Origin of the sequence: Phaeobacter porticola, from assembly GCF_001888185.1 — a bacterium.
GTDB lineage: Bacteria > Pseudomonadota > Alphaproteobacteria > Rhodobacterales > Rhodobacteraceae > Phaeobacter > Phaeobacter porticola.
Genome location: NZ_CP016364.1, coordinates 955455 through 1182874 on the forward strand (window position 1 = coordinate 955455; position 227420 = coordinate 1182874).

General features: G+C 59.7%; 220 protein-coding genes and 1 tRNA gene (1 of these 221 only partly in view). 115 read left to right on the forward strand and 106 right to left on the reverse strand.

Annotated elements, in window-relative coordinates; genetic code table 11:
* Both bla and PhaeoP97_RS04690 read right to left on the reverse strand, forming a co-directional pair.
* Positions 1 to 781: the 5' portion of a class A beta-lactamase gene (gene bla, locus PhaeoP97_RS04685; protein ID WP_072504091.1), read on the reverse strand. The gene continues 110 nt to the left of window position 1, outside the view; the window shows 781 of its 891 coding nt (coding positions 1-781); it begins with the start codon at positions 779 to 781; the stop codon falls past the left edge of the window.
* A gap of 264 nt (positions 782 to 1045) precedes the next feature.
* A complete protein-coding gene (locus PhaeoP97_RS04690) occupies positions 1046 to 1669 on the reverse strand; it encodes a DnaJ domain-containing protein (RefSeq protein WP_072504092.1) in 624 nt (207 codons plus the stop codon).
* Positions 1670 to 1787: 118 nt separating this feature from the next.
* Here PhaeoP97_RS04690 and PhaeoP97_RS04695 point away from each other — a divergent pair, with 118 nt between their 5' ends.
* Positions 1788 to 2042 (forward strand): BolA family protein, encoded by a 255-nt coding sequence (locus PhaeoP97_RS04695; protein WP_072504093.1) that lies wholly within the window; start codon positions 1788 to 1790, stop codon positions 2040 to 2042.
* 73 nt (positions 2043 to 2115) lie between these two features.
* Here PhaeoP97_RS04695 and PhaeoP97_RS04700 read toward each other — a convergent pair whose 3' ends face one another.
* Both PhaeoP97_RS04700 and PhaeoP97_RS04705 read right to left on the reverse strand, forming a co-directional pair.
* On the reverse strand, positions 2116 to 2817 hold the full coding sequence (locus PhaeoP97_RS04700; protein WP_072504094.1) for a DUF4177 domain-containing protein: 702 nt from the start codon (positions 2815 to 2817) through the stop codon (positions 2116 to 2118).
* 360 nt (positions 2818 to 3177) lie between these two features.
* Positions 3178 to 3528, reverse strand: a complete 351-nt coding sequence (locus PhaeoP97_RS04705; RefSeq protein ID WP_072504095.1) for a hypothetical protein — start codon at positions 3526 to 3528, stop codon at positions 3178 to 3180.
* 731 nt (positions 3529 to 4259) lie between these two features.
* Here PhaeoP97_RS04705 and PhaeoP97_RS04710 point away from each other — a divergent pair.
* Positions 4260 to 5294 carry an IS1595 family transposase gene (locus PhaeoP97_RS04710; protein ID WP_072504096.1) on the forward strand — a complete coding sequence of 345 codons (1035 nt, stop codon included), beginning with the start codon at positions 4260 to 4262 and terminating at the stop codon, positions 5292 to 5294.
* A gap of 1300 nt (positions 5295 to 6594) precedes the next feature.
* Here PhaeoP97_RS04710 and gatB read toward each other — a convergent pair.
* The gene (gene gatB, locus PhaeoP97_RS04720) at positions 6595 to 8109 is read right to left on the reverse strand and encodes an Asp-tRNA(Asn)/Glu-tRNA(Gln) amidotransferase subunit GatB (protein WP_072504098.1); all 1515 of its coding nucleotides are present in this window, start codon (positions 8107 to 8109) and stop codon (positions 6595 to 6597) included.
* Positions 8110 to 8377: 268 nt separating this feature from the next.
* On the opposite strand from gatB, the gene PhaeoP97_RS04725 reads away from it, so the two are divergent.
* Positions 8378 to 10735: a Tex family protein gene (locus tag PhaeoP97_RS04725; RefSeq protein ID WP_072504099.1), complete on the forward strand. Its 2358-nt coding sequence runs from the start codon at positions 8378 to 8380 to the stop codon at positions 10733 to 10735.
* 34 nt (positions 10736 to 10769) lie between these two features.
* Here PhaeoP97_RS04725 and PhaeoP97_RS04730 read toward each other — a convergent pair whose 3' ends face one another.
* The 3 genes from PhaeoP97_RS04730 to pepN form a co-directional block, all read right to left on the reverse strand.
* Positions 10770 to 12110, reverse strand: coding sequence for a hypothetical protein (locus tag PhaeoP97_RS04730; protein WP_072504100.1), 1341 nt, complete (start codon positions 12108 to 12110; stop codon positions 10770 to 10772).
* A gap of 172 nt (positions 12111 to 12282) precedes the next feature.
* Positions 12283 to 12732, reverse strand: a complete 450-nt coding sequence (locus PhaeoP97_RS04735; protein ID WP_072504101.1) for a hypothetical protein — start codon at positions 12730 to 12732, stop codon at positions 12283 to 12285.
* A gap of 132 nt (positions 12733 to 12864) precedes the next feature.
* Entirely contained in the window at positions 12865 to 15429 is a 2565-nt protein-coding gene (pepN, locus tag PhaeoP97_RS04740) for an aminopeptidase N (RefSeq protein WP_072504102.1), read from the reverse strand.
* A gap of 121 nt (positions 15430 to 15550) precedes the next feature.
* Between pepN and PhaeoP97_RS04745 the strand changes: the two genes are divergently transcribed.
* From PhaeoP97_RS04745 to PhaeoP97_RS04760, 4 genes are all read left to right on the forward strand, one after another.
* Positions 15551 to 15751: a hypothetical protein gene (locus PhaeoP97_RS04745; protein WP_072504103.1), complete on the forward strand. Its 201-nt coding sequence runs from the start codon at positions 15551 to 15553 to the stop codon at positions 15749 to 15751.
* A gap of 233 nt (positions 15752 to 15984) precedes the next feature.
* Positions 15985 to 18117 (forward strand): malate synthase G, encoded by a 2133-nt coding sequence (locus PhaeoP97_RS04750; RefSeq protein ID WP_072504104.1) that lies wholly within the window; start codon positions 15985 to 15987, stop codon positions 18115 to 18117.
* A 75-nt stretch (positions 18118 to 18192) separates the two neighbouring features.
* The gene (locus tag PhaeoP97_RS04755; RefSeq protein WP_072506299.1) at positions 18193 to 18618 is read left to right on the forward strand and encodes a GlcG/HbpS family heme-binding protein; all 426 of its coding nucleotides are present in this window, start codon (positions 18193 to 18195) and stop codon (positions 18616 to 18618) included.
* A 220-nt stretch (positions 18619 to 18838) separates the two neighbouring features.
* Positions 18839 to 19618 (forward strand): gamma-glutamyl-gamma-aminobutyrate hydrolase family protein, encoded by a 780-nt coding sequence (locus PhaeoP97_RS04760; RefSeq protein ID WP_072504105.1) that lies wholly within the window; start codon positions 18839 to 18841, stop codon positions 19616 to 19618.
* Positions 19619 to 19708: 90 nt separating this feature from the next.
* Here PhaeoP97_RS04760 and PhaeoP97_RS04765 read toward each other — a convergent pair whose 3' ends face one another.
* Both PhaeoP97_RS04765 and PhaeoP97_RS04770 read right to left on the reverse strand, forming a co-directional pair.
* On the reverse strand, positions 19709 to 21949 hold the full coding sequence (locus PhaeoP97_RS04765; protein WP_072504106.1) for a xanthine dehydrogenase family protein molybdopterin-binding subunit: 2241 nt from the start codon (positions 21947 to 21949) through the stop codon (positions 19709 to 19711).
* Positions 21950 to 21953: 4 nt separating this feature from the next.
* Entirely contained in the window at positions 21954 to 22418 is a 465-nt protein-coding gene (locus tag PhaeoP97_RS04770) for a (2Fe-2S)-binding protein (RefSeq protein WP_072506300.1), read from the reverse strand.
* Between the two features lie 99 nt (positions 22419 to 22517).
* Here PhaeoP97_RS04770 and PhaeoP97_RS04775 point away from each other — a divergent pair, with 99 nt between their 5' ends.
* Positions 22518 to 23099 (forward strand): TetR/AcrR family transcriptional regulator, encoded by a 582-nt coding sequence (locus tag PhaeoP97_RS04775; protein WP_072504107.1) that lies wholly within the window; start codon positions 22518 to 22520, stop codon positions 23097 to 23099.
* 38 nt (positions 23100 to 23137) lie between these two features.
* On the opposite strand, the gene kynA is transcribed toward PhaeoP97_RS04775, so the two are convergent.
* From kynA to PhaeoP97_RS04795, 4 genes are all read right to left on the reverse strand, one after another.
* A complete protein-coding gene (gene kynA, locus PhaeoP97_RS04780; protein WP_072504108.1) occupies positions 23138 to 23971 on the reverse strand; it encodes a tryptophan 2,3-dioxygenase in 834 nt (277 codons plus the stop codon).
* Between the two features lie 152 nt (positions 23972 to 24123).
* Complete coding sequence (gene kynU, locus PhaeoP97_RS04785; RefSeq protein WP_072504109.1) at positions 24124 to 25317, reverse strand: kynureninase; 1194 nt, start codon at positions 25315 to 25317, stop codon at positions 24124 to 24126.
* 99 nt (positions 25318 to 25416) lie between these two features.
* The gene (locus PhaeoP97_RS04790; protein WP_072504110.1) at positions 25417 to 25815 is read right to left on the reverse strand and encodes an MmcQ/YjbR family DNA-binding protein; all 399 of its coding nucleotides are present in this window, start codon (positions 25813 to 25815) and stop codon (positions 25417 to 25419) included.
* Entirely contained in the window at positions 25815 to 26567 is a 753-nt protein-coding gene (locus tag PhaeoP97_RS04795; RefSeq protein WP_072504111.1) for an SDR family NAD(P)-dependent oxidoreductase, read from the reverse strand. The genes PhaeoP97_RS04790 and PhaeoP97_RS04795 overlap by 1 nt, the downstream gene beginning before the upstream one ends.
* Before the next feature lie 234 nt (positions 26568 to 26801).
* Here PhaeoP97_RS04795 and PhaeoP97_RS04800 point away from each other — a divergent pair, with 234 nt between their 5' ends.
* The 8 genes from PhaeoP97_RS04800 to PhaeoP97_RS04835 all read left to right on the forward strand — a co-directional run bounded on the left by PhaeoP97_RS04800 (position 26802) and on the right by PhaeoP97_RS04835 (position 34359).
* On the forward strand, positions 26802 to 27755 hold the full coding sequence (locus PhaeoP97_RS04800; RefSeq protein ID WP_072506301.1) for an MBL fold metallo-hydrolase: 954 nt from the start codon (positions 26802 to 26804) through the stop codon (positions 27753 to 27755).
* A 286-nt stretch (positions 27756 to 28041) separates the two neighbouring features.
* Positions 28042 to 28503 carry a methyltransferase family protein gene (locus PhaeoP97_RS04805; protein WP_072504112.1) on the forward strand — a complete coding sequence of 154 codons (462 nt, stop codon included), beginning with the start codon at positions 28042 to 28044 and terminating at the stop codon, positions 28501 to 28503.
* A 137-nt stretch (positions 28504 to 28640) separates the two neighbouring features.
* Positions 28641 to 30212 carry a Re/Si-specific NAD(P)(+) transhydrogenase subunit alpha gene (locus tag PhaeoP97_RS04810; protein ID WP_072506302.1) on the forward strand — a complete coding sequence of 524 codons (1572 nt, stop codon included), beginning with the start codon at positions 28641 to 28643 and terminating at the stop codon, positions 30210 to 30212.
* A gap of 13 nt (positions 30213 to 30225) precedes the next feature.
* A complete protein-coding gene (locus tag PhaeoP97_RS04815; protein ID WP_072504113.1) occupies positions 30226 to 31659 on the forward strand; it encodes an NAD(P)(+) transhydrogenase (Re/Si-specific) subunit beta in 1434 nt (477 codons plus the stop codon).
* Between the two features lie 111 nt (positions 31660 to 31770).
* Positions 31771 to 32145, forward strand: a complete 375-nt coding sequence (locus tag PhaeoP97_RS04820) for a VOC family protein (protein ID WP_072504114.1) — start codon at positions 31771 to 31773, stop codon at positions 32143 to 32145.
* A gap of 69 nt (positions 32146 to 32214) precedes the next feature.
* A complete protein-coding gene (locus PhaeoP97_RS04825; RefSeq protein WP_072504115.1) occupies positions 32215 to 32583 on the forward strand; it encodes a MerR family transcriptional regulator in 369 nt (122 codons plus the stop codon).
* Positions 32576 to 32947 carry a carboxymuconolactone decarboxylase family protein gene (locus tag PhaeoP97_RS04830; protein ID WP_072504116.1) on the forward strand — a complete coding sequence of 124 codons (372 nt, stop codon included), beginning with the start codon at positions 32576 to 32578 and terminating at the stop codon, positions 32945 to 32947. Before PhaeoP97_RS04825 ends, PhaeoP97_RS04830 begins: the two co-directional genes overlap by 8 nt.
* Before the next feature lie 131 nt (positions 32948 to 33078).
* Complete coding sequence (locus PhaeoP97_RS04835) at positions 33079 to 34359, forward strand: DUF3422 family protein (protein ID WP_072504117.1); 1281 nt, start codon at positions 33079 to 33081, stop codon at positions 34357 to 34359.
* Here the strand turns inward: PhaeoP97_RS04835 and PhaeoP97_RS04840 are convergent.
* The 4 genes from PhaeoP97_RS04840 to PhaeoP97_RS04855 form a co-directional block, all read right to left on the reverse strand.
* Positions 34295 to 35368: a YeeE/YedE family protein gene (locus PhaeoP97_RS04840; RefSeq protein WP_072504118.1), complete on the reverse strand. Its 1074-nt coding sequence runs from the start codon at positions 35366 to 35368 to the stop codon at positions 34295 to 34297. The two genes, PhaeoP97_RS04835 and PhaeoP97_RS04840, sit on opposite strands and share 65 nt — an antisense overlap.
* Positions 35369 to 35641: 273 nt before the next feature.
* Positions 35642 to 36613, reverse strand: a complete 972-nt coding sequence (locus tag PhaeoP97_RS04845) for an ABC transporter permease (protein WP_014874127.1) — start codon at positions 36611 to 36613, stop codon at positions 35642 to 35644.
* On the reverse strand, positions 36606 to 37613 hold the full coding sequence (locus PhaeoP97_RS04850; protein WP_040172757.1) for an ABC transporter permease: 1008 nt from the start codon (positions 37611 to 37613) through the stop codon (positions 36606 to 36608). Before PhaeoP97_RS04850 ends, PhaeoP97_RS04845 begins: the two co-directional genes overlap by 8 nt.
* 149 nt (positions 37614 to 37762) lie before the next feature.
* Positions 37763 to 39463 (reverse strand): peptide ABC transporter substrate-binding protein, encoded by a 1701-nt coding sequence (locus tag PhaeoP97_RS04855; protein WP_072504119.1) that lies wholly within the window; start codon positions 39461 to 39463, stop codon positions 37763 to 37765.
* Between the two features lie 334 nt (positions 39464 to 39797).
* Here PhaeoP97_RS04855 and PhaeoP97_RS04860 point away from each other — a divergent pair, with 334 nt between their 5' ends.
* The 5 genes from PhaeoP97_RS04860 (at position 39798) to PhaeoP97_RS04880 (ending at position 46643) form a co-directional block, all read left to right on the forward strand.
* On the forward strand, positions 39798 to 41618 hold the full coding sequence (locus PhaeoP97_RS04860; RefSeq protein ID WP_072504120.1) for an ABC transporter ATP-binding protein: 1821 nt from the start codon (positions 39798 to 39800) through the stop codon (positions 41616 to 41618).
* A 3-nt stretch (positions 41619 to 41621) separates the two neighbouring features.
* Positions 41622 to 42788 (forward strand): acetylornithine deacetylase, encoded by a 1167-nt coding sequence (argE, locus tag PhaeoP97_RS04865; RefSeq protein ID WP_072504121.1) that lies wholly within the window; start codon positions 41622 to 41624, stop codon positions 42786 to 42788.
* Between the two features lie 267 nt (positions 42789 to 43055).
* Positions 43056 to 44222 (forward strand): M20 aminoacylase family protein, encoded by a 1167-nt coding sequence (locus PhaeoP97_RS04870; protein ID WP_072504122.1) that lies wholly within the window; start codon positions 43056 to 43058, stop codon positions 44220 to 44222.
* A gap of 10 nt (positions 44223 to 44232) precedes the next feature.
* The gene (locus tag PhaeoP97_RS04875; RefSeq protein ID WP_072504123.1) at positions 44233 to 45396 is read left to right on the forward strand and encodes a M20 aminoacylase family protein; all 1164 of its coding nucleotides are present in this window, start codon (positions 44233 to 44235) and stop codon (positions 45394 to 45396) included.
* A gap of 83 nt (positions 45397 to 45479) precedes the next feature.
* Positions 45480 to 46643: a M20 aminoacylase family protein gene (locus tag PhaeoP97_RS04880; protein ID WP_072504124.1), complete on the forward strand. Its 1164-nt coding sequence runs from the start codon at positions 45480 to 45482 to the stop codon at positions 46641 to 46643.
* Positions 46644 to 46730: 87 nt separating this feature from the next.
* On the opposite strand, the gene PhaeoP97_RS04885 is transcribed toward PhaeoP97_RS04880, so the two are convergent.
* From PhaeoP97_RS04885 to moaA, 3 genes are read right to left on the reverse strand one after another with little or no spacing between them, the layout of a single operon-like run.
* On the reverse strand, positions 46731 to 47774 hold the full coding sequence (locus PhaeoP97_RS04885; RefSeq protein ID WP_072504125.1) for a glycosyltransferase family 4 protein: 1044 nt from the start codon (positions 47772 to 47774) through the stop codon (positions 46731 to 46733).
* A 14-nt stretch (positions 47775 to 47788) separates the two neighbouring features.
* The gene (locus tag PhaeoP97_RS04890) at positions 47789 to 49132 is read right to left on the reverse strand and encodes a 3-deoxy-D-manno-octulosonic acid transferase (RefSeq protein ID WP_072504126.1); all 1344 of its coding nucleotides are present in this window, start codon (positions 49130 to 49132) and stop codon (positions 47789 to 47791) included.
* Between the two features lies 1 nt (position 49133).
* Positions 49134 to 50141: a GTP 3',8-cyclase MoaA gene (gene moaA / locus PhaeoP97_RS04895; RefSeq protein ID WP_072504127.1), complete on the reverse strand. Its 1008-nt coding sequence runs from the start codon at positions 50139 to 50141 to the stop codon at positions 49134 to 49136.
* A 102-nt stretch (positions 50142 to 50243) separates the two neighbouring features.
* Between moaA and PhaeoP97_RS04900 the strand changes: the two genes are divergently transcribed.
* The gene (locus tag PhaeoP97_RS04900) at positions 50244 to 50711 is read left to right on the forward strand and encodes a hypothetical protein (protein ID WP_072504128.1); all 468 of its coding nucleotides are present in this window, start codon (positions 50244 to 50246) and stop codon (positions 50709 to 50711) included.
* 84 nt (positions 50712 to 50795) lie between these two features.
* Here PhaeoP97_RS04900 and PhaeoP97_RS04905 read toward each other — a convergent pair whose 3' ends face one another.
* From PhaeoP97_RS04905 to glmU, 3 genes are read right to left on the reverse strand one after another with little or no spacing between them, the layout of a single operon-like run.
* Positions 50796 to 51527 (reverse strand): DNA alkylation repair protein, encoded by a 732-nt coding sequence (locus tag PhaeoP97_RS04905; protein ID WP_072504129.1) that lies wholly within the window; start codon positions 51525 to 51527, stop codon positions 50796 to 50798.
* Positions 51524 to 53332, reverse strand: a complete 1809-nt coding sequence (gene glmS, locus PhaeoP97_RS04910) for a glutamine--fructose-6-phosphate transaminase (isomerizing) (RefSeq protein ID WP_072504130.1) — start codon at positions 53330 to 53332, stop codon at positions 51524 to 51526. The genes PhaeoP97_RS04905 and glmS overlap by 4 nt, the downstream gene beginning before the upstream one ends.
* Positions 53332 to 54687: a bifunctional UDP-N-acetylglucosamine diphosphorylase/glucosamine-1-phosphate N-acetyltransferase GlmU gene (glmU, locus tag PhaeoP97_RS04915; RefSeq protein WP_072504131.1), complete on the reverse strand. Its 1356-nt coding sequence runs from the start codon at positions 54685 to 54687 to the stop codon at positions 53332 to 53334. Before glmU ends, glmS begins: the two co-directional genes overlap by 1 nt.
* Before the next feature lie 132 nt (positions 54688 to 54819).
* Here glmU and PhaeoP97_RS04920 point away from each other — a divergent pair, with 132 nt between their 5' ends.
* On the forward strand, positions 54820 to 55485 hold the full coding sequence (locus PhaeoP97_RS04920; protein ID WP_072504132.1) for an HAD-IA family hydrolase: 666 nt from the start codon (positions 54820 to 54822) through the stop codon (positions 55483 to 55485).
* A gap of 63 nt (positions 55486 to 55548) precedes the next feature.
* Positions 55549 to 56757, forward strand: a complete 1209-nt coding sequence (locus PhaeoP97_RS04925) for a DegT/DnrJ/EryC1/StrS family aminotransferase (RefSeq protein WP_072506303.1) — start codon at positions 55549 to 55551, stop codon at positions 56755 to 56757.
* Positions 56758 to 56807: 50 nt separating this feature from the next.
* Here the strand turns inward: PhaeoP97_RS04925 and PhaeoP97_RS04930 are convergent, their stop codons facing one another.
* Complete coding sequence (locus PhaeoP97_RS04930) at positions 56808 to 57872, reverse strand: Hint domain-containing protein (protein WP_072504133.1); 1065 nt, start codon at positions 57870 to 57872, stop codon at positions 56808 to 56810.
* 194 nt (positions 57873 to 58066) lie between these two features.
* Between PhaeoP97_RS04930 and PhaeoP97_RS04935 the strand changes: the two genes are divergently transcribed.
* Positions 58067 to 59227 carry an isovaleryl-CoA dehydrogenase gene (locus PhaeoP97_RS04935; protein WP_072504134.1) on the forward strand — a complete coding sequence of 387 codons (1161 nt, stop codon included), beginning with the start codon at positions 58067 to 58069 and terminating at the stop codon, positions 59225 to 59227.
* A gap of 142 nt (positions 59228 to 59369) precedes the next feature.
* On the opposite strand, the gene PhaeoP97_RS04940 is transcribed toward PhaeoP97_RS04935, so the two are convergent.
* Entirely contained in the window at positions 59370 to 59972 is a 603-nt protein-coding gene (locus PhaeoP97_RS04940; RefSeq protein WP_072504135.1) for an OmpW/AlkL family protein, read from the reverse strand.
* A 164-nt stretch (positions 59973 to 60136) separates the two neighbouring features.
* Here PhaeoP97_RS04940 and PhaeoP97_RS04945 point away from each other — a divergent pair, with 164 nt between their 5' ends.
* The 28 genes from PhaeoP97_RS04945 to PhaeoP97_RS05080 all read left to right on the forward strand — a co-directional run bounded on the left by PhaeoP97_RS04945 (position 60137) and on the right by PhaeoP97_RS05080 (position 88199).
* Positions 60137 to 61687 (forward strand): AMP-binding protein, encoded by a 1551-nt coding sequence (locus PhaeoP97_RS04945; protein ID WP_072504136.1) that lies wholly within the window; start codon positions 60137 to 60139, stop codon positions 61685 to 61687.
* Positions 61687 to 62190, forward strand: coding sequence for a hypothetical protein (locus tag PhaeoP97_RS04950; RefSeq protein WP_072504137.1), 504 nt, complete (start codon positions 61687 to 61689; stop codon positions 62188 to 62190). Before PhaeoP97_RS04945 ends, PhaeoP97_RS04950 begins: the two co-directional genes overlap by 1 nt.
* 76 nt (positions 62191 to 62266) lie before the next feature.
* Positions 62267 to 63871 carry a carboxyl transferase domain-containing protein gene (locus PhaeoP97_RS04955; RefSeq protein WP_072504138.1) on the forward strand — a complete coding sequence of 535 codons (1605 nt, stop codon included), beginning with the start codon at positions 62267 to 62269 and terminating at the stop codon, positions 63869 to 63871.
* Positions 63872 to 63995: 124 nt separating this feature from the next.
* Complete coding sequence (locus tag PhaeoP97_RS04960; protein WP_072504139.1) at positions 63996 to 65933, forward strand: acetyl/propionyl/methylcrotonyl-CoA carboxylase subunit alpha; 1938 nt, start codon at positions 63996 to 63998, stop codon at positions 65931 to 65933.
* A 95-nt stretch (positions 65934 to 66028) separates the two neighbouring features.
* The gene (locus PhaeoP97_RS04965) at positions 66029 to 66889 is read left to right on the forward strand and encodes a hydroxymethylglutaryl-CoA lyase (protein ID WP_072504140.1); all 861 of its coding nucleotides are present in this window, start codon (positions 66029 to 66031) and stop codon (positions 66887 to 66889) included.
* 49 nt (positions 66890 to 66938) lie between these two features.
* A complete protein-coding gene (locus PhaeoP97_RS04970) occupies positions 66939 to 67721 on the forward strand; it encodes a crotonase/enoyl-CoA hydratase family protein (protein WP_072504141.1) in 783 nt (260 codons plus the stop codon).
* Between the two features lie 238 nt (positions 67722 to 67959).
* Positions 67960 to 68325, forward strand: coding sequence for an NADH-quinone oxidoreductase subunit A (locus tag PhaeoP97_RS04975; protein ID WP_072504142.1), 366 nt, complete (start codon positions 67960 to 67962; stop codon positions 68323 to 68325).
* Positions 68316 to 68849 carry a NuoB/complex I 20 kDa subunit family protein gene (locus PhaeoP97_RS04980; RefSeq protein WP_014874152.1) on the forward strand — a complete coding sequence of 178 codons (534 nt, stop codon included), beginning with the start codon at positions 68316 to 68318 and terminating at the stop codon, positions 68847 to 68849. Before PhaeoP97_RS04975 ends, PhaeoP97_RS04980 begins: the two co-directional genes overlap by 10 nt.
* 24 nt (positions 68850 to 68873) lie before the next feature.
* Positions 68874 to 69479: an NADH-quinone oxidoreductase subunit C gene (locus tag PhaeoP97_RS04985; protein WP_072504143.1), complete on the forward strand. Its 606-nt coding sequence runs from the start codon at positions 68874 to 68876 to the stop codon at positions 69477 to 69479.
* Positions 69480 to 69633: 154 nt separating this feature from the next.
* Positions 69634 to 70845 carry an NADH-quinone oxidoreductase subunit D gene (locus tag PhaeoP97_RS04990; RefSeq protein ID WP_072504144.1) on the forward strand — a complete coding sequence of 404 codons (1212 nt, stop codon included), beginning with the start codon at positions 69634 to 69636 and terminating at the stop codon, positions 70843 to 70845.
* A complete protein-coding gene (locus PhaeoP97_RS04995) occupies positions 70845 to 72038 on the forward strand; it encodes an NADH-quinone oxidoreductase subunit E (RefSeq protein ID WP_072504145.1) in 1194 nt (397 codons plus the stop codon). Before PhaeoP97_RS04990 ends, PhaeoP97_RS04995 begins: the two co-directional genes overlap by 1 nt.
* A gap of 52 nt (positions 72039 to 72090) precedes the next feature.
* Complete coding sequence (locus tag PhaeoP97_RS05000) at positions 72091 to 72318, forward strand: DUF5337 domain-containing protein (protein ID WP_014874156.1); 228 nt, start codon at positions 72091 to 72093, stop codon at positions 72316 to 72318.
* A gap of 6 nt (positions 72319 to 72324) precedes the next feature.
* A complete protein-coding gene (gene nuoF, locus PhaeoP97_RS05005; RefSeq protein ID WP_072504146.1) occupies positions 72325 to 73623 on the forward strand; it encodes an NADH-quinone oxidoreductase subunit NuoF in 1299 nt (432 codons plus the stop codon).
* 15 nt (positions 73624 to 73638) lie between these two features.
* Positions 73639 to 73989 carry a hypothetical protein gene (locus tag PhaeoP97_RS05010; RefSeq protein WP_072504147.1) on the forward strand — a complete coding sequence of 117 codons (351 nt, stop codon included), beginning with the start codon at positions 73639 to 73641 and terminating at the stop codon, positions 73987 to 73989.
* A 119-nt stretch (positions 73990 to 74108) separates the two neighbouring features.
* Positions 74109 to 74513 (forward strand): DUF5333 domain-containing protein, encoded by a 405-nt coding sequence (locus tag PhaeoP97_RS05015; protein ID WP_072506304.1) that lies wholly within the window; start codon positions 74109 to 74111, stop codon positions 74511 to 74513.
* Between the two features lie 3 nt (positions 74514 to 74516).
* Positions 74517 to 76535, forward strand: coding sequence for an NADH-quinone oxidoreductase subunit NuoG (nuoG, locus tag PhaeoP97_RS05020; RefSeq protein WP_072504148.1), 2019 nt, complete (start codon positions 74517 to 74519; stop codon positions 76533 to 76535).
* Positions 76532 to 76918, forward strand: coding sequence for a hypothetical protein (locus tag PhaeoP97_RS05025; protein ID WP_040172819.1), 387 nt, complete (start codon positions 76532 to 76534; stop codon positions 76916 to 76918). The genes nuoG and PhaeoP97_RS05025 overlap by 4 nt, the downstream gene beginning before the upstream one ends.
* Positions 76919 to 76924: 6 nt before the next feature.
* Positions 76925 to 77962, forward strand: coding sequence for an NADH-quinone oxidoreductase subunit NuoH (gene nuoH / locus PhaeoP97_RS05030; RefSeq protein WP_061048882.1), 1038 nt, complete (start codon positions 76925 to 76927; stop codon positions 77960 to 77962).
* Positions 77963 to 77965: 3 nt separating this feature from the next.
* The gene (gene nuoI, locus PhaeoP97_RS05035) at positions 77966 to 78460 is read left to right on the forward strand and encodes an NADH-quinone oxidoreductase subunit NuoI (RefSeq protein WP_014879596.1); all 495 of its coding nucleotides are present in this window, start codon (positions 77966 to 77968) and stop codon (positions 78458 to 78460) included.
* Complete coding sequence (locus tag PhaeoP97_RS05040) at positions 78457 to 78876, forward strand: carboxymuconolactone decarboxylase family protein (RefSeq protein ID WP_014879597.1); 420 nt, start codon at positions 78457 to 78459, stop codon at positions 78874 to 78876. Before nuoI ends, PhaeoP97_RS05040 begins: the two co-directional genes overlap by 4 nt.
* Positions 78873 to 79475 carry an NADH-quinone oxidoreductase subunit J gene (locus tag PhaeoP97_RS05045; RefSeq protein WP_072504149.1) on the forward strand — a complete coding sequence of 201 codons (603 nt, stop codon included), beginning with the start codon at positions 78873 to 78875 and terminating at the stop codon, positions 79473 to 79475. The genes PhaeoP97_RS05040 and PhaeoP97_RS05045 overlap by 4 nt, the downstream gene beginning before the upstream one ends.
* A 4-nt stretch (positions 79476 to 79479) precedes the next feature.
* Positions 79480 to 79785: an NADH-quinone oxidoreductase subunit NuoK gene (gene nuoK, locus PhaeoP97_RS05050; RefSeq protein ID WP_014874166.1), complete on the forward strand. Its 306-nt coding sequence runs from the start codon at positions 79480 to 79482 to the stop codon at positions 79783 to 79785.
* Between the two features lie 6 nt (positions 79786 to 79791).
* On the forward strand, positions 79792 to 81918 hold the full coding sequence (gene nuoL / locus PhaeoP97_RS05055) for an NADH-quinone oxidoreductase subunit L (RefSeq protein WP_072504150.1): 2127 nt from the start codon (positions 79792 to 79794) through the stop codon (positions 81916 to 81918).
* Entirely contained in the window at positions 81918 to 83465 is a 1548-nt protein-coding gene (locus PhaeoP97_RS05060) for an NADH-quinone oxidoreductase subunit M (protein WP_072504151.1), read from the forward strand. Before nuoL ends, PhaeoP97_RS05060 begins: the two co-directional genes overlap by 1 nt.
* A 13-nt stretch (positions 83466 to 83478) precedes the next feature.
* The gene (gene nuoN / locus PhaeoP97_RS05065; protein ID WP_072504152.1) at positions 83479 to 84918 is read left to right on the forward strand and encodes an NADH-quinone oxidoreductase subunit NuoN; all 1440 of its coding nucleotides are present in this window, start codon (positions 83479 to 83481) and stop codon (positions 84916 to 84918) included.
* 70 nt (positions 84919 to 84988) lie between these two features.
* On the forward strand, positions 84989 to 85738 hold the full coding sequence (locus tag PhaeoP97_RS05070; protein WP_072504153.1) for a biotin--[acetyl-CoA-carboxylase] ligase: 750 nt from the start codon (positions 84989 to 84991) through the stop codon (positions 85736 to 85738).
* Between the two features lie 15 nt (positions 85739 to 85753).
* Positions 85754 to 86542, forward strand: a complete 789-nt coding sequence (locus tag PhaeoP97_RS05075) for a type III pantothenate kinase (protein ID WP_014874171.1) — start codon at positions 85754 to 85756, stop codon at positions 86540 to 86542.
* On the forward strand, positions 86532 to 88199 hold the full coding sequence (locus PhaeoP97_RS05080) for a ribonuclease J (RefSeq protein ID WP_072504154.1): 1668 nt from the start codon (positions 86532 to 86534) through the stop codon (positions 88197 to 88199). Before PhaeoP97_RS05075 ends, PhaeoP97_RS05080 begins: the two co-directional genes overlap by 11 nt.
* A gap of 109 nt (positions 88200 to 88308) precedes the next feature.
* Here the strand turns inward: PhaeoP97_RS05080 and PhaeoP97_RS20420 are convergent, their stop codons facing one another.
* From PhaeoP97_RS20420 to PhaeoP97_RS05115, 7 genes are all read right to left on the reverse strand, one after another.
* Positions 88309 to 88482, reverse strand: a complete 174-nt coding sequence (locus PhaeoP97_RS20420) for an RSP_7527 family protein (protein ID WP_192849681.1) — start codon at positions 88480 to 88482, stop codon at positions 88309 to 88311.
* Between the two features lie 236 nt (positions 88483 to 88718).
* Positions 88719 to 90293, reverse strand: a complete 1575-nt coding sequence (locus PhaeoP97_RS05090; RefSeq protein WP_072504156.1) for a DEAD/DEAH box helicase — start codon at positions 90291 to 90293, stop codon at positions 88719 to 88721.
* Between the two features lie 169 nt (positions 90294 to 90462).
* On the reverse strand, positions 90463 to 91455 hold the full coding sequence (locus PhaeoP97_RS05095) for a glycosyltransferase family 2 protein (protein ID WP_072504157.1): 993 nt from the start codon (positions 91453 to 91455) through the stop codon (positions 90463 to 90465).
* On the reverse strand, positions 91452 to 92204 hold the full coding sequence (locus PhaeoP97_RS05100) for a hypothetical protein (protein WP_072506305.1): 753 nt from the start codon (positions 92202 to 92204) through the stop codon (positions 91452 to 91454). Before PhaeoP97_RS05100 ends, PhaeoP97_RS05095 begins: the two co-directional genes overlap by 4 nt.
* A 40-nt stretch (positions 92205 to 92244) precedes the next feature.
* Positions 92245 to 93852 carry a peptide chain release factor 3 gene (locus tag PhaeoP97_RS05105; protein WP_072504158.1) on the reverse strand — a complete coding sequence of 536 codons (1608 nt, stop codon included), beginning with the start codon at positions 93850 to 93852 and terminating at the stop codon, positions 92245 to 92247.
* Between the two features lie 128 nt (positions 93853 to 93980).
* Positions 93981 to 94295, reverse strand: coding sequence for a Dabb family protein (locus tag PhaeoP97_RS05110; protein ID WP_072504159.1), 315 nt, complete (start codon positions 94293 to 94295; stop codon positions 93981 to 93983).
* Positions 94296 to 94440: 145 nt separating this feature from the next.
* The gene (locus PhaeoP97_RS05115; RefSeq protein WP_338048681.1) at positions 94441 to 95370 is read right to left on the reverse strand and encodes a Hint domain-containing protein; all 930 of its coding nucleotides are present in this window, start codon (positions 95368 to 95370) and stop codon (positions 94441 to 94443) included.
* A gap of 392 nt (positions 95371 to 95762) precedes the next feature.
* Between PhaeoP97_RS05115 and PhaeoP97_RS05120 the strand changes: the two genes are divergently transcribed.
* The 3 genes from PhaeoP97_RS05120 (at position 95763) to PhaeoP97_RS05130 (ending at position 98933) form a co-directional block, all read left to right on the forward strand.
* Positions 95763 to 96542: an SDR family oxidoreductase gene (locus PhaeoP97_RS05120; RefSeq protein ID WP_072504161.1), complete on the forward strand. Its 780-nt coding sequence runs from the start codon at positions 95763 to 95765 to the stop codon at positions 96540 to 96542.
* A 12-nt stretch (positions 96543 to 96554) separates the two neighbouring features.
* The gene (locus PhaeoP97_RS05125) at positions 96555 to 97682 is read left to right on the forward strand and encodes a DNA alkylation repair protein (RefSeq protein WP_072504162.1); all 1128 of its coding nucleotides are present in this window, start codon (positions 96555 to 96557) and stop codon (positions 97680 to 97682) included.
* Between the two features lie 117 nt (positions 97683 to 97799).
* Positions 97800 to 98933, forward strand: coding sequence for an ABC transporter ATP-binding protein (locus PhaeoP97_RS05130; RefSeq protein WP_420848994.1), 1134 nt, complete (start codon positions 97800 to 97802; stop codon positions 98931 to 98933).
* A 46-nt stretch (positions 98934 to 98979) separates the two neighbouring features.
* Here the strand turns inward: PhaeoP97_RS05130 and PhaeoP97_RS05135 are convergent, their stop codons facing one another.
* Both PhaeoP97_RS05135 and PhaeoP97_RS05140 read right to left on the reverse strand, forming a co-directional pair.
* The gene (locus PhaeoP97_RS05135; RefSeq protein WP_072504163.1) at positions 98980 to 99657 is read right to left on the reverse strand and encodes a helix-turn-helix transcriptional regulator; all 678 of its coding nucleotides are present in this window, start codon (positions 99655 to 99657) and stop codon (positions 98980 to 98982) included.
* 66 nt (positions 99658 to 99723) lie between these two features.
* On the reverse strand, positions 99724 to 100032 hold the full coding sequence (locus PhaeoP97_RS05140) for a hypothetical protein (protein ID WP_072504164.1): 309 nt from the start codon (positions 100030 to 100032) through the stop codon (positions 99724 to 99726).
* 223 nt (positions 100033 to 100255) lie between these two features.
* On the opposite strand from PhaeoP97_RS05140, the gene tatA reads away from it, so the two are divergent.
* The 5 genes from tatA (at position 100256) to PhaeoP97_RS05165 (ending at position 103452) form a co-directional block, all read left to right on the forward strand.
* A complete protein-coding gene (gene tatA, locus PhaeoP97_RS05145; protein WP_014879615.1) occupies positions 100256 to 100474 on the forward strand; it encodes a twin-arginine translocase TatA/TatE family subunit in 219 nt (72 codons plus the stop codon).
* A gap of 6 nt (positions 100475 to 100480) precedes the next feature.
* Positions 100481 to 100966 carry a Sec-independent protein translocase protein TatB gene (tatB, locus tag PhaeoP97_RS05150; protein ID WP_072504165.1) on the forward strand — a complete coding sequence of 162 codons (486 nt, stop codon included), beginning with the start codon at positions 100481 to 100483 and terminating at the stop codon, positions 100964 to 100966.
* On the forward strand, positions 100963 to 101937 hold the full coding sequence (gene tatC, locus PhaeoP97_RS05155; RefSeq protein ID WP_072504166.1) for a twin-arginine translocase subunit TatC: 975 nt from the start codon (positions 100963 to 100965) through the stop codon (positions 101935 to 101937). The genes tatB and tatC overlap by 4 nt, the downstream gene beginning before the upstream one ends.
* A 162-nt stretch (positions 101938 to 102099) precedes the next feature.
* Positions 102100 to 102555, forward strand: a complete 456-nt coding sequence (rpiB, locus tag PhaeoP97_RS05160) for a ribose 5-phosphate isomerase B (protein ID WP_072504167.1) — start codon at positions 102100 to 102102, stop codon at positions 102553 to 102555.
* Between the two features lie 54 nt (positions 102556 to 102609).
* On the forward strand, positions 102610 to 103452 hold the full coding sequence (locus PhaeoP97_RS05165; protein WP_072504168.1) for an ATP-binding protein: 843 nt from the start codon (positions 102610 to 102612) through the stop codon (positions 103450 to 103452).
* Between the two features lie 105 nt (positions 103453 to 103557).
* Here PhaeoP97_RS05165 and PhaeoP97_RS05170 read toward each other — a convergent pair whose 3' ends face one another.
* The 9 genes from PhaeoP97_RS05170 to PhaeoP97_RS05210 all read right to left on the reverse strand — a co-directional run bounded on the left by PhaeoP97_RS05170 (position 103558) and on the right by PhaeoP97_RS05210 (position 112061).
* Complete coding sequence (locus tag PhaeoP97_RS05170; protein WP_072504169.1) at positions 103558 to 104778, reverse strand: LysM peptidoglycan-binding domain-containing M23 family metallopeptidase; 1221 nt, start codon at positions 104776 to 104778, stop codon at positions 103558 to 103560.
* A gap of 135 nt (positions 104779 to 104913) precedes the next feature.
* The gene (locus tag PhaeoP97_RS05175) at positions 104914 to 105561 is read right to left on the reverse strand and encodes a protein-L-isoaspartate(D-aspartate) O-methyltransferase (protein WP_072504170.1); all 648 of its coding nucleotides are present in this window, start codon (positions 105559 to 105561) and stop codon (positions 104914 to 104916) included.
* Entirely contained in the window at positions 105558 to 106340 is a 783-nt protein-coding gene (gene surE, locus PhaeoP97_RS05180) for a 5'/3'-nucleotidase SurE (protein WP_072504171.1), read from the reverse strand. Before surE ends, PhaeoP97_RS05175 begins: the two co-directional genes overlap by 4 nt.
* Positions 106341 to 106592: 252 nt before the next feature.
* A complete protein-coding gene (locus PhaeoP97_RS05185; RefSeq protein ID WP_072506307.1) occupies positions 106593 to 107246 on the reverse strand; it encodes an SDR family NAD(P)-dependent oxidoreductase in 654 nt (217 codons plus the stop codon).
* Positions 107247 to 107336: 90 nt separating this feature from the next.
* Positions 107337 to 107609 (reverse strand): hypothetical protein, encoded by a 273-nt coding sequence (locus tag PhaeoP97_RS05190; RefSeq protein ID WP_072504172.1) that lies wholly within the window; start codon positions 107607 to 107609, stop codon positions 107337 to 107339.
* A 228-nt stretch (positions 107610 to 107837) separates the two neighbouring features.
* On the reverse strand, positions 107838 to 108380 hold the full coding sequence (locus tag PhaeoP97_RS05195) for a DUF2199 domain-containing protein (protein ID WP_072504173.1): 543 nt from the start codon (positions 108378 to 108380) through the stop codon (positions 107838 to 107840).
* A gap of 111 nt (positions 108381 to 108491) precedes the next feature.
* Complete coding sequence (purF, locus tag PhaeoP97_RS05200) at positions 108492 to 109949, reverse strand: amidophosphoribosyltransferase (protein ID WP_072506308.1); 1458 nt, start codon at positions 109947 to 109949, stop codon at positions 108492 to 108494.
* 280 nt (positions 109950 to 110229) lie between these two features.
* Positions 110230 to 110931 carry a Hint domain-containing protein gene (locus PhaeoP97_RS05205; RefSeq protein WP_072504174.1) on the reverse strand — a complete coding sequence of 234 codons (702 nt, stop codon included), beginning with the start codon at positions 110929 to 110931 and terminating at the stop codon, positions 110230 to 110232.
* Between the two features lie 698 nt (positions 110932 to 111629).
* Entirely contained in the window at positions 111630 to 112061 is a 432-nt protein-coding gene (locus tag PhaeoP97_RS05210) for a hypothetical protein (protein ID WP_072504175.1), read from the reverse strand.
* Between the two features lie 31 nt (positions 112062 to 112092).
* Here PhaeoP97_RS05210 and PhaeoP97_RS20270 point away from each other — a divergent pair, with 31 nt between their 5' ends.
* Positions 112093 to 112371, forward strand: coding sequence for a hypothetical protein (locus PhaeoP97_RS20270; protein WP_157891229.1), 279 nt, complete (start codon positions 112093 to 112095; stop codon positions 112369 to 112371).
* The gene (locus PhaeoP97_RS05220) at positions 112349 to 112762 is read left to right on the forward strand and encodes a hypothetical protein (protein ID WP_157891230.1); all 414 of its coding nucleotides are present in this window, start codon (positions 112349 to 112351) and stop codon (positions 112760 to 112762) included. The genes PhaeoP97_RS20270 and PhaeoP97_RS05220 overlap by 23 nt, the downstream gene beginning before the upstream one ends.
* Before the next feature lie 47 nt (positions 112763 to 112809).
* Here PhaeoP97_RS05220 and PhaeoP97_RS05225 read toward each other — a convergent pair whose 3' ends face one another.
* The 11 genes from PhaeoP97_RS05225 to PhaeoP97_RS05280 form a co-directional block, all read right to left on the reverse strand.
* Positions 112810 to 113364, reverse strand: coding sequence for a CvpA family protein (locus PhaeoP97_RS05225; protein WP_072504178.1), 555 nt, complete (start codon positions 113362 to 113364; stop codon positions 112810 to 112812).
* A gap of 40 nt (positions 113365 to 113404) precedes the next feature.
* On the reverse strand, positions 113405 to 114769 hold the full coding sequence (gene radA / locus PhaeoP97_RS05230; protein ID WP_072504179.1) for a DNA repair protein RadA: 1365 nt from the start codon (positions 114767 to 114769) through the stop codon (positions 113405 to 113407).
* A 73-nt stretch (positions 114770 to 114842) separates the two neighbouring features.
* Positions 114843 to 115289, reverse strand: a complete 447-nt coding sequence (locus PhaeoP97_RS05235; RefSeq protein WP_072504180.1) for a paraquat-inducible protein A — start codon at positions 115287 to 115289, stop codon at positions 114843 to 114845.
* Positions 115290 to 115470: 181 nt separating this feature from the next.
* Positions 115471 to 116217: an ABC transporter ATP-binding protein gene (locus tag PhaeoP97_RS05240; protein ID WP_072504181.1), complete on the reverse strand. Its 747-nt coding sequence runs from the start codon at positions 116215 to 116217 to the stop codon at positions 115471 to 115473.
* Positions 116214 to 117014 (reverse strand): MlaE family ABC transporter permease, encoded by an 801-nt coding sequence (locus PhaeoP97_RS05245; RefSeq protein WP_072504182.1) that lies wholly within the window; start codon positions 117012 to 117014, stop codon positions 116214 to 116216. The genes PhaeoP97_RS05240 and PhaeoP97_RS05245 overlap by 4 nt, the downstream gene beginning before the upstream one ends.
* A complete protein-coding gene (alr, locus tag PhaeoP97_RS05250; protein WP_072504183.1) occupies positions 117011 to 118048 on the reverse strand; it encodes an alanine racemase in 1038 nt (345 codons plus the stop codon). Before alr ends, PhaeoP97_RS05245 begins: the two co-directional genes overlap by 4 nt.
* A 257-nt stretch (positions 118049 to 118305) precedes the next feature.
* The gene (locus PhaeoP97_RS05260) at positions 118306 to 119826 is read right to left on the reverse strand and encodes a replicative DNA helicase (RefSeq protein WP_072504185.1); all 1521 of its coding nucleotides are present in this window, start codon (positions 119824 to 119826) and stop codon (positions 118306 to 118308) included.
* Positions 119827 to 120129: 303 nt separating this feature from the next.
* Positions 120130 to 120810, reverse strand: a complete 681-nt coding sequence (locus tag PhaeoP97_RS05265) for an orotate phosphoribosyltransferase (protein WP_072504186.1) — start codon at positions 120808 to 120810, stop codon at positions 120130 to 120132.
* A gap of 71 nt (positions 120811 to 120881) precedes the next feature.
* Positions 120882 to 121922 carry a dihydroorotase gene (pyrC, locus tag PhaeoP97_RS05270; RefSeq protein WP_072506309.1) on the reverse strand — a complete coding sequence of 347 codons (1041 nt, stop codon included), beginning with the start codon at positions 121920 to 121922 and terminating at the stop codon, positions 120882 to 120884.
* Positions 121923 to 122035: 113 nt separating this feature from the next.
* Entirely contained in the window at positions 122036 to 122995 is a 960-nt protein-coding gene (locus PhaeoP97_RS05275) for a phosphoadenosine phosphosulfate reductase (protein WP_072504187.1), read from the reverse strand.
* 203 nt (positions 122996 to 123198) lie between these two features.
* Positions 123199 to 124278 (reverse strand): glycosyltransferase family 2 protein, encoded by a 1080-nt coding sequence (locus PhaeoP97_RS05280; protein ID WP_072506310.1) that lies wholly within the window; start codon positions 124276 to 124278, stop codon positions 123199 to 123201.
* Between the two features lie 211 nt (positions 124279 to 124489).
* Between PhaeoP97_RS05280 and PhaeoP97_RS05285 the strand changes: the two genes are divergently transcribed.
* From PhaeoP97_RS05285 to PhaeoP97_RS05295, 3 genes are all read left to right on the forward strand, one after another.
* Entirely contained in the window at positions 124490 to 125464 is a 975-nt protein-coding gene (locus PhaeoP97_RS05285) for an AAA family ATPase (protein WP_237028982.1), read from the forward strand.
* 18 nt (positions 125465 to 125482) lie between these two features.
* Positions 125483 to 126751 (forward strand): vWA domain-containing protein, encoded by a 1269-nt coding sequence (locus PhaeoP97_RS05290; RefSeq protein WP_072504188.1) that lies wholly within the window; start codon positions 125483 to 125485, stop codon positions 126749 to 126751.
* A gap of 120 nt (positions 126752 to 126871) precedes the next feature.
* Complete coding sequence (locus PhaeoP97_RS05295) at positions 126872 to 128872, forward strand: OmpA family protein (protein WP_072506312.1); 2001 nt, start codon at positions 126872 to 126874, stop codon at positions 128870 to 128872.
* Positions 128873 to 128965: 93 nt separating this feature from the next.
* On the opposite strand, the gene rsgA is transcribed toward PhaeoP97_RS05295, so the two are convergent.
* The 4 genes from rsgA to PhaeoP97_RS05310 form a co-directional block, all read right to left on the reverse strand.
* Positions 128966 to 130051 carry a ribosome small subunit-dependent GTPase A gene (gene rsgA / locus PhaeoP97_RS05300; RefSeq protein ID WP_072504189.1) on the reverse strand — a complete coding sequence of 362 codons (1086 nt, stop codon included), beginning with the start codon at positions 130049 to 130051 and terminating at the stop codon, positions 128966 to 128968.
* A gap of 275 nt (positions 130052 to 130326) precedes the next feature.
* Positions 130327 to 131511, reverse strand: coding sequence for a vWA domain-containing protein (locus PhaeoP97_RS05305; protein WP_072504190.1), 1185 nt, complete (start codon positions 131509 to 131511; stop codon positions 130327 to 130329).
* Between the two features lie 62 nt (positions 131512 to 131573).
* Positions 131574 to 131741 carry a hypothetical protein gene (locus tag PhaeoP97_RS20425; RefSeq protein WP_096740446.1) on the reverse strand — a complete coding sequence of 56 codons (168 nt, stop codon included), beginning with the start codon at positions 131739 to 131741 and terminating at the stop codon, positions 131574 to 131576.
* A gap of 68 nt (positions 131742 to 131809) precedes the next feature.
* Entirely contained in the window at positions 131810 to 133144 is a 1335-nt protein-coding gene (locus PhaeoP97_RS05310) for a DUF2927 domain-containing protein (protein ID WP_420848997.1), read from the reverse strand.
* 361 nt (positions 133145 to 133505) lie between these two features.
* Between PhaeoP97_RS05310 and PhaeoP97_RS05315 the strand changes: the two genes are divergently transcribed.
* The gene (locus tag PhaeoP97_RS05315) at positions 133506 to 133883 is read left to right on the forward strand and encodes a hypothetical protein (RefSeq protein ID WP_072504191.1); all 378 of its coding nucleotides are present in this window, start codon (positions 133506 to 133508) and stop codon (positions 133881 to 133883) included.
* Between the two features lies 1 nt (position 133884).
* The gene (locus PhaeoP97_RS05320; RefSeq protein ID WP_072504192.1) at positions 133885 to 134235 is read left to right on the forward strand and encodes a helix-turn-helix domain-containing protein; all 351 of its coding nucleotides are present in this window, start codon (positions 133885 to 133887) and stop codon (positions 134233 to 134235) included.
* 412 nt (positions 134236 to 134647) lie between these two features.
* Here PhaeoP97_RS05320 and PhaeoP97_RS05325 read toward each other — a convergent pair whose 3' ends face one another.
* Together PhaeoP97_RS05325 and PhaeoP97_RS05330 are read right to left on the reverse strand one after the other, a co-directional pair.
* Entirely contained in the window at positions 134648 to 135541 is an 894-nt protein-coding gene (locus PhaeoP97_RS05325) for an amidohydrolase family protein (protein ID WP_072504193.1), read from the reverse strand.
* Positions 135538 to 136575: a nuclear transport factor 2 family protein gene (locus PhaeoP97_RS05330; protein WP_072504194.1), complete on the reverse strand. Its 1038-nt coding sequence runs from the start codon at positions 136573 to 136575 to the stop codon at positions 135538 to 135540. The genes PhaeoP97_RS05325 and PhaeoP97_RS05330 overlap by 4 nt, the downstream gene beginning before the upstream one ends.
* A 131-nt stretch (positions 136576 to 136706) precedes the next feature.
* Here PhaeoP97_RS05330 and PhaeoP97_RS05335 point away from each other — a divergent pair, with 131 nt between their 5' ends.
* From PhaeoP97_RS05335 to PhaeoP97_RS05420, 18 genes are all read left to right on the forward strand, one after another.
* The gene (locus PhaeoP97_RS05335; RefSeq protein WP_072506314.1) at positions 136707 to 137756 is read left to right on the forward strand and encodes an ABC transporter ATP-binding protein; all 1050 of its coding nucleotides are present in this window, start codon (positions 136707 to 136709) and stop codon (positions 137754 to 137756) included.
* A gap of 78 nt (positions 137757 to 137834) precedes the next feature.
* Positions 137835 to 139061, forward strand: coding sequence for an ABC transporter substrate-binding protein (locus tag PhaeoP97_RS05340; protein WP_072504195.1), 1227 nt, complete (start codon positions 137835 to 137837; stop codon positions 139059 to 139061).
* Between the two features lie 86 nt (positions 139062 to 139147).
* Positions 139148 to 140170: a carbohydrate ABC transporter permease gene (locus PhaeoP97_RS05345; RefSeq protein ID WP_072504196.1), complete on the forward strand. Its 1023-nt coding sequence runs from the start codon at positions 139148 to 139150 to the stop codon at positions 140168 to 140170.
* Between the two features lie 49 nt (positions 140171 to 140219).
* Positions 140220 to 141059, forward strand: a complete 840-nt coding sequence (locus tag PhaeoP97_RS05350) for a carbohydrate ABC transporter permease (protein WP_420849005.1) — start codon at positions 140220 to 140222, stop codon at positions 141057 to 141059.
* A gap of 42 nt (positions 141060 to 141101) precedes the next feature.
* Entirely contained in the window at positions 141102 to 142124 is a 1023-nt protein-coding gene (locus PhaeoP97_RS05355; RefSeq protein ID WP_157891231.1) for a nuclear transport factor 2 family protein, read from the forward strand.
* A complete protein-coding gene (locus PhaeoP97_RS05360; protein WP_072504199.1) occupies positions 142121 to 143641 on the forward strand; it encodes a GMC family oxidoreductase in 1521 nt (506 codons plus the stop codon). The genes PhaeoP97_RS05355 and PhaeoP97_RS05360 overlap by 4 nt, the downstream gene beginning before the upstream one ends.
* Positions 143638 to 144165, forward strand: a complete 528-nt coding sequence (locus PhaeoP97_RS05365) for an ester cyclase (RefSeq protein WP_072504200.1) — start codon at positions 143638 to 143640, stop codon at positions 144163 to 144165. The genes PhaeoP97_RS05360 and PhaeoP97_RS05365 overlap by 4 nt, the downstream gene beginning before the upstream one ends.
* Before the next feature lie 14 nt (positions 144166 to 144179).
* The gene (gene hisD, locus PhaeoP97_RS05370) at positions 144180 to 145490 is read left to right on the forward strand and encodes a histidinol dehydrogenase (RefSeq protein WP_072504201.1); all 1311 of its coding nucleotides are present in this window, start codon (positions 144180 to 144182) and stop codon (positions 145488 to 145490) included.
* On the forward strand, positions 145490 to 146545 hold the full coding sequence (locus PhaeoP97_RS05375) for an ester cyclase (RefSeq protein ID WP_072504202.1): 1056 nt from the start codon (positions 145490 to 145492) through the stop codon (positions 146543 to 146545). The genes hisD and PhaeoP97_RS05375 overlap by 1 nt, the downstream gene beginning before the upstream one ends.
* Positions 146542 to 147306 carry an SDR family NAD(P)-dependent oxidoreductase gene (locus tag PhaeoP97_RS05380; protein ID WP_072504203.1) on the forward strand — a complete coding sequence of 255 codons (765 nt, stop codon included), beginning with the start codon at positions 146542 to 146544 and terminating at the stop codon, positions 147304 to 147306. Before PhaeoP97_RS05375 ends, PhaeoP97_RS05380 begins: the two co-directional genes overlap by 4 nt.
* Complete coding sequence (locus PhaeoP97_RS05385) at positions 147303 to 148322, forward strand: LacI family DNA-binding transcriptional regulator (protein ID WP_072504204.1); 1020 nt, start codon at positions 147303 to 147305, stop codon at positions 148320 to 148322. Before PhaeoP97_RS05380 ends, PhaeoP97_RS05385 begins: the two co-directional genes overlap by 4 nt.
* Positions 148319 to 149293, forward strand: a complete 975-nt coding sequence (locus PhaeoP97_RS05390) for a nuclear transport factor 2 family protein (protein ID WP_072504205.1) — start codon at positions 148319 to 148321, stop codon at positions 149291 to 149293. The genes PhaeoP97_RS05385 and PhaeoP97_RS05390 overlap by 4 nt, the downstream gene beginning before the upstream one ends.
* 150 nt (positions 149294 to 149443) lie before the next feature.
* Positions 149444 to 150406 (forward strand): cupin domain-containing protein, encoded by a 963-nt coding sequence (locus tag PhaeoP97_RS05395; RefSeq protein WP_072504206.1) that lies wholly within the window; start codon positions 149444 to 149446, stop codon positions 150404 to 150406.
* A gap of 18 nt (positions 150407 to 150424) precedes the next feature.
* Entirely contained in the window at positions 150425 to 151549 is a 1125-nt protein-coding gene (locus PhaeoP97_RS05400; protein WP_072504207.1) for a cobalamin-independent methionine synthase II family protein, read from the forward strand.
* Positions 151546 to 152238, forward strand: coding sequence for an alpha/beta fold hydrolase (locus PhaeoP97_RS05405; protein WP_072504208.1), 693 nt, complete (start codon positions 151546 to 151548; stop codon positions 152236 to 152238). The genes PhaeoP97_RS05400 and PhaeoP97_RS05405 overlap by 4 nt, the downstream gene beginning before the upstream one ends.
* Positions 152239 to 152934, forward strand: coding sequence for an RraA family protein (locus tag PhaeoP97_RS05410; RefSeq protein WP_072504209.1), 696 nt, complete (start codon positions 152239 to 152241; stop codon positions 152932 to 152934).
* Between the two features lie 161 nt (positions 152935 to 153095).
* On the forward strand, positions 153096 to 153284 hold the full coding sequence (locus tag PhaeoP97_RS20890) for a hypothetical protein (protein WP_157891268.1): 189 nt from the start codon (positions 153096 to 153098) through the stop codon (positions 153282 to 153284).
* On the forward strand, positions 153208 to 154041 hold the full coding sequence (locus PhaeoP97_RS05420; protein WP_157891232.1) for an aldehyde dehydrogenase family protein: 834 nt from the start codon (positions 153208 to 153210) through the stop codon (positions 154039 to 154041). The genes PhaeoP97_RS20890 and PhaeoP97_RS05420 overlap by 77 nt, the downstream gene beginning before the upstream one ends.
* 581 nt (positions 154042 to 154622) lie before the next feature.
* Here PhaeoP97_RS05420 and PhaeoP97_RS05425 read toward each other — a convergent pair.
* The gene (locus PhaeoP97_RS05425) at positions 154623 to 155462 is read right to left on the reverse strand and encodes an AAA family ATPase (protein WP_027247594.1); all 840 of its coding nucleotides are present in this window, start codon (positions 155460 to 155462) and stop codon (positions 154623 to 154625) included.
* 194 nt (positions 155463 to 155656) lie between these two features.
* Between PhaeoP97_RS05425 and dksA the strand changes: the two genes are divergently transcribed.
* Entirely contained in the window at positions 155657 to 156079 is a 423-nt protein-coding gene (dksA, locus tag PhaeoP97_RS05430; RefSeq protein WP_072506315.1) for an RNA polymerase-binding protein DksA, read from the forward strand.
* 119 nt (positions 156080 to 156198) lie between these two features.
* Positions 156199 to 157428 (forward strand): FAD-dependent monooxygenase, encoded by a 1230-nt coding sequence (locus PhaeoP97_RS05435; protein WP_072504211.1) that lies wholly within the window; start codon positions 156199 to 156201, stop codon positions 157426 to 157428.
* Positions 157429 to 157453: 25 nt separating this feature from the next.
* Here PhaeoP97_RS05435 and PhaeoP97_RS05440 read toward each other — a convergent pair whose 3' ends face one another.
* The 3 genes from PhaeoP97_RS05440 to xth form a co-directional block, all read right to left on the reverse strand.
* Entirely contained in the window at positions 157454 to 158443 is a 990-nt protein-coding gene (locus PhaeoP97_RS05440; protein WP_072504212.1) for a Hint domain-containing protein, read from the reverse strand.
* Between the two features lie 4 nt (positions 158444 to 158447).
* Positions 158448 to 158645: a hypothetical protein gene (locus PhaeoP97_RS05445; protein ID WP_237028984.1), complete on the reverse strand. Its 198-nt coding sequence runs from the start codon at positions 158643 to 158645 to the stop codon at positions 158448 to 158450.
* A 215-nt stretch (positions 158646 to 158860) separates the two neighbouring features.
* Positions 158861 to 159667: an exodeoxyribonuclease III gene (xth, locus tag PhaeoP97_RS05450; protein WP_072504214.1), complete on the reverse strand. Its 807-nt coding sequence runs from the start codon at positions 159665 to 159667 to the stop codon at positions 158861 to 158863.
* 421 nt (positions 159668 to 160088) lie between these two features.
* Between xth and PhaeoP97_RS05455 the strand changes: the two genes are divergently transcribed.
* Together PhaeoP97_RS05455 and PhaeoP97_RS05460 are read left to right on the forward strand one after the other, a co-directional pair.
* Complete coding sequence (locus tag PhaeoP97_RS05455; protein ID WP_072504215.1) at positions 160089 to 160325, forward strand: DUF6749 family protein; 237 nt, start codon at positions 160089 to 160091, stop codon at positions 160323 to 160325.
* A 41-nt stretch (positions 160326 to 160366) separates the two neighbouring features.
* The gene (locus tag PhaeoP97_RS05460) at positions 160367 to 161623 is read left to right on the forward strand and encodes a DUF6902 family protein (protein WP_072504216.1); all 1257 of its coding nucleotides are present in this window, start codon (positions 160367 to 160369) and stop codon (positions 161621 to 161623) included.
* 9 nt (positions 161624 to 161632) lie between these two features.
* Here PhaeoP97_RS05460 and PhaeoP97_RS05465 read toward each other — a convergent pair whose 3' ends face one another.
* Positions 161633 to 162151: a DUF421 domain-containing protein gene (locus PhaeoP97_RS05465; protein ID WP_072506316.1), complete on the reverse strand. Its 519-nt coding sequence runs from the start codon at positions 162149 to 162151 to the stop codon at positions 161633 to 161635.
* A gap of 208 nt (positions 162152 to 162359) precedes the next feature.
* Complete coding sequence (locus PhaeoP97_RS05470) at positions 162360 to 162683, reverse strand: HesB/IscA family protein (RefSeq protein ID WP_072504217.1); 324 nt, start codon at positions 162681 to 162683, stop codon at positions 162360 to 162362.
* 123 nt (positions 162684 to 162806) lie between these two features.
* On the opposite strand from PhaeoP97_RS05470, the gene PhaeoP97_RS05475 reads away from it, so the two are divergent.
* The 8 genes from PhaeoP97_RS05475 to PhaeoP97_RS05510 all read left to right on the forward strand — a co-directional run bounded on the left by PhaeoP97_RS05475 (position 162807) and on the right by PhaeoP97_RS05510 (position 170748).
* Positions 162807 to 163964 carry a deoxyguanosinetriphosphate triphosphohydrolase gene (locus PhaeoP97_RS05475; RefSeq protein ID WP_237029014.1) on the forward strand — a complete coding sequence of 386 codons (1158 nt, stop codon included), beginning with the start codon at positions 162807 to 162809 and terminating at the stop codon, positions 163962 to 163964.
* Between the two features lie 195 nt (positions 163965 to 164159).
* Complete coding sequence (locus PhaeoP97_RS05480; protein WP_072506317.1) at positions 164160 to 164459, forward strand: YciI family protein; 300 nt, start codon at positions 164160 to 164162, stop codon at positions 164457 to 164459.
* Between the two features lie 150 nt (positions 164460 to 164609).
* Positions 164610 to 166355 carry an arginine--tRNA ligase gene (argS, locus tag PhaeoP97_RS05485; protein ID WP_072504219.1) on the forward strand — a complete coding sequence of 582 codons (1746 nt, stop codon included), beginning with the start codon at positions 164610 to 164612 and terminating at the stop codon, positions 166353 to 166355.
* A gap of 92 nt (positions 166356 to 166447) precedes the next feature.
* Positions 166448 to 167767: an SPOR domain-containing protein gene (locus PhaeoP97_RS05490; protein ID WP_072504220.1), complete on the forward strand. Its 1320-nt coding sequence runs from the start codon at positions 166448 to 166450 to the stop codon at positions 167765 to 167767.
* 161 nt (positions 167768 to 167928) lie between these two features.
* Positions 167929 to 168933, forward strand: a complete 1005-nt coding sequence (gene nagZ / locus PhaeoP97_RS05495) for a beta-N-acetylhexosaminidase (RefSeq protein ID WP_072504221.1) — start codon at positions 167929 to 167931, stop codon at positions 168931 to 168933.
* Entirely contained in the window at positions 168926 to 169717 is a 792-nt protein-coding gene (locus PhaeoP97_RS05500; RefSeq protein ID WP_072504222.1) for a segregation and condensation protein A, read from the forward strand. Before nagZ ends, PhaeoP97_RS05500 begins: the two co-directional genes overlap by 8 nt.
* Positions 169717 to 170400 (forward strand): SMC-Scp complex subunit ScpB, encoded by a 684-nt coding sequence (gene scpB, locus PhaeoP97_RS05505; RefSeq protein WP_072504223.1) that lies wholly within the window; start codon positions 169717 to 169719, stop codon positions 170398 to 170400. Before PhaeoP97_RS05500 ends, scpB begins: the two co-directional genes overlap by 1 nt.
* A 141-nt stretch (positions 170401 to 170541) precedes the next feature.
* The gene (locus PhaeoP97_RS05510; RefSeq protein ID WP_072504224.1) at positions 170542 to 170748 is read left to right on the forward strand and encodes a hypothetical protein; all 207 of its coding nucleotides are present in this window, start codon (positions 170542 to 170544) and stop codon (positions 170746 to 170748) included.
* A 9-nt stretch (positions 170749 to 170757) separates the two neighbouring features.
* Here the strand turns inward: PhaeoP97_RS05510 and PhaeoP97_RS05515 are convergent, their stop codons facing one another.
* The 8 genes from PhaeoP97_RS05515 to PhaeoP97_RS05550 form a co-directional block, all read right to left on the reverse strand.
* A complete protein-coding gene (locus PhaeoP97_RS05515; RefSeq protein ID WP_072504225.1) occupies positions 170758 to 171876 on the reverse strand; it encodes a 2'-deoxycytidine 5'-triphosphate deaminase in 1119 nt (372 codons plus the stop codon).
* A 92-nt stretch (positions 171877 to 171968) separates the two neighbouring features.
* Positions 171969 to 172045 (reverse strand) — tRNA-Pro (locus PhaeoP97_RS05520).
* A gap of 75 nt (positions 172046 to 172120) precedes the next feature.
* Positions 172121 to 175186, reverse strand: coding sequence for a MerR family transcriptional regulator (locus PhaeoP97_RS20485; protein ID WP_072504226.1), 3066 nt, complete (start codon positions 175184 to 175186; stop codon positions 172121 to 172123).
* 29 nt (positions 175187 to 175215) lie between these two features.
* Positions 175216 to 175518, reverse strand: a complete 303-nt coding sequence (gene ihfA, locus PhaeoP97_RS05530; RefSeq protein ID WP_072506318.1) for an integration host factor subunit alpha — start codon at positions 175516 to 175518, stop codon at positions 175216 to 175218.
* 118 nt (positions 175519 to 175636) lie between these two features.
* Positions 175637 to 176608 (reverse strand): beta-ketoacyl-ACP synthase III, encoded by a 972-nt coding sequence (locus tag PhaeoP97_RS05535; protein ID WP_072504227.1) that lies wholly within the window; start codon positions 176606 to 176608, stop codon positions 175637 to 175639.
* Between the two features lie 15 nt (positions 176609 to 176623).
* The gene (gene plsX, locus PhaeoP97_RS05540) at positions 176624 to 177748 is read right to left on the reverse strand and encodes a phosphate acyltransferase PlsX (RefSeq protein WP_072504228.1); all 1125 of its coding nucleotides are present in this window, start codon (positions 177746 to 177748) and stop codon (positions 176624 to 176626) included.
* Positions 177749 to 177788: 40 nt separating this feature from the next.
* Positions 177789 to 177995 carry a 50S ribosomal protein L32 gene (gene rpmF, locus PhaeoP97_RS05545; protein ID WP_072504229.1) on the reverse strand — a complete coding sequence of 69 codons (207 nt, stop codon included), beginning with the start codon at positions 177993 to 177995 and terminating at the stop codon, positions 177789 to 177791.
* Positions 177996 to 178214: 219 nt separating this feature from the next.
* Entirely contained in the window at positions 178215 to 178760 is a 546-nt protein-coding gene (locus tag PhaeoP97_RS05550) for a YceD family protein (protein ID WP_072504230.1), read from the reverse strand.
* A gap of 87 nt (positions 178761 to 178847) precedes the next feature.
* Here PhaeoP97_RS05550 and PhaeoP97_RS05555 point away from each other — a divergent pair, with 87 nt between their 5' ends.
* From PhaeoP97_RS05555 to PhaeoP97_RS05565, 3 genes are all read left to right on the forward strand, one after another.
* Positions 178848 to 179315: an outer membrane protein assembly factor BamE gene (locus tag PhaeoP97_RS05555; RefSeq protein ID WP_072504231.1), complete on the forward strand. Its 468-nt coding sequence runs from the start codon at positions 178848 to 178850 to the stop codon at positions 179313 to 179315.
* Positions 179316 to 179577: 262 nt separating this feature from the next.
* Complete coding sequence (locus PhaeoP97_RS05560) at positions 179578 to 180390, forward strand: GNAT family N-acetyltransferase (protein WP_072504232.1); 813 nt, start codon at positions 179578 to 179580, stop codon at positions 180388 to 180390.
* A 63-nt stretch (positions 180391 to 180453) separates the two neighbouring features.
* A complete protein-coding gene (locus tag PhaeoP97_RS05565) occupies positions 180454 to 182265 on the forward strand; it encodes an ABC-F family ATP-binding cassette domain-containing protein (RefSeq protein WP_072504233.1) in 1812 nt (603 codons plus the stop codon).
* Between the two features lie 168 nt (positions 182266 to 182433).
* Here the strand turns inward: PhaeoP97_RS05565 and PhaeoP97_RS05570 are convergent, their stop codons facing one another.
* The 4 genes from PhaeoP97_RS05570 to PhaeoP97_RS05585 all read right to left on the reverse strand — a co-directional run bounded on the left by PhaeoP97_RS05570 (position 182434) and on the right by PhaeoP97_RS05585 (position 185421).
* Positions 182434 to 182988, reverse strand: a complete 555-nt coding sequence (locus PhaeoP97_RS05570; protein ID WP_072504234.1) for a sugar O-acetyltransferase — start codon at positions 182986 to 182988, stop codon at positions 182434 to 182436.
* A complete protein-coding gene (locus tag PhaeoP97_RS05575; protein WP_072504235.1) occupies positions 182985 to 183479 on the reverse strand; it encodes a GFA family protein in 495 nt (164 codons plus the stop codon). The genes PhaeoP97_RS05570 and PhaeoP97_RS05575 overlap by 4 nt, the downstream gene beginning before the upstream one ends.
* Positions 183480 to 183648: 169 nt before the next feature.
* Entirely contained in the window at positions 183649 to 184404 is a 756-nt protein-coding gene (locus tag PhaeoP97_RS05580) for an SDR family NAD(P)-dependent oxidoreductase (protein ID WP_072504236.1), read from the reverse strand.
* A gap of 72 nt (positions 184405 to 184476) precedes the next feature.
* Positions 184477 to 185421, reverse strand: coding sequence for a GNAT family N-acetyltransferase (locus PhaeoP97_RS05585; RefSeq protein WP_072506319.1), 945 nt, complete (start codon positions 185419 to 185421; stop codon positions 184477 to 184479).
* Between the two features lie 202 nt (positions 185422 to 185623).
* Here PhaeoP97_RS05585 and PhaeoP97_RS05590 point away from each other — a divergent pair, with 202 nt between their 5' ends.
* Positions 185624 to 185839 carry a hypothetical protein gene (locus PhaeoP97_RS05590; protein WP_157891233.1) on the forward strand — a complete coding sequence of 72 codons (216 nt, stop codon included), beginning with the start codon at positions 185624 to 185626 and terminating at the stop codon, positions 185837 to 185839.
* A gap of 78 nt (positions 185840 to 185917) precedes the next feature.
* On the opposite strand, the gene tyrS is transcribed toward PhaeoP97_RS05590, so the two are convergent.
* Positions 185918 to 187264 carry a tyrosine--tRNA ligase gene (tyrS, locus tag PhaeoP97_RS05595; protein ID WP_072504238.1) on the reverse strand — a complete coding sequence of 449 codons (1347 nt, stop codon included), beginning with the start codon at positions 187262 to 187264 and terminating at the stop codon, positions 185918 to 185920.
* A gap of 152 nt (positions 187265 to 187416) precedes the next feature.
* On the opposite strand from tyrS, the gene PhaeoP97_RS05600 reads away from it, so the two are divergent.
* Positions 187417 to 188589 (forward strand): anhydro-N-acetylmuramic acid kinase, encoded by a 1173-nt coding sequence (locus tag PhaeoP97_RS05600; protein WP_072506320.1) that lies wholly within the window; start codon positions 187417 to 187419, stop codon positions 188587 to 188589.
* Positions 188590 to 188648: 59 nt separating this feature from the next.
* Here the strand turns inward: PhaeoP97_RS05600 and PhaeoP97_RS05605 are convergent, their stop codons facing one another.
* Entirely contained in the window at positions 188649 to 189080 is a 432-nt protein-coding gene (locus PhaeoP97_RS05605) for a cupin domain-containing protein (protein ID WP_072504239.1), read from the reverse strand.
* Between the two features lie 78 nt (positions 189081 to 189158).
* On the opposite strand from PhaeoP97_RS05605, the gene PhaeoP97_RS05610 reads away from it, so the two are divergent.
* Complete coding sequence (locus tag PhaeoP97_RS05610; protein ID WP_072504240.1) at positions 189159 to 190598, forward strand: protein adenylyltransferase SelO; 1440 nt, start codon at positions 189159 to 189161, stop codon at positions 190596 to 190598.
* A gap of 10 nt (positions 190599 to 190608) precedes the next feature.
* Here PhaeoP97_RS05610 and PhaeoP97_RS05615 read toward each other — a convergent pair whose 3' ends face one another.
* Together PhaeoP97_RS05615 and PhaeoP97_RS05620 are read right to left on the reverse strand one after the other, a co-directional pair.
* Entirely contained in the window at positions 190609 to 191502 is an 894-nt protein-coding gene (locus PhaeoP97_RS05615) for a DMT family transporter (RefSeq protein ID WP_192849682.1), read from the reverse strand.
* Positions 191503 to 191855: 353 nt separating this feature from the next.
* On the reverse strand, positions 191856 to 193193 hold the full coding sequence (locus PhaeoP97_RS05620; protein ID WP_072504242.1) for a DEAD/DEAH box helicase: 1338 nt from the start codon (positions 193191 to 193193) through the stop codon (positions 191856 to 191858).
* 374 nt (positions 193194 to 193567) lie between these two features.
* Here PhaeoP97_RS05620 and PhaeoP97_RS05625 point away from each other — a divergent pair, with 374 nt between their 5' ends.
* From PhaeoP97_RS05625 to PhaeoP97_RS05645, 5 genes are all read left to right on the forward strand, one after another.
* Positions 193568 to 193981 carry a Fur family transcriptional regulator gene (locus PhaeoP97_RS05625; protein ID WP_072504243.1) on the forward strand — a complete coding sequence of 138 codons (414 nt, stop codon included), beginning with the start codon at positions 193568 to 193570 and terminating at the stop codon, positions 193979 to 193981.
* A gap of 208 nt (positions 193982 to 194189) precedes the next feature.
* Entirely contained in the window at positions 194190 to 195086 is an 897-nt protein-coding gene (locus PhaeoP97_RS05630; RefSeq protein ID WP_072504244.1) for a DMT family transporter, read from the forward strand.
* 172 nt (positions 195087 to 195258) lie between these two features.
* Positions 195259 to 196533, forward strand: a complete 1275-nt coding sequence (eno, locus tag PhaeoP97_RS05635; RefSeq protein WP_014879670.1) for a phosphopyruvate hydratase — start codon at positions 195259 to 195261, stop codon at positions 196531 to 196533.
* 66 nt (positions 196534 to 196599) lie between these two features.
* Complete coding sequence (locus PhaeoP97_RS05640; protein ID WP_072506321.1) at positions 196600 to 197115, forward strand: carboxymuconolactone decarboxylase family protein; 516 nt, start codon at positions 196600 to 196602, stop codon at positions 197113 to 197115.
* Positions 197116 to 197321: 206 nt separating this feature from the next.
* Positions 197322 to 197540: a hypothetical protein gene (locus tag PhaeoP97_RS05645; protein ID WP_072504245.1), complete on the forward strand. Its 219-nt coding sequence runs from the start codon at positions 197322 to 197324 to the stop codon at positions 197538 to 197540.
* Between the two features lie 174 nt (positions 197541 to 197714).
* On the opposite strand, the gene PhaeoP97_RS05650 is transcribed toward PhaeoP97_RS05645, so the two are convergent.
* The 19 genes from PhaeoP97_RS05650 to PhaeoP97_RS05740 form a co-directional block, all read right to left on the reverse strand.
* Positions 197715 to 197990, reverse strand: coding sequence for a glycine zipper 2TM domain-containing protein (locus PhaeoP97_RS05650; protein ID WP_072504246.1), 276 nt, complete (start codon positions 197988 to 197990; stop codon positions 197715 to 197717).
* 547 nt (positions 197991 to 198537) lie between these two features.
* Entirely contained in the window at positions 198538 to 198987 is a 450-nt protein-coding gene (locus PhaeoP97_RS05655) for a GNAT family N-acetyltransferase (RefSeq protein ID WP_072504247.1), read from the reverse strand.
* Positions 198984 to 199511, reverse strand: a complete 528-nt coding sequence (locus tag PhaeoP97_RS05660; RefSeq protein ID WP_072504248.1) for a GrpB family protein — start codon at positions 199509 to 199511, stop codon at positions 198984 to 198986. The genes PhaeoP97_RS05655 and PhaeoP97_RS05660 overlap by 4 nt, the downstream gene beginning before the upstream one ends.
* A complete protein-coding gene (locus PhaeoP97_RS05665) occupies positions 199508 to 200449 on the reverse strand; it encodes a nucleoside hydrolase (protein ID WP_072504249.1) in 942 nt (313 codons plus the stop codon). Before PhaeoP97_RS05665 ends, PhaeoP97_RS05660 begins: the two co-directional genes overlap by 4 nt.
* A gap of 169 nt (positions 200450 to 200618) precedes the next feature.
* Complete coding sequence (locus tag PhaeoP97_RS05670; RefSeq protein WP_072504250.1) at positions 200619 to 201839, reverse strand: DegT/DnrJ/EryC1/StrS family aminotransferase; 1221 nt, start codon at positions 201837 to 201839, stop codon at positions 200619 to 200621.
* A 168-nt stretch (positions 201840 to 202007) separates the two neighbouring features.
* The gene (locus tag PhaeoP97_RS05675; protein WP_083570332.1) at positions 202008 to 203318 is read right to left on the reverse strand and encodes an NAD(P)/FAD-dependent oxidoreductase; all 1311 of its coding nucleotides are present in this window, start codon (positions 203316 to 203318) and stop codon (positions 202008 to 202010) included.
* Positions 203319 to 203433: 115 nt separating this feature from the next.
* Positions 203434 to 204792: a glutamine synthetase family protein gene (locus tag PhaeoP97_RS05680; protein ID WP_072504251.1), complete on the reverse strand. Its 1359-nt coding sequence runs from the start codon at positions 204790 to 204792 to the stop codon at positions 203434 to 203436.
* Positions 204792 to 205472 (reverse strand): type 1 glutamine amidotransferase, encoded by a 681-nt coding sequence (locus PhaeoP97_RS05685; protein ID WP_072504252.1) that lies wholly within the window; start codon positions 205470 to 205472, stop codon positions 204792 to 204794. Before PhaeoP97_RS05685 ends, PhaeoP97_RS05680 begins: the two co-directional genes overlap by 1 nt.
* Positions 205473 to 205565: 93 nt before the next feature.
* On the reverse strand, positions 205566 to 206885 hold the full coding sequence (locus tag PhaeoP97_RS05690; RefSeq protein ID WP_072504253.1) for a glutamine synthetase family protein: 1320 nt from the start codon (positions 206883 to 206885) through the stop codon (positions 205566 to 205568).
* 158 nt (positions 206886 to 207043) lie between these two features.
* Positions 207044 to 207850: an ABC transporter permease gene (locus PhaeoP97_RS05695; protein ID WP_072504254.1), complete on the reverse strand. Its 807-nt coding sequence runs from the start codon at positions 207848 to 207850 to the stop codon at positions 207044 to 207046.
* The gene (locus PhaeoP97_RS05700; RefSeq protein WP_072504255.1) at positions 207847 to 208728 is read right to left on the reverse strand and encodes an ABC transporter permease; all 882 of its coding nucleotides are present in this window, start codon (positions 208726 to 208728) and stop codon (positions 207847 to 207849) included. Before PhaeoP97_RS05700 ends, PhaeoP97_RS05695 begins: the two co-directional genes overlap by 4 nt.
* 120 nt (positions 208729 to 208848) lie before the next feature.
* On the reverse strand, positions 208849 to 209559 hold the full coding sequence (locus PhaeoP97_RS05705) for a transporter substrate-binding domain-containing protein (RefSeq protein ID WP_072504256.1): 711 nt from the start codon (positions 209557 to 209559) through the stop codon (positions 208849 to 208851).
* A 38-nt stretch (positions 209560 to 209597) separates the two neighbouring features.
* The gene (locus tag PhaeoP97_RS05710) at positions 209598 to 210377 is read right to left on the reverse strand and encodes an ABC transporter ATP-binding protein (RefSeq protein ID WP_072504257.1); all 780 of its coding nucleotides are present in this window, start codon (positions 210375 to 210377) and stop codon (positions 209598 to 209600) included.
* Between the two features lie 267 nt (positions 210378 to 210644).
* Positions 210645 to 211430, reverse strand: coding sequence for a phosphate/phosphite/phosphonate ABC transporter substrate-binding protein (locus PhaeoP97_RS05715; protein WP_072504258.1), 786 nt, complete (start codon positions 211428 to 211430; stop codon positions 210645 to 210647).
* Entirely contained in the window at positions 211427 to 211867 is a 441-nt protein-coding gene (locus PhaeoP97_RS05720; protein WP_072504259.1) for a tellurite resistance TerB family protein, read from the reverse strand. Before PhaeoP97_RS05720 ends, PhaeoP97_RS05715 begins: the two co-directional genes overlap by 4 nt.
* Positions 211864 to 212415: a tellurite resistance TerB family protein gene (locus PhaeoP97_RS05725; RefSeq protein ID WP_072504260.1), complete on the reverse strand. Its 552-nt coding sequence runs from the start codon at positions 212413 to 212415 to the stop codon at positions 211864 to 211866. The genes PhaeoP97_RS05720 and PhaeoP97_RS05725 overlap by 4 nt, the downstream gene beginning before the upstream one ends.
* A 42-nt stretch (positions 212416 to 212457) precedes the next feature.
* Positions 212458 to 212751, reverse strand: coding sequence for a DUF1330 domain-containing protein (locus PhaeoP97_RS05730; protein WP_014874274.1), 294 nt, complete (start codon positions 212749 to 212751; stop codon positions 212458 to 212460).
* 278 nt (positions 212752 to 213029) lie between these two features.
* Positions 213030 to 216116: a valine--tRNA ligase gene (locus PhaeoP97_RS05735; RefSeq protein WP_072504261.1), complete on the reverse strand. Its 3087-nt coding sequence runs from the start codon at positions 216114 to 216116 to the stop codon at positions 213030 to 213032.
* A 418-nt stretch (positions 216117 to 216534) separates the two neighbouring features.
* On the reverse strand, positions 216535 to 216972 hold the full coding sequence (locus PhaeoP97_RS05740; protein WP_072504262.1) for an Lrp/AsnC family transcriptional regulator: 438 nt from the start codon (positions 216970 to 216972) through the stop codon (positions 216535 to 216537).
* Positions 216973 to 217082: 110 nt separating this feature from the next.
* On the opposite strand from PhaeoP97_RS05740, the gene PhaeoP97_RS05745 reads away from it, so the two are divergent.
* The 4 genes from PhaeoP97_RS05745 (at position 217083) to PhaeoP97_RS05760 (ending at position 222497) form a co-directional block, all read left to right on the forward strand.
* Entirely contained in the window at positions 217083 to 218234 is a 1152-nt protein-coding gene (locus PhaeoP97_RS05745) for a type III PLP-dependent enzyme (RefSeq protein ID WP_072504263.1), read from the forward strand.
* A gap of 122 nt (positions 218235 to 218356) precedes the next feature.
* Positions 218357 to 220642 carry a xanthine dehydrogenase family protein molybdopterin-binding subunit gene (locus PhaeoP97_RS05750; RefSeq protein WP_072504264.1) on the forward strand — a complete coding sequence of 762 codons (2286 nt, stop codon included), beginning with the start codon at positions 218357 to 218359 and terminating at the stop codon, positions 220640 to 220642.
* A 3-nt stretch (positions 220643 to 220645) separates the two neighbouring features.
* The gene (locus PhaeoP97_RS05755; RefSeq protein ID WP_072504265.1) at positions 220646 to 221836 is read left to right on the forward strand and encodes a DUF2235 domain-containing protein; all 1191 of its coding nucleotides are present in this window, start codon (positions 220646 to 220648) and stop codon (positions 221834 to 221836) included.
* Positions 221837 to 221954: 118 nt separating this feature from the next.
* Positions 221955 to 222497 carry a GNAT family N-acetyltransferase gene (locus tag PhaeoP97_RS05760; RefSeq protein WP_072504266.1) on the forward strand — a complete coding sequence of 181 codons (543 nt, stop codon included), beginning with the start codon at positions 221955 to 221957 and terminating at the stop codon, positions 222495 to 222497.
* Between the two features lie 52 nt (positions 222498 to 222549).
* Here the strand turns inward: PhaeoP97_RS05760 and PhaeoP97_RS05765 are convergent, their stop codons facing one another.
* Positions 222550 to 223077: a PaaI family thioesterase gene (locus tag PhaeoP97_RS05765; RefSeq protein ID WP_072504267.1), complete on the reverse strand. Its 528-nt coding sequence runs from the start codon at positions 223075 to 223077 to the stop codon at positions 222550 to 222552.
* Between the two features lie 140 nt (positions 223078 to 223217).
* Positions 223218 to 224087: a methylenetetrahydrofolate reductase [NAD(P)H] gene (metF, locus tag PhaeoP97_RS05770; protein WP_072504268.1), complete on the reverse strand. Its 870-nt coding sequence runs from the start codon at positions 224085 to 224087 to the stop codon at positions 223218 to 223220.
* A 94-nt stretch (positions 224088 to 224181) separates the two neighbouring features.
* On the opposite strand from metF, the gene PhaeoP97_RS05775 reads away from it, so the two are divergent.
* A complete protein-coding gene (locus PhaeoP97_RS05775; RefSeq protein ID WP_072504269.1) occupies positions 224182 to 225087 on the forward strand; it encodes a LysR family transcriptional regulator in 906 nt (301 codons plus the stop codon).
* 201 nt (positions 225088 to 225288) lie between these two features.
* Positions 225289 to 226074, forward strand: coding sequence for an inositol monophosphatase family protein (locus PhaeoP97_RS05780; RefSeq protein WP_072504270.1), 786 nt, complete (start codon positions 225289 to 225291; stop codon positions 226072 to 226074).
* Between the two features lie 96 nt (positions 226075 to 226170).
* Here the strand turns inward: PhaeoP97_RS05780 and PhaeoP97_RS05785 are convergent, their stop codons facing one another.
* Complete coding sequence (locus PhaeoP97_RS05785; RefSeq protein WP_072504271.1) at positions 226171 to 226584, reverse strand: GFA family protein; 414 nt, start codon at positions 226582 to 226584, stop codon at positions 226171 to 226173.
* Between the two features lie 43 nt (positions 226585 to 226627).
* Entirely contained in the window at positions 226628 to 227404 is a 777-nt protein-coding gene (locus tag PhaeoP97_RS05790) for a rhomboid family intramembrane serine protease (RefSeq protein WP_072504272.1), read from the reverse strand.
* Between the last annotated feature and the right edge of the window lie 16 nt (positions 227405 to 227420).

Consider the following 227420-nt stretch of genomic DNA (forward strand, 5'->3'; position numbering starts at 1 on the left):
TCGCTGCGAGATAGGTCTCGCCCTTGGGGTCCTGCAAATGGGCGATAATCGCGCGCGATCCGTGACCACCGCCGCCGGTCTTGTCTCCAATCCGCCAACCCCTTGGCAGATGCGCGCGGATCAATGCGTCAGCCAAATGGTTCCGCTCCATCCAGTCCGCGAGCAGTCCGGCGGACTGCGCTGTCAGTGTTGACCCAAACAGAGCTGACTGCAGTGAGGTCAGCACTGCGCGCGGCGTCGTCGTGTCGCGCAGATCGCCGGGCGTTGCTGAATTCAGCTCCGCTTCCCAACGGTCAAGACGTGTCACGCTGTCGCCGGTCTGTCGCAAATACGCCGTCACACCAGCCGGGCCGCCGACACGTTCCATGAGCAGATTGGCAGCCGTGTTGTCACTGCGGGTGATCGCCGCATCACATAATTGCGCAACCGTGCGTGTGCCGCCGATGTATCGTTCTGTGACGGGTGAATGGGCCACCAGATCCCCGGCCCGGATTTTGACAGGGGCGGACAGCTGATCGGTGCCCTGATCCACCTGGGACAGGATTGCAGCGCACAGCAGCGGCTTGAACGTGCTGTTCAGCGGAAAGCGATCATCGGCGTTATGTGCGATCTCCCAGCCGGTGTCTGGATGGCGCAGCAGTACCCCTAATCGTGCGTCCAGCTTTGCCTCCCAAGCATGGACGACGGATGTCACGTCCTCGGCCAGAGCCTGCGTGGTCAGTGCTGCGACCATGACAATGGTCCCTGTGGCATGGCGGATCTGACGGTATGATGGGAACATGGGGGCGGACCTTCATTGGCAGGAATGGTGTTGGTGTCGGAGACGATTGTGGCTGGGGAAATAGCTGCATCAGGAAACCTGTATCGTCTGTGGATCAAAGTGAGCAGCCTAATGTTGTGCATGGGCCGTACTCTGCCGCCAATGGTCAATCGGACAAAGCCGCGCTTGGCAGGCAATGGTAGGTAACCAACCGGTCGATACAGAAAAAGCGCCGCTTACGCGACGCCTTTGCTTGGTGTTTAGTTGCTGCTGTGAACGGGATTCTTACTTGAAACTGCGGCTGTCCTTGATCTGGTCCCAGGCCCAGACCACCTCTTGCAGCTGCTCTTCCTGACTGCGATCGCCGCCGTTCATGTCGGGGTGCAGTACTTTGATCAGCTTTTTATACGCTTTGCGGATGTCGGCCTTGCTCCAGTCATCCTTGGCCTCCAACACCTCCAGCGCACGGCGTTCGGTCGGGGGCAGACGGCGGCCGGCCTGGGCTGAGCGGCCCGGATTCCGAGTGGCGTTCTGGCCCAGGACCTGGTGCGGGTCTTCAATACCCAAGCGTGCCCAGGCGCGTGCCTCTGGATCGCCCATTGGCTTGGTCTCGCGTTCCCAGACCTTGTCCTTGGATTGCTGAGCGTTCAGCTCTGCTTCGGTGGTGCCTTCAAAGAAGTTCCACCTGTTGTTGTATTCGCGCACGTGCTCCTGGCAGAACCAGTAGAAATCATCCAGCACATCTGGTGCTTTGGGCGCGCGGAATTTGCCTGCTTCTTCGCAGCCGTCCTTGTCACAGACACGGACGGAGGTTTCGGACGCACCGGTGGCGGCCCGCCGGCCGCGGGGGTTCTTTTTCTTCGCTGACCGGATGGACATATCGAAACCAAAGGGATCTGACTTGGTCATGGGGCGCACCTTCTAGACGCAACTGTTCGACTCGGAGGCAGCAGTTTAGTCTAAGGGGCGGCAGATTGAAGGGGGCTGGGAAAATTAATACGGGGATTTTTATGCAGGACACGACAGAATGAGCATTCGTGATGAGATTGAAGCCTGTCTGCGCGATGCTTTTGCGCCAAGCGTGCTGCGGGTCGAGGATGAGAGTGATCAGCACATTGGTCACGCAGGCCATGACGGGCGCGGTGAGAGCCATTTCAACGTTCATATGCGGGCCAATATCTTTGCCGATATGAAACGGGTGGCGCAACATCGCGCTGTGCATAAGGCGCTGGGCGATATCGTGTCGCGCATTCATGCGCTGGCACTGGACATCGGTGCGTAGCCGAAATTTCAGGCAAAGCCCCGCCGATGTGCCCTAGTGGCAACGTTGGCGGGGAATTCAGATTTAGGGCTGGTCAGGTGTTTGCAGGATCTTCCGACGCAGGATCCGCCTTGGTCAGCCTTGGTTCGGTCTTGCCGGTCGCTGTGCTCTTGGTTCCGGCGGGGATGGCTGCAAGGCTTGCGCGCGCCTTCAAGGCGGCCGTCAGACCAGACACCGGGCTTAGTTCTTCAACGCCATCATCCGCCATCATCGCACGCGCGCCACGACCGGGAACGGCGATTGCACCCGTCGGGGCCTCCGGATCACCGGCAATGGCGGTTGGTGCTGCGACAGGCAATGAGGTGGCCGGTCCGAGTGATGGCGCGCTGGCTGTTTCAGGGCGTGGCTTTGCGGCGATCTCAGGGACGACTGCATCCGGCGTTTCAGTCGGGGTCGCGTTCTGGGGCAGGGCTGGCTGCCGATCCGCTTGGGCGGCGATCTGGGCGCTGATCTGCGCTGCCAGCTGTGTCACGGCCTGGGCTTGCGTCTGCTCGGCCGCTGTTGGCAATGCGCGGCGGAAAATTAACAAATTGCGCCAGTTGGTTGTCGATCCGGCCAGCCCGCTGCGTTCTTCTGATGGCAGCAGCTCCGCACGCTGATACTCCCAACCCTCTGCCGCCATCTCATTGAGAAGAATATCGATGGAATTGGCGAACCGGGCTTCGGCAGTTTTGATCCCCTTGGCTTTGGTGCCCTTGGCGGGGGCGGGAACAACCTTGTACTCAAAAGCTTGCATAAACGTCTCCTGTGTCGGTGGCAGGTTTAGCGCAAGCGTGCGGGGGGTCAAGCGTCCGCGTTCCCCATGGGCGGGGACCTGTCGATGAGCAATCGATCTGCAGTATAACCAAATTACTCTGCGGAATTCCAGTTGGATGGCGGGGGCTTACCCCGTGCAGCAACATTAAGCAGTCAGACGTGGGCGAGTTGTGCATTGGATAAGAAACAAAAAACGCGCGCCGGGGCCCCCTTGGACCGGCCCGAAATTTTTTGACTGGGGCGCATTTAAAATTTGAACGCGCGCCGGTCAGGTCATCCCTCGCGCTTTGGCAGTTCCCCCGGATCTGGGTGGTGTAACCGCCGCTGCCCAGTCAGTGGGTCACTTCGGGGATCGACCAGAGCGGCGGGATACTGGGGCGCAGTCCGACAACCAGGGCCTGGCCCTCGGCCCGTCGGATCGGATCCTGCCGACTGCTTTTTCAAGGGCCAACAGCGGGCGGATCACCTCATGCCGCCAGCGCGCCAATTCCAAATCGGCCTCAAATTTGGCGTCATTCTGATACGCCTGCTCAGGCAGCATCACCTGTTGCCCGGTTTCCGCATCGGGCTTTTCGTGCAGGACAACCCCGCGCTCCAGATACCCGGCCTCGCGCAGATCGGCAGGCAGGCTGTCCACATGCACTTGCAGTGTCTTGCCGCCGCGCCGGCGTCCGGTGCGCTCCTCGCGCACCAGCAGATCGCGGCCGCGCCAGATGCGTTGAGACAGGGCCTTGTGAACTGCCGCCTGCGAAACTCCCGCAGCTTCTCAAGCTGGACACTGGCAAGCCATTTCTCAGGGTTATTTTGAGGTTGTTTAGCCGGTTGTTTTGGCTGGACCCGATCCAGCTCAAAGCAATCCCCTTCGATCAACTCAAATTGGTGAAGTGCCTGACGCATGGATTACACCGCTCTTTCTGCAATCTGCTGGCAGGCCGCACAGCGCTTGGCAAAGGGGACGGCTGCGCGCCGCTTGGGGTCGCTTATTCCCGCAGTCCAGGCAGGTCTTGCGGCCTGTTCAGCCCGTCCGCGCTTACGCTGCCGCCCCGCTCTCCATAGCGGGGCAGGAACTTTTTAAGCGAGAGGCCTCCATCACCATGCGCTTGGTTTAAGCGGCTTTCACGGTGTCGCGGCCTGCGGCATCAATGATCCGCTCACGGAGTTCCCCGCCGCTCGGCCAGAGGACTGACCATATGTGGCGTTGCGTGCGGTGCTGGACTGCATGTCATTTTCGCGGCATCAGGCCTCAAAAGTGGTGCCCATAGAGCGAAACGATCCGTCAATCACCTCATGCAGGATCGCTCCGGGCTGGAACATTTATTTTCCCAATTATCCACGAAACAAAGCCGGCTCCCCTAATTCGCGCGATTTGAGGCGGGTCTCTTTGGAATTCGCAGATTCGGCCAATATTGTCGGTCCCCGGAAATGGAGACAAGCATGATCACAGAATTGAAGCCGGTGCGAGACTTTTGGAAAAAGATGCCAAGTGAACGCCACGCTCGCATCTTCTTGGAAGCGATGATCTGGCCGTCTGGTCGCCATTGCCCACATTGCGGCAGCCTCAGCTCAACATCCATTCGAGGACGATCTGCCCGCCCGGGCCTCTACCAATGCGGCGAACGCGAGTGCCGCCTCCAATTCAAGGTCACCACAAAGACCCCGATGCATGCCGCTAAACTGGACCTTCGGATTTGGATTGCAGCAATCTTTCTGGTGCTGACGTCCAGCAAGGGAATCTCGCCGGTGGTGATGGCGCGGATCCTGGGTGTGAATCAGAAAACGGCCTGGAAGCTGGGGCATGCGATCCGGGAACTGATGGATGACCGTGAGGCCGTTTCCGCCAGGTTGGCCGGCGTTGCCGAAGTAGACGAAGCATATGTGGGGCGCGCGCCGAGGTTCAAGAAAGGTGTGAAGAATAAACGGGGACGGGGCACCGGTAAGCCCATGGTGCTGGTTGCGGCGGATCGCAATGGGCAGGCGAAGGCCACACTGGTCCCGAATGCGCAAGGCGCGACGCTCGGACCGATCATGAAAGAGTGGATTGATCCTTCATCGGCCCTCATGACCGACAGCAACACCGCTTATCGAAAGATCGGCCGGAGCTTTGCATCACACCACACTGTCACCCATGGCAAACGACAGTATTCGCAGCCTTCCAAGAGAGCACACATCAACACCGTGGAGGCTGTGAACTCCCAAGCGCAGCGCGCCCTGAATGGTGTTTACCATCGCTTGGGCCGGCAACATCTTAAAAGATACCCGGACGAAATTCTGTGGCGCTGGAACCATCGCCAGCAGGAGGTGAAGGTCAGGAACCAGAAAACATCATCTGGAACCAAGAAGATTGCCACAACAGTCTGGAAATTGATCCCAGTCGTCGAACAGATGCGGGGAATGCTATGTTGCGCTGTTGGCCGTCAAATCAGGCGCACACCAAGTTGGGGTTTGCACTGGCCGTAGATTGGCCGAAGTGCGCTTCGCATGACATGACTTTGGATGGTTTGTATCAAGCGACTTACGCGCTTTTAGGAGGATGCCTTGGAAGTTTTTACTGAAACAGTGATGGTGCTTGGGGTCGCTATTCAAGATATCTTTGAGGGCGGGCCCTACTGCTTTTCGCTGGTTTCATTACCTTAGACACTTATTTGGGGCTTCGAAATAGGTGTATGAGAATATTCAATATTTTACAGATACTGGGGCTTGTTTCCGGATATTTTTGGGCAATGCCCATCTTCGAGATGCAGGATGTAGCCGGCCTTGGGCCTAGGGACGCGTGATTGGCACTTGGATCATTTGCCTTTTTGTCATCCATGTCTGGTATACTCTGAGACTTCTGAAAACTCTCGCGTAGATGATCTGCCCCAGCAACTCGCCTCTATTCGCAAACGAGCCCTTGGGATGGTGAGTAGAGATCAACAAGCAATACTTGTTTTGGTGGATAATTGGTTTATTTTTTACGGTCATATTCATCTCGCCATGCTGGTTGCGTTGTGTTTTGCAAAACTAAAACATAGCTAATGTATCCATACTTGGTGGCATCATTAGTTAGTGCTTAAGGCGAGCAAGAACCGCCGCTCAGAAGTGCGGAGCATTCTGCCGATCATCTCTCACCGGAGGCCTTTGAGTATTTTGTGACGGTGCCTCGGTATGATGTGTCAATCTCGGCAGGTAATAGGGGGCATGCAACGGATGAGAATGTTGTTGGTCACTATGTCTTTAGCCGGCGCTGGCTAACACACCGCAACCTGACGCCTGCAAATTTGGCCGTCGTTAGAGGTGCCGGAGATAGCATGCACCAAAGCTGTACACTAGTGATCTGGCCGTAATCGACACGACTTCTACGGACCTAAAAGATGGGGTGACTTACGTGTTCCGCTTGGGCGAGGTCTTCTGATCAAACGCCTACAGATCCTTGCGCAACCCAATGTCAATCTCGGTAGTGACAACCCTCAGTATTCTCCGATCCAGATCGATTTATCCAATGGAGAACTTACCAGCATCGGGTGGGTGGTGGCCTCAATGCATGAATGGTGAGGTGTTTGCTTCCGCATTTGGCATCATGCGGCAATCAACGGCAGTAATAAAATCTATTTTGCGCCGAAGCGCCCGAAGGGTGGGGAGAACCGCCAAATTGGGTTTGCCAGTAAACACAGAGCTTTCACGATACACCCAAAGGCCACGTTCAAATTTACCCCGCGCTCACCCTTCCAATTAATTCCGATTCCCCCAACCCTTTTACGTTTCAGCGCAAACGTGTCGGTTACTCGCCCAGTTTCTGTGCCACCAATTTGTTTACAGCAGCCGGATTGGCCTTACCGCCGGTGGCTTTCATCACCTGACCAACGAACCAACCTGCGAGCTTTGGGTTCACCTTGGCTTTTTCGACCTGCGCGGGGTTGGCGGCGATAATCTCGTCCAGTGCGGCCTCAATGGCGCCAGTATCTGTCACCTGCTTCATGCCGCGTTCCTCGACGATCTGGGCCGGGTCGCCGCCTTCGGTATAGACGATCTCGAACAGGTCCTTGGCGATCTTGCCCGAGATGGCGTCAGAAGAAATCAGGTCAATGATGCCGCCGAGCTGCGCTGGGGAGACCGGGCTGTCGGTGATCTGTTTGTCCTCGTCCTTCTTCAGGCGGCCAAACAACTCGTTGATGACCCAGTTGGCCGCCAGTTTGCCATTGCGGCCGTTGGCGACCTGTTCAAAGTACCCAGCGGATTCCACATCAGCGGTCAGTACAGAGGCGTCATAGCCGCTGAGGCCGAAGTCAGCGATGAAGCGCGACTTCTTGGCGTCCGGCAGTTCCGGCAGGTTGGCGGCGATATCATCCACCCAGGCCTGTTCGATTTCCAGCGGCAGAAGATCGGGATCAGGGAAATAGCGGTAGTCATGCGCTTCCTCCTTGGAGCGCATGGAGCGTGTCTCGCCCTTGTCCGGGTCATAGAGCCGGGTCTCCTGATCGATGGTGCCGCCCGCCTCGATGATGGCGATCTGGCGACGGGCCTCGACGTCAATCGCCTGCTGGATAAAGCGCATGGAGTTCATGTTCTTGATTTCGCAACGGGTGCCGAGGTGGGAGAAGTCCTGCGTTTCCTGGTATTTCTCATACTGGCCCGGACGGCAGACCGAGACGTTCACGTCCGCGCGTAGGTTGCCGTTCTGCATGTTGCCGTCGCAGGTGCCCAGATACTGCATGATCTGGCGCAGCTTGGCGATATAGGCGGCGGCTTCTTCGGGGCCGCGGATGTCGGGGCGGGAGACGATCTCCATCAGGCAGACACCGGTCCGGTTGAGGTCGACAAAGGACATGTTGGGGTCCATGTCATGGATCGATTTTCCCGCGTCCTGCTCCATGTGGATCCGCTCAACCCGGACGTTGCGCGCGGTGCCGTCACCCAGTTCCACCAGCACTTCACCTTCGCCCACGATGGGGTGATAGAGCTGGGAAATCTGGTAGCCTTGCGGCAGGTCGGGGTAGAAGTAATTCTTGCGGTCAAAGGCCGACCACAGGTTGATGTCGGCCTTAAGGCCAAGCCCGGTGCGCACCGCCTGTTCAATGCAGTACTCGTTGATCACCGGCAGCATGCCAGGCATCGCCGCGTCCACGAATGCCACGTTGGAGTTCGGCTCAGCGCCAAATTTGGTGGAGGCGCCGGAGAACAGTTTCGCATTGGAGCTGACCTGGGCATGTACTTCCATGCCGATGACCAGTTCCCAGTCATGCTTGGCGCCCGCGATCACCTTGGGCTTGGGGAGTTCATATGTCAGGTCGAGCATGGTTTTCCGCCGTATCCGAATGTCTATGTTTGGCAAGCGTTCTAGGCATCTGCGCGCGCAGGGGCAAGGGGGCAATGAGCGGAGAGGCCGCCGGGGCACGCCTTTGCTGCCCGTGAAACGCGAGCGGCAAGGCTAAGTCGCGGCACGGGACCGGCAACACAGCCGTGCCGGGGCGTACGCGCAGTATCGCTGTGCGGCAAACATTCTCTTGGCGGGGTCACCGGGCAGGGCTAAGAAAGACCTCCCAGAAGAAACAGGAGCAGTCGCCTTGGACACATCCAGCCGCATCAGCCAGACCATCGCCGCCGAAATCGGCGCCGCCGCAAGACAGGTGAACGCCGCAGTTGCGCTGCTGGATGAGGGCGCGACGGTGCCTTTTGTGGCGCGCTACCGGAAAGAGGCGACAGGGGGGCTGGATGATACCCAGTTACGGACCCTGGCGGAGCGGCTGGAATATCTGCGAGAGCTGGAGAAGCGGCGGGCAGCGATACTTGAGTCGATCAAGGGGCAGGATAAGTTGAGTGATGCTCTTGCGGCCTCGATTGCCAAGGCCGGGACCAAGGCGCAGCTGGAGGATATCTATCTGCCGTATAAGCCGAAGCGGCGCACCAAGGCGATGATTGCGCGGGAAAACGGGTTGGAGCCACTGGCAGAGGTCATTCTGGCCGACCGGAACGCCAACCCGGAGACGCTGGCTAAAGACTATGTCACCGAGGCGGTGGCCACGGCAAAGGACGCGCTGAACGGGGCGCGGGACATTCTGACAGAGGGGCTGACCGAAAATGCCAGTCTGCTGGGCCGGTTGCGCGCATTTATGCAGAAAGAGGCTATTCTGACTGCAAAGGTCGTGGACGGAAAAGAACAGGTCGGTGCCAAGTTCTCCGACTATTTTACGCATTCCGAGCGTTGGGCAGATGTTCCGTCGCATCGCGCATTGGCAATGCTGCGCGGATCTAATGAGGGCGTGCTGACGCTGGACGTCGGACCAGAGCCTGAGGCAGGCGTCGCCCGAGCCGAGACAATGGTCGCGGCTGAACTGGGCGCTGGCGGCAACGGGCCGGGGGACATCTGGCTGCGCAAGGTCGCAGGCTGGGCCTGGCGGGTGAAGCTGTCGCTGTCGATGATGCTGGAGCTGATGGGCGATCTGCGTGGTCGCGCGCAGGAGGATGCCATCCAAGTTTTTGCCCGTAATCTCAAAGACCTGCTGTTTGCCGCGCCAGCCGGTGCGCGACCGACTCTCGGGCTGGACCCGGGCATTCGCACCGGCGTCAAGGCGGCGGTGGTTGATGCGACCGGGAAACTGGTGGCCACTGAAACCTTGTATCCGTTTCAGCCGAAGAACGATCTGCGCGGCGCGCAGGTGGCGATTGTGAAATTGATTGCAGAATATGGGGTTGAGCTCATCGCCATCGGCAATGGCACTGCCAGCCGCGAAACCGAGCGGATGGTCGCGGAGGTGCTGAAACATCTGCCCGCTAAGGTGAAGGTCCCAACGAAGGTGGTGGTGAGTGAGGCAGGGGCATCGGTATATTCCGCGTCGGAACTGGCAGCACGGGAGTTCCCGGGTCTGGATGTGAGCTTGCGTGGGGCGGTGTCGATCGCCCGGCGTTTGCAGGATCCGCTGGCGGAGCTGGTAAAGATCGAGCCGAAATCAATCGGTGTGGGCCAGTATCAGCATGACGTGGATCAGCATAAACTGTCGAAGTCGCTGGAGGCGGTGATCGAGGATGTGGTGAACGGTGTTGGAGTGGATCTCAATATGGCCTCGGCGCCGCTGCTGGCGCATGTCTCCGGCCTTGGCCCAGGTCTGGCGGAGGCGATTGTGGCGCATCGGGATCTGAATGGCGCCTTCAAATCCCGCCGGGAGCTGCTGAAGGTTGCGCGGCTGGGCCCCAAGGCGTTTGAGCAATGCGCCGGTTTCCTGCGCATCCGTGACGGGAAGGAGCCGTTGGATGCGTCCTCGGTCCACCCGGAAAGCTATGATGTGGCGCGCAAGATCGTGTCCGCCTGTGGGCGCGACATCCGCCAGATCATGGGGGATGACAGCGCCCTAAAAGGGCTGAGAGCCGAGGATTTTATCAACGATAAAATTGGCCTGCCAACCGTACGAGACATCTTGGGTGAATTGGAAAAACCAGGCCGCGATCCGCGCCCGTCGTTCATCACGGCGTCGTTCGCCGAAGGGGTGGAGACCATCACCGATCTGAAGCCCGGCATGGTGTTGGAAGGCACGGTGACCAATGTCGCGGCATTTGGCGCGTTTGTGGACGTCGGCGTGCATCAGGATGGGTTGGTGCATGTCAGCCAGCTGGCTGACCGGTTTGTCAAAGACCCGCATGAGGTGGTGAAGACCGGTCAGGTGGTCAAGGTAACGGTGACCGAGGTGGATGTACCACGCAAGCGGATTGCCATGACCATGCGCAAGGATGGCGGGGCTTCGGCCAAGGAAGACCGCAATACACGCGGTGCTGCCAAAGAGGCAGGTCCGCGTCGCGGCGGCAAACCCGCCGGGCAACAGACAGGCGACAAGCGCCAGATTTCTGCAAGTCCCAAGAGCAAGCAAGGTAAGGATCAAAGCACCGGGGCGCTGGGCGCAGCGCTGATGGACGCGTTCAAGAAAAGCTGATGTCGCCTGGTGTTCGCCTGAGCCGGGGGGCTGCCTAGTCAGGCGAGACACGCAGCCCCTTGTCCGAGAATTCAACCCGCTGGCCTGCCTCTATTTCCGAGCGGAAGAGGCCCGCGATAAATCGCAGCGCGTCGCGGCGTCCGTGATCGGCAAAGCGGCGGGTTGATACGATCCGCAGATTGTTGTCAAAGCGTTGCGCCGCATGGGCCCAGATCAGCGGATGTATCTCACGCAGGTGATCGCGGATCAGCCAGTCCGCCGCATCTGCAATCTCGGTGCGGGGTGCGATTTCTTCTGACGGGGTTGTCTCGCCATAGCGCAGGGCCACTGCGCAGTAGGAAGCAAGAAGGTTGACCATCTCTTGATCGGGACGGCGGGATACGATGTCGCGCAGCCCATCCATGAAAAACTCGATATCGACACGCGAACAGGCCTCTGGATCCAGCGCAATTGCGTCGAAATAGACCCAAGCGTATCCACCGGCCCCCCAGATGTCTTCTGTACGTGCCGCGGTACGCCGGGCTTCCAGCTCCAGCGCGGCATAGCTGCCAAACCAGCGTGGTAGCATATGGGTGCCAAGACTGCGCATATGACGGTGATTGTCGGGATCAAGATCTATCAGCGCTGCAAAATCATCGGCCACCTGCATGGTGGTACCAGAATGCTGCCCTGCAAGCAGAGCCGATTTTGCCGCTGCAATAAAAGGGCTGTCCAGCCCGACGCCGTCCAGCGGGTGTAAGAGCGCTGCGGCCCGGTCGAAATGGGCGGCACAGCGCTGGCCATTGGCCACGGTGATCGACATTACATCCGAATAACCGCGCCAAATCCAGGCCACGTCAATATGCGCAAGCGCCACCAGAGTGCGCAGATATGGGTCGTCGCGATGCTCGACACACATGGTTTCCAGCCCCATGACACCCTCGATCATTTTGCGCCGGTCTCCTGCGTGTCCGATACTTAGCGCATGTTCCACGGCGTTCACAACATCACTGCGTGCGCCATGGGCCAGCAGTTCAGCAACCGGCATGCCATGGGCGGTGTTGTGGCGGGATTTGTCAGCCTCTGCTATGCGCCGGGACAGATCATCCCAGCGATCCTGCCGGGCAAGGAACTGCCCCTGATCCTGCAATGGGCCGTGATCGCCGTCCTCCTGAGTGGGTTCGCAAATGGGTACAATCAGCTGTTCGGGTGCATGCGTATCTGTGCATGCGTCGGCCCGCCCGTGCTGTGGGGTTTGACCGGGCGGTTGTGTCCGGGCCGCGTTCTGCGGACGCCCTTTGTGTTCTTGTGCGGGGCTGGCAATGCCTTCGCCGGGTACAAGACTTGCAATAACCTGTCTGAAAAGATGGCGCGCTGGTTTGTTTTTTTTGAGCATATCTATGTCCGCGGCTGGCAGCTTAAGTCACTGGAAACAAACTGACCGGGCTTTGGGGCACAATCGTGGCGGGAGCACGCCATTGCGATGGACGATTGGGATATATCAATGGCAGGTTAACGCGTGTTAATATGTCGGCGGCGAGGGTGACGGATAGTCTTTGCGCCGGATTTCAGTAGATTCGGAAGTGATGTCGTTCTACGCGCAGTCCAGCCTGCGCCAGTGCCTGTTCAAACGGTCGATGCGGCGGCTGACAGTCCGGCGGGATGCACAGCCGCTTGCCAAGCCGGGTATGGACCGTGGTGCGATGGGAAAAATCCCAGCGTTTATCAAGCCGTATGTGGCTGATTTGCTCTAGCGGGATGTCGGCGGCGCTTGTCGCATTGCGCCAGCTCAAGCGCTGCGCGTCCAGCTCCAGCAGCGCAGTGGGATTGCGCCACAGTTCCCATAGGCCGGGCAGCAGCGGCAGGCCAAACAGCAGGATGATCCATATCGCGGGCGAAAGTAGCACCAACAGCGCGACCAACCCCGCCGCCCACAGCGCGAGGGCGACGGCGAGACGGGGGCTGCGGGCGGATTGGTGGTGCTGATAGACGACGGAATGCTGCTCTGTCTCAGTCATCACCCCACCGCAGTCCGATTATGGTAGGTCCGTTTGCAACAGGTTCTATAACGATAGGTCCGGCAATTGCTGCATTTTTCGGGCGCAAGTGCGGGCAGGAACCCCGCCCGCAGATTGCGCGACGTGACCACATCAACCCTGCAAGATGCGGCTGACCATCTCATTGGTATCACGGCTGAGGTCCTCGGCGGCCAGAATACGCTCCAGCTCGGTGCGGATCAGCGCCTGCCGCGCGCTGTCATAGCGGGCCCATGTCTGGAAGGCGGAACACATCCGGGCCGTGGTCTGCGGGTTCAGCGAATCAAGCGCGATCAGTTGCTGTGCCAGAAGGGTATAGCCTGCGCCGCTTTTGTGGTGGAAGCCCGCGTGATTGCCCGCGAGCGCGCCCATGACGGCGCGGAAGCGGTTGGGGTTCTTCATGTCAAACAGGGCGTGACGGGTCAAATCCATCGCGACCTTTGCCGCTGCGTCCGGTGCCGCACAGGCAACCTGCAAGCCAAACCATTTGTCCATCACCAGACGGTCATTCTGCCATTGGTCAAAGAAGGCCTGGCTTTGGCTCTCGCCATTTTCCGCTTTCATCAATGCGGCCAGCGCCGCATATTGCTGGGTCATATTGTCAGCGGCCTGATACTGGCGTGCGGCCTGTTCGCCGCCATCAAGCCGGGTCAGCAGGGACAGGATACGACCGTTCAGCGCCCGCAGGCCGGCGCCATGGGCATCTGGCTGATAGGGGCTATCCACAGTGGTTGCAGCATAAAGCCGGGGCAGGCTGGTTTCCAGCTGCTGCGCCAGCGTTTGGGCAAAGGTCTCTGCCGCATCGTAGATCTTCTGCGGATCGGGGGTGACACCCCGGTCGTGCAGGGTCTGGGCGATCTCCGACTGGCTGGGCGGCGATAGCACCAGCGCGCGGAAGGCCGGATCCAGCGTATCATCGCGCACCAGTTTTTCCAGCGCATCCAGATAGGCCGCATCAGGCGCGGCACCTTCTGTCACCATGGTGACGCGGGTTTCGGTGGCCAGAGCGTTGCCGGCCTCCCAGCGGTTGAAGGGATCGGTGTCATGGGCCAGCAAGAAAGCGCGTTCGGCGTTTGTACTTTCGCGCTTCAGGATCACCGGGGCGGAAAATTCGCGCAGGATCGAGGGCACGGGTTTCGCGGCAAGACCGTCGAAGGTGAAGCTCTGCTCTGCTTCGGTCAGCTCCAGCACCTCGGTTGCGCGGATCTCATCCCCGTTGGGTGATAGAAGACCGATGGTGATCGGGATCACGCGCGGCGCTTTGTCGGGTTGGCCCGGTGTGGGCGGTGTCGATTGAGCCAGCGTCAGCGTATAGGTGCCACCGGCATAGGCTTCAGAGACGGTGACCTGCGGGGTGCCCGCCTGACTGTACCAGAGTTTGAACTGGCTCAGATCACGCCCGGTGGCATCCTCGAACACCTTCAGCCAGTCCTCAATGGTGCAGGCCTGACCGTCGTGCCGGTCAAAATAGAGATCCAGCGCCTTGTCGTAGTTGTCGTCGCCCACCAGTCGCTTGAGCATGCCAATTACTTCGGCACCTTTCTCGTAGACGGTGGCGGTGTAGAAGTTGTTGATCTCTTGGAACTGTTCCGGGCGTGGCGGATGGGCGAGGGGGCCGTTGTCCTCCGGGAACTGGCGCGCGCGGAGCGCAATCACATCCTCAATCCGCTTCACCGGCTCTGACCGCATGTCGGCGGTGAACTGGGCATCGCGGAAGACGGTCAGACCTTCCTTCAGGCACAGCTGGAACCAGTCGCGGCAGGTGATCCGGTTGCCGGTCCAGTTGTGGAAATACTCATGGGCGATGATCGCCTCGATCCGTTCGAAATTGGCATCCGTGGAGGTTTCGGGCGAGGCCAAAACGCAGGAGGAGTTGAAGATGTTCAGCCCTTTGTTCTCCATCGCGCCCATGTTGAAGTCATCCACTGCCACGATGTTGAAAATATCCAGATCATATTCGCGGCCATAGACATCCTCGTCCCATTTCATCGACTTCTTCAGGGCGTCCATGCCGAAGGCGCATTTGCCCTCGTCTCCCGGACGGACCCAGATGTTCAGCTCGACATCCTTGCCGGACCGGGTTGTGAAGCTGTCTGCGTGGTTCACCAGATCGCCGGCCACCAGCGCAAAGAGATAGGCCGGTTTCGGCCAGGGGTCGAGCCACTCCGCCCAGCCTTCTCCCGCGCCGGTGGGATTGCCATTGGACAGAAGGACCTTTTCATTGCCTTCGATGCGAACCGAGAAGGTTGACATCACGTCGGGGCGGTCCGGGTAATAGGTGATCTTGCGAAAGCCCTCGGCCTCACATTGGGTGCAATACATGCCGCTGGACATATAAAGCCCCTCCAGCGCGGTATTGGCGGCAGGGTCGATCTCTACCTCCGATTCCCAGGTGAAGGGGCTGTCGGGTGTGTCGCAGATGAGGCCACCCGCGATCAGCTCGGGCGTTACAGGGGCGCCGTCGATCTTGGCGGAGATGAGTTTCAGGGCTTCACCGTGCAGGAAAAACCGCGGATCGGCGGCGTTTGCCTTGGGGGAAAAGCGGATCTTGCTCAGCACGCGGGTCGAATTCGGCGCCAGTTTGAACGTCAGCTCTACCGCCTCCACCTCAAATCCGAAAGGTTTGTAATCCTTCAGATAAAATGTCTCCGGTGCGGTCGCGGGCGCGGCATCTTTCATGGTTTTTTCCTGTTCCGTGGAACCCGGGCGGGTCGGTCAGCGTATCTATTACAAGCCTGTGTACCAGCGGCTGTGGCCCCGCGCCAGCAACCGCGCAAACTTGTAAATAAAGGAGCGGTCCATGTCGGCACCTGACACCAATGTTGAACGCGAAGAGAAGCTACACAAACCGGCCCTACTGGGAATCCGAGGCGTCGTGGTGGCAGTGCTGCTGATGTTCGCCGTCTTCCTGCTTTGGGTTTTCAACAAAGGCGGCGAGCAAGACGTCGTTGAAGCACCGCAGACGGCTGCCGAGGTGCAGGCGACCAACGCGGACAACTGAACTAATCCTCTGACTAATTGAAATTCCTCCCCGACTGGACCCGGCAGCGCTCTGCCGGGTCTTTTTCGTACGGGTATGGTGGAGCGGAGCATAGGTGATGAGCGACATCTATAGGGGATATTTGAAGCTGCTTCGCGATAATTGGTAAACTAATATTACCACCAGCGTTGCCGATAGGAAACTTTTGATGTATCCGGGTCGGTAACACGCGCATTCAATAGGAGGATCACCCCATGAGCGGGATGCAGGAACGTCATGATATGCAGGTGGCTGACACGCTGGTGTCCTTTATCGAGGACAAAGCGCTGCCCGGCACTGGTGTAACAGCGGATGCGTTCTGGGCCGGTCTGGCTGGCCTGGTCAATGGCATGGGGGATGAAAACCGTGCCCTTCTGGCAAAACGTGCCGATCTTCAGGGGCAGATTGACGCCTGGCATATCGAACGCAAGGGGCAGGCCCATGACGCCACCGCCTATGAGGCGTTTTTGCGCGATATCGGCTACCTGCTGACCGAGGGTGACGATTTTGAGATCGAGACACAGAATGTTGACGATGAAATCGCCAATGTTCCGGGGCCGCAGTTGGTGGTACCGATCACCAACGCGCGCTTTGCGCTGAATGCGGCCAATGCGCGTTGGGGCAGCCTATATGATGCGCTCTATGGCACCGATGCCATGGGCGATCTGCCTGAGGGCAAAGGCTATGACGCCGGGCGCGGTGCGCGGGTGATCGCCTGGGGTCGCGGGTTCCTTGATCAGACCTTCCCGCTGGCTGAAGGGTCGTGGAACGATTGTGCGGGCCTGTCTGTAGACGGGGGCGCACTGGTGCCAACGCTCAAGGATGCCGCGCAGTTTGCAGGTTATGAAGGCGACGCGGCCACGCCGGGCAAGATCCTGTTGAAGAACAATGAACTGCACGCGGTGATCGTGGTGGATGCCAACGGGAACATCGGCAAGGGCGATCAGGCCGGGATCAATGATATTGTCCTGGAGTCGGCGCTCTCCACGATTATGGATTGCGAAGATTCCGTGGCCTGCGTCGATGGCGAGGACAAGGTCACGGCGTATACGAACTGGCTTGGGCTGATGAAGCGCGACCTCGCCGAAGAGGTGACGAAGGGTGGTGAAACCTTCACCCGTGTGCTGAACGACGACCAGACGTTCACCGCACCGGATGGCTCGGATCTGGTGCTGAAGGGGCGCTCGCTGCTGCTGGTGCGCAACGTCGGCCATCTGATGACCAACCCCGCCGTTCGCGACAGCGCCGGGCGCGAGGCTGGCGAGGGCTTTATTGATGCGATGGTCACCGTTCTCTGCGCAACGCATGATCTTCAGGCTGAGGGTGGCAACTCACTGCATGGCTCGGTCTATGTGGTGAAGCCCAAGATGCATGGACCCGAAGAGGTTGCTTTCACCGACCGGATTTTCACCCATGTCGAAGACGCGCTGGGCTTGCCGCGTCACACCGTCAAGATCGGCATCATGGACGAAGAGCGTCGTACTTCGGTGAACCTCAAATCCTGTATCCGGGCCGCAAAACATCGGGTTGCCTTCATCAACACAGGCTTCCTTGACCGGACCGGCGACGAGATCCACACCTCAATGGAAGCGGGCGCGATGATGCGCAAGGGCGAGATGAAAGCGACGCCTTGGATTGCCTCTTACGAGGACCGCAATGTCGATATCGGTCTGGCCTGCGGCCTGAAAGGGCGCGCCCAGATCGGCAAGGGCATGTGGGCGATGCCGGACCGTATGGGTGAGATGCTGGAGGCGAAGATCGGCCATCCGAAGTCCGGCGCGACCTGCGCCTGGGTGCCGTCGCCGACCGCCGCGACGCTGCACGCGACGCATTACCACCGCGTGAACGTTCATCAGGTGCAGGACCAGCTGAAAGCGGGTGGCGCGCGGGGCACGCTGGATGATCTGCTGACAATTCCGGTGATGCAGGGCGAGAACCTGTCGGATGCGGAGATCGCGCAGGAGATCGAGAACAATGCGCAGGGCATTCTGGGCTATGTGGTGCGCTGGGTTGATCAAGGCGTGGGGTGCTCCAAAGTGCCTGACATTCACAATGTCGGCCTGATGGAAGACCGTGCAACTTGCCGGATTTCCAGTCAGGCGCTGGCCAACTGGCTGCATCATGGCATCGTGGACGAAACACAGGTCATGGCCGCGATGCAGAAAATGGCCGCAGTCGTGGACGGACAGAACGCGGGCGACGCCAGCTACACGCCGATGGCACCGGGATTTGATGGAATTGCCTTCCAGGCGGCCTGCGATCTGGTGTTCCGCGGTCGTATCCAGCCCTCCGGCTATACCGAGCCGGTGCTGCATGCGCGTCGCCTTGAACTGAAGGCACAAGGCTAAAAAAGACAGATGGGGTCGGGCGCTGTGCCCGGCCCCTTTTTTACGAACATACCAGAGCATATCAAGGACACCGAAATGACCCTTACATTGGATCAGGCCCGCAGCATTATCGAACATACCCGCGCGAAGGGGCGGGAAATGGCGCTTAAGCCGTTGTCGGTGGTCGTTCTTGACGCGGGCGGTCATGTGCTGGCGTTTGAACGTGAAGATGGCGCTGCGCCGGGCCGCTTTGCGATTGCGCATGGCAAGGCTTACGGCGCGGTGATGTTGGGCATGGCGGGCACGGCCCAGATGGCGCGCGCAGAGCAGCAGGCCTATTTCATGGCTGCGGTGAACGGTGTCTATGGCGGGCAGGTTATCCCGGTTCCGGGAGGAGTGTTGCTGCGCAGCGAGGCGGGTGCTGTGATCGGTGCGGTCGGTGTTACCGGTGATACCTCTGACAATGACGCGGAGGCCGCGATGGCGGGCATCCGGGCAACCGGGCTCAGCGGCGAGGTGTGATCGGATCGCCCGGCGCCAAGCGAAGCCGGGCGGGTCGCCAACCCCAAGAAAACCCGAAAGCTGCGGAAAGTTGCGGCGCATATGCAGTTTTTTACGGGATGACGGCGGGTTGCGCCCGTTAGGGGAATTGCAACCCGCCGCAGCGTGGCTGTAGGATTGTCCCGACCCGGTCGTGCCCTTGCAAGGTGCAAGGGCCGATGCCCAAATCGTTGAGGACAGAATGACACGCCCCAAAGTCGGCATTATTGGCAACTCCTACCTGATCAACGACGAATACCCCGCCCATGCCGGGGGAACCATGAACTCCGAGGCGGTGGCCGAGGTTGCGGGCTGTATGCCGCTGCTGATCCCATCCGATCCACGGTTCCTGTCGGTTGAGGAGTTGCTGGAGAGTTTCGACGGCTTCCTGCTGACCGGCGGGCGTCCCAATGTGCATCCAAATGAATATGGTGAGGCGGAAACCGATGCGCATGGGGCCTTTGACCGGGCGCGTGATGCCATCGCGCTGCCGCTGGTGCGCGCCTGCGTGGAGCGGGGGCAGCCATTTCTGGGCATTTGTCGCGGCTTTCAAGAGGTGAATGTTGCCATGGGCGGCACGCTTTACCCGGAGATCCGTGACCTGCCAGGGCGCATGAACCACCGGATGCCGCCGGATGGCACGCTGGAAGAGAAATTCGCCATGCGCCATATTGTGGAACTGACCGAGGGCGGTGTGTTCCACCGTCTGTTTGGCGCGGCAGAGGTGATGACCAACTCGCTGCATGGGCAGGGGATCAAGGCGCCGGGCAGCCGGATCGTGATTGACGGAACTGCGCCTGATGGCACGCCTGAGGCCATTTATGTGAAGGACGCCCCCGGCTTTACCCTCGCGGTGCAATGGCACCCGGAATGGGACGCCGCCAATGATCCGGTGTCGCGGCCTTTGTTCACCGCTTTCGGCGATGCGGTGCGGGATTGGGCGGATGGGACCGGCGCGCGGAGCCACCGTAAAAGCGCCTGATGTGAGGCACCTGACGGCGCTGTTTCGGCCTGCGTTTGTATCAACAGGCACCGCCATGACGGTGCCTGTTATCGTGTCAGGGAAGCCTTCTCAGATCAACAGATCAAACTCATGCATCAACGGCAGTTGCCGTGCGCGTTTGCCGGTCAGATCAAACAGCGCATTGGCCAATGCTGGCGCCGCAGGCGGTGTGCCGGGTTCACCGGCACCGCCCATGCGAGGCTGGTTTTCCAGCAATTCCACCTGAACTGTCGGCATCGTGTGCATGCGCAGCGCGTCATAGTCGGGGAAGTTCTCCTGCTCGACCGCGCCGCCATCAATGGTGATCTCCCCAAAGCAGGCGGCGGATAGACCATAGGCCATACCGCCAAACATCTGCGCGCGGGTGTTCTTCGGGTCGATGACGCGCCCCAGATCGGCGGCAATCCAGGCGTTGGTCATGCGGATCTGGCCATCCTCATCGGCCACTTCGATCACCTGAGCGACCGGTGTGCCAAAGCTGTAGGCCATGGCGACGCCGCGCCCGATGCCGTCGGGTGTCTTGCCAGTCCAGCCGGACATGTCGCGGACGGTCTCCAGCACTTTGGCTGCCGGTTCCCATTCGGCGCGGGCCAGCTCCAGCCTGAAATCCAGCGGATCACGTCCGGCGGCATGGGCCATTTCGTCAATGATACAATCAGAGAAAAACCCGTTGAAAGATGCCCCGACCGAGCGCCAGAAGCCAACGGGGAGCATGGGTTTGGCCAGATAACCCTCCACCCGGAAGTTGGGAATGGCGAGCGGCTGGTTGAAGGCCGCGTCCACATGTCCCTTGTCCGGGCCGCTCATCGGCAGGCCCAGCATCCGGCCTGCGCCCTCAACCGTGGTGGATTGGGCCGCGATCTTACCGTGGACCATTACCGCTTTGCCGTCTTTGATCGCTGCCCGGTAGCGCGCGATGGCGCCGGGGCGGTAGACGTCATGAGACATGTCTTCTTCGCGGCTCCAGGTCAGTTGCACGGGCGTTCCCTGCATCTGCATCGCGATCTGGACGGCCCGGTCGGTGTAGTCGGTTTCAATCCGCCGCCCGAAGCCGCCGCCCAGATAGGTGGTGTTCACTTCGACCGCATCAACATCCAGCCCAGCAAGCGCGGCGGCTTTTTTCTGCACTACGGTCGGGCCTTGGTTGGGCGCCCAGATCTGTAAGGCATCGCCGGAGTAAAGCGCGGTGGCATTCATCGGTTCCATCGTGGCGTGGGCGAGGTAAGGCAGGCGGTATTCAGCCTCGATCACGGTGGCGCCATCGGGCAGGGCGTCCACGTCGCCATCATCACGCATGGTGGAATTTGGGGTGGCGTCAAAACTGCGGGCGATTTCCTTAAAGATAGCCTCTGTGGTCTCGGGGTAGGGGGCTGCCTCCCACGTGACGTCAATGGCATCGACGGCCTGCTGGGCAAGCCAGGTGTTGCTGGCCACGACTGCAACCGCATCGCCAAGGTCGAGGATCTTATCGACACCGGCCATCCCCTCGGTAGCGCTGGCGTCAAAGGCGGTTTTGCCGACGCCGAAATGCGGGCTTTGCCGGATGGCGGCAAATTTCATGCCGGGCAGGCGGACGTCGACGCCAAATTCTGCCGTGCCCGTGACCTTGGCCACCATATCAATGCGCGGCACGTCTTTGCCGATCAGACGCCACTCAGACGCCGGGCGCAGATCTGCTTCGATCGGCGCAAGGGAGGCAGCGGCATTTGCAAGCGCGCTATAGGGCAGGCGGGTGCCGTCGGGGGCGACGACATGGCCGTCCTCGGTCGTGAGCTGATCACGGCTGACGCCCAGTTGATCGGCGGCCGCCTGTTTCAGGGTTTCGCGGGCGCTGGCGCCGGCATGGCGCATCCGTTCAAACCCGTCCCGCATGGAAGACGAACCGCCGGTCACTTGCAGATCAAGAAACTTGGCCATGTGGCCGACGATTTCGCCCAAGGAATGTTGTAGAGCAGAGCCATCATAGCCGCGACCGGGCAGCGCCTCGGACATCATGGCGCTGTTGTAATAGGCCTTGGCAGCGGGGCCGTGCAGGACCGTGACCTTGGCCGGATCCACGTCCAGCTCTTCGGCGATCAGGCTGGCCCATGCAGATTTCACGCCCTGTCCCATCTCGGCCCTTGGCGCGATCAGCGTGACGCCGGATTGATCCACGAAAACAAAGGGGTTGAGGACCGCGCGGCCGTCTTCTTGTGCCAGCGGATTGGGGGCGGGCTGGTGGTATTTATAGGTGCCAAAGGCGACGCCGCCGACGATGGCGGCAGAGCCGATGAGAAAGCTGCGGCGGGCGATTTTCTTGAGGCTGGCCATAAGATCAGGCCTCCTTCATCATGCTGGCGGCGTCGTGAATGGCGGCGCGGATACGCGGGTAGGTGCCACAACGGCAGAGATTGCCCTGCATCGCCTCGTCAATTTCGGCGTCACTGGGGGAGGGGTTTTCCGCCAGCAGACTGGCGGCCTGCATGATCTGGCCGGACTGGCAGTAGCCACATTGGGCCACCTGATTGGCGACCCAAGCCTTTTGCACGGCGGCCATCATGTCGGGGGTGCCGACCCCTTCGATTGTGGTGACGTCGCCCCAGACATCGGAGAGCGCCACCTGACAGGAGCGCACGGCCTCGCCATCGATATGCACCGTGCAGGCGCCGCAGGCCGCAACGCCGCAGCCGAATTTGGTGCCGGTCAGGCCAATCTCATCCCGCAGAATCCACAGCAGGGGCACGTCGTCCGGCAGGTCGACCTCATGCGGTGTTCCATTGATGCGAAGGGTGGTGGACATGGCAGGTTCTTCCTCGATTGACTGACGAGATGACATAATTGGCTTATTTTGTCATACTGTCAATTGACATAATTGGGGCGAACTGTCAGAAGCGGTTTCATGATGAGTTCGTCCAGCGACCCGAAACAACGCGCTATTCTTGAAGCGGCCTGGGGGGGATTTGCGACCTACGGGTATCGCAAGACCTCAATGGACGACATTGCAAGGCGGGCGGGCATGTCGCGGCCGGCGCTCTATCTGCACTTCAGAAACAAGGAAGCGATCCTGAAAGCGCTGATTGATGCGCATTATGCGGAGACTGCCGACCGGCTCCGCGCGGCGCTGGCGTCTGGGGAAGCGGCAGAGGCGCAGCTGCTTGCAGCCTTTGAGGCGCAGGGCGGCGAGGTGATGGAAGCGATGCTGAGCACGCCTCATGGCATGGAGGTTCTCGAAGCCAGCATGAGCACTGCGGGCGATCACATCGACGCAGGCGAGGCGCTCTTGCGGGATGTTTACGCGACATGGCTGGCTGAGATGGCTGCGGCTGGCGCCATACGATTGACAGGCGCGGCCGAGGAGGTCGCACGGACATTTTGCAGCGCGATGAAGGGCGTTAAACACACCTCTGCGGATTACGCCAGCTATCGTGCAGGTGTGCGTCAGTTGGCGCAGTTGTTTGCGGCGGGGCTTTCCCCGCGCTGAGGCAGACCCAGCACAGGCCTGCCTCAGGGAGTGTCGTGTCAGAGTGCGGTGCGCAGGTGCCAGAGTTCGGGGAACAGCTCCACCTCCAGCATCCGTTTCAGGTAGCTGACACCACCAGTGCCGCCGGTGCCGCGCTTGAAACCGATCACGCGTTCAACGGTGGTCACGTGATTGAAGCGCCAGCGGCGGAAGTAATCCTCAAAATCCACCAGCTTTTCTGCCAACTCGTAGAGATCCCAATGCGCCTCAGTGTTGCGGTAGACTTCGCTCCATGCGGCCTCAACAGCGGGGTGGGGCGTGTAGGCCTCTGACAGGTTGCGGTTCAGCACCTCCTTCGGCAGGTCGAAGCGCTGACCAAGGGTCTTTAGCGCCACATCATAGAGCGAGGGCTGGCTCAGCTCTTCTTCCAGCATGGCCAGAACGTCGGGTCGATGGGCGTGCGGACGCAACATCGCCTTGTTCCGATTGCCGAGCATGAATTCGATCTGGCGGTATTGATGTGACTGAAAGCCCGAGCTTTGCCCCAGCTCATCGCGAAAGGCGCTGTAGTCTGAGGGCGTCATGGTGCGCAGCACGTCCCAGGCAGAATTCAGCTGTTCAAAGATGCGGGCGACACGGGCGAGCATCTTGAACGCCTCATGCGGCTTGTTCGCTAGTAGGCGCGCGCGGGCGGCGGTCAGCTCGTGAATGGCGAGACGCATCCACAGTTCCGAGGTCTGATGCTGGATGATGAACAGCATCTCGTCATGGGTGTTGGTCCAGGTTTTCTGCGCGTTCAGCAGCATATCCAGCGACAGGTAGTCACCATAGGACATACGTCCGTCAAACGACATCTGCGCGCCTTCTTTGGCGGGATCATAGGGGGTGGACATGGAAAGGCTCCTTGGTGTTCCGGTAGTATATCAGATTGCGGAAACAGGAGCTTTTCTTGAATTGAGCGTGCCACATTGGGCCAGCCGCCGCCACAGGGCGACCCAGCCGGCCGGACGGCACAGTGGCACGCGGTATGCGGGCAGCACCATCATCAGGTGACGGCGTTGCGGGTCTTGTATTCGGCACTGTCCCACAGCGCGTTGGTCATCACGTCCTCGATGATATCGACGGCGGCCCGCACGTCGCCCTCGTCAATATAAAGCGGGGTAAAGCCAAAGCGCATGATATCAGGCGCGCGGAAGTCACCAACCACGCCACGGCCAATCAGCGCCTGCATGGCGGCGTAGCCCTCATGGAAGCTGAACGAGACCTGACTGCCTCGGCCAGCGCCATCGCGGGGGGATGCAAGGCTGAGATCGGGACAGCGGGTTTCCAACTCGGTAATGAACAGATCGCAGAGTTCAATGGATTTGGCGCGGACATCGGCCATATCCGCCATGTCCCAGATATCCATGGAGGCCTCAAGTGCGGCAAGCTGTAATACGGGCGGGGTGCCGACCCGCATCCGTTCGATGCCGTTGCCGGGTTTGTAGTTCAGATCGAAATCAAACGGTGCGGCGTGCCCCAGCCAGCCAGACAGAGCCGGGCGCGCCTTTTCCGCATGGCGGGGGGCGACATAGATGAAGGCCGGGCCGCCGGGGCCGCTGTTGAGGTATTTATAGGTGCAACCAACGGCAAAATCAGCGTTGCAGCCCGCGAGATCGACGGGCAGCGCGCCTGCGGAGTGCGCCAGATCCCAGACCGTCACGACGCCGGCGGCATGGGCCTGTTCGGTCAGGGTCTTCATGTCGTGTTTGCGACCGGTGCGATAATCAACTTCGGTCAGCATGAGCACGGCAATGTCGTCGGTGATATTGGCGCTGACCTCTTCCGGTGCAACGACGCGCAGGGAATAGTCCGGCCCAAGCGATTTTACTAGGCCTTCGACCATATAGAGGTCGGAAGGGAAGTTACCGCTGTCGGACAGCACCACCTTGCGGGTCGGGTTCAGCTCCAGCGCGGAGGCAACGGCCTGATAGACCTTGATCGACAGGGTGTCGCCCATCACAACGTGACCCGGTTCGGCGCCGATCAGGCGGGCAATCCGGTCGCCAATAGCGGTGGGTTTTTGCATCCAGCCAGCCTTGTTCCAGCCAGTGATGAGCATTTCGCCCCATTCGTCCTCAATCGTGCCGCGAACCCGTTCCGCGGTGGCGCGGGGCATTGGGCCGAGAGAGTTGCCATCGAGGTAGATCATCCCTTCCGGCAGGGAGAACATGGCCTTGGTTGTGGAAAAATCGGTCATCTGAACCTCGTGAGCATGGGTGATCTGGCGGTCAGTACATTTTATTTTATACTTAAAGTTTCTGGAGTGCTATCGCATCATACCGCGCCTGTCCAGAGATTAGGATCCAGGATCCCCGCCATGGGTGCCACCCAGCTGCGGCTCAGGGATGCCCAAATCGGTACGTTTGTGCTTGGACAGGCCTGCCGTGACGAGATTATAGGACAGGCTGATCTGCTCTTTCAGTTCAGCGTCGCTCAGGCCGGGATCCTTGAAATGCTGCAGCCATTTCATCCCGCGCGACGCCAGATAGGGCGCCGGGCGGACGCCCGGACGCTCTTGCAGGACCTCAAAGGCGATATCGCCGGTCTTGAAGGTGAACGCATCCTTTCCATCGGCCCAGCCGCAGATGGCAAAGACTTTGCCGCCTGCCTTCCAGACGTCGGCATTGCCCCATTGGACCACGTGGGAGCTTGCGGCAAAGCTGGCACAGAACGCGTTGAACTCTTCCCGTGTCATCAGGTTTGCCCGCCGGCAATCTCAATTGTCTGCCCGTTGATCGACTGGGAGCCGGGACCGCAAAGCCACAGCAGCGCTGCGGCCACCTCATCGGGCAGAATCAGGCGTTTGTGGCGATTGGCGGAGACCATGATCTTGAGCGCATCTTCCTCACTGACGCCTGCGCGCTGCGAAATTGAGGTCACGTTACGGTTGATGATCGGGGTGTCGACGTAGCCGGGGCAGAGCGCGTTGAATGTATAGGGCGTGCCCAGATAATCCTCGCTCAGCGACCGGGTCAGGCCAATCAGCCCATGTTTGCTGGCCGAATAGCAGGGCGCCCCCTGCAACCCGCGCAGGCCCGCGATGGAGGACACGGTCACGACGCGACCCCAGTCGGTCTGGCGCATGGATCTCATAGATTCGCGGATGGTCAGGAAGGCGCCGTCCAGATTGGTGGCCATCATGTTGCGCCAGAACTCCATCGACATCTTGTGCAGGGCCTTGCCCTCGGCGATGCCAGCATTGGGCACGCAGATCTGGATCGGCCCGCGGGCGGCAGTGGCGGCGTCGATCTTGGCGATGACATCCGCTTCGTCACGTACATCCATCGCCAGCGGATGCAGTCCCTCGGTTGCGACCTCCTCCAGCACCTCCTGCCTGCGTCCGGTGATAGTGACATCTGCGCCTTCGGCGGCCAGCGCCTGTGCCATCGCCAGGCCAATGCCGGTGCCGCCGCCGGTGATCAACGCATGTTTTCCCTTGAGTGTCATGGCCTTGCTCCGCTTGTTGGTGTTTCTGGCCGGGCTATCTCCCGGTTGTGAGAAGAGCCTAACCGTCGCGCATCGGCAGGCAAGATCTCCGTCCCGTCATTTTGTCCGGCATTTAAGAGCCACGGGAATTTTGTCGCTTTGGGTCACCTCAGAGAGGTTGTTTACATAAATATTCCAATGTGTGAATGTCATGCCAAAGGTGGCGATAGGCCCCCGTTGCAGATGGAGGATGATATGAAAACTCTTGCCCTTGGCCTATTGGTTGCGCTGATATCGCCCGCAGCTGCGCTGGCGAGCGAAGATATCGCCGATCAATACCCCCAGTCCGAGCTGTATTCCAAACCTGTGGAGGTGATCCCGCAGGTATTTTCCGCTATCGGGGCCACCGCACCGCCAACTTATGAGAACGCAGGGCACAACAATAATCTCAGTTTTGTCGTGACGGATCAGGGCGTAGTTGTGATCAATGCGGGCGCGTCGGACGCGCTGGCGGCTGCGCTGCATGCGGAGATCAAAGCGCTGACCGATCAGCCGGTGGTGCTCGTGATCAATGAAAACGGGCAGGGCCACGCGATGCTGGGCAATGGCTACTGGCGCGATCAGGGGGTGGATGTTCTGGCGCATGTGGAGGCCACGGCAGAGGTGACGGAAAACGGTCATTTCATCCTGCAAGGCATGCAGAGCTACAACAAGGATCGCGCAGGCGATACGCGGATTGAACCGGCCAACCTCAGTTTTGAGGATCGGTATGATCTGTCGCTGGGGGGCGTCGATATTCAGATCCTGCATCTGGGCCCGGCCCATGATCCGGGCGATACTCAGGTCTGGATTCCGCAGTGGGGAATGTTGATCGCCGGGGATATCGCGTTTCATGAGCGGATGCTGCCGATTTTTGAACATACCTGCACCAGCTGCTGGATTGAGACCTGGCAGGAAAAGTTGGAACCACTGGATCCAACCTATGTGATCCCCGGTCACGGCCATCCGACCAATTTCGATCAGGTGCGGCGCTACACGCTAGATTACCTCGTGGATCTGCGCAGCAAGATTGGTGCCCATATCGAAGAGGGCGGCGATCTGGCGTCGGCTTATTACGTGGATCAGGCCCGCTGGCAGCAGCTGGACACCTTTGAGGAGTTGGCGACCAAGAATGCCGGCCGCGTCTATGAGGAAATGGAGTGGGAGTAGTCCCAGCCTGCCTTATCGTTTGCTGGTGACGGTCTTGTGACGACAGATGGCTTCTATTTGCGGTGCCGCATCCGGTAAGCATGCCAAAGTATACGTGGTCATTTGTAACATTATGTGCAGGATCATGCCGCAAACGGAACGGATTCGCCGTTCCGCGACCATTTTGGGCAATCTGTCCTTATCCTTCGGTCGTCTTGTTCGGGGGCTGGACCTTCTGACCACTTAGGGGAAAACTGCCGCTGATGTGCCTATCGAAAGACAAGGGTTGCCCGGAGTGTCGCCTGCAATGAAATGGATCGACGTGCCTCCGGTGTGGCTGTTTAGCTTTGCTGTGCTTGCCTGGTGTCAGGCGCAGTTCCTGCCCCTAGGGCTGGGGTTTTCGACGGGTCCCATTGGCGCGATCATTGATCTGCTGAGCGGCTTGTTGATCGGCGCGGGGATTGTGCTGATGCTGCTGGCCGTTGCAGAGATGCGGCGCCAGAAGACAACGCTTCACCCGCATGGGGATCCGAGCCAGCTGGTGCAATCCGGCATTTTCAAACGCAGCCGCAATCCGATCTACCTGGGCGATTGCCTGCTTCTGCTGGGGTTGGTCCTGCGGTTTGATGCCGTTCTGTCGCTGGCTCTGCTGCCAATTTTTGTCTGGGTGCTGGAGCGGCGTTTCATCCTGCCGGAAGAAAACCGACTGCGCAGGCAATTTCGCGCGGACTGGGCGCGGTATGAACAAAAGACACGGCGATGGCTGTGATGGATTTGCGGCACCGCGGCAATCCATTGCGGCGACGCAGCGAAACTGTTGCGCAAATATGTTGCGCAATGTAGTCAAAATATTTGCGATACGTGCTCAGTAAATCTGGCGCGGCGACAAAGAGGGGGACCGACAAGGTGAAAATAGGCACGCCAAAAGAAGTGTTTGAGGGCGAGGCGCGGGTTGCGATGACCCCGGACTCTGCGGTTCAGCTGCAAAAGCTGGGCTATACCTGTGCGATTGAGACCGGGGCAGGTGCGGCAGCGGGATTTGCAGATGCCACATATGAGGCCGTTGGCGTTGAGATCGTCAAAACACCGGCCGCCCTGTGGAAAGCGGCGGATATCGTGGCCAAGGTGCGCCAGCCGACCGAGACGGAACTGAAGCGGATGACAGCGGGCAAAACGCTGATCTCTTTCTTCAATCCGGGCGGCAATGAGGCCGGTATGGAGCTTGCGCGCTCCAAGGGCGCCAATGTGATCGCGATGGAAATGGTGCCGCGGATTTCCCGCGCGCAAAAGATGGACGCCTTGTCCTCCATGGCCAATATCGCGGGTTATCGCGCGGTGATTGAGGCGGGCAACAACTTTGGCCGGTTCTTTACCGGGCAGATTACGGCAGCGGGCAAGGTGCCTCCGGCCAAGGTTCTGGTGGTTGGGGCAGGCGTTGCCGGTCTGGCCGCGATTGGGGCCTCTACCAGCCTTGGCGCGATCACCTATGCCTTTGACGTGCGCCCCGAAGCGGCCGAGCAGGTCGAAAGCATGGGCGCAGAGTTTGTCTATCTCGACTTTGAGGAAAGCCAGCAGGACGGCGCGGCAACCGGTGGTTATGCGGCTGTCTCCAGTCCTGAATTCCGCGAGGCCCAACTGGCCAAGTTCCGCGAATTGGCCCCTGATGTTGATATCGTCATCACCACCGCGCTGATCCCCAACCGCGAGGCCCCCAAGCTGTGGCTTGAGGACATGGTCGCAGCGATGAAGCCGGGTTCTGTCATTATTGACCTTGCAGCTGAAAAAGGCGGCAATGTCGAAGGCACGGTGATGGACGAGAAGGTCGTGACCGAGAATGGCGTGACCATCATCGGCTATACCGATTTCCCGAGCAGGATGGCCGCGCAGGCCTCGACGCTATATGCCACCAACATCCGTCACATGTTGACTGACCTGACGCCCGAGAAGGACGGTCAGATCAATCACGACATGGAAGACGATGTTATTCGGGGTGCCACGGTCACCTTTGAGAAGGAAATCACCTTCCCGCCACCACCGCCCAAGGTGCAGGCCATCGCGGCCCAGCCGAAGAAAGAGGTGAGGGAGCTGACGCCCGAAGAGAAGCGGGAGCAGGAAGTCGAAGCCTTCAAGCAGCAGACCAAGAATCAGGTCACCCTGCTGGCTGTTGGCGGTGCCTTGGTGCTGTTCGTGGGGCTGTTTGCGCCTGCCAGCTTCATGCAGCATTTCATCGTGTTTGCACTGGCGTGTTTCGTGGGCTTCCAGGTGATCTGGGGTGTTGCACACTCGCTGCATACACCGCTGATGGCTGTCACCAATGCGATTTCCTCGATCATTATCCTTGGTGCGTTGATGCAGATCGGGTCCGGGTCGTTCCTGGTGATCTTCCTTGCGGCGCTGTCAGTGTTCATGGCCGGGATCAATATCTTCGGCGGTTTCCTCGTCACCCGGCGCATGCTTGCCATGTTCCAGAAATCTTAAGGAGGCCGGGATTATGGACTTTGGCTTTACAACTGCCGCCTATGTGGTTGCGGCTGTTCTCTTCATCCTGTCGCTGGGCGGCCTGAGCGGGCAAGAAAGCGCGAAACGCGCGGTCTGGTACGGCATCGCCGGTATGGCGCTGGCGGTTCTGGCAACCCTGATTGGCCCCGGTGCTGGTCTGTGGCTGTTGTCGATCGTCTTGATCACCGCAGGCGGTATCATCGGCTACTATGTTGCCAAACGCGTGCAGATGACCGAAATGCCCCAGTTGGTAGCGGCGATGCACTCTCTGGTGGGTCTTGCAGCGGTTTTTGTGGGCTTTATCGCCCATATTGAGCTGGGTCGCGTTCTGGCGATGGATGACACTGCCAAGAAGGCGCTTGAGGGTTTTGGCGCGCTGCTGGCCAAAAAAGACGGTGTTGAGATCGCAATCCTGCGGGTTGAGCTGTTCCTTGGGGTGTTCATCGGGGCTGTGACCTTTACCGGGTCGGTGATTGCCTATGGCAAGCTGGCAGGCAAAGTGTCCTCGGCGGCGACCAAACTGCCCGGCGGGCACATGCTGAATGCCGGTGCGGCTGGTCTCTCGTTGATCTGTCTGATCTGGTATTTCAACACTGGCGGTTTCTTCCCGCTGTTCCTGATGACCCTGGCGGCGCTGTTCATCGGCTACCACCTGATCATGGGTATTGGTGGCGCGGATATGCCCGTGGTTGTCTCCATGCTGAACAGCTACTCAGGCTGGGCCGCCGCGGCGATTGGCTTTTCGCTGGGCAATGATCTGTTGATCGTGGTTGGTGCGCTTGTGGGCTCCTCTGGTGCGATCCTCAGCTACATCATGTGCAAGGCGATGAACCGGTCGTTTGTGTCGGTGATTCTTGGTGGCTTTGGCGGTACGGCAGGTCCGGCGATGGAAATTGACGGCGAGCAGATCGCGATTGATGCCGATGGTGTGGCCGCTGCCTTGGATGAGGCCGACAGTGTCGTCATCATCCCCGGCTACGGTATGGCAGTGGCGCAGGCGCAGCAGAATGTTGCTGAGCTGACCCGCCGTCTGCGTGCCAAGGGCAAGAACGTCCGCTTTGCGATCCATCCGGTTGCTGGTCGTTTGCCCGGTCACATGAACGTGCTGCTGGCCGAGGCGAAAGTGCCCTACGACATCGTGCTGGAAATGGATGAGATCAACGACGATTTCCCGGAAACCGACGTGGCGATTGTCATTGGCTCTAACGATATCGTGAACCCGGCGGCACAGGAAGATCCGAACTCGCCCATCGCCGGTATGCCGGTGCTGGAATGCTGGAAGGCGAAACAGGTGTTTGTCTCCAAACGGGGGCAGGGCACCGGTTACTCCGGGATCGAGAACCCGCTGTTCTTCAAGGAAAACACGCGGATGTTCTATGGCGATGCCAAGGCCAGCCTCGACAAGCTGCTGACCATGATCAGCTGATTGTTGACCTCAGCTGCACACATCGAAAGAGCGCTCCGGACGGAGCGCTCTTTTTTATTGGCCAATGCGGACTGAGGCCTGTGCTATCATAAGGCAGCCGAGGAGGATGATATGGAAAAGGCCCAAGGCATAGGTGGCGTGTTTTTCCGCGCCAAAGACCCCGAAGCGCTCAGCCGATGGTACAATGACCATCTGGGAATTGACCCCGTTGGGGGGACACCCTGGATGCAGGGAGGTGGTTATACTGTCTTTGCCCCGTTTGCCGAGGATACCGATTATTTCGGAGATCAGACCAAGCAGTGGATGATCAATTTCCGGGTGACGGATCTGGCCGCAATGATCGCGCAGCTGACCGCAGCAGACATTGCTGTTGAGACGCGGCCGGAGTGGGACGGTGAGATCGGCTATTTCGCGCGGCTGCATGACCCGGAAGGCAATCCGATAGAACTGTGGCAACCGATTGGACGGGCTGCAGATACTGCTTGAGCTGGAGTGTACTCCAGCCGCTAGGGTGTCCCGACTCACCCATGATGGGGGGCAGCAAGAGAGACGTGCATGAAGATTTCAGACGTGGCGATGGCCACAGGCCTGAGCGTGGATACCCTGCGCTTTTACGAGAAGATCGGGCTGATAGACCCGCCGGCGCGCGATGCCGCCGGACGGCGGGTCTATGACCGCGATATCCTCGGCTGGATCCGGTTTCTGGGGCAGTTGAACGCGACGGGTATGAAGCAGGCGGATCGCGTCCGCTATGCGAGATTGCGCGCAAAGGGGCGGGAAACACTGGCTGAACGGCGCGAAATGCTCGAGGCCCACCGCGAGGTGATCCGCCGACAGCTGGAGCAGCTTCATGACACGCTTGCCCTGATGGATCGCAAGGTGGCGATCTACCACGACTTGGAAAAGGAAAGCGCAGATGTCTGACGCATTGACCCATGGCCGCAAGCTTCTGGCAGAGCTGAACCCGAATCTGGAAGCGATTTTGGCAGCGCGCTACGACGCACATCTGCCGGGAATGGCGGAGAGCCTGGTGGAATGGGCCTATGGGCGCCACTACGCGCGTGAAGGTCTGGACCTGCGCACACGGCAGCTCTGTACAATTGCCGCGCTGACGGCGCTTGGCGGTCAGACAACGCCGCAGTTGAAGATTAACATCGCCCACACCCGTGCGGCGGGCGCAAGTGAGGCAGAGATTCTGGAGGTGATTTGGCAGATGGCGGTTTATGGTGGGATGCCTGCGGCCATCAATGGTTTGAATGCGGCGATTGAGGTGTTTGAGGCGGCATAATGCCCTCGTCTGGCGTCAGGGTGGCCGGGATTGTATACGGTTGTATCCAGTTAAAGCATTGAAATAACGTAATTCTTTACAGGTCAATTCGCCTCCGCTAACCTGTGGTCTGCTGCTCAGGGAGACCACAGATGCCGCCGATCCAAGACCACCCGCTGCGCTACCAGCTGGCCAATGAGCTGCACGCCCGTCCATTTCCGACGATGAGCAATCCCTCAACGGTGATCTATCTTGCGATCAAACAGCCGCAAGAAGCGGTGCATCGCGATCGCAGCCAGGACCTAGCGCATCTGGTGGCGTTGCTGGACCGGCATGGTGTGCCGCATCCCAAACCGGGCGCGACGCATCATTCCGCGCAGCTGGGGCGTCATACCCTGAAATGGGAACAGCATACCGAGTTCGTGTCCTACACGCTGTATTTCGATGGCATCAGCGAGCGGCCCTACGATCCTGCGGATTTCGATGTGTTCCCGTCTGATTGGCTGTCCGAGGCGCCGGGCCAGCGCATCACTTCGCTGATGCTGCGGGTCCTGCCGCGCGGCGAGGTTTCGGATGTGCGCCGCGCGCTGACCGATTGGTTTGTGCCTGAGAGTCTGGCCGTAGCGCGGGTGCTGGATGACAGCTGTGTGGTGGCTGGGGATTTCCGTATTGATCCAGCCGGTCACATGCGGTTCGCCGTCTTTCCGAACACGGAGACAGGCGCCCAGCGGATTGGCCGGGTGGTGCAGCGTCTTTGCGAGATCGAAACCTATCGCGCCATGTCGATGCTGGGGTTTTCGCGGGCGCGTGGCCTCAGCCCCACCATCGGGGCGCTTGATACACATCTGAGCGATATGATGGTGGAGATGACCGGCGACCGTATGCCCGCCGAACAGACATTGTCGCAGCTGTTGACGGTCTCTGCCGAGCTGGAGGCCATGGCCGCGCAGGCGGCGTTCCGCTTCGGTGCGACAGGGGCCTATGATGCGCTGGTCAACCAACGTATCGCGCTGCTGCGGGAGGCTCGGTTCGAAGGGTATCAGACCTTTGCCGAATTCATGCTGCGCCGGTTTGAGCCTGCCATGCGAACCGTAAAATCGACCGAAGGACGGCTGGCCACTTTGGCAGACAGGGCGCGGCGTGCAGGGGAGTTGTTGCGGACCCGTGTGGATGTGGAACGTTCCGCACAGAACCAGGCATTGCTGGAGAGCATGGACCGGCGCGCAGATATGGCGTTGCGTCTGCAGCATACGGTGGAGGGGCTGTCTGTGGTGGCGATCAGCTACTATGCCGTGTCGCTGGCGTCTTATGCGCTCTACCCCCTTGCCACGGTTCTGGGCCTCAGCAAGGGGATGATGACAGCAGCACTTACTCTGCCGGTTGTACTGCTGGTGTGGCTCGCCGTGCGCCAAATCCGGAAGCGGCTGCATTGAGCCAGGCATTTGCGGCCAGGCCACCTGCCGCAATCGACGCCAGTGCCAGCACCGCAGCAAGGCTGAGTGTCGGAATACCAGCGAGGCCTGCGCCAACGGTGCACCCGCCTGCGAGAACACCACCAACGCCCATCAGCACAGCGCCGCTCAGGTAGCGGCCGGTCTGGCGCGGGCTCTCAAAGCTTTGCCATTGAAAACTGCCACTCAGCAGCGCGGCGGCGAGTGCGCCGATTAGCACGCCGCCGACCAGACCCGTACCAAAGCCAGCCGGTACGGCACTGGAGGCCAGCGTGTAGAACAGGGTCTCGGCAGATGGCGCGGTAAATGACAGGCTTTCCATGGCGATCGGGTCGAATTCGTCAAACAGCACATAACCTGTGCCGACCCAGGCCAAGGGCACCAAGGCACCGATAACCGCACCACCGATAAGCATCGAGGGGCGGTTGCCAGACCGTAGCGCGATGACAACAGCTGCGACCGTGATCAGCCCCGCACCTGTCAGCGCGCCGCCAGGCAGAGCCGCCAGAGATACGTATTCGCCCATGGGAACAGTCATGCTGCCAATCCACGTGCGCAGCGGGGCTAGCACGCCTTTCAGGGTGGCATGGGCGACGACGGCAAATGTCACGACGACGATCAGCGCGCGTAGGTTGCCGCTGCCGGTTAGCACCATCAGTCGCGAGACACAGCCACGCGTCAGGACCATGCCGGCACCAAACATCAGCCCGCCCAGCACAATCGCGACAATGGGGAGGTCGGAAATCAACAGGCGGTGCTCGGCAAAACTGACCCAGCCCTGTGCAACGGCAGCCTGCGTGCCGAATACGGCCACAGAAAGGGCTATCGCCCAGACCCCGGCTGCTTGCTTGCGATCCTCGCCAACCACGGCACGGCGAAAACAGAAACGGGTGAATTGGGCCAGCGCACCGAATATAATGCCGATGCCTAGGGCAAACAGGACTGAGACCGAGCGGGCCGTGGTGTCTTCAAAGCCAAGCGTTTCAAACATTTCCCATCTCCATCGCTACTACCGGATTCGCCTTAAACGGAATATTTTTCCGAAATGGAGGCTTTTTTCATTCAAGGCAAGGAGTATAGTGGCGGCTATCGCAGTGAATATGGGGAAGATGTTCCGAGATGCATGTGAGGGATAGGATGTTTTTCCCAATCCTTTTGCCGTGAGTAAAAACAAACTGGCCACCTGCAAGAGATGGCCAGTTGATATGTTCTTATTTGAATGTGTAGGGGTGTTTGCCGCTACACGAGCCTCTCGGAGGGGGGCTCAGCGGCCCCGGATCCGTGGATCCAGCGCATCACGCAGCCCGTCGCCAAGGTAGTTGACGCTCAGCACGGTCATGGAAATTGCCATGCCGGGCCAGAACACCCGCTCGGGATACTGCTGAAGATAGTCCGTCGCATCATAGAGCAGGCGGCCCCAGGTCGGGAAATCCGGCGGGAAGCCAAGGCCCAAGAAGGACAGCGCTGATTCCGTGATGATCGCAGTGGCAATCCCCAGTGTGGCCGAGACCATGATGGGTGACAGCACATTGGGCAGAATGTGACGCGAGATCAGCTTGGTGTTGGTGGTCCCGATGGAGCGGGCGGCCAGCACGAACTCGCGTTCCTTGATCGCCAGCACATCGCCCCGCACAATTCGTGCGGTGGGCATCCAACTGGTGATACCGATGGAGGCCACGATCAGGATGAAAATCCCCTGTTCCGGTCCAAAGGTTGCGTTCAGCGGCTCGCGGAACAGCAGCATCATGACCAATAGCAGTGGCAGCAGAGGCAGCGCCAGGAACAGATCGGTCAGACGCATCAGCGGGCCGTCGAGCCGTTTGAAGAACCCCGCCATCACGCCAACCAGCGAACCAAGGAACAAGGCCAGCAGCATTGCAGTCAGACCAACCGAAACAGATGTCGCCCCCCCTGCCATCATCCGGGCCAGCATGTCGCGCCCCAGCTGATCGGTACCAAAGGGGTGCGCCCAGCTGGGGCCTTGGTTACGTGCGCGAATATCAATGCGCGTGGCATCAATGTCCCAGAAAAATGGTCCAAGATAGACCGTCAGTACAATCAGCAGGAACAAGGCCCCGCCAAGCATAGCGCCCTTGTGTGATTTGAACTGATCCCACACATCCAGCCATTGGCTGCGGGGCGGTTGATCCAGCTCTTCCATCACACCCGCGGCGGGCAGGGCGGTGGAGGCGGGGGCAATCCCTTCGTCGGGAACCAGACGGTCCTTATCAGTCATAGCGGATCCTCGGGTCTAGAATGCCATAGAGCACGTCTGCGATGAGGTTGAAGAGAACAATCAGCACCGCGAAGATGAAGGTCAGTGTCTGCACCATCGGCAGGTCGTTGGCCTCAATCGCGCCGATCAGAAGTTGACCGATGCCGTTCACCTTGAACACCTGCTCGGTGATGATGGCGCCGCCGAAGATCGCGGGAATACCCAACGCAATCACGGTGACCACAGGGATCATCGAATTGCGCAGCACATGGACCATCACAACCACATATTCGCTGAGGCCTTTGGCGCGGGCGGTGCGGACATAATCCTGATTGAGGTTGTCCAGCATTGAGGCGCGCATGAAGCGGCTGAGCTGTGCGGTAATTTGCAGCGCTAGAACCATGACCGGCATGACCATCTGTTGCAGCTGTTTGACGAAGGAGTCCCAACTGTTCACCACATGCGTGGTGTCATAGATCGAGGGGAACCAGCCAAGCTGCACCGAGAAAATCACGATCACCAACACGCCGGAGAAAAACGGTGGCACCGAGAAGCCGACCATCGACACGAAGGTGCCGACCTGATCGAACCAGCTATACTGGCGGTAGGCCGAATAAATGCCGATAGGCAGGGCGATGGCGATCGCCACCAGATAGGCCGTGCCCACAACCCAGAGGGTCTGCGGCATGCGCTGTACGACGATATCCATCACCGGCGAGCGGGTCTGCCAGGAGATCACGCGCAGGTCACCGGCTGAAAAGCTGGTGCCTAAATAATGGTCGATCAGAACCTGAGGTTCGATCCAGAAGAACTGTACGATCCATTTCCAGAATCGGATATGCGCGGGTTGGCCAAGGCCAAGGGCCTCACGCATCTTTTCTTTGACTTCGGGGGGGACGGTCAGAGGGACCTGAGCCATCGGGTCACCGGGCGCGAGTTCAAGCAGCAAAAAGATAACAAGGCTGATGAACAGAAGCGTCGGAACCGACAGAACAAGGCGTCTGATTGTAAAGGTCAGCATCCAGTAGGCGCCTTTGCAATTGGAAGAATGGGGTGGAACTGGGCGGTCTTTTGCCTGAGATCCATTTCTGGCCGATGCAATGACGTCATTCGGACGTAAATGGCAAGAGGCCCCGGCGCGTTACCGGGGCCACTGCAGGCGTTAGACGCTTACTCGGTGCGGTGCCAGTCAGCTGCGTTCCACAGCTCGGTGTCCCAGACGTTCAGATCCACGCCACCCAGGGTGTTGGAGCGCGCGGACAGACGACCACGGTGAACCAGAGGAATCATGCCACCTTTTTCGACGATGATATCGTTCAGACGCTTGGCGATTTCCGCCCGCGCTTCCAAACCAGCCGTCTGTGACAGTTCGGCGTGCAGCTTGTCGAATTCCTCGTCGCAGAAGCGGGAGATGTTCTCACCCTGCCACTGGCTGTCAGGACGCGGTGCCTTGTCGCACAGACCGTTGCCCAGATAGGACTGCGGGTCGGTGCCGTTGAAGGTGTTGGCGTACATTTCGACGTCAGCATAGAACTTCTGGAAGGTGTCGGGGGAACCCGGATCACCACCGAAGAAGACCGAAGAGTTGATGTTGCGCAGCTCGGTCTCAATGCCGATTTCGCTCCACCACTGTTTGATCAGCGCCTGGAAATCCTGACGCACGGCGTTTGTCGATGTCTGGTACAGGATCTTCATTGGCTTGCCGTCGGGTGTTTCCCGCACGCCATCACCGTTGGTGTCCTTGTAGCCGGCTTCGTCCAGCATCGCGTTTGCGGCGGCGAGATCCTGAGTGGAGCAGTCGAACGTATCCGACGCAAAGGCTGCAGGCGCAGGAACCCAGTTACAGCCGACTTTGCCTGCCTTGCCATAACCGATTTCCACCAGCAGCGGACGGTCGATGGCCAGAGACAGCGCTTTGTAGACAGAAGGATCGCTGAGGAACGGATGCGGGCGGATCACCGACCGCTCATCCGGGCCAAGCGCCGGATCGGGGTTGGTGTTGTTCAGCATGATACGCTCAACCAGAGGGCCAAAGCCCGCGACCGGCACACCTTTGCCGCCGGTTTCCATCTGCGCAATGACTTCGGGGGCTAGCTGGAGATTCCAGGCGTAGTCGAACTCGCCTGTTTCCATAACGGCACGACCTGCTGCGGTTGCGTCGCCGCCACCTTTGAACAGAACCTTGGCAAAGGCAGGCTTCGCCGGGTCACGGTAGTTGGTGTTGGCCGACATGGTGATCACGTCGTTGGGCTTGAACTCATCCACCACAAACGGGCCGGTGCCGATGGGCGCAAAGTTGGCAGTGGTGCATTCGGGTGCTTTGGCACCGACGCAATCAGCAAACTGCGCAGCCTGGATGATCGGGCTTTCGCCGCCCACAAACGGGCCATAAGGGAAGGGGGTCGGTTTGTCGAAAGTGACCTTGACGGTCAGATCGTCGACCGCTTCGACGCTGGTGACGCCTTCGAATTTGGTGACCTGTGCGCAGCCGCCTTCGGGGTGCATACAGTAGTCAGCGGTGAATTTCACATCCTTGGAGGTGAAAGGCGTGCCATCAGACCATAGAAGGCCCGGCTTGATCTTCCAGGTGATCGAAGTGAGATCTTCGCTCACGCCGCCATTATCGACAGTGGGGATCTCTTCAACCAGATATGGAACCATTTCGCCCTGTGGGTCGTAGCGTGCCAGCGGTTCGATCACCAATGACGCCGATTCCACATCCTTGGTACCGCCCGACAGGAACGGGTTCAGGATGGAAGGGGCTTGCCAATAAATAATGTTAACCTGGCCGTCCGATCCCCGTTCGGCAAAGGCTGCAGGGGCAAGCGCGGCTGACGCAATTGCACCCAGCAAAAGGGTTCTGATTTTCATAATTCACTCCTTGTCGGACACGTATGTGCCTTCTTTTGACCGGGTCTCTTACACCCCGGAGGTTTGCCGCTTGGTTGCGGCCTGTGCGAAGTGACACGCTGGATCTGCGCAGGTGTGGCTGGGATCGGCAGGGCCGATCCGGGCGAGACAGCAGCGGCAGGCGTGGCAGCACTGGGGGTATCGAATACAGAGTTCTGCCAAATTGCAAGTCTTGCAGTCGAGAAAAATTGGGGTGAGTTTGACGCCGTCAATAGAGCTGGCGTACACCTTCGTGTTATCGCCATCGGTGCTTATAGAACAATCGATAGAGAAAACTCGAAAAGGGGACGTCACGGTGCTGGATCAGCCAATCGCGCAAATCAAGGGACTCCGCGTTGAGTTTCAGACAAAAGACGGCCCAGTTGTGGGGGTCAAGGACGTCTCGTTTGACATCAACCCTGGTGAAACCGTTTGTATCGTTGGCGAATCTGGTTCGGGAAAATCGGTGTCATCCTTGTCGCTGATGCGCCTTGTGGAGTTTGGCGGCGGTACAATTTCCGGCGGGCAACTGCTGTTTGACCGTCGTGATGGCAAAGAAGTTGACCTGGGCAAGACGGATCAGGCGCTGATGAAGCAGATTCGCGGCAATGAGATCGGGATGATCTTCCAAGAGCCGATGACCGCGCTGAATCCCGTTTTCACAGTCGGCCGCCAGCTGACCGAAGGGCTGCGAGTCCACAAGAATATGACCAAAAAAGAGGCAGAAACCCGGGCGCTGGAACTGTTGCGCGAGGTGCGGATCCCTGAGCCAGAGCGCCGTCTGAAGCAATACCCGCACGAGTTGTCCGGCGGCATGCGCCAGCGGGTCGTGATCGCGATGGCGATGGCCTGCGAGCCGCGCTTGCTGATTGCGGACGAACCAACAACCGCGCTGGATGTCACCATCCAGGCCGAAATTCTCGCGCTGATGGACCGTCTGAAGCGGGAAACCGGCACAGCGGTGATGTTCATCACGCATGATATGGCGGTTGTCGCGCAGATGGCAGACCGTGTGGTTGTCATGTTCCGTGGCAACAAGGTTGAGGAAGGCACGGTCAACGAGATCTTTGAAAACCCACAGCACGACTACACAAAATCCCTGTTGGCCGCAGTTCCAAAGCTGGGCGAAATGCGCGGTAAGGACTATCCGGAACCAATGAAGCTGATGGGCGTGGAGCAGCAGGAGATTGCCCCAATAAAAGGTAGCGCCGAGGTGCTGCTGGAGGTGCGCAACCTGGTGACGCGTTTCCCCGTCAAGGGGGGTATCCTGCGCCGTACGGTGGCCAATGTGCATGCCGTCGAGGACGTCTCCTTCAAGGTGTTTAAGGGGCAAACCTTGTCGCTTGTGGGTGAATCGGGCTGCGGTAAATCCACAGCCGGGCGGTCGATTTTGCGGCTTGTCGAACCACAATCTGGCGCTGTCGAATTTGAGGGCCGTGATGTCCTGGGACTCAGCCAGAGCGACCTGCACAAGGCGCGGCTGGACATGCAGATGATTTTTCAGGACCCGTTTGCCTCGCTTAACCCGCAGATGCAGCTACTGGATCAGGTGGCCGAACCCATGCGCAACTACGGTCTGGCATCTGGCTCCGAATTACAGGATCGCGTGGCCAATCTGTTTGACAGGGTTCATCTGCCTCGCAGTTTCATGCGGCGCTACCCGCATGAAATGTCAGGTGGCCAGCGTCAGCGGATTGCCATTGCGCGCGCCCTTGCCTTGAATCCCAAACTTATTGTGGCGGATGAGGCCGTTTCGGCACTGGATGTGTCGGTGCAGGCGCAGGTGTTGAACTTGATGATGGAGCTGCAATCTGAATTGGGTCTGTCGTTTCTTTTCATCAGCCACGATATGGCCGTTGTCGAGCGTGTCAGCCATCAGGTCGGTGTGATGTATCTGGGCCGTATCGTCGAGATCGGCCCACGTGCCCGCGTCTTTGAAAACCCGCAGCACGCCTACACGCAGGCACTAATGAAGGCGGTGCCGATCGCGGACCCCAACCAGCGTAAATCCGAAAAGGATCTGAATTTTAAGCCGATCCCGTCGCCGATCCATGATTTGAACTATAAAGCAGAACCATCGCAATACCTGGAGGTGGAGCCGGGCCACTTCGTTCTGACCACCGATAGCGGCTACTGATCCATGGTCGAGCAGCTCAGCCCGCTGGAGATCATGACCAAGCTGATCTCCTTTCCCACAGTCAGCCGTGACACCAATCTGCCGCTGGTGGAGTGGGTCGAGGGATATCTCGAGAGCCACGGGATCACCGCCCATCGCTGGGTGGATCCGGATCAGCCCCATAAGGCAGCTCTCTTTGCCCATGTCGGACCCGAGGTTGAGGGGGCCGTCGTTCTGTCTGGCCATACCGATGTCGTGCCGGTCGACGGTCAGCCTTGGGACAGTGATCCCTTCACCGTGGTGGAGCGGGACGGCAAGTATTATGGGCGCGGTACCTGCGATATGAAAGGGTTTGATGCGCTGGCAATCTGGGCGCTGATTGCGGCCCATCATCGTGGCGTCGCACAGCCTTTGCAATTGGCGCTCAGCTTCGACGAAGAGGTCGGTTGCACCGGCGCGCCCCCCATGATCCAGGCCATGCAAAAGGCCCTGCCCAAGGGCAGCTGTGTCATCGTCGGTGAGCCCTCGGTTATGCGGCCGGTGACGGGCCACAAGGGGGGTACTGGCTACAGTACACATCTGGTTGGATTCGAGGTACACAGCTCGCTGATGCACACAGGTGTCAGCGCCATCATGCAAGGTGCCCGGCTGATCGACTGGGCCAATGCACGCAATGCCGAGAATATGGCAAGAACCCCGGATGATGTTGCTTCCCTGTTCACGCCGCCCTTTACGACTTGCCACGTCGGCATGATCGAAGGTGGGACTGCGCATAATATCACTGCCAAGGATTGCCGGTTTGTGATGGACTTCCGGGTCGTACCCGGCGAATCGGCCAGCGATTGGGAAGCGGCGTATCTTGCCAAGGTGCGTGAGGTCGAAGCCGATATGCAGACGATCCACGCCGATACCCGCATCGAGATCAGCCAGAAATTCAACGTGCCCGCATTGGTGCCCGAGGTCGAAGGCGAAGCGGAGACCTTGGTCCGATCGCTTACCGGGGACAATGGCACCCATGTTGTCAGCTACGGAACCGAGGCCGGGCAATTTCAGGAGGCGGGCTATTCTGCGGTGATCTGCGGTCCGGGCGATATCGCCCAGGCGCATCAGCCAAATGAATACATCGAAGTTGCCCAATTCAATGCGGGCCATAGTTTTATGCAACAGCTGGTGGATCGTCTCGCTGACTAAGCACGCGGGGTTTGTCGCGCTCTTCGGGGCGCAGGCTGTGGGCTGATCGTAGCCTATGGTGGTCTGCTTGCACCTGGTTACTTGATAAGGCAAGTTTTTTGGCAGAGAGTGCCCGAAGACCCTGCCGAACGCGCTGTCGCTTGTCTGGGACCCGCCCGCCACCACCGCCATGTCCAGAGCTGATGCGTGATAGGTTTGGTGGGTGAACCTGTCCCTTGCGCCGTGACAATCGCTGGCGCGGAACGGGCCAATTGGAAGGAAACGCGTATGCCGATCAAGAACCGTCTGTCTGAAATGCACGCCGAGATCACTGGTTGGCGTCGTCACCTGCATCAGATGCCGGAATTGCTCTATGAGGTGCATAAGACCGCTGCCTTCGTCGAGGAGAAGCTCCGCAGCTTTGGCATCACTGACATCACCACCGGGATTGGCCGGACCGGTGTTGTGGCTGTGATCGAGGGCAATACTGATACTTCGGGCCGTGTCATTGGCCTGCGCGCGGATATGGATGCTCTGCCGATCACTGAGGCGACAGGGCTGGACTATGCCTCGCAATCACCAGGGCTGATGCATGCCTGTGGCCACGATGGGCACACCTCCATTTTGTTAGGTACGGCGAAATACCTTGCTGAGACACGTAACTTCGATGGCCGTGTTGTGCTGATCTTTCAACCAGCTGAGGAAGGTGGCGCCGGAGGCAAGGCGATGTGCGACGACGGGCTAATGGATCGCTGGAGTATTCAGGAAGTCTATGGGCTGCACAATGCGCCGGGCATCCCGGTGGGAGAGTTCGCCATTCGCCCGGGGCCGCTGCTGGCCTCTTCCGATGAATTCGAGATCATCGTGACCGGTGTTGGCGGCCATGCCGCAACCCCGCATGAGGCCATTGATACCACGCTGGTCGCCTCGCAGATCGTGGTGTCGCTGCATTCTATCGTTTCGCGCAATATCGACCCGTTGAAACATGTCGTACTGACGGTCGGTACATTTGAAACGGACAGCACCGCCTCCAACGTCATTGCGCATACCGCCCGCTTGCTGGGCACTGTGCGCACATTGGAAAGTGAATGTAGGGGGCAGGCTGAAATCCGCGTGCGCCGCATCGCCGAAGATGTGGCGCACGCCTATGGGGCCAAGGCCGAGGTGATCTGGACGCCGGGCTATCCGGTGACGATCAACACCGCAGCCGAGACGGGGTATGCGGTTGAGGCGGCGCGTGCTGTGGCGGCCAAGGTAACGGATGATACCGATCCGATCATGCCGTCAGAGGATTTCGCCTATATGCTGGAAGAGCGTCCCGGCGCCTATATCTTCCTTGGCAACGGCGACACCGCCATGTGCCACCATCCGGCCTATGATTTCGACGATGAAGCGATCCCGCTGGGGTGCAGCTGGTTTGCCGAACTGGTCGAACGACGTATGCCCGCAGCCTGAGGATGACCCGATGCCCGTGAAGAACCGCTTTGCTGAAATGCACGCCGAAATCACTGCCTGGCGACGGGACATTCATCAGCACCCGGAAATCCTCTACGAGACACATCGCACCAGTGCCCTGGTCGCCGACAAACTGCATGCCTTTGGCTGCGACGAGGTGGTGACCGGCGTTGGCCGCACCGGAGTTGTAGGCGTTATAAGCGGCCGTTCAGACAGTCAGGGGCGTGCCATTGGCCTGCGTGCCGATATGGATGCGCTTCCTATGGCAGAGAATACCGGCCTGCCGCATGCCTCCAAAACGGATGGCGCGATGCACGCCTGCGGCCATGACGGGCATACCGCGATGTTGCTGGGGGCGGCAAAATACCTCGCGGAAACCCGCAATTTCGACGGCACGGTGGTGGTGATCTTTCAGCCTGCCGAAGAGGGCGGCAATGGTGCTGAGGCCATGTGCAAGGATGGGTTGATGGACCGTTTCGGTATTGATGAGGTCTATGCCATTCACAATTCACCGGGGCTGGAGCTGGGGAAATTCGCGCTGCGGCCAGGACCGATTCTTGCCTCTGTCGACGAGTTCGTCATTCGCTTGCAGGGGCGCGGCGGTCACGCTGCAAAGCCGCAGGACACTGTGGATACCACCGTGATGATGTGCACTCTGATCACGGCCCTTCAGTCCATCGTTTCGCGCAATGTCGATCCGGTAATGCAGGCTGTCTTGTCTGTGACCTCTGCCGAGACGTCGTCAAAGGCCTTTAACGTCATCCCCGACCGTGCAGAGGTGAAAGGCACCATTCGCACCCATTCGCCCGCCGTCCGTGCGCAGATCCCGGAACGTTTGCGGGCAGTGACGAATGCTGTTGCCCAGACCTTTGGCTGCACGGCTGCGGTGGAGTTTGTGAATGGTGTGCCTGTTACCATCAATGACGAAACGGCTACACACCACGCTTATGCTGCGGCCTTGGCCGTGGCCGGTGGCTGCGAGCCTGTGCCGCTGTCGATGGGCGGAGAGGATTTCTCCTTTATGCTGCAAGAGCGCCCCGGCGCGATGATCAGATTGGGCAATGGCCCCACTGCCGCGCTGCACCATCCTTCCTACGACTTCAACGACGAAGCGATTCCAGCGGGGTGCAGCTGGTTCGTGACACTGATCGAACAACGTATGCCTTTGCCCTAAACACGTGATTGCCTGTGCAATACCCATTCACCCGAACACCGCACGCCGGATTGGCGCGCGCATTCAACCAAAAGGACCTTAAAATGCCTGTTAAGAATCGTTTTGCCGAGATGCAGACAGAAATCACAGCTTGGCGACGTGACATCCACGAAAACCCTGAGATCCTGTTTGAAACTCACCGTACCAGCGCATTGGTGGCGGACAAGCTGAAGGAATTTGGTTGCGATGAAATCGTGACCGGTATTGGTCGCACCGGCGTGGTTGGCGTGATCAAAGGTAAGAGCGATAGCGCGGGCAAGGTGATTGGCCTGCGCGCGGATATGGATGCGCTGCCGATTCACGAGCAGACCGGATTGGACTATGCGTCCAAAACGGATGGCGCGATGCATGCCTGCGGTCATGATGGCCATACTGCGATGCTGCTCGGCGCGGCAAAGTACCTCTCGGAGACGCGAAATTTCGATGGAACCGTTGTGGTGATCTTTCAACCTGCCGAAGAAGGCGGCGGCGGCGGCAAAGAAATGTGCGATGATGGCATGATGGACCGCTGGAATATTCAGGAGGTTTACGGCATGCACAATTGGCCGGGCCGTCCCATTGGCTCCTTTGCAATCCGTCCTGGTGCCTTTTTTGCCGCAACTGACCAGTTCGACATCACCTTTGAAGGGCGCGGTGGCCATGCGGCGAAGCCGCAGGAAACCATCGACACCACCGTGATGTCGGCGCAGGCGGTTTTGGCGCTGCAAACCATCGCCTCGCGCAACGCAGATCCCGTGCATCAGATCGTGGTATCGGTCACCTCGTTTGAGACGTCCTCCAAGGCGTTCAACGTGATCCCGCAGAGCGTTCACATCAAAGGTACTGTGCGCACTATGTCGGGTGAGATGCGCGACCTAGCCGAGAAACGCCTCAACGAGATCTGCGCAGGCGTCGCCGCTACCTTTGGTGGCACAGCAGATGTGACCTATCATCGTGGATATCCGGTGATGGTGAACCATGAAGAGCAGACCGAATTTGCAGCCAAGGTTGCCAGCGACATTTCTGGCAGCTGCGAGGACGCACCGTTGGTGATGGGCGGTGAGGACTTTGCCTTTATGCTGGAAGAGCGCCCAGGTGCCTATATCCTGGTCGGCAACGGCGACACAGCCGCAGTGCATCACCCGGAATACAACTTCAACGACGATGCGATCCCGGCTGGCTGCAGCTGGTGGGCGGAAATCGTAGAACAGCGTATGCCTGCCGCCTGATCTAATCTAGACTTAGGCATGAAGACCAGAACGCCCGTCCCTGTCTGGGGCGGGCGATTTGCGTTTGCCGACCGTCTGAGAGGCGGGTCAGCCTTCAGACCAGAGCTCCTGATAAACGGCGTCGATGCCATCTGCTTCCGCATGGGCGCTGAAGGCGTGGACCGCCAGATCGCGCCCCGCACGTGCCATCACGGCAAGACGATCTGGCGCTGACAGCAGTTGCCCTGCAGCAGTCGCGGCCTGCTCTGTGGCCTGAAGTGGAACCACAGTACCAACCTTGCCCTGCGCCGAAAACGCGCGGTAGTATCCGGTGTCAGAGCCAACAAAGGGGACGGCACTGGCCAGCCCTTCCAGCGGGGCCATGCCGTAGCCCTCATAGCGGGGCAGTTGCATCACCAACGATAATGCACGCATCACCCGTGGCAGGTTGCTGGCCGGGATCTCACCAGTAAAAATAATCCGGTCACTTAATCCTGCCGCCGCGATGCGGGTCTGCAATCCCTTCAGAAATGCCTGATGTTCCCGTGCTGCGCGGCCAATGACCAATGCGACAGTTCCGGGATGCGCCGGCAGCAACCGCAGCATGGTGTCAATAAAGAGATCGGTGCCCTTCTCCGGGCGAATACGCCCGATGGTGGCAAGCCCCTGCGCGCCGCCATATCCCAACGCCGCCCAGGCAGACCTGCGGTTTTCTGCCGGGATAAAGAGATCTGTATCCACGCCATGGGGCACCACAGCGCGCACATTGGGTACAAAGCCTGCGGCGGCGTCCGTCGTCGCCACGACCGCATCCATGCGCGAGATCAGCCAGCGCGGGAACGCAGAATGCCGCCGCTGCGCCGCCGAGGTGAAGACAATCCTAACCGGCAGCCGCAGGACGTCGCGTGCCCAGATCGCAGCGCGCATTTCCGTATTGCGCCGAACATGCCAAATCGCAAAGGATTTGGCAGGATCATGGTGACGCGAGGCCGCGCGAGCGGCGGCTATAGAAACGGGAACGGGGCAGCCGGGCAGTGAGCGTCCTATCAGTGCCATATCATAGCGGTTGGCCTGTTGACGGATCACATTGGCCGCTGTTGCTGACACACCGGTAAAGTTGCGATTGAAATTGGTGACGAACAGGTCAGCCATTTGTTCAGTCCCGCTCAGTTGTCTGCTGCGGCAGGCGCCAGCGCCAGATGGTCGATCAGCAGATCCACCACGCCCTCCAGTGCTGCGGCCTGGGTGGTGACCACGTCATGGGCAGCAGCGCGCGCCTTTGTTAGGGCAGTGGGGTCTTGCAACCAGTTCTGTACCGCTTTGGCCAGTGTCGACGCATCGGTGACTTCAACCGCACCACCGGCAGCAATGAGCGGCGGGAAGGTTTCGGCGAAATTGGAATAGCCGGGACCGGTGATGACGGCAGCACCTGCCTGAGCCACCTCAAACGGATTATGACCGCCGATCGGCGCAAGAGAGCCACCAAGAAATACAATGGGCGACAGTGCGTACCAGGTCCCAACTTCGCCCAGCGTATCAGCCAGATAAATCTGCGTGTCAGCCGTGAGCGGTTGTCCCTCGCTGCGGCGCGCCATGCTCAGACCCGCTTTGCGGATCAGCGTGGTGATCTCTTCAGCGCGCTCGGGGTGGCGTGGGGCGAGCAGCAGGCACAGCGCGGGAAACTCAGCCAGCAGAGCCTTATGCGCGGCAATCACCGTCTCTTCCTCGCCCTGATGGGTCGAGCTTGCAATCCAAGCAGGACGTGTGCCAAGGGCAGAGCGCAGGTCGTCGAGCGCCTGTTTGTCGACTGGTAACGGTGCTGAGCCTGCTTTCAGATTGCCACTGGGATGGACGCGCGCAGCATCCGCGCCCAATTCAATGAGCGTTTGGCCCATCTGCGGATTTTGACTGAGCAGAATATCAAATTTCTGCATGACAAAGGCCGCCGTTGCCGGTTTGGACTTCCACCGCTCTACGGAGCGATCCGACAGACGTGCGTTGACCAGAGCCAGGCGCACGCCGGCATGTTTGGCGGCGTCCAGGGTCACTGGCCACAGTTCGCTTTCGACAAAGAGTGCCGCATCCGGTTGCCAGTGACGCAGGAACCGTTGCACGGCCGTGCTGCTGTCGAGTGGGGCAAACTGGTGGCGGCAGCGTGCGGGCATACGTTTTGCCATCATCTCTGCCGAGCTGGCCGTACCGGAGGTCAGGAGAAACTCTGCTCGGGGCAGGCGCGGAGCCAGTTTGTCGATCAGGCTCAATGCGGCCAGGCTCTCACCGACCGATGCTCCGTGAAACCATAGTAGCGGGGCAGAACTGTCATCTGAGGACATTGGGGTAGGGCGGGGCTGACTGGCGTAGCCGAGCCGCTCGCGTTGGCGCACCGGGGTCACGCCATGCGCCGCCAGCTTGCCCGCCACCTTGCGAAACGCAAAAGGCGCCAGCAATGCGGTCACGCCACGGTACAAGTGAAACAGCAGCGGCGGTGCGCTGGATTTAAGGCTGGTCATTTCAGCCGCCGGTGTGGCTCATGTGGCGGGGCATCTGCCCGTCCAGCTTTTGGCGGGAGTAGTCAAAATCATGTCCCTTGGGTTTCAGGGTGATGGCCGCGCGAATTGCGGTTTCCAGCGCTTGTTCGTCCTCGGGGTGGTCGCGCAGGGGGGCACGCAGGTCTGCCATGTCCTCTTGGCCGAGGCACATGTATAACTCACCTGTACAAGTCAGCCGCACGCGGTTGCAGCTTTCGCAGAAATTATGCGACAGCGGTGTGATGAAGCCGATTTTCTGACCGGTTTCCTCTAGCCGGACATAACGGGCGGGCCCACCTGTGCGCTCGGTCAGATCTGTAACCGTGAAATGATCCTCGTAGCTGCGACGAACATCCTTCAGCGACCAATATTGGCCCAGCCGGTTTTCATTGCCGATATCGCCCATCGGCATCACCTCGATCCAGGTGAGATCCATGTCACGCTCAGCGCACCATTGGGTGATCGTCGGCAGCTCGTCTTCGTTGAAACCCTTGAGAGCGACGGCATTGATCTTGATCCGCAGTCCGGCCTTCTGTGCGGCATCAATGCCGCGCAGCACCTGTGGCAGGCGGCCCCAGCGGGTGATCTCGGCGAATTTACCCTCATCGATGGTATCAAGCGAAACATTCACCCGCCGCACACCTGCATCGTAGAGGTCCTGCGCATATTTCTCCAGCTGCGAGCCATTGGTTGTTAGGGTCAGCTCTTTCAGGGCGTTGCTTTCCAGATGTCGGGTCATGGAGCGAAAGAAAGTCATAATGCCCCGGCGCACCAGCGGTTCGCCACCGGTAATGCGCAGCTTCTCTACACCGAGGTTGACGAAGGTCGAACACATGCGGTCCAGCTCCTCCAACGTCAACAGATCCTTCTTTGGCAGGAAGGTCATGTTTTCGGACATGCAGTAGACGCAGCGAAAATCGCAGCGGTCGGTGACCGAAACGCGCAGGTACGTGATGGCGCGGGCGAAGGGATCAATGAGCGGAGCAGTCATACACCTTAGGTAAAGCGGGGGGGCGCTTGCGGCAAGGGCTGAGTTTGGCCGAATGGGGGATTGCCGCTAGCAAAGCCGTGAGGTGAGAGCTAGTGTCGCCTTATGCGTAATTCTGTCTTGATCTTTTCATCTTTCGTGCTGCTTGGGGCCTGTGGCCAAATGCAGTGGAATTCCTCTGTTTTAGGCGCGCGGTCGCCCTCGGGTCAGGTGGATCTGCCATCGGGGGCAATTGGCGATCCGGTTGGAACTGTCCCGTTGGCGCCAGGTATCGAGCAAACCCCACTTGATGGCAGGTCGGCACCGGTGGCCTCTGGTGGCTACACCGGCCAGGCATCTACTGTGGCAAGCCTTGGCGATCCTTCTCAGCCGGGCTTGTGGCTGGAGACCCCCTTGGTTGGCAGCGCGCAACAGGCACGCGTTCGTTCGCCAAAGGGCACGGAGGTGACACTGACACTGCGCCCGATTGCGGGCGATGCCAGCGCGGGCAGTCGGTTGTCCATCGATGCGATGCGGGCACTTGGCCTGCCGCTGACAGAATTGGTGGAGCTTCAGGTCTTGCCCGCAGCCTGATCCGTTAACTCGACTTCCAAAGATACGGCAACGGCGCGAGGGGGATCTTCGCGCCGTTGTTCATTCAGAGGTCTCTAGTCAACCCTATTGGCTGTCCACGTCGAAAACGGCGGCGGCAGGGAGGTATTTCGCGGCCTCTTTGCGGGCAAAGGGCTTCATCGCCTCTCCATGCTCTGCGAGAAAGGCGCGAGTGCGGTCAGCATCATGTTTGCTGAGGTCACGCAGCCACCACGCAATGGATTTCTGCATAAACCAGTTGCGATCCGGCACATAGGCAGCGGCCCAGCCTAGGATTCGTTCACGTGTCGCCAGTTCTTCCGGCTTGGGATTTGGCAGTTTGGCCCAGGGCAGGGTCGATACCAATGCCGCACGCCGTGTCCACATATGCTCCGAAGTGGTCCAACCTTCAACAATGTCCAACCGCTCAGGCGCGGCTTGCAGGCGTTTCTGGATCGCCGAGGCCGCATGATCCGCAATGGCCCAACTGTCGAAACCGGGTAACCAGCTTTGCAACAGCTCCCAGACCGCTGTGTCTTCTTTAATGCGCGCCTGCGTCAGCAGCTTTGCAGCGGCAATGCGCGCTTCAAAAACATCACTGGCCCAGAGATCCTGCGCCAGAGAGCAGCGGGTAGCAACGCCGTCTTCACCGGCGCTCAACTCTTGGCGCCATTCCTGACTGAGGGCATTTATGGTGGGATTGGGGACACCCAATACGCGCCGCTTTTGCTTGTGATAGCTGACCATCTGTGCGGCGCGGTCAGGTTCGGCAGCGGCTTCTAACGCGGTGAGGGCGGTCTCAAGTGTAAGTTCGCTCATTCTACGGTCACCGACTTTGCGAGATTGCGAGGTTGGTCCACATCAGTTCCTTTTGCGATGGCCGTGTAATAGGCGATCTGTTGCGCCGGTACGGCATAGAGGATTGGGGCCAAGCTGTCCGGAACCTGCGGCATGACAATCACCTCATGGGTGCCATCGCCCGCGATTTTGGCGCCTTCGGCATCGGTGATCAGGATCACCTTACCGCCGCGCGCCATCACTTCTTGCATGTTTGACACGGTCTTGTCGAACAGCGCATCACGTGGTGCCATTACGACCACCGGCACTTTTTCATCAATCAATGCGATCGGGCCGTGCTTTAGCTCGCCGCTGGCGTAACCTTCTGCGTGAATATAGCTCAGTTCCTTAAGCTTTAGCGCGCCCTCCAGTGCCAATGGATAAAGCTGACCTCGCCCAAGGAAAATAATATCCCGCGCTTCGGCAAGGCCACGGGCAGATGCGGTGATCTGTTTTTCGCCCGCCAGTGACTGGTGGATCAATCCGGGAATCGCTCGCAAATCATTGGGCATTCCGTCTGGCAGGGGCAAACCCCGCTGTTCGGCGGCGCGCAACGCGAGCAGCAATAAGATCGTAAGCTGGCAAGTGAATGCCTTGGTCGAGGCGACAGAAATTTCAGGGCCGGCATGCAGCGGCAGGATCACATCGCTCTCTCGCGCAATGGAGCTTTCAGGGACGTTGACCAGCCCTACGATTTGCTGGGCTTTGCCGTCCATGTAGCGCAGCGCTGCCAGCGTGTCGGCGGTCTCGCCCGATTGTGACACAAACAGTGCCAGCGTCTTCTCCGAGACTGGCGGTTCCCGGTAACGGAACTCAGAGGCGACATCGACCTCAACCGGCATGCGGGCAATCTGCTCGAACCAGTATTTCGCAACCATGCAGGCGTAGAAAGCGGTGCCGCAGGCCACCATGGTCAGTCGTTCGATCTTGGTGAAATCAAGTTCAGCCGGTAGCGACAGCTGTCCGTCGTCGCCCATATAGGCCTTCAACGCGCGGTCAATGGCCACCGGCTGTTCGGCGATTTCCTTGGCCATGAAATGCTTGTGACCGTCCTTGTCGACACGGGCGTTGGCAAGCTGGATCTGGCGTTTCTCGCGGTTGGCGATGGCGCCGCGCTGATCCCGGATCTCAAGGCTGTTGCGCGTCAGCACGGCAAAATCGCCCTCTTCCAGATAGGTGATCTGATCGGTGAAAGGGGCAAGCGCAATGGCGTCGGAGCCGACAAACATCTCACCGTCACCATGACCAATCGCCAAAGGCGATCCTTTGCGCGTGGCGATCATCAGATCCTCTGCGCCCTCAAAGAGGAAGGCCAGTGCGAAGGCCCCCTCCAGTCGCGCGACGGTTTTACGCGCGGCCTCGATGGGCGCAAGACCCTCACAAACAAGGAATTCGCAGAGCAGGGCGACGGTTTCGGTGTCGGTCTCGGTTTGAAAAGTGATGCCTTTCTGCGCCAACTCTTCGCGCAGATCCTTGAAGTTCTCAATGATGCCATTGTGGACAACCGCGACCCCACCGGCGCGGTGGGGGTGGGCATTGCCAACAGTCGGGGCACCATGGGTGGCCCAACGGGTGTGACCAATCCCGGATTTGCCGGGCAGCGGATCATGCACCAGTAGATCGGAGAGATTCACCAGTTTACCGACGGCGCGGCGGCGATCCAGAGCACCACCGTTGACCGTGGCGATGCCTGCGCTGTCATAACCGCGATATTCAAGCCGCTTCAGCGCCTCGACCAGAATGGGGGCTGCTTCATGATTGCCAAGAACGCCGACGATGCCACACATTATTCGGCTCCTTTGCTCAGACGGGCCTTCTTTGCGCGCAGCATGTCCATCAGCTTGCGTGCGCGACCCGGTTTATTTTTCTGTTCAGCGCGGGCAATCGCCAGCGCGCCGTCCTCAACCGATTTGGTGACCACGGCACCTGTTGCGGTCATGGCCTCATCGCCGATCCGCACCGGGGCCACCAGCATTGTGTTGGAGCCGATAAAGGCCCGTGCGCCGATTTCGGTGCGATGTTTCATCACGCCGTCGTAGTTGCAAGTGATTGTGCCTGCGCCGATATTTGTTTCGGCCCCCACGCTGGCATCGCCAATATAGCTCAGGTGGTTGACCTTGGCGCCCTCGGCGATTTCGGCATTCTTGATTTCCACAAAATTGCCGATGTGGGTGTTCTCGGCCAGTTCCGCACCGGGACGCAGGCGGGCGTAGGGGCCGACCTTGGAGCCGCGCGAAATATGACAGCCCTCAAAATGGGAGAAGGACCGGATGAACACACCGCTTTCCACCGTGACCTCGGGGCCAAAGACGACATTGGGTTCGATGATCGTGTCGCGACCGATGACAGTATCAAAGGCCAGATACACCGTCTCCGGGTCCATCAGCGTGACACCATCTGCCATCAGATCGGCGCGCTTGCGCTGTTGGAAGACACGGTCGGCCTCGGCCAGATCAGCGCGGGAATTGATACCAAGGGTCTCGGATTCGTCGCAAGATACAGCGGTGACGCGCAGCCCAGCAGCGCGGGCCAGTTCCACCAAATCAGTGAGGTAGTATTCGCCGGAGGCATTGGCACTGTCGACTTGGTCAATCAGCGCAAACATCTGCGCCGCATTACCTGCCATCAGGCCTGAGTTGCAAAAATCAATCGCTCGCTCCGCCTCGGTTGCGTCTTTATATTCGACAATCCGCTCAAGACTGTCGCCATCCATGACCAACCGGCCATAGCGCGCCGGATCAGCCGCGGTAAAGCCAAGCACCACCAGATCTGCGTTCTGTCGTGCGGCCAGCATCCGCTGCAATGTCTCAGCGCTGACAAAGGGTGTGTCGCCATAAAGCACGACGATATCGCCATCAAAATCGGACAGGGCATCACGGGTCTGCGCCACCGCATGCGCGGTTCCAAGCTGTTCTTCCTGAACAACAATTTTGGCCTCTTCGTCGATATCGGCCATCATGGCGCGCACGTAGTCCGCCCCGTGACCTGCCACAACAATGGTGTGCTCCGGCGTCAGCGCGCGCCCTGCGGATAGCGCGTGTTCCAGCATCGGTGCGTGGGCAATTGGATGCAAAACCTTGGGCAGGTCGGAGTTCATCCGGGTGCCTTTGCCTGCGGCCAGAATGACGAGGGCGGTGCTCATGTGTTGTTTTCTCTTTGTCTTTTCAGCGCCCCCGTTTTATCCGCTAACAGCAGGTGCGCAAGGTAAAGCGCCATCAAACAAGATTGCGGCTTGCAATAAGTGGTAGCGGAAACGCGCCGAGAGAGGGCAAATATGCGAACGGTTATCTTCGATCTGGACGGCACTCTGGCGGATACATCTGGTGATTTGCTCGCGGCGGCCAACGCGTGTTTTCGCAAGATGGGGCTTGGCGATCTGCTGCACCTGCCACGGGATGCAGGCGTTGCGCTGCGTGGCGGCAAGAGCATGCTGACCGCAGGGCTGAAACGGGCAGGTCGCTACAGCGAAGACCTGGTTGAGGAATATTATCCTGTTCTGCTGGAGCAGTATCGCGACGCGATTGACCATCATACCGTGATGTATCCCGGTGCCATGGAGGCGGTTGAGCAATTGAAGGCGGACGGGTTTCGTGTGGGTATATGCACCAATAAGCCTGAGGCGCTGGCAGAGAAACTGACCCGCAGCCTGGGTGTGCGGGATGCGTTCCACTCGCTGGTGGGAGCCGATACTCTGCCTGTGCGCAAACCTGATCCCGAACCCCTGCGCGAAGCCGCGCGCCGGGCGGGAGGAGACCCGGAGCGAACCATACTGATTGGTGATACCGATACCGACCGCAAAACCTCTGCCGCCGCCGGTGTTGCTTCGGTGCTGGTCACCTTTGGTCCGTCCGGCGGCGACCTTGAGGCGCTACGGCCTGAAGCGTTGCTGCAACGGTTCGAGGACCTTCCTGCACTGGCAGCGCGATTGTTGCCGCTTTAGCGACATTCTGGCGTCGCAGACCGGGGACTTGACCTTATGCAGTCAGACGCAGACAAACGCATGATGACAGAGATTTTCACCGGTAGTTTCACCCAGCAGGAACCCATCCCCGAAGAGGCTATTGAGGCCGCTGTTGAGGTGATGCGTCACGGGCGGTTGCACCGCTATAACGTCGCCGAAGGTGAGGCGGGCGAGGTGACCCTCCTAGAAGAGGAATTTGCCACCCAGATGGGCGCGCCCTATGCGCTGGCGGTGGCCTCTGGCGGCTATGCTCTGGCGACGGCGCTGCGTGCAGTCGGGGTGAAGCCGGGCGACAAGGTTCTCACCAACGCCTTCACCTTGGCGCCGGTGCCGGGATCCATCGCGGCTGTGGGCGCAGATCCGGTCTATGTCGGCGTCACTGAGGCGCTGACGCTGGATCTGGAGGATCTGGAGCGGCAGCTTTCGGTCGACGGGCACCCGCGCGTTCTGATGCTGTCGCATATGCGCGGGCATCTGTGTGATATCGACCGGTTGATGGCGATCTGCGACGCTGCGGGTGTCACCGTGATCGAGGATTGCGCCCACACCATGGGCGCGCGCTGGAACGGGGTATTATCTGGACGCCACGGTGCGGTTGGCTGCTATTCTTGCCAGACTTATAAGCATGTGAACTCAGGCGAGGGCGGCCTGCTGGTGACCTCCGACCCCGAGATTGCTGCGCGCGCAATTATGCTCTCTGGGTCCTATATGCTCTATTCCCGCCATCGCGCGGCGCCTGGACCTGAGGTATTTGAGCGCATCAAATATGAGACGCCGAACATCTCCGGGCGGATGGACAATCTGCGTGCGGCCATCCTGCGTCCGCAGTTGCGGGATCTTGATCAACAGGTGCAGCGCTGGAATGCCCGATATCAGCGGATTGAGGCGGGCCTGCGCGACACGCCGGGTCTGATGATGGTTGAGCGTCCTGCCGAGGAACTTTATGTCGGCTCCTCCATCCAGTTTCTGCTGCTGGACTGGACTGATCAGAATATAACCGAGGTTCTCAACCGTTGTGCGGCGCGCGGCGTCGAACTGAAGTGGTTTGGCGCGTCGGAACCGGTTGCTTTTACCTCTCGCTATGACAGCTGGCGCTATGCGGAGGCGCCAGTGATGCCTGCAAGCGACCGGGTTCTGCACGGGGTTATTGATATGCGGGTGCCGTTGACATTCTCGCTGGAGGACTGCGCGCAGATTGCCCGCATCATCCGCGCAGAGGTGGCGGCGGTGTTTCAGGCAGACCCTAACTAAGGGCCCAACACGGACAGATTTAGGTTGGTCTGGCCGCGCAGAATTGCCGCTCAGATGGCATCCAGCGCGGCGCGATTGTTCTTGCCGATCCGCGCAACAAGCCGCTTTTGTCTGGCATGCGGCGGGATGGGTCTGGCGCTTTCGGTGCAATGCCTTGTGCCGCAGATCAGATCCGGGAAAAGCAGTGTCAGCTCTTCTTGTGCGGCAGGCGACAAGGCGGCGAGCGACTGTTCGGTGACCAGCAGGCTTTCACTCGGCGCGCCATTTGCAAATACGATCTCGTGGTTGTCGAACAGCATATGGTAGTAGGTGACAGCTGCGCGGTCTTCGTTGACGTAGATGCCGGGCAGGGCGGTCAGGCGAATGGCTGGGATCAGCACTTCGAATTGACCAAACATGCGCTTCGCCACGCGCGAGCGGATCAGCATGCGATGCTGGCGTGAGACCTGTAGCGGCTGACTTGGCAGTCCGGGGCCAAGCGCGCCTGCTTCGATCCGAACCGGGCAGAGCTTGGCGTTGTCTGCCATCTGTGCTGGCGACACGCTGCGCTTGCCGATCCAGCGCAACGGTCGCGGTCCATTTTCGGTCAGGATGACAGTCCCTGGCGTCAATGTCTCTATTGCGCGGGGGCCCTCAGCCGTTTCGATCAGCGTGCCATTGCAGAAGCAGACCATCAGCGAAATATTGTCAACGATTGCGCCCAGACTGTTGTCGCTGCCCAGTTCTGTCAGGCGCAGGGTGTATTGGCCCGCACTGGGAAAATCGACATTCAGACTGGCCTGGGTGAAGCTGTTGGTGGTTGGCAATACCGACATCGACGCGATAACGGCCCCGCCCGCATCCAGAATTTCAACGGTGAACCCTTCGGTTCCGGCCTGGTTCAGCGATGCTGTGCGTAGGGCGGCATCCAGTGTCAACGCGGTCTGGATTGGATTGTTGACGGTGAAAGATTGCTCCATGATCGTCGTCTGGCCGGATTGTCCGTCCATCTCAGCAACGCGATTGGACGAGCCGTTCCCGAGATAGGCGTTCTCGGTGTAGCTGGTCTCAAGGTCGGTGCCGCCCCAGTTGGCAGATCCGCTGTCGAAGGTTCCATTTATGATCAAGTTCTGCATCTGGCCGGATCTCTGCGTGCTTTGGTAAATTTTTTCCTAATGGCAGACTAAGGCGTCAGTGTGGCGACGGCTAGTGGTGCGCGGGCGGATAGGTGAATAATTCCGGCATCAACGTGACGCGTTGTTGACTGAGGGGGAGGGATGTGGCAATTAATGAACAACTGTTCAATAACTGGCAAGTTCAGGAGAAAACGATGTTCAACGCAAGCATGACCTTTGATCTGGGCGAAGATGTGAATGCCCTGCGCGACATGGTGCACCGCTGGGCGCAAGAGCGCGTCCGCCCGATGGCGCAGGAGATTGATCAGAAAAACGAATTTCCGGCAGAGCTCTGGCAGGAGATGGGGGAGCTGGGTCTTCTCGGCATCACCGTGCCTGAGGAGTTCGGCGGCGCTGGCATGTCCTACCTGGCCCATACCGTCGCCGTTGAGGAAATCGCGCGAGCCAGTGCTTCGGTGTCGCTCTCCTATGGTGCGCATTCGAATCTTTGTGTCAATCAGATCAAATTGAACGGCAATGCTGAGCAGAAGGCCAAATACCTGCCGCGACTGGTTTCAGGCGAGCATGTTGGCGCGCTGGCAATGTCCGAGGCGGGCGCCGGCTCGGACGTCGTCTCGATGTCCTTGCGTGCAGAGAAGCGTAATGACCACTACCGTCTGAACGGCAACAAATACTGGATCACCAATGGTCCCGATGCGGACACGCTGGTGGTCTACGCTAAGACGGACCCGGATGCAGGCTCCAAGGGTATGACGGCCTTCCTGATTGAGAAAGAGATGAAAGGATTCTCCACCTCGCAGCATTTCGACAAGCTGGGGATGCGTGGCTCTAACACCGCCGAGCTGGTTTTCGAAGACGTGGAAGTCCCTTTTGAAAACGTGCTGGGCGAAGAGGGTAAGGGCGTGCGCGTCCTGATGTCCGGTCTCGACTATGAGCGCGTGGTGCTGGCCGGGATTGGTACCGGTATCATGGCGGCCTGCATGGATGAGATGATGCCCTATATGAAAGAGCGCAAGCAGTTCGGCCAGCCCATCGGGAACTTCCAGCTGATGCAGGGCAAGATCGCGGATATGTACACTGCGATGAACACGGCCCGTTCCTATGTTTATGAGGTTGCGAAGGCTTGCGACAAGGGCACCGTGACCCGTCAGGATGCGGCAGCCTGCTGCCTTTATGCGTCCGAGGTTGCGATGACCCAGGCGCATCAGGCGGTGCAGGCCTTTGGTGGTGCCGGCTATCTCTCTGACAACCCGGTTGGTCGGATTTTCCGCGATGCCAAGCTGATGGAGATCGGTGCGGGCACGTCGGAAATCCGCCGGATGCTGATCGGTCGTGAATTGATGAGCCAGATGTAACCACGCTCGTGCCTGGGGCGGTCCCTAGGGCGGCCTGTGTGTATGATGCGCGGATTTATCTGCAAGACGAGAAAGCGGCGCGCCTCTCGGCCCGCCGCCCCTCCCTGAAATACTCGTCTCAGTCTGTTACTCGTCAAAAGGATCAGAAGCGGTGAACGTAGCCAAAGCCAACAGTGACCGGATCGATTTCGGCGGTGCCGATTTTGGCGCCGTTGAGGGTCACATCGGTTTCGATGTCCATGTAGCGGACGTTCACCCGCAGTGCGCCGCGATCAGAGATCTGCCAGTCCGCACCAAGGTTCAGTGCCAGTCCGACACTGTCATCAAGCGAGATCACACCTGCGGGGGAGCTTTCCTCGAAGAAGGTCGTGTAGTTGATGCCGATGCCGACAAAGGGTTTGAACTTGGTCTGTGTCGGGAAGTGGTAGTTGACCGACAGGGTCGGCGGCAGGTGCTTGGTGGTCGCGGTATAGGCGCCGTTCAAGGAGATATCATGTTCGAACGGGCTGGCGGCAAGAAGTTCGATGCCGATGTTGTCGCGGATGAAATACTCCGCAGTGAAGGTCAGTGCGGTATCGTCATCAATTGTCGCAGCTGCGCCGGCAACGGTGCCGTTGTCGGACTTCGGATTGACGTTGGCGATACCGACGCCAAGGGTCCAATCCCCCTGGGACTGTGCAAGGGCGGGGCCGGCCAGAGCTGCAAGTGCAGCGCTAAGAGCCAGGGCGGAAACCATACGGGTCATTGGGGCTATCCCTCTTCTATCGTGGTCGGGTCGTTTGTTTGCAGGAGATGTATGCGCCTCAGGCAACGACAGAACACTGATCTGGATCAAGAAGCGGCCCGCTTTCCCTTTGGGAATGCAGGAAAAAACTGCACATCTGATATGCGTTTCATGAAGGTCTTGGCATGAGCAGCGTGGTTGGACATACATTGTACCAGGGATTGCGCACGGATGGCGCATGGCAATTTCCGTCCTGCCTGAACATGGCGGCGCAGGCGCTGGATCATCCGGATGAGCAGGTCGCCCTCATTGATCTGACCACCGGGAAGCGGCGGGATGTCCGCTATGGCGAACTGCGGCAGATGGTCGATGTGATGGCGCGCGATCTGATGCGGCGAGTGCAGCCCGGCGACCGTGTTGGTGTGTTGCTCAGCCAATCTGTCGACTGCGCCGTAGCACATCTCGCGATATGGAAAATCGGTGCCATTTCAGTGCCGTTGTTCAAGCTGTTCCAGCATGACGCGCTGGCTTCGCGTATCGGCGATGCAGGGGTGGAACTGGTGCTGACTGATGGTGCAGGCGGTGCGCAGCTCGGGACATTGGCGCAACCAGTGCTGGTGGCGGATGTCCTGTCCGCAAGCACGAGCCAAAGCGGCCACCTCCTCCCATATGCGGAAACCACGCCGGAGACTCCGGCAGTGCTCATCTACACGTCCGGCACCACGGGCAGCGCCAAGGGCGCGCTGCATGGCCACCGCGTCCTCTCCGGCCATTTGCCGGGCGTGGCCATCAGCCATGATCATCTCGGCCAGCCGGGGGATTGCCTCTGGACCCCAGCCGACTGGGCATGGATCGGCGGCCTGTTCGACGTGCTGATGCCGGGTCTGGCGCTGGGCGTGCCGGTTGTCGCCGCCCGGCTGGACAAATTTACGCCGGAGGCCTGCGCCGAAATTATTCGTCAGGGCGATGTGCGAAATGCCTTCTTTCCTCCCACAGCTCTGCGCTTACTGAAGGCGGCGGGGCAGGGGCTCGACGGTCTGCGCTCGGTCGCATCCGGAGGAGAGCCCCTGGGCGCAGAGATGCTCGCCTGGGGCCAGCGTCACCTGGGCGTGACCATCAATGAATTCTACGGCCAGACCGAATGCAACATGACGGTGTCCTCCTGCGCCGCTGATTTCCCCGTGCGGCCGGGCTGCATCGGCAAGCCGGTTCCGGGATGTGTGGTTGAGGTGATAGACACCGACGGCACCCCCACCAAAGGTGAAGGCGATGTCGCCGTGCGCCGGGGAGCTGCCTCGATGATGCTGGAGTACTGGAACCGCCCTGATGCGACGGCTGAGAAATTTCGCGGCGACTGGCTGGTCACCGGAGATCGTGGCATCTGGGAGGGTGGCTATCTGCGCTTTGTTGGGCGCGAGGATGACGTTATTACCTCTGCTGGTTATCGCATTGGCCCGGCGGAGATTGAGGATTGTCTGATGACCCATCCGGCGGTGGCGACTGTGGGTGTGGTGGGTAAGCCGGACGAGCTGCGCACCGAAATCGTGAAGGCCTATGTGGTGCTGAAACCCGGTCATTCTCCGGCGGAGAAAGATCTGCAAGACTACGTCAAGCAGCGCCTCGCCCAATACTCCTATCCCCGCGAGGTGGAATTTCTGGATGCGTTACCGATGACCGTGACCGGCAAGGTCATCCGCAAGGATCTGAAGGCGCGGGCTGCGGAGGAGGGGAAGTGATGAAACAGCCGGTCCTTTCCGTTCTTTCGGCCTGTGCTTGCGCTTTTGGCGCGTCCTTTCCACTCACTGCGGCAGGTGAGGCGACCCCCGTTTTTGATACAGCCGGTTTTCTGAGCGCTTGCGCTGGATTTGTCCCCGATGTTGGCTATGCCGTGCCCATGGACACCCAATGTGTCTCGCAGGCCGTCCGCATGTGTAACCTAAGCCAAGAAATGAAGGCTTTGCAGCACTGTGCTGATAGCGCCGCGGCATGGTTGGAGGCGGATGGAGCGCGCATCGTTAGCCAGATGCCCGGCTTCGACAAAAGTGTTCTTGATGACAACGGGCCTGCAGGTCTGTCCCTGCCCATGCCTGCTATGGGGGACGCTCCCGATTGCACCAAGACTTCGGACCCAAATTTGTCGTCCGAAACGGTGTGCCGCTATTCGGAGGCACTTTCAGAATGGCTCAAACTAAGAATTCTGATGCGCAGTGACGGAATGACCGGGGAGGCAAACCAGTGATCCAAAGTGTTGTATACCCGGTACACGCTGCCCCAACCGCGAATAAAGATCTCAACCCTACAACGGGAGAGTAGACATGAAACTCACATCCAAGGCGATGCCTTCCTCTGAAGGCTTCAAACAGAACCGCGCGGCGCATCTGGATGCGCTGGCGCAGATCAGCGAGGCGGCAGAGGCCGCGCGCATGGGCGGCGGCGAGAAATCCCGTGCCCGCCACGAAGGCCGCGGCAAGATGCTGCCGCGCCGGCGGGTGGCGAACCTGTTGGACCCCGGCTCTCCGTTTCTGGAGATCGGTGCCACTGCAGCGCATGGTATGTATGATGGGGTTGCTCCTGCGGCGGGCGTGATCGCGGGCATCGGCCGGGTGCACGGCCAAGAGGTCATGGTGGTCTGCAACGACGCCACCGTGAAAGGTGGTACCTACTACCCGATGACGGTCAAGAAACACCTGCGCGCGCAGGAGATTGCCGAGGAGAACCGTCTCCCCTGCATCTATCTGGTCGACTCAGGCGGGGCCAATCTGCCTAATCAGGATGAGGTATTTCCTGACCGCGACCATTTCGGACGTATCTTCTACAATCAGGCGCGGATGTCGGCCAAAGGCATCCCGCAGATTGCCGTCGTCATGGGCTCCTGCACGGCAGGCGGCGCTTATGTGCCCGCCATGTCGGATGTGACCATTATCGTGAAGGAGCAGGGCACCATCTTCCTCGCCGGTCCGCCGCTGGTGAAGGCCGCCACGGGGGAGGTTGTCAGTGCCGAGGAGCTGGGCGGTGGCGATGTGCACACCCGCCTGTCCGGCGTAGCCGATTACCTGGCCGAAGACGACGCCCACGCGCTGGCGCTGGCGCGGCGTGCGGTGCAGTCGCTGAATATCACCAAGCCGCTGACGGTGAACTGGGCCAGCCCGGAAGAGCCGGCTTACGACCCCGAGGAAATCCTCGGCGTGGTGCCCGGTGATCTGCGCACGCCGTATGACATCCGAGAGGTAATCGCGCGGCTGGTCGACGGTTCCCGCTTTGACGAATTTAAACCACGGTTCGGCGAGACGCTGGTGACCGGTTTTGCCCACCTCAAGGGCTGTCCGATCGGCATCATCGCAAACAATGGCGTGCTGTTTTCCGAAGCCGCCCAGAAAGGCGCGCATTTCGTCGAACTGTGCAGCCAGCGCAAGATCCCGCTGGTCTTTCTGCAGAATATCACCGGCTTCATGGTGGGGCGCAAATACGAAAACGAAGGCATCGCCCGTCACGGCGCCAAGATGGTGACGGCGGTGGCCACCACCAATGTGCCAAAAGTGACCATGCTGGTCGGCGGCTCCTTCGGAGCGGGCAACTACGGCATGTCGGGCCGGGCTTATCAGCCGCGTTTCCTGTGGTCCTGGCCCAACTCCCGCATCTCGGTGATGGGCGGCGAGCAGGCGGCAGGGGTGCTGGCGACAGTGAAGCGCGATGCCATCGAACGCCAGGGCGGCAGCTGGAGCACTGAGGAAGAAGCGTCCTTCAAACAGCCAACCATCGATATGTTCGAGGAGCAGAGCCACCCGCTTTATGCCTCCGCGCGGCTATGGGACGATGGTATCATCGATCCACGCAAGAGCCGGGATGTGCTGGCGATGTCACTTTCGGCAGCACTGAATGCGCCCATCGAGGAAACCAAATTCGGCGTCTTCCGGATGTAAGCGCCGGGCGCTTCTTCTGGCCAAAAATATCCCCGGGGGTCGCCATTGGAGCGCCATTGGTTCGAGCTCAATGGCGACGAGCAGGCAGCCCCCGGTCCAGAGATCCAGGCAAAGGACCAACCCCATGTTTGATAAAATCCTGATTGCAAACCGCGGCGAAATCGCCTGCCGCGTTATGGAAACCGCGCATGCCATGGGCCTGCGCACCGTGGCGGTCTATTCCGATGCCGATGCGACAGCAAAGCATGTGCAGATGGCAGATGAGGCGGTGCATATCGGTGGACCAGCCCCTGCGGACAGCTATCTTCGCGGCGAAGAGATTATCCGCGTTGCGCTCAAGGTGGGCGCCAAGGCGATCCACCCCGGCTACGGGTTTCTCTCTGAAAACCCGGATTTTGTGGACGCGGTAGAGGCCGCAGGGCTGGTTTTTGTGGGGCCCTCAGCGGATGCCATCCGCAAAATGGGGTTGAAAGACGCCGCCAAGGCGCTGATGCAGGAAGCAGGCGTGCCGGTGGTGCCAGGGTATCACGGCCGCAATCAAGACGCCGGTTTCCTAGCCGCAGAAGCAGATAAGATCGGATATCCTGTATTGATCAAGGCCGTCGCCGGTGGTGGTGGCAAAGGTATGCGGCTGGTTGAAAAGCCGGCGGATTTTGCCGATGCACTGGCCAGCGCACAAGGGGAGGCGACCACCGCCTTTGGCAACCCAGACGTGTTGATTGAGAAGTACATCCAGCAACCTCGCCATATCGAGGTTCAGGTTTTTGGCGATGGCAGCCAGGCTGTGCATCTCTTCGAACGGGACTGCTCGCTTCAGCGTCGCCACCAAAAGGTGATCGAAGAAGCTCCTGCGCCTGGCATGACCGAGGACATGCGTGCGGCCATGGGGTCCGCCGCAGTGCGCGCAGCCGAGGCGATTGGCTACAAGGGGGCAGGTACGGTTGAGTTCATCGTCGATGGATCCAAGGGCCTGCGCTCGGATGGGTTCTGGTTCATGGAGATGAATACCCGCCTCCAAGTTGAACACCCGGTCAGTGAACTGATCACCGGTATTGATCTGGTGGCATGGCAGCTGCGGGTGGCCGCAGGCGAAAGCCTACCCAAACAGCAGGGAGACCTGACGATCACGGGCCACGCGTTTGAGGCAAGGCTTTATGCTGAAGACGTGCCAAAAGGATTTCTACCGGCTACCGGCACGCTGTCCCATCTGTCCTTCCCTGCGGATTGCCGTGCGGATAGCGGTGTGCGCAGTGGTGACACCATCAGTCCCTGGTACGATCCTATGATCGCCAAAGTCATTGTGCATGGCTCCACCCGCGCTGTGGCCCTGTCAAAACTGCTTCGCGCGCTGGAGCAGACCGAAGTTGCAGGCACGGTCACCAATCTGGCCTTTCTTGCCGCCTTGGCTGCACATGACGGATTTGGCAAGGGTGAGGTCGATACGGGCCTAATTGCGCGGGATCTGGATGCGCTGACATCGGCGCCTGACGGTTCGGCTGAACAATGGATCGCCGCTGCCATGTGCGGGCTGAACCTGCACCAGCCAACGGCTGACAGCGGTTTCACCCTCTGGGCGCCCTTGCGCCATGCTGTGCAGCTCAGCCATGGTGAGGATCTTCTTGATATCTCAGTTGAGGTATTGAGCCCAAGTCTGCAACGCTGGCAACTTGGTGATGTGCAGCATGAGGTGGCGCATGACGGGGCTATCTGGCGGCTGAACAGCCAACCGCTCCCAAATGTGGCGCGCGCCGGTGACAGGCTGACTGTCTTTGGTCGTCACAGCGTGGTGTTTGATCTGGTTGATCCTCTGGATCGTGCGGCATCGGCTGGTGGCGACACCAACGTGATCGAGGCCCCGATGCCGGGTCTGGTCAAGGCGGTTTTTGCCAAAGCGGGGGATGAGGTCAAAGAAGGTGACAGACTGGCTATCCTTGAGGCGATGAAAATGGAACACTCGCTCTTGGCGGCCCGCGATGGCATCGTGGCCGAGGTGCTGGCTCAGGCCGGCGATCAGGTCGAAGCCGGGGCTGCACTTGTTCGCTTGGAAGAGCCGGACAGCTGATCAAAATGACTACTGGCGGCGATATTGTTGCCGCCAGTAGTCCGGCCTGACGATGGCCTGTTGATGTGCCAGATTGACCTTGGGAGGGGTGTGCCATGAGCGAGCGCGTAGAAATTTTCGAAGTCGGCCCGCGGGACGGATTGCAGAATGAAAAGCGCGACATTCCCGTCGCAGAGAAAATTGCCCTGATTGACCGGCTGACAGACGCGGGGTTCCGCCGAATTGAGGTGGCGAGTTTTGTTTCCCCCAAATGGGTGCCACAAATGGCAGGTTCTGCCGAGGTGCTTGCGGGTATCAGCCGCAAAGGGGATGTCCGCTATGCAGCTTTGACTCCGAATATGCGGGGCTATGAAGATGCGTTGACTGCCAAGGCGGATGAAATCTCGGTCTTTGCTTCGGCGTCCGAGGGCTTCTCCAAAGCCAATATCAACGCCAGTGTTGCGGAATCAATCGAACGGTTTACCCCAATCATCGAGGCTGCGCGCCATATCGACTTGCCGGTAAGGGGCTATATCTCCTGCGTAACCGAGTGCCCCTTTGATGGGCCGACGGATCCGGATGCGGTCGCAGCGCTGGCGGATCGGCTGTTCTCGATGGGCTGTTATGAAATTTCGCTGGGCGATACCATCGGGCAGGCCACACCCGATTCCATCGCCCGGATGCTGCTTGCGGTGCGTGAACGGGTACCGGTGAGTCGGCTGGCCGGTCATTATCACGACACGGCTGGGCGGGCGATTGACAACATTGATGCGTCTTTGTCGCTGGGGGTCCGGGTCTTCGACGCGGCTGTTGGCGGGTTGGGGGGCTGTCCTTATGCGCCGGGCGCTGCCGGTAATGTTGCCACCGAGGCGGTGCACGATCATCTTAGCCGCCTTGGATATGAGACCGGACTGAACGGTGATGTGCTACAAGATGCAGCTGATATGGCACGGGCGATGCGCAGCGATGCGGGCTGACCCTGTCGCGCCGCAGATCCGATCCAACTGATACTTAGAAAGTACGACCATGTATAACACCATAACCCTGGCCACTGATGACCGGGGCGTCGCGACGCTGACACTGAACCGTCCAGAAAAGCACAATGCGATGTCCGGTGAGATGTTGCAGGAACTGAAAGCCGCCGCAGCCGCGCTGGCAAAGGATCGATCAGTTCGGGTTGTCGTCCTCACGGGTGCCGGCAAGAGTTTTTGTGCGGGTGGGGATCTGGGTTGGATGCAGGCGCAAATGACTGCGGATGCCGAAACGCGTGGGCGCGAGGCGCGGGTGCTGGCCGAAATGCTGATGGCCATCAACACTCTGCCGCAGCCGGTTATTGGCGCGATCCAGGGCAATGCGTTTGGCGGCGGTGTCGGCATGGCCTCTGTCTGTGACGTCGCGATTGGCGCGGATCATATCAAGATGGGCCTCACTGAAACCCGGCTTGGCCTGATCCCCGCCACCATCGGCCCCTATGTTGTCGCCCGTATGGGCGAGGCGCGGGCGCGTCGTGTCTTCATGTCAGCGCGGCTCTTTGATGCAGGCGAAGCTGTTGATCTGGGGATTCTCGCCAAAGCGGTTCCGGCGGCAAATCTGGCGGCTGCCGTAGAGGCAGAAGTGAGCCCCTATCTGAGCTGTGCGCCAGAAGCGGTGGGGGCTGCCAAGGCTCTGGTGCGCGATCTGGGGCCAAAAATAGATGACACTGTCATTGATCACACAATTTCTGCGTTGGTTGAGCGTTGGGAGGGCCGGGAGGCACCTGAGGGGATTGCAGCGTTTTTCGCAAAAGAAAAGCCCAGCTGGCAGCGCTAATACGGTCGAAAATGTCGGTTTTCTTTCACTGGGGCGTGTCTTTTGCGAGGCGCGCCTTATCCTATGAAAACAATAGGGTTTGCCTGTCGTGATGTCTATCTGCCGCGTCTGTTACATATCGTTTATCCATTAACGATGCCTTGGTTGACGGTGGGGGGGGAGGGGAGTAGACACTGCCACAAGTCAACACGCCAATTGACGGCGCGCAGGAATCCGCGCGCACGGAAAGGAGCCACTCGTGGAAGAGATGTTGCGGGAATACCTCCCGATTCTGGTGTTTCTGGCCGTTGCGGCCGGGCTTGGAATTGTTCTTATTTTGGCGGCAGTTGTGCTGGCCGTCCGCAATCCGGACCCTGAGAAGGTCAGCGCCTACGAATGCGGTTTTAACGCATTTGATGACGCACGGATGAAGTTTGATGTCCGGTTTTACCTGGTTTCGATTCTGTTTATCATTTTCGATCTGGAAATTGCCTTCCTGTTTCCTTGGGCCGTCGGCTTCAAGGATATGAGCGATGCAGGTTTCTGGTCGATGATGGTGTTCTTAGCAGTGCTGACAATCGGTTTTGCCTATGAGTGGAAGAAAGGGGCCCTGGAATGGGAGTGATGACCGGAGCCAATACGGCTGGCGTGGACAAGGAAGTCGTCACCCAGGCCCTGAACGCAGAGCTGCAGGATAAAGGGTTTCTGCTGACATCTGCCGAAGATATCATCAACTGGGCGCGCACCGGCTCGCTGCACTGGATGACCTTTGGTCTTGCCTGCTGCGCGGTTGAGATGATGCACACCTCTATGCCGCGCTACGATGCGGAACGTTTCGGCATCGCACCACGTGCATCTCCACGTCAGTCGGATGTGATGATCGTTGCGGGTACACTGACCAACAAGATGGCGCCCGCTCTGCGCAAGGTCTATGACCAGATGCCTGAGCCGCGCTATGTGATCTCAATGGGATCCTGCGCCAATGGTGGCGGCTATTATCACTACAGCTATTCTGTGGTGCGTGGCTGTGACCGGGTTGTGCCGGTGGATGTCTACGTGCCTGGTTGCCCGCCCACGGCAGAGGCGCTGCTTTACGGTCTGATGCAGTTGCAGCGCAAAATCCGCCGCACCGGCACACTTGTGCGCTAAGTGGCTTTGGTTGGAGAGACAAAAATGACTGAAGCCCTGAACGAACTCGGCACTCAGATTGCTGCAAAGCGCCCCGACTGTGTTATTGGTTGGGATGTCACCTTTGGTGAGCTTAACGTCGATGTGGCCCCGGCAAACGTTGCTGGGTTTGTTGAGTTTCTGAAAGCGGATGCGACTTGCAAGTTCTCATCTCTGGTGGATATCACAGCGGTGGACTATCCGGATCGCCCAAAGCGCTTCGACGTGGTCTACCACTTCCTGTCGATGTATCAGAACCACCGGATCCGCCTGCGCGTGTCGATCCGCGAAGATGAAATGCTGCCGTCAATCGTTGCGATCCATCCGTCGGCAAACTGGTTTGAGCGGGAGGTGTTTGACATGTTCGGCATCCTGTTCACCGGTCACCCTGATTTGCGCCGGATCCTCACCGACTATGGCTTTCGCGGTCATCCGTTGCGCAAGGACTTCCCAACCACCGGTTACACAGAGGTTCGCTACGACGAGGCGCAAAAGCGCGTTGTCTACGAACCGGTTAATCTGGTGCAGGAATATCGCCAGTTTGACTTTATGAGCCCGTGGGAAGGTGCCGAATACATCCTGCCCGGAGACGAGAAAGAGGGGGCGAAGTAATGTGGTACGACGCTTTTTCCGAGGTCGGCGCGCTGCTCTTGGGTTGCGCTGCAATGTTGGCTTCAGTGAATACCCATTTAAAAAAAAATCTTCTGGTGACCAAATTGGTCATTAACAGAGAAGGCGAATTCGCTATGTCTGGAGGTCACGCATAATGGACGGCTCCAAAATGGATGACGCCCTGACCGGCGAACAGAAGATCCGTAACTTCAACATCAACTTCGGCCCGCAACACCCTGCGGCGCACGGCGTTCTGCGTCTGGTGCTGGAGCTGGATGGCGAAATCGTTGAGCGTTGCGATCCGCACATCGGCCTGTTGCACCGCGGCACCGAAAAGCTGATGGAGAGCCGGACGTATCTGCAGAACCTGCCGTATTTCGACCGCCTCGACTATGTGGCGCCGATGAACCAGGAACATGCCTGGTGTCTGGCCATCGAAAAGCTGACCGGCGTGGAAGTGCCGCGTCGTGCCTCGTTGATCCGTGTGCTCTATTCCGAGATTGGCCGTATCCTCAATCACCTGCTGAACGTGACGACGCAGGCGATGGATGTGGGCGCGCTGACCCCGCCGCTCTGGGGCTTTGAAGAGCGCGAAAAGCTGATGATTTTCTACGAGCGGGCCTGTGGTGCGCGCTTGCACGCGGCCTATTTCCGCCCCGGCGGGGTTCATCAGGACCTGCCGGACGCGCTGATCGACGATATTGAGGCATGGACGCACACCTTCCCGGCGGTGATGGATGACATCGACGGGTTGCTGACCGAAAACCGAATTTTCAAGCAGCGTAATGCGGATATCGGTGTCGTGACTGAGGAAGATATCCTCAACTACGGTTTCTCCGGCGTCATGGTGCGCGGATCTGGTCTGGCATGGGATCTGCGTCGTTCGCAGCCCTATGAGTGCTATGATGAATTCGACTTCCAAATCCCGGTCGGCAAGAACGGCGACTGCTATGATCGCTATCTCGTCCGTATGGAAGAGATGCGCCAGTCGCTGTCAATAATCCGTCAGTGTATCGGCAAGCTGCGCGAAACGCCCGGCGATATTCTGGCCCGTGGCAAACTGACCCCGCCCAACCGTCGCGATATGAAAACCTCAATGGAGAGCCTGATCCACCACTTCAAGCTCTATACCGAAGGCTTCCACGTCCCCGGTGGCGAAGTCTATGCAGCGGTTGAGGCCCCGAAGGGGGAGTTTGGCGTCTATCTGGTCGCAGATGGCACCAACAAACCCTATCGCGCCAAGCTGCGCGCGCCCGGCTTCCTGCATTTGCAGGCCATGGATTATGTGGCCAAGGGCCACCAACTCGCCGACGTCGCTGCCATTATCGGCACCATGGACGTCGTATTTGGAGAGATTGACCGCTAATGCTTCGTCGTCTGCATTCCGAACAACCTGATAGCTTTGCCTTCACGTCTGAAAACCAGACATGGGCCGAGGCGCAGATCACAAAATTCCCCGAAGGCCGTCAGGCTAGCGCGATCATTCCGCTGCTGTGGCGTGCGCAGGAGCAGGAAGGCTGGCTGAGCAAGCCTGCAATTGAATATGTCGCGGACATGCTGGGCATGGCCTATATCCGCGCACTTGAAGTGGCGTCTTTCTACTTCATGTTCCAGCTGCAACCGACTGGTTCGATCGCGCATGTCCAGATTTGCGGCACAACGTCCTGCATGATTTGCGGTGCAGAGGATCTGATCGCCGTCTGTCAGGATAAGATCGCGAACAAGCCATTCACCCTGTCCGCAGATGGTAAGTTCACTTGGGAAGAGGTCGAGTGCCTTGGTGCTTGCACCAACGCGCCCATGGCTCAGATCGGCAAGGATTATTACGAAGACCTGACCGCTGAAGGCTTTGCCAAGCTGCTCGATGATCTGGCCGCCGGTCAGGTGCCGCTGCCGGGTCCGCAGAACGGGCGCTACGCGGCTGAACCAAAGTCGGGTCTGACCTCGCTGACGGAATATGAAAGTGGCAAGGCGCAGTATAACGCGTCTGTGCAGCTGGCCGCCGACATTGGTGATAGTGTTAAGCGCATTCAAGGCACCGAAGTGCCGCTGCTGGCACCCTGGATCGGCAAGGATGGCAAAGTTGCCGGTCGCGATAGCGCCGACACACCGCCACCTGCGCCTAAAACGCCTTTGCCAGCCGTCAAACAGGCAGAGGTCGCAAAGGCCAAAAGCGAGACTCCTAAGAAGGCCACGCCAAAGAAAGCCGCCGTGAGCGAGCCCGCCTCTCCCGAGGGAGCTGCTGCAAAGACGGGCGCCGAGGTTGAAGAAAAGCCTGAGACCCTGACCGTCGCTCGCGATGGCAAGGCAGATGATCTGAAGATGCTGAAAGGTGTCGGTCCCAAGCTGGAGCAGACCCTGAACGAGCTGGGCTTCTTCCACTTCGACCAAATCGCCGCCTGGACAGACGAGCAGATCACCTGGGTCGACAGCCGGTTGAAATTCAAGGGACGCATTGTCCGCGATGGCTGGATCGAACAGTCCCGGCAGCTCGCGGCAGGTGAGGAAACGGACTTCGCCAAGAAGGCCAAGGCCGACGATCGCTACAAAGACGACTGAAACAAGATAATCGCCGCTGCCCATCGGGGCAGGGGCCAAAATTCAGGACCATATGAGCGTAGAACACGACAAAGCACTGGCAGCAAAGGGGCGGCACATCGCGTTGGTGATTGCCGCAACCATGCTTGGTTGGCTGGCGATGTCACTGTTCATCGGCCCCGCACTGGGGCTCGCCGGACGCTACGCTCTGCTGTTTGATTTTGCAGCCCTTGCAGGCTTCATCTATGCAGCGGTCAACATTTTTCAACTCTGGCGGATGCGCCAGGACAGCCAAAGGTAGGCAGACATGCTGAAGGACCAGGACCGGATCTTTACCAACCTTTACGGGATGCATGAGCGCACATTGGCAGGCGCAAAACAGCGGGGCCATTGGGATGGTACTGCGGGCATCATCGAAAAAGGGCGGGACTGGATCATCCAGAACATGAAGGATTCCGGCCTGCGCGGACGCGGTGGTGCGGGCTTCCCGACCGGCCTGAAATGGTCCTTTATGCCCAAGGAAAGCGACGGCCGCCCCTCCTATCTGGTCATCAACGCCGATGAATCGGAACCGGGCACCTGTAAAGACCGCGAGATCATGCGCCATGATCCGCACACGCTGATCGAGGGCGCGCTGATCGCGTCCTTCGCGATGAATGCGCATACCTGCTACATCTACCTGCGCGGCGAATACATCCGTGAGCGCGAGGCGCTGCAGGCCGCGATTGACGAATGCTATGACCAGGGTCTGCTGGGTCGCAATGCAGCCGGATCCGGCTGGGACTTTGACGTCTTTCTGCATCATGGTGCAGGGGCTTATATTTGCGGCGAAGAAACTGCCCTGATTGAAAGCCTTGAGGGCAAGAAGGGCATGCCACGTATGAAGCCGCCGTTCCCGGCGGGCGCCGGTCTTTATGGCTGCCCGACCACGGTGAACAACGTGGAATCCATTGCCGTGGTGCCGACCATTCTGCGCCGTGGCCCGGATTGGTTTGCAGGCTTTGGCCGTCAGAACAACGCAGGCACCAAGCTGTTTGCGATCTCCGGTCACGTCAACAACCCCTGTGTGGTTGAAGAGGCAATGTCGATCTCCTTTGAGGAGCTGATCGAGAAGCATTGCGGCGGCATTCGGGGCGGTTGGGACAACCTTCTGGCGGTCATTCCCGGTGGATCGTCTGTTCCTTGTGTGCGCGGTGAAAAGATGAAAGACGCCATCATGGACTTTGACTATCTGCGCGGCGAACTGGGCTCCGGCCTTGGCACCGCAGCGGTCATCGTGATGGACAAACAGACCGACATCATCAAAGCGATCTGGCGCCTGTCCAAGTTCTACAAGCACGAAAGCTGTGGCCAGTGCACACCCTGCCGTGAAGGCACTGGCTGGATGATGCGCGTGATGGATCGTCTGGTGAAAGGTGAGGCAGAACTGGAAGAGATCGACATGCTGTGGGACGTGACCAAGCAGGTTGAAGGCCACACAATTTGCGCATTGGGTGATGCGGCGGCCTGGCCGATCCAGGGCCTGATCCGCAACTTCCGTGAAGAGATCGAAGACCGTATAAAAGCACAGAAAACCGGGCGCTTGGGCGCTATGGCAGCGGAATAAGGCAGGGGATAGCGGATGATCACGGGCGTGACCAAAATCATGACTGCGCTTGCCCTTGGGGGGGCGATTCTGGCTGGCTGTGGCGATATCATCAAAGATCGCCCAACCTATGCTGGTGTGCCGTTCAAGGCCAAATCCAAAGCCGTCAACAAGAAAGAGACACTGGCCAAGTTCACCACTACCGTGTCCAAGGCGACGCAGTCTCTGGACGGTGCGCGGTTGGCTGCTCATCACGACGGCACCCGCTATTGTATCGAGAACTTCGGCTCGTCCCGCATTCTCTGGCAGTCGGATCCGTTGGACACGGATGTGGGCGTGCCGTTGGATGGTGATACGGCGGTTTACGCGGGAACCTGCACCCCGTGATCCGCGATTTCGCATATCTCATGGCTGCGCGGACATCCGTGTTATTGCATAACGGCCGTGCATCAGCGCCTGCTGAACGTTCTTTTACAAAGGAACGTTCGACCATGCGATATCTGACCCTGCGCAGTCTGATTGCAAGCTGTGCCACCTGCCTGTTGCTGTTGCCGACGTCGGCAGCAGCCAAATCATCCTTGCGCGATGTGCAAGAGATTGAAGATCCGTTGTTCGCCGTCGCTGTGGCCAAGGAAGTGGCAGACCATTGCGACAGCATTTCAGCACGCTTTTTCAAAGGCCTGACAGAGTTGCGTCGCCTCAAGGCACGCGCCAATGAACTGGGCTACTCTGACACCGAAATCCGCGCCTACATCGGCTCGGACAGTGAAAAAACCCGAATGCGAGCCAAGGGAGAACGCTTCCTGGCGCAAAACGGGGTCTCATATGAGAAAACGGAAACTTTCTGTACGTTTGGTCGTGCGGAAATCAAGAAAAATAGCGCGATCGGCGTTTTATTGAGGGCGAAATAGACCATGTCTGACCTCCGCAAGATCAACATTGACGGAACCGAGATTGAGGTGGATGGGGCAATGACCCTGATCCAGGCTTGTGAAGAGGCTGGGGTGGAAATTCCCCGGTTCTGCTATCATGAGCGTCTATCCATCGCCGGCAATTGCCGCATGTGCCTGGTTGAGGTTGTGGGCGGCCCGCCGAAACCTGCCGCTTCCTGCGCCATGCAGGTACGTGATTTGCGTCCCGGCCCCGAAGGTCAGGCACCGCAGGTGAAGACAAACTCACCGATGGTCAAAAAGGCCCGTGAGGGCGTGATGGAGTTCCTGCTGATCAACCACCCGCTGGATTGCCCGATCTGCGATCAGGGCGGCGAATGCGATCTGCAGGATCAGGCTATGGCCTATGGCGTTGATTTCTCGCGCTTCCGCGAAGCCAAGCGCGCGGTTGATGACCTTGACCTTGGTCCGCTGGTCGGTACCGCGATGACGCGTTGCATCTCCTGCACCCGCTGCGTCCGCTTCACCACCGAGGTGGCAGGCATCACCCAGATGGGCCAGACCGGTCGGGGAGAGGATAGCGAAATCACCTCCTACCTGAATGAGACGCTGGATTCGAACCTGCAAGGCAACATCATCGATCTTTGCCCGGTTGGGGCGCTGACGTCGAAACCCTACGCCTTCACCGCGCGTCCGTGGGAGCTGACCAAGACCGAAACCATCGACGTGATGGACGCGCTTGGCTCCAACATCCGCGTGGACACCAAGGGCCGCGAAGTGATGCGGATCCTGCCGCGCAACCATGACGGCGTGAACGAGGAATGGATCAGCGACAAGACCCGTTTCGTCTGGGACGGCTTGCGCCGCCAGCGTCTGGATCGTCCTTACGTTCGTGTCGATGGCAAGCTGAAGCCCGCCACCTGGCCCGAAGCGCTGGAGGCTGCGGCCACAGCGATGAAGGGCAAGAAAATCGCCGGTCTGATCGGTGATCTGGTCCCGGTTGAGGCGGCTTTTGCGCTGAAACAGCTGGTCGAAGGGCAGGATGGCAAGGTTGAGTGCCGGACTGACAAGGCCCGTCTGCCTATCGGCAACCGCGCGGCCTATGTCGGCACCGCCACCATCGAAGATATCGACAGCGCCAAGGCGATCATGCTGATCGGCACCGACCCCCGCAACGAGGCGCCGGTTCTGAATGCGCGCCTGCGCAAGGCTTGGATCAATGGCGCCAATATCGGCCTGATCGGCCAGCCGGTCGATCTGACCTATGACTATGCTCACCTCGGTACCGACCGCGCAGCGCTTGAGGCGCTTGTGAACGGCGAAACCGACGGCGCGATTGGCAAGGATACGCTGGTCATAGTCGGCCAGGGCGCCCTGCGTGAGGCCGATGGTCTGGCCGTACTGGCCCATGCGCAGAAATACGCGGCCATGACCGAATCTAAGCTGCTGGTGCTGCACACCGCTGCGGGCCGTGTCGGCGCGATGGATGTCAACGCTGTCACCGAAGGTGGCCTTGAAGCGGCCATTGACGGCTCAGAGGTGATCTACAACCTCGGCGCTGATGAGGTCGAAATTGATGCAGGCGCCTTTGTGATCTACCAGGGCTCGCACGGCGATCGCGGAGCGCATCGTGCCGATATCATCCTGCCAAGTGCTGCTTACACCGAGGAAAACGGCCTGTTTGTGAATACTGAAGGCCGCCCGCAACTGGCCATGCGCGCGAGCTTCGCGCCCGGTGAGGCGAAGGAAAACTGGGCGATCCTGCGGGCGCTGAGCGCAGAATTGGACGCCAAGCTTCCCTATGACTCGCTGGCGCAACTGCGCACCGCGCTGGTCGCAGAGGTGCCGCATCTGGCCCGCATCGACGACGTGGCGGAAAACGAGGGTCCGGCGCTTGAGGTTGAGGCGATGGGCAAGGCCGCGTTTGTGCCCGCGGTCAAGGATTTCTATCTGACCAACCCGATTGCGCGGTCGTCGCAGCTGATGGCAGAACTGTCGGCGGGTGCAAAGGCGCGCGGCGCTGAGAAGATCGCAGCGGAGTGATCCGGGCGGGCATCATATCGCCCTTGCTGCTGGCGGCCTGCGTGCAGGCCCCACAGACATCGCAGGCGCCGTTCACCCCCGATTATCAAGGGGTGGAAACGCGGCTTCTGGATGGCGATCTGGTGCAGTTCCACGTTGCCATGACCGGTGCCAGAAACAGCGCCGATCTGGATAATTATGCTGAATGCGCAGCGGCGCAATATGCGCTGATCCGCGGTTATGGATTTGCACGTCACGTGCGCACAAAAATGAAACAAGAGGGTGGCGTTCAGACGGCAGATGCTGTCTACACCATCTCGCCTTCCCTCCCGCGCGGACTGCGCACCATCGACGCTGAAGTCGTGGTCGCGGATTGCGAGGCTAACGGAATACCCACGGTGTGAGGACCTATGGCTGAATTCTTTAACACCCCAGGCGGCATTGCTGTACTGATCCTGGCGCAAGTGCTTGCAGTTGTTGCCTTTGTCATGATTTCGCTTCTGTTCCTCGTTTACGGGGACCGCAAAATCTGGGCGGCTGTCCAGATGCGCCGAGGCCCCAATGTGGTGGGCATCTATGGCCTGCTGCAATCGGTTGCGGACGCACTCAAATACGTCGTCAAAGAGGTGGTGATACCCGCCGGTGCTGACCGCACCGTGTTTATCCTGGCACCACTGACCAGTTTTGTTCTGGCGATGATCGCTTGGGCGGTGATCCCCTTCAACGACGGCTGGGTGCTCTCGGATATCAACGTCGCCATTCTCTATGTGTTCGCGGTCTCCTCGCTTGAAGTCTACGGCGTGATCATGGGCGGTTGGGCGTCCAACTCGAAATATCCGTTCCTTGGCTCCTTGCGCTCTGCGGCACAGATGATCTCTTACGAGGTCTCCATCGGTCTGATCATCGTTGGTGTGATCATCTCCACCGGTAGCATGAACTTCGGTGATATCGTGCGCGCGCAGGATGGCGATCTGGGACTGTTGAACTGGTACTGGATCCCACATTTCCCGATGGTGTTCCTGTTCTTCATCTCGGCATTGGCCGAAACCAACCGCCCGCCGTTCGACCTGCCTGAGGCGGAATCGGAGCTGGTCGCGGGCTACCAGGTGGAATACTCGGCGACGCCCTTCCTGCTGTTCATGGCTGGTGAGTATATCGCCATCTTCCTGATGTGTGCGCTGACAACCCTGCTGTTCTTTGGCGGCTGGCTGTCCCCGATCCCGGGCCTGCCCGATGGCGTCTTGTGGATGGTCGCAAAAATGGCGTTCTTCTTCTTCCTTTTCGCAATGGTAAAGGCGATCACCCCCCGCTACCGCTACGACCAGCTGATGCGCCTGGGCTGGAAAGTGTTCCTGCCGTTCTCACTGGCTTGGGTGGTCTTCGTATCCTTTGCTGCAAAATTTGACTGGTTCTGGGGCATCTTCGCCCGCTGGACCGTGGGAGGCTAACTGATGGCGAACATCGACTACACCCGCGCCGCCAAATACTTCCTGCTGCAGGATTTCTGGGTCGGCTTCAAACTGGGGCTGAAGTATTTCTTCGCGCCCAAGGCCACCCTGAACTATCCGCACGAGAAGGGGCCTCTGTCGCCTCGCTTTCGTGGCGAACATGCGCTGCGTCGCTATCCAAACGGCGAAGAACGCTGCATTGCCTGCAAACTGTGCGAGGCGGTTTGCCCGGCGCAGGCGATCACCATCGACGCGGAACCGCGCGAGGACGGCAGCCGCCGCACCACGCGCTATGACATCGACATGACCAAATGCATCTACTGCGGTTTCTGCCAGGAAGCCTGCCCAGTGGATGCTATTGTCGAAGGCCCGAACTTCGAGTTTGCGACCGAAACCCGCGAGGAGCTGTTCTACGACAAGGACAAGCTGCTTTCGAACGGCGAACGCTGGGAAGCTGAGATTGCGCGCAACCTCGAACTGGATGCGCCCTACCGATGAGCGACGCCAAGAACCCATTTGAGGCCATGATGGCCCAGGCTCAGGACATGGCCAAAGCCCTGAACCCCGCGTTGGAGAGCTTCTCTCCCACCGGTGCGTTCAAGGAGTTTGAGGCGCTGTGGCCGACGATGCCGAAAGACGTCATGGAAATGATGTTCGGCAATACTGTCAACAAGGGCGGCCTGGATGCCAAAACCCGCCTGTTGCTGACGCTGGCCGGGCTGACAATGCAGGGCGCGCAGGCAGATTCAGCCGTGCGCCAGACCGTACGCCACGCCCTAGCGGCGGGCGCGAAGAAACAAGAGATCGTTGAAACGATCGGACAGATGTCGGTGTTTGCCGGCATCCCGGCCATGACCCGCGCGCTGGAGCTGGCGCAAGAGGTCATGGACGCCAAAGGGGACAATGAAACATGAGCGTTTTTGCCTTTTACCTCTTTGCCATCAGCGCCATCACCGGCGGGCTGTTCACGGTGATCAGCCGTCAGCCGGTGCATTCGGTGCTGTGGCTGATCCTGGCCTTCATTTCCTCCGCCGGGCTGTTCGTCCTGCTGGGGGCGGAATTTGTCGCCATGCTGCTGATCATCGTCTACGTGGGCGCGGTTGCGGTGCTGTTCCTCTTCGTGGTGATGATGCTGGATGTGGATTTCGCCGAGCTGAAAGCCGAGATGGCGCGCTACATGCCGCTGGCGCTGCTCATCGGTCTGGTGATCCTCATGCAATTCGTCATGGCCTTTGGCGCTTGGGAAACCGCACCGGCAGCAGCGACACAGCTGGCCCAACCGATCCCGACGGACCAACATAACACCGAGGCGCTTGGCCTCATCATTTATGATCAATACTTCCTTCTGTTCCAGCTCTCCGGCCTGATCCTGCTGGTTGCGATGATCGGTGCCATTGTGCTGACCCTACGCCACCGCACGGACGTCAAGCGCCAGGATGTCGTCGCCCAGATGATGCGTGATCCGGCCACCGCGATGGAACTCAAGGATGTGAAACCGGGGCAGGGGCTTTGAGACAATGATCACACTCGAGCATTATCTAACCGTCGCGGCGACGCTGTTCGTCATCGGCATCTTCGGGCTCTTCCTGAACCGCAAGAACGTCATCATCCTGCTGATGAGCATCGAACTGATGCTCCTGGCGGTGAACATCAACCTTGTGGCCTTCTCCAGCTTCCTTGGCGATCTGGTGGGTCAGGTCTTCACCCTCTTTGTGCTGACCGTGGCCGCCGCTGAGGCCGCCATTGGCCTTGCGATCCTGGTTTGCTTCTTCCGCAACCGCGGCACTATCGCCGTGGAAGACATCAACGTGATGAAGGGCTAAAGCGTCATGGAAACCATCCTTCTCTTTGCCCCTCTGGTCGGGGCCATCATTTGTGGCTTTGGCTGGAAGTTTATCGGCGAGACCGCAGCCACGTGGACCGCAACCGGGCTTTTGTTCCTGTCGGCGCTTTTGTCGTGGATTGTCTTCCTCAGCTTCGACGGGATTACACAGTCGATTGAGATCATGCGCTGGATCGAAAGCGGCTCGCTGTCGACCTCCTGGGCGATCCGTCTGGACCGGATGACTGCGATCATGCTGATCGTTGTAACCACCGTGTCATCGCTGGTGCATCTCTATTCCTTTGGCTACATGGCCCATGACCCGCAGTGGAAAGACGGCGAGAGCTACAAGCCGCGCTTCTTCGCCTATCTGTCGTTCTTTACCTTTGCGATGCTGATGCTGGTGACCTCTGACAATCTGGTCCAGATGTTCTTTGGCTGGGAAGGCGTGGGCGTTGCCTCCTACCTGCTGATCGGCTTCTATTACCGCAAGCCCTCGGCCAACGCGGCTGCGATGAAAGCGTTTATCGTCAACCGTGTGGGTGATTTCGGCTTTGCGCTTGGTATCTTTGCCTTGTTCTTCCTGACCGACAGCATCAACTTTGACGACATCTTTGCAGCCGTGCCGCAGCTGGCGGAAACCCAGCTAAGCTTCCTGTGGTCGGAGTGGAATGCCGCCAATCTGATTGCAGTCCTGTTGTTCATTGGTGCCATGGGTAAATCGGCTCAGCTGATCCTGCACACATGGTTGCCGGATGCGATGGAAGGCCCGACGCCGGTGTCGGCGCTGATCCACGCGGCCACCATGGTGACTGCGGGCGTATTCCTGGTCTGCCGCATGTCGCCGCTGATGGAGTTCGCGCCCGAGGCGACAACTTTCATCACCGTGCTGGGTGCAACCACGGCCTTCTTCGCGGCCACTGTAGGTCTGGTGCAGACCGACATCAAACGCGTCATCGCTTATTCGACCTGCTCGCAGCTTGGCTACATGTTCGTGGCCGCAGGTGTTGGCATGTATTCCGCCGCGATGTTCCACCTGTTCACACATGCCTTCTTCAAGGCGATGCTGTTCCTTGGCGCGGGCTCCGTCATCCACGCGATGCACCACGAGCAGGACATGATGAACTATGGCGGCCTGCGTAAAAAGATCCCTTATACCTTTGCCGCGATGATGATCGGTACGCTGGCCATCACCGGTGTTGGTATTCCACTGACCCATTTTGGTTTTGCCGGTTTTCTGTCGAAAGACGCCATCATCGAAAGCGCCTACGCAGGGGGATCCTCCTATGGGTTCTGGATGCTGGTGATCGCAGCTGCGATGACCTCCTTCTACAGCTGGCGCCTGATTTTCCTGACCTTTTACGGCAAACCGCGCGGCGACAAGCATACGCATGATCACGCGCACGAAAGCCCCATGGTTATGTTGATCCCGTTGGGCGTGCTCGCCCTCGGTGCGATCTTCTCTGGCATGCTCTGGTATAACAGCTTCTTCGGCCATGCTGATAAGGTTGGCAAATTCTACGGCATCCCGGTGGTAGAAGCGTCTGCAGCAGCGCACGGCGAAGAGGTCGCAGCAGATGCGGACCACGGCGCTGATGACAGCCACGCCACCACGGCGGATGAGGGTCATGGCGCAGCTGACGCATCCGGTGAGCATCACTATGTTTTCGCGGGTCAACCGGGAGAGGGCGCGCTGTATTTTGGTGCTGATAACACTGTTCTGGATGACGCACATGCCGCCCCGAAATGGGTAAAGGTGTCGCCGTTCATTGCAATGCTGCTTGGCCTTGGTCTTGCGATCCTGTTCTATATCGTGAATCCAAGCCTTCCAGGCCGTCTCGCCAAGCAACAGCAGCCGCTATATCTGTTCCTCAAGAACAAGTGGTACTTTGACGAGCTTTACGACGTTGTCTTTGTCAAACCGACCATGATGATCGGCCGTTTCCTGTGGAAGCGTGGCGATGGCAAGACGATTGATGGCGCGTTGAACGGTATCGCCCTTGGGATCATCCCCTTCTTCACCCGCCTCGCCGGTCGCGCTCAGTCGGGTTACATTTTCACCTATGCCTTCTGGATGGTGCTGGGCATTGCTGCCCTGGTTACCTGGATGTCGATCGGCGGAGGAGCGCACTGATGGACAATCTCCTTTCTATTGTCACCTTTATCCCGGCGCTTGCAGCGGCCATTCTGGCCCTGTTCCTGCGCGGCGAGGATGAGGCGGCGCAACGCAACGCCAAGTCTGTTGCGCTTTTTGCCACCACGGTCACTTTTCTGGTGAGCCTTGGCATCTATTTCCAGTTCGACCCCTCTGATACGGGATTTCAGTTTGTGGAAGAGGCTGAGTGGATCTTCGGCCTGAAATACAAAATGGGTGTCGATGGCATTTCCGTGCTCTTCGTGATGCTCACCACCTTTGTGATGCCGCTGACCATTCTGGCCAGCTGGGGTGTGAATACCCGCGTCAAGGAATACATGATCGCCTTCCTGATGCTGGAAACGCTGATGCTTGGCGTGTTCATGGCGCTGGATCTGGTGTTGTTCTACCTGTTCTTTGAGGCAGGCCTGATCCCGATGTTCCTGATCATCGGGATCTGGGGCGGCAAGGAACGGATCTACGCGTCGTTCAAATTCTTCCTCTACACCTTCTTCGGCTCGGTGCTGATGCTGGTGGCGATGGTCGCGATGTACGCAGATGCGGGCACCACCGATATCGCGCAATTGCTGACGCACAGCTTCTCGGCCTCAGGGTTCGAACTGCTGGGCATCCAGGTCGTTGGCGGGATGCAGACACTGTTGTTCCTGGCGTTCTTTGCTTCCTTCGCGGTGAAAATGCCGATGTGGCCGGTCCACACTTGGCTGCCCGATGCGCACGTACAGGCACCGACCGCAGGTTCAGTGGTGCTGGCGGCGATCCTGTTGAAGATGGGCGGCTATGGCTTCCTGCGCTTCAGCTTGCCGATGTTCCCTGTCGGGGCTGACGTGATGACCGATCTGATCCTGTGGATGTCGGCGATTGCAGTTGTCTACACCTCGCTTGTGGCGCTGGTGCAGTCGGACATGAAGAAGCTGATCGCCTATTCCTCGGTTGCACATATGGGCTTTGTGACCATGGGGATCTTTGCGGCCAATCAGCAGGGCATTGACGGCGCGATCTTCCAGATGCTGAGCCACGGTTTCATCTCGGCGGCGCTGTTCCTTTGTGTTGGCGTCATCTATGACCGCATGCACACGCGGGACATCGACGCCTATGGTGGTCTTGTCATCCGGATGCCCGCCTATGCGCTGGTCTTCATGTTCTTCACCATGGGCAACGTCGGTCTGCCGGGCACGTCGGGCTTCATCGGTGAATTCTTGACCCTGATGGGGACCTTCCAGAAGAACACCTGGGTCGCAGCTGTTGCTGCAACTGGCGTCATCTTCTCGGCAGGTTATGCGCTGTGGCTCTATCGCCGTGTGGTTTTTGGCGACCTGATCAAAGGCAGCCTCAAGACCATCAAGGATATGACTGCCCGCGAGCGCTTCATCTTTGCACCGCTGGTGGTGATGACCATCCTTCTGGGGGTCTACCCGGCGCTTGTCACCGATATCATCAGCCCGTCGACCGAGGCGCTGATTGCAAACTTCAATGAATCTCTGGCCGCCGCGGACCTGTCCCCGGCGACCCAGATAGCTTCGCACTAAGGGGGCGTGGGCGATGATCCCAGCTGATCTCACCGTTATCCTGCCAGAGATTGTTCTGGCGCTCAGCGCAATGGCGGCGCTCCTCGGCGCCGTCTACACCGGCAAGGACAAACTGGCCCCGGCGTTGATCTGGCTGATGGCCGGCCTGATGTCGGCGCTGGCGATCTGGATCGGGACAGGCGCGTCCGGTAGCCGTGAGGCGTTCAACGGTATGTTTGTCGACGACGGGTTCGCTCGTTTTGCCAAGGTTGCCATTCTGCTATCGGCCTCGGCGGTTCTGGTCATGGGCCAGGATTACATGTCGCGCCGCGGCATGCTGCGGTTTGAATACCCCATCCTCGTTGCGCTCAGCGCGGTGGGCATGATGGTTATGGTCTCTGCCGGCAACCTGATGTCGCTCTATATGGGTCTCGAGCTGCAGTCGCTGGCGCTTTATGTTGTGGCGTCCCTGCGTCGTGACAGCGTGAAATCGACCGAAGCCGGCCTGAAGTATTTCGTGCTTGGCGCGCTGTCTTCCGGCTTGCTGCTCTATGGCGCGTCCTTGGTCTACGGCTTTGCTGGAACCACCGACTTTGCAGGTATCTACGCCGTTGCCAAGCACGGTGAAGTGTCCATCGGGCTGCTGTTTGGTCTGGTCTTCCTGATCTCTGGCTTGGCGTTCAAGGTATCTGCTGTGCCGTTCCACATGTGGACCCCGGACGTCTATGAAGGTGCGCCCACGCCAGTTACCGCATTCTTTGCATCTGCGCCGAAGGTTGCCGCCATGGGCCTGTTTGCGCGCGTGATGCATGATGCCTTTGGCCATGCGGTGCAAGACTGGAGCCAGGTAATTGCACTGCTTTCGCTGCTCTCCATGTTCGTGGGTGCGGTTGCCGCGATTGGTCAGCGCGATATCAAACGTCTGATGGCCTATTCCTCCATTGCTCATATGGGCTATGCGCTGATGGGTCTTGCAGCAGGTACCGCCTATGGCGTGCAGGCCTTGTTGGTCTATATGGCGATCTATGTCTCGATGAACATCGGGACCTTTGCCTTCATCCTGATGATGGAGAAAGACGGTAAGCCAATCACCGATATCCGCGCACTGAACCTCTATTCTCGCCGTGAGCCGGGCAAGGCGCTGGCGGTGCTGATCCTGCTGTTTTCACTGGCAGGCGTGCCGCCGATGCTGGGGTTCTTTGGCAAGCTATACGTGCTGAACGCGGCCTATCAGGCGGGTTTGGCGTGGCTTGCGGTTGCGGGCGTGATCGCCTCGGTCATCGGGGCCTTCTACTACCTGCGCATCGTCTATTACATGTACTTTGGTGAAGAGGGCGAGGAGCTGGAAACCAACCGCTCGCCAATCCTCTGGGGTTTCCTGATGGCGTCGGCTGCGGTGATGCTTCTGGGTATTATCAACATGTTCGGCATCGAGGGTGCAGCAGCATCAGCGGCTGCCACGCTGGTCAACTGACCGCTCTAACACAGAACACACAAAGGCCTGGTCTGCGGACCGGGCCTTTTTGCCTTGAAGGGACAGGATCATGAGTGAGTGGCCAGAGGGATACGGACGCAGCCTGCTAGAGGAGGTGGACAGCACGCTGGATGAGGCCGCGCGTCGTGCGCCGACGCTGACAGGTCCGGAATGGATCATGGCCAAGCGCCAGACCAAGGGGCGGGGCCGCAGAGGGCGTGCGTGGAAAGAGCCCAAGGGGAATTTCGCCGCAACTCTGGTGATGCGGCCGGATGGCGCGCCGGAGCAGGTGGCGCTGCGCAGTTTCGTGGCGTCTCTGGCGCTGCATGATGCCTGTGTGGCGCTTTGCGGTGAGACTGCTGGCCTGTCGTTGAAGTGGCCCAATGATGTGTTGCTGAACGGCGGTAAACTGGCAGGGATCCTACTGGAAAGCGCGGGAGCTGCCGACGGCGTTTCCCATCTGTCGATTGGGATCGGGGTCAATCTGATTGAGACGCCGATGCAGGAATGGCTGGAACCGGGTGCCGTCTGGCCTGTTTCGCTGCTATCTGAGACCGGCGTCCATGTGACACCCGAGGATTTCCTGACTGAGCTGGCCGCAGCCTACGACCGCTATGAAACCCAATTCGTCACCTATGGGTTTGAGCCGATCCGTACGGCCTGGTTGGCCCGTGCGGCCCGTCTGGGCGAGGTGATCATGGCGCGCACCTCCAATTCCGAAACCGAGGGAACGTTCGAGACGGTGGACGCCAGTGGAAACCTCGTCTTAAAAACCGCCAAGGGCCGCGTTAATATCCCGGCGGCGGACATCTTTTTCTAGGGAAGGGGAGCGGCGATGCTTCTGGCGGTGGATTGCGGCAATACCAACACGGTGTTTTCAATCTGGGACGGTGACAGTTTTGTTGGAACCTGGCGCACGGCCAGTGACTGGCGGCGCACGGCAGATCAGTATTTTGTCTGGCTCAACACGTTGATGCGACTTGAGGGTATTGAGGCGGATATCACCGATATGATCATCTCGTCTACTGTGCCGCGGGTGGTGTTTAACCTGCGCGTTCTGGCGGATCGCTACTACAACACCCGTCCCCTCGTGGTGGGCAAGCCGGATTGCCTGTTGCCGGTGTCGGTGCGGGTGGATCAGGGAACCAATGTTGGACCTGACCGTTTGGTCAATACAGTCTCTGGGTTTGACAAATACGGTGGCAATCTGATCGTGGTCGATTTTGGCACAGCAACAACCTTTGATGTGGTCGCCGAGGATGGTGCCTATATCGGCGGGGTCATTGCGCCTGGGGTCAACCTCAGCCTTGAGGCGCTGCATCAGGCCGCCGCCGCCTTGCCCCATGTGGATATCTCCAAACCGCAGTCCGTCATCGGCACCAATACGGTTGCATGTATGCAGTCAGGTGTGTTCTGGGGGTACGTAGGACTGGTGCGTGAAATCTGCGCCCGCATCAAGGCGGAGCGTGACGTACCTATGAAAGTAATCTCGACAGGCGGGCTGGCGCCTTTGTTCCAGCAAACAGCGGATCTGTTTGACGCATTTGAGGATGATCTCACGATGCATGGGCTACAGATCATACACAAATATAATAAGGATAACGGTCTCGAGGATGAGCACTGAACGTTTAATCTACCTGCCCCTGGGTGGGGCGGGCGAAATTGGCATGAACGCCTATGTCTACGGCTACGGCAAACCGGGCAAGGAACGCCTGATCCTGGTCGATCTGGGCGTCACTTTCCCGGATATGGACAGCACCCCCGGCGTCGATCTGATCATGCCCGACATCCGTTGGCTGAAAAAGCGCGCGGATCAGCTGGAAGGGGTGTTCATCACTCACGCCCATGAGGACCATATCGGTGCGGTTGCGCATCTTTATCGTGATCTGAATGTGCCAATTTATGCCCGTGCCTTTACCGCCAATCTGGCGCGCCGCAAAATGGACGAAGCGGGTCTGGACAGCGAAGAGGTGAAAACCGTCTCCGCCTGGCCCGAAGTCACCAAATTGGGGCCGTTTACCATCGGCGTCGCGCCGATCTCCCATTCGATCCCGGAAAGTGGTGGTCTGGTGATCGACACACCTGCCGGCCGCATCGTGCACACCGGCGATTTCAAAACAGACCCGACCCCGATTGTGGGCGAGGCGTTTGATCCGGAAATGTGGGCGGATATCGCTAAGGACGGCGTCAAGGCATTGGTTTGCGATTCCACCAATGTTTTCTCACTGAACCCTGGCCGTTCCGAGGTTGACGTCGGCCCTGAAATTACTCGCCTTGTGGGCGAGGCCGAGGGCATGGTGGTCGCAACGACTTTCGCCTCCAATGTCGCGCGCGTAAAAACGCTGGCCGAGGCAGGCCAGCGGGCAGGGCGCTCGGTTGTGCTTTTGGGCCGTGCCATGCAGCGCATGATTGAAGCTGCGACAGAGACCGGCGTGCTGAAGAATTTCCCGAAGGTTGTCAGCACCGAGGCCGCTCAGGAGCTGCCGCGTGAAAACCTGATGTTGATCGTGACTGGCAGCCAGGGGGAACGCCGTGCGGCGTCCGCACAGCTTGCGCGCGGCAAGTACCGTGGCATTGAGGTGAAAGAGGGCGATATGTTCCTGTTCTCCTCCAAGACCATTCCGGGCAATGAACGCGGTGTCATTCGCATCATCAACCAATTCTCTGAAAAGGGCGTTGATGTGGTTGATGACAGCTCCGGTCTTTACCATGTCTCGGGCCACGCAAACCGCCCCGATCTGGAGCGGATGCATGATATCATCAAGCCGCAGATGCTGATTCCGATGCACGGTGAACACCGCCATCTGCGTCAGCATGCTCGTCTGGGCGAAGCCAAAGATATCGCCAGCGCGGTTGTGGTCAACGGCATGATGATGGATCTGACCGGAGACCAACCCAAGGTGGTTGATTATGTCGACACCGGTCGTACGTATCTGGACGGCTCTGTCAAATATGGCGCGATGGACGGCGTCGTACGGGACCGTATCCGTATGGCCCTGAACGGCCATGTGGTTGTCACGGTTATTCTGGACGAGCAAGATGAGCCACTGGGTGAACCCTGGTGTGATATCAAGGGTCTGGCTGAAACTGGTCGATCCAATGCCGCACTGGTAGAGGTGATGGAAGAGGATCTGAACCAGTTCATGATGCGCGCCGGTGCCAAAACGCTGCGTGACGATGATAAGCTGGAAGAGAACCTGCGCCGGGTCGCACGTCAGACCGCACAGAATGAGATCGGCAAAAAACCCGAGGTGACCGTGGTGGTCAGCCGGATGCGCTAGAATATTTCAAGCGCCAATTGAGACACAAAAAGCCCCGGCCAGATTGGTCGGGGCTTTTGCGTTCAGTGGGGCCAGGCACCCCTAAGATATCAGAGGCCGGGCTTGGTGGTCAGGCGTGACGTGGGCGTGTGACCAGTGCAGCCAGTTTAGCGGGAAGGGCCGCAATACCACGCCCCAAAGCGCGCAGGAAGCTGGCCATCGCCTCAGCGCGCAGCTCGTGGGCGCGGGCTTCGATGGCGCGAATTTCGTCAGCGGTCACGTTCGGAAAATCTACGGTGTTCATGGCAGGCCTCATATTGATCTGATGCGTCTTGTTGCCCTTCAAGTAGTCGCTGTGCGGATTGGGGACATCTGCAAAAATGGGCATTCCCGCCATGCTGCAAGTGCAAAGCTCTGGGGCTTCGGCCAATTTCCTCTATATGGTTGCACCACAAAGAGTTGGCGCGCCAAGAAAAAGGGCCGCCCAGTAAAGGACAGCCCGATGTCTTGTGTGTAAATCAGTAAGATCAGGTCGAGGTCTTATCCGGCACGCCGCTCGGCAAAGCTGAGCGCGATAAAACTGGGCATATGATCGCCCATGCCAACCACATTGCGGTCGTTTCCACGATCATTACCGCCACGCCCGCGACCTGACTTCTGGTTGCTTTTCTGGCCATGTTTGCCGCCTGCAGATTTACTCTCTGCTGGCTTGCCGCGCGAAGAAGAGGGCCGGTTGTCACTGCGATTTTGGCTCTCTTGATCTGTCTGCTGTGGCTCGATTTGAGGCGTGTCCTTGACTTCGACCGGGGTGACATCCTCGGTCACTTTAACCTCTGCTGTTGCGGTCTCTGCCTTGGATGAGGCACTGCTGCGAGAGGAGGAGCGACGTGTCCGCGTCTTGCGCTCAGCTGCCGGGGCCGCATCGTCAGCGTCCTTGCTGCTGGCCTGCGGCTCGGCTTTGACCTTCTTCAGCGGATTTTCAAGGCGCGGGATCTCGTTCTGGACCAGACGCTCGATATCTTCGAGGTTCTTTTCGTCTTTGGGGACGCAGATCATCATCGCAGTACCATCGCGACCCGCACGACCTGTCCGCCCAATCCGGTGCACGTAATCCTCGGCGTGGCTGGGCACGTCGAAATTGAACACATGGCTGACGCTGGGAACGTCAAGCCCACGCGCGGCAACATCCGAGGCCACAAGAAAGCGTAGCGATCCCTCGCGGAAACCTTCAAGCGTTTTGGTGCGCTGGCTCTGGTCCAGATCACCGTGAATTGGCGCCGCGTCATAGCCGTATTTCTTCAGCGATTTTGCAACGATATCCACGTCCGTCTTACGGTTGCAGAAGATGATCGCATTTGTGCATTTTTCGCCTTCCTGATCAATCAGGTGGCGCAGCAACTTGCGCTTTTCGCTGGCTTCGCGATCGCGGCGCGAGGCTTTGAACAGCACAACACCCTGGGTGATGTTTTCGGAAGTGGTTGCCTGACGGGCCACTTCAACACGCGCCGGTGCAGAAAGGAACGTATTGGTGATCCGTTCGATCTCGGGTGCCATGGTGGCAGAGAAGAACAGCGTTTGACGGGTAAAGGGGGTAAGGCCAAAGATCCGCTCGATATCGGGGATGAAGCCCATGTCGAGCATTCGATCCGCTTCATCCACAACCATGACCTTGACGTCAGAGAGGATCAGTTTGCCGCGTTCGAAATGATCGAGCAGGCGGCCGGGCGTTGCGATCAGAACGTCCACACCTTTGTCGATCAGCGTGTCCTGTTCCTTGAACGAAACGCCGCCGATGAGCAGGGCCTTCGTCAGCTTGAGGTGTTTTGTATAGGTGTCGAAATTCTCGGCCACCTGTGCTGCCAGTTCACGCGTAGGGCAAAGCACCAGACTGCGCGGCATACGGGCACGGGCGCGACCACGGGCAAGCATGGTGATCATCGGCAAGGTAAAAGATGCCGTCTTGCCGGTGCCGGTCTGTGCAATACCCAGCACATCGCGCCCTTCAAGAGCCGGGGGAATCGCCCCTGCCTGAATAGGGGTGGGGGATTCGTAACCCGCTTCCTCAATTGCCTTGAGAACTTTGGGGTTCAGGTTCAGATCTGAAAATTTTGTCATTTGCGTCCGTTTTTGCGGACACTGACCTGGCCCGCGCGTGTATGTCATAGCCAGTTCCGCATGGTCTTGCGTGCTGTCTGTACCGGCTTGCGCGGGGAATAGCAAAAACCACTGCAATCGTCAAATGAAGCGACCATCCACGACAGCAAAGGGGGGAAATAAGACAGGGTTATACCCTGTCTGCGCCCAAATGGTCACCAATTCTCGTAAAATGAGGGAAATGTTTCGCTGTGACACCGGCCAAGTCGAATTCTCGGACCCGCAGCAATCCCTCTGCCTGTAGCCTGTCGCGTAGCAAAGGTGAGTCGGCACAGACCGTATCAAAGAAAGCGCGCAGCCCAGCCAGGCCGTCTTTTTCCTCGATCTCGCTCAATACTTCATGCAGGTTGCGCCCGCCGTTAGCGCGTGGGCGGTGGGGTTTCAATGCCGCCCGGTAGGATCCGCGCTCCAGCCGGTAGCGGTACTGCGCCAGCCAATGCGACCAATCCTGACAATGGCGGTGACAAAGATCGGTGGCTGACAACTCCACGCGGCCCGGATTTTCAATGTCGGCGAGATAGGCGTTGTGGATGCGCAATTCAAACGGGGCAGGGCCGCAGCGCAGAAATTGTTTGCCCTGGACATGGCTCAGAAAACCGCCACGCAAATCCTGGCCATAACTAGGATACAAACGCTGAAGCGCACCATCACTGTCTGCGTGCTGTGGAACCGGAGCCTTATAGGCATCCTCGGATCCCGCCAAGGCCTCTAACGGCCGGACGCGGGCACAGATCGCATCCGTTGGCAGGGCGGCCAGCTGCGCGCCGATCGCCGTTTGGGCCCAAAGGAACTCATCCACGTCCATATGGATCAGCCAGTCGACCTCCCCATGCGCCTGATTGCGGTAGCAGCGGGTGGCGTTATGGGTTTGCCGGGGTTGATGCTTCTGCGGCCGACCGTGTTTGGCGCGCGCCCAATAGGATGCGTCGCACAATGTTGGGCGAATTTTAGGATGTGCTTTCAGATGCGGCCATGCCTCTGGGCAAGGTGTGTCCAGATAAAGGTAGAGGCGATGCGCGCCGCGCTCCAGATGATGCGCTGCAAAGGCTAGAATTGCAGTGGCTTCCGCCTTAATCGTGGCCACCACACCCCATGTGTCCCGTTTTACGTGACTGCTGATCACAGACGCGGCACCTTGCTTTTGTATCGCTGGACGCGACCAAAGATGCTGCGCGGATCGCTCATCACCATGCGCAACATCTGCACACCAAGCGGTTGCAGGGCTGAATCCTGTTCGGCGTAGCGCCAGAGCCGTGCCAGCATATGCCGGTCCAGATCCCCATGGGGGAGGTGGTAGGGTTTCATGCCCAAACCCAGTGCGTCCAGATCTTTGCCCTTGATGCGGGGGAAACCATTGTCGGTAGCGCGCCCTGACAGTCGTCGTTCACTGTCGTGTAGTTTGATCAGATGAAACAGCATCTGTAGCCCCTGACCGCCGAGACGCTGTTCTATAGTGTCGCCATGGTCAGCAAAGGTCGCCGCCGCTGATATCAGCCAACGGGTGGAGAGTTCAGAGGCCAGATTTGCACCCTGCTCGCGCCAAATCCGCAGGAACAGCTGCCGCGCTTCGGCAGGCGGATCCCGGCGGCGCAGGATTGCAATGCAGAGCGCATGCAGCGCCCAGATCTCGGGAAGGTCTGCGAACTCGTCCCTAAGGGCCTGCCATTTATGGGCGATGTGATGATCCGCAAGATCGCTTAGATCAGTGACGGCAGCCCCGCCCGAAGGTGGCAGCGGCGCGCAGAGTGTAGAAAAATCCACATCTACAGGCGGCAGCGCTGTCGCAGCCTCAAGAAACGGGGTCTCCTTTTTCTCAAGCTGTCGCATCAGCTTATAGAACCCGCCTGGATAATTTTCGTTGTCGAGATCCATGGCAGGTTCTGTTGTCACCAGTTGGTCAGGGAAACGGGTCTTAGACCATCATCTCCTTGGTCGCAGTGAGTTTCAAGTCCGGATAATCCCGCTCGACCCGGTCGATATCCCACTGAAGCCGCGTCAGATAGACGACGTCGCCATCATTGTCATAGGCGATGTGCTGTTTGTTGGTGTTGATAAACTTGTCCAGCGCCAGCTTGTCGCCGCTGACCCAGCGGGCCGAGGTGAATTGAGAGGCCTCGAAGCGTACAGGCAAGCCGTATTCCATCTCAATCCGACTGGCGAGCACTTCGAACTGCAACTGCCCGACTACGCCGACGATAAAGCCTGACCCGATCGAGGGTTTGAATACTTTGGCTGCGCCTTCTTCGGCGAACTGCATCAGCGCTTTTTCCAGATGCTTGGCCTTCATCGGATCGCCCGCGCGCACGCCCTGCAACAGTTCAGGCGCAAAGGACGGGATACCGCTTACGCGCAGCGCCTCACCTTCGGTCAGCGTGTCGCCGATGCGCAACTGGCCATGGTTTGGGATACCAATGATATCACCAGCCCAGGCTTCCTCTGCCAATTCGCGGTCGGAGGCCAGAAACAGCACCGGGTTGGAAATCGCCATCGGTTTTTTAGTCCGGACATGCGTCAGTTTCATGCCGCGTTTGAAATGGCCGGAGGCCAGCCGCACAAAGGCAACCCGGTCACGGTGCTTGGGGTCCATATTAGCCTGAACCTTAAACACAAAACCTGCAACCTTGGTTTCGTCCGGCGCAATCTCGCGGGGTTGCGCATTTTGGGACTGGGGTTCGGGACCGTAGGTGCTGATGCCATCCATCAGCTCCTTCACGCCAAAGGAGTTGATCGCAGAGCCGAACCAGATTGGCGTCATGTGACCCTCCAGAACCGACTGCGGATCAAGGGTTGGCAAAAGCTCACGGGCCATTTCGACCTCTTCCAACAGCTTTTCCAGCAGGTGTTCTGGCACATGCTTAGCCAGTTGGGGATCATCCAGCCCGTTGATCTCGATGCTTTCGGCGATCTTGTTGCGGTCCGCGCGGTCCATCAGCTCCAGCCGGTCCCGCAGCATGTCGTAACAGCCGATGAAATCGCGCCCCACCCCGATCGGCCAGCTTGCCGGGGTCACGTCAATCGCGAGATTCTGCTGGATCTCGTCAATAATCTCAAACGTGTCGCGGCTTTCGCGGTCCATCTTGTTGCAGAAGGTCAGGATCGGCAGATCCCGCAGGCGGCAGACCTCAAACAGTTTCTGGGTCTGGCTTTCCACACCTTTGGCACCGTCGATGACCATGACCGCCGCATCCACCGCTGTCAGCGTGCGATAGGTGTCTTCCGAAAAGTCGGAGTGACCGGGCGTATCCACCAAATTGAACCGGTAGTTGGCGTAGTCAAACGACATCGCGGAGGCCGAAACGGAAATGCCGCGATCCTTCTCCATCTGCATGAAGTCTGAACGTGTACGCCGGGCCTCACCCTTAGCGCGCACCTGACCGGCCATCTGAATAGCACCACCATAAAGCAGGAACTTCTCAGTCAGCGTGGTTTTACCGGCATCCGGATGCGAGATGATCGCAAAGGTGCGGCGCCGGGCGATTTCGGCTGGCAGGTCGGGGCGGTTGGGGACGGTATCGAGCATGAGCGCGCGTATATCAGGATGGTAGGCCGAGGCAAGAAAAACAGCGGGGTGACCTAAACCGCGCCGCAATCGGTCACGCTGGTTAGTGGGATCCCTCTGGTGACAACCGGGCGTCAGCCCAGCAGGGGTTAGACTGTCACAGGGAGATCAAGCACCAGGATGCCCTCAATACCGCCAGCGGCATGCGCGACCAATTGCGCGCCGAGGGCTTGATGCTCGGGGTGATCTGCGTAGGTTTTCAGATCATCCCAGCCGTCAAAATCGATCACGAAGCCATGCTGATAGCCGCGTTCGATCTGCTCCGGGCTTTCCGATCGCCCACCAGTGAAATCTCGTGCGCCGGACAGCCGTTCCGTCAATGCGGACAATCCGGCATAGATCTGGGCAATCCTGTCCTCTGGCGTGTCTGGTTTGAATTTTGTCAGAACGATGTGACGGATCATTGGCGTTTCTTTCTGCGCGGGGCTTATGGTTAGGCAAGGGGCAACAGAGACCAAGCCTGTCACTGATCAACGCTTGCCGATAGTCGGCAATTGGGTTGTGATCATTGACCAAGGCGCCTGATTGTTGGCCTTTGTGTCCCAAGGCTTAGCGCAGTTGTGCGTGTCGCAGGCTTGATGAAGCGTCACTTGGTTCCAACAGCGCGGGACGGATGTCCAAACCAGAAGCAACCCGCTGGTGGCCAATAAGCAAACCGGAGCTGCGGCCCAGATGCGCTTCCGGCAAGGCGGCACGGGTCAGCGGATCCAGTAGCAGACTTTCGGCGGCAATGCCTTCAGCAAAGATGATTTGGTGGCGATCAAATAGCAGCTGGAAGTAGTCCACAAAGCCACCGCTTTGGACTAGAACATCAATGCCGTTTACCAAGTCGCGCGCGCGCACCAGTTCGTTGGTAGGGCCCCGGCGGAGGATATCGTGGCGTGAACGCACGAGCAGCCGGTGATCAGGGCTGACCAGCAAGTCGTTTTCATTGTTATGCGCGCCGGCCTTGATCAGGATCGGAGCCATATCACCTATGGCGCGGCTGGTGCACTGACCGATCCAGCGCACCGGTTGGGCGCCATCGTCGCGTGTCAGGACACGATCCCCAACCCTGAGATTTTCAATCCGACGCTGAGCGCCGGTACCCAAGGTGATACAGGTGCCACGGGTAAAGGACACACAGGCAAGCTGTGCCAGTCGCAGGCGTGTGCCCTCGCGGGTTTTGCGCACAAGGGTATAACTGGTCTGGACCTGTAGCGGAGCCAACGGCAGCAGGTAGATCGCTGCAATCATCCCGTCGCTGTCCACTTCGACCAGCACCAGCGCATCAACATTCGCGCCAATATCCGGCATCAGCGTCAATAGGCAATCCAGATGCAGCCGCGCCCCCGGGGTGCCAATGGCGGTGTCCTTGGCCAGGGTGAACCGCCCGTCGGTACGTGCTGAAATGCCCAGCTGATGGGGCGCATCGCTTCGGGTCAACTGATAGACATCATCCAGTTGAAGATCATCGTAGACCCCCAATCCGTCGCCCATATTCGCGCCCATTTCCACGCAGAATTCGGATGCGGTGAAAACCGGCAGTGTCTGTATGGCAGGGGCTCTTTGATGCAACGGTGTGCGCATGAATAATCTGACCAAATCAAATGGACGCGCGTCCTGCGCGGCTGATCTCTCATACTGCCGGGAAATGTGGCGATATGGGGACCAGACGGCGGTGGTTTTGCGAAGGCGCGCGAAACATCTGTGATGGCAGCTTGGCGTGATCGAGCGCGAGTGACGGACGGGCGGGAGAGCCCATCTGCTGGGGGCTGGTCAATACCGAAGCGAGAGTGCAAGGTCTGCGCAACAGGGACACCGGCGTAATCTTTACTGGGGCTACAAGCTACCAGCCGAAAATGTCGCCGCATGGCAAGGGAGATAGGTATATGGATTTGGGTTTGGCGGGGAAGCGCGCTTTGGTTTGTGCCAGCAGCAAGGGGTTGGGACTGGGCTGCGCCGAAGCATTGGCAGCGGCGGGTGTGGATCTGGTGATGAACGCGCGCGGGGCAGAGGCTCTCTTGGGGTCGGCCCAGGCGATCCGTGATGCGCATGGTGTCGACGTCGAAACCATCGCCGCAGATATCACCACCGAAGAGGGGCAGGCTAAAGTCGTTGCTGCCGCCGAGGGCGTGGATATTCTCGTGACCAACGCGGGTGGCCCACCTCCGGGGGTTTGGTCTGATTGGCAGCGTGACGATTTCATCAAGGCGCTTGATGCCAATATGCTGACGCCGATTGCGTTGATCAAAGCGCTGGTGCCGGGCATGATGGAGCGGGGTTGGGGCCGTGTCGTCAATATCACTTCGCAATCGGTAAAGGCACCAATCGCCGTTCTCGGCCTTTCGAATGCGGCGCGCACCGGGCTGACTGGCTATGTAGCAGGCACCTCCCGTCAGGTTGCCGCGAAGGGCGTGACCATCAACAACCTGCTGCCCGGTATCCACGCCACGGATCGGGCGGTCTCGTTGGATACCGGCGTGGCCCAACAGCAGGGGATCTCCCTTGAGCAGGCCGCCGAGCAGCGCGCCGCCAGTATTCCCGCCGGTCGCTATGGCACGCGGCAGGAGTTCGGAGCCACCTGCGCCTTCCTTTGCTCGCAGCACGCGGGCTTCATCATCGGCCAGAATATCCTGCTGGACGGTGGCGCCACGAATATGACCATTTGACGGGGCGGGCAGATGACATCCGGTTTCTCGCTGAAGGATCAATTGTTTAATCAGAAGAAGACCCGCTACCTTGCGGGCCTTTTCGCGGCGGCAGATCCCGGATTTGATCCCGCGCGGTTCGAGGCCGACGTGATGGCAGAACTCCCGGATCTGGAACTAAAACAACGCATCAGCCTGATTGCGGACGTTCTGTCGCGCCACCTGCCAGAGGATCTGGAGGCCGCCGCACCAGTTCTGAAACGCGCGTTGCCACCGCCACTGGATCCAAATCTTCGCGATGATGATTTCGGCGATTTTATCTTTGCTCCGTTAGGCGAATTTGTCGTGCTGCGTGGGTTGGACACCGCACCGGAACTGTCGCTGCAGCTTCTGTCAGAGATCACCCAGAGGTTTTCCATGGAATGGGCAATCCGCCCGTTCTTGACCCGCTGGACCGATCAGACGCTTGCCGAAATGCAGCGTTGGGCGAGCAGCGACAATTATCACCTTCGGCGGCTGGTCAGCGAAGGCACAAGGCCTAGGCTACCTTGGGGGCAGGCGGTGCCTCTGGATCTGGCGCAACCTTTGCCCTTGCTGGATCAGCTGCACGCAGATTCCACGCGCTATGTCACTCGCTCGGTCGCCAATCATCTGAATGACATCTCCAAGAAAGACCCGGATTTGGTGCTGGATCAATTGCGCCTGTGGCAGCAGGCAGGCCGCCAAGACCCAAAAGAGCTGGTCTGGATGACTGCACATGCGTTGCGCGGATTGGTCAAGGCGGGGCATGCTGGCGCGATGCAAATGCTGGGCTATGATCCAGACGCACCGGTCACCGCCAAACTGTCCGTGGCCGATACGCCTGTGCACATCGGTGGTGCCTTGCAATTTGACTGTGCTTTGGATGGTCCAGCGGATGCGCCTGTCCTTGTGGATTATCGCCTTCATTTCCAGCGTCCTGGCGGTAAGACATCGGCCAAGGTGTTCAAGCTGAAGCAGACAACCCTAAAGGCGGGCCGCGCCCGGCTGAGCAAACGCCATCCGCTTAAGGCTGGGGCCAGCACCTTTACTCTGGTGACCGGAACGCATCACCTGGAGGTGCTGGTGAACGGTGTTGTACGCGCAAGCCTGTCGTTTGAGCTGCTGGATCAGGCCGACTAGCGATACAGCCTAACAACCTATGGCGCGTGGCGTAGGGCTGTCTTGCACCGCCGCCGCCGGATTGATATCTGCGATCCAAGCCCGATCATTTTGATCAGAAACCGAAGACGAGGCCGCATGACATCTGCTTCCCCCGAACCGATGCCGTCCCGACGGGCACTGCCGACCGAGGCAGCTGCGCCGCGTCTGGAAATCCGCAACCTGCGGCGCTTTTTTGATGGGCGTGCGGTGGTGGACGATGTATCTCTGCAAATTCAGGCGGGTCAGGTCACCTGTCTACTGGGCCCCTCGGGCTGTGGTAAATCCACCACCCTGCGAATGATCGCGGGCGTTGAGATGCAGGACAGCGGCGAGATCTATGTCGATGGCAAGCTGATCTGCGACACGGTGTTTCGTGTGCCGCCGGAACGGCGCGAAATTGGGCTGATGTTTCAGGACTTTGCCCTGTTCCCACATCTAAGTGTTGCAGATAATGTGGCCTTTGGGTTGAAGGGCAGCAAGGATCAGAAACGCGCGCGGGTCGAAGAGCTGCTGCACAAGGTTTCTCTGGCGCAGTATATTGACGAGTTTCCGCATCACCTCTCCGGTGGAGAACAGCAGCGCGTGGCGCTGGCGCGGGCATTGGCCCCCAAGCCGCGCATCATGCTGATGGACGAGCCGTTTTCAGGCCTTGATAACCGGCTGCGCGATGGCATTCGGGACGAGACATTGACCTTGCTAAAGGAAGAAGACGCCGCTGTTCTTTTGGTGACGCATGAGCCGGAAGAGGCGATGCGCATGGCCGATGAGATTGCCTTGATGCGGTCAGGGCAGATCGTGCAGCAGGGCGCGCCTTATAATGTTTATACAAGGCCCGTTGATCGTGCTGCTGTTGGGTTCTTCAGCGATACCAACATTTTGAATGCTGAGGTGAACGGGGCACTGGCAGAAACACCCTTTGGTCAATTTCTGGCACCTGGCGTGCCTGACGGAACCGAGGTAGAGATTGTCTTTCGCCCGCAGCATGTGCGTATCGATTTTGACCGCAATGGCCGCGGACCGCATCCAACCCCAAGTGATGGCGTCGCGGCACGTGGCGTGGTGAAAAGGGCGCGGTTTCTTGGTCATGAAAGCTTGGTGGAATTCCGCATGGACTTCGATGGCAGCGTGCTAAAGGCGACAGTGCCAAACGTGTTTCTGCCCGACGCTGGACGGGTCATGTGGCTGACCGTGCGCCGCGACCGCTGTTTCGTCTTCCCGGCACAAGGCTGACTGACAGCCGGGTACGTCTGTTTGTGTCAGTTCCGGGGGGCTGGTCTCAGGAATTGGGATAGGGGTCATAGTCGGATAGCCGCTTGCCCGGCTCATCCACGAACAGCTCGGGCAGGGGCTTTGCATGCTCAATCAGGTCAACGCGGAACACGCGGAAATCGTCACGGGTTTCACACCAGGCCGTCAGCGTCCAGACACGTCCCCAATATTCCATGTGCAGCGGGCGGATGACCCGTTCGGTCCGCCTATCGTCGATACTGCGATAGATGAGTTGTAGTTTTTGCCGTGCCTTGATCGCAGCGCGAAGAGTCGGCATCTGCGCAAAACCCCGTGCCACATCTGCAAATGGATATACGGCAAATTTCCACGCATCGGCTTCGGCGATGGTGCCCTCTGGAAGCACCGCATCAACCTTGGCCGCCAGGCTTTCGGCTGCGGCCTTCAGATCCGGATCAGCGGCCTCTGCCACGATGGCCATCCCAAGGTTCAGTGCCTCCAGTTCCTCGGTCGTGAGTGTGAGCGGCGGCAGGGTGATCGCCTCGCGCACCATATAGCCAACGCCGCGCGCGCCCTCGACCGGCACGCCACTGGCGACCAACGTATCCATGTCACGATAGATCGTACGGGTGGATACCTCCAGCCGTTCGGCCATATCCTGCGCGCGGTGCAACTTGCCGTCGCGCAGAATTTGGATGATATCAAAAAGGCGATCAGTACGGCGCATGACCTAGCCTTGATACGGTGACGGCAAGAGGTCAAGTGTGCCGCCTGCCGTCCCCAATGCCGATGGTCAGGAGACCATCATCCACAGCACCTGTTCATGCCGCATTTTGGCTGTGTCCGGTGCAATGGCCGCCATCACCTCTGGTGCGAACTCTTGCTGCATGAAGCTTTGGGCGACGGCTTGCGCGGTCGCCATGTCCTGCCAGATTACATAGTCGGTCCAGCTGCCATCCGCACCTTGGCTCAGTTGACGATGTATAAAACCGGATTGGGCGCGCACAAAGGCTTCGGTTCTTTGCATCAGCGCCACGAACTCTGATGTCTTGGCCCCATCTGCCAGGCGGAAGGTCACGATCTCTGCGACATGTTTGTCCATCACTTGTCTCCTTTTGCTCTGTGATGGGCTGGCAATATCCAAGTCCAACTGACATAAACCTGTCAGTTGAATGCGCGCCCTGCCAAGAAAATGCGTTTTGGAGTAGATTCCACCTATTGCGTAAGGGCTCAGATCTTTGCTGCACCAGAGCGGGGGCGTAAAACGGTCATCAGATGACATCTGCGGGCCATCACCCGGTCCGCACGCAGAAGGAGACACTCTCATGCTTAACAATATCGGCCTTCCGGGCCTGCTGCTCATCGCTGTTGTCGTGCTGGTCCTGTTTGGCCGCGGCAAGATTTCGTCGCTGATGGGCGAAGTCGGCAAAGGCATCACCGCCTTCAAGAAAGGCGTCAACGACAGCACCAAAGAACTGGAAGAAGAAGACACCGCCGAGACCGCGCGCGACGTGACCCCCGAGACCGAAAAAGACAAGGTCTAAGCCGCGATGTTTGATCTTGGGTGGACCGAACTCATGGTTATCGGCGTTGTGGCGCTGATTGTTGTCGGACCCAAGGACCTGCCGGTTTTGTTCCGCAATGTCGGGCGGTTCGTGGGGAAGGCCAAGGGCATGGCGCGCGAATTCAGCCGGGCGATGAATGATGCCGCGGATGAGACGGGCGTCAATGACATAGCTAAGGGGCTGAAGGCGGCAGCCAATCCAATGAACACCGCCATGGATGGTGTCAAACAGGCGGCACAGGATATGGCCAAGTCGATTGACCCGACCAAATTCGACCCCGACAGCGAAACCGGGAAACTGGCGGCTGAACGGGCGGAAGACGCGAAGAAAATCCAGGCTGCCACCGCCCGTGCAGCGGCAGACCGCAAGGCACGCGAAGCCGCTGAAGCGCAGGCTAAGGCGGCTGAGGCGGAGGCGGCTTTGGCAGCCCCAGACACGCCGACAACGCCGGAAAGTGAGACCAAGACATGAGCGCGTCTGAAGACATCGACGACAGCACAGCGCCGCTGATTGAGCATCTGGCTGAACTGCGCACCCGCCTGATCCGGGCGGTGGGCGCGTTCATTGTGGGGATCGTGCTGGCCTTCACTGTTGCAGAACCGATCCTGCAATTCCTGCTGGGCCCGATTGAGGAAACTCTGCGCAATTTGGGTGATCCATCGCCGACATTGCAATATACCAGCCCGCAGGAATATCTGTTCACGCTGTTTCGCATCTCCATGGTGTTTGGCTTTGCGCTGTCTTTTCCGGTGATTGGCTTCCAACTCTGGCGCTTTGTGGCGCCGGGGCTCTACAAGACGGAAAAGAATGCGTTTTTGCCCTTCCTCATTGCCTCTCCGGTGATGTTTCTCTTGGGGGCCAGCTTTGCGCATTTCGTAGTAACACCGCTGGCGATGGCATTTTTCCTTGGCTTTGCTGATGTGTCGTCGATCTTTGCCAATCTGATGTCTGGTGCGGTGAGCAACCTGCCAGCCGATGCCGCCGTGGTGCCGGAAACCACTGACGGGGTGCGGATCACCTTCTTTGGCAAGGTGAACGAATCTCTTGATATCACGCTCAAGTTCATCATGGCTTTTGGTCTGTGTTTTCAGTTGCCGGTGCTTCTGACCCTGATGGGCAAGGCCGGCCTGGTCAGCGCCGACGGGCTTGGCAGCGTCCGCAAATATGCGGTTGTCGCGATCCTTGTGCTGGCTGCGCTGGTAACCCCGCCGGATGTGATCACCCAAGGGATCCTCTTCACAGTGGTTTATGGCCTCTATGAAATTTCTATCCTGCTGGTGCGTCAGGTGGAAAAGACCCGTGAGGCCAAGCTGCGCGCAGAAGGCTATTACGATGACGAAGACGATATCGGCGAGGAGATGGACAGACATCCCGAAGACGATCCACTGATGGACGAGTTCGATGAGGATGACGACACTGACGATGACGGCAAGGTCAAGTAATCCCTGCCAGAACCGACCAAGAAAGGCGCGCTGGAAACGGCGCGCCTTTTTGGTTGTGGCGGTGTCTTAGGCGGTCAAAGGGGGCAAGGCGCGGCCCGCTGCCCTCTTGCCCGCCCAGCCGGAACATGCTTTGACCCTGGCAACTCACCGACGGAGACTCCCATGGACCAGACCAAACCCACCCGCGTTGTTCTTTCCAGCGACCATGCAGCCATTGAGCTGCGTCAGGCCATCGCTGATCATATCGCTGCAAATGGCTATGAGGTGGTCGATATCGGCCCGATAACAGCAGAAAGCACCCACTACCCCAAGCACGGCGCAGCCGCAGCGGAGCGGGTGGCCTCTGGCGATTGCGAATTGGGCATCATTCTTTGTGGAACTGGCCAGGGCATCATGATGGCCGCAAACAAGGTAAAAGGCATCCGCTGCGGCGTGTGCTCCGAGACATTCTCGGCGAAGATGATCCGTCAACACAATAACGCCAACATGCTCTCTATCGGGGCGCGTGTCGTTGGCGACAGCCTTGCGGTTGAAATCGTCGATACCTTCCTAAGCACCGAATTCGAAGGTGGCCGTCACGCAACCCGTGTCGACATGATCGAACCGCAGGACAGCTGATCGCGGCCGCAGGTTGCGACAGATCCTGACCCTGCCACTAGACGGAGGCCCGTTATGGACGAGACAAGCTTGACCCGCATCGCGCAAGCATTGGAGCGGATGGCACCGGCACCGCTGGATGCACCGGATTTCAACGCGGCCTCCGCCTTTGTCTGGCATGTATCGCCGGACCGGCTAGAGCCTGTGACGACCGTGAACCGGGTTGCTCTGGAACTGTTGCTGGGTATTGACCGGGCCCGCGATACACTCTTGGGCAATACACGACGTTTCGCAGCCGGGTTTGCGGCTAATAACGCCCTGCTTTGGGGCGCGCGGGGAATGGGAAAATCCAGTCTGGTGAAGGCTATCCATGGCCAGTTGTCACCGGAATTTCCCAAACTGACGTTGGTGGAGCTGCAGCGCGAAGACCTGCCGTCCGTGGCGCGGTTGCTGAACCATCTGCGCGCTGCCCCCGAACGGTTCATTCTGTATTGTGATGATCTCTCCTTTGGCCATGATGATCAGCACTACAAAAGCCTGAAAGCGGTGCTGGATGGCGGTATCGAAGGACGGCCTGAAAATGTGCTGTTCTACGCGACCTCCAACCGTCGCCACCTGATGCCACGCGATATGATCGAAAACGAACGTTCAAGCGCCATTAACCCCTCCGAAGCGGTTGAGGAAAAGGTCTCTCTGTCGGATCGTTTTGGGTTGTGGCTCGGCTTCCACCCCTGTGATCAGGATGAGTATTTGGCCATGATCTCAGGCTATTGCGTCGCCTATGGCGTTGATGTCTCGGATCAGGCTCTGCGGGCAGAGGCAATTGAATGGCAGGCCACCCGGGGCTCTCGCTCGGGTCGTGTAGCATGGCAGTTCTTTACCGATCTGGCGGGCCGACATGGGGTCAAGGTGACCTGATAGATAGTTTGCGCCCAGTTAACCGTACGATGGTCAGAACAAAAAAGCGGCGCCCAGGATTTAACCGGGGCGCCGCTTTTTGTTCTGTGGCCAAAGTTGGTCAAGCTACTGTAGATAGGGCAGCGGATCGACGCTTTCGAAACCGTTTCGTACTTCAAAATGCACATAGGCCGAGGACTCATCGCGCAAGGTGGCAATGGTCTGGCCGCGTTTTACGGTGTCGCCTTTGTTGACCTCGATCTTGTCGACATTGGCGTAGACGGTCAGCAATTTGGCGTCATGGCGGATCACGATGATCGGGATATTGTTGGAATCCTTGGTGATCGCGGCAACGGTCCCGCCATCGGCAGCTTTGACGGGTGCGTTGGCGGCTGCGGCGATATCAATGCCGTCGTTCTTCCCCTTGGCATAGGTGCGGATGATTTTGCCCTGAACAGGATAGCTCATCGCGGCGGTGGAGCTGCGGGTCGGAGCCGGGACTTCGACCTTTGGCAAATCCTTGGGCACCACGGCGGCCGGAGCCACAGTTTCGCTCGGCAGTGGTTTCGTCGCGCTTGGCGGGGTAGGTGTGCTGGTGCCCTCGCCTGGTGCTGTGACCGCAGTCGCGACAGGTGCTGCGGAGGCTTCTTGGCGCGGAACTGGGCGATCTTTTAACGGGATCAGCAGAAACTGACCTTCACGGATCGCAAAATCGCTGCCCAGACCGTTCCAGTCTGCCAGTGATTTCACCGGCACTTGATAAAGACGCGAGACGGTATAGGCGGTTTCGCCGCGCTTTACCTTGTGGCGCACGGGTTCCGGTCCGCTCTGAACCTGTGGCTTGTTGGCTGATGTTTGCGGTGCCAGTGACGCGGTACTGACTTGGCTGCTCGCGCTGGGGCTGGTCGATGGCGCACTGTCGATGGCATCGCCTGCAAGTGACGCAATATCTACGCCGCCGTTGCCTGCCGTCGCAGAACCGGGCGCGCGACGGGGCAGGGCGATGATTTCCCCTTGACGCAGCGGGTCTTCGGTCTTCATGCCGTTGAAGCGTGCCAATTCGCTGGCGGGCAACCCAATGCGGCTGGCAACATCGCCCAGCGTATCGCCCCGGCGTGCGACAGCCACCTGATAGGATGGATAGGTGATCAACCCCTTGTCATCAGGCTTGGGGCGGCTTGCGGTTGCAGTCTGCGCTGCCTTCGTGGTGTTGAAGGCTCCGATCTGGCCGCGCAGGTCATAATCCAGCGGGGCTTCGCAGGCGGCCAATACGGCCACCAGCGGCAAGGTCATCAGCGCCTTACGGCCTGCCATGCGATTGGGGCGGGTGGGTGCTGTTACTGTCATTTCGCTCTCCTCGGAACGCCGTTCCCGTCTTGCGGGCCCCCATTATCCCTGGGGCTTGCCAATAGTTCTGTCGGCCAGCCACGAAAGGACCACGACATCGTGCGTGGCTTGGGATGGGCGGATCTCGCCCTTCCCTTACGTGTCTTTGCCGATCCCCTCAAGCAGGGGAACAAAACGCACCGGGCGCAATTCGTCGTATTCCAAGCCGCTGTCGGTTTTTTGAACACGGATCAGCGTCTGGACTGTGTCGGACTGGCCAACGGGCACCACCATGATACCCCCGGTCTTTAGCTGCGCCAAGAGCGGGCCGGGGGGGTCCTCGGCAGCGGCGGTCACGATGATTCGATCAAAGGGCGCCTGTTCCGGCAACCCGTGACTACCATCGCCAACAAGGGAGGTGATATTGGACAGATGTAACTGGTCAAAGATCTGCCGCGCCTCGCGTACGAGGCGGGCATGGCGGTCTACCGTATAAACCCGGCGCGCCAATTTACTAAGAATCGCGGCTTGATAACCTGACCCAGTGCCCACCTCCAGAACCGTATCACGCGGCGAAATCTGCAAGGCCTGTGTCATCAATCCAACGACCGAGGGTTGCGATATGGTTTGCCCGCAGGCAATCGGCAACGGCATGTCCTCATAGGCACGAGCGGAAAACAGCCCACGCACGAAAGGGCCGCGATCAATTTGCTCCATCGCGTCCAGGACCTGCGCATCCGTCACCCCGCGCGACCGCAGGGCAAAGAGGAACTGCATCTTAGTTTCAGCAGATGGGTCGCTCATTCAATGCCCTTCAGACGCTCCAGCGCGTCCGTCGCTGTAAGATCCGCCCGCATTGGTGTCACGGAGATATAGCCCGCAAGGTTCTGCGCCGCGTCGCTGCCCTCGGCGGTGGCGATATGCTGATTGCCCCCCCGGATCCAGAGATAGCGCCGTCCATTGGGGGAGGTCTGTTCCTCAGCGGAGAAATGGCTGCCACGCCGGAATCCCTGTGGCGCGATCCGCCGTCCCTTTACACCCTTGGCAGGCACCGGTGGGAAATTGATGTTGTAAAACAACCGGTAATCCGCGTCGTCCCTGGGCTGCGCCTCAAGAATGGAGCGAATGAGATCGGCGCCGTGCTGGGCGGCTGCTTCAAACGGGGTCTCTAGCTGGGCATTATCAGGCCCGAAATACTGCGACAGTCCCATGGCGGGAATGCCCTGTAAAGCTGCCTCCATCGCGCCGCCAAGTGTACCGGAATATAGCGCATTTTCAGCCGAGTTGTTGCCGCGGTTGACGCCCGACAGCACCAGATCCGGCCGGTGGTCCTTCATCACCACATGCAGGCCTGCCAGCACACAGTCGGCGGGGGATCCTTCCGCCGCAAATCTGTGCTCGCCCAGCTGGCTCAGCATAAAGGGGCGGGTGTAGCTGATGCAGTGGCCAACGCCCGACTGCTCAAACGCGGGTGCCACGGTCCAGACCTCGCCACCCGGGCCTGCCACATCGCGGGCAATCTGTTCCAGAACGGCCAGACCGGGCGCGCTTATGCCATCGTCATTGGTGATCAGAATTCGCATGTAGGGGGCCTCTCGTCTTGCTCTGGCTGGCTGTATCGGGGGCGTGAACATGCCGGTCCGCATCTCAGACCTGAATAAGATGTGGGGCAAAAGGGGGCAAGTCTTTCCCCGCGGTGACCATAGGCAAGGGCTGTGGCAGCGGCCCCTGCGGCACAGAGGTCACAGGTTTGTCGCGCAACGATCAAAATGAAAACGCCCGGTGCCCTGACAGGGGCGCCGGGCGCGGGAAATCAACCAGGTTTCGACATCGAATTACTCCGCAGCGGCCAGGATCTCTGCCAACAATCGTGCGGCCTCATCCTGCGGCGTCGCCAGTGCATCGCGGTCTTCGCCGGGGAAGAAACGTGCGCGCAGGGCTGTGCCCATAGGGTTCGGGGTCAGTACCTGCACTCTGGGACCTGTTTTGACGGTCTCGACCTGCCAGCTGTTGGCCAGTGACATCTGTGCCGCCTTGGTGGCGCCATAGGCACCAAAGAACTTGTCGCCCGCACGTGGATCGTCAAAGAACACGGCACCGCCGGTTTGACCTAGTAAGGGGGACACATAGGGGATCAGCACGGATGTGGCAGTGGCGTTGATGGCCATGGATTTCTGCCAATCCTTGGCGGCGACAAAATTCGCAGGGCTAAGGGGGGCGGCATGGATCGCCGTGTGCACCCATAGATCAAGATTGCCCCAGCGGTCGTGGATGCCCCGGCACAGGGTGGCCATGGCCTCTGGCACGGTGATATCCATGGGAGCTAATGTGGCAGAGCCGCCGGCGGCCTTGATGCGGTCGTCCAGCTCTTCCAATGCGCCGGTTGTGCGGGCAACGGCGACAATATGATGGGTTGGTGCCAGTGCCTCAGCGAGCGCTGCGCCCAGGCCACGAGAGGCCCCGGTGATAAGAGCAAGTTTCTGTGTCATGAAGGTCTTGTGCGGCGCGGCGCGGGCCGGGTCAAGAGGCCAAAGCCGCACAGCAGCATCAGCCCCGCCCATCAACGGGGCGGGCTTGGGTTAGCTGCCCGGCATTTCGAGACGAGAGGCCTTGCCGTTCTTTTGCAGGATCAGCCCTTTGGCGTCGATCGCGATCACCTCGCTACCTGACAGGCGACTGCCGCGCTGGACAACCTGCGTGCGACCGCTGGGCATCCTCACCATCGCGTTCAGGTTGTTGCTGGCACCGTATAGTCCCAGAAGGCTCAGCGTATTGCGGCGCAATGCATCCTTTTGGGTGGCGTGGCCTGCGACATTTGCGGGGGTTTTGCCGCCGCGTTCACGATTTGCCATTCTGCGGTCATCTTCTTTCTTGGGTCATTTGTCCGGTTCGCCGCCGCGCTATCAGCTCTGGATGTTGGGAAACAGGGGGGGCAAAAACAGTGGCAAGGCTCTGCTGGTCGCGCAGGGTGTCCTGCGCGATCTGCTGCCCATCATCGCAAAACCGGTCGCCCGATTGCGCACAGCCCCTTGAAATCAGATCGGCGCGTTCAGCTGTTGGCCAATACCGGTGGTGAGGTGTCAGGCGTCGTAGACCAATGATGGCAGATCATGGCCATAGGCGTAGAGCAGACCCAGCAGCTCTTCCAGCGTCGCGCCGACCATTTGCAAATTATACAGCGGGTGCTCCGGGTCAGAGATCTGCAGCTCCGGGTATTGGCCTTCGGGGCGCATGTGCAGCATGGCCTCAACCGCTTCGGTGCCGTCAGGCGGGATCGCATTGGCCAACCAGGCGCGCTGGCTGTCCAAATCTTCAGCCTCCTGCATCTCAAAACGGTCTAGGAATTCATCGAAATCCTCGCGGCTAAGCCGCGCCCAGGTGCCAAGGATGAATTCTTCGCCTTTGGTGTCCGCTAGCGGCACCGCCAGCACCGCGCGCACAAAACGCAAACTGCCCAGACGGCAAAAATCCTCAGTCAGTACATCGCCGGCCTGCGCCGAAAGTGCCGTATTGTCATGTACAAACATGTCTTCCGGGCAAGCGTCGGGCCGGTCGCAGCTGAGGCTCAGCAGCTGGGCGAACGTCGCCCCACAACAGCGGCATTGGCGCTGTGAGCCGAGCATACGGGCGAGATGTGGATCCAAAGGGCGGCCTTTCGGGGCAGGGACAAAAAGGAAAGAGGCGCCGATCCGGTGATCAGCGCCTCATGAGTCGAACTGATGTCGGCTGCGCTCTTACTCTGCTGCGGACTTCATTTCAAACCCCCGTTCCACCATGTCGGCGGGAACGACGGGGTATTCACCCGAGAAACAGGCATCACAATACTGCGGGCACTTGCTGTTGCGACCCTGATCCTGGCCAACAGCGCGGTACAAACCATCCAGCGAGATGAACTTTAGACTGTCGACAGCCAAATGTTCTGCCATCTGGTCCTCGGTCATGGTTGCCGCCAACAGCTTGTCACGTTCAGGCGTGTCCACGCCGTAGAAACAGGGCCACGCAGTAGGCGGTGAGGCAATGCGGAAGTGCACTTCGCTGGCACCGGCATCAAGGATCATCTCCTTGATTTTACGCGATGTTGTGCCCCGCACAACCGAGTCGTCAACCAGGATAACCCGCTTGCCCTGGATCAGCGCGCGGTTCACGTTCAGCTTTAGACGCACGCCCATGTTGCGGATCTGCTCCGTCGGCTCGATGAAGGTCCGGCCCATATACTGGTTGCGGATGATCCCCATTGCATAGGGTATGCCCGATTGCAGCGAATATCCGATAGCCGCCGGGGTGCCGCTGTCAGGCACCGGGCAGACCAGATCAGCCTCAACCGGGTTTTCGTTGGCGAGCTCGCGGCCGATGGCTTCGCGGGTTTCATATACAGAACGCCCGCCAAGGATCGAATCAGGGCGGGAAAAATAGACATGCTCAAAGATGCAGAACTTGGAGGACTGGCGACGGAACGGGAAATGGCTCTCGACACCTTTGTCAGTGATCACCACCATTTCGCCGGGCTCGATCTCGCGCAGGAATTCGGCACCGATGATGTCCAAGGCACAGGTTTCGGAGCTCAGCGCATACCCGTCACCCACTTTGCCCAGCACCAGCGGGCGCACCCCAAGGGGATCACGGACACCGATCAGCTTGGTTCGGGTCATGGCGACCACAGAGAAGGCCCCTTCGACACGGCGTAACGCGTCTTCCATCCGCTCAGGGATGTTCCGCTGCAGCGACCGGGCCATCAGGTGGATGATGCATTCACTGTCGGAAGAACTTTGAAAGATGGAGCCGCGCTCGATCAGTTCGCGGCGCAATGCATTGGCGTTGGTGATGTTGCCGTTGTGCGCAATTGCGGCCCCACCCATGGCGAATTCGCCAAAGAAAGGCTGCACATCACGGATCGCGGTCTGACCTTTGGACCCGGCGGTGGAGTACCGCACATGGCCAATTCCGATGGGACCGGGCAGGGTGGACATCACGTCCTGCGAGGTGAAGTTGTCACGCACATAGCCAAAGCGGCGGGCACTCTGGAAACCTTCGACAGAATCGTGGGTAACGATACCACCGGCCTCCTGTCCCCTATGTTGGAGGGCGTGCAATCCAAGGGCAACGAAGTTGGAGGCGTCTTTGACGCCGACGACGCCAAAAATGCCGCATTCTTCGCGCAGCTTGTCATCGTCAAACGGGTGGGCGGGGGGCATCTGCGGCATCGGCAAGGCGGTGTGGCTCCGAATCCGGTTGTCAGGATGCTCCCCACATAGAGGGTCCGCCCGCACATGTCACCCAAGGATCATGGTTTCACGACAGTTGGACTAAAAAACTGCAATTCTTCCTCAGGCAGCGTTTGCGTCAAAACAAAAGGCCTGCGGATTTCGCAGGCCTGCCGGAGGTGTTCAAGTGCCTATTTAGCAGCATCTGGATCGCGGGACACAACAGCCCTTGCGGTGCTTTGGAGTGAGGCGCGCTTGCCTTGTTTGACGATTAAGCCGCCAGCAGGCCGCGCAGCATGTCAAAGGCCGAGATTACATCAACGTTGTCTTCTACGCTCTGGTCATCCTCTGCCTTGCCCGCATCCGTGAGCGCGCGACCGTCTTCGCTGGCAAGGATCTGGCGGGTTTCCGCCAGCGACAAATCACGAAAGGCGCTGTCGTTAGCGGCAGCACCTGCCACATGCACCAACATGCCGCATTCTGCCCAGATCATCTCTTCTTCAGAAAAAGAGAGATAGATACGGGCCATCTTTTCCGGCATGGCCGCGGAAATACCTTTGTGACCGATCAGCGAGACGACCTTGGTCATTGCGGTGGGCACATCAAACAGACGTTCAACAGCGGCCAGCTCCAGGCCAACTTTCTGGTCAGCAGGCAACAGCAGCGCATCATCATTTCCCAACGCACCAGCCGGCACATGCACCAGCGATGTCAGACGCGGCACCGCGTGCTTCACGGCAGTCACTTCCTGGGCACCTCCATCAAGGGTATAGACCATGTCGCCGGGCTTAACGTGACGGGCCTGCACAAAACCACGGTCGGTTTCCACCATCATGTGCGGCAGCAGGCCACCCGTACGAGGACGCGGACGTGCGCGGCTGGCAGCGGATATGGCCGCCAAAGAGGCCGGGAAATCCATCAGGAGGCCAACAGGCTGGCAGTCAGCAAACGATGTCGAGTGATCCAGCAACATGATGTCGTCCTTCTGAGCGGTGTGCCTGACGTTCTGTCCGGCGTTTTGTTGACACCAATGTGCGCTTCGAAATTGGACGGAAATGGGGCAAGGGTTGGGCCGATTGGGACAACTGCGGGGTTTTCGGCCTTCAATCCTGCCTCAATCGCGACTTTGTTGCCCAAAAACACCGGGGATCGCAGGATTTGTTAACTTTTATCAGTCTCGCCTCGGCGCTGAACACGGGTCTGGAGCGTGATCTCATACGAAATTGAGTGCGATTCTTAATGGTTAATAAAGCGTTAAGGTGTCTTTTTCATGTTAGGAATGGTAAACGTTGCCTCGGCAGGGAATGTCGAAATGTGAAAATTTCTATTGGCTTTTGATCCGGTGGTTCAGGGTGGATAGGCAAAACTTTGGTCTCCGTCGTTGCGTGACGACGTCATATAACCAGACCAGCAGCCCCCCACCCGATCACAAAAAGAGGGCGCCAGATAGAACGCCCCGCCGGGGGGATCGGAATTAATTGGAAGGGTGAGCACAGGGCAAATTTGAACGTGGCCTTCGGGTGTATCGTGAAAGCCCTGTGTTTACTGGCAAACCCAATTGGGCGGTTCTTTCCACCCTTCGGGCGCTGCGGCGCAAAATAGATTTTATGACTGCCGTTGATTGCCGCATGATGCCAGATGCGGAAACAAATCCTCTCACCATTCGTGCATTTAGGCCACCACCCGCCCGATGCTGGTTGGCTCCCCATTGGAAAGGTCAATCTGGATCGGGGCATGCCGAGTGTTGTCACTGCAAAGATAGCACTCGCTCATGAGTTGCAGCAGAACATGTGCACGCATTTTGTTCGGCGACAACGAATGCGAAAGAAAATCCCATTTCTTGCTCTGATTTCCTCGGCTTCCCCCTCCCATGCCTTCTTTGGGGGGAGTGACAATCCCGTGCGGAAAGCGATTGGTGATGGCCATATTGACCTGCCTCTGAGCTAGTACAAAGAGGGCGAGCCGAAGGATCGCCAGGAGCTGATTGCAGCGCAGACAGAGGGCAAGGGCCTCGTCTTTGTCTCGTCTCTGAGCCGTTGCGAGGTCCTCGCTGACCCAACCGGGGCGGATGCCGGTGCCATAGCGGGCCAGCAGGGATTTCATCTTCTGATCACAGGATAAGCGGGCACCCAAGGTGGCCGAGCGCCTCAATGGCATCAAACATGAGTATCTGGCCCAACGAGCCGAAAGCGACCTCAATTTTCTGGCCCGGATCGGCCAGGAATATGACGCCATCGTGTCGGTCAAAGAGGGCGGCTTGCTGTTCATCGGCAAGGGAGAAGGGCAAATCCGCCAGTGGCACGGTGGTCCTGCCGCAAATCTGGGTGTTCAAGTCCCAGCTGATGCCCGGCTGCCGCGTCAGCAAGGACAAGGCCACCGCATACAAAGGTGTGAAAGCCATCTGGCACGATAAGAAGCTGGGGGAGAAAAAGACGGTGACCGGGGGCGAGGGATCACCCGCCTATGAGATGACCCATCCCTATAGAACGGAAGAAGCCGCCCAGCGGGCGGCCAAATCCAAACTTGATAAACAGACCCGTGCTGGGCACTCAATCAGCCTCATTCTGGTTGGCGATCCGATCCTGCGGGCTGAGGGTCAGGCCCTGGTTGTCGGACTGCGCCCCAGTATTCCGCCGCTCTGGTCGATCACCGGAGTGACCCACCGGCTGGGCAGCGGCGGTTACACCACCCAGATCCGGGGGAATTGCCAAAGCGCGAGGGATGACCTGACCGGCGCGCGTTCAAATTTTAAATGCGCTCCAGTCAGAGAGTTTTCGGGCCGGTCCAGCGTTTCTACTGTATGATGTCTCAATGCTCCGGGCCTAAACAGGCAGTTTCTGGCGGCGCGACCTTACTCACCGCAAGAACCGATCAGGCTTTCGTACTGAGCGGTGACCCAGCCAAGCGCCTGCTCAGGATTGCGGTCTTCGATTTTGCCGATCATCCGTTCAAACACCACCGCCGAGCGGCTTTCGTCCACGATGGTAAAGCTCTGCCCGGTCATGACGACATTATAAAGGAAGAAGGCAATCGCCACCAACAGGATGCCGCGCAGCACCCCGAAGAAGAAACCGATACCCTGATCCAACCCGCCAAGCGCCGAACGCTGCACCAACGACGAAAACAGCGGCGTAAAGAACGACACCACAATCAATGCCAGGGCAAAAACCGCAGCAAAGGCGGCGATGATCGACAATTCGCAGCTGTCCGCGATGAACTCCCCGATCACCGGGATCTCGGCCATCAGCGGCTCGACCTGCGGCGCAAACAGAAAGGCCAAGATGGCTGCGGCAATCCAACCGGCGATGGCCATGGCCTCGCGCACGAAACCGCGCGAATAGGCCAGCAACGCCGATACAACAATGACAAGGGCCACGACCCCGTCGATAATGGTGAAACCTTCCATGTCCCTCGCCCGTTAACCTGCGATTAGAATTCTTGCGACTTTAACCAGCCCCGAAGTAGTCGCCGACAAAACCGGCAAGATCAGAGGCCTGCCGCAGGGCAAGACCCTCAACCGCGACGGATTTACCACCACTTGGAGCTATGGCTGCGGTGAAACCAAGTTTTTGCGCTTCTTTCAACCGGTTTTCGGTCTGCGGGGCGGGTCTGAGGGCTCCAGACAGCGATATTTCTCCGAATACAACCGTATCGGCTGGCAAGGCAGTGTCTTCTCGCGCACTGAGCAGGGCCGCAGCCACCGCCAGATCCGCTGCCGGCTCGGAGATCTTCATGCCGCCGGCAACGTTGAGATAGACATCAAGCCCGGCAAAAGGAATGCCGCAGCGGGCCTCTAGCACCGCAAGGATCATTGCCAGACGCGAGCTGTCCCACCCGACAACCGCCCGGCGTGGCTGCGAATGCGGCGAGGGGGCAACCAAGGCCTGCATTTCAACCAAAACGGGGCGGGTGCCTTCAATGCCGGAAAATACCACGGACCCGGGCGACGGCGCACCGCGCTCGGACAGAAACAGGGCCGACGGGTTTCGGACTTCGCTCAGGCCCCCGCCAGTCATCTCAAAAACGCCGATCTCATCGGCCGGTCCAAAGCGATTCTTTACCGCGCGAAGAATGCGGAACTGATGCCCGCGCTCGCCTTCGAAATATAGTACCGTGTCAACCATATGCTCGACCACGCGTGGACCAGCAATCTGGCCGTCCTTGGTGACATGGCCGACCATGATGATGGATACGCCATTGGTCTTGGCAAATGTCGTCAGCTCATGCGCGGCAGCGCGTACCTGACTGACAGATCCAGGGGCGCTGTCCACGTGATCTGCCCACATGGTCTGAATGGAATCGATGATGGCAAGCTGCGGTTTCTCCGCCTCAAGCGTGGTCAGGATATCGCGCAGATTGGTCTCTGCTGCCAACTTTACCGGTGCCTGGGCCAGCCCCAGACGTTGCGCCCGCATACGCACCTGCGCGCTGGCCTCTTCGCCGCTGACATAGATTGTCTTGACGCCTGATCGCGCAAATTGTGCCGCCGCCTGTAGCAGCAGCGTCGATTTACCGATGCCAGGATCGCCGCCTACCAAAATCGCCGAAGCTGGCACAAGCCCGCCGCCCAGCACCCGGTCCAGTTCACCCACGCCGCAACAGCTGCGCGGTGGTGGCGCTTCCTCCGTCGCAAGATCGCTAAGCGGGATTGTTTTGCCACGCCGCATGCCCAGCGATTTCGACGCCGGTCCGCCCTTGGACAGGCCCTTGTCTTCGGTGATGGAATTCCACTCGCCGCAGCCATCGCAGCGCCCGGACCATTTTGAGAAAGATGCTCCGCAGGCAGAGCAGGAATATGTTGTTTTTGCCATGCGGTAGATCTGGCAGATGTTTCTGGTTTGTTCAAGTGTTGCGGGCACTCAGGCCGGGGGCAGCGCCCCGTTTCTAGTCGTCCTGCTGGCTAACCTGGCGCGCGGTCAGAAGAGACAGGACAATTGACGCCAGAATACAGCCCGTAAACAAATAAAGCCCCCAGGCGGTCTCAATCGTTGCATAGCCAATCCCCTTGGCCAGCGTGATATAGAGCGCGATCAGAAACACATCCGCCATCGCCAGCTTACCCAAGACATGCAGAACCGGTTGGACGCGCGTGTCCAGCAGGCCCCATTGCACCAGCGCCAGTCCGATGGTTTTGAGATACGGCGCAAAGATCGCGAAAGCCGTGACCGTCAGCGCCAAAATGACGTTGCTGCCCCAAAGGCTTTGCAAGCCGGTGATCACCGAGATTTCACTGAGGCCGAATATCGGCAACAATCCCGCCCGCATCAGCGGCGCGAACCAGGCGACAGGGTAGAGGATAAGCAGGGAGAGGGTAAGGAGGCGGAGGGTCATGGTGGCTCGTTTTCTGTGGGCTCGCCAAGACTTGTGGGTTTAGAACCAGATTTGGAAGGGGCAAAACGTTAAGAAAAGACACCAACCGTCAGATATGCCGCAGGTTCGACGATCAGGAGCCGGGTGAAGGTCTAAATGAGCACCTGCCGCAGCGAGAGCTCTACGCCAAATGCGGGTTAGTTTACCGCACCGCTTCAATCGGGCCCTCCGCGCGGCCGTGGATGAATTGCTCCATATAGGGATCGCCTGACTGGTCCATATCTGCCACGGGGCCGGTCCATTGGATCACCCCGTCATGCAGCATCGCCACATTGTCGGCGATCGCGCGGACCGAGGTCATGTCGTGGGTGATGGTCATCGCGGTGGCGCCCATCTCGACCACGATCTCGCGGATCAGGTCGTTGATCACCCCGGACATGATCGGGTCAAGGCCGGTGGTCGGCTCGTCAAAGAAAATGATCTCCGGCTCGGCAGCAATAGCGCGGGCCAGGCCGACGCGTTTCTGCATGCCGCCCGACAGTTCTGCGGGCAGGCGATCCGCCACATCGGCCTTCAGCCCCACTCGGCGCAGTTTTTCGATGGCAATTTCGCGCGCCTCATCCACAGGGCGCTTCAGTGAGCCGCGCAGCAGACGGAAGGCGACATTCTGCCAGACGGGCAGGGAGTCAAATAGGGCGGCACCCTGAAACAACATGCCAAAGCGTGCCAGAAAGGCGTCGCGGTCGCCACTGGCTGCGGGTTTGCCATCAACCAGAATCTGCCCTTGATCCGGTGTGATTAGTCCCAGAACAGATTTCAGCGCGACAGATTTGCCGGTGCCAGATCCGCCGATGATCACCATGGAGCTGCTTTTGGGGATCTCAAGCGTCATGCCTTGCAGAACCTTGTTGTCGCCAAAGGCCTTATGGACGTCATTCATCTGGATCATAGCGAGAAGAAAATCCCTGTGAGGACAAAATTTGCGGCAAGGATCAGCACCGCAGCGGCCTCAACCGACCCTTTGGTGGCGCGACCGACGCCCTGCGCCCCGCGGCCTGACTGCATGCCGTAATAGCAGCCCATGGTTGCGGCAATGGTGCCAAAAGCAGCGCCTTTCACAAGGCTGGAGACGATATCGCGCAGCTCGAGGAAATCGACAGTGTTTTTCAGATAGGCTGCCGGATTGAAGCCGAGGTTCTGCGTGGCGACCACATAGCCGCCCATGATGCCGATGATGTCGCCGACACCCACCAGCACCGGTACAGTGATCAGCGCGGCCAGAACGCGGGGTGCGACCAAGTATTTCATCGGATGGGTGGAGAGCGTGACCAGCGCGTCAATCTGCTCGGTCACCTTCATCGTGGCGATTTCAGCCGCGATAGAGGAGGTGACGCGCGCAGCAATCATCAGCCCGACCAGAACGGGGCCGAGTTCGCGCACCATGCCGATGGCAACGATCTGCGGGACCACAGCCTCGGCGTTGAAGCGGGCCCCCCCGGCGTAGATCTGCAACGCCAGCGCCGCACCAGTGAAGATCGCAGTAAGGCCAACCACCGGCAGCGACAGCCAGCCCACCTGCAACAGCGCATTGAGCAGCTCGCGCGGATAGTAAGGCGGCCGCAGCATATGGCTGAAGGTCGAGAGTGCAAACAGCGTCACCCGTCCCACAGCGCCCAGGCCGGCAAGGACCATCTGTCCCAGCCGGGCAAGCAGGCTAAGGGGCGAAAGACGCGAAAATGTGCTCATCCGGTGTAGCTCCGTGCGTAACGGCTGCCGAGAGAGGTGAGGATCTCATAGCCAATGGTGCCCGCCGCATCCGCCAGCGTGTCCACGGTCTGGCGCTCGTTGAGGATGCTGAGGTGGCTAGGATCGTTGCTGAGATCAGTCACATCGACAGTGATCAGATCCATTGAAACGCGGCCCGCGACCGGGCAGGGGGTGTCACCTGCGTAGACCTGGACCTGGCCACTGCCAAGTGCGCGGTGCAACCCGTCGGCATACCCTGCTGCGACGGTGGCGATGCGGCTGGGGCGCTGCGCCGTCCAGCCATTGCCATAGCCTACGGTTTCGCCCGGATCGAGGCTGCGGATCTGGATTACCGGCAGGTCCAGCTGGGCCACAGGCAGCGCGTCGCCAAAGGGCAGGCCGCCATAGAGGCCGATGCCAGGACGACAGAGATCAAAGTGATAGTTGCGCCCCAGCAGCAGGCCCCCGGTTGCGGCGAGGGAGCGCGGCAGATCAAGCCCCTCGGTCAGGTCAAGAAAGTTCTGCAATTGGTGGGCGTTCATCGGATGATTTGAGGCATCCGAGCAGGCCAGATGCGACATCAGCAGAACCGGCCCCTGACTGAGTGCTATATCGCGCACAGCGGCCCATTCGGCGGCCTCCATGCCAAGCCGGTTCATGCCGGTATCAAGCTGCACGCCAAAGGGATGGCCCGGCAGGCTCTCAAAATGGCGCAGCATCTGGTCGAGCGAATTGAGCATCGGCGTCAGCTGGAAATCGCGCAGCAGTTTCGCATCGCCCTCCATATGGCCGGCAAAGACCGAGATGCCGGGGCCTGGACCGATGGCGCGGCGCAGCGCCACGCCTTCCTCGGCGATGGCCACAAAGAAATTGCGCGCGCCAGCCTTGGCCAGCGCTTTGCCGACGCGGCCCGCGTCCAGCCCATAGCCATTGGCCTTGACCACAGCGGCGGTTTCGCAATTGGTCAGCGCATCGAGGTTCCGCCAGTTGGTCACCAGCGCATCCAGATTGAGTGTCAGTCTTGCAGTCGTCATGCGCTGTTCATGACATGGGGGACACAGGGGTCAAGGGGGAAACCGCACCGCAGGCCGTCGCGTCGAGCGATGCGCGGATCTTTGGCAGGGTATCGCAGGGGGGGCACGAGGATATGAGGCTCTGTCCCCTCGGCTGCGCCTCACCCCAAGGATATCTGGAAAAAGATAAAGAGAGGGAGCAGGCAGATTGCGGGGACCTGGCCCAATTGGAGCGCGACATATTTTGTGTCGCAGCTCCGTAGGTAAGGCACGCAGTCTTAGTAGTCGGGAGTGTGGTCCTGCTGCCAGGCTTTGGCGAGGTTACCAAAACGGGTAAACTGCGCCTCAAACGACAGTTCCACGGTGCCAATGGGGCCGTGACGCTGCTTGCCGACGATGACCTCGGCCTTGGCGTGCAGACGTTCCATGGCCTGCTTCCATTCTTCCATCTTGTCCAGTTCGTGATCGCCGGGTTTTTCGCGTTCCTTGTAATATTCTTCGCGGAACACGAACATCACCACATCAGCATCCTGTTCGATCGAGCCTGATTCCCGCAGATCCGACAGCTGTGGGCGTTTGTCTTCACGGTTCTCCACCTGACGCGACAGCTGTGACAGGGCTACGACCGGGATTTGCAACTCCTTGGCGATGGCCTTCATACCCATCGAGATTTCCGCGATTTCATTGACCCGGTTTTCGGCCATGCCCCGGCAGAGCTGCAGGTAGTCGATGACCAAGAGGTCAAGCCCATGGGTTCGTTTCAGGCGGCGCGCACGGGCCGCCAGCTGCGAAATCGGCAGGGCAGGCGTGTCGTCAATGAATAGCGGGCAGCTTTCCAGATCCTTGGCGGCCTGCACAAAGCGGCGGAATTCTTCCTCGGTCATGTCACCCTGACGGATTTTATGCGAAGAAATCTCTGAGGCTTCGGCCAGAATACGCCCCGCCAGCTGCTCTGCCGACATCTCCAGTGAGAAAAAGCCAACGACGCCGCCATCTACCGCGCCTTCGGTTCCATCCGGTTTCTGGCCGCGTTTGTAGGCTTTGGCGACGTTGAAGGCGATATTGGTCGCGAGCGAGGTTTTCCCCATCGAGGGACGTCCCGCCAGGATCAGAAGGTCCGACGGGTGCAGGCCGCCCAGCTGTTTGTCGAGATCGGCCAGTCCGGTGGAGATCCCCGCCATGCCGCCGCCGCGTTGGTAGGCCTCATTGGTGACATTGACCGCTTCGGTGACCGCCTTGAGGAAGGATTTGAAACCGCTTTCGGTCTGACCTTGTTCGGCCAGCTTATATAGCGACTGTTCCGCCTCGACGATCTGCTCCTTGGGTTCGGAGGCGACATCGACGCGGCGCGCCTTATCCGCGATACTGCGCCCCAGTGCAATCAGCTCGCGCCGGATCGCAAGGTCATAGATCATCTGCGCATAGTCGCGCACCGCAAAGGCCGAGATGGATGCGCCCGCCAGTTTTGCCAGATAGGCCGGGCCGCCCAACTCCTTCAGGCCCTCGTCATCCTCCATAAAGGCCTTCAGCGTCACCGGCGAGGCCAGCGCATTTTTGGAAATCCGCGCGGCGGCAATTTCGTAGATGCGGGCATGAACCGGGTCGTAGAAATGCGCCGATGTGATGATCGATGCGATGCGATCATAAACGTCGTTGTTGGTCAGGATCGCGCCCAGCAGCTGCTGTTCAGCCTCAACGGAGTGCGGCAGGATGCTGGCGTCGTCGCCCGTCGCCTCGCCATTGGCAGCAGGCTCCGGGGCGGCGGGCAGATTGGGATCAAAAGGCGTAATATCGTTCATCGCTGCTCTCGTCTGCGGCCGACGTTATGTGGCCCGCGTGATTTGGCCTGTGTATACCGGCGGGGCGCTCGGTCTGGCTATCTGGAAAACTCTGAGGATAAGCTGTGAACAGCCTGTGGATATCCGCAGGCTGACCTGTGTGTCGTTTTTGCAGAAGCCCGGTTGAGGTCTGGGTAGTCTATATGATGGGGTGCATTCTGGGAAGCTGTCTATATCTGCGCTGGTGCGCGTGCCCCCGAGACGATTCGGGGCGGCCCAGTCCACAGGTCGCCCCAGATAAGATGCGCGTCACATAGAAGGTGATCAGGCGGATTTATGCGCCTCTTGCCAGGCGCGCGGATCTTTCAGGAAGCGCTCCACCTCATCCAGCGTTTCCTCGCTGAAGCTCTTTTGCGCCTTGGCTTCGGCCAGAACATCCCACCAGGTGCAGAGATAATGCAGCTCAACACCGTGGTCGCCGAGGCGCTGGGTGGTTTCGGGGAAGATGTCGTAATAGAAAATCACCGCAGTATGGCCGCAGCTGGCGCCGGTCTCGCGGATCGCATCGACAAAGGACAGTTTGGAGCCACCATCGGTGGTCATGTCTTCCACCAGCAGCACGCGCTGGTCTTCGGTCATGACCCCTTCGATGCGGGCATTGCGGCCATAACCCTTGGGTTTCTTGCGCACATAGGTCATCGGCAGCGCCATGCGCTCTGCCACCAACGCGCCAAAGGGGATGCCTGCCGTTTCACCGCCTGCAATATTGTCAAACGCCTCAAAACCGGCATTGCGCATCACCGTGACGGTGAGGAAATCCATCAGCGTCGTGCGGATCCGCGGAAAAGAGATCAGCTTGCGGCAGTCAATATAGCTGGGCGAGGGCAGGCCGGAGGCCAGCGTATACGGCGTATCGGTGTTGAAATTCACCGCGCCGATTTCCAACAGCATGCGGGCAGAGAGGCGGGCAATTTCTTCAGATGAGGGGTAGGAGGAGGGGATCATTCTATCATCCTTTTGGTCGGCGCGAGACGCCGGTGGCAGAAGCCTCCGGCGGGGTATTTGGGGTCAGAAGATCAGGCGACCTTCCAGAACACATCAAAACCGGGATCGAAGACGGTAACCAGGCCTTCCTCGGTGCTGATCTGGTCGGGGAAGATGACCGGGCTGTCCTGTTTTTCCAGCGTCAGGCGCGCGCTGTTCACCGGCAGGCGGTAGAAGGCTGGCCCATTCTCGGATGCAAAACCTGCCAGCTTGTCCAGCGCGCTGTCTTCCTCAAACACATGCGCCAGCAGCGGCATGGTGTTGGGGGCGGTGAAACAGCCGGCACAGCCGCAAGCGCTGAGTTTGTTCGGGTCGGTGTGCGGGGCCGAATCCGTCCCAAGGAAGAACCGTTTGTCGCCGGAGGTTGCAGCGGCGCGCAGGGCCAAACGGTGCTCTTCGCGCTTGGCCACCGGCAGGCAATAATAATGCGGTTTGATACCGCCAACCAGAAGATGGTTACGGTTGATGATCAGGTGGTGCGTAGTGATCGTGGCCCCCAGATCGCTGTCCTGACTGGTCACATAATCGGCCGCGTTCCTGGTGGTGATATGTTCCATCACCACACGCAAGCCGGGAGTTGCCTTGCGGATCGGATCCAGCACCCGGTCGATGAACACCGCTTCGCGATCGAAGATGTCGATGTCACTATCGGTGACTTCGCCATGGGTGCACAGCGGCAGGCCGATGTCGGCCATGGTCTCCAGCACGCCGCGCACCTTGTCGAAATCACTGACGCCAGAGGCGGAATTGGTGGTGGCCCCGGCCGGGTAGAGTTTCACGGCCTTAATCAACCCGCTGGCGTGGGCCGCTGCCACATCTGCCGGATCTGTGTCCTCGGTCAGGTAGAGCGTCATCAGCGGCTCAAACGTCATATCATCTGGCAGGGCGGCCAGAATACGGTCGCGGTAGGCGGCGGCCTGATCGCCTGTCACCACCGGCGGTACCAGATTCGGCATGATGATGGCGCGGGCAAAGTCGCGGGCAGTTTCAGGCAGAACGGCCTTCAGCATTGCGCCGTCGCGCAGATGCAGATGCCAGTCATCGGGGCGGGGGATGGTCAGCTGAACGGTCATGGCGCTCGCGTAGCACATGGCACCGGTCAGGGGAAGCGACCGGATGCGCTCGTGATAGATCCGCTAGACACTCGACCCAAGGACCGGGACGTGGTGGGCAAAGCCGACGGGGTTTAGAATTCTGGCGGCAGTTTTACATGGCCCTCTTCGGCGCTTTTCTGCAGTTCCTGCCAGCGGCGGCGGAAGCGGGGCGCGCGCAGCCTGCTTGCAACATTTCGGCACAGCAGCGCCACCAGATAGAGCCGATCATCCTGATCAAGCCGCGCCAACAGTCTACGTAGGTAGGGGCCATTGTTGCGGCGCGCGCGGTAGAGCTGGAAAAACCGCCGTTCTGTCAGCTTGTCTGTGCCTGCCAGAGCGATGATATTATAGAGGATTTCCATCTCGATCAGCCGGGTCTGCACGGTGCTGCCAAGATTGGGGGTACGTAGGCGGGTGACGTTCTTGCGCGCAAACAGGGCCGCATGCATCGAATCCAGCCGCTCGCTGGGATCATAGATCACAAAGCCCTGCTTGGCCGCATCCATCATGTCGGGGGCAAATCCGTAGCGGTCGGAGAAGTTGAGACGGCGCATTTCCGTAAACCGGTCGTCCCAGTCCGTGAGGCGGGGATCCAGTGTCGCCTGAGGCTGGATAGCCACGACGGTAGAGCCGGGAGCCGCCACAGAGAATGCCGCAGCAGCATAGCCACAGGGACCTGCGCCGTAAAAGACAACTTTGTCGAATTCATCAAAGAAGCCGTCATCAATGAGTTGGTCGAAAAACCCATAAATCCGTTCATTGCGAAACCAGGTGTCGCCGTTGGAGATGATGCACAAATGCGACCAGCCGAGGTTCTTAACCAGATCAAAGCCCAAAGGCTGCGCCAGGTCAGACAGGTTGTGAATGCCTTGAATCGTTTCGAAACTGACCAGCAAGGTATTGCCCTGATCGATAAAGCTGGCGAAATGACGATTGCCCAGCGGTTGATACATGCCGTTTTCTTCGGCAAGTGCTGCCATACGAGCCTGCCACTGTACGGGTTTCAGCCCGGACAGGTCTTCGTCCAGCGTATCCATCGTGTCCTGCTGCATCGCATCATCCTCTCGTCCCGCCTTTGGGGTGGCGGGTTTCTTTGATCAGTATCTAGGGACGAAATATGGCTAAAGTTGGAAATTGTAAGGCCGGTTTGTCGGCCAAGCGGCCTGTGCCGCAGTTGCGATCCGCGGCGTAAGACTGACCGAATACAGCCCCATTAACACATTCTCATGTCAGGAGAGGTGTCAGGCCAATACCCTCAGTCTGCGGTGTCGTTGGGCCTGCTGATGGCGTCACGTGTGCCGTGTCGCCCCAGAGTGGCAAACCCGGTAAGGGTGCGGGCGGTCACCGGGCTGATCAGCCGCGATGGCGGGGTCATCAGCAGGCGCGAGAACAGCGTGCGATAGGCGTCTTGCTGCATCAATGTTCGAAAATGACTATGACGCCAGTCCACGGAGTGTTGATGCTGCCGTGCCAGTTTGACGTCCTCGCGCAGCAGATCAGAGATGGCCACACGCGCAGGACGATACCGGGCAATGCTGTCATCCTCATCGGTGTTGAAATTCCGCTCGACCCAATAATCCATGCCCAGCTCGGTTTGCCGGTTGATCCGGCCGCGATCCGCCTTCAGCACGTAACTCTCCATCGCGCCAAGGGGGTAGTGATTCAGCTGCACAAGATCAAAATTGGGCTGACCGTAATTGGAATAGACCCGCTGTGTCTTAAAACTCTGATCCAATTCTCGCCCCGCACCATCGAACCAGCGAAACGGATCTACGGCACCAGTGTCTTGCGGGTTGCGGGGGCGGTGCACGCCAAGTTTGCGATAGGTGCCATCGTTGCGATAAAGCGTCTTAAACATCGCAGCACGCCAGGGCCAGTGAATGACTTGTGGGGCGCAGCGGGTGAACTGCTCTGTCACCGGCTGATCCTGATACCGAACAGTTTCACTATTGCCAAACAGCCGCCAGGTGAGGGTGATTGCATCCGCATCGGGCAGGGCGGCGTGCAGATCCGTCAATTTGCCGTCACCGACATGAATGTTCACAAACTCATCGACGTCCAGCGTCATGACCCAGTCCGCCTTGCGCACAAGGCGATGTTTGTCAGCCTTCTTCAGGCCAGTGAACTGGATACCTGCCTTGTCATAGGGACCATCGTTGCGCAGGTGGGTGATATGGCCCAATTCGTCCAGCCGGTCCAGCATCCGGTCGCTGCCGTCTTGGCAATCGTTCGACAGGATCAGAATATCGGTAAAGCCAACAGCTTTGTGATGGGCGATCCACTCCAACAGGAATGCGCCCTCATTCTTTACACATGTCACGGCCACTGTGCGCATGGTGTCTCCTGCCGGGTCGGTGCCGCTCCCGCGCAGGGGCGGATGGCGTGCAGAAGACATCGCATTGCTGCACCGGGCGGTCAATGTTGCATCGGGACCGGTGCCCGCGTTGTCCACCGCGTGTGGCCTATTGGACCAAAGTGGCATGGGCAAACGCTTGACCCGCTAGGGGTGGACATGGCCTGTTGGGTGCGAAGCGAAAGGGTGCCAGATGTCGCAGGCCACAGAGATTATCCAGCCGAACAGCTCAACGAACCCGACTTTGAGCGGGGGCAGGGGGGTGCCGGACTCTATTGATACTGTCGAAACGCTGCTTGCAGATGCGGGCTATGTCGCGGACCGGGGGGTGGCGACGGTGGTGTTCTTGTCGCTGCGCCTTGGCCGCCCGCTGTTTCTGGAGGGCGAGGCCGGGGTGGGCAAGACCGAGATCGCCAAGACGCTTGCCGCCGCATTGGGCCGTCGCTTGATCCGGTTGCAATGTTATGAGGGGCTGGATGCTTCCAGCGCGGTCTATGAATGGAATTTTGCCGCCCAGATGATGGCCATTCGCACGGCTGAGGCCGCAGGGGCCGGATCGGATCGCGCAGGGCTTCAGGCAGAGCTCTTTAGCGATGACTATCTCATCCGCCGCCCGCTGCTGGAGGCGATGCAACCGGATCCGGCAGGCGCTCCGGTGCTGCTGATCGACGAGCTTGACCGCACCGATGAGCCTTTCGAGGCTTTCCTGCTAGAGGCGCTCAGCGATTTTCAGGTCACCATCCCCGAACTCGGCACCATCAAGGCGCCGGAACCACCCATCGTGATCCTCACCTCTAACCGCACCCGCGAGGTGCATGACGCGCTGAAACGGCGCTGTCTCTATCATTGGGTGGATTACCCGGATTTCGACCGCGAGATGGAGATCCTGACCGCCCGCGCGCCCGGTCTGGCGCCGCGTCTGTCGCGGGAGGTCGTGGCCTTTGTGCAGGCTTTGCGCACCGAGGATCTCTTCAAACATCCCGGCATTGCCGAGACAATTGATTGGGCCAATTGCCTCTTGGCGCTGGATGTCATTGATCTGTCGCCAGAGGTGATTGCCGAGACATTGGGGGCAATCCTGAAATATCAGGATGATATCAGCCGCCTGCATGGCTCCGAGGCGAAGCGCATTCTCGATCAGGCCCGTGCCACGCTGGGTCCGGCGTGATGTCGGCGCGACGCGATCATGCCTGAATACGCGCCCCTGCCGCTGCCGGATCAGCCCCGGCTGGCGCAGAATGTTACCCATTTTGCGCGGGCTTTGCGCCGCGCTGGGCTGCCCATCGGTCCGGGGCGTGTGATCGACGCGGTCGAGGCTGTGGCCGCAGCAGGCTTTACCTCGCGGCGCGATTTCTACTGGACGCTGCAAGCCTGCTTTGTCTCTAAACCCGAACACCGTCAGGTCTTTGCACAGATCTTTCGTCTCTATTGGCGGGATCCGCGTTTTCTGGAGCATATGATGGCGGCGATGCTGCCCGCGATCCGCGGCACGCAGGAGGAAAAAGCCGCAAAGCCCGCCCAGAAACGCGCCGCCGAGGCGCTCTTGGATGGTGCCGAGGCGCCGGATCGCCCCGACCAGCCGGAGGGGGAGGAACCGCCGGAGCAGCTGGAATTAAGCGCCGAACTCACCATGTCGCGCGAGGAACGGCTGCGGCAGCTGGATTTTGAGCAGATGAGCACCGCCGAGGTGGCCGAGGCCAAGCGGATGCTGGCCAAGATGCAGCTGCCCATCCGCCCGATCCAGTCCCGCCGACTGATGGCGTCACCGACAGGTCCCCGCATCGATTGGCGACGCACCATGGGGCAGGCTGCGCGTCAGGGCGGCGAGATCACAACCCTTGCACGCGCCCAACGCCGGTTGCGCTGGCCCAATCTTGTCGTGATCTGCGATATCTCCGGCTCAATGAGCCAATATTCCCGTCTGATCCTGCATTTCCTGCATGCGGTCGCCAACCGCAAGGGGCCGGGCTGGGCGCGGGTGCATGGCTTTACCTTCGGCACACGGCTCACCAATATCACCCGCCATCTGGCGCAGCGCGATGTGGATGCCGCCCTTGCTGCCGCCGGGGCAGAGGCGCAGGACTGGGAGGGCGGCACAAGGATCGGTGCCTGCCTGCATGATTTCAACCGTGACTGGTCGCGCCGCGTCATGGGGCAGGGCGCCGTGGTTCTGCTGATCACCGACGGGCTGGACCGCGACGACAGCGATCAGCTCAGCGCCGAAATGCAGCGGCTGCATCTGTCTGCGCGTCGCCTGATCTGGCTGAACCCGTTGCTGCGCTTTGACGGGTTCGCCCCTAAGGCACGCGGCATCCGCGCCATGCTGCCCCATGTGGACAGCTTTCGCGCCGGCCATTCCATCGCGGCTCTGGAAGATCTCGCAGATGTGCTGGCTCTGGGCGCTGATACAGGCGAAAAACAGCGGCTGATGCAGATGTTATCAGCGGCAGGCTAGACACGGGCCAGGCTGTTTATCGGCAGGCTTTGGCCGAAAATGCTGATCACAAGCAACTTTATTGCGCCCTTGCGGGTTATCTCCTTAGGCTTTGCACCGCACAGCGAAAGGAATGCCAACATGGTTTCGCAACTTCTTCGATCCTCCACCGCACTGGCGGTGATCGTCTCCCTCAGCCTACCGGTCGCCGCTCCGGCCCAGTCCAAGGCAGACCCAACTGACCTAAGTCTGATGGCGCCAGAGCAGATCACCGAGGCCGTACAGCGCTGCCTGCGCTGGATTAAAAATGGCCGCATCAGCCCAGAGGGTGAGATCCTGAAAGGCAAGGGGAAGGGGGCCAAAGCCGAGTTTTGTCAGGCTTATGTCACCGGCGAATTGGATGCTGATCTGGACCCTGCACTTGCATCCTCGACACTGATGGCGTCTGCCGCCACGCAGGCCCAGACGCAGTTGCAACAAACCGAACCCGCAGTCGAGGATAGCGCCGCTGACGCGCAGGCCGCCGCTGACGCGCAGGCCGCCGCTGACGCGCAGGCCGCCGCTGACGCGCAGGCCGCCGCTGACGCGCAGGCCGCCGCTGACGCGCAGGCCGCCGCTGACGCGCAGGCCGCCGCTGACGCGCAGGCCGCCGCTGACGCGCAGGCCGCCGCTGACGCGCAGGCCGCCGCTGACGCGCAGGCCGCCGCTGATGCACAGGCCGCCGCTGACGCACAGGCCGCCGCTGACGCACAGGCCGCCGCTGACGCACAGGCCGCCGCTGATGCGCAGGCCGCCGCTGATGCGCAGGCCGCCGCTGATGCGCAGGCCCTCGCCGATGCGGCAACGGCAACCGTTGGTGCGGAGGTTGATCCTGAAATCGAGAGCGCACAAACTGAGACGCAAGTGCCCGAGACTCCGGTAGAAGTGGAATCAGTGGCCGAGCCCGAGCCAGAGGTAGCACCATTGGACAGTCAGGCGCAGGCCGATGCGCTGGCCGTGGCAGAGGCTGACGAGAGTGCCACTGCCGCTGCCGCAGCTGCATCCGACACGCAAGAAGAGGCGGAGGTGGTTGAGGAAACCGTCACCGAAGATACCGCCCGCAGCTCGGACGAGGCGTTTGAAACCGATGTGAATACACCTGCCGCCGAGGCCGAAGTCGCCGTCGAGACCGGCGCTGACACTGATACGCAGGCTGATGCAGCCGCGGATCCCACCGCAGCCCCAACCGCTGCTCCCTCCGGGGATGATGAAGGGCTCAGCAAATTGCAAAAGGCAGCCTTGCTTGGCCTTGGTGCTGTGGCCATCAGCCAGCTGCTTAAGCAGGGGGAAACCGTTGTCAGCAACTCCGGCGACCGCGCGGTGGTCGAACAGAACGGCCAGTACCGGGTGATCAAAAATGACGACGCTCTGCTGCGTCAGCCCGGCAGCAATGTGACCACCTACAAATTCAAGGATGGCTCCACCCGCAGCGTGGTGGTGCGCGAAGATGGGGCCGAGGTGGAAACCATTCGCGCCCGCGACGGACGTGTCTTACGCCGCACTCGGACCTTGGCAGATGGCAGCACAGTGGTGTTGTTCGATGACACCCAGCGCGCCGACAGTGTTGTGGTCTCGGAACTGCCGACCGCTGCCCCTCGCCAACTGGGGTTTAGCAGTGACAGCATCAACGCCGATGATCTGGCATTGGCACTGGCCGCCAAAGAGGCCCCGCAGGTCAGCCGCCGCTTCTCGCTGAGCCAGGTCCGCAATATTGACGCGGTGCGCCAGCTGGTGCCGGAAATCACCGTTCAGTCGATCAATTTCGAAACCGGATCCGCTGTCATCCGTGCCGCCGAGGCGGAAGAGCTGGCCGCGCTGGGCAACGCGCTGCGCCAAATGATTGCGCAGAACCCGCAGGAGGTTTTCCTGATCGAAGGTCACACAGACGCGGTAGGTGCGGCGCCCTACAATTTGGCCCTGTCGGATCGTCGGGCAGAAAGCGTCGCATTGGCGTTAAGTGAGTATTTCAAGGTGCCGCCGGAAAACATGGTTGTGCAGGGCTATGGTGAAACCGACCTGGCCGTCGTCACGGCCCGCGCTGAACGGGCCAACCGCCGCGCGGCCGTGCGGCGTATCACACCGCTTCTGCAAGGCGGCAGCTGACCCGGCATAAGAGCTATTTGACAATAGGAAAGGGCGCTCCGATTGGGCGCCCTTTCGCGTCTTTGCCTAAGCAGCCTCGACCTGTCGTAGCGCTTACTTCTTTGTACGGCTTTTGATGGATTTCACGGTTTTCACCATCTTGCCAAAGCTTTTGTCCTTGGCGCGGCGTTGCGCCAGTGACGCCGAATTGAACGCCTCTTCGGCAGCCAGCTTGCGCCAACGCTCCAACCGGCTTGGATCAACCTCACCAGCGGCAATACCTGCCTGAACCGCACAGCCCGGCTCGCTGTCGTGACTGCAGTCGCGAAACTTGCAGCGTGTGGCCAGCTCTTGCAAATCTGCAAAAACATCGCCGACGCCAGTGGCCGCATCGGTCAGTTGCAATTCCCGCATGCCGGGGGTGTCCAGCACAGCGCAGCCGCCGGGCAGGAAATACAACTGCCGCCGCGTGGTTGTATGACGACCGCGTGCATCATCCTCGCGGATGGCTTGAGTTGCGATTTCAAGACCCTGACCCAGTGCATTGGTCAGCGTGGATTTCCCCACGCCTGAGGTGCCGAGAAACGCCACCGTCTGTCCGGCCCTGACCCAAGGCGCCAGTGCCTCACGTGCGGTGTCGCTTTTGGCATTCAGTGGCACGACATCTACCAAGTCAGATATCGTCCTGGCCTGCGCAACGTAGTCTTCAAGATTTTCGCAGAGGTCGATCTTGGTCAACACAATCACCGGTGTCACATCGGCGTCAAAGGCCATTGCAATAAACCGTTCCAGCCGCGCCAGATTGAAATCGGCATTGCAGGAGGTGACCACGAACATTGTGTCGATATTGGCGGCAATCAGCTGGACCTTGCGATCCTTGCCCGGTGCGCGGCGGCGGATCAGGCTTTTGCGCTCCAGCACCCGACTATGGGTCGGCAGCTCGGCGTCCAACATCAGCCAATCCCCCACAGTGGCCTCAAGGCCGGGGGGGATCACAAGATCAATGTCGGCACCCATGGCGCGCAGCCCATTGCGGTTCACTTCAGTGATGCGCACGGGTGGGTGGCTGGCCATCTCATCCAGATCAGTCTGTTGAGAGAAGAACCCCTGCCACCCGAGGCGATCTAAAGCGCTAAGCGGGCGTTTATCGCCAGTTGCCGGGGTGGGAGTGTTCAGGAATTGGGAATAGTCCCTAGTCATTGGGAATGTCTTTCGTGGTGTGATCGCGGGCCGCACCCGGATCCATGTGTCTGATGAACATCGCGCAAATCTTCCCTGACGTCCGCCGATACGGGCGGACGGCGTTCTCCGGGGCAATCTGCAAACCGGGGTGGCCTCTGCCGCCCCTTCTTCACCAGGACATAAACTCTCCAATTCGCTGACGCTTGGTCTACCGGAGCTCGCCTGACTTGGCAAGCGATCGGCCGAAGGCCACCCCCCAGTGTCGCATCAGCCAGTGTCGCATCAGGTGGCAGCTAGCGTGTCAACTCGCGCATGCCGCGTTCCAGCCCCGCCAGCGTCATCGGCACCATCTGATCCGCAAAGATCTCGCGGATCATCTGGATCGAATGGGTGTGGCCCCAATAGGCCTCTGGAACCGGGTTGATCCACAGATGTGAGGCCCACTGCGTTCGCGCCCGCTCCAGCCAGACCTGACCGGCCTCCGGGTTCCAATGTTCATTGGCGCCGCCCGGATAGGCGATCTCATAAGGCGACATCGACGCATCGCCGACAAAAATGCACTTGTAGTCCGGCCCATAGGTGCGCAGCACCTCATGGGTGGGGATCTGCGCATCCCAGCGGCGGCGGTTGTCGCGCCAGACCCCTTCATAAAGGCAGTTGTGGAAGTAGAAATACTCCAGATGCTTGAACTCGCTACGCGCCGCCGAGAACAGTTCTTCCACCACTTTGATATGCGGATCCATCGACCCGCCCACATCCAGAAACAGCAGTACCTTTACGGCATTGTGGCGTTCGGGGCGGGTTTTCACGTCCAGATATCCGTGTTCCGCAGTGGCGCGGATGGTGCCTGAGAGGTCCAGTTCTTCAGATGCGCCCTCGCGCACCCAGCGGCGCAGACGTTTCAGCGCCACCTTGATATTACGGGTGCCAAGTTCGACATCACCATCAAGGTTCTTGAATTCGCGTTTGTCCCAGACCTTGACCGCGCGCTGATGGCGGCTTTCTTTCTGGCCGATGCGCACGCCCTCAGGATTGTAGCCATAGGCCCCAAACGGCGAGGTGCCCGCCGTGCCGATCCATTTGTTGCCCCCCTGATGGCGGCCTTCCTGTTCGTTCAGCCGCTCTTTCAGCGTTTCCATCAGCTTGTCAAACCCGCCAAGCGCCTCGATTTCGCGGCGCTCATCCTCGCTCAGGTGTTTTTCCGCCATCTTGCGGATCCACTCTTCGGGAATATCCACCGCTTCCATTACCGCCTCGGCGGGGATCGCCTCTAGCCCGGAAAACGTCGCGGCAAAGGCACGGTCGAATTTGTCGATATTGCGCTCATCCTTCACCATGGCGGCGCGTGCCAGATAGTAAAAGGCGTCGATATCATAGGTCGCAAGCCCCGCCTTCATCCCCTCGAGAAAGGTCAGATATTCCCGCAAGGACACCGGCACGGCTGCCTTGCGCAGATTTTCAAAGAAGGGCTGGAACATTACGGTCGTGGTCTCCGTCTGGGGCAGCGCAGGGTCAGGTCAGCCGCGCGACAGAGGCTGGATCACAGCGCCATGCGGTGAATGATGATTGTGGCGATCAGCCCGACAATAGCAAATCCAATGCCATAGACAGCGCCATATTGCAGGATATCCGCCAAGCTGCCGCCGCGTTTTTTGGCCGAATAGGCCCCAAGAAGTACGCCAAAGAGCAATGCGCCAATTACGAACATATCAAGATCCGTCTGATTGAAGGTTCACAGGTCTGCAACGTCGTCGCCCATAGGCGGCCAACGCCGGATTATTGTGGGGGTGCGAGGGCTGCGATTTCCCGCATCGCCCCACGGACCGCCCAATCCGGTCCAAAGCCGTATCGCGCCCATCCCTGGCTGTCCAGCCTGACCGCATAGGCAGCGTCAGTTTGCCCCTCAAGGATCAACGCCTCGGCCTCTAGCAGCATCAGGCTGGACAACAGCACTGCGTTCTCACCGCGTGCAGCAATCGGCAGCGCCGGGCGGATCCGCGTCAGTGCCGTGGCACCATAGCCGCGTATGATGTCAAAGGCTGCCATGCGGCTGGCGATCTGAGCACGCAGCAGGGGGCTGTCCTTGCGCCCTTGCAGATAGGTAAGAGCGGTCTGAAAATGCTGCTGCGCCAATTCGGGGTCATCGCGTTGCAGAATACGCCCCAGTACATAGTGGTTGAAGGCGCGCCGATGATCCTGCCAGCCCAGATCACGGGCCATACCCGCGCCGCGATGGGCAGCTTCCAGTCGGCTGGCACGGCTGGTTCCCGGCGTCAGCGCCGCCTCGGTGGCGCGGATCCAGTCACGCGGAGTTTCCTGCAATGGCAGGGGCGGGCGGTGCTGCCCTGCCGGATTCAATCGTGCCAGGATCGCCGGCAGTCTTGCTGCAACTTCGGCCCGGCTCATCCCGCTGCGCAGTTCAGATGCGTAGCCTGCGCGCAGGATCAGCATGTCAAAACCGGTCAGAACCGTGTGTATATTATCGTCGTTAAAAACCGAGTCTGACAGCCGGTATAGATCATTCAACGGCCCGATCGCCTGCGCCAGCTCCTCGTGCAGGCAGTCTCGGGTTTCCTGCGGACTGACATCATTAGGCACAAAGATCGCCAGCGTTTGGCGTGCGCGCAGATTGGCCCAATTTGTTTTAGGCTTGCGTTTGTTGCGGCGATACTCAGCCAGTGAACTGACATTTGGCACCACAAAACAGGCCGCGCGAGGCGAGGCACGGCGGATGGCCTTGCGGGGCACCGCCTCGATGGTGATATTGGCGCCGCCGTCCCCCACCAGGTGCAGATCAATCCCCGCTTCGCGTTTCAATCGCCGCAGCAGTGCACCCAGGTCGCGGGTCAGGCTCTTGGTGGGCTGCCCGGTGACCCGCAGGGTGATTGGGGTTTCAAACCGCGTAAATACAGGCAGATCGGTGCCGCCCTCTAATCGGAAATGCAGATCCAGAAAATCGCGGGCGATATCGCTGTTGGCCCGCTGCGGTGCGACCGGATGGGCGCGGGCAAAGCTTTTGGCCGGGGCCAGCGGCGCTGCGGCCCTATTCGCGCGATTGGGCGGAGCGGTGCCATCAAGCGCGGTGCATCCGACCAGAGCAGCGCCCAGCACCAGCGCAGCACCCCCATGCCCGAGACGAGACAGCAGCCTGGTGCCGAGGCCCGGTGGCTTTGGAGGAGCGCAGCTTACTGTGGGTCGCGATAGGGACCGGAATATGGGCAAGCGATCTCTCCTGCGGCGGGTTGATCCCAGCTTGTGCCAAGACAGGGTTAAAAATCAATGTTATGGCTGGCCATAGCGCAGCAATATGCGAAAGAGAAGGGCACCGAAGTCACAGTTACGCAACATGTGCGACACATGGGTAAGCTCTTGGAAACGGGGCCATATCACCGGGTCAGATTAGGTTTGGTCATTTGACCCGGCAGCACTGGTGGCCAGCAGACAGCTGAGATAGGTTGAAAAGGCTACGCCAATGGCGTATATACGCAAAGAGACACAGAAATGCCTGCGGGTGGATTACCGCATTACCCCGGTCGCGGTCGAGGACGCCATTCACGCCTATCTGGACGAGGATGAGCTGGCCCGGCTGATCGCCACCCTGGTGCGCGACCCCACTGTTGGGCGCAAGACCGACGAGGATTACCACCATGTCGCCGGGGATCTGACGCTGCGCTATCGTATCCATCAGGCCAGTCCTGATCTGATGATGGTCTATGTGCTTAGGATCCACCGACGCCAACCTGCGCCCCGCTTTGGGGGGCGTATGGCGCAGGGGGCACGGGTGGTGAGGGATCTGGCCCTGGATGTGGTCAAGTCCCGGATCGCAGCACTACTGAAGGAGGGCAATTGACATGGCAGAGCATCAAACCGGGACAAATTCTGGACTTGGCGGCCGTATCCGCCAGCAAAGCGAAGCAGACCGCAACGCCATTTCTCTTCAGCAGATGCAGGATGACATCTCGGGCAAGACGCCGCTTGAAACCATCGCCAGCCGTGAGGTGCCGATGGTGGATGTCGTGCGCCTGCGCAAAACCCTCGGCATGTCGCAGGAACGGTTTTGCAGCCACTTCGGCTTTCGCCTCGGCTCTGTGCGCAACTGGGAGCAGGGCCGCCGCCTGCCGGAACGCCCCGCCCGCATCCTGCTGCGCATGATCGAGGATGATCCGGAACGCGTCGAACGCTTCCTGCGCGAGGCTTATTGACGAACTTCGGAGTTCGAAACCGTCATCTGCTTGATGGTACCGCGCCCAAACCGAGCGTCCTCCGCACCATCGTCCAATGGTGATGGTGCAGAGGGCGCTGCCTTTTGCTCACGCGGCTAGTGCGGACGCAGCATCCAATTGCAGTTGTGGCGCGGTTTTCGCTGCGTCGCAGCCCACGTCACGAGACCGGTCACTCAACGCTGTCGATTTCGACTGAACCAAGACCGAACTTCCACTGCAACCTGGTCAGAACATCAAGACGCGGAAAAAACCGCCTTGCGTAATCGCAGCTATTGCTGACGCAGAAAGCTCTTTTATTTGTGGTCTTGCATTTTCGGCTGTGCAGCGAATCTCACCAAGGCAGCTGTTCATCTGGTATGATGTCACACGAGTTCAAACCGTTCTTTTAAGCCTACAGGCTACCGGTCGCACTATCCTGAAACATGGAGTAGAAATCTGCAGCCGTATTGTTGAAAACCGCTTGATGCATCTCGCGCGGAACAATGTCGCGAAAGGCTTGCATCAGTGTGGCATAGTCGGAATACAATTTATCCACCGGAAAATTTGATCCAAACATCACGCGATTGGGGCTGAATTGATCCAGGCAGGTTTCGACAATGGGGCGGAAGCTCTCCGAGACCCAGTCATGATCAAACATGCCCAGGCCAGACAGCTTGCATCGCACCTGCGGAAGATCTGACAGTGCAGCCAGTCCGCCTGCCCAACGCGCCAGACCGTCGCTTGACCGATCATGTGGAGAACCCGCATGGCAAAGGGCGACAGCGGTGTCAGGGGCCCGGGCCAGAAGCTCGGCGGTTTTTCCCATCAACTCCGGTATCAACTGAAGATCAAAGCTCAGCCCGCGTTCTCCAGCGTTTTGCAGGCCGGCCACAAAAGCAGGGTTGTCTAGCAGAGTGTTTGTTCCGGTCTCAGCGTCTTCGCCGAGCGCGCGACCAACAATCTGGCGCACGCCGACGACGCTGGGCAGTTCCTGAAATGCATCCAGCCGAGCATCCAGATCATCAGCAGTGAGTTCAACAAAAACCACTTGTTTCAACGGCCAGTTGGGATTGGCGTCAGCCACGGCCTGAACCCACCGCGCCTCAGCCATTCCGTCTTCGGCGCCAACTTGAATATGGACCGATGCGGCAATTCCTTGGACCTCAGCCTCTGAGCGGAATTCATCGATCAGATAATTGCGTTGAATTGGTGTTGGGTCTCCAAAGAACCGTTCGACACCGCTTGCCATAAGCCATGGATAATGAACCGCAGTTAAATCCCAAAGGTGGTGGTGGGCATCAATCATTTTTGCGCGCCTCTAGCTCCGGTTTCTTGTCCGGTGGATATCCCTGTGGTGCGTGCCAGAATATCAACGCCCTGCGTTTTCCAAAAATGCAGCAAGTCAATGAAAACCCAATTTTCAGTTAGCTTGGCTCCGTCCCGCCGGTAAATGTCGATCACCCGCATTTCACCACGTTCTTCACTGGCGGGCATTCCCATGAAGCCGCCGGTATGAACAGCCGTGAAGTTTGGCCAGCCGAAAAATCCACCAAAATGCCCCTCGGCCAGTCTGCATATATGTCCGGTTGAAGACCTGTCCGAGAATGAGGCCCGAAACGGCCCGGAATGCTGTTTGGCATAGCGTTCGATTGTGTAGGTCGCGCCGATGCCTGCGGGTCCCCACCAGATCATGTCGTCATTCCAGGTTCGCGCCAGTTCTTCTTCCAGCGGCAACCCCAAAGCCCAGGTTCCCAGGTCGCTGATCATTGCATTGATCGCGTCCAACGTTTTACGCCCTTCTTCAGTGTTTTGAGGGTCAAACATCAGCCCATCGTGCGTCATTGGACCGGGTTGCACCAGATGCGCCGCTGTTTGCGGCGGAAACGGTTGCAGTCCTGCCTGCATCATCAGGTGAGGGATGTCGAAAAACATCGCGGTTTCGGTGATTTTGCCATTGTCCACCCGATTGAATTCGCAATAGCGCAGCATGGCGATTTTTCCGGTCGGGGGGATGCCCAGCCAAGGTTGGTCGAACAGCCCCATCAGATGGCCCATGGAAACCACCCAAACACCACCCTGCTCGGCAATCGAATTCTGCCCGGCCATAAAGACGTCAATACGTCGCTGAAGTGAGGTCAGCGCACCTCGCAGGGGCTGCCAAAACGATTCGCCGACTTCTTGCGCCGAGGTGATTTCGTTGAAGGGATGAAACCCTCGCCACAGATATTCTGGCGATGTGAATGCTTGCAAAACCTCTGGAATATCCGTCTGGCATGCCTTGTCGAGGCGCGCATAGAAATCTCTAACTATTTGTTTTTCATTGCTAAAGTTGGTTTTCATAATTGCGCCTTCCGGTTCTCTCATATTTTGCATTCGCTTGCAAAAATAACTTGCCAAACAAATTACCCGCTGTCTATTGTCTTTGCAAACGAATGCAAAAAATAGTGCCCGCATTCTATCAGGGGGAAGATATGGCCGAAATCCAGCTCCGCAATTTGTCCAAACGTTGGGGGTCGTTCGTGGGTGTTCACGAATTTGACCTCACCATTGCAGACAAGGAGTTCTTGGTTCTGCTCGGGCCGTCGGGGTGCGGCAAAACCACAACGATGCGGATGATTGCCGGGTTGGAGGACGCGACCGAAGGCGACATTCTGGTCGACGGAGTGCGGGTCAACGATTTGGAACCCAAAGACCGCGACGTCGCGATGGTTTTTCAAAGCTACGCGCTCTACCCGAATATGAACGTCTACGAAAATATCCGCTTTCCTTTGCGTGTGCGTGGCGTTGACCCGAAGACCCACGATGAAAAAGTGCGTCGGGCCAGTGCTATGGTTGAACTTGATGATTTCCTGCATCGCAAACCGGCCGAACTATCGGGCGGTCAACGTCAGCGCGTCGCACTTGCTCGCGCGGTTGTTCGGGAACCGAACGTGTTTTTGATGGACGAACCGCTATCCAATCTCGATGCCAAATTGCGGGTTTCGACCCGCGCGCAAATCAAGAACCTGTCACACGAGTTGGCCGTAACGACGATCTACGTGACCCATGACCAGATTGAAGCCATGACGCTGGCGGATCGGGTCGTGATCATGAAGGCGGGTGTGGTGCAGCAAGTGGGAACCCCCGTTGATATTTATGACCATCCCGCGAATGCATTTGTTGCCAGCTTCATCGGCAATCCGGCGATGAACCTCATGGATGGGGTGATCAAAGGCGGTGCGTTTACCGCGAACAATGTCAAAATCGCCGGGCTTGATGCTGCAGATGGCGCTGTAACGCTGGGGTTCCGTGCCGAGGATGCCAGAGTCGTCGAAAGCGGCGGACAGATCAATGCGCCGATCTACACAATGGAACTCTTGGGGGATGCAACCATGGTCAGCGTGCGCATTGGTGGCGCTCTGGTCTCGGTGAAGGCTGACAAGAATTACAGGGCAGAAATCGACGACGTCGTGTCAATCGAAGTGCCCAAAGAGCAATGTCACCTGTTCGAAGCTGAAACAGGTGCTCGTATCGGGGATTAAACCCTGCAACTTACCGCTAGTGCGGGGCAACGGATGCAGGCTTCGAAGGTGCATCCAATCACAAGGGAGTGAGAAGATATGTTTCTTAGGCATGTAGCACTGGCCAGCAGTTTGGCCCTTATGGCTGGATCGGCATATGCCGATTGTCAGATTTCTGGCAATGTCAGTATTGTCGGAAACGAGTTTCCGGCCATTCACACAGTGGCCAAAAATGCGGCTGCCTGCACGGGTGGTGAGGTCAAGTCGAACCTGACCGCGGATCACCAGAAGATCAACGTCGACGGCATGAGCGGCAACCCGGCAGAGTATACCTCGGCGATCATCGCGAACTCCTCGATTGTGGCGCTGATGAACGAAGACCTCGTTCGCCCGTTGAATGATCTTGTTGCAGAATATGGTCAGGACATTCCCAAGAACCAGCTGATTTCCATCGACGGCAACATCATGGCTGTGGCCTTTATGGCAAACGCTCAGACGCTGGCCTATCGCAAGGACGTTCTGGCTGAAATTGGCGTTGATGTACCAAGCACCTACGAAGAAGTTCTGGAAGCAGCCGAGAAAATCCGCGCGGCAGGCATCAGCCAGTATCCTGTTGGTAGCGCTTACAAGGCAGGTTGGAACCTGGCTCAGGAATTCACCAACATGTACATTGGTCACGGCGGCGAATTTTATAAGCCGGGCACACCCGAAGTCGCGATCAACAATGCTCAGGGTGTGGCAGCTCTGAACATGATGAAAGCGCTGACCGAATACATGAACCCCGACTTCCTGACCCATGACAGCAACGCCACCGGCGCCGAGATGGAAGCAGGCAACGTCATGATCATGAACATGTGGGGATCCCGCATGGGCGCCCTTATGGATGACGAAGGCGCAGAAGAGCAGGTCTATTCCAATATCACAGTCGGCGGTCCGTTGACCGTTGCAGGTGGTTCGACACCGGCCTCGACCCTGTGGTGGGACGGCTGGACCGTGGCCAAGAACGTGTCGGATGAAGATGCGGTTGCCACCTTCCTTGCCATGAAGCACGGCACCAGCCCGGCAATCCTCGACGATGAAACCATGAGCCAGGCAGTCTGGATGATCGAGGGTTATACCCCTGCGCCGGTCAACGACGGTGTGTTCGCGGCAATTGCAGCTGGCACCACGTCCTACCCGATGCTGCCGTACCACGGTCTTTTGCACACTGCACTGGGCGACAACTTGGCTGACTTCCTGCTTGGCAAAGAATCCGCAGAGCAAGCACTGGCAGATGCTGAGGCCGCATACACAGCTGCTGCGACTGAAAAAGGTTTCCTTCAGTAAGGAAACGCCTGTGTGCGGGGCAGTGATGCCTGCCCCGCACCACCATATGCATCATCATTTACAACCGCCATGGGGGCTTTTGATCCATGAAACATAAGTCATTCTTTTGGTTTGTTCTTCCATCCGCCGTTGCGATGATGCTGTTCATCTTCTTTCCCATAATCTCGGTCATCGTGCAGTCGTTTCATGTCGAGCATGAACAGGTCATCCGCATCGTGGAAACCTGTGATCTGTTCGGGTGCAAGGAATCGACGGCCATTGATCAGGAGGCCACGGCGGCACTTCGTGCCGAAGCGCCCCTAGGTCAGTTTGCTGGACTAACCACCTATCTCGATCGCAACCATCTTGCGGTTAGTGAGGTTGGCGCCACTTGGAACAACTCCAATGGTTTGCGGGATTTTGGTGGGCAGATGCTGAATTTGCCTTTCTACAAGGCCATTGGTTTTACGTTGACGTACACTTTTGTGGTGACACCGCTGGTGATTATCCTTGGGTTTGTCATTGCAGTGGCCGTGAACGGCGCCGCAAAGATGTTGCGCGGACCGCTTATCTTTTTCTCTCTCTTGCCGATGATGATCACTCCGCTGGTCGGGGCATTGATTTTGTTTTGGATGGTGGATGCACGCGGGATCATCGGGGCGACGTTGCAATATCTGGCAGGAGATCCTGACCTTTCCGTAAAGGCGTCAACCCCGCTGATGTGGATCATGCTTATGGTTTATGGCGTTTGGCACTCGGCCCCTTTTGCCTTCATTGTCTATTACGCAGGTCTTCAATCCGTTAACCAAGACACATTGGAAGCCGCGCGTGTCGACGGGGCCAACCGTTGGCTACAAATCCGACATGTTGTTATTCCCCATCTGGTGCCGCTGACAACTTTCATCGCTCTGATGCAGTTGATGGACAACTTCAGGGTTTTTGAACCGATCGTTAGCTTTGCTGCGAATGCGCACGCGACGTCGCTTAGTTGGTCGATCTTCAACGACCTTGGTGGTGAAACGAGGCAATTGTCTTCGGCTGCTGCAACCTCGGTTCTTACAATCATCGGCGTGGCTATTCTTTTGTCGCCGGTACTGGTGCGCACGTGGCGCGAATTTGATCGGAAGTAGGTGAACAATGTCCAGAAAGCTCAAGCGCCAGCCCCCTGCAATTACTCTGATGGTCTTCGTCGTCCTGGCGATCTGGATGATCCTGGCCGCATTTCCGTTTCTTTGGACACTTTGGGGTTCCTTCAAAGTCGAGGGCGATTTCTTTTCCAAAGCAAATTGGGCCAACGCCCTCACTGGCAAGTTGACGGAAGTTGAAACAGGCGGTCAATTTGCGGGCGATGGGTATTTTGGAGCATGGGTCCAAGAAGAGTTTTGGCGCGCGGCTTTGAATTCCATCATCGTGTGCTTCTTTGTCGTCACGATCTCGCTGACGCTGGGGACGTTGGGCGGCTATGCGCTGGCCCGTTCGACCTATCGCTATGCGTTCTGGTTCTTGCTGGCTGCGCTAATTTTCCGGGCCATGCCGCCGATCACCTTGGTGTCGGGTTACCTGCCGGTGTTCTTTCAGTGGAACCTTTGGGGGCATACCGCAACGACGGTCATCGTTCTGGTCGCGATCAATCAGCCCTTCACCCTGTGGATGCTGCATTCGTTTTTCAAGAACATTCCCGCCGAGCTGGACGAAAGCGCGATGGTCGACGGTTGCACGCGGTTTCAGGCGTTCCGCAATGTCATCATCCCCGTGATGTGGCCGGGAGTTATCACCACGGGGCTGTTTTCTTTCTTGCTCGCCTACAACGATTTTGCGGTTACTGCGATGCTACTGTCCAAGGAAAACCAAACCATGATCCCGAAGGTCGCCAGCTTCCTTGGGACCACGCAGACCAAGGGCAACGTGATGTTTGCCGTGTCGTCGGTTGTTTCCGTCACGGCCCCGCTATTCCTCATGGTCTTGTTCTTCCAGCGCCAGATCGTTGGTGGTCTGACCGCCGGTGCGGTCAAAGGGTGACGCTAATGTCTTTTAGCTTGCCAGATCGACGAGGGGTCTAAGATGAACGCACGCACAAACCGTCCGGCAATGGGAATTGCAACAGAGACATCGCACAACAACAAGGTGCTTTATCGCAAACTGTTAGACAGTTTTGGTATGAACAAAGTGGAAGAGGCTGTCTCAAGGCTTTTTCATGAGTCTGCGATAGTGAACGCCAGCCACCCGATCAACGAAGCGCAAGGTGGCCATGGCTACCACAAGGACGTCATCGCGCCGATCATGGCGGCGTTCAAGGGGTGCACGCGGCAAAACTACATTGTGCTGGGCGGTGAATATCTTGGCACTGAATGGGTGACCTCGACCGGATATTTCCATGGGCACTTTTGCGAGCCGCTTTTTGGCATCCCCGCCAGCGGTAAGCTAGCCTACCTGCGGTTTGGCGAATTCCATAGGATGGAAGAGGGCAAGATCGTTGAAAGCCATGTCTTCCTCGGCTTTGCAGAGATGATCATTGCGCTTGGCCTTTGGCCATTGGACCCCAGCCGCGGATACGAGGGCCTTGTGCCCGGCCCGGCCACCCATGACGGGATCGTCCCTGGACCGTCTGACCTGGTTGCCTCGCGGGCCTCGGCTGATTTGGTTGAAGGCATGCTCAAAAAGCTCACAACCGAAGACGAGGCATGGCGGCCTGACTGGCATGACCGGATGGTCTGGTATGGACCGGGCGGGCTTGGTTCCTATGCAACCGTTGAAGGGTTCGCCACGTTCCAACGCCCGTTTGAGAACACTTTTGACGGTTGGGGCGATGGCCGCGAAGCGGGTATTTCGGGGGTCGGCGCCGACTGCAAATCCGGTGACGGGAACTACGCGTTCCTGAGCGGCTGGCCGATGATCACGGGCGTTCAGGTCAAACCGTTTCTTGGTCTCGAAGCAACGGGAAAGCGCGTGTTCATGCGCGATTGCGATTGGTGGCGCTGCGAGGACGGAAAGATCATTGAAAACTGGTGCATGCTGGATATCCCGCACGTGCTGCTGCAACTGGGCTTTGACGTTTTCGGTGAACTCGAAAGGGCTGCCGCATGAGTACGGATGCAGATTTCATCGTTATTGGCGCTGGCTCGGCCGGTTGCATCGCCGCTGCTGAATTGGCGCGGCGCGACGTTGGTCGTGTGCTACTTCTCGAAGCAGGCCCATCTGACAATCATCCTTTGGTGAAGATGCCCTTTGGCCTCGCTTGGCTGATGGGCAGCAAGAGGGACTGGCGGTTCAAATCGGCGCCGCAAAAAGGGCTCGGCGGCAGACAGTTGAACGTGCACCGCGGACGCATGCTTGGCGGATCGGGGTCAATAAACTCGATGGTCTGGTTTCGCGGGCGGCGCGACGACTTTGACGGTTGGAACGTCAAGGGCTGGTCATGGCGCGATGTCGAGAACGCATTCGAAGCGGTCGAAGCCAAGCTTCAGCCAAAGCAAATGACGGGCGTTCATCCTTTGGTTCAGGCGCTGTCTGGCCTGTTTGGTGGAAACGCAAACGAGGCACCGACGCCGGAATATGAAAGCGCCGGAACTTTCCGATTTAACATGCGTGACGCGCGCCGTTGGTCGGCAGCAGATGCCTTCATGCGCCCGGCGGAAGAGGCTTATGACCTGAAGGTGAGAACCGGTTCGGAGGTTGATCGCATTGAGTTTGAAGACGGGCAGGCAAAACGCGTTATTCTGATCGATGGCACGATACTCACTTCTGCCAAAGGCATTGTTCTTTCGGCTGGTTCCATTGGCTCTCCCGCGATCCTTATGCGATCAGGGGTCGGGTCGGCGGCACATCTGCAAGAGCAAGGCATTGAGGTCATTCATGACTCTGAAGAAGTTGGCGAAAACCTCCATGACCACCCCGCCGCAGGGTTTTACTATGCCGGCCCGCGTTCAGGCTATGGCCTGACACTGTCCCAAATGCCCGCGTGGGTGCTTGCTCCTTTCCGCTATTTATTCGTGCGCAAGGGGCGGTTTGCGTCACCCACGGTCGAGGGCGGTGCGTTTTTCAACGCGCGCGGCGAAGCGGGCGAGCCGGACGTGCAATGCCATTTCATTCCCTTCATGCTGGATTGGAGGGGCAGCCGCTTTACCCATGGATCTGGATATTTCGCTGATGTCTGCGTTTGTCGGCCAAAGTCACGTGGCCGTTTGCGTCTGACGTCTGCTGATCCAAACGTCGCGCCCGATATCGACCTTGGTCTTTTCCAAGATCCTGATGATGTTGAAATTTTGCTTGCCGGTCTCAAACGCCTGCGCGTGCTGATGAACAAGGCGGAATTTGGAAAGTACCGCGCGCCGGAGGTCTTTCCAGGGCCAGAGGTGTCCACTGATGAGGCGCTGCGCCGGTATATCAGGGACCGTGGTGCGACCGCCTATCATCCCGTCGGCACGCTGCGCATGGGCGAAGGCACCGCCCCTGTCACGCCGCGCCTTTCTGTGGCGGGTGTGTCCGGTCTTTGGGTGGCGGATGCATCTGTTATGCCGGCAGTGACCTCGGCCAATACCAACGCGCCGTCGATGATGATCGGATATCGGGCGGCAGAATTTATAAGTGAGGATGCAGGATGAAGGGATTACGTCCAGAACAAGCGGTACTGACACGCGATACTGACATGTCCAAAACAGACGAAACCCGCGCGGTGATCGAAGGCATGGTCGACGGTCTGAATGACCACCGCATCGGCGATATTGGCGAGTTTTTCGCTGATAGCTTTCGCTGGATGGGCAATCAGGGGTGCGGCATGAAAACCGGCCTGCGCGAGTTTCAGGACAACTGGCAACGCCCGTTTCAGGCGGCCTTCTCTGACAAGGTTTGCATCGACGAAGCGCGGCTATACATGGGCGAATGGGCCGCTGCCTTTGGCCGCCAGGAAGCGACGCATTCCGGCGACTTCCTTGGCATCAAAGCAACCGGAAAACGGGTCGAAATCCGCTACATGGATTTCTGGAAAGTCGTCGACGGCAAGATCGTCGACAACTGGGTGAGCGTCGATTTCGCCCATGTCGCAGCACAACTGGGTGTTGACCTGTTCAACGGTCAGGGCTGGGAAGCCTTTGACCGTGGCGACTGCACCGCCCCACGACCTGAATAAGCGAGGAGCAAGCAATGGCAATAACCCATCTCAAACACGGCAAACCCGAAGCGGATCGCGCCGAAGACGATGCCAAGACAGCCGCCGTCGTCGCCGCAGTACTTAAGGACATTGAACAACGTGGCGATACTGCCGTGCGCGAATTGGCCAATAAATTTGATGGCTATGATCGCGACAGCTATCGCCTCAGCCAAGACGAGATTGATGCGCTGATCGCCAAGGTCAGCCCGCGCGATCTTGAGGATATCAAGTTCGCCCAGGCGCAGGTCGTCAACTTTGCGCAAGCACAGCGAGACAGCATGCTTGATATCGAAGTTGAAACAATGCCCGGTGTGATCCTCGGCCACAAGAATATCCCTGTGCAGTCTGTTGGGTGCTACGTGCCAGGCGGCAAGTTCCCGATGGTGGCCTCTGCGCATATGTCGGTCGCAACGGCCAAAGTTGCCGGAGTGCCGCGCATCATAGCCTGCACGCCGCCTTTTAACGGTGAGCCGAACCCTGCCGTGATTGCCGCTATGCATCTTGGCGGGGCGCACGAAATATACGTGCTTGGCGGCATTCAGGCCGTGGGCGCAATGGCGATCGGCACGGAAACCATCGCCCCTGTTCACTTGCTTGTCGGGCCCGGTAACGCCTTTGTAGCCGAAGCCAAGCGACAGCTCTTTGGCCGTGTCGGGATCGACCTCTTTGCGGGTCCAACCGAAACGATGGTCATTGCTGATGAGACCGTTGATGCTGAAATGTGCGCGACCGACCTTCTGGGGCAGGCCGAGCATGGTTACAATTCACCCGCTGTTTTGGTGACCAATTCGCGCAAATTGGCGGAAGAGACGCTCTCTGAGATCGACCGAATTCTGGAAATCCTCCCCACAGCAGCTACGGCGCGCGTGAGTTGGGATGATTACGGCGAAGTGATCCTGTGCAACACCTATGACGAAATGCTGGCGGTTGCCGACGATATCGCGTCCGAGCATGTTCAGGTGATGACAGACCGCGATGACTGGTTCCTTGAGAACATGACCTGCTATGGCGCGCTGTTCCTTGGGCCACGCACGAACGTTTCGAACGGCGATAAGGTGATTGGCACGAACCACACACTTCCGACCAAAAAGGCAGGGCGTTATACGGGCGGTCTTTGGGTTGGCAAGTACCTGAAAACGCATAGTTACCAAAAAATTACCACGGACGACGCGGCCGCAAAAATTGGAGCTTATGGATCGCGTCTTTGCCTTCTGGAAGGCTTTGTCGGGCACGCGGAACAGTGCAACCTCCGTGTCCGTCGTTATGGTGGCCAGAACGTGCCATATGGAGAGGCCGCCGAGTAATGAGCAGCCCAGACAGATTACGGGGGCTGATAACGCCCGTTCGAACGGCCATGGCCAATTTCGACAGCGCATCGGTGCAATCGGCCCTCGGCGCATTCATGTCGCAGGATGCGGCCCTGTATCTAAGCCATCCGTTCGGCGATCTGTCAGGACCACAGAGTCTATATGATGAGGCCTACGCTCCACTATTTAACGCGCTCTCCGATCTGGAACGCCGCGACTGTATTGTCACCGCGGGCACGGATACTGGCGGCAACGATTGGATCGGATGCGCGGGGCATTATGTCGGCACCTTCACGCGGCCGTTTCTTGATATTCCACCGACCGGCCATTTCGCCCATATGCGGTTCCATGAGTTCTATCGGGTTTCGGACGATAAGGTCGTGGAGATGCAGGCTATCTGGGACCTGCCGGAGCTTATGATGCAAGCCGCTGCCTGGCCCATGGTGCCCAGCCTTGGGCGCGAGATGTATATCTCCGGACCGGCAACGCAGGACGGGTTGCATTTTGAAGGGCGCACCGCTGCCCAAGCTGAACAAAGTCTGGAAACCGTGATCGGGATGCTGACTGACCTCTCTCGCCACCCAACCGAAGGTGGCCCCGAGATTATGCAGGCGGAGAAATACTGGGATCCGCGCGTCAATTGGTATGGCCCCGCCGGGATCGGAACTGCACGCGGTCTTGCTGGATTCCGCCACTGGCACCAAATTCCGTTCCTAAATGCGCTGCCTGATCGCAAGGGTGGCACAACGGGAACACTCAAATGCCATTTCTATGGTGACGGCGGCTACGTCGTCGCGACGGGGTGGCCAAATATGCAGATGAATGTCACCGGAGATGGGTGGTTGGGGATTGCCCCGTCCGGGCAGGAAATCACAATGCGCAGCCTTGATTTCTGGCGCGTAGAGCAGGGATTGATCCGCGAAAACTGGGTGTTGGTCGATCTGTTGGACGTTTATTCCCAACTTGGCGTAGATGTGTTTGCCCGATTGCGTGAATTCAACAAGGCACGCGTGCCGGGTTCTGTTTCATCACCAATTGGAGCCTACCAATGACTTTGCCCAAAACTCCTTCATTTCGTCTGGATGGAAAACGCGCGCTGGTCGCGGGGGCAAGTTCGGGCATCGGCTTGGCTTGCGCAGTTGCGCTCGGTGAAGCAGGCGCAGAAGTTACACTTGCCGCGCGGCGTGTCGATTCTTTGAATGCGCTCGTAGATAAGATGAAGGCCGCGGGCATGTCGGCCAGCGCCTTGCCTCTGGACGTTTCCAATGTCGCTGCTACGCAAGCGGCTGTGGCATCGAACGGCCCGTTTGATATTCTTGTAAATTCGGCAGGCCTGGCCCGTCACAGCCCTGCAGCAGATACGACAGAAGCCGACTTTGATGTTGCGGCTGACCTTAATGTCAAAGGCGCATACTTCCTGACCCAAGCCGTCGCCAAGGGATTGTTGGCCGCCGGTAAACCTGGAAGCCTGATCAATATCTCATCGCAAATGGCGCATGTCGGCGGCATAGACCGCGCCGTTTATTGTGCCACGAAACACGCGGTCGAGGGCTTTACCAAATCCATGGCCATTGAATGGGGCAAGGCGGGCATCCGGATAAATACGATTTGCCCGACATTTATCCTGACCGATCTGACGCGACCAACCTTCGAAGACCCCGAGAAACGTGCCTGGATCGAAGACAAGATCAAACTTGGCCGCGCTGGCGAAGTCGAGGACATCATGGGCGCCGTCGTTTTTCTGGCGTCCCAAGCTTCCGCAATGGTGACCGGCACGTCGTTGTTGGTTGATGGTGGGTGGACCGCAGAATGAGCAAAAAGCATGTTACCTCTGCCGAAGTTGCCGAACGCGCTGGTGTCAGCCAGTCTGCGGTATCGCGTACCTTCACGCCCGGGGCATCGGCCTCCAAGAAAACTGCCGAGAAAGTGCGCAAAGCAGCGGCAGAGCTGGGATATCGCCCCAATGTTCTGGCCCGTGCAATGGTATCGGGCAAAAGCCGCATTATCGGTCTGGTGGTGGCCTACCTTGAAAACCAATTCTATCCTGAAGCTCTCGAAAAACTGTCGAATGAACTGCAAAAACGCGGCTATCACCTGCTGATATTCCTGGCCGAGCAGACCGCTGGCCATATCGACATCGTTGTCGATGAAATTCTGGATTATCAAGTGGATGGCATTATTGCGGCCTCGGTTGCGATGTCGTCCGATCTCTCTGAACGATGCCGCGCGGCCGGTGTGCCGATGGTTCTGTTTAACCGTAGTCAGGATGACCCGAACATGTCCGCCGTGACCTCGGACAATTATGCAGGCGGGCGCAAGGTCGCCGAGTTCCTGTTGGCCGCCGGGCATAGAAAGATTGGACATATTGCAGGTTGGCATGGCGCTTCGACCCAGCGCGACCGTGAGGCCGGGTTCATTTCGGCGCTTGCTGAAGCAGGCGTAGCCCTGCATTCACGCGCCGAGGGAGATTTCTCGATGGAAAAGGCGACAGAGGCGACCCGTTCAATGTTCGCTTCAGATCCACCCGAGGCCATCTTTGTCGCCAATGACCATATGGCCCTTGCCGTGATGGACACGCTGCGGTTCGAACTGGGATTGAAGGTGCCCGAGGATGTATCGGTTGTCGGATATGATGATGTGCCGGCGGCCAGCTGGCCTGCCTACAATCTGACAACTGTGCGCCAGCCAGCTAATCGAATGGTTACAAACACCGTCGAAATTCTGCTCGACCAGATCGAAAACGAAATCAGCGAAACACGGCGTATCGCCATTGACGGGCCGCTGATCTTGCGCGGATCCGCCAAAATTCCAGAAGGATGGACCACATGAAGGGATTTGACCCGAAGTTCTCCGATTTCCCAGATTATATTCTGAAAATCACCAAAGAGATTTGGGAAGATCGCGGCATCGCGACGCTGAACCATTACTACACCGAGAACATTCCAATGCGCTTTCCCGAAGGCGTGTCGATCGGCAATCAGGGCACGATGAATGGCACACTGGCGACCTTGGCCGAATTCCCTGACCGCGAATTGACGGGCGAGGATGTGATCTGGTCTGGCAATGAAGAGGAGGGCTTCTTGTCCTCGCATCGTCTGCTGACCATGGGCACGCATACCGGCGGCGGCTATTTTGGCCCGGCCACCGGCAAGCGCTTTGTCATCCGCGCGATCGCCGATTGTGCTGCGATCAACGACCAGATCAATGATGAATGGTTGATCCGGGACACTGCGGGGATTGTGCTGCAACTGGGAATGAAACCCAAGAAGTTCGCCCGCAACCTGATCGCGCGCGAAGGCGGGCCTGAAAACTGCGTCAAGCCGTTTTGCCCCGCAGTTGATGTTGAAGGCCCCTACAAGAACCGCGGCAACGACAACGAATGGGGGGCACGGATGGCCGACATTCTGACCCGGATGATGGACAAGGATTTCGCCGTGATCCGGTCGGAATATGATCGCGCCGTGCAGGCCGAGCATCCGGCCTCGACCACCGCGCATTCATGGGCGGATACGGAAAAGCTCTGGATGGGGCTGCGCGCGTCTTTCCCGAATGCAGAGTTCAAGATTGAGCACCAGATCGGGCGCGAAGATCCCATGCTTTCGCCGCGTGCTGCGATCCGATGGAGCCTGCATGGCAAGCATGACGGATGGGGGATGTTTGGCCAACCGACTAGCGCTGACGTCTACGTGATGGGCTTCACCCACGCAGAGTTTGGACCATACGGATTGCGCCGTGAATGGACACTGTTTGACCATGTCTCGATCTGGAAGCAGATCCTGATGCAGACGGGGGCGTGCTAAGTGATAATGCGACGCACATCCCTTGATGCCAGTCAGGCGGCACGACGGTTTCACACCCACCGCGCCAGTCTGCGCGCGCGTCGGCTAAACAATCGTCCCCCCGGAGGGCGGGTTTGAACCACTCAAACCCAAACCAAAGGAGATACGAAAATGAGTAACATTGAAAACCACATCGTTCGCTACGGCGATCTGAAGCCCTGTAAAACTGCATTCATTGACGCCCATACGCCGGGGTCGGATCAGAAGGAAAACTTCACCATCATCGGTGGCGGTGTGTCTGAAAGCCCTGACCAGCACGTGCATATCGCTGACCAGATCGGGTTCAACATTGGCGCTGCTGGCCAACCACCGCGCTGTCGCAACTCGCTGCATGACCACAACACCGCCGAGATCTTCTTTGTCCTGAAGGGCAAGTGGCGGTTCTTCTGGGGCCGCTGGGGTGATGCTGGCGAGGTGACGCTGGAAGAGGGTGATATCTTCAACATCCCGACTGGCATATTTCGCGGGTTTGAAAACATCGGCACTGACTATGGAATGATCATGGCGGTCCTTGGCGGCGACGACGCTGGTGGCGGCGTGCATTGGGCCCCTCAGGTGATCAAGGATGCGGCGGACCACGGCCTCGTGCTGGGGGAAAACGGCGTGCTTTATGACACGAAGAAGGGCGATGTACTTCCCCACAACGTCAATCCCATGCCGCTCATGTCAGATGAAGACCTGGACAAGCGGGCCGAACCGACCACCGCAGACGTTCTGCCAAATCACGTCGCGCGGTACTGGGACTTGATGGCGCTGTCTGACAATCAGCCTGCTACGGTCATCGGAGCCGATGCGATCCTGCGTGATCGTCCCGGGTTCGAGGTGGATTTCCTGTCGCGCAACTCGATCTCGCCTGATGTGCACACGCATGATCAGAACACCGTTCTGATGCCTGTACGCGGGCATTGGAAAATCAGTATCCAAGGGGAAGAAAGCGTTCTGAACCCAGGCGACACCTGCCTGATCAAAGCAGGCGAGGCGCATTCTGTCACGCCGTCCATGACGGGCGAAGCCAGCCTTTATCGTATCCGCGCAACAGACGACCCAGCTGGCCTGACAGGTTCCGTACATTAATCAAAGAGAGGGCCCACTATGACCAAGATCAAAACAACTCATGTGGGCTCTTTGCCGCGCACTCAGGACGTCGTGGATTTCATTTTCGCCCGCGAGAACGAAACGCCATTTGATCAGGCCGCGTTTGATGCGTGTATGACTGCGTCCGTCTCGGACACGGTTCGCAAACAGGTTGAGGCGGGGATCGACATTGTCTCGGACGGTGAAACGTCCAAGATTTCCTATGCCACTTATGTGAAGGATCGCTACACCGGTTTTGGGGGTGACAGCCCACGCAATGCGCCCGCCGATCTGAAGATGTTCCCGGGCTTTTTGCAGCGGCTGGCGGATGACGGTGGCACGCCGCAATATGCGCGCCCAATGTGTGTGGGTGAAGTGAAGTCCAAAGGGCAAGGCGAGCTTGAGAAAGACATCGCGAACCTCAAAGCTGCGATGGGCGAGCATGGTGCGGAACGTGGCTTCATGAACGCCGCCAGCCCCGGTGTGATTTCGCTCTTTCTGCAGAATGACTACTATAAATCGCGTGAGGCTTATCTGGCTGCGCTGGCCGATGCGATGAAGGCAGAATACGAAACCATCGTTGCCTCGGGGCTGGATCTTCAACTGGATTGCCCAGACCTTGCTCTGTCGCGTCATATGCTTTTCACCGATCTTTCAGATGACGAGTTCATCAAGGTGGCAAACATGCATGTCGAGGCATTGAACCACGCGCTGTCCGACGTGCCCGCCGACAAAGTCCGCATCCATATTTGTTGGGGTAACTACGAGGGTCCGCATTGCTGTGACATTCCAATGTCAAAGATGTTCGACACGCTGATGTCGACGAAATCGCGCTATGTGCTGTTTGAAACCTCGAACCCGCGTCACGGGCATGAATGGACAACCTTCCGCGATCGCAAGGCGGACATTCCTGACGACAAGGTCCTGGTGCCCGGCGTCGTCGACACCACCACCAACTTTGTGGAACACCCTGAACTGGTTGCTCAGCGCATCGAACGCTTCGCCGACATCGTTGGCGCAGACCGCGTGATTGCGGGGTCGGATTGTGGCTTTGGCACGTTTGCGGGCTTCGGTGCCGTCGACCCAGACATCGCCTATGCCAAGCTTAAGGCCCTGTCCGAAGGCGCGGCACTGGTCAAATGACGCCACTTGTCCTGATCCCCGGCATGATGTGCGACGCGAGGCTGTTTGAGCCCCAGATCGCTGCATTTTCGGGACGTCGGGCTGTCATATGTGCTCCGATATCGGCGCACTCCAGCGTCGAGGAATTGGCCGCGAGCGTTTTGTCTTATGCACCGTCGCGGTTTGCGATGCTGGGCTTGTCTATGGGCGGCATCGTTGCGATGGAAATCTTGAGACAGGCCCCCAATCGGGTTGAGCGTATCGCCCTTCTCGACACCAATCCCTTGGCCGAACAAGAGGCGGTAAGAGCCCGTCGACTTCCCCAGATGATGGCCGTTCGAGAGGGCAGGCTGTCTTCGGTCATGCGCGACGAAATGAAACCCAACTATCTGAGCGACGTCCCGCGCAAAGTTGCGATCCTCGATCTTTGCATGGATATGGCGCTTGGTCTTGGGCCGCATGTCTTTCTGAACCAATCGCGCGCCCTGATGGACCGCCCCAATCAATCCGAGACATTGCGAAACGCCGATCTCCCCGCATTAGTTCTATGCGGGCGAGAAGATACGCTCTGCCCGGTGTCTCGTCACGAACTGATGGCCGAGTTGATCCAGGATGCGCGACTCGAAATCATCGAGGGTGCGGGGCATCTGCCGACTTTAGAACAACCGGACAAAACCAATGCAGCGCTTGCCCGCTGGCTGGAGGATTAAATGGACGACACGTTTCTGACCCTGCTGAAGAAGGTCGACACGCCGACCGTCTGTAACGCCATCGAAGTGGCGCAAGGCAAACGCGGGTTCAACGCTTTCACGCGTGGCACGATGCTGGCCTCACATCCCGATGCGCCCGCCATGGTCGGGTACGCACGCACTGCAAAGATCGCAGCTCTGGCGCCACCAGAAGAACCACCGGAAGCCATCAAAGCCCGCCGTATGGATTACTATCGTCATATGGCCGAGGGACCGCGCCCGGCCATCACGGTTGTCGAAGACATCGATTTCCCAAATTGCATCGGCGCATATTGGGGCGAGATCAACACCACGGTTCACAAAGGCTTTGGCCTCTCTGGAGCATTGACCAACGGCGTGATGCGCGATCTGGGGGATCTTCCGGATGGCTTTCCCGTTGTGGCGGGATCAATCGGGCCGAGCCACGGGTTTGTGCATGTAAAAGAAGTCGGCACGACGGTCACTGTCTTTGGGATGCAGGTTGCCGACGGTGATCTGATCCATGCGGACCGGCACGGCGCTTTGGTTATTCCGCCCGATGTTCTTTCAATCCTGGAAGCGGCAATTCACAAGCTGTTGGACACCGAAAAGCTGGTCCTTGATCCGGCCCGCCAAGATGGCTTTGATTTCGATGCGTTCGAGGCCGCATGGACGGCCTTTGAAAACGCTCGCACCTGACATTAGAACGCTAAGGAAAATCTGATATGCGTGGTTCAAACTTCATCAATGGGTCGTGGTCAGTCGACAAAGCCGGGGCATGTCATTCGGTGATCAATCCCGCCACCGGTGAGGAATTGGCAAAGGTGGCATAGGCCACCCCAGAACAGGTTGAAAGCGCCATTGGCGCTGCTTCAACCGCATTTCACACCTGGAGCCTTTCTTCGAAACAAGAGCGGATCGACTTACTTGATGCAATTGTTGCTGGATTGACGGCGCGACAGGAAGAGCTTGGTGAAACAATCCCAAAAGGAAATGGGGTTTCCGATAGATGCAGCGGTCTCGCAACAGGCAGGTGGCGGGATCGGTGAGCTTCGCACCATGTCTGAGGCTTTTGCAAAGATGGATTTGCAATATGCTTTTACAGCCGAGGATTCCAGCCAGCAAATCTCGCTTGAACCGGTCGGGGTTGCCGCTCTGATTCCCCCATGGAACTGGCCCCTTGCGCAGGTCACGTTGAAACTGGGGGCAGCATTGGCTGCAGGCTGCACCTGTGTTCTGAAACCGTCCGAGATGTCGCCATTGGTTGCGATCCTGCTGGCCGATGTAAGGGACGATATTGGCGCCCCCGCCGGGGTGTTCAATCTCGTACAGGGTGATGGCGCGACAGTTGGGGCACAACTCACCGCCCATTCAAAAGTCGACATGGTTTCGATCACGGGATCAACGCGTGCGGGGCGGGCGATTTCGATTTCCGCGGCCCAAACGATCAAACGGGTCGCCCTTGAGCTTGGAGGCAAATCGCCGAGCATTGTTTTTGCTGACGCCGATTTGGACAAGGCCATTCGTGAAACGGTCGGAGCCTGTTTCCACAACACGGGCCAGAACTGTAACGCGCCCACAAGGTTGTTGGTCCAAAGACCCGTCTATCAAGACGTCCTGAATCGTATCAAAGAATTCGCACCCTCGATCCGCGTTGACATGCCGCAAGCACGTGGCGATCATCTGGGGCCTTTAATCTCCCAAACCCAGATGGAACGGGTGCAGGCATATATTGAAGTCGCGAGGGAGGAAGCAATCGGGAAATGGACGCGAAGGTGGCAAATACGGCATCGAAGACTTCCTTGAAGCCAAGGCCATCGCCGGGTGGCCCTGAGGCTCTCATTGGTCTGCCAATTCGGTTTTTGCGAAAACCTTGGCATTAATCGGTGTGGGACCATTTCGCTTTGGACTGCCCGCGCTGATCGGGGCTAGACAAAAAACTGACCGTCGCCACGATGTAAATGGGCGTTTTCGACACGTCGCACATGCAGGTGACAACTATTGCTTTACTCACTGGCCGAGAATTGATCTTTTTACTTGCTCACAGGTCCCCAAGATCCCGCAATCCGCGCAGCGACCGACCCTTTATCGCCACGTATCGCCGAAATGGCCGGTTCCTGCGCCGCGAGGCAGCTTAAACTATCATGCACCCGATTACTTTTTTCTGCTGCGAGCGCGCGCAGCGAAAAACACAAATTCACAGTAAGGGCTCAAAGCGGACCATCTCTACGGCGTTCACCTAAGTGGCCTCTTTAAAGCCTGCGCGGATCTCTCAAATCTCAACCCTCGCGCAAAGCTGTCATATTGCTAACTGCGCCACAGTCTCGCACCAACAAAAAAGGCCCGCACAGGTGCAGGCCTTCTTATCTCTCACATTGTCAGGGCGGTCAGCGACGCCCTCTCGCCATGAAGGCGAGCCGCTCGAACAGATGCACATCCTGTTCGTTCTTCAACAACGCGCCGTGCAGTTTCGGCAGCGCATCCGCGCCATCGCGTTTCAGATCCTCAGCTGTCAGATCCTCGGCCAGCAGCAGCTTCAGCCAGTCCAGCACCTCCGACGTTGATGGCTTCTTCTTCAGCCCAGCGGTGTCGCGGATCTCGTAGAACTGCGTCAACGCGGTGGTCAGCAGGCTGTCCTTGATGCCGGGGTGATGCACCTCGACGATCTTGCGCATGGTCTCGGCATCGGGGAACTGGATGTAGTGAAAGAAGCACCGACGCAGAAACGCGTCCGGCAGTTCCTTTTCATTGTTGGAGGTGATGATCATAATCGGGCGCTGTTTGGCCCGGATCGTCTCGCCGGTCTCGTAGACGTGGAACTCCATCTTATCGAGCTCCTGCAACAGATCATTCGGAAACTCGATATCGGCTTTGTCGATCTCATCAATCAGCAGAACCACCTTCTCGTCAGCGTCAAACGCCTCCCAAAGCTTGCCGCGTTTGATGTAGTTTTTGACGTCATGCACCCGCTCATCGCCCAGCTGGCTGTCGCGCAACCGGCTGACCGCATCATATTCATAGAGCCCCTGCTGGGCGCGGGTGGTGGATTTCACATTCCACTCAATCATCCGCAGCCCCAGCGCATCGGCCACCTGCCGCGCCAGCTCTGTCTTGCCGGTGCCCGGTTCCCCCTTGACCAGCAGCGGACGCTCCAATGTAACGGCCGCATTTACCGCGATCTTCAGATCCTCTGTCGCGACGTAATCCTTAGTGCCCTGAAACTGCATCTTTTTCCCTGTCTCATTGCCTCGCTACAACCCCTGAGGGCGCGCTTATGCAGGTTTTAACCTTTTGTCCTTACTATTGTGTAGTGACAATCGCTTGCGCAGGGGATAAACGCTGCGGCATGCGGGGGGAGCCGCTGAGTTTGTAAACAATACCGAGGAAGACCGGCAGTATGGGGCAAACCAAAGGTAGCGAAATGAAGCAAGAAGTGTTTCTGCCGGATGATTATCGTCCAGCTGATAATGAACCCTTCATGAATGACCGGCAGCAGGAATATTTCCGTCGCAAGCTGCATGACTGGAAGCAAGAACTCCTGGCCGAGAGTCGCGACACGATTGAGGGGTTGCAGGACAACACCCGCAATATCCCTGATGTTGCTGACCGCGCCAGTGAAGAAACAGATCGGGCGCTGGAATTGCGCACCCGGGACCGCCAGCGCAAGCTGGTTGCCAAGATCGACTCGGCGATCCGCCGCATCGACGAAGGGGAATACGGCTACTGCGAAGTCACCGGTGAGCCGATCTCTCTCAAACGTCTGGATGCCCGACCCATCGCCACGATGAGCCTTGAGGCGCAGGAACGCCACGAGCGCCGGGAAAAAGTCCACCGCGACGACTGATTTTCTTGCATTTGTAAAAAAAATCATAACGCCGGGGCCTGTTGCTCCGGCGTTTTTCGTTTATCTGGGGGTATCGCGCGGCCAGAACGGACCGGCCTGTGTGCAGATGGCGGGACAAGATGAGACTGACAGACCGAAAAATCACCATCATCGGTGCGGGCATTGGCGGGCTGGCGGCAGCGCTGGCCTTCAGTCGGCAGGGCGCAAAGGTCACGGTGCTGGAGCAGGCCGAGGCGATTTCCGAGGTCGGGGCCGGTATCCAGATCAGCCCCAACGGGGTGGCGGTTCTGCGGGCTCTGGGCCTGGCAGATGATCTGGCTTGGGGTGCGCCACGGGCCCGCGCCGTGGTGCTGCGCAGCCACCGGCAGGGCCGCAAAGTTCTGCGGCTCGATCTGGATCAATATGCCGGCCCGGGACAGAACTTCTATTTTGTGCACCGCGCCGATCTGATCAATCTTCTGGCCGATGCGGCGCGTCAGCAGGGCGTCAAAGTACGGCTTTTGCAAAAGGTCGACCGCGTCACAAGCGGTGTGCGGCCCGTGGTGCATCTGGCCAATGGCGCGCAATGTGGTGGCGACTTGGTCATCGGCGCGGATGGCCTGCACTCTAAGGCGCGCGCGGCTCTGAACGGCATCACCACGCCGCGCTTTACCGGTCAGGTCGCCTGGCGCGCCACGGTTGCCAATCTGCAAAACCACCCTGCCGAGGCGCAGGTCTTTATGGGGCCGGGGCGTCATCTCGTGACCTATCCGCTGCGCGATAGCAGTCTTATGAACATCGTCGCCGTACAAGAGCGTAAGGAATGGGCCGACGAAAGCTGGCACCTCAAGGACGACCCGGACAATCTCAGGGCGGCGTTTCGCGGCTTTGGCGGCGGTGCAGGTGCAGTGTTGGAGCAGGTGGAGGAAGCCGCGCTTTGGGGCTTGTTCCGTCACCCGGTTGCAGAGGTCTGGCATCAGGGGTCGCTGGCGATCATGGGGGATGCGGCGCATCCCACGTTGCCGTTCATGGCACAGGGCGCAAATATGGCGTTAGAGGATGCCTGGGTTCTGGTTGATGCGCTGCGCAAGGGCAGCAGCACCGAGGACGGCCTTGCTGCCTATCAGGCCCGCCGCCGCGACCGGGTCGCAAAGGTCGTCGATGCCGCCACCGGCAATGCCTGGAAGTACCATCTGCGTCAGCCACTTGCCTGGCCTGCGCATCAGATCCTGCGTCTTGGTGGACGGCTTGCGCCACAGCGCATGGTGCAGCAGTTCGATTGGATCTATGGCCATGATGTCACCGGGGGTACAGCGGCCCCGGCAGAAAATGATCCAGGGGCAGGCGGGCCCATCACCACGCTGGCCTGACCAGCTGATCTGATGACTGCGCCGCTTAGATCGCTGCGGAGCTGAGCGTGTCCAGAACGGGTTTGTTGTTCTTTAGATGGCGCGCGACCAGCTGACGTTGTTGCCGCCCGTTTGGAATATGGCAGGCAGAGCGGATCGCACAGCCACCGTTCAGCACCTGTGGAAACAGCAGTGCGATCTCTTCATGCGCTTCCGGCGTCAATGTCTTCAGCGCTTCAGCCCCGGTATAAAGGCTCTCGGTTGGCGCCCCCTCAGCATAGAGGATTTCATGCTGGCCAAACAGCAGATGAAAATACTCTACATCGCCGGGACAAGGCTCAACAAAGATACCGGGCAGGTCCGTCAGGCGAATGGCGGCCACCAGCACTTCGGTCTCTCCGAACATGCGTTCAGCGATTTTCGAAGACACCAGCATACGGTGCTGCCGCGACACCAGAAGATCCCGTGTCGGCAACCCATTCCCCAAAGCGCCAGCAGTGATCCGGACGGGCCTCAGCTTGATGTTCTCCCGCACCTCTTTGGCAGATAGGGCGCGGCTCATGACCAGATGCAGCGGTTTGAAATCACCATCAGCGGTCAACACTCTGCTGCCCGCAGTCAGCGCCTCGACGGGCATGCGCCCCTGATCTGTTTCAATCAGCGTTCCACGGGTGAAGCAGGTGATTTCCGTATAGTTCCAACCTGTTGTGTGGCTTTGGTAATTGCCGAGGGTTGCCCCCACGGTGAAATCTGAATCCGGTGCCGGCACAAAATACCAGTTTCCACCGGTATTGAAGAAATAGAATGTCTCGACATGCGAGATGCCATTGGTATCCGTGAACGACGCGTCAATGGCGTAAGGGGTGCTGGATGTACCCCCAAATGGGCCGCCGTTGATGCTGATGGATTCATTCCCATCTCCGCCACCCTGATAGGTGGCGTCGTCATCATCAAGCGTGGCCGAATAGGAGGTGTTGTACTGGGCATTATATCCCGTACCGCTCCATCTAAATGCTGTGACAGAATACTGTGGCATGAATCTATCGTTTCGCCCTGGCTTGCTGATCTTTTTCGTCGGCCAGCGTTTCGAACAGGTGCCGCAGGCCGTGAGAATCCAGTTTGTACTTTATAGAATCCTGCCCAAGAACCTCTTCGGCCCGCTGGCGCTCTGATACGTCCACATCGACGCTGCCAAGAATTTCAAGCTCAGCACAGAATTCGGTGTTTTTATCTGTCACGCTTGCGGACCTCTGCTCACTCATACGGACTGAGTCTATTCTGTCGTTCAGAGTCTGGCAACTTTTTCAAACATATAGTTAACGCGTAGTGGCGCGTTTCTGCAGCGGTGCTGCCATTATGTCTGTATGACGTTTGAGCAGGAATAACAGATTTCCCAGTTTGGATGCTGGTGGAGTGTTGCGCGACGTCTTGCGCAGTGGTCCTGAACCGCTGGTCAAAGATCCAGATCCACCCAGACCGGTACGTGGTCAGATGGTTTATCGCGGCCGCGTACGTTCTTGTCGATCTGGCAATCGCGCAGCAGATCGGCGGCCTGCGGGCTGAGCAGGAAATGGTCAATGCGAATGCCATTGTCGCGGTTCCACGCCCCAGCCTGATAATCCCAGAAAGAATAATGCCCCGGTCCCTGATGGCGCGCGCGGAACGCTTCGGTAAAGCCGAGCGCCATGATCCGCTGGAACGCCGCCCGGCTTTCGGGGCGGTGCAGCGCGTCGTCTTTCCAGGCGCCGGGCGTCTTGGCATCCTCAGCCTGCGGAATGATGTTGTAATCCCCGGCCATCAAGGCTGGCATTTCCTCGGCCAACAGATCCTGTGCACGCTGCCGTAGCCGCTCCATCCAGGCCAGTTTATAGGCGTATTTGCCACCCTCAACCGGCTGGCCATCCTCGGTCAGTTCAACCGGATTGCCATTGGGCAGATACAGCCCGCAGATGCGGATTGCCTGTTTGCCCACCACTGTGGCCTCGATCCAGCGCGCCTGTTCGTCGCTGTCATCACCGGGCAGGCCGCGGCGCACGTCTTCTAGTGGCAGTTTGGACAGGATAGCCACCCCGTTAAAACTCTTCTGACCGTGGGTTTCGACGTTGTAGCCGCGATCTTCGAACAGCTCGCGCGGAAAGGCCTCGTCGACAGATTTGATCTCTTGCAACACCACCACATCGGGCTGCGTCTCGTCCAGCCATTCCGGCAGCGCATTGATGCGGGCCTTGATACCATTGATGTTGAAAGTGGCGATTTTCATGTCGGGTCTCCTGCCTGCATGGCCCAGAATGGGTGCGCCCGATCTATCGCCCAATCCGGACAAGGGGGCAAGGGCGAGGGGTTGCGGTGAATGGGAAAGACCAGAGCCAGCCACCACTGTCGAATCATCGCTTGGCGGTGTCCAGCACAGAGCAGCGTTGACCTTTGTAGGGCGGGGTTTTGCAACCTTGCAGAGATCACCTGTGGCGTGGGGCGATTGCTTTGTATGGCTGCGCGTGTGGATAGGTCTGTGGTCAACTTATGTAGAACTACGGGATTCGACGTTAGATCAGCGTATTCGACATTGTTTCTCATCCGTTTTTTCATCGTAAAAACAACCAATAGGCGTATTTCTCTATTGCTGATCTGGCAACCTCTGCCAATCGTCGAGGAGTGTTTTCACCTAGAACGGGAGACGATCCATGACCACATCAACCAACCGCCGCCAAACTCTTGCACCACAGGCGGCGACCCCGCTGACTGACCTTCATGTGGGCGACGGGGCTGCGATGTTCTCCTCCGGCTCGCTTTGCCGGGATGCCTCTGCTGACATGGTTGAGGGCGGCGGCACATCGCTGTTTTCCTCCGGCTCGGCGCCGCAGGACGACCGGGCCATGATCTCCGGCGCGGCCAGCGGCCTGTTTTCGTCGGGCAGCTAAACCACGATGACCCTGTGCCACGCCCGATTGGCGATCCAGTCATGACTGTCATTCTGCCATTCGCGGCCCCCGGATCCGGCATCGCCGCTTCGGGGGGGCAATCGCCGGACCCTGAATCTGTCATTGGACCGGGCGGGGACAGGTCGGCGGCCTCGTCGGTTGCGCAATGGGTCATGAGCTTTGCCTGCCATCGACGCCAGGCGCAAGATGCCTATTGGCTAAAGGAAAACGCCGAGCTGTTGAGCCTGCTCAACATCACACGGCGTGGCACGCCAGGTCTTGGGGGGACGGCGGGAACCAGGGCTGAGGCAGCCCTGGTTCCCCTGCGCCCCTTTTACGAGGACGCGGCGCGGACGTTGCGGTTCTTTCCGCAATATTACCGATTCATTCTGTCGATCTGCCTCGATTATGAGGATCTGTTGGGACACAGCGTACCCGCGGCCTCCACCGGTAGCGCGGCTGGGCTGGCGCATTGGGTGGCCCAGCAGGGGCTGGTCGAGGCTGAGTTGTCAGATCTGCAACGGGCTGAGGCCCGCCAGCTGCTGGCGCGGCGCGGTATCGTCTTGCCGGTTAATCCGGGGCTGGATGACCGGTTGCGCCAGTTCACCCGCCGCAGTCAGACCTTTGCCATTCCCAATCGCAAAGCCGCCTATGAGCTGACGCATATCGTGTTCTACCTCTCTGATTATGGCCGTCGTGACCCGGGGGTGGACGCGGCAACACAGCGCAGCCTGATCTATGCGGGGCTGGTGGCTGGTCTGGATCAGGATGTCGATTTGCTGTCGGAAATCTGCATTGCGCTGCGCTACTGCGGCGCGACGCCGCCGCCACTCTGGGAGCAGGCGCTGACCAGGGCGATAGGACAGTTCGTGCTGACCCCGGATGGCTTCAGTGGTGGCATGGATGGCTATCACGCCTATTTTGTCTGTCTCTGGTGGCAGATGGCGCAACGGGGTGCGAGCCTGCCCGATGGGCTGCTGCCTGCCGCAACGGCGGGGCAGGGTCTGCATATCTGTGCGCCCAACGCTCAGGGGCTGCTGCGTCCGCTCTCAACCTGCGTGATGGGGCTTGGTAACAATGCCCATGTCTCGCCACAGAAGTTGTGGCAGGGGGCGGTTGATCACATCACCGAACAATGTGGGCAAGCTGCGCGGCGGGAATTGCTCCGCCTGGGCAGCAGCACGCCGGAATTTGCAGAGTTCTGGCAGGTCTTCAGCCGTCCGGGGCATGCCACGACCCGGACACGTGGCATCGGGGCGGATGGTCTCAGCCTGACGGGCCATCCGCGCCGGGGGTAGGCACGGTTTTTAAGACCGCGTTGCGACGCCAGCGATCAGCCGGTCCTCCAGGTTGGTCCCATGCAAGACTGAGATGTCGCCGGTGGTTTCCAGAACCACCGCTCGCACCTCTGACAAGGCCAGCACGTTTGCCTCGCGCAGCTTGGCCAGCAGATCTCCCTCTGTGACACGTGTGGTGCGCAGTGCGTCATACAGAATCTCGCCGTCCCGCATCAGCATTACAGGCGTGTTCTGAACCGCTGCCTTGAACCGCTGCGAGGATTGCCGCAACCGGGCCACTCCGTATTGTACGCACAGCAGCATTGCGATGGAGAGGGTTGCCTGCCCGAAGGCAGTCCAGGATGTGGCCTGAGCCGCCCCGGCCAACAGGGACCCGATGGCAACGGTGACAACGAAATCAAACGCCGTCATTTTTGAAAACGCGCGCAAACCGATAAGGCGCACGGCGCATATCACCCAGGCGATTGCGATGGAGGACAGGAAAACCGATCTTAGAAACAGGTCCGGTAGGGTCTCTTCAACAAACATCATGCACCTCGCAGCGTTGGGTCTGACCGTGGTCGGTGCGTCCGCCACGATCCCAAAGCGGCCACTTCAGGTGCATGGATGGTTAGGGTGTCGAAACGGTCCTGCTGAGGGGGCAACGCTTGATCCGGCGGCAGGGTTCCCGGCAGGTCATACAGACTGTTGGCCTTGGGAAGGGGCCATTTGTCCGTGGCACCACCCCGGCGCAGGTTTACATCGAAAACGAGGTGCCGCAGCCGCAGCTGGAGGTGGCGTTGGGATTGTTGATTACAAACCGCGCGCCGATCAGCTCTTCGGTGAAATCAATCACCGCGTTTTCCAGAAACGGCAGTGAGACATCATCCACCACCACTTTCTGGCCCTGACCCTCTAGGATCAGGTCATCCGCCTGCGGGGCATCCAGCGCGATCTCATACTGAAAGCCGGAACAGCCACCGCCTTCGACCGCCACGCGCAGCGCCTGGCCTTGATCCGCAGCGCCGATTTCAGCCAGCCGGGCAAAGGCGCGCTCTGTCACTTTCGGGGGCAATTGCATCTCTGGTCTCCCAATACGGTGATCACTGCCGTGTTGCAGCAGAGATCATAATATAGAAAGGTGCGGGGACAGGGACAAGCTTGACCAGGGAAAAGATTAGTGACCTACGCGCCTTATGCGACAATGCCGGACCGCAGCCGCGGTCGCCAAGTCCCGGAAGAAGAAAGCAGTTTTCGCTCTCCTTACCAGCGGGACCGTGACCGGATTATTCACGCCAGCGCCTTTCGCAGGCTCAAGCACAAGACACAGGTCTTTGTCGAACATGAGGGCGACAATTATCGCACCCGTCTGACCCATTCGATCGAGGTGGGGCAGGTGGCCCGCACCATTGCAGGCGCGCTTGGTCTCAATCAGGAACTGACCGAGGCCGTGGCGCTGGCGCATGATCTGGGGCACACGCCCTTTGGCCACACCGGCGAGGATGCGCTGCACGCGCTGATGGAGCCCTATGGTGGCTTTGATCATAACGCTCAGGCTATTCGCATTGTCACCTCGCTGGAACGGCACTATGCCGAGTTCGACGGGCTGAACCTCACCTGGGAAACGCTGGAAGCCATCGCCAAGCACAATGGCCCGGTGGTGGGCGATCTGCCCTGGGCGCTGGCCGAGTGCAACGCGGCGGTGGATCTGGAGCTGCACACCCATGCGAGTGCGGAGGCGCAGGTGGCGGCACTGGCCGATGACATCGCCTACAACAATCACGATCTGCACGACGGGTTGCGCGCGGGATTGTTCACCGATGCCGATATCATGGACCTGCCGGTAATCGGGGCCGCCTATCATGCGGTGGACAGCCGCTATCCCGGTCTGGATGCGCGCCGCCGCCGACATGAGGCGCTGCGCCGCGTCTTTGGCGTGATGGTCAGCGATGTGATCGACGGCGCCCGACGTCGCCTTGCCGCCAGTGGCGCGCGCAGCGTCGAGGATGTGCGCTCCCTCGGGGCACCGGTGGTGGTGTTTTCCGATGCGCTCTGGGCCGACCTGAAGGAGATCCGCGCCTTTCTCTTCACCCGCATGTACCGCGCCCCCAGCGTCATGCGCAAACGAGAGGAAGTGTCCAAGGTGGTCGAGGCGCTGTTCCCCTATTTCCTCAACCACCCCCAGGAGATGCCTGCCCGCTGGCAGGGCGATATTGCCGCTGCCGTGGATCAGACCGCATTGGCCCGGATCGTGTCCGATTATATCGCAGGCATGACGGACCGCTTTGCCCTACAAGAACACCGTCGCCTGTTCCCGACAGAGGCCGCCGCTGCTGCCGCAGAGCTGCACGTGGGCACATAGGTCGCTGAGATGCCGCAAGGGGGTACGGCGGCCGACGCCTGCACAGTCAGTGGCGCAGGTGGTCATACCGGGCACTGGCGGTAAGACTGGCGGTAAGACTGGCGCCAACTGGCTCTATCCTTGTGCGGGGCGCATGCGGTTTCATGGGTCAACAACAACGCCCGTGACCGCAAATGGCAAACACAAGAGGCCGCCATGACACATTGGACCGTGACTTTTCAGGATGCACCGGACATGGCACGCGTCCGCGCTGATCGCGCCCGCCGGGATGCTCATATCGCCTTTGTACGCGCCCATCCCGAATTGCAGATCGGTGGGGCGCTTGCGATGCGGCCTGAACAGGACTTTCCCGGTGCAATCTGGAATGTCGAGGCCGCAAGCCGCGATGCCGTTGAACGGCTGATCCTGCGCGATCCCTATTACGTGGCCTCGTTGCGTCGGTATCAAATCACCAAATGGGGCCGCCTGCCAGTTACCGATGCCCCTGTTGCTTGACCTTTGACCGGTCTTGGGGCTGATGACCTGACGTGCCGACTGATTTAAAGGGCCCGCTGCATCCCCCGGTCTCCGCCATGATTTTGCAATCCTGTTGACCCTGCCGCTGGCGCTCGGTATCCGCTCTGGTGAACAGATGGGACGCCAGACATGAACCTCTTTACCGATATCCGCTCGCTCGTGCTTGACTGCCTTACTGCAATGGTGGCTGAGGGCACCTTGCCCGAAGGGCTCGATTTTGCCAATGTCGCGGTAGAGCCGCCGCGCGATGCGGCGCATGGGGATATGGCAACCAATGCGGCGATGGTACTGGCCAAACCCGCCAAGATGAAACCGCGCGATATCGCCGATGCGCTGGCAGGGAAACTGGCCGCGGACGCGCGCGTCACGTCCGCCGAGGTGGCCGGCCCCGGTTTCCTCAACCTGCGGCTGGACCGCAGCAGCTGGCAATCGGTGCTGGGGGCCGTCTTGGCGGAGGATATCAAATTTGGCCGTTCCGACCTTGGCGCGGGCAAACGGGTCAATGTGGAATATGTCTCCGCCAACCCAACCGGTCCCCTGCACGTCGGCCACACCCGTGGTGCGGTGTTTGGCGATGCGCTGGCCAGCCTGCTGGATTTTGTCGGCTATGACGTCACCCGCGAATACTACATCAACGATGGCGGCGGTCAGGTTGATGTGTTGGCGCGCTCTGTCTACCTGCGCTACCTGGAGGCCCACGGCCAAGAGGTCGCCTTTGTCGATGGTACATACCCCGGCGACTATCTCGTCCCGGTCGGTCAGGCGCTGAAAGACAAGGTTGGCGATGCCTATGTCGACCAACCCGAATCCGTCTGGCTGCAAGAGATCCGCAATTTCGCCACTGATGCGATGATGGACCTGATCCGCGCCGATCTGGCCTCGCTTGGCATCAAGATGGATAAGTTCTATTCCGAGAAGTCCCTCTATGGCACCGGCCTGATCGAAGCCGCCCTGAAGAGTCTGGATGACAAGGGTCTGATCTATGAGGGTGTGCTGGAGCCACCAAAAGGCAAGAAGCCCGACGACTGGGAACCGCGCGAGCAGACTCTGTTCAAATCCACCGAACACGGCGATGACGTCGACCGCCCGGTGAAGAAATCCGATGGTGCCTGGACCTATTTTGCGCCGGATATCGCCTATCACTACGACAAGGTCGAGCGTGGCTTTGATGAGCTGATCGACATTTTTGGCGCCGACCACGGCGGCTATGTCAAGCGGATGAAGGCGGCGGTCTCGGCGCTGTCCGATGGCCGTGTGCCGCTGGATATCAAGCTGTGCCAGCTGGTAAAGCTGTTCAAGGACGGTCAGGAATTCAAGATGTCCAAACGGGCAGGGACCTTTGTCACCCTGCGTGATGTGGTGGATGCCGTCGGCCCGGATGTGACCCGTTTCATGCTGCTGACGCGCAAGAATGATCAGGGCTTCGACTTTGACCTTGATAAGGCGCTGGAACAGTCCAAGGACAACCCGGTGTTCTATGTGCAATATGCCAATGCGCGGATCTGCTCGACGCTGCGCAAGGCGGCTGAGGCCGGTATCGCCACCGATGATGCAACCCTCGCAGCGGCAGACCTGACACTGCTGGATGACGAGGCCCAGCTGGCCGTCGCCAAGAAGCTGGCGGAATGGCCGCGTCTGGTGGAGATTGCCGCACGCACCAATGAACCGCACCGGGTGGCTTTCTATCTCTATGATCTGGCATCGGAACTGCACGGGCTCTACCATCTTGGTAAATCCAATGAGGGTTTACGTTTTGTTAACGAGAGCAACCCATCTGCAACACATGCGAAAATGGCGCTGGCCAAGGCCGTTTCCATTGTCATTTCCGCCGGTCTTGGTATTCTTGGGGTCACACCGGCGCAGGAGATGCGATAGTTAAAATCGCCCAGGCCGCCGGATCGAGGCAGATCATCAAGTAGAAACCCGGGGCGGCGCATCGCGTGCCGTATGCGGGCAGTGAGGCGGAAATGGCGTATTTTACGCAGGCAGGTCACGGCCAGTCGTATTCCAATGGGGGAGACCGTTCAGCGGACTCCGCCACTGAAACACAGCGAAACCAGCAGCCCTATGCTCAGCAAAACCCTGCGCAGCAGCCCCAATATGGGTTTGGCCAGACAGAACAGGCCCATGCCCAATCCGCAGGTGGCTATTTCGCACAGCCCGTTGCGACACCTGCTGCCTATGGCGCGCAGGCCCATGCGCAACCGGGGTATCAGGGGCATGGACCATCGACCTATGGCGATCCTGCACAGGATGCCTACAGCGGTCCCGGCACCGAACAGGGTCACCGATACGATGATTATGGGTTCACCCCCGAACCCGCAGGCGTAGGCCAAGCGGGCCTCGGCAAGGCGTTTAGCGTGCTTGGCGCTGCCGCGTCGCTGGCGTTGGTTGCCGGCATCGGTCTTTGGGGCTATCAGCTGATTGCCCGCGATGTCAGCGGTGTGCCGGTCGTGCGCGCCGTCGAAGGCCCGTTGCGCGTGCAACCCGAGAGCCCCGGCGGCCTGCCTGCCGACCATCAGGGGCTTGCGGTCAATGCGGTCGCCGCCAATGGCAATGTCGAACGTCCCGCCGACCGATTGACGCTGGCGCCCGAGGATGTGACGCTGACCGAAGACGACCAGCCAATGCAGGCCAACCTGCAAACCGACACTACGGCCAGTACCAGCATCATCTCCGGCACGACGGATCTCTCTGTCGATGCGGTGGCGGCCTATCAGGGCGGCGAAATTGATGCGCTGGTGGCTGAGCTGACCGATGGCGTCACGCCTTTGGGGCAGGACGCACTGAACGGCGCCGAACAGCTCTCGGCCTCAGCTGCGGTCTCCGCACCAGCCATTGTCCAACCTGAACCGTTGCAACCCGTCATCGTCGCCGCTGCGACACCGGCCCCAAATGCCGCGTTGCGCAACGCCCCCGGCGTGCGGGTCTCGCTGCGCCCCTCCGCCCGGCCTGCACGATTCTCTCCGACCCGCGCATCCGCCGTCGTCCCTGCGGCCAAGACCACCCAGGACGTTGCCGCCGATAGTCTGCCTGCGGGCACCCGTCTGGCCCAGCTTGGTGCCTACGAGAGCGCCGAGGTTGCGCGCGCCGAATGGGATCGTATCCATGGCCGCTTTGCCGACTATCTGGAAGGCAAGAAACGCGTGATCCAAAAGGCGGAAAGCGGCGGCCGCACCTTCTACCGTCTGCGCGCGATGGGTTTTGCGGATCTCTCAGATGCGCGCCGGTTCTGCTCGGCGCTGGTTGCGGGCAATGCTGACTGTATTCCGGTCACCACCCGCTAAGCACCGTCTTTGGGGCGCACCCCCGGCGAACCTGCACGCGCCCGGCCCAAGCCGGGCGTTTGTCGTTTACCATCCGGCAAACTGCCGCCAGTTTGCCCTATCCGACCATGGCGTCGCTCGCGACACTGGTGTATCAGCCCCCCAGCACGGAGAGGATCGCAATGCGTTACGGAGCCACAATTCTAGATGCCGAAGGCCTGCGTCTCAGCGCTGAGGAAAAGACGTTCTTTGCCGAGGCCAACCCGTTTGGCTTTATCCTGTTTGCCCGCAATATCGAGAGCGCTGATCAGACCCGCGCGCTGTGTGACGATCTACGCGCGGCGGTGGGACGTGACTGTCTGATCACCATCGACCAGGAGGGCGGCCGCGTGCAGCGCCTGCGTCCGCCGCTGGCGCGCCAATGGCGGCCTGCGCTGGATCACGCAACAGCGGCAGGACAGGGCGCAAACCGCGCCATGTATCTACGCGCACGGCTGATTGCGGATGAATTGCGCGGACTTGGCATCGACAGCAACTGTGCGCCGCTGGCAGATGTGGCGGGCCCTGACACCCACGCGTTTCTGCAAAATCGCTGCTATGGCACCGACCTGACCACCGTGGTCACCCGCGCCCGCGCCACGGCTGAAGGGTTGCTGGATGGCGGCGTGGTGCCGGTGGTGAAACACATCCCCGGTCATGGTCGCGCCAGCCTTGACAGTCATAAGGATCTGCCCCGCATCACCGCGCCGTTGGCCGATCTGGCAGGCGAAGACTTCGCCGCGTTTGCTGCGTTGAACCACCTGCCCATGGGCATGACCGCGCATCTCGTTTACGACGCGCTGGATACGCAACCCGCCACGCTGTCAGCCCGTGTGATGCAGATGATCCGCTCGGATATCGGCTTTGATGGTTTGATCATGAGCGATGACATCTCAATGAAGGCCCTGTCTGGCACGCCGCAGGACATTGCCCGTGACACCCTGGCGGCTGGCTGTGATGTGGTCCTGTTCTGCAACGCCCCGCTGGATGAACGTCGCGCCGTGGCCGCGGTCGCAGGCGAGATGACCGACGCCGCACAGGCGCGCGCGGAGCGCGCCGAGGCCGCGCGCCGCAATCCCGCTCCGCTTGACATACCCGCGGCCGAGGCCGAACTATCGGCCCTCATGGGCGGACAGGTATATGGCTGACACTCTTTTTGACGAGGACGCCACCAGCGTCGAGGACCGGCTTGCGGCCGAAGCCCTGATTGTTGACGTTGACGGCTACGAGGGGCCGCTCGACGTGCTGCTGTCATTGTCGCGCACGCAAAAGGTCGATCTGCGCCGCATTTCGGTGCTGGAACTGGCCCGTCAATATCTGAGTTTCGTGGAAAAGGCGCATGAGCTGCGCATCGAACTGGCTGCCGATTATCTGGTGATGGCGGCCTGGCTCGCCTATCTGAAATCCCGTCTCCTGCTGCCGCCCGATCCGACCGACGAAGGCCCCACGGGCGAGGAACTGGCCGCGCATCTGGCGTTTCAGCTGGAGCGCCTTCAGGCCATGCGCGACAGCGCCGCGCGACTCATGGCGCGGGATCAGCTGGGCCGCAATTTCTTTGCTCGGGGTCAGAGCGAGGATATGACCCGCATCCGCACCGTCACCTATTCGGCCAATCTGCTGGACCTTATGCAGGCCTATGCCCGCATCCGCACCCGCGATGATTTCCGCCCCTTCGTGCTGGACCGCGAGGCGATCTTTACGATGGAAGAGGCGTTGGACCGGATGCGTCACCTGATCGGCTATACCGGCAGCTGGACCGATATGCTGACCTATCTGCCAGATGGCTGGCATTCTGACCCGATGAAACGCCGCTCTGCCACGGCCTCCACCTTTGCCGCCTCGCTGCAATTGGTGAAAGAAGGCCAGCTGGAGCTGCGACAGAGCGAAAGCTATGCGCCCATTCAGCTGCGCATTCGTGACAAGGACACCTGATGGACGACCACAGCCAGGCCCCCGGCGATATCTCCGGCCACGCCTCAGCCACCGATACCGACAGCCTGTTTGACGCGCCGCCTATGGCCGAGCAGGAACGCATGGTCGAGGCGGTGCTGTTTGCCAGCACCGAACCCGTGACCGTGCGCGACCTTGAGGCACGGATGCCGCATGGCTGTGAACCCGGCACCGCGCTCGAGCTTTTGCGAAGACGTTATCATGGACGCGGCGTGCAGATTGTGCGCATCGGTGATGCCTGGGCGCTGCGTACCGCCTCTGACCTTGGCTTTCTGATGCAGAAGGAAACGGTCGAGACCCGCAAACTGTCGCGCGCGGCGATCGAAACCCTAGCAATTATTGCTTACCATCAGCCGGTCACCCGTGCCGAAATCGAAGAGGTGCGCGGCGTGTCTGTGTCACGCGGCACCATTGACCAGCTGCTGGAAATGGACTGGATCCGGCTGGGCCGCCGCAAGATGACACCTGGCCGCCCAGTGACCTTTGTGGTGACGCCTGTGTTCCTTGATCACTTTGGTCTGGAAAGCGCCCGTGATCTGCCCGGCCTCAAGGAGCTGCGCGCCGCTGGCCTGTTGGAAAACCGCCCCCCTCCCGGCAACCTGCCCATGGGGGGACGTGGCGACGGCGACGAGGTCGAGGAGCAGCCGGAACTGTTCGAGGACTGATTGCAGATAACCACGCCGCAAAAGGGCCGCAAATCTGCGCTATCTTACCTGTAAGCCAACGCGCCAGAGCCAACCGCGAGGCCAGCTCTTCAGAACAATAAGTATGAGCACGTAAGAGGCGTGCCAGCAAAGGAAACCGCTATGGGCATTGAACAGATCCTCCGCATGATCCTGCGCCGCGTCATTGGCCGTGCCGTCAATGCAGGCATCAACTCCGGGATTAACGCACTGTCAAAACGTGGCAAATCGCAGCGCGATGACAAAGACAGCCGTCCACTGCCTCAGGACAAAGAGGCAGCCAAAAAGGCGCGCCTGATGCGCCGGAATATGCGGCCACCCCGTCTTTAAGGGCTTGGATCAGGGTTTCGTTGCGGGTTTGAAATGCTTTGACAGCTTCAGCCCCTGACCTTGGTAATTTGACGCGATATCCGCGCCATACAGCTGCTCTGGCACCTCTGACATCTGCTCGTAGACCAGCCGCCCGACGACCTGCCCGTGCTCCAGCACAAACGGCGCATCATGGCAGCGCACTTCCAGTACACCGCGCGATCCGGCACCACCAGCAGCAGCATAGCCAAATCCGGGGTCGAAAAAGCCCGCGTAATGCACCCGGAATTCGCCCACCATCGCCAGATAGGGCGCCATCTCGGCAGCATACTGCGGCGGAATGGCAATCGCCTCACGGCTCACCAGAATGTAGAACGCGCCGGGATCCAGAATGATCTGCCCCTTGGTGGTGCGCACCTCTTCCCAATATTCAGCCGGATCATAATGGCCCAGCTTGGACAGATCGACGACGCCGGTGTGGTGCTTGGCGCGATATCCCACCAGATCGCTATGCGCGGGCCGCAGATCGACAGAGAAGCCCAGCCCGTCCGAGATCACCGGATCCCCCGATACAATCGGCGTCGCCTCATGGACGGCGCGCAGGTCGGCATCACTCAGGAATGTGCGCCCCTGCCGAAAGATGATCTGCGTCAGCAACTGCCCCGGCTGAACCACAACAGAGAAGCTCTGCGGGCAGATTTCCGCGTAGAGCGGCCCGTCATAGCCATCGGGCACGCGGTCGAATTCCACGCCCTGATCGGTGATCACCCGCGTCATCACATCCAGTCGCCCGATCGAGGATTTGGCACTGGCAGCTGCGGTCATCCCCTGGGGCAGGCAAATGCGCTCCATCAGCGGCACCACATAGACACAGCCTTTTTCCAGCACGGCACCGCCAGTCAGCGCGACCCGGTGCATGGTCAGATCCTCCAGCCGTTCTGCCACCGTGCGCCCCAGTCCGGGTAGAAACGATGCGCGAACGCGATAGGCGCAATCGCTCAGCCGCAGATCAAGACTGGCCGGTTGGATCTGGTCATTCAGGATCGGAGACGAGGCCGCAATCGCGCCTTCGGTGATCATCTGCCGGATCTGTCGATCCGCCAGAACGCCCTGCGCCAGTGCGCTTGGTGTCGCTTGCGTGGCTGTCATCACGGTCCTCCCAACGCCCCAAGGGCAGATACAAAAACGCCCACCCCAAGGCGGGGCGGGCATTTTTAAGCCCCTTGCGAGGCGGGGTATTTTGGTCGGGCTAGCAGGACTCGAACCTGCGACCTTCCGTCCCCCAGACGGACGCGCTACCAGGCTGCGCTATAGCCCGTTGCGCTGGTTTCTACCCTTTTTTCCGGCAGGGGCAAGCGAAAAAACCAGTTTATATCGCGACCTCTGCAAGTTTCTAGGTCGTACCGCGATGCGCCCGCAGCGCCTCGGCACAGGCCCGTGCCTGCGCCATGTGATCCGCAGGCAGGATGGATACCGCCGCCAGCTGCGCCAGCACCCTCGCGCTGTGTTGCACAGGTTCGGCAGGTGTGTCAGGCGCGTCAATCACCAATGGCACCGGGAGCGGGGCAGGCGCCTCTGCCATCTCCGGCTCGGCCGGGGCCAGCTCAATATCGGTCTGTGCGGGCTCGACCATTGCTGGTGCTTCTGGTGCGGTTACAGGCTCCAGATTTTCGAGGCTGTCGTGCGGCTCCGTATTGTCTGCAAAGGCCTCTGGAACGGCCAGATCCTCGGCCTCGGTACCGTCCGGCGCAGCGGTCTCTTGATCCAGCGATGCCAGCTCAGGCGCGTGCAGCGGCATGTCGTCCTGAAGTGGCGCGTCCAGCAATGCATTGTCCACCGCAGTCGCATTCAGAACCGCATCGCTGACGAAACTCTCGTCCAGTGGCGTGTCGAGCGGATCCAGTTCTGGCGCGACTGGCGATGCCACATCCACCGGGCTTGGCTCCGCGAGATCAGGCAGGTCCGCTGGCAGGTCGGGGGCCAAATCATCCGCGGCGACGCCTTCAGGCCGTGCAAGTGTATCGTGGTCGGCCTTTTCTATCGGGGCCGAAATTTCCGCCGTGTCCAAGGTCGGGGCCATGTTCAATGTCGGGGCCACAGGATCCGTCGCAGATGCCAGAACCTGCGGTTCAAGAGGTGGTTCACCTGACAGCTCAACAGGTGCAACAGGATCCACTGCGGCATCAACAAAGCTGATTGGCTCAGCGTCTGGGGTTGGAGCTTCGTTGTCGTCAGGCAGAGTGTCCGCAGGCGCAGCTGCGATAAACTCGCTTAATGGCTCATCCAGGGGGGGCTGATCTGCAATGGCCTGATCGGCGATTATGTCGTCTGCCCGAACATCCTCGGTCGCTGCTTCAGGCTGCTCTGGCATACCCTCAGCAAGCAGCTCAACCGGGGTTTCCGATATGGTTTCGGACGGCTCTGTGGATGCTGCTGCTACATCCGGCAGGGCTGGATCGGCGTCCAATACCTCGGCCACGGGAACGGGGCTGTCGTCTTGATCAAACACCGGCACATCCGGTATCGTCTCTGGTTGTGGCGTCGCATCGTCACCAAGCGCCGGTTCCACATCTGGCAGCGCAGCAGGATCAGTTGCGGGCAGCTCAGGCGCAGATTCGGCAGCTGAACCGGTGGCATCCTCAGCCGGCAGGGCGGTTTCGTCCCGCGACAGGGCACGGGCCGGCGCATCGGTGCTGTCGCTCCAGGGCGAATCTTGCGGCGCGGTGTTTTCGATCGCTGGCTCGGTAGTGATCTCTTGCGGTAGTTCAGCAGGCGCTGCGCTATCGACAAGCTCAGGCCCGCTATCGACCGGCACCACAGGCGCGACCGCAGCGTCTGCGTCCTGCTCACCCAGGCCGTCAGATGCAGTCTCGGTCCGCGCCTCAGGCACATCTGTCCAAAGATCGGCCTGCTCGGGTGTATCTGCAACCATGTCCGCATTGGTCGCGGCATGATCCGGGGTGGCAGTCTCCGTGATAGTCTCCGTGGCAGGCACAGTTTCAGGCGCGGTTGCCTCCACCGGGTGGGCGGCGGCCTTGGTTGTATCCTGCGCGAAATCAGGCTGCGGGTTGGCCTTCGGCTGGTTCTCGGCAGATGGCGATGCGGGCAGATCAAGCGGATCTAAGGGCGCACCGGATGGTGCGGCGTCCGCCAAAGGTTGTGGCTCACTCAGCGGTGCGGCGGCAGGCGGCAGATCTGCAAAGTCGGCCTGACCAGCTTCGCCGACTGGGGGCATTGCGACGTCTGAGGTCTGGGCAGGCGTCGGGATGGCCGTTTCGGACGGCATCATGGCAGGCGGGTGCAGGGATCCAGTGTCCGCCACTGCGGCGTCAATTGGATCAAGTGATGTGGTCTCAGTGGGGGCCGCCTCAGGCGGCGTAACATCCGCGGCCACCGGCACAGCCGGGGCAGGGGCCACAGGGGAAAATACCTCACCAGACGCGGCAGAATCACCGGCGGCGTTGGGCATCGCAGCCGGGGACAAGGGCGCAGCATTGTCGGGAATTTGCGCCGGTGCGACCGGCGCGTCCGTGGGCAAACCAGTGGTCGCTGGAGCCGCAGACACAGGAGCCGCTGGTACAGGGGATGCGGGCACAGGGGATGCGGGCATCGGTTCGGCAGGCACGCCGGGAGCGGCAGGATGGGCCGCTGCGGCGGGGGCCGAACCTGTCGGCGCGGATGCGCCAGCACTTGCGGTGCTGGCAGACATAGTTGGATCTGGCGTGATCGCTGGCTGGTCACCCTGCGATGCCGCGGCTGTCACAATTTCGTCTTCAGCACCGTCCACCGTTGGCATCGTCGCAGGCGCGGCAGCCGTCGAGGGGGAAACCGGCGTCTGCGACCCGTCAGTGATCGGGCTGACTGCTGGGTGTCCAGGCGCGATCACGCCCTGATCCGCCGCTGCGGTCGCCGCGATCGGGGGGGCCACGGGTGGGGCCGCAGCTGTGCCCGGTGGCGCAACTGTGGGTGCAGCTGGTTGGGCTGGCGTTGCCCCGACATGCACGTCGGGGGCGGTCGCAGGTGGGTCAGACCTCGGCGCTTGGGAGCCAAGCGCGTCGGGGGCTGCGACCTCCTCTGCGGTGGCCGTCTCCTCAGCTTCGAAAGGGCTGGCCTCAGCGTCGATAATCTCACCGGTGGCTGGGCCGACAGTGTCGGTCGCGGTGTCACCGGCACCGTCCTCGACAGATTGCTCGCCCCCCATGGCGGCAACATGGGCAGGCCCATGTTCGCGCAACAGCGCCTGCACATCTTTTATGGACAGCCCTTTTTCGTGCAGCAACACCTTGATGCTGCCGAGCAAATCGACATCGGCAGGCCGATAGTACCGGCGTCCGCCTGCGCGTTTGACCGGTTTTATCTGGGTGAATTTGCTTTCCCAGAAACGCAAGACATGCGCCTGGATCCCCAGCCACTCCGCAACTTCGCTGATGGTGCGGAAGGCGTCTGGTGATTTTGACATCGCGTGGTGTGTCCTGTGGTTACTGACCGTTATTTACGGTTCCCGTCGGCCACCCGGTCCTTCATCAAATGCGATGGTCGAAAGGTCAAAACGCGACGAGGCTGAATGGGCACCTCTTCGCCGGTCTTTGGATTGCGTCCGACGCGGGCAGATTTATCGCGCACGCTGAACGTCCCAAAGGAAGAAATTTTGACCTGTTCGCCACGGACCAGGGCGTCAGACATATGCTGAAGCATGCTTTCCACCAGCTGCGCGCTTTCGTTGCGCGACAGCCCGACTTCGCGGAAGACTGCTTCACTCAAATCCATTCGTGTTAGTGTTTTTTCGCTCATAACCATCCCCGCTGTTTGTCGAAGCATAGGGCGGGGGGAATTTCCCTGTCAATATCAATGAATTGCATAGGGGAGTTCGACTCGTAAAATGCGTCCGTTCTGAGCGATGCCTTGCCGCCTACCAGCGCAGTACCACAGCCCCCCAGGCCAAACCGCCGCCAATCGCCTCTGTGACCACCAGATCGCCCTGTTTGATCTGACCACGGGCTTTGCCCACCGAAAGCGCCAGTGGGATCGATGCGGCGGAGGTATTGCCGTGATCCTGTACTGTCACCACGACCTTCTCCATTGGCAGGCCCATCTTCTTGGCAGTGCCCTGAATGATGCGGATATTGGCCTGATGTGGCACGATCCAGTCCACGTCGGCGGCTGTCAATCCGGCACGTTCCAGCGCGGTAGTGGCGGTGGAGGCCAGTTTCTCGACAGCATGGCGGAACACCTGATTGCCCTGCATCCGCAGATGGCCAGTGTTCTGGGTCGACACACCACCATCGACATAAAGCAGATCCTTGTAGCGGCCGTCTGAATTCAGGTCGGTTGCCAGAATGCCGCGATCATCGCTGGTGCCTGTGCTGTCTTGGGCTTCTAGTACCAGTGCACCGGCCCCATCTCCAAACAGCACACAGGTCGACCGGTCGGTCCAATCCATGATCTTGCTAAAGGTCTCGGCGCCGATCACCAGAACCCGGGTGGCCTGCCCCGAGGCCAGCAGCGCATTGGCGTTGCTCAGTGCGTAGACAAAGCCCGCACAGACCGCTTGAACGTCAAAGGCAAAGCCGCTGGTCATGCCCAGCTGTGCCTGCACCATGGTGGCAGCAGAAGGAAAGGTGAAATCGGCCGTCGAGGTCGCCACCACAATGGCGTCGATATCATCGGCGCTGAGGCCCGCATCAGCCAGCGCCTTTTGCGCAGCCCAGGTGGCCATGGTGGACGTGGTTTCGCCGTCGCCTGCGAAATGACGGCGCTCAATCCCGGAGCGGCTGCGAATCCATTCGTCTGACGTGTCTAGTGTGGCTTCAAATTCTGCGTTCTCGACAACGCGTTCTGGGAGATAATGCCCGGCCCCGACAATTACTGCGCGTCGCGTCATTCTGCTGCCTGCCTTTTAGTCTTTTTTGGTGGGCGCCTGGTCCGGTGATGTCTCGTCCATTTGCGCTGGTTTATCTTGGGTAAGCGCCACAGAGGATGCAACCCGTGCCGCGAGTTTTTCTGCAAACCCCTGCTGGGCCAGCCGGAACGCCAGCTTGACCGCTGCCGAGACACCGGTGGCATCCGCGCCGCCGTGGGATTTCACCACGGTGCCATTCAGGCCAAGAAATACACCACCATTCACACGGCGCGGATCCAGCCGCTTTGAGAGCCGCTTCAGCGAGGTCATCGCCAACAGCGCGGCAATCTTGGACAGGAAGGAATATTCAAACGCTTCGCGCAGGGTGATACGCATCAGGCTGGCGGTGCCTTCGCCGGTTTTAATGGCGACATTGCCGGTGAACCCGTCGGTGACGATCACATCGGCGGTGTCGCCGGGGATATCGCTGCCTTCGACAAAACCGACGAAGTCAAACCCCCCGGTTTCGGAATGATCCGAGATCAGCCCGTAAGCCTCTTTCAGATCAGCGTGGCCTTTGTGTTCCTCGGTGCCGACATTCAGCAGGCCCACGCGGGGGCGGGGTATGTCCATCGAATTGCGCACATAAGAGGTGCCCATCAGCGCGTATTGCAGCAGGTCCTGCGCATCGGCGCGGACATCAGCGCCGACGTCCAGCATCACGTTGAACCCCTGCGGATTGCGTGAGGGCCAGAGAATCGCAATTGCCGGACGGTTCACACCTGGCAGTTTGCGCAGGCGCAACATCGACAGCGCCATCAGCGCGCCAGTGTTGCCGCAGGACACGGCCCCGGCGGCTTCGCCCTGTTTGACCGAATCGAGCGCCGACCACATGGAGGTGCCTTTGCCATTTCGCATGACCTGGCTGGGTTTGTCCTCCATGGTGACCACGTCCCGCGCGTCGCGGAATTCCACGCGTCCGTTCAGGATGCGTTTCTTAGCCACCAGTGGCTTTAGCTGGTCCTCGGGGCCATGCAGAATAAACCCAAGATCGGGGTTCTTATCTGCGGACATGGCGATGCCGGCCACCACAACTGCGGGGCCGGCATCTCCGCCCATGGCGTCAACCGAAATAACTATGCGGCCGGCATTCTTCTGTATGTGATCGGGTTTACCCGTCATAAAAAACGCCTGCCTGACATAAGTCTGGTTCAGACGCGGCTTAGGCCGCGTCTTCGTCCATGTCGATCTCGTTGGCTGCTGCGACGATTTCTTTTTCGTCGTAGTGGCCGCAGGAGGGGCATACGTGGTGTGGGCGCTTCAGTTCGCCGCAGTTGCCGCATTCGTTCGGGTTTGCAGCAACCAGTGCATCGTGCGCGCGGCGGTTGTTGCGACGCGACTTGGATACTTTGTTCTGTTGGACAGCCATGTCTCAACCTTTGTCACTTGGGGCCTTGGGGCTGTCCCCGCGGCGCGTTTCACATTCAATGTTTCGATCGGTCTGCCGTGCGTTTAGGCCTCAGCCTTGCCGATGTCCAACCAAAATTCCGATGAGCGCGCGAAAATACTGCGAATTCACGCTGGTGCAAGTGGTTTTTTGGCCGGTCGGGGCGGGAACACCAATCGGAATCGTCTGGTCGTCCTCTTTTCAGTCTTCGCTGCCGCCGTCAAGCTGATCGCGCAGGGCTGCTAGTCCGGCAAAGGGTCTGGTGTCCTCGTCCCGCATGGGGGCAACGCCCGGTTCGGCATGCACCGATTCTCCGAGCGAGACGCCATCTTTGCGGGGATATTGCGGCAGCGCCAGCGCCAGCGATTCAACCATGACCTCCTGCGGGGAGATATGGCTGCCTAGCGGCTCGCTGGTGTCATCTTCCGGCATTTCCACCTCTTCCTCGCTGTCGGGATGCACCATCCCGGCGATAAAGCTGCGGCGCACCTTCTGGTCAATGCGGGTGGTAACAGGATCCAGCGTCACCACACAGGGCTGCACCACGGTGGCCCCCAGATCACCCACCAGCTCCCAGTCGCGTTTGCCCAGGGCACGGATTTCTCCGGCAAAGCGCAGTTTGCGCAGATCATCGACGCCAAGATCCTGCGCCAAAGCTTTCAGAACATCGACATCGGGGCGCAGCTCAAAGGTGGTTGCGCGGTTTTGGGGTAGGTCAGCGACGCGAAAAGCGGTGCTCTCAGACATTTGGGGGACTTTCGTTTCTTGAACCGGAGGCTCGGTTTAGGTAATCCGGTTCAAAGGCGTATTCAAGCCGGGGGGTAAGAGAGTAGCATGACATCCAAACGCGCAAGGTCGCTGAAGGCGGCGACAAGGGTCACGGTTCTCTTGATAGCGGGGCTCGCGGTGGGAGCTTGCTCCATGTATCGCAAGCACGGCTATGTGCCCAGTGAGGAACTGCTCTCCGAAGTGGTTGTTGGCGTTGATACCAAGGACAGCGTGGCTGAAACCGTCGGTGTCCCGGCGGCTGAGGGGGTGCTGACCGATGGGGGGTATTACTACGTCTCTACCCTGATGCGCCGTCGTGGACCGTCGGCGACCAAGCCGGTTTCGCGTGAATTGGTGGCGATCAATTTCAATGATCAGGGCGTGGTCACAGGCATCGAACGCTACGGTTTGGAACAGGGCCGGGTGATTCCCTTGCAGCGCCGTGTGACCAGCTCCAACGTGCAGGACAAGACATTCCTGCGCCAGCTTCTGGGCAGTCTCGGGAACTTTGGCCCCGGTGGGCTGATCGAATAAGTCGCCGGGCCGCATCGGACTTGCCGCGATACTCAGGAGCCATCCCAAAACGGGGTGGCTTTTATCGTTATTGAGGGCAGCCTGTCGCATGATCCGATCCATGGACCACGTGATGACCTGTCTGATGGCTATTGTTTCATTTGGCTGATACGTGGCTCATGGTAGGCTGCCCGGGTGATTTGGGGCTGGATGTGTCGGGGCTGTGCGGGCCTTGTGTATTGGTAACAGTGTGTCGCTGGGGGATGTCTTGAAAACGTCAGCCATGACCCTTGACGGGGCAGAGACTCAGACCAGGCATCTGGCGCCGAAGCCAGTTGCGACGACCCAGCCGTATCTGTCGCGTGGGCGCTACGATGTGCGGCTGATCCCCGGATCAGGGCGGGATGCAGAGCAGGGGGCTGATCTGCGGCGCGCGCAAGAGCTGCGCGGCCTGTGTTTTGGACGACAAAGGCCGGATGCGGACGCGCTGGACCAGCGGTGCCAGCATATGCTGATTGAAGATCGCAGCAGCGGCGCATTGGTGGGCTGTTTTCGCCTGTTGCTGTTGCCGGATGGGGCGGCGCTCGCCCAGAGCTACGCCGCACAAAGTTATGATCTTTCCGTACTTTACCCCCGTCCGGGTCCACTGCTGGAGCTGGGACGGTTTTGCATCCATCCCGATTGGCAGGATGCAGATATACTGCGCCTGGCCTGGGGGGCGTTGACGGCGTTTGTCGATGATCACCACGTCGAATTGCTGTTTGGCTGCTCGTCCTTTCAGGGCACTGAGCCCACGCCCTACCTGCACGCGCTGGCGGTGTTGCGCCTGCGCCACCAGCCGGAACCGGGGCAGGGGGTGGGGGTGCGCGCCGCAGAGATCCTGCGCTTTGCCAAGATGAACCTGCCGGTGCCTGATGGCAAACAGGCGTTGCAACAGATGCCACCGCTGCTGCGCACCTATCTGATGATGGGGGGCTGGGTCAGCGATCATGCGGTGATCGACCGGGATCTGGGCACATTCCATGTGTTTACCGGGGTTGAGATTGCGGCAATCCCAGAAGCGCGCAAGCGCCTGCTAAGGGCGGTTGCAGGCTAGTTCACCCGTTGTCAAAGCGTGACAGCCGTTGACCTGCCCCGCGCCCCGGTTTAGCAGCCTCGCATGGCACGTATTCCTCTTTTACAGATGTCCGGCATTTCCCTCACCTTTGGGGGCGATCCGGTGTTCGCGGATCTTGATCTGGTGGTGCAACCCGGCGACCGGGTGGCGCTGGTCGGGCGCAACGGATCTGGCAAGTCAACCCTGATGAAGGTGATGGCCGGTCTGGTCGAGGCCGACAAAGGATCGCTGGTGGTGCCGCCCGGAAAATCCGTCGGCTATATGGAGCAGGACCCGCAGATGACCGGCTTTGCCACGCTGGGTGATTTCGCGGCCTCCGAGCTGGACCCCGGCGAGATGTACAAGGTGGAGCGCGCAGGCGAGGGTCTGAAATTTGATCCTGCCCGCCCTGTGGCGACGGCCTCCGGCGGGGAAAAACGCCGTGCAGCGCTGGCCAAGCTGATGGCTGAGGCACCGGATCTGATGCTGCTGGACGAGCCGACCAACCATCTGGACATCGAGGCGATCACCTGGCTTGAGAATGAGCTGAAATCGACCCGCGCCGCCTTTGTGCTGATCTCGCACGACCGGGCGTTTCTGCGGGCGCTGACCCGCGCGACGCTTTGGGTGGACCGGGGGCAGGTGCGCCGTCAGGAAAAGGGATTTGACGGCTTTGAAGCCTGGCGTGACAAGATCTGGGAAGACGAAGACCAGCAGCGCCACAAGCTGAACCGGCTGATCAAATCCGAAAGCCGCTGGGCGGTTGAGGGCATCTCTGCCCGCCGGAAACGGAATATGGGCCGGGTCCGCGCGCTTCAGGATCTAAAATCGGAGCGGTCCAGCCAGATCAAACGGCAAGGCACTGCCGAACTGGCACTGGACGCAGGCCCGAAATCTGGCCGCAAGGTGATCGAGGCCGAAGGGCTGTCCAAATCCTACGGCGACAAAACGATTGTGCGGGATTTCTCGATCAAGGTGCAGCGTGGTGATCGCGTCGCCTTTGTCGGGCCGAATGGTGCAGGCAAGACAACCCTGTTGAAGATGCTTCTGGGGCTGGAGCAGCCCGACGAAGGCGCTGTGCAGATGGGCACCAATCTGGAGCTTGCGCTGTTTGATCAGACCCGTGACCAGTTGGATGGCAATGCCAGCCTTTGGGAAAACCTGACCTCTGATCCGCTGCTGGGGATTTCCGGCAAGGCGGATCAGGTGATGGTGCGGGGGCAGCCGAAACATGTGGTTGGCTACCTGAAGGAATTCCTGTTCGACGAGGCGCAGGCCCGCGCGCCTGTGCGGTCCCTGTCCGGGGGCGAGAAGGCGCGGCTGCTGCTGGCGCGGTTGATGGCGCGGCAGAGCAACCTGCTGGTGCTGGATGAACCGACCAATGATCTGGATGTCGAGACGCTCGACCTGTTGCAGGAGCTCTTGGACAGCTACGATGGCACGGTTCTGCTGGTGAGCCACGACCGGGATTTTCTGGACCGCGTGGCCACCACCACCATCGCCATGGAAGGCGGCGGCGGGGCCACGGCCTATGCCGGCGGCTGGAGTGACTATCTGGCCCAGCGTGCCCCGGCTGAAGGTGCCGCAGAGAAGGCTGAGAAAGCCAAGGCCGCCAAGCCAAAACCCAAGCAGGAAGCGCAGCCCAAGGACGGTCTGAGCTTTAAGGAAAAACATCGGCTGGAGGCGCTGCCCGGAGAGATTGAACGGCTGGAGGCGGAGATCGCCAAGCTGCAACAGCTGATGGCCGATCCTGAGCTGTTCACCCGCGAGCCGGTGAAGTTTCAAAAAGCCACCGATGCGCTGGTGGAGCGGCAGGAGAAACTTTCCGCCGCTGAGGAAGAATGGCTGGAGCTGGAAGAAAAATCTGCGGGCTGAGACCAGTCTGGTTTTTTTGGTAAGCCATGTTGACCCAATGTTTCGCACGCGAAACATTGGGTCAAAGACGCTGCCGTAGTCGTTTGTAAAATATAAATTTTTCCTGATTGAAGCCTAAGGCGGCGCACGCCTGCTGCGCAACAGGTTCGCGTTTTGACTCTGCGGATTCTAGCGAGGGAGCGCCCGCGCCGGATTGCCGACAACCGTCACCCCGGCCTCCACATCTCGTGTTACCACGGCACCAGCGCCGACGATGGCGCCATCGCCGATGCTGGTGCCCGGCAGGATAATCACGCCGCCGCCAATCCAGACATCGGACCCCAGCGTGACCGGATAGGCGATCTCCAACCCCTCGGCACGTAAGGCTTTATCTTTGTGGTGCTGGGCGCAGTAGATCTGCACATTTGGACCCAGCATGGTGCGATCCCCAATGCGCACAGGGGCGCTATCCAGAATGGTGCAGCCCGAATTCATATAGACCTGATGCCCGAGCGTGATGTTGATCCCGTAGGCGCAGTGAAACGGGGTCTCGATCAGGCAGTTTTGTCCATGTTCAGCAAAGAGCGCAGCCAGCGGCGAGCTGAGGGGTTCGCTGGGATCCGGGGCGCGGTGATTGTGCTGATGCACCGCCAGACGGGCCTGATGACGCAACACCGAGAGTTCGCTGTCTATGCAACAGTACCAGTCGCCCGCCTGCATCTTTTGTCGTTCAGTTTGGCTCATGCCGGGCCTGTTCCGGGTGAGGGCGGCGGGGGCGGTGCGATGGTTTTGGCATATTCGTCCATCAGATCCGCCAGCTCCTCCGCCGTGGTGGGGAAGCGGGCATAGCTGTGGGGGGCCGGGACCTTTGCCCAGAGCTGTTTCTCCTCGGTCATGATCTCGACGAAGGGGGTGAACCACGTAAGGTCATCCAGCAGGGAGGCACGCAGATTCACCCGCTCCGGTGCCGCCTTCAGGCGGGAGAGAACGAAGCTGAGGCAGCTCGGGCAGTAATAATGCTTGCGCTCTTCGCTGTGGAGGCCGCCCAGCACCAGCTCTCCCGTGGTGGTGACGGCATTTGCCGGAAACATGGCGGTCAGGGAATAGGCGCTGGCGGCAAGTTTCTGACAATCGCGGCAGTGGCAGGCCAGCGTCAGCAGGGGCGCGGCAGTGACATGCAGGTGCACAGCGCCGCAGAGACAGGCGCCGGTCAGTGGCAGGTTGGGCTGGGTCATGGGTCGGCTCCCCCTTGGTCAGGCTTTACGACAGGCTAGCGGAGTTTCCGCGGGCTGTCGCTGCTCAATCCCGTGCCGCGTCGATCAGGGGGAGGGGGTGTCTCAAGGGGGGGATCCCCCTTGAGGTATCAGTGAGGTATCAGTTGTAATAGTTGCACCTGTGAGCGCGTCAGCGCATCCGCAGCGCGCCGTCGAGGCGGATGACTTCGCCATTGAGATAGCCCATCTCGACGATGAACCCGGCCAGACGGCCATATTCGGCAGGGTCACCAAGGCGGGCCGGGTTGGGCACATCGGCGGCCAGTTGCTGCTGCACCTCTTCCGGCAGGCCCGCGAGCATCGGGGTCATGAAGATGCCCGGTGCGATGGTCATCACCCGCACGCCCGAAGATGCCAGATCACGGGCCATCGGCAGGCACATGCCCACAACGCCGCCTTTGGAGGCGGCATAGGCGGCCTGGCCCTTTTGACCATCAAAGGCCGCGATTGACGCGGTGTTGATGATCACGCCGCGGCCGCCATCCTCGGCCGCGTCACATTTGGCGATTTCCACCGCAGCCAGCCGGGCCACGTTGAAGGTGCCGACGAGGTTGATGTCGATGGTGCGCTGATAGGCATCAAGGGGATGCGCCCCATCACGGCCCACGGTTTTGATGCCAAGGGCGATGCCGGCGCAGTTCACACAGGCGTTGATCTTGCCCATCTTCTCGCTGGCGAGCACCATGGCAGCGGCGACCGACTGCTCGCTGGTGACATCGGTCTCGGCAAAATGCCCGCCGATTTCGGCGGCAACGGCAGCGCCGCGTTCGGCGTCGCGGTCCAACAGGGTGACCTGGGCGCCATTGGCGGCGAAATGACGGGCGGTGGCCTCACCAAGGCCAGAGGCGCCGCCGGTGACGACGGCGGCGGTTTGCGACAGTTTCATGAGCAGGGCTCCTCCCGGGGGTCTGTGCTATCGGGTTCATATCTGAACGTGTGTTCAGATAATCACGTCCCCCTAGCAGTGTCCAGAGAGCCCGGGATTCATCAGCCGTTTGTCGAGCGCGGCCAAGGGGCGCAGCAGGCGACCCAGCGGCGGCCAATAGGCCCAGGTGCCGCCCAGTTGGTGCAGCCGCGCGCCGGTGCCCAGTTTGAACCGGGCCAGACCGGCGGCGTCTTCGGTGTTGATCACGCCAAGGTCGAGCTGTTCGCAGCCCTGTTCGGCGAGCCAGGACATCGCCTCCCACATCAGCAGGTTATGGGCCGAGAGCGCCTTGCCCCGATCGGTGGTATGGGCAATGTGGTAGGTTGCGCCGCGCCCGTGACGCAGAACAAGAATGCCCGCGACGATCTCCTTGCCGTCGTGGGCCTCGAAGATCTTGGCCATGCCTTTGTTTTCGCGGGCGTATGCCAGCGTCAGATCCACCGGCCAGTTGCGATAGCCGCGGTTGGATTGCTGCGCGGCATCCGCGGCAAAAATCCAGTGGCCGGATGTCTGCGGCAGCGACTGGCGAGTGATGCGCAGGCCCTGCTGTTCGCCGTGCACCAATCGGTTGCGCCATTTCTGGTGTAGATTGGCGCGCCGCTGATCGGGGTCAGTCGTCAGGTCTACCAGTCCGACATGGGCCGGGCTGATCAGCGCCACGGCCCCGTGGCGGGCAAGGGCAGGCGTCGGCGTTTCGGGGGACAGGATGACGGGCGTGCGGCGCAGACCGCTTTCCTGCAATTGTTCCAGCAGGCGCAACGGCTTGTCGATACGGGCGCGGTTCACCATGGCCACGTTGATGCGTCTCCAGAGTTTGCGGCGCATCACGACGGTGTCCTTCATCTGGCCAAGCACCAGTGGGTCCTTGTCTGTCGCCTGAAGCGCGCGGGCAAATTCTGCCGATTGCGGCAGGGCAGAGATGGTTTCGTCGCGAAGAATGGGTCGGGGCATGACATCTGCTGGTGTGAAATCGAACATGGCGCCATTAACCGCAGCGAAACCTAAATGATGGTTAATAGAGATATGAAAAATGCGAATAAAATTAGAAATCATCATGCACCGGCCCCAAGGATGACCAAAGCCGCCGCCCTGTTGGCAGCGCTGGCCGTGTCCTTGCCGATTGGGCTGGTGCTGTTGCTGGTGGACCTGCTGCTGCTGTGAGGTCGGGTGGCTGTTGCCTTTGCGGTCAGTGCGTGAGGTAATCTGCGCAGGCTGGTGGCTGGTGGCTGGTGGCTGGTGGCTGGTGGCTGGTGGCTGGTGGCTGGTTGGTGTTGCCGCGCCGCGCGTTGCGCGGCGCTTGGACCAACGGGCATTCCCATCCGGGATGGGAGATGACGGGCGGGAGCATCTTGTCGGGGATGCTGCGACGCTTATGGCCGGAGCAGGAATATCCTAGCAGGCCTTCTGATCGTATGAAAAAAGGGGACACAGTGGCCCCCTTTTCCTGTCTTGTCTGTTGGCTGTAATCCGGCGGTTAACCGTCCAGCTGCACCAGCGCGTGGCGTTTTTTACCTGCGGAGAGTTTGATCGGCGAGGCCAGAGCGGCAGCGTCGATCATCAGACCTGCATCGGTCAGCGGCTGGTCATCGATCTTGGCGCCGTTCTCGGCGATCAGACGCTTGGCGTCCTTGCCGGATTTGGCCAGCCCGGATTTCACAAAAAGCGAAACCGCCGATATATAATACTCTTTCTTATCTCCGGTCAGTCGCTTGATGAACTGCAGCCTTTCGGTAGTTGACATAGCGCCGGCCATTTCGGGCGCTGCGCCAACCCACGTAAAGTCATCAAGGCTGAGAACAACTGTCGGTAGGTCGTCGCCAACGCCGCCTTTTTCAAAGACTTCGCGGGCTGTGGCCTCTGCGGCTTCGGCAGCGGCGCGGCCGTGCAGAAGGGCTGTGACCTCATTGGCGAGGATCACCTTGGCGGCGTTCACCTCAGAGCCTTCGAGCGCTCCGAGACGGTCGCATTCGTCCACCGGCAGCTCGGTGTAGAGCTTGAGGAAGCGACCCACATCGGCGTCGGTGGTGTTGCGCCAGAACTGCCAGAACTCATACGGTGAGAGCAGATCGCCATTGAGCCAGATCGCGCCGTTCTGCGATTTGCCCATCTTCTTGCCATCTGAGGTGGTCAGCAGCGGCGAAGTGAGGCCATAGATTTCATGGTCCAGCACCCGGCGCGTCAGGTCGATGCCGTTGACGATATTGCCCCATTGGTCCGAGCCACCCATCTGCAACACGCAGCCGTAGCGGCGGTTCAGCTCCAGGAAGTCATAGGCCTGCAAAATCATGTAGTTGAATTCGAGGAAGGACAGCGACTGTTCGCGGTCGAGGCGCGATTTCACGCTCTCAAACGACAGCATCCGGTTCACCGAGAAATGGCGGCCGATGTCCCGCAGAAAGGTGAGGTAGTTCAGATCGTCCAGCCATTCGGCGTTGTTGAGCATCATGGCGGCGTTACCCGCGCCGCTGTCATAGTCGATATAGGCGTCGAACACCTTCTTGATGCCGGCGATGTTGTCGTCGATCTGGGCGTCGGTCAGCAGCGGGCGTTCATCAGCGCGGAATGACGGATCGCCGACCTTGGTGGTGCCGCCCCCCATCAGGGTGATCGGTTTGTGGCCGGTCTTCTGGAACCAGCGCAGCATCATGATCTGGATCAGCGAGCCGACATGCAGCGAGGTCGCGGTGGCGTCGAAACCGATGTAGGCGGATTGGCCGGGAGTCATCAGCGCCTCGTCCAGGCCCTGATAATCGGTACAGTCGGACAGATAGCCGCGTTCCATCATAACTGCGATGAAATCCGATTTTGGGTGGTAGGTCATGATGTGCCTCGGCTTTTTGAACTGCGCTGCTGTATAAAACGCAATTTGCACGGGGGAAAGCAGTGTGAACGGCTTTGCTGAATAAATTCGCTGCTGTATCCTTGGGGCCAAATCGGCGCGATGCGCCCAATATCTCAGCAGGCCTTATCAGCATGACCAGATCCAATCCTTCGGCGCGGTCCTCCGCGATCCCCAAAACCGGCGTCTTGCGCGCCCTTGGCACCATGAGCGGCACCTCGCTGGACGGGGTGGATGCGGCCATTGTCGAGACAGACGGCGTGGCGATCCACGGCTTCGGGGCCAGCGCCTACCGCGCCTATGAACCGGTGGAGCGCGCGCAGCTGGCCGCCGCGTTGGGGCACTGGCAGGGGCCGCAGGTGGAGGCCGCAGGTGAGATTGTCACCCGCGCCCATGCGGATCTGCTGGCGCAGGTTCTGGCTGAGGATGCAGAGGCAGGGGCGGATCGGCGGGCGGTTGATGTTATCGGGTTTCACGGTCAGACACTGGCTCATGCGCCGCGCGTGCAGGGCACCCTGCAGGTCGGCGATGGGGCAGCGCTGGCAGCTGAGTTCAACACACCGGTGGTCTGGGATTTCCGCAGCGATGATGTGCGGTTGGGCGGCGAGGGCGCGCCACTGGCACCGTTCTTTCACTTCGCCTGCGCGAAATACCTGAAACGTGACAAGCCCCTGTGTTTTCTGAACCTCGGAGGGGTCGGAAACCTCACTTATGTTGATCCGAGGCTTGAGGCGGCAGAGGATCCCGGCGCGCTGCTTGCATTTGATACCGGTCCTGCCAATGCGCCGATCAATGATCTGGTGCAGGCGCGCTGTGGTCAGATGATGGACGAAGGCGGTGCGATTGCCCGGGGCGGCGTGGTGGAAACCGGCGCGCTGGAGCTGTTTCTGGCGGAGTCGTATTTTGCCCGGATGCCACCGAAGTCTTTGGACCGCAATGATTTTGCCGAGATGATCACGCTGGTGTCCGAGCTGACTGACCGCGATGCAACAGCGACCCTGACCGCCATGTGTGCAGCGGCGGTGGCGCAGGGGATGGAACATTGCCCGGAGCCACCAGAGGTGGTGCTGGTGACCGGTGGCGGGCGGCATAATCCGGTCCTGATGGAGATGTTGCGGGTGTCGCTGGATTGCCCGGTTGCCCCGATTGAGAGTGTCGGGTTGGACGGCGACATGCTGGAGGCGCAGGCCTTTGCCCATCTGGCGGTGCGGGTGGCACGGGGGCTGCCGACCTCCTGTCCCGGTACCACTGGGGTCCGCGCCTGTGTCGGCGGCGGCGTGGTGAGCGTGCCGGGGGGCGAAGACTGAGGTCTGGCAGCCAGGAAACTTGGAAGTTTCTTGGTAAATTTTTGCGTAGAAATTGGGCGTTAGCCGCGCGGGATGTCAAAGCCCGGCGCGGCCAGTTCAAAGCCGTCAAACTGGAACCCGGGCGAGACGGTACAGCTGACCAGCGTATAATCTCCGGTGGTGCGGGCAGCCTGCCAGTGGCCTTCGGGAACGATCAACTGGGGTTCGCCCTCGGCCAGGTCGGGGGACAGGAGGTGATCCTGCGCCGGACCATCGTCAGTGGCGGAGAGTGACAGCACCAGCGGCGCGCCAGCGTGGTAGAGCCAGATTTCGGTGGCATCGACCCTGTGCCAATGGCTGCTTTCGCCCGCCTTCAGCAGGAAATAGATGCAAGTGCCGGTGGCGCGGCCATTGTGGCTGTCGGCATTACCAGCAATCCATGTCTGGCGATAGTAACCGCCTTCGGGATGGGGCTGGAGGTTCAGCTTGGCGATAATCTCATCGGCGGTCATGTCTCGGCTCCGTTTGGTCTGTTGGCACAGGGAACGTTTGGCTCTGGCAATTTGACATTTGCCGCATATGTTTGGGCCATGACATTGCACATTCCCTTTGACAATACATATGCCGCGCTGCCGCCGGTGTTCTACACGAAACAGTCCCCTGTGCCGGTGAAGGCGCCGGAGCTGATTGCCTATAACGCCGCGCTTGGGGCAGAGCTGGGTATCACCGCAGGCGGGACGGCTGAGCTGGCGGAGGTCTTTGCCGGCAACCGAGTTCCCGATGGGTCTGATCCGCTGGCGCAGCTTTATGCGGGGCATCAGTTTGGCAATTACAATCCCCAGCTGGGGGATGGGCGCGCGATCCTGCTGGGCGAAGCTGTTGGCCCGGAGGGGGCGCGGCGCGATATCCAGTTGAAGGGATCTGGGCGCACGCCCTATTCGCGGGGCGGTGACGGGCGGGCCTGGCTGGGGCCGGTCCTGCGGGAATATGTGGTGAGCGAGGCAATGCACGCGCTTGGCATCCCAACCACCCGCGCGCTGGCAGCGGTTACCACCGGCGAGACGGTCTGGCGTGAAGAGGGCGGTTTGCCCGGCGCTGTGTTGACGCGGGTGGCCTCCAGCCATTTGCGGGTTGGGACGTTCCAGATCTTTGCCGCGCGTGGCGAGCAGGCGGCGCTGCGTCAGCTCACACAGTATGCCATTCAGCGCCACTATCCTGGCGCGGACGGCCCGATGGGGCTGTTGCGGGCGGTGCGGGATCGTCAGGCGGAGCTGATTGCGGCCTGGATGTCGGTGGGGTTCATCCATGGGGTGATGAACACCGATAATTCGTCGATATCCGGTGAGACGATTGATTACGGGCCTTGCGCCTTCATGGATGTGTATCATCCCAGCACGGTGTTCAGTTCTATCGACCGGATGGGGCGTTATGCCTATTCCAATCAGCCCGATATCGCGGTGTGGAACCTGGCGCAGCTGGCAACGGCGCTGATCCAGCAGGCGGAGGATCCGCAGGCCATGGTGGAAGAAGCGACGGAGATTGTGCATGGAATGCCCGCCCTGACCGAGGCCGCCTGGTTGCGGCGGTTCGGGACCAAGATCGGTCTTGCTGACGCAAGGCCTGACGATATGGCGCTGATTACCGATTTGCTGACCCGTATGGCAGAGGAGCAGGCGGATTTCACTAATACCTTCCGGGCTTTGGGGGATGCTGTTGAGCCGGACACCGGCAAGGTTCATGATCAGTTTCAGGAGCCTGAGAGCTTTGACAGCTGGGCGACCGGCTGGCGCGCGCGATTGGCGCAAGAGGCAGACCCGATGGCGGTGATGGCAGCGGCAAACCCGGTTTATATCCCGCGCAATCACCGGATTGAAGCGATGATCGCCTCTGCTGTGGCGGGGGATTTCGCCCCGTTTGAGCGGCTGAATACGGTGCTGTCGGATCCGTATGTTGTGCAGGACGGGGCCGAGGATCTGCGCCGAACTCCGGCGGCGAGCGAGGTGGTGAAGGCGACCTTCTGCGGCACCTGATGCTGCGTGGTTACTTGCGATTGATCAGCACGATGCCGACGGCGACCAGTGCCAGTGCGGCCCAGACCTGCGGGTAGATCACCTCATCCAGCAGGAGCCAGCCCAGAATGGCGGCGATCACTGGCGACAGAAAGCTGAAGGAGGCGACCGCATTGGCGCGATAGATGCTGATCAGCCAGAGCCACAGGAGATAGCCGAGGCTGGCAATGGCCACGGCCTGAAACACCACGCCGGAGATATGCAGCGCGGTGGGGGCGCGCAGGAGCGGACCGAACAGCGGCGAGATCGCCAGCAGGACCAGCGCCGAGGTGGCCAGCTGATAGGTCAGCTGGCGGATGGGCGGGACATGTGCCAGTGGCGACAGGCGCGCGCACAGGGCGATCCCGGCCCAGGCCAGCGTGGCCGCAAGCGCCAGAACATCACCGAGCAGTGAGGCATCGCCGCTGCCCCGGTGCAGAACAGCCAGCACCACGCCGCCCATGGCCAGCACAAGCCCCAACATGCGCATTGAGTTAAGCCGCTCTCCGGGCAGGAGCAGATGGCCCGCCAGCGCCAGCCAGACCGGCATGGAGTTGAAGATAATGGTGACGCGCGACACTGATGATAGGTCCAACGCGATATAAAGACAGACAAATTCGGCTGTGAACAACAGGCCTGACACCAGCCCCCAGAGATGGACGGAGCGGGTCCAATGTGTTGGCGTCTGGGCAGGCGCTGGAGGGCTGGCGCGTTTCAACTCGCCGTGAAAGGCGAGCCATGCAAGCAGCACCGCCAGCCCAATGAGAGAGCGTAGGCCTGCCTGAAACACCGGGCCGAACCCGCCGTTGGAGACCTTGATTACCACCTGATTGAAGCCCATCAGCCCGCTGAAGCCGATCAGCATTGCGGCCCCGATGCCGTCCATTGTGCGCTTTTCACTCATCGCGCCACAAGAGGCGGGGGTGAGAGCGGAGTCAAGCTGCGAAATCAACGATTTGCGCAGTCTCAGTGCGGCAAACGAACGGGCGCGGTATTGGCGCTTGCAGTGACCAGCGGGCCATAGCGTCGGAGAGGACTCTCAATGGGCGGGGGCATGGCAAGACAAGATTGGCGGATCTGAGAACCGCGTTGGGGCGTCACTATGTTACCTGGGCCGTAGCGCGCTGCCTTAAAGAGAGAAAAGCCGGTGGCGCAGAACGCGCCACCGGCTTTTTGAGTGTTTAGATGTCCCCCGCAGGGGATGCCGGGACCACCCGGCAGGGATTATTTAGGCCGGGGTTACTGGGCGCGGCGGCGCTGACCGCCGGGTTTGCCCTGACCGCCGCCCTGACCAGCACCCTGACCACCGCTGCGCGCACCACCTTGGCCGCCACCGCCGCCGCCGCTGCGACGCCGACGATGACCACCGGGTTTGCCGCTGCCGCCGGGCTTGCCGCCACCGCCGCCACCGCGACGACCGGCGGGGGCCTTGGGATCGGGCAGCACTTCCCACGGACGCCCGGAAGCGGTCGGGATGGTGATGCCCATGGTTTTCTGAATGGCTTTCAGTTCGCCCATCTCGTCCGGGGAACAGAAGGCCACGGCCTGACCGTCCTTGCCCGCGCGTGCGGTCCGGCCGATGCGGTGCACATAGGCGTCCGGCACATTGGGCAGTTCGTAGTTATAGACGTATTTCACATCCGGGATATCAAGACCACGGGCCGCCACATCGGTGGCGACAAGGATGGTGACCTGACCGGATTTAAACTGTGCCAAAGCGCGCTCGCGCTGGCCCTGGCTTTTGTTGCCGTGGATCGCTGCGGCGGAGAACCCTGCGGCGGACAGGGTCTTCATCAGCTTTTCCATGCCATGTTTGGTGCGGCCAAAGACCAATGTGCGTTCGCCGTCGATCGCGCGCAGCTGCTCTTTCAGCATCGACAGCTTTTCGGCCTTGGCGATGAAATGCACCGATTGAGTGATCTTGTCGGCCGCCTTGCCGGGAGGGTTCACCTCAATCCGGATGGGGCTTTGCAGATAGGAATTGGCAATCTCGTTCATCTGCTTGGGCATGGTCGCCGAAAACAGCATGGTCTGGCGCTGTTCGGGCAGCAGGGATGCGATTTTGCGCAGGGCGTGGATAAAACCGAGGTCCAGCATCTGGTCGGCCTCGTCCAGAACAAGGAAGTCGCAGGAGCTAAGATCCAGGGCGCGTCGGTCGAGGATGTCCAAAAGACGTCCCGGCGTGGCAATCAGGATATCGGTGCCTTTGGCAATACGGGCGATCTGCGGGTTGATCGACACACCACCAACCACAAGGCCGGTTTTCATCGGGGTGCCTTCGGTCAGCGCCTTAAGGTTTGCGGCGATCTGGTTGGCCAGCTCGCGGGTTGGGGCCAGTACCAGACCACGGACGGTCTTAGGAGCGGGTTTCTGGCCGTATTGCATCATTTGTGCGATCAGCGGAATGCCAAAGGCGGCGGTTTTGCCGGTGCCGGTTTGCGCCAGACCCAGCACGTCTTTGCCGTTCAGTGCATGCGGAATAGCGTGCGCCTGGATGGGCGTCGGGTCGGTATAACCAAGGTCTGCAATGCGCTTCAGAAGCTGCTCGGGCAGCCCCATTGTCGAAAATTCAGTCACGTCTCGTCCTTTCACAGCCGAACCAAATGGTCCCGGCCGGTGCCGCCACAGGGGGCGGTCTGTCGTTGGGGCAGGACCTCGGGCGGGGCAGACATCATGTCTGACCGCTGGTCTCTGCGATTGCCCCACGCGTGATATTGGGAACGGTGGCATATCCTTAGGGTCGGTTTTACGGCCTGCGCTATCTATCTGGCGCGGCCCGACGTCCTCTGCTCACGCGGCAGGGAGGGATGCCTGACAGGGCAGATGGCCCCGCTGGCTGCCAAAGTCAATGGTCAATTGCTGCATATTCTGTACCAAAGAGTGTTAAAACCCGGTTTGCGACCCGTGCGTCTTTGTTTAAACAGGGGAGCCATGCTGGAAAAGGGACGGCCATGAGCGAGACGATTATCGCACGCTGCGAAGCGAAGGGTCTGCGGATGACAGGTCAGCGACGGGTGATTGCCCGCGTGCTACAAGAAAGTGCCGACCATCCCGATGTTGAAGAGCTGTATGCCCGTGCCAGCGCGCTGGACGGGGCGATTTCGCTGGCGACGGTCTACCGCACGGTAAAGCTGTTTGATGAAGCGGGTATTCTGGACCGGTTGGAGTTCGGCGACGGGCGGGCGCGTTATGAGGACGCCGACCGGGATCATCACGACCATCTGATTGATATGAATACCGGTGCGGTGATTGAGTTCTGCGATCCCGAGATCGAGGCCTTGCAGGAAAAGATCGCCGAAAAGCTGGGCTATGAGCTGCGCGGGCATAAGCTGGAGTTATATGGCGTGCCGCGCAAGCGCGACTGACTGCTGTCATTTTGTTCAGGCGATCTGCGGCGGGCACGCCTTGGCGCTGCGCCCGTCTTGCATCACGGGATGTGATGGGGCGGGCCACAGCAAATCATGGTGGTAGGTCGCAAACGGAGTTGTCCGGCGTCGCTGGCTGCTGTTTGTTGCCCGGATTGGTCACTGACAGGGTGACCTGCAGGACGATTTTCAGAACGGAACAGCGCAGATGAACAACATCACAGGAATTTTGCTGGTGATCCTCGCCATGGCGGGGTTTTCACTGGAAGATATGTTCATCAAGCAGCTGGCGGCGTCGGTACCGGTGGGGCAGATCCTGATCATGCTGGGCCTTGGCAGCGGGACCGTCTTTGTGATCTGGGCCAAATTGCAGGGGCACCGCATTTTTGCACCGCGCAACTGGCGCTGGCCACTTGTCCTGCGCGCCTCGACCGAGGCGCTGGCGGCGGTCAGTTTTGCCTCGGCGCTGGCGGTGGTGGATATCTCGACCGTGGCGGCGGTGTTTCAGGCGATGCCGCTGGCGGTCACGGTTGGGGCGGCGTTGTTTCTGGGCGAGGACGTGGGCTGGCGGCGCTGGAGCGCGATCCTCGTCGGTTTTGCCGGGGTGCTGATGATCGTGCGGCCCGGATTTGCGGGGTTTGAACCGGGTGTGCTCTTGGTGCTGATTTCGGTTGTTGCGGTTGCCGCGCGTGATCTGATGACGCGGGTGATGGACAGCGCTGTGCCATCAGCTGTGGTCAGCTCGCAGGCCTTTGGAGCCGTCATCCCTGCGGGGGTGGTGATGCTGCTGCTGTTGCCGGGGGATCCGGTGGCCCTGCAGGGGATGCAATGGGGGATGATGCTGGGTGGCGTTATCTTTGGTGTGTTGGGTTACTACGGGATTGTCACCGCCACCCGGATTGGTGATGCCGCTGTGATCACCCCGTTTCGGTATTCCCGACTGGTGTTTTCGACGCTGATTGGCATGGTGATCTTTGCTGAGGCGCCGGATGTGATGACACTTGCAGGCTCTGCGCTGATCATCGGCTCGGGGCTCTATACCTTTGTGCGCGAACGGCGTCTGGCCCGGCGCGCGGCGCGGCTACAGATGGCGGCAACAGCCTGAGCGACCCCGACTAAGGCGGCGGCAATTGGTTGCGCAAACAGGTTGATGTTAGCCCTAACCCCGTAAAATAAGTCACGTTAGCGATAACGCCCGTGGTTTACTTTTGGCGTGCGAATGGTATGACGCTGGCAAGATTTGCCGCAACCATTTGCCAATATCAGGGACCTGAGTGATGAGCACAATTATCGATATCCACGCCCGTGAAATTCTGGACAGCCGGGGCAACCCGACCGTCGAAGTTGATGTCATGCTGGAAGACGGCACAATGGGCCGCGCGGCGGTGCCATCGGGGGCGTCGACCGGGGCCTATGAGGCGGTGGAAAAGCGTGACGGCGACAAATCCCGCTATCTGGGCAAAGGCGTGCTGGAGGCAGTTGCTGCCGTCAACGGTGAGATCGCAGAAGAGCTGGTCGGCTTTGACGCCTGTGAGCAGGTCGCCGTGGATATGGCGATGATTGAGCTGGACGGCACCGAGAACAAGGGCCGTTTGGGGGCAAACGCTATTCTGGGTGTCTCTATGGCTGTGGCCAAGGCAGCAGCTGATTTCACCACCCAACCGCTGTATCGATATATCGGTGGCACCTCGGCGCGGATGCTGCCGGTGCCGATGATGAACATCATCAACGGCGGTGAACATGCCGACAACCCGATCGATATTCAGGAATTCATGATCATGCCGGTGGCCGCGGAGAATATTCGCGATGCGGTGCGCATGGGCTCCGAAGTGTTTCATACCTTGAAAAAAGAGCTGTCGGCGGCGGGTCTTTCGACCGGGATCGGCGATGAGGGCGGCTTTGCCCCCAATATCGCCTCCACCCGTGAAGCGCTGGATTTTGTGCTGAAGTCGATTGAAAAGGCCGGCTACAAGCCGGGCGAGGAAATCTATCTGGCGCTCGATTGCGCGGCGACCGAATACTACAAGGACGGCAAATATGTGCTGTCTGGTGAAGGCAAGACGTTGAGCTCTGCCGAAAACGTTGCCTATCTGGCAGCATTGGTGAAGGACTACCCGATCATCTCTATTGAAGATGGCATGGGCGAGGACGACTGGGATGGCTGGAAAGCGCTGACCGACGAGCTGGGCGACAAGGTACAGCTGGTCGGTGACGATCTGTTCGTGACCAACCCCGCGCGTCTGGCAACAGGTATCGAGCGTGGCTGTGCCAACTCCATGCTGGTGAAAGTGAACCAGATCGGCACCCTGACCGAGACACTGAAGGCCGTCGATATGGCACATCGTGCGCGCTACACCAATGTGATGTCGCACCGCTCGGGCGAGACTGAGGACGCCACGATTGCCGACCTGGCAGTCGCCACCAACTGTGGACAGATCAAGACCGGGTCTTTGGCGCGGTCAGACCGGCTCGCGAAATACAACCAGTTGATCCGGATTGAGGAAATGCTGGGCGAAGTGGCCGAATATGCGGGCCGCTCGATCCTGAAATAAGCCAAGAGGCCGGGGCGTGTTGCTCCGGCCTTTTTCTATTTGATGTTTGTTTTGTGGTGTTTGACCATGCTTAAGAAGATTGCGCATTTCTTTATTCGTCGGGCTGAGCGCCGGATTGGCGTGTCACTGGATTATTCTCACGCCATTGCCGATACCGATCTGGGGCTATTGGCACGATACAACCGGGTGTTTGGATTTCTGGACCCGAACCGACATGTGCCTGCTGCGGCTTATCACGCGGCGCGGCTTACCGGGGCATTGACCGCCGATTGCGGCACTTGTGTCGAGGCGGAGATCAACCTGGCCACGGCGGCTGGCCTGTCCCCTGACTTGGTCAAATCCATTCTGAGAGGTGATGCGCTAGAGCCGGATCTGGCGGCGGTTGTACGTCTGGCCGGGGCGGTTGTTGGCACCCGCAGCGATGATCCCGAAGCGCGGGAGCTGGTGCGTGCCGCCTATGGCGAGGCCGGATTGATCGAGCTGAGCTATGCGATGAATGGCGCGGCCTTGCTGCCGGGGATCAAACGGGCAATGGGCTATGCGACGGCCTGCGATCTGCAACTGATGCGTCGGCTGGGCTGATCAGCGCGGGCGACGGGCTCCGGCACCTTGGCCTTATGTGGCCCCCAATTTGCAGGGCTGCAATTTGCCCTCTTTGTCTGCGCCTGCCGTGCTCTGCCCATGGATGTTGGTCTTCTGTAGTCTTGTTCACAGACCTGTGAGCGTGCCTGTGGCACTGTTTGTGTCAGGCGCTGCGGGGGTGGCGCTGGCTGAGGAAGGGGAAAACCATGCGAGGGAAACCACATCCGAAGATCCACGTTGAGCCGGCAATCGTGACCGCAGGGGCAGGCAATTGGCTGGCCATCGGGCTTGTTGTGGCGGTGGCGCTATTGGCGGGCTGTGCGGGGCCGGGGCACTACCCGCTGAGCGGCCAGAGTGTTGATGCTGGTGATCCTGTCCTACGCGCAGCTTTGAGCCAAAGCCCGATCAGCGGTGGCGGTTTCTGAACCACACCATGCAGTCCTGACGGGTGCCGTGCAGGCCGGGGGGGAGCTGGCGGCGAGGGAACGCGGCGGATCCGCCGCCGCTGGCGAAGGGCAAAAGACCCTGAGGACCGGGGGGCGCCTCAGGGTCTTTTCTATGTGATAGGCTCCGCTGCCCGATGTCAGGGCGCGCGATACTTAAGGGCAGGCGGCAGTGTAGTAGGTGCCATCGCCGCGGGAATAGGCGCATTTGCGCGACTGATTGTTCTGGGCCACCACGGTACCTGCCGCAGCGCCGCCAAGGGCGGCAATCAGGCGCCAGTCGTCATCTGCCTTGAGCGCATCTGCTGCGATCAGACCTGCGGCGGCACCACCGGCCACCCCGGCCACTGTCCGTTGTTCAGGCGTCAGATCGCTACAGGCTGACAGGGCCAGTGTCGCGGCGCTCAGACCGGCGAGAATATGAGACTTCATAATAGATTTCCTTCTCTTTTGATCGTCTTTTTTGCAGATGTCTCTGCAAATGCGTTTTGATCTTAGGTCGGTCCGGCGTTCCCACACCCGGTTTCACCACCCCTGTGGCAAACGCCGGACCGGTCTTGTGCGGGATCACCCCTGACCCCCGCGTTTGGCCCGCGTCGCCCTAATCCGGGGGCGCGGACCCAATACCATCGGCTTTGCCTTGGCAGCCACCCCGGTGGATGGCGATTTTGGGCGGCTTCTGCCACTGTCTTCGTTTTGCGCTACCTTGCGGCCGTAACTCGATGCCCCGTCCACAGGGCGGCGCGCTCCCACGCGTCCCACGGCGTGTTCAAACCTGAACCTGTTGGATGAAGAACGCCTGGCGTGGAATTTGGTTCCCACAAGGCGCAATAAAGTTTGTCGCTGGAGGTCCGCAAGGTCGATGTGGGCGAGGCAAGACCGCGTGACAAAACCGGCCCGCGCCATGTCAGGGGGGGCAGGTACCTACCGGGAATACCGTAGGGCGCGGGGCAAAGGAACATGCGCCGCTGCGCCGCGATCAGAGCTTACGACTCATCAGCATGTAGCGCTCGCGGGGTTCAAACCGGGCACGGGTATAAAGGCCGCGCGCGGTGTCATCGTTTTTGTCGACCTCAAGATGCAGTGCCTTGATACCGGCCTCAGCCAGGGTGCGGGGCAGGGCAAACAACACCTCGGTAGCAATACCGCGACGGCGCACCGGGGGACGAATGAACAGCTCATCCACAAAGCCGTCCATGCCGCCAAATTCCACCGACCAGCTGAAGGTGACAACGATGTAGCCCACGGGGGCGCGGCTGGGGCCAATCAGATAGACCGCGCCATAGGGCAATCCCTCAAGCAGCGGTTCGATGGCCGCGCGGCGCAAACTGTCATCCGAGGCGATGCCAGTTTCCTGATGAAAGGCGGCGACCAGATCCAGAACACGGTCCAGATCTTCGGTGCGGGCGAGGTGCAATGCGGCGCTCATGAGGTTTCCTTTGTTGCCAGCGCGTTGATCGCGTGAGCTTCGACCTTTTGCACCCAGTCTGATTTGCAGTCACCATATCCGTGCATGTCACCGGGATGCAGCGCGGCGCATTTGCCCTTGATCGCTGCGTAGCCTGCCCGCAGTGCGGCGTTGGCCCGCAGGGCGTCACGAAAGGCAATATGGCGCGTGATCTCGTCAGACCCTTTTACATAACAATGGGCCTGCACCCGGCGTTTTCCGGTTTCCGCATCATCGGCGCGGCAATAGCGCCGTCCGGGCAGGCCAAATTCACCCAGCCATTCGAACCCAAGCGCCTCAATGGTCAGGCGGGCGGTATCCATAGCGGCCTCGCTCTCAAAGACAGGTATCAGATCAATGATGGGTTTGGCGGGCAGGCCGGGAACTGCGGTTGATCCGATATGATGCACCTCAATCAGGCCGTATACGTCACTGTCTGTCCAGCGGTCTGCTTCGGCCTTGGCCTGTGCCGGCCAGGTGGGATCTGGGGCAACGATCAGGCTCATAGCCGCGCCAATCGGGTGGTGATCAGGTCGAAGAATCCGTCTGCATCCAGATCGCCCATAAACTGCGCATTGGCCGGGCGGTCGGTGACCCCCCACCAATCGGCCACGGTCATGCCCAATGTCAGCTCGGACGTGGTTTCCACCACCACATTGATCGTGCGGCCCGAGAACAGCTCTGGCCGGATCAGATAGGCAATAACGCAAGGGTCATGCAGCGGGCCGCCTTCGGAGCCGTATTTCTCCACGTCAAAGCGTTCAAAGAAATCAAGCATCTCGGCGGTGAAACGCGCCACTTTGGTATCGAGGGCACGGATCTTTTCGACGCGTGCGCGGGTGGCGAGCGCCTTATGGGTGACATCCAGCGGCATCATGGTGACCGGCACGCCTGAGGTCAGCACTGCGGCGGCGGCCTCCGGGTCGACATAGATGTTGAATTCTGCAGCCGGGGTGATGTTGCCGACCTCGAAATAGGCGCCACCCATCAACACGATTTCCTGCACGCGGTCCACGATATCAGGGGCCTTCTGAAAGGCGGCGGTGATATTGGTGAGCGGCCCCAGTGGGCAGAGCGTGACGGTACCGGATGCTTCGCGGCGCAGGCTGTCGATGATGAAATCGACGCCATGTGTTGCAGCCAGCGGCATGGTCGGATCCCACAGCTCCGGTCCGTCAAGACCGGTTTTGCCATGCACATGTTCGGCGGTGATCAGGGGCCGTTGCAGCGGGGCGTCACAGCCGGCGTGCACCGCGACATCCGGGCGGCCTGCCACCTCGCAGACGCGGCGGGCGTTGGTCTGGGTCAGGGCCAGAGGCACATTGCCGGCAACACAGGTTATGCCAAGCAGATCAATCTCTTGCGGGCTGGCAAGCGCCAGCAGAATGGCGACAGCGTCGTCCTGTCCGGGGTCGGTGTCGATGATGATCTTGCGCGCGCTCATGGGGCTGTCCTTCTGGTCGTCGCGCCGACCCTCGCAAGGGGGGCGGGTAATGTCCAGCGGTGGCGCGGGTTGCGGTCGGGAATTCGCCGGTTTCCTCCTACCCGCACACTGAAAAAGGCGCGCCGGATATGGACGCGCCTTATTGGTGGGTCTGGCCTGTACAGCAGGATCAGGCGGCGGCTGCGCCCATGGCGTCGTCCATCGCAGAGAGCAGAATGCCCGCGATCACATCGAGTTCGTCGCGTGTGAGGCGCACAGGCAGGCGGACATCGCAGGCCTGCATCAGCATGGCGCGGGTCTGCGGCAGCTCTGGGATATCGCGGAGGAACTGCCAGTTCCAGAAAGCGCGGGCATTGTCTGCTGAGCGGCCGAAGATCTGCACCTTGACGCCCCGTGCCTCGGTTGCGGCAGCAAAGCGGGTGATCTCATCATGGCTCATATCAACCAGATTGAACTGGATTGAATCCGGGGCGCGCTGCTCCGGTGCCAGTGGCGCGGGCACGTCGATATGCGGCGAGCGGTTGAGCTGATCAGCCACATAATCGTGGTTCTTCAGCCCATCGCGGACCCGGCGTGCCAGTTCCGGCAGTTGCGGACGGATCACCACAGCGGAGAGGTTGCTCATCCGCAGATTATAAAGCGGCAGTTGGTTCTGCCATTTGGCAAAGGCCTGCTCCAGATCGCCGGTGTTGTCGCCGGGGGCGGATTTATGCTTCTTCCAATTGTGTTCGTAGGCGCCGGACATGATCACGGCGCGGGCCACCAGATCGGCATCATTGGTGACCAGAATACCGCCTTCGCCAGCGTTGATCATCTTGTAGGACTGGAAAGAGAAACAGCCGATAGCGCCCAGCGTGCCGATATTGCGGCCATGCCAAGTGGTGCCAAGCGAATGGGCGGCATCCTCAATCACCGGAATGTCCCGCGCCTGACAGAGCGCCATGATCGCATCCATATCAGAGGTATGGCCGCGCATATGGCTGATGATCACCGCCTGCACATCGTCTAGCTTGGTCTCAAAATCGGCCATGTCGATGCGGTAGTTCGCGCCCACCTCGCAGAGCACCGGCACGCAGTCGGCATGCAAGATAGAGGAGGGGACAGCGGCGAAGGTAAAGCCGGGGATCAGCACACGGGCATCACGGGGCAGATCCAGCGCCTTCAGCGACAGGAACAGAGCGGCCGAACAAGACGACACCGCCAGCGCGTATTTGCTGCCAAGGAGCTGGGCGAATTCTTCCTCTAGCAGGGCGACCGGTGCATCCTGTGGCGCGGTGTAGCGAAACAGATCGCCAGAGTGCATCAACGCCTCAAGCGCTGTGCGCGCGGCCTCCGGGATGGGTTCTGCCTGATGGACATTCGGGACCTGCGACGGGGATGTCTGGCTCATATTTCAAAATCCTGAAGTTACCTTTTCAAAAATATAAAAGGTCTACGGGCAAATGCCAAGCACCCCCGGCAGGGGCGGCGGGTTTTGGCGGATAATTTCACGAAACTGTTGCTTTGCACCTGTCCGGGCAGCGTCGGCGCGCCGTTTTGAAGCGCGCGTCGCGGGATCTTAGATGCCCAGCCTGTCGCGCAGCGCATACCAGGTCATCGCTAGCGCCAGAAGCGGGCTGCGCATGGCCGTGCCGCCGGGGAAGGCAGGGGCGGGCACGCGCGCCATTGTGTCGAACCCGTCTCCGTCGCCCGCAACGGCCAGCGCCATCAGCTGTCCGGCATGGGTGGCGGTGCCGACGCCATGGCCGGAATAGCCCGAGGCGCTGAGGATATTGGGGGCAAGCCGGGCCAGATATGGCATCCGTTTCAGGGTGATGGCCAATGTACCGCCCCAGGCGTAGTCGATTTTTACATCCCGCAGATGCGGGAAAATCTCCGTCATTGGCTTGCGCACGGTGGCGGCGATATCGCTGGGGAAGCGGTAGCCATAGCTTTCGCCGCCGCCAAACAACAGCCGCCCGTCATGGCTGAGCCGGAAGTAATTCACCACAAATTTGCTATCGGCCACGGCCACATCACGGGCCAATACCTGTGCGGCGTCGGCGCCAAGCGGTTCGGTCGCGGCGATGAAATTGTTGATTGGCATCACCCGCGCGGCCACCTGCCGGTTGAGGCCGCCGAGATAGCCGTTGCAGGCCAGGATCAGATGATCGGCGGTGACCTGCCCTTCGGCGGTGCGCAGGCGGATCTGCGCGCCGTCTTCGATGTCCAGAACCTCGCTGCCCTCGCAGATCTGCACCCCGGCAGCTGCGGCGGCACGGGCCAGGCCGAGCGCATAGGCCAGTGGATGCAGATGGCCCGCCCCCATATCGAGCGAGCCGCCGACATAGGCGGGCGAGGGGCAGATGGCCTGCAATGCAGCCTTGTCCAGCGCGGTTATGTCGCCATAGCCATAGCGGGTTTGCAGATGTTCGACATAGCGGTGCTCGTGGCTGACGTCACTTTTGGAAAAACAGGCATGGGCGATGCCGGGTTTCAGATGACAGTCGATGTCGTGGCGGGTGATCAGGGATTTCACCAGATCCTTGGCTTCCTCAGCCAGAGACCAGAGTTTGGCGGCGTCAGCATCGCCCATCAGGCTTTCCAGCCCGTCTTGTTCCATGCGCTGACCGCTGCCCAGCTGACCGCCGTTGCGGCCCGAGGCGCCAAAGCCGACACGGTTGGCCTCCAGCAGTATGACTGACCGCCCGGCCTTTGCCAGATGCAATGCGGCGGAGAGGCCGGTGTAGCCGCCGCCAACGATGCAGACATCGGCGCGGGCCTCGCCCTGCAAGGGGGCAAAGGGCGCAAGCGGTGTGGCGGTGGCCGCATACCAGCTGTTGGGGTAGGTCCCCTTCTGGTCATTGGAATAGAGCAAGTTCAATGCCATCACACACCTCAGTCACCGGCAGGCGCCGCCTTTTGAGGCCAAGCGCAACTGCCTGTCATCTTTCCATAAATACTCACCAGCGCTGACGTCGCCGCAGATGCCAGCGCTGGTAGTGTTAGACGTTCAGCAGCAGATGCTCACGCTCCCAGGGGGAGATCACCTGCAGGAACTCGTCATATTCGGCGCGTTTCACGATGGAATAAACGCGGGCAAACTCAGGCCCCAGCACCTCATGCAGCGCGCTGGCTTCTTCAAAAAGGTCCAGCGCCTGTCCCATCACCTGTGGAATATCGCCGTCACCGGCGTAGGCGTCTCCCTTGAACTGCTTACGGGGGCGTTCCTCGCGGGTGAGACCGAGATAACCACAGGCCAGCGACAATGCGATCCCAAGGTAGGGATTGCAGTCCATGCCGGCGATGCGGTTTTCCACGCGCCGCGCTTCGGGGCCGGAGAGGGGCACCCGGATGCCGGTGGTGCGGTTGTCGCGCGCCCACTCCAGATTGATCGGGGCGGCCTGTTCCTTCACGTAGCGGCGATAGGAATTCACGTAAGGCGCCATCACCGCCAGACCGGCGGGCAGATGGTTCTGCAACCCGCCGATAAAGTGATAAAACGCATCCGTTTCGCCACCTTGCGGACCGGAGAAGATGTTCTCGCCGCTTTCAATATCAAGGATCGAATGGTGAATGTGCATGGCCGATCCGGGTTCATCGGCGATGGGTTTGGCCATGAAAGTGGCAAAGCAGTCGTGCCGCAGCGCAGCCTCGCGGATCAGCCGTTTGAAGTAAAATACCTCATCGGCCAGTTTCACCGGATCGCCGTGGCGTAGGTTGATCTCCAGCTGACCGGCGCCGCCTTCCTGGGTGATGCCGTCGATCTCAAAGCCTTGGGCTTCGGCAAAGTCGTAAATATCATCGATCACCGGGCCAAATTCATCCACGGCGGTCATGGAGTAGGCCTGACGGGCCGCTGCAGGACGGCCTGATCGCCCCATCATCGGTTCAATTTCACGCGCCGGGTCAATGTTGCGCGCGACAAGGAAGAATTCCATTTCAGGTGCCACAACCGGTTGCCAACCTTTGTCATGGTACAGCTGCACCACCCGTTTCAGCACGTTGCGCGGGCTGAAGGGGATCGGTTTGTGGTCGCGGTCATAGGCGTCGTGGATCACTTGCAGGGTCCAGTCGCCGGTCCAGGGGGCGGCGGTGGCGGTGGACATGTCCGGTTTCAGGATCATGTCCTTTTCGATCCAGCCATCGTCATCCGCTGCCTCGGCCCAGTCGCCGGTGATGGTCTGGTAGAAAATGCTGTCGGGCAGGTGGAAATAATCCTGCTTGGCAAATTTGGACGCTGGCACCGCCTTACCCCGGGCGATGCCCGGCAGGTCCGAGATGATGCATTCAACCTCGTCGAGACGACGGCCCTCCAGATAGGTTTTTGCTGCATCGGGAAGCGTGTCGAGCCAGGCTGACATTAGGTCCTCTCTTTCTGAAAGAAGGCATTGAGGAAGGTTGCGATTTCACCCGATTGGACCGGGTGGTGTAATTCTGTGCTGGCGGCATCCAGGATCGCATCCGGCACCACGCCGCGTCCGCGGCTGTCGATCAGGCCACCGACAAAGCTGCTGGCGAATTCCGGGTGCGGTTGCAGTGTCCAGATGTGGTCGCCATAGGCCAGGATGCCGTTCTTGCAGTGGTCATTGCCGGCCAGCACCCGCGCGCCCTCGGGCAGAGCAGTGACCTGATCCTGATGCCACGCATTGAGCCGCAACGGTTTGCCATCCATTTGATAGGTGACCGGGCCGACGGCCCAGCCGCCGGTGAATTTCTCAACCTTGCCGCCAAGAGCCTGAGCAATGATCTGGTGGCCAAAGCAGATACCGACCAGCGGCTGCTTGCGGGCGTGGATCTCGCGGATCAGATGCTCTAGCGGCGGGATCCAGCCGTGATCTTCATAGGCGCCGTGTTTGGAGCCGGTGATCAGCCAGCCGTCTGCTGCGTCGGCACCGCTGGGGAAGACATTGTCGACCACCGCGTAGGTGTCAAAGTCAAAACCGCCGTCGGCCAGCAGGCTGCGGAACATCTGGTCATAGTTGCCCGAGTTGTCGATCAGGTTTTCGGGCGCGTGGCCGGTTTGCAGAATGCCGATTTTCATGGGTCACCAAATTTGATCAAATTAAGCCTAGCCGAGGTCCGCAGCTCAGGCAAGCGCTTGATGCGGGGCGTTGTGGGGTTTGACAGGCTGGTGTCATACCGCCTCCAGCCAGGACAGCCAATGACTCTCCGCCGGGCGCTCGGCGAAGCCTGCCTGCTCTTGGCGTTTCATCATCACCAGATTGCGGATCACGCGATCCGGGAGAATGCGGGCGATCAGGGGATCGCTGTCGAAGAGGTCGATCGCGGCTTTCCAGTCGGGGGCCAGCTGTGGCAACCCGTCAATCTCATAGATGTTGCCCTCGGACGGGGCAGGCGGCGTAGCGCCATCCTCAATCCCGACAAGGGCTGCGCCCAAGACGACTGCGAGCATCAGATAGGGGTTGATATCGCCGCCTGCGACCCGGTGTTCGATGCGGCGCGCCTTGGGGCTGCCGCCGGGGATACGGATCGCGGCGGTGCGGTTTTCATAGGCCCAGGCTGCGCTGACCGGGGCATGGGCGCCGGGCACCAGCCGGTCGTAGGAATTGCCATGTGGGGCCAGGATCAGCGTGCTGGCGGGCATCGCGGTGAGGCAGCCGGCCACCGCGTTCATCAACAGATCTGAGCCGCGTTCGGTGCCATCGTTGAAGACATTGTTGCCGTCCTCATCCTCTACCGAGAAATGCACATGCATGCCGTTACCGGCCTCTTCGGCATAGGGCTTGGCCATGAATGTGGCGGCAAAACCGTGCTTGCGGGCCAGACCTTTGACCAAGGCCTTGAACAGCCAAGCATCATCGGCGGCGCGCATGGCATCCTGATGGTTGAGGTTGATTTCAAACTGGCCCAGACCGGCCTCTGAGATGGCGGATTGGGCGGGGATGCCCATCGCGTCTGACCCGTCGTAGAGGTCGGTGAAAAACGCATCAAAGGCATCCAGCTCCGCGACAGACAGGACGGATTGCTGATCCAGCTCGCGGCCTGTGAGCGGGTCGATGGGCGGGGCGGGCTGTGCGCCGCTGTCATCAAGCAGGCTGAACTCCATCTCGGTGGCGGCGACGACCCGCCAGCCGCGCTGCTGGTAGCGGGCCAGCACATCGGCCAGCACATGGCGCGGATCGCCCATAAAGGGGCGGCCGTCTTCCCAGTACATCGCCATCGGGACCAGCGCGGATGGGTTGGCCAACCAGGGCATCGGGACGGCACCACGTTCGGTGGGCAGCATCACGCCATCGGCGTCGCCGGTCTCAAACACCAGCGGGTTATCTTCGACATCGCGGCCCCAGAGATCGACGTTGAGAGTGGAGATCGGCATCCGTGCGGCGCCATCTGCCAGCTTGTCTGCCAGCCCCACGGGCATACGCTTGCCGCGCATCTGCCCGTTCAGGTCACAGGCGGCGATGCGGATAGTGCGCAGATGAGACAGATCCATCGGAGGCTCCTTGGTTGATTTCCCCATTACTAAAGCAGGATCCGCAAGACGCAAAGAAAATTTGATCAAAAGTTTGATGTGAAAGGTCGCAGGCTTGTTTCGGGCAAAAGAAAAGGCGCCACTGAGGGCGCCTTTTTATCAAATCTGTCAGGGGAAGATCAGCGGATCAGGTTTGGCCGATAACGGATCTTGCGGCGTTTTTCCTGGGGCAGGTGGGCGTTCAGCCGGGTGTTGATGATGCCGAAGATGCCAATCACCACCAGTGTCAGCAGGATGAAATAGAAGGCCAGGATCGGGTAGGGCACGAAGGGGTTGAACGTCTTATCCGCGAAATAGCTGGCGTAATAGAGCGCATCGCCGCGCTGTTGCCAGGCCGGGAAACCGGAGAAGAACACCAGCGTGGTTGCATGGAACAGGAAGATTGCCTCGTTCGTGTAGGAGGGCCACGCCAGTCGCATCATTGTTGGCCACATGATTCGGCGAAAGCGGGTCCAGCCGGACAGCCCATAGGCATCTGCGGCCTCGATATCGCCCTTGGGGATCGACCGCAGCGCGCCGTAGAAGATTTCAGCAGAATAGGCGGCGGTGTTGAGGATCAGCACGATCAGTGCGCCCATCCAGGCTGCCGACAATAGATTGAAGATTGGTGAGACCGACTTCAGCTGCAGGAACAGGAAGTAGGCAAAGAAGAACTGGATGAACAGCGGCGAGCCACGGAATATGAAGATGAACCATTCAGCCGCTTTGCGCAGCGGCGTTGAGGTGGAATTCTTGGCCAGTGCCACGCCATTGGCGATGACAAAGCCGATGACGACGGCGATGGCGCCGAAGTAGATGTTCCACAGCATGCCCGAGCCGATGAGCACAAACTGGTCGCAGAGGGTGAAATCACTGCGGGGCAACATGCGTTCGCCAAGCCCAAGCGAGCGCAGGCCATAGTCCTGAAGGGTCTGGAAACAGCTCATGACGCTTTCCTTTGGGCTTCGCCTGCCAATGTGGCCTGCCCATGGGACAGCCGGGTACGGATGCGCTCCAGCACCACCTCGGAGAGTTTGGTAAAGGCGAGGTAGAACACCAGCAGGCCGAGGAAGTACCACATCCGCCAGTCGCCATGGGGGTAATCGGTGAAGCGGGCAGTCTTGGAGCCGCCAAGCTCGCGCGCCCAGTAGACGATATCCTCAACCCCGAGCAGGAACAGCAGCGGCGTGGCTTTGATCAGCACCATCCACAGGTTCGACAGGCCGGGCAGCGCGTAGGTCCACATCTGCGGCACCAGAATGCGCCAGAACGCCTGGCGATGGGTCATGCCATAGGCTTCGGCGGTCTCAATCTGGGCGCGGGGCACGGCCCGCATGGCGCCAAACAGCACGTTGGCCGCAAAGGCGCCAAAGACGATGGCAAAGGTCACAACCGCAAGGGTGAAACCATAGACCTCGTGGATCCACTGGTCTGATGAGCCAAGTGGCATTTTGGCAATGTCACAAACAACAAAGTCATTGCCCTGACGCACGGGCGCGTCCCAGTCGGGGCATTTCACCTGATGGCGTAGATATTCAATGCCCTGGTCCAGCGCGATGACGAAGAACAGGAAAAACGCGATGTCCGGCACCCCGCGCACCACGGCGATATAGGCCTTACCCAGCCAGGATAGCGGTGCAAAATGCGCGCGCGCCGCCATTGCGCCACCAAAGCCGAAGGCCATTGCAGCGGGGGCTGTCACGGCCAGCAGCAGCAGAACCGTCCCGAAGGAGGAATAGAAAGCGAAATGCTTGCCGGTGGTCAAATAGCAGCTCAGCCACTGGAAACCCTCCAGGCTGGCCGGATCAGAGCAAAAGGAGAAAATGGCGGGCCTCGTTCAGACAAGGACGGGTCACAGGCACCCAGCAAAGGCCTGGGCGAGACCGGTCAAGGGGGAAGGGGGGCCTGCCGCCCCCCCTCCTTGATATCAGGGTGATGCGAGGGCTCAGAACTGGCCTTCGATTTCCCATTTTTCGAGCAGAGCGTTCAGGGAACCATCTGCTTTCATGCTCTCGACGGCGGCGTCGAACTTGCCGCGCAGTTCGTCATCGGATTTGCGGAATGCCATGCCGATGCCATCGCCCAGCAGCACGTCCTCTGCCACGAACGCCAGCTCAGTTTCGCCAACGATAGGGATCAGGAAGTCCTTGTCGGCCATCACGGCGTCCACTTCGCCTGCTTTGACAGCGGCAACAGTTTCATCCGGGGTGGGGAATTCAACCAGGGTCGCACCGGTGGTGGCAACATGGGAGGCCTGAATGGTGGAGGCCTGAGCCGCCACAACCGCGCTGTTGACGTCAACATCAGCCGACATCGCCGCATAGGCAGAGGGCGACGGACGGGTGTAACCGGTGGTGAAGTTCACAACTTCCTTGCGCTCGGCTGTGATCGACATGCCTGCGATGATGGCGTCGTAGTTGCCGGACAGCAGGTTGGGGATGATCGAATCCCAGTCGTTGGTAACCCATTCGCAGTCCAGTTCGGCGCGTTTGCACAGCTCGTCGCCCAGCTCGCGCTCAAAACCGTCCACTTCGCCTGCGTCATTCAGGAAGTTGTACGGAGGGTAGGCGCCTTCGGTGCCCAGACGCACGGTGTCTGCCATCGCCAGACCGGCGCTAAGAGCCAGGGCCGCGGTGCCGAGGATAAGAGATTTCATGGTGTTACTCCCGTTTTGGTTAGGTTTTTTATGGATGGTTATTTGCCATGTCGTGTCGAGGCAAGAAAGCCCTGAAGGCGTTCGGAGCGGGTGCTGCCAAAGACTTCGTCCGGGCTGCCCTGTTCTTCGATCAATCCCTTATGCAGGAACACGACGTGGTTGGAGACATCGGCAGCCATGTTCATATCATGGGTCACGATGATCATGGTGCGGCCTTCGGCGGCGAGGTCCTTAATGACCTTGACCACCTCCTGTTCCAGCTCGGGATCGAGCGCGGAGGTGGGTTCATCAAACAGCAGCGCCTCAGGTTCCATGCAGAGCGCGCGCGCAATCGCGGCACGCTGCTGCTGGCCGCCAGAGAGCTGCGCCGGATAGGCCTCACATTTGTCGCCGATGCCCACTTTGGTCAGGTATTTTCGGGCGGCGTCCTCTACCTCGGCGCGGTCGCGGCCAAGGACGGTCAGGGGGGCCTCCATCACGTTTTGCAGGATCGTCATATGGGCCCAGAGGTTAAACTGCTGGAATACCATCGACAGGTTGGTGCGAATGCGCAGCACCTGTTTGGCATCGGACGGGCGGCGCGAAAGGCCGGTACCGGACCAGCTGATCGGCTCGCCTTTGAAGAGGATATCGCCGTCCTGGCTGTCTTCCAGCAGATTGCAGCAGCGCAGCAGCGTGGATTTGCCGGAACCTGAGGACCCGATGAGGGAAACCACATCGCCGCGGTGGGCGGTGATATCGACACCTTTGATGACTTCCAGCTCACCATATGACTTGTGCAGGCCGCGGATTTCCAGAACTGGCGTTGTGTCGGTCAAGATGTCTCTCGTTCAATTGTCTTTGAATTGGTCCTTATTGGACCGAAAAAAACAGCGGATGCAACGTGCAAACCGATAAGCCCGCCGGGGAATTTCGCATTTCGGCGCGTAATCTGATCAAATTGTACGCAAAGTGGCGATGGTCAGGGCTGCTGTCAGAAGCGCTGGTTGGTCAGCGAGGGATGGCGCGCGCCAGACCCGCTGATCACACTTACGGATATGGGGCAGTGCATGGGTCACATCTGATGCCTGCGTCCTGCCAAGGGATCAGCTTGCCACCTGTTGCCTTATTGACTGCTCTGTCAGCACAGGCCCCAGTGGCGTTGGGACCGCGAGATAGGCGCCGGGTGCGATGTCGATTGCGCCCTGAAGATGCAGTGTCTGACGGTGGACCGGGTCAAGTTCAGCCACGGCCTGTTTGACCGCCGCGCGCAGCGGTGCAGGATCGCGGGTTGTGGCGGTGATCAATGGCAGACCCGGTGTGGGTTTGGTGCGGGTAATCTCAGTGAGGTCATCCGCAAAACTGTCGTGATCCCGTATCAAGGCCCAGCTGACCGCATCAACCGCGGTAAAATCAGCGGTTCCATCGACCACGGCGCGGGCCGAGGCCCGATGACTGCCGGATTGAAACAGGCTGCCAGGTAGGATTGAGATCTCCCGCATGTGCATCATCGGGGCTGCCCAGCCGGATTGTGACAGCGACTCATTATAGGCAAAGCTGCCGCCTGCAAAGCTGCGCAGATCCGCACGAGCGCGGTTGCGATGGGCGATGAAGACGCTGTTGTAGTGCCCCGGCGGGCAGTCCGCGACGCCGTGATCCAGTGTTGTGACCAGATTGACCTGCTCATAGAGACGGGTGCGGTAGGGCAGGCCGCAGGTCTGCGCCAGCAGCAACTTCGAATCGGACCAGATCGACCAGAGATCGCCGCCACGGGTGAGGGTTTCGGGTGCGCCAATAGAGGCAGCGGTCAGCTCGTGTCGGATCGCCTGCCACAGCGCATCAAGGGCAGGGGCGGTTTCAGGGCGGTCATACATCGCCAGACTGGCGGTCATGAGCTGGCCTCTGCGCATTGACGGGCACGGGCGCTGTCAACGTCACTGACCCCTAGCAAGCTGGCGGAAAGGCGCATGAGCGCATCCTCGGCGGCGTCGCGCTTGCCATCTGCCAGAACCACCTGCCACAGGGCCTCGACCACGCTCATGCGGTTCTCATAAGGAACGGCGTCCTTGATGGCGCGGGTGAAACGGACGGTGTCGGGGGCCTCTGCCTCGAGGGCTTCGGCCTGTTCCCGCAGAAGGATGGCACCGCCCAGATCCAGATCGTAGCGGGTGCGCAGGATCCGGTCTATCCGGTCGCGTTCGGTGTCTGAATAGTTGTGATCCGAGCGCGCGATACGCACCAGCAGCGCGCTAAGCGCCAGCCGGGCGTCCTGGTCGTCCAGTGGTGCCGGAGCTGGCGCCAAAAGGCGGGCAAGGAGATCCTTAATCATGGCTGTTGCTCCTTGTCTGGGGTTTTGGAGGGGCTGGTTTTGTCCGGTTCATCAGCGGATAGTTGACCCGAGGCCAATTGACCTGGGGCGATTCCGACCTCTGGGTTCAGCAGTTTGCCCTGCGCGCGGGCGCGCGCAACATCGCTGTCGGCGCGCGAGAGGCCCATGGCCTTGCGGGCGTCCTCGACGATGCGGATTTCACCGGGGTGTTCATGGCCGTCGGCCAAGACCACCTCCCACAGCGCGTCTAGTGCTGAGAGGCGTTCCTCCAGCCCGGTGGTTTCGCGGATCAGGCGTCCAAATGTATCGGTCTCGGGCGCGGCGGTATGCAGTTTCTCGCAGGCGGCGCGCACTTTTGCGGCCTCAATTGCGTTGTGTTGGTAGAGGCGGGCCAAAATCCGATCGATCAGGCTGATTTCTTCCAGCTGATAGTCCCGGTCCGACTGGGCCACCCGCACCAACAACGCACCAAGCGCCAGTTCGGCGTCTGGGTCTGGCGGGATCGGGGTCTGCGGGGGTCGAAAGACCTGGAATAGTTTTTTCAGCATAGCAGCAGTTTACCCTTGAGCGCGTTCAATACCAAGAAGGTCCTAGTCGCCATAGCCTTCGATGATTTCCATGTCGCCGGTCGATACCGGATCACGCAGCGCTTTGGCCTGCTGATAGGCGACGGAGTCGTAACAGGCCTTGGCTGTGGCGAAGTCCTTGAATTCGATTACCACGGTGCGGGCGCGGGTCTGGCCTTCGCGGACCTCTTTGGGGCCGCCCCGGATCAGAAATTTGGCGCCGTATTCGGCAAAGGGGGCCGCATTGGCTGCAACATAGTCTTTGTAGCGGTCCATATCGTCTACATCGACATGGGCGACCCAATATCCTTTGGGCATTGTGGGCTCCTTTCTGGCACGGAGATCAAGCTGTTGGCACAGGCTGATACAGAACCGGGGCAAAGGCAATGACCGCGTTACCGTGTTTTTCCCCTTATGCGGAAGATTTAACGCTATCAATCGCCCACATTGTATATGGTTTTGGGCCCATGTGACGACTGACTGGGCATGCGCAATCCCTGAGAGATATCTCAGACCATGGTGCTGCAATTTAGCCAGCTGATCGTCGCGCGGGCAAACCAGTTACAAAAGCAATGGTTTGCCCGCGCGACGCCATATTAGACGATCTCGGACAGGCGTGCGAGCGCGTCCTTGACCTTGGCTTCTTCCTCTTCACGGGCGGCGAGATTTTCGCGGGCTTCTGCTACGACCTCTTCCGGGGCCGACGCTGCGAATTTGGGATTTTTCAAACGGCCCCGCAATCCGCCCAGCTCTTTGGTCAGTTTGCCGAGGTTCTTTTCCTGACGTGCCTTTTCTGCCGCGACATCAATGATATCAGCCAGCGGTAGCGCAAAGGAGGCACCAGGCGCACCAATTGAGATACAGCCCTTTGGCAGATCCTGTGCCTTGGTCAGGCTCTTGATGCGGGCCTTGTTCAGGATCAGATCGGCGTTGCGATCCCAGTAGCCCTGTGCGGCGGCGTCCATTTCGGTGACCAGCATCGGCACGATAGAGCCTGAGGGCACATTCAGCTGCGCGCGGGCAGAGCGGACATTGCCGATCACTGCAATAACCCAGTTCATTTCCGCCTCAGCCTCTGCATCCACCAGATCGGCGGCGGTGTAGCTGGGCCATTGCGCATGGGCCAGCATCTGCGCGGCTGCGCCCATCTTGACGCCGCGGCCCTCGGTGACGTTCCACAGCTCTTCGGTGACAAAGGGCATGATGGGGTGCATCAGGATCAGCGCCTGGTCGATGGCCCAGGCAAATGTGGCGCGGGTTTCTTCCTTGGCGGCGGCATCGTCACCCTGGAACACCGGTTTGGTGAACTCCAGATAGCGGTCGCAGAAGGTGTTCCAGAAGGTGGAATACAGCGCATTGGCGGCGTCATTGAAGCGGAAGCTTTCAAAACCCGCATCCACTTCTTCGCGCAGTTTGGCAATTTCGCCAATGATCCAGCGGTTGAGGGGCAGGGTGGCCTTGGGCGGCTCAGCACTGCGCGTCACACTAAAGGCATCAAGCTGGCTGTCGCCATAGGAACAGGCCTGCCAGATCTTGGTGACAAAGTTGCGATAGCCTTCGATCCGCTTCATGTCGAGTTTCAGCACGCCGCCCAATGAGGCCATGGCCGCATTGGTAAAGCGCAGCGCATCGGCGCCGTATTCGTCGATGATTTCCAGCGGGTCGACGACGTTGCCGGTGGATTTCGACATCTTTTTACCCTTGGCATCGCGCACGAGGCCGTGGAGGTAGACGGTGTCGAAGGGGATGCGCTGTTCGACCGGCAGATCCTGATCCAGAACCGCCAGCTGCATCATCATCATCCGCGCAACCCAGAAGAACAGAATATCCTGACCGGTGACGAGGGTCGAGGTCGGGAAGTATTTTGCCAGTTCCTCGGTCTGCTCCGGCCAGCCGAGGGTGCCGATCGGCCAGAGGCCGGAGGAGAACCAGGTGTCGAGCACGTCGGGGTCGCGCGCGAGTGTGACGTTCTCATCTAGGTCCACTGTCTCTGGCGTGGCGACGAAGTCGAAACCCACTTTTCCGGCTACAGAAAGAGTGATCATATCGCCGTAATATTTTTGCGCTTGCTCAATGGCTTCTTCTTCAGTCGCTGCACAGAAAGTTTGGTATTGGACTTTTGACTTTTCGAAGGGATCGGGAAGCGGCAACTTTGGTCCATACCAAACTGGGATCTGATGCCCCCACCAGAGCTGGCGAGAGATACACCAGGGTTCGATGTTTTCCAGCCAGTGGTAATAGGTCTTCTCGCCTGACTCCGGCAGGATCTTCACGGTGCCGTTTTTTACGGCGTCCAGCGCCGGGCCAACAATCTTTTCGGCATCGACAAACCACTGATCGGTCAGCATCGGCTCAATCACCACTTTGGAGCGGTCGCCAAAGGGCTGCATGATCGGCTTGTTTTCGACGTAGGGCACGGTTTCGGAGATTTCACTCTCGTTGCCGTCCTCATCCTTTACAGTCTTGGTCACGGTCTGCATGACGGCCAGACCTTCGGCGGTGATATCGGCGATCACGCGTTTGCGCGCCTCGAAACGGTCCAGGCCACGGTATTCTTCCGGCACCAGGTTCATCGCGGCGATGCTGGCTTCGGTGAATTCAGCCTCACCATTGGCGATGGCTTGTGCGGTTGTGGCCTCTTCGACATAGGGCGCGCCGTCGCTGCGCATATTCGCCTTGGTGTCCATCAGGTTATACATCGGAATGCCGCCGCGCTTGGCGACCTGATAGTCGTTGAAATCATGGGCGCCGGTGATTTTTACGGCACCTGAGCCGAAATCCTTGTCCGGGTATTCATCCGTGATGATCGGGATCAGGCGGCGCTGGGCCTTGGGACCTACTGGAATTTCGCAGAGCATGCCCACGATGGGGGCGTAGCGTTCATCCGAAAGATGCACAGCCACCGCGCCGTCGCCCAGCATGGTCTCAGGCCGGGTGGTGGCGATGGAGATATAATCGCGCTCTTCCTCCAGCGTGACGTTGCCGTCTTCGTCCTTCTCCACGTAGGTGTAGGTTGCCCCACCGGCGAGCGGGTATTTGAAGTGCCACATGTGGCCTGCGACCTCGATATTCTCCACCTCAAGGTCGGAGATCGCGGTTTCAAAATGCGGGTCCCAGTTCACCAGCCGCTTGCCGCGGTAGATCAGGCCCTTGTTGTACATCTCCACAAAGACCTTGATCACGGCATCGTGGAAATTGGGCGAATTCTCATGGCCCGTGCGGGTGTCGCCCTGCGCGCCGGCCATGGTGAAGGCGGTGCGGTCGAAATCACAGGAGGCACCGAGGCGCTTCAGCTGGTTGATGATGGTGCCGCCGGAGTGTTCTTTCCACTCCCAGATTTTCTCCAGGAATTCCGGGCGGGTGAAATCAGTGCGCTTCTTGCCGTCCTTGGCCAGCTCACGCTCCACCACCATCTGGGTGGCGATACCGGCATGGTCGGTTCCGGGCTGCCAGAGGGTGTCAAACCCCTGCATGCGTTTCCAGCGGATCAGGATGTCCTGCAGCGTGTTGTTGAAGGCATGGCCCATGTGCAGGACGCCGGTGACATTCGGAGGCGGGATCATAACGCTGTAGGTTTCGCTGCGCTTGGCATTTGCGCCCGCGCGGAAACAGCCTGCTGTCTCCCAGGCCTCGGAAAGCCGGGTTTCAGCTTCGGCTGCGTTAAATGTCTTGTCCATCGCCATCGGAATGTCCTGCCTGCGTATCTATCTGATCGGGTCATCCCATACCGAATGGTGCAGCAAAGGGAAAGTCTCGATAGGCGGGCCTGCCGAAGGGGGAGCGACAAGGATCCTGAGAATATCAAAAATAATATGGAACGATCCCGGCGATAACGACGTTTTAAGGTTAATCCTGCACGGTGAGTGGTGGGGATATCGGGATGCAGATGACAGTGAGTGATGTCGCGCCCGATCAACCGGGGTGGAGTTCCAAGCCGCCTTTGTCCACTGGACCTCCCTCGGGTCCTGTTCGCCGATGCCTATGGTTTTAAGCCGCCCGGGCACCCTTGATGCGGATACCGCAGGGGTGGCCGGGCGCACGAGTCTTTGCGACACGAGTATTGCAGCAGGCGTATCAGATGGTCAGTTACTCGCGGGCAGTCTACTGGCCGGTGCGGTCAAATTTGGTGGCCAGATGGATCAGGCTCTCGGAGGAACGCACGCCGCGTGCCTCGCCGATGCGATCAATCGTCTCGTCCAGTTCGGTGGTGGTCTGCGCCACCACCTGTGCCAGCAGATCAAATCGTCCCGAAGTGGTATGCACCACCTCAACCCCAGGCAATCCGCGCAGCCGGGCCAGGACTTCCGGGCCAGAGCGCGGTTCAATCGAGATCAGCACAGTCGCCTGCAGGGGCGGGCGCGCCTGCGCCGAGGTGCGCAGCGTGTAGCCGCTGATCACGCCGGAGCTTTCCAATCGTTCAATCCGCGCCTGAACCGTGGTGCGCGCAAGGCCCAGACGCCGCGCCAGATCGGCCACCGGGCGGCGGGCGTTTTCCCGCAGGAGCGTCAGGAGGTTTTGGTCAGTTTCGTCGGTTTGCATATGTGGCCTGCGATATGACGTTATTTTTCGTCACTATAGGCAAAGTGACGAGCGAAATCGACGACGTTTTGGCGGAAACTGGGAAAAACATCCAATTAAGGCCGATATCCATGCAGCAGATCCCACCTCTCTGGCTTTCCCCTGAAACCCATTTGGCGCGCAGTACACCGGATCATCCGATCCTGTATTTTTCGCCGCGGGTGCTGCATGACGTGGCCAACCGGTTTCAGCGCGGTTTTCCGGGGCTGGTGACCTACGCGGTGAAGGCCAACCCGCATCCGGCGGTGCTGTCCAATCTGGTGGCGGCAGGCATTACCGGATTTGACGTGGCCTCGCCTGCGGAGATGGACGCGGTGCGTGCCGCCAGCCCGGACGCGGTAATGCATTACAACAACCCGGTACGCTCGGAGGTGGAGATTGCGGCGGGCATCGCCCATGGTGTGGCCAGCTGGTCGGTGGATGAACCAAGCGAGCTGGACAAGCTCGCGGATGTGCCTAAGAGCTGCGAAATCGCGGTACGCTTTGCCCTGCCGGTGGCGGGCGCGGCCTATGATTTTGGCAGCAAGTTCGGGGCAGAGCCGGACATGGCGATAGAGCTGCTGAAGCGGGTGGCGGCGGAGGGCTGGACGCCTGCGCTGTGTTTCCACCCCGGAACCCAATGTGAGGATGAAAGCGCCTGGGTTGAATATGTCCATGCTGCCAAGCGGATTATTGATGCCGCAGGGGTGAAGATTGCACGGCTGAACGTCGGCGGTGGCTTTGCGGCGAACCGTGATGGTGTGGCGCCGGATCTGGAGAAGGTTTTTGCTGCGATCTGGGTTGCGGTGGATGCGGCCTTTGGCGACGACAAGCCAGGGCTGATCTGCGAGCCGGGGCGCGCCATGGTCTCGGAGAGCTTTACGCTGGCGGCGCGGATCAAGGGGATACGCAAGGCCGGTGAGGTGGTGTTCCTCAATGACGGGATCTATGGCGGTCTGGTGGATATCCGCGACATGGGCCTGCCGGGGCGGGTCGAAGTGGTCGCCGCTGATGGCACCCGCCGGGGGGCAGACGCCCAGCCGCGCGTGGTTTTTGGCCCCACCTGTGACAGTCTGGACCGGCTGCCGGATGGGCTGCCGCTGCCACGCGATACGCAGATTGGTGACTATGTGCTGTTCCCCGGTCTTGGCGCCTATTCCTCGGCCATGAGCACGCAGTTCAACGGCTATGGTCTGTCTGACGTGGCGACGGTGATCGAGCTGTCTGGACAAGCGCGCCCTTAAGGCTACTGTCGCGTCTGACGGGATCAATTGGCGCGGCGCGCAGGGCATGTACCTGTGCGCCGCGTTTTTGTGTTTGCCATGGGCAAAACGGGTCCGGCATATCAGTGAGGGCAGGGGCAGACATGGATAAATTCGGCAAAAGCCAACCGGTGCGGCGGGTTGAGGATATACGGTTCCTGACCGGGCAGGGGCGCTATCTGGAAGATGCCGCCCCGGTTGACGCGTTGCGGGCCTGGGTCCTGCGCAGTCCGGTCGCTCATGGTACCATTACCCATCTGGATCTTGAGATGGCGCGCGAGGCTGAGGGTGTGCAATCCATTCTGACGCTGGCCGATCTGGAGGCCGCTGGCATCAATGTGGGCATGGATGGCGCGGTGGTGGACAACCGAGATGGCAGCAAAGCCGCTGCGCCGGAACGCCCGATGTTGGTCCGCGACCGCGTGCGCTTCGTGGGGGAACCAATCGCAGTGGTGATCGCGGAGACGCTGGAGCAGGCCCGCGATGCGGGGGAGATGATCGAACTGGATATCGACGATCTGCCGGCCAAGGTGGATCTGGCAGCGGGTGGTGAGCAGCTGCACGCCGAGGCGCCGGACAACCGGGCCTTTGACTGGGGCATGGGCGATGAGGCGGCAACCGAGGCGGCCTTTGCTTCGGCGGCACATCGCGTGGCGCTGCAGGTTGAGGACAACCGGATCATCGTCAACACGATGGAGCCGCGCGGCTGTTTTGCCACTTGGGCCGAGGAGCGTTTGCAGTTCACCTATGGCGGGCAGGGTGTCTGGGCGATGAAAAAACAGCTCAGCGACAAGCTGGGGTTGGCATCCGAGGCCGTGCATGTCACCACGCCGGATGTGGGCGGCGGCTTTGGCATGAAGGCGATGCCGTACCCAGAGTATTTCGCCGTGGCCCATGCTGCGCGTCTGCTAGGTCGGCCGGTGTTCTGGATGTCGGACCGCAGCGAGGCGATGCTCAGCGACAATGCCGGGCGGGATCTGACCTCGCTGGCCGAGCTGGCCTTTGACGCGGATCTGCGCATCACCGGCTACCGGGTCCACAGCCACTGCAACCTTGGGGCTTATAACTCGCATTTTGGCCAGCCGGTGCAGACGCAGCTGTTCAGCCGGGTGCTGGCGGGGGTCTATGATATCGACACCACTTGGCTACGGGTGGAGGGGATCTACACCAACACCGCGCAGGTTGATGCCTATCGCGGGGCAGGGCGTCCTGAGGCGATTTATGTGCTGGAGCGGGTGATGGATCATGCCGCGCGCGAGCTGGGGGTTGACCCCTGGGAGCTGCGGCGACGCAATTTTATCCGCGCGGATCAGTTCCCGTACAAAACCGCAACGGACGAGACCTATGATGTGGGCGATTTCCACCACCTGCTGGCGGGCACAGAAGAGGCCGCGGATCTTGCTGGCTTCGCCCAGCGCAAGGCCGCTGATGCGTTGCGGGGAAATTTACGGGGCGTTGGCCTGTGTTACTATATCGAAAGTATTTTGGGTGATCCTTCAGAAAGCGCGGAAGTCGCCTTTGAAGAGGAGGGTCGGGTGAGCATCTATGTTGGAACGCAGAGCAACGGTCAGGGCCATGAAACGGTCTATGCACAGTTCCTTGCGGACCAGACGGGCATCCCTGCCGCCGATATCACTGTGGTGCAGGGCGACAGTGACCGGATTGCCCAGGGCGGCGGCACCGGCGGATCGCGATCTGTGACCACTCAGGCCAATGCCACGCTGGCGGCAGTTGATGTGATGATCGAGGCTTTCACTCCCTTTTTGGCAGAGCAACTGGGCGTTGAGCCTGCCTCTGTCACCTTTGATGGCGAGCAGTTCAGCACGCCGGGCAGCAATCAGCGGCCAACGCTTGTAGAGGTTGCTGAGATGGCCCGTGCGCAAGGGCGTCACGAGCTGCTGCGTCACACGGCACGGGCCAAGCTGCCGGGGCGGTCGTTTCCAAACGGTGCCCATGTTGCCGAGATCGTGATCGACCCTGAAACCGGCGTCAGCCATGTGGATCGCTACACGGTGATTGATGATTTCGGCAATTTGATCAACCCGCTGCTGGCCGAAGGTCAGGTACATGGCGGTGTGGTGCAGGGGCTGGGGCAGGCCCTGCTGGAGCGGGTGGTTTATGATGCCGATGGGCAACTGCTCACAGCATCGTTTATGGACTACGCCTTGCCGCGTGCGGCGGATGTGCCGATGATTGACGTAGGCTTTGCGCCGGTGCCATCGACCCAGAACCCGATGGGGATGAAGGGCTGCGGCGAGGCGGGCACAGTGGGCGCCTTGGCAGCTGTTGCCAATGCGGTTCAGGACGCGGTCTGGGAGCGGGGCGTGCGGCAGGTTGAGATGCCGTATACCCCCTTGAGACTATGGAACGCAATAAGGGAGACCGGTTGAGGTATGTCACTGACGCAGCTGAGCAAACGGATCCTGGGATGGCTTGGGCGGCCTTTGCGCTCAGAGCATTCTGCCGAATCCAAGCTGCGCGGGCCACAGGCCCATGTGATCATCCTGGATGGCACAATGTCGACGCTGGAGCCGGGGCATGAAACCCATGCCGGCATGGTTTATCGGCTATGCCGGGAGGTCGGCCCGCAAGTCTCTGTCTTCTACGAGGCCGGTGTGCAATGGCAAAGCTGGCGCAAGACTGCGGACGTGATGATCGGGCGCGGCATCAACCGTCAGATCCGGCGGGCCTATGGTTATCTGGCCTCGCGCTACCGTCCGGGGGACCGGATCTATCTGATAGGCTATTCGCGGGGCGCTTATGCAGTGCGTTCCCTTGCGGGCGTCATTGATGAGGTGGGGTTGCTGACGGCCGAACACGCAACCGTGCGCAATATTCGCACCGCTTATCGCCACTATCAATGCGGCGCGGCTTCTGCCAGCGGGCCACGGGATGTGGCGGCGTTATCCGTGACGCCAACTGGCGAGGGTGTCGGGGCGGAGCGGGACAACAGCACAAGTCCCCAGGCGGCTGCGCAGACCGGCGGAGCTGTCGCCTCGGCCTTTAGTGAGCGCTATTGCCACCCTGCGGTCGACATCGAAATGGTTGGTGTCTGGGATACGGTCAAGGCGCTGGGCCTGCGCCTGCCACTGTTGTGGCGCTGGGCAGAGCGGCGACATGGGTTTCACAACCACCAGCTTGGCAAACATGTGAAAAATGGCTTTCACGCCCTGGCGTTGGATGAAACGCGACGGGCCTTTGCACCTGTGTTGTGGGAATGTCCGAATGGACATGACGGTAAGGTGGAACAGGTCTGGTTTCGTGGCAGCCATGGCGATGTTGGCGGGCAGCTGGGCGGTTTCGAAGACGCGCGGGCTTTGTCCAATGTCTCTCTGGTCTGGATGCTGGAGCGGGCTGAGGACACGGGCCTGCCACTGCCGCGCGACTGGCGAATGCGGTTTCCGGTTGATCCCAGCGCGCCCTCGGTTGGAACCTGGCGGGGGTGGGGCAAGATCTTTCTGTTGCGCGGGAAACGCAGGGTAGGTCTGGACAGCAGCGAGCGGCTGCACAGCAGTGTGGGGGTCAGTATCACGGATAAGCGTCTGGCGCATTGGCAGTCTCAGCTATCTAAAATGGCGCGTTGATACGGTGTAGCGGGCGAGGTGCCTGGTTGCATCGGAGTCGAGCAGCCTCTGCGCAGGCCTCGCAATAATTAGTTACCACGGGCTTTTGTTCCAGTATTTCGTCGCCTAGGCTGACCCTATGTTACAGGATAAAGAAGATTCATCTGCCAAGGTTGCAGGCGGGCTGTCGCCACTGTTTCGGTCGCTCAACCCACAGAGCGATCTTGATCTCGTGGAGGCATTTTATCGGGATGCGCCGGATTACTGGATGCTGGTCGAGGGGGTCGCACCAGGGCGGGCCAAAGCCGACAGTTTTTTCACAGACGGGCCACCCGGATGTGATCCTGCCAAGTCCTACAGGTTAGGGATGTTTGTCTCCGGGAGACTGTCTGGACTTGCAGAACTGTCTTTTGGGTTTCCCGAACCGGCGGATGCGTATCTTGGATTGATGGTGCTGGGGCCATGGGCAAGAGGGGCTGGCTCTGGCGTGCACTTTCTGGCCCATGTGGAAGCACTGGCACGGGGCCGGGGCGCGTCAGAGATTTTTCTTGCAGTGGTCGAAGCCAATCCAAAGGGACGGGCATTCTGGGAGCGGGAAGGTTTTGCCGCGACCGGCCTTAGTGGCGAAATGCGGGTTGGTCTACGCGAACAGCGCCTGCACCGATTGGTCAAGCGGCTCTGATTTCGCAGCGTGGATGTGCGAGCGTGGTTTTGTAGGCGCTGGGCTGGATAGATCAGGTTGGCGCGATGCGCATAATAATGCAGGTGGTGGAGCCGGTGGCATAAAGTTTGCCATCCTGGATGCCGCGCAATTCACCATGGGCGATCCCGGTGGAACGCCCCACATGATCGGTGAGGCCTATACACTCAATTTCAGTTCCAAGCGGTATAGGGCGGAGGATATTCACCTTGAATTCCAACGTGGTATAAATGGCCCCTTTCGGTACGCGGGTCATCACAGCGCAGGCCATGGCGCTGTCCAGTAGCGTTCCGTACCAACCACCATGGACTGTGCCCATTGGGTTGGTGACGGTAAATTCAGGTGTGCCGCGAAAAATGACTGTGCCTGGCTCCACGCTGTGCAGGTGATAGCCGAGGGTCTCGCCGATGGGCGGGCCGGGCAGGCGACCGTCCAGAATGCTCTGCATGAACTCCAGCCCAGAGATCTGCGTGATTTCCTCAGGTCGCAAAAGATCCTGTGGACCGGCGGCGCGGCGCGGACGTGCGGGCGAGGTCGGGGCGTGCGAAATGGGTGAAGACATGCGGCCATCCTGATATTGCGATACATTGCGACACGGCCAAAACAGTGTTCTTGAATTGGGCGCGACGACAAACGCCCCCGCCAAAAACAGCAGGGGCGACAGGATCAGAGGCTAGGAGCGGGCAGGTCGCAGAGCAAGCGCTACGCCACGTTCTCCAGTGCGACTTTTGGTGTGATGCCTAGGGCAAAGCAGACATCGCGGGTCAGCTCGGGGCGGTTCAGCGTGTAGAAATGCAGCTTTTCGACGCCGTTTTCCATCAAGTCAGAGCAGAGTTCGGTGCAGATTGCAGTCGCTAGCAGATCCTCGCGCCCATCCCGTATGGCCTTTTCAAAGGCGTCTTCGACCCAGGCGGGGATGGTGGTGCCGCAGCGTTTGGCAAAATTGCGCGCGCCTTTCCAATTCTCAATCGGCAGGATGCCGGGGGTGATGCGACTGGTGTCGATCCCGGCCTTGGCGCAATCATCGCGGAACCGAAAAAACGTGTCTGCTTCAAAGAAAAACTGGGTCAGCGCTTCATCCGCGCCGGCGTCCAGTTTGCGTTTCAGCCAGTCTACATCCGCACGGGCGCTGGTGGCTTCGGGGTGGCGGTCGGGGTAGGCGCCGACACGGATGGAGAATTGATCGCGTTCTGCCAGTGCCGCAATCAGCGCAACCGAATTGGCGTAGCCGTCGGGGTGCGGTTCAAAGCCAGCGGCCCCTTTGGGCGGATCACCTCGTAGTGCGACGATTTCGCTGACGCCTGCTTCGGCGAATTGATCGGCGATCTCCATGGTTTCGGATTTGGTGGCATTTACACAGGTCAGATGCGCCGCCACATTCAACCCGGAAGATTTGTGCAGCGTTGCAACCGCTTCGCGGGTCAGATCACGGGTGGTGCCGCCTGCACCATAGGTGACAGAGACAAACCGCGGGTCCAGTGGAGCCAGCGTTTGTACGGTGTCCCAGAGCCGAAATGAGGCCTCCAGAGACTGCGGGGGGAAGAATTCAAAAGAGATGTCAGGGGTCGTCATTTAAAAGCGCTCCGCATGATTTCATCTCTTGTTGCATAGCCTGCATTGTGAAACAATTTCATAATACTCAAGAACAACATGAGCGATATGGTAGATGCACATCGAATTCCGACACTTGCGTACGATAAAGGCCATTCACCAGGAAGGCGGGTTGGCGCGGGCGGCGGATCAGCTGAATATCACCCAGAGCGCACTCAGTCATCAGATCAAGGGGCTGGAGGATCAGGCGGGTGTGGAGCTGTTCCTACGCCGTTCAAAACCAATGAAACTGTCGGCGGCGGGGTTGCGGCTGTTGCGGCTGGCCGACCAGGTGTTGCCGCAGGTGGAAGCGATGCAGGCGGAGTTTTCGGCGCTGCGCGATGGCAATACCGGGCGGATGTATATCGCGATTGAGTGTCACGCCTGTTTTGAATGGCTGTTCCCGGTGCTGGAGGGCTTGCGCAAGAACTGGGCCGATGTGGATGTGGATATTCGCCCCGGCCTGGCCTTTGACGCGTTGCCTGCGCTGCAAAAGGAAGAGGTCGATTTGGTGATTTCCTCGGACCCGGAGGTGTTGTCGGGGATCGAATTTATTGAGCTTTTTGATTACAAACCCGTCTTTGTCGCCTCGGCACTGCATCCGCTGGCGGAGAAGCCTCATATTGAGGCGGATGATTTTCGCGGCCAGACGCTGATCACCTATCCGGTTGAGAAGGCGCGACTGGATATCTTTAGCCAGCTGCTGACACCTGCGGGGGTCGAACCTGCCTCTATCCGACAGGTGGAGTTGACGGCGGTGATCCTGCTGTTGGTCGCGTCCAATCGGGGAGTTTCGGTGCTGCCCGACTGGGTGGTGCGGGAGGTCAAATATTCCTCAGACTATGTGACGCGGCCGCTGACCTCAAAAGGGATCACCCGCAGGCTATATGCGGCGATCCGCAGCGAGGATCGTGAAAAACCCTATATGCAAGAGCTGATCCGCCTGGCGAAGGTCGAGGCGCGTCGACTGCAAAAGCAATGATGATTTCACCGACCTCAGGCGCCAACTGAGGCGAAAGATCCAAGCGATTGCGGGAGTGGTCCCACCCATGCGTGCCGGGCATAGCTCTCATGTGTCTGGGGTGCAGGCCTAAGCCCCTATTGGCCCTTGGCAAGCGGCAATCAGGCGCGTATAGGCACGGTTTGACCGACATCTCCCCTCTCTTGCTCAGGAGTCATTCGCATGATTGGCAGCGCAAACCTCAACATCATGATCAAAGCTGCCCGCAAGGCGGGGCGGTCGCTGGTCAAGGATTTTCGCGAAGTTGAAAACCTTCAGGTGTCGAGAAAGGGGGCAGGCGATTTTGTTTCCAAGGCCGATATCGCAGCCGAAAAAATTCTGAAAGAAGAACTGATGGGCGCCCGCCCGACCTACGGCTGGCTGGCCGAAGAAGGGGGTGAGGACGAGGGCGCGGATCCGACCCGCCGCTGGATCGTCGATCCGCTGGACGGCACTACCAACTTTTTGCACGGCTTGCCACATTGGGCGATTTCAATCGCGCTGGAGCACAAAGGCAAAGTTGTGGCTGGCGTTGTCTATGATGCTGCCAAGGATGAGATGTTTTTTGCCGAAAAAGGTGCTGGTGCCTGGATGAACGACACCCGGATCCGTGTGTCCGGTCGTCACCGCATGATTGAATCGATCTTTGCCACGGGTCTGCCCTTTGCCGGTCGCTCGGACCTGCCCGAGACGCTGAAGGATCTGGCACGTCTGATGCCCGCTTGTGCCGGTGTACGCCGCTGGGGCGCTGCCTCGCTGGACCTGGCTTATGTAGCGGCTGGCCGCTACGAAGGCTATTGGGAACGCCGTCTGAACACTTGGGATCTGGCGGCGGGCGTGATCATCGTGCAAGAGGCTGGCGGGTTGATCGAAGCGGTGAACCCTGAGGATGATATCCTGACATCGGGCGATGTGCTTTGCGCCAACGAGTCGATCTACGAGACCTTTGCCAAGGTGATCCGGGACTGATTTTAGCCCAGAGAACAAGTTTTGAAACGCGGCCCTAGGGCCGCGTTTTTTATGGGTGATTGGTATTTGTGCCGGAGCAGTGCTGCCCGTGGGCCGTTACGTGTCGGCCGGGTGGTTCACCCCATTGTGCCACGGGATCTCGCCGTAGATGTCGGCGTGATTGCTGGGGTTTCCCCCGTTGATACAACCCAGATTGATGCCGCATTCCGCCGGATCAGAGCGGCGCTGGTGATAGATATAGATGCCGCAGGTCTTGCAGAAATAATGTTTCGCTGTGTGGCTGCCCCAAGTGTAAAGGCTGAGGTTTTCCGCCCCCTTGAGGATGTTCAGGCTATCGGTGCGGGCGGTCACCGCAGCCGCCCCCCTGCGGATACAGAAGGAACAATTGCAGCGGCTGGCTGATGCAAGTCCACGGGGCAATTCTGCTGTGATCTCAACCGCGCCGCAGTGGCATTTAGCGTGACAGGGGGTTGGACCGTCGATGGGGGGCATGGGGGCGGGAGGTGTCATCGTGCTTGGCCTTTGTTCTGGCGTCATGTTGTGCAGGCTGAGGTCATTTGCCCCAGGGGCTGTTGCGTCTGTTGTGGTGGATTGGTTTGCGCACCACGCGGGGGATGCGGCTGGTGGAATAGTTTGTTTCAGGATGCGGCGGCAGGCCATGGGTCTTGCCCCAATAGGCAGGACCGCCCCGTCGCAGCCAGAGCGGGATCGTCAGCACCAGTCCGACACCAAAGCCGCCTGCGTGGGCCCAATAGGCGACACCGCCTGCCTGTGGGTCTGAGCCGATGCCGCCCAGGAATTGCATCCCCAGCCAGACACCGAGCATGACAAAGGCCGGGATCGAGAAGACGCGGAAATAGATAATGAGGATCAACAGGATATCAACGCGGGCACGCGGAAAGAGCAGCAGATAGCCACCCATCACACCCGCAATGGCCCCGGACGCGCCGACCAGTGGCACCAGTGAATAGGGCGCGCTGGCCACATGGATCAGCCCGGCGCCGATGCCGGAGACTAGGTAGAAGGCAATAAACGGGACATGGCCCATCTCATCCTCCATGTTGTCGCCAAAGATCCATAGAAACAGCATATTGCCGCCGAGGTGCATCCAGCTGCCATGCAGGAAAGTGGACGTCAGCAGCGTCTTCAAGTCGTAGCCTGATGTCACCTCCGCCGGGAGCAAGGCGTAGGCATTGTAAAGCGCGGTCAGGCGGCGCGGGCTATCGTAACCAAAGTAAGTCAGCGCAAAGATCGCGACATTCGCGCAGATCAGCGCATAGGTGACATAAGGCGTGCGCCCCGACGGGTTGTGGTCACGAATTGGAAACATGGTGGAACGCTGGGCC

Coding starts and splice junctions, on each gene's coding strand:
- PhaeoP97_RS04690 (WP_072504092.1), bottom strand. CDS start 1,669: ATGACCAAGTCAGATCCCTTTGGTTTCGATATGTCCATCCGGTCAGCG.
- PhaeoP97_RS04695 (WP_072504093.1), top strand. CDS start 1,788: ATGAGCATTCGTGATGAGATTGAAGCCTGTCTGCGCGATGCTTTTGCG.
- PhaeoP97_RS04700 (WP_072504094.1), bottom strand. CDS start 2,817: ATGCAAGCTTTTGAGTACAAGGTTGTTCCCGCCCCCGCCAAGGGCACC.
- PhaeoP97_RS04710 (WP_072504096.1), top strand. CDS start 4,260: ATGGAGACAAGCATGATCACAGAATTGAAGCCGGTGCGAGACTTTTGG.
- gatB (WP_072504098.1), bottom strand. CDS start 8,109: ATGCTCGACCTGACATATGAACTCCCCAAGCCCAAGGTGATCGCGGGC.
- PhaeoP97_RS04730 (WP_072504100.1), bottom strand. CDS start 12,110: ATGCTCAAAAAAAACAAACCAGCGCGCCATCTTTTCAGACAGGTTATT.
- PhaeoP97_RS04735 (WP_072504101.1), bottom strand. CDS start 12,732: ATGACTGAGACAGAGCAGCATTCCGTCGTCTATCAGCACCACCAATCC.
- pepN (WP_072504102.1), bottom strand. CDS start 15,429: ATGAAAGATGCCGCGCCCGCGACCGCACCGGAGACATTTTATCTGAAG.
- PhaeoP97_RS04745 (WP_072504103.1), top strand. CDS start 15,551: ATGTCGGCACCTGACACCAATGTTGAACGCGAAGAGAAGCTACACAAA.
- PhaeoP97_RS04750 (WP_072504104.1), top strand. CDS start 15,985: ATGAGCGGGATGCAGGAACGTCATGATATGCAGGTGGCTGACACGCTG.
- PhaeoP97_RS04755 (WP_072506299.1), top strand. CDS start 18,193: ATGACCCTTACATTGGATCAGGCCCGCAGCATTATCGAACATACCCGC.
- PhaeoP97_RS04760 (WP_072504105.1), top strand. CDS start 18,839: ATGACACGCCCCAAAGTCGGCATTATTGGCAACTCCTACCTGATCAAC.
- PhaeoP97_RS04765 (WP_072504106.1), bottom strand. CDS start 21,949: ATGGCCAGCCTCAAGAAAATCGCCCGCCGCAGCTTTCTCATCGGCTCT.
- PhaeoP97_RS04770 (WP_072506300.1), bottom strand. CDS start 22,418: ATGTCCACCACCCTTCGCATCAATGGAACACCGCATGAGGTCGACCTG.
- PhaeoP97_RS04775 (WP_072504107.1), top strand. CDS start 22,518: ATGATGAGTTCGTCCAGCGACCCGAAACAACGCGCTATTCTTGAAGCG.
- kynA (WP_072504108.1), bottom strand. CDS start 23,971: ATGTCCACCCCCTATGATCCCGCCAAAGAAGGCGCGCAGATGTCGTTT.
- kynU (WP_072504109.1), bottom strand. CDS start 25,317: ATGACCGATTTTTCCACAACCAAGGCCATGTTCTCCCTGCCGGAAGGG.
- PhaeoP97_RS04790 (WP_072504110.1), bottom strand. CDS start 25,815: ATGACACGGGAAGAGTTCAACGCGTTCTGTGCCAGCTTTGCCGCAAGC.
- PhaeoP97_RS04795 (WP_072504111.1), bottom strand. CDS start 26,567: ATGACACTCAAGGGAAAACATGCGTTGATCACCGGCGGCGGCACCGGC.
- PhaeoP97_RS04800 (WP_072506301.1), top strand. CDS start 26,802: ATGAAAACTCTTGCCCTTGGCCTATTGGTTGCGCTGATATCGCCCGCA.
- PhaeoP97_RS04805 (WP_072504112.1), top strand. CDS start 28,042: ATGAAATGGATCGACGTGCCTCCGGTGTGGCTGTTTAGCTTTGCTGTG.
- PhaeoP97_RS04815 (WP_072504113.1), top strand. CDS start 30,226: ATGGACTTTGGCTTTACAACTGCCGCCTATGTGGTTGCGGCTGTTCTC.
- PhaeoP97_RS04820 (WP_072504114.1), top strand. CDS start 31,771: ATGGAAAAGGCCCAAGGCATAGGTGGCGTGTTTTTCCGCGCCAAAGAC.
- PhaeoP97_RS04825 (WP_072504115.1), top strand. CDS start 32,215: ATGAAGATTTCAGACGTGGCGATGGCCACAGGCCTGAGCGTGGATACC.
- PhaeoP97_RS04830 (WP_072504116.1), top strand. CDS start 32,576: ATGTCTGACGCATTGACCCATGGCCGCAAGCTTCTGGCAGAGCTGAAC.
- PhaeoP97_RS04835 (WP_072504117.1), top strand. CDS start 33,079: ATGCCGCCGATCCAAGACCACCCGCTGCGCTACCAGCTGGCCAATGAG.
- PhaeoP97_RS04840 (WP_072504118.1), bottom strand. CDS start 35,368: ATGTTTGAAACGCTTGGCTTTGAAGACACCACGGCCCGCTCGGTCTCA.
- PhaeoP97_RS04845 (WP_014874127.1), bottom strand. CDS start 36,613: ATGACTGATAAGGACCGTCTGGTTCCCGACGAAGGGATTGCCCCCGCC.
- PhaeoP97_RS04850 (WP_040172757.1), bottom strand. CDS start 37,613: ATGCTGACCTTTACAATCAGACGCCTTGTTCTGTCGGTTCCGACGCTT.
- PhaeoP97_RS04855 (WP_072504119.1), bottom strand. CDS start 39,463: ATGAAAATCAGAACCCTTTTGCTGGGTGCAATTGCGTCAGCCGCGCTT.
- argE (WP_072504121.1), top strand. CDS start 41,622: ATGGTCGAGCAGCTCAGCCCGCTGGAGATCATGACCAAGCTGATCTCC.
- PhaeoP97_RS04870 (WP_072504122.1), top strand. CDS start 43,056: ATGCCGATCAAGAACCGTCTGTCTGAAATGCACGCCGAGATCACTGGT.
- PhaeoP97_RS04875 (WP_072504123.1), top strand. CDS start 44,233: ATGCCCGTGAAGAACCGCTTTGCTGAAATGCACGCCGAAATCACTGCC.
- PhaeoP97_RS04880 (WP_072504124.1), top strand. CDS start 45,480: ATGCCTGTTAAGAATCGTTTTGCCGAGATGCAGACAGAAATCACAGCT.
- PhaeoP97_RS04885 (WP_072504125.1), bottom strand. CDS start 47,774: ATGGCTGACCTGTTCGTCACCAATTTCAATCGCAACTTTACCGGTGTG.
- PhaeoP97_RS04890 (WP_072504126.1), bottom strand. CDS start 49,132: ATGACCAGCCTTAAATCCAGCGCACCGCCGCTGCTGTTTCACTTGTAC.
- moaA (WP_072504127.1), bottom strand. CDS start 50,141: ATGACTGCTCCGCTCATTGATCCCTTCGCCCGCGCCATCACGTACCTG.
- PhaeoP97_RS04900 (WP_072504128.1), top strand. CDS start 50,244: ATGCGTAATTCTGTCTTGATCTTTTCATCTTTCGTGCTGCTTGGGGCC.
- PhaeoP97_RS04905 (WP_072504129.1), bottom strand. CDS start 51,527: ATGAGCGAACTTACACTTGAGACCGCCCTCACCGCGTTAGAAGCCGCT.
- glmS (WP_072504130.1), bottom strand. CDS start 53,332: ATGTGTGGCATCGTCGGCGTTCTTGGCAATCATGAAGCAGCCCCCATT.
- glmU (WP_072504131.1), bottom strand. CDS start 54,687: ATGAGCACCGCCCTCGTCATTCTGGCCGCAGGCAAAGGCACCCGGATG.
- PhaeoP97_RS04920 (WP_072504132.1), top strand. CDS start 54,820: ATGCGAACGGTTATCTTCGATCTGGACGGCACTCTGGCGGATACATCT.
- PhaeoP97_RS04925 (WP_072506303.1), top strand. CDS start 55,549: ATGACAGAGATTTTCACCGGTAGTTTCACCCAGCAGGAACCCATCCCC.
- PhaeoP97_RS04930 (WP_072504133.1), bottom strand. CDS start 57,872: ATGCAGAACTTGATCATAAATGGAACCTTCGACAGCGGATCTGCCAAC.
- PhaeoP97_RS04935 (WP_072504134.1), top strand. CDS start 58,067: ATGTTCAACGCAAGCATGACCTTTGATCTGGGCGAAGATGTGAATGCC.
- PhaeoP97_RS04940 (WP_072504135.1), bottom strand. CDS start 59,972: ATGACCCGTATGGTTTCCGCCCTGGCTCTTAGCGCTGCACTTGCAGCT.
- PhaeoP97_RS04945 (WP_072504136.1), top strand. CDS start 60,137: ATGAGCAGCGTGGTTGGACATACATTGTACCAGGGATTGCGCACGGAT.
- PhaeoP97_RS04950 (WP_072504137.1), top strand. CDS start 61,687: ATGAAACAGCCGGTCCTTTCCGTTCTTTCGGCCTGTGCTTGCGCTTTT.
- PhaeoP97_RS04955 (WP_072504138.1), top strand. CDS start 62,267: ATGAAACTCACATCCAAGGCGATGCCTTCCTCTGAAGGCTTCAAACAG.
- PhaeoP97_RS04960 (WP_072504139.1), top strand. CDS start 63,996: ATGTTTGATAAAATCCTGATTGCAAACCGCGGCGAAATCGCCTGCCGC.
- PhaeoP97_RS04965 (WP_072504140.1), top strand. CDS start 66,029: ATGAGCGAGCGCGTAGAAATTTTCGAAGTCGGCCCGCGGGACGGATTG.
- PhaeoP97_RS04970 (WP_072504141.1), top strand. CDS start 66,939: ATGTATAACACCATAACCCTGGCCACTGATGACCGGGGCGTCGCGACG.
- PhaeoP97_RS04980 (WP_014874152.1), top strand. CDS start 68,316: ATGGGAGTGATGACCGGAGCCAATACGGCTGGCGTGGACAAGGAAGTC.
- PhaeoP97_RS04985 (WP_072504143.1), top strand. CDS start 68,874: ATGACTGAAGCCCTGAACGAACTCGGCACTCAGATTGCTGCAAAGCGC.
- PhaeoP97_RS04990 (WP_072504144.1), top strand. CDS start 69,634: ATGGACGGCTCCAAAATGGATGACGCCCTGACCGGCGAACAGAAGATC.
- PhaeoP97_RS04995 (WP_072504145.1), top strand. CDS start 70,845: ATGCTTCGTCGTCTGCATTCCGAACAACCTGATAGCTTTGCCTTCACG.
- PhaeoP97_RS05000 (WP_014874156.1), top strand. CDS start 72,091: ATGAGCGTAGAACACGACAAAGCACTGGCAGCAAAGGGGCGGCACATC.
- nuoF (WP_072504146.1), top strand. CDS start 72,325: ATGCTGAAGGACCAGGACCGGATCTTTACCAACCTTTACGGGATGCAT.
- PhaeoP97_RS05010 (WP_072504147.1), top strand. CDS start 73,639: ATGATCACGGGCGTGACCAAAATCATGACTGCGCTTGCCCTTGGGGGG.
- nuoG (WP_072504148.1), top strand. CDS start 74,517: ATGTCTGACCTCCGCAAGATCAACATTGACGGAACCGAGATTGAGGTG.
- nuoH (WP_061048882.1), top strand. CDS start 76,925: ATGGCTGAATTCTTTAACACCCCAGGCGGCATTGCTGTACTGATCCTG.
- nuoI (WP_014879596.1), top strand. CDS start 77,966: ATGGCGAACATCGACTACACCCGCGCCGCCAAATACTTCCTGCTGCAG.
- PhaeoP97_RS05040 (WP_014879597.1), top strand. CDS start 78,457: ATGAGCGACGCCAAGAACCCATTTGAGGCCATGATGGCCCAGGCTCAG.
- PhaeoP97_RS05045 (WP_072504149.1), top strand. CDS start 78,873: ATGAGCGTTTTTGCCTTTTACCTCTTTGCCATCAGCGCCATCACCGGC.
- nuoK (WP_014874166.1), top strand. CDS start 79,480: ATGATCACACTCGAGCATTATCTAACCGTCGCGGCGACGCTGTTCGTC.
- nuoL (WP_072504150.1), top strand. CDS start 79,792: ATGGAAACCATCCTTCTCTTTGCCCCTCTGGTCGGGGCCATCATTTGT.
- PhaeoP97_RS05060 (WP_072504151.1), top strand. CDS start 81,918: ATGGACAATCTCCTTTCTATTGTCACCTTTATCCCGGCGCTTGCAGCG.
- nuoN (WP_072504152.1), top strand. CDS start 83,479: ATGATCCCAGCTGATCTCACCGTTATCCTGCCAGAGATTGTTCTGGCG.
- PhaeoP97_RS05070 (WP_072504153.1), top strand. CDS start 84,989: ATGAGTGAGTGGCCAGAGGGATACGGACGCAGCCTGCTAGAGGAGGTG.
- PhaeoP97_RS05075 (WP_014874171.1), top strand. CDS start 85,754: ATGCTTCTGGCGGTGGATTGCGGCAATACCAACACGGTGTTTTCAATC.
- PhaeoP97_RS05080 (WP_072504154.1), top strand. CDS start 86,532: ATGAGCACTGAACGTTTAATCTACCTGCCCCTGGGTGGGGCGGGCGAA.
- PhaeoP97_RS20420 (WP_192849681.1), bottom strand. CDS start 88,482: ATGAACACCGTAGATTTTCCGAACGTGACCGCTGACGAAATTCGCGCC.
- PhaeoP97_RS05090 (WP_072504156.1), bottom strand. CDS start 90,293: ATGACAAAATTTTCAGATCTGAACCTGAACCCCAAAGTTCTCAAGGCA.
- PhaeoP97_RS05100 (WP_072506305.1), bottom strand. CDS start 92,204: ATGGATCTCGACAACGAAAATTATCCAGGCGGGTTCTATAAGCTGATG.
- PhaeoP97_RS05105 (WP_072504158.1), bottom strand. CDS start 93,852: ATGCTCGATACCGTCCCCAACCGCCCCGACCTGCCAGCCGAAATCGCC.
- PhaeoP97_RS05110 (WP_072504159.1), bottom strand. CDS start 94,295: ATGATCCGTCACATCGTTCTGACAAAATTCAAACCAGACACGCCAGAG.
- PhaeoP97_RS05115 (WP_338048681.1), bottom strand. CDS start 95,370: ATGGGCGACGGATTGGGGGTCTACGATGATCTTCAACTGGATGATGTC.
- PhaeoP97_RS05120 (WP_072504161.1), top strand. CDS start 95,763: ATGGATTTGGGTTTGGCGGGGAAGCGCGCTTTGGTTTGTGCCAGCAGC.
- PhaeoP97_RS05125 (WP_072504162.1), top strand. CDS start 96,555: ATGACATCCGGTTTCTCGCTGAAGGATCAATTGTTTAATCAGAAGAAG.
- PhaeoP97_RS05130 (WP_420848994.1), top strand. CDS start 97,800: ATGACATCTGCTTCCCCCGAACCGATGCCGTCCCGACGGGCACTGCCG.
- PhaeoP97_RS05135 (WP_072504163.1), bottom strand. CDS start 99,657: ATGCGCCGTACTGATCGCCTTTTTGATATCATCCAAATTCTGCGCGAC.
- PhaeoP97_RS05140 (WP_072504164.1), bottom strand. CDS start 100,032: ATGGACAAACATGTCGCAGAGATCGTGACCTTCCGCCTGGCAGATGGG.
- tatA (WP_014879615.1), top strand. CDS start 100,256: ATGCTTAACAATATCGGCCTTCCGGGCCTGCTGCTCATCGCTGTTGTC.
- tatB (WP_072504165.1), top strand. CDS start 100,481: ATGTTTGATCTTGGGTGGACCGAACTCATGGTTATCGGCGTTGTGGCG.
- tatC (WP_072504166.1), top strand. CDS start 100,963: ATGAGCGCGTCTGAAGACATCGACGACAGCACAGCGCCGCTGATTGAG.
- rpiB (WP_072504167.1), top strand. CDS start 102,100: ATGGACCAGACCAAACCCACCCGCGTTGTTCTTTCCAGCGACCATGCA.
- PhaeoP97_RS05165 (WP_072504168.1), top strand. CDS start 102,610: ATGGACGAGACAAGCTTGACCCGCATCGCGCAAGCATTGGAGCGGATG.
- PhaeoP97_RS05170 (WP_072504169.1), bottom strand. CDS start 104,778: ATGACAGTAACAGCACCCACCCGCCCCAATCGCATGGCAGGCCGTAAG.
- PhaeoP97_RS05175 (WP_072504170.1), bottom strand. CDS start 105,561: ATGAGCGACCCATCTGCTGAAACTAAGATGCAGTTCCTCTTTGCCCTG.
- surE (WP_072504171.1), bottom strand. CDS start 106,340: ATGCGAATTCTGATCACCAATGACGATGGCATAAGCGCGCCCGGTCTG.
- PhaeoP97_RS05185 (WP_072506307.1), bottom strand. CDS start 107,246: ATGACACAGAAACTTGCTCTTATCACCGGGGCCTCTCGTGGCCTGGGC.
- PhaeoP97_RS05190 (WP_072504172.1), bottom strand. CDS start 107,609: ATGGCAAATCGTGAACGCGGCGGCAAAACCCCCGCAAATGTCGCAGGC.
- PhaeoP97_RS05195 (WP_072504173.1), bottom strand. CDS start 108,380: ATGCTCGGCTCACAGCGCCAATGCCGCTGTTGTGGGGCGACGTTCGCC.
- purF (WP_072506308.1), bottom strand. CDS start 109,949: ATGCCCCCCGCCCACCCGTTTGACGATGACAAGCTGCGCGAAGAATGC.
- PhaeoP97_RS05205 (WP_072504174.1), bottom strand. CDS start 110,931: ATGTTGCTGGATCACTCGACATCGTTTGCTGACTGCCAGCCTGTTGGC.
- PhaeoP97_RS05210 (WP_072504175.1), bottom strand. CDS start 112,061: ATGAAATCCCTGCTGGCCCGCTATGGCACCGGCATCCGCCCCGGTTGG.
- PhaeoP97_RS05225 (WP_072504178.1), bottom strand. CDS start 113,364: ATGGAAGGTTTCACCATTATCGACGGGGTCGTGGCCCTTGTCATTGTT.
- radA (WP_072504179.1), bottom strand. CDS start 114,769: ATGGCAAAAACAACATATTCCTGCTCTGCCTGCGGAGCATCTTTCTCA.
- PhaeoP97_RS05235 (WP_072504180.1), bottom strand. CDS start 115,289: ATGACCCTCCGCCTCCTTACCCTCTCCCTGCTTATCCTCTACCCTGTC.
- PhaeoP97_RS05240 (WP_072504181.1), bottom strand. CDS start 116,217: ATGATCCAGATGAATGACGTCCATAAGGCCTTTGGCGACAACAAGGTT.
- PhaeoP97_RS05245 (WP_072504182.1), bottom strand. CDS start 117,014: ATGAGCACATTTTCGCGTCTTTCGCCCCTTAGCCTGCTTGCCCGGCTG.
- alr (WP_072504183.1), bottom strand. CDS start 118,048: ATGACGACTGCAAGACTGACACTCAATCTGGATGCGCTGGTGACCAAC.
- PhaeoP97_RS05260 (WP_072504185.1), bottom strand. CDS start 119,826: ATGAACGATATTACGCCTTTTGATCCCAATCTGCCCGCCGCCCCGGAG.
- PhaeoP97_RS05265 (WP_072504186.1), bottom strand. CDS start 120,810: ATGATCCCCTCCTCCTACCCCTCATCTGAAGAAATTGCCCGCCTCTCT.
- pyrC (WP_072506309.1), bottom strand. CDS start 121,922: ATGACCGTTCAGCTGACCATCCCCCGCCCCGATGACTGGCATCTGCAT.
- PhaeoP97_RS05275 (WP_072504187.1), bottom strand. CDS start 122,995: ATGCAGCAGGACACGATGGATACGCTGGACGAAGACCTGTCCGGGCTG.
- PhaeoP97_RS05280 (WP_072506310.1), bottom strand. CDS start 124,278: ATGCGCACAGTGGCCGTGACATGTGTAAAGAATGAGGGCGCATTCCTG.
- PhaeoP97_RS05285 (WP_237028982.1), top strand. CDS start 124,490: ATGTCGCAGGCCACAGAGATTATCCAGCCGAACAGCTCAACGAACCCG.
- PhaeoP97_RS05290 (WP_072504188.1), top strand. CDS start 125,483: ATGCCTGAATACGCGCCCCTGCCGCTGCCGGATCAGCCCCGGCTGGCG.
- PhaeoP97_RS05295 (WP_072506312.1), top strand. CDS start 126,872: ATGGTTTCGCAACTTCTTCGATCCTCCACCGCACTGGCGGTGATCGTC.
- rsgA (WP_072504189.1), bottom strand. CDS start 130,051: ATGACTAGGGACTATTCCCAATTCCTGAACACTCCCACCCCGGCAACT.
- PhaeoP97_RS05305 (WP_072504190.1), bottom strand. CDS start 131,511: ATGTTCCAGCCCTTCTTTGAAAATCTGCGCAAGGCAGCCGTGCCGGTG.
- PhaeoP97_RS20425 (WP_096740446.1), bottom strand. CDS start 131,741: ATGTTCGTAATTGGCGCATTGCTCTTTGGCGTACTTCTTGGGGCCTAT.
- PhaeoP97_RS05315 (WP_072504191.1), top strand. CDS start 133,506: ATGGCGTATATACGCAAAGAGACACAGAAATGCCTGCGGGTGGATTAC.
- PhaeoP97_RS05320 (WP_072504192.1), top strand. CDS start 133,885: ATGGCAGAGCATCAAACCGGGACAAATTCTGGACTTGGCGGCCGTATC.
- PhaeoP97_RS05325 (WP_072504193.1), bottom strand. CDS start 135,541: ATGATTGATGCCCACCACCACCTTTGGGATTTAACTGCGGTTCATTAT.
- PhaeoP97_RS05330 (WP_072504194.1), bottom strand. CDS start 136,575: ATGAAAACCAACTTTAGCAATGAAAAACAAATAGTTAGAGATTTCTAT.
- PhaeoP97_RS05335 (WP_072506314.1), top strand. CDS start 136,707: ATGGCCGAAATCCAGCTCCGCAATTTGTCCAAACGTTGGGGGTCGTTC.
- PhaeoP97_RS05340 (WP_072504195.1), top strand. CDS start 137,835: ATGTTTCTTAGGCATGTAGCACTGGCCAGCAGTTTGGCCCTTATGGCT.
- PhaeoP97_RS05345 (WP_072504196.1), top strand. CDS start 139,148: ATGAAACATAAGTCATTCTTTTGGTTTGTTCTTCCATCCGCCGTTGCG.
- PhaeoP97_RS05350 (WP_420849005.1), top strand. CDS start 140,220: ATGGTCTTCGTCGTCCTGGCGATCTGGATGATCCTGGCCGCATTTCCG.
- PhaeoP97_RS05355 (WP_157891231.1), top strand. CDS start 141,102: ATGAACGCACGCACAAACCGTCCGGCAATGGGAATTGCAACAGAGACA.
- PhaeoP97_RS05360 (WP_072504199.1), top strand. CDS start 142,121: ATGAGTACGGATGCAGATTTCATCGTTATTGGCGCTGGCTCGGCCGGT.
- PhaeoP97_RS05365 (WP_072504200.1), top strand. CDS start 143,638: ATGAAGGGATTACGTCCAGAACAAGCGGTACTGACACGCGATACTGAC.
- hisD (WP_072504201.1), top strand. CDS start 144,180: ATGGCAATAACCCATCTCAAACACGGCAAACCCGAAGCGGATCGCGCC.
- PhaeoP97_RS05375 (WP_072504202.1), top strand. CDS start 145,490: ATGAGCAGCCCAGACAGATTACGGGGGCTGATAACGCCCGTTCGAACG.
- PhaeoP97_RS05380 (WP_072504203.1), top strand. CDS start 146,542: ATGACTTTGCCCAAAACTCCTTCATTTCGTCTGGATGGAAAACGCGCG.
- PhaeoP97_RS05385 (WP_072504204.1), top strand. CDS start 147,303: ATGAGCAAAAAGCATGTTACCTCTGCCGAAGTTGCCGAACGCGCTGGT.
- PhaeoP97_RS05390 (WP_072504205.1), top strand. CDS start 148,319: ATGAAGGGATTTGACCCGAAGTTCTCCGATTTCCCAGATTATATTCTG.
- PhaeoP97_RS05395 (WP_072504206.1), top strand. CDS start 149,444: ATGAGTAACATTGAAAACCACATCGTTCGCTACGGCGATCTGAAGCCC.
- PhaeoP97_RS05400 (WP_072504207.1), top strand. CDS start 150,425: ATGACCAAGATCAAAACAACTCATGTGGGCTCTTTGCCGCGCACTCAG.
- PhaeoP97_RS05405 (WP_072504208.1), top strand. CDS start 151,546: ATGACGCCACTTGTCCTGATCCCCGGCATGATGTGCGACGCGAGGCTG.
- PhaeoP97_RS05410 (WP_072504209.1), top strand. CDS start 152,239: ATGGACGACACGTTTCTGACCCTGCTGAAGAAGGTCGACACGCCGACC.
- PhaeoP97_RS05425 (WP_027247594.1), bottom strand. CDS start 155,462: ATGCAGTTTCAGGGCACTAAGGATTACGTCGCGACAGAGGATCTGAAG.
- dksA (WP_072506315.1), top strand. CDS start 155,657: ATGAAGCAAGAAGTGTTTCTGCCGGATGATTATCGTCCAGCTGATAAT.
- PhaeoP97_RS05435 (WP_072504211.1), top strand. CDS start 156,199: ATGAGACTGACAGACCGAAAAATCACCATCATCGGTGCGGGCATTGGC.
- PhaeoP97_RS05440 (WP_072504212.1), bottom strand. CDS start 158,443: ATGCCACAGTATTCTGTCACAGCATTTAGATGGAGCGGTACGGGATAT.
- xth (WP_072504214.1), bottom strand. CDS start 159,667: ATGAAAATCGCCACTTTCAACATCAATGGTATCAAGGCCCGCATCAAT.
- PhaeoP97_RS05455 (WP_072504215.1), top strand. CDS start 160,089: ATGACCACATCAACCAACCGCCGCCAAACTCTTGCACCACAGGCGGCG.
- PhaeoP97_RS05460 (WP_072504216.1), top strand. CDS start 160,367: ATGACTGTCATTCTGCCATTCGCGGCCCCCGGATCCGGCATCGCCGCT.
- PhaeoP97_RS05465 (WP_072506316.1), bottom strand. CDS start 162,151: ATGTTTGTTGAAGAGACCCTACCGGACCTGTTTCTAAGATCGGTTTTC.
- PhaeoP97_RS05470 (WP_072504217.1), bottom strand. CDS start 162,683: ATGCAATTGCCCCCGAAAGTGACAGAGCGCGCCTTTGCCCGGCTGGCT.
- PhaeoP97_RS05475 (WP_237029014.1), top strand. CDS start 162,807: ATGCCGGACCGCAGCCGCGGTCGCCAAGTCCCGGAAGAAGAAAGCAGT.
- PhaeoP97_RS05480 (WP_072506317.1), top strand. CDS start 164,160: ATGACACATTGGACCGTGACTTTTCAGGATGCACCGGACATGGCACGC.
- argS (WP_072504219.1), top strand. CDS start 164,610: ATGAACCTCTTTACCGATATCCGCTCGCTCGTGCTTGACTGCCTTACT.
- PhaeoP97_RS05490 (WP_072504220.1), top strand. CDS start 166,448: ATGGCGTATTTTACGCAGGCAGGTCACGGCCAGTCGTATTCCAATGGG.
- nagZ (WP_072504221.1), top strand. CDS start 167,929: ATGCGTTACGGAGCCACAATTCTAGATGCCGAAGGCCTGCGTCTCAGC.
- PhaeoP97_RS05500 (WP_072504222.1), top strand. CDS start 168,926: ATGGCTGACACTCTTTTTGACGAGGACGCCACCAGCGTCGAGGACCGG.
- scpB (WP_072504223.1), top strand. CDS start 169,717: ATGGACGACCACAGCCAGGCCCCCGGCGATATCTCCGGCCACGCCTCA.
- PhaeoP97_RS05510 (WP_072504224.1), top strand. CDS start 170,542: ATGGGCATTGAACAGATCCTCCGCATGATCCTGCGCCGCGTCATTGGC.
- PhaeoP97_RS05515 (WP_072504225.1), bottom strand. CDS start 171,876: ATGACAGCCACGCAAGCGACACCAAGCGCACTGGCGCAGGGCGTTCTG.
- PhaeoP97_RS20485 (WP_072504226.1), bottom strand. CDS start 175,186: ATGTCAAAATCACCAGACGCCTTCCGCACCATCAGCGAAGTTGCGGAG.
- ihfA (WP_072506318.1), bottom strand. CDS start 175,518: ATGAGCGAAAAAACACTAACACGAATGGATTTGAGTGAAGCAGTCTTC.
- PhaeoP97_RS05535 (WP_072504227.1), bottom strand. CDS start 176,608: ATGACGCGACGCGCAGTAATTGTCGGGGCCGGGCATTATCTCCCAGAA.
- plsX (WP_072504228.1), bottom strand. CDS start 177,748: ATGACGGGTAAACCCGATCACATACAGAAGAATGCCGGCCGCATAGTT.
- rpmF (WP_072504229.1), bottom strand. CDS start 177,995: ATGGCTGTCCAACAGAACAAAGTATCCAAGTCGCGTCGCAACAACCGC.
- PhaeoP97_RS05550 (WP_072504230.1), bottom strand. CDS start 178,760: ATGTCTGAGAGCACCGCTTTTCGCGTCGCTGACCTACCCCAAAACCGC.
- PhaeoP97_RS05555 (WP_072504231.1), top strand. CDS start 178,848: ATGACATCCAAACGCGCAAGGTCGCTGAAGGCGGCGACAAGGGTCACG.
- PhaeoP97_RS05560 (WP_072504232.1), top strand. CDS start 179,578: ATGACCCTTGACGGGGCAGAGACTCAGACCAGGCATCTGGCGCCGAAG.
- PhaeoP97_RS05565 (WP_072504233.1), top strand. CDS start 180,454: ATGGCACGTATTCCTCTTTTACAGATGTCCGGCATTTCCCTCACCTTT.
- PhaeoP97_RS05570 (WP_072504234.1), bottom strand. CDS start 182,988: ATGAGCCAAACTGAACGACAAAAGATGCAGGCGGGCGACTGGTACTGT.
- PhaeoP97_RS05575 (WP_072504235.1), bottom strand. CDS start 183,479: ATGACCCAGCCCAACCTGCCACTGACCGGCGCCTGTCTCTGCGGCGCT.
- PhaeoP97_RS05580 (WP_072504236.1), bottom strand. CDS start 184,404: ATGAAACTGTCGCAAACCGCCGCCGTCGTCACCGGCGGCGCCTCTGGC.
- PhaeoP97_RS05585 (WP_072506319.1), bottom strand. CDS start 185,421: ATGTTCGATTTCACACCAGCAGATGTCATGCCCCGACCCATTCTTCGC.
- tyrS (WP_072504238.1), bottom strand. CDS start 187,264: ATGACCTACCACCCAAAATCGGATTTCATCGCAGTTATGATGGAACGC.
- PhaeoP97_RS05600 (WP_072506320.1), top strand. CDS start 187,417: ATGACCAGATCCAATCCTTCGGCGCGGTCCTCCGCGATCCCCAAAACC.
- PhaeoP97_RS05605 (WP_072504239.1), bottom strand. CDS start 189,080: ATGACCGCCGATGAGATTATCGCCAAGCTGAACCTCCAGCCCCATCCC.
- PhaeoP97_RS05610 (WP_072504240.1), top strand. CDS start 189,159: ATGACATTGCACATTCCCTTTGACAATACATATGCCGCGCTGCCGCCG.
- PhaeoP97_RS05615 (WP_192849682.1), bottom strand. CDS start 191,502: ATGGACGGCATCGGGGCCGCAATGCTGATCGGCTTCAGCGGGCTGATG.
- PhaeoP97_RS05625 (WP_072504243.1), top strand. CDS start 193,568: ATGAGCGAGACGATTATCGCACGCTGCGAAGCGAAGGGTCTGCGGATG.
- PhaeoP97_RS05630 (WP_072504244.1), top strand. CDS start 194,190: ATGAACAACATCACAGGAATTTTGCTGGTGATCCTCGCCATGGCGGGG.
- eno (WP_014879670.1), top strand. CDS start 195,259: ATGAGCACAATTATCGATATCCACGCCCGTGAAATTCTGGACAGCCGG.
- PhaeoP97_RS05640 (WP_072506321.1), top strand. CDS start 196,600: ATGCTTAAGAAGATTGCGCATTTCTTTATTCGTCGGGCTGAGCGCCGG.
- PhaeoP97_RS05645 (WP_072504245.1), top strand. CDS start 197,322: ATGCGAGGGAAACCACATCCGAAGATCCACGTTGAGCCGGCAATCGTG.
- PhaeoP97_RS05650 (WP_072504246.1), bottom strand. CDS start 197,990: ATGAAGTCTCATATTCTCGCCGGTCTGAGCGCCGCGACACTGGCCCTG.
- PhaeoP97_RS05655 (WP_072504247.1), bottom strand. CDS start 198,987: ATGAGCGCCGCATTGCACCTCGCCCGCACCGAAGATCTGGACCGTGTT.
- PhaeoP97_RS05660 (WP_072504248.1), bottom strand. CDS start 199,511: ATGAGCCTGATCGTTGCCCCAGATCCCACCTGGCCGGCACAGGCCAAG.
- PhaeoP97_RS05665 (WP_072504249.1), bottom strand. CDS start 200,449: ATGAGCGCGCGCAAGATCATCATCGACACCGACCCCGGACAGGACGAC.
- PhaeoP97_RS05670 (WP_072504250.1), bottom strand. CDS start 201,839: ATGAGCCAGACATCCCCGTCGCAGGTCCCGAATGTCCATCAGGCAGAA.
- PhaeoP97_RS05675 (WP_083570332.1), bottom strand. CDS start 203,318: ATGGCATTGAACTTGCTCTATTCCAATGACCAGAAGGGGACCTACCCC.
- PhaeoP97_RS05680 (WP_072504251.1), bottom strand. CDS start 204,792: ATGTCAGCCTGGCTCGACACGCTTCCCGATGCAGCAAAAACCTATCTG.
- PhaeoP97_RS05685 (WP_072504252.1), bottom strand. CDS start 205,472: ATGAAAATCGGCATTCTGCAAACCGGCCACGCGCCCGAAAACCTGATC.
- PhaeoP97_RS05690 (WP_072504253.1), bottom strand. CDS start 206,885: ATGGATCTGTCTCATCTGCGCACTATCCGCATCGCCGCCTGTGACCTG.
- PhaeoP97_RS05695 (WP_072504254.1), bottom strand. CDS start 207,850: ATGAGCTGTTTCCAGACCCTTCAGGACTATGGCCTGCGCTCGCTTGGG.
- PhaeoP97_RS05705 (WP_072504256.1), bottom strand. CDS start 209,559: ATGAAATCTCTTATCCTCGGCACCGCGGCCCTGGCTCTTAGCGCCGGT.
- PhaeoP97_RS05715 (WP_072504258.1), bottom strand. CDS start 211,430: ATGACCGCCAGTCTGGCGATGTATGACCGCCCTGAAACCGCCCCTGCC.
- PhaeoP97_RS05720 (WP_072504259.1), bottom strand. CDS start 211,867: ATGATTAAGGATCTCCTTGCCCGCCTTTTGGCGCCAGCTCCGGCACCA.
- PhaeoP97_RS05725 (WP_072504260.1), bottom strand. CDS start 212,415: ATGCTGAAAAAACTATTCCAGGTCTTTCGACCCCCGCAGACCCCGATC.
- PhaeoP97_RS05730 (WP_014874274.1), bottom strand. CDS start 212,751: ATGCCCAAAGGATATTGGGTCGCCCATGTCGATGTAGACGATATGGAC.
- PhaeoP97_RS05735 (WP_072504261.1), bottom strand. CDS start 216,116: ATGGCGATGGACAAGACATTTAACGCAGCCGAAGCTGAAACCCGGCTT.
- PhaeoP97_RS05740 (WP_072504262.1), bottom strand. CDS start 216,972: ATGCAAACCGACGAAACTGACCAAAACCTCCTGACGCTCCTGCGGGAA.
- PhaeoP97_RS05745 (WP_072504263.1), top strand. CDS start 217,083: ATGCAGCAGATCCCACCTCTCTGGCTTTCCCCTGAAACCCATTTGGCG.
- PhaeoP97_RS05750 (WP_072504264.1), top strand. CDS start 218,357: ATGGATAAATTCGGCAAAAGCCAACCGGTGCGGCGGGTTGAGGATATA.
- PhaeoP97_RS05755 (WP_072504265.1), top strand. CDS start 220,646: ATGTCACTGACGCAGCTGAGCAAACGGATCCTGGGATGGCTTGGGCGG.
- PhaeoP97_RS05760 (WP_072504266.1), top strand. CDS start 221,955: ATGTTACAGGATAAAGAAGATTCATCTGCCAAGGTTGCAGGCGGGCTG.
- PhaeoP97_RS05765 (WP_072504267.1), bottom strand. CDS start 223,077: ATGTCTTCACCCATTTCGCACGCCCCGACCTCGCCCGCACGTCCGCGC.
- metF (WP_072504268.1), bottom strand. CDS start 224,087: ATGACGACCCCTGACATCTCTTTTGAATTCTTCCCCCCGCAGTCTCTG.
- PhaeoP97_RS05775 (WP_072504269.1), top strand. CDS start 224,182: ATGCACATCGAATTCCGACACTTGCGTACGATAAAGGCCATTCACCAG.
- PhaeoP97_RS05780 (WP_072504270.1), top strand. CDS start 225,289: ATGATTGGCAGCGCAAACCTCAACATCATGATCAAAGCTGCCCGCAAG.
- PhaeoP97_RS05785 (WP_072504271.1), bottom strand. CDS start 226,584: ATGACACCTCCCGCCCCCATGCCCCCCATCGACGGTCCAACCCCCTGT.
- PhaeoP97_RS05790 (WP_072504272.1), bottom strand. CDS start 227,404: ATGTTTCCAATTCGTGACCACAACCCGTCGGGGCGCACGCCTTATGTC.